Annotated in this window: 159 protein-coding genes and 1 pseudogene (1 of these 160 running past the window's edge); 96 read left to right on the top strand and 64 right to left on the bottom strand. The window is 69.2% G+C overall.

Annotated elements, in window-relative coordinates:
• The coding region (locus OC372_RS17180; protein WP_262003136.1) for an HNH endonuclease signature motif containing protein at positions 1 to 461 on the top strand (461 nt) is incomplete at its 5' end.
• 266 nt (positions 462 to 727) lie between these two features.
• A complete protein-coding gene (locus OC372_RS17175; RefSeq protein WP_262003134.1) occupies positions 728 to 2,941 on the top strand; it encodes a chitobiase/beta-hexosaminidase C-terminal domain-containing protein in 2,214 nt (737 codons plus the stop codon).
• A gap of 45 nt (positions 2,942 to 2,986) precedes the next feature.
• Here OC372_RS17175 and OC372_RS17170 read toward each other — a convergent pair whose 3' ends face one another.
• The 4 genes from OC372_RS17170 to OC372_RS17155 form a co-directional block, all read right to left on the bottom strand.
• On the bottom strand, positions 2,987 to 3,199 hold the full coding sequence (locus tag OC372_RS17170) for a helix-turn-helix domain-containing protein (RefSeq protein ID WP_262003132.1): 213 nt from the start codon (positions 3,197 to 3,199) through the stop codon (positions 2,987 to 2,989).
• Positions 3,199 to 3,687: a DUF2975 domain-containing protein gene (locus tag OC372_RS17165; RefSeq protein ID WP_262003130.1), complete on the bottom strand. Its 489-nt coding sequence runs from the start codon at positions 3,685 to 3,687 to the stop codon at positions 3,199 to 3,201. Before OC372_RS17165 ends, OC372_RS17170 begins: the two co-directional genes overlap by 1 nt.
• A 124-nt stretch (positions 3,688 to 3,811) precedes the next feature.
• Positions 3,812 to 5,500: a glycosyltransferase family A protein gene (locus OC372_RS17160; protein ID WP_262003128.1), complete on the bottom strand. Its 1,689-nt coding sequence runs from the start codon at positions 5,498 to 5,500 to the stop codon at positions 3,812 to 3,814.
• A gap of 135 nt (positions 5,501 to 5,635) precedes the next feature.
• A complete protein-coding gene (locus tag OC372_RS17155) occupies positions 5,636 to 5,914 on the bottom strand; it encodes a helix-turn-helix domain-containing protein (RefSeq protein ID WP_091033310.1) in 279 nt (92 codons plus the stop codon).
• A gap of 68 nt (positions 5,915 to 5,982) precedes the next feature.
• Here OC372_RS17155 and map point away from each other — a divergent pair, with 68 nt between their 5' ends.
• The gene (map, locus tag OC372_RS17150; RefSeq protein ID WP_262003126.1) at positions 5,983 to 6,756 is read left to right on the top strand and encodes a type I methionyl aminopeptidase; all 774 of its coding nucleotides are present in this window, start codon (positions 5,983 to 5,985) and stop codon (positions 6,754 to 6,756) included.
• Between the two features lie 69 nt (positions 6,757 to 6,825).
• Here the strand turns inward: map and OC372_RS17145 are convergent, their stop codons facing one another.
• Both OC372_RS17145 and OC372_RS17140 read right to left on the bottom strand, forming a co-directional pair.
• Positions 6,826 to 8,328 (bottom strand): DUF4127 family protein, encoded by a 1,503-nt coding sequence (locus OC372_RS17145; protein ID WP_262003124.1) that lies wholly within the window; start codon positions 8,326 to 8,328, stop codon positions 6,826 to 6,828.
• A 60-nt stretch (positions 8,329 to 8,388) separates the two neighbouring features.
• The gene (locus tag OC372_RS17140) at positions 8,389 to 9,105 is read right to left on the bottom strand and encodes a GntR family transcriptional regulator (RefSeq protein ID WP_140403328.1); all 717 of its coding nucleotides are present in this window, start codon (positions 9,103 to 9,105) and stop codon (positions 8,389 to 8,391) included.
• Positions 9,106 to 9,243: 138 nt separating this feature from the next.
• Here OC372_RS17140 and OC372_RS17135 point away from each other — a divergent pair, with 138 nt between their 5' ends.
• The 7 genes from OC372_RS17135 to OC372_RS17105 all read left to right on the top strand — a co-directional run bounded on the left by OC372_RS17135 (position 9,244) and on the right by OC372_RS17105 (position 16,448).
• Positions 9,244 to 10,533, top strand: coding sequence for an ABC transporter substrate-binding protein (locus tag OC372_RS17135; RefSeq protein ID WP_215068510.1), 1,290 nt, complete (start codon positions 9,244 to 9,246; stop codon positions 10,531 to 10,533).
• A gap of 10 nt (positions 10,534 to 10,543) precedes the next feature.
• Positions 10,544 to 11,515, top strand: a complete 972-nt coding sequence (locus OC372_RS17130; protein ID WP_231481774.1) for a carbohydrate ABC transporter permease — start codon at positions 10,544 to 10,546, stop codon at positions 11,513 to 11,515.
• Positions 11,502 to 12,368, top strand: coding sequence for a carbohydrate ABC transporter permease (locus tag OC372_RS17125; protein WP_051662473.1), 867 nt, complete (start codon positions 11,502 to 11,504; stop codon positions 12,366 to 12,368). The genes OC372_RS17130 and OC372_RS17125 overlap by 14 nt, the downstream gene beginning before the upstream one ends.
• Positions 12,365 to 13,048 (top strand): N-acetylmannosamine-6-phosphate 2-epimerase, encoded by a 684-nt coding sequence (locus OC372_RS17120; RefSeq protein WP_262003120.1) that lies wholly within the window; start codon positions 12,365 to 12,367, stop codon positions 13,046 to 13,048. Before OC372_RS17125 ends, OC372_RS17120 begins: the two co-directional genes overlap by 4 nt.
• Entirely contained in the window at positions 13,045 to 13,971 is a 927-nt protein-coding gene (locus OC372_RS17115) for an ROK family protein (protein ID WP_262003119.1), read from the top strand. The genes OC372_RS17120 and OC372_RS17115 overlap by 4 nt, the downstream gene beginning before the upstream one ends.
• Positions 13,972 to 14,066: 95 nt before the next feature.
• Entirely contained in the window at positions 14,067 to 14,699 is a 633-nt protein-coding gene (locus OC372_RS17110) for a PadR family transcriptional regulator (RefSeq protein ID WP_262003117.1), read from the top strand.
• Positions 14,700 to 14,744: 45 nt separating this feature from the next.
• Positions 14,745 to 16,448 carry an ABC1 kinase family protein gene (locus OC372_RS17105; RefSeq protein WP_262003115.1) on the top strand — a complete coding sequence of 568 codons (1,704 nt, stop codon included), beginning with the start codon at positions 14,745 to 14,747 and terminating at the stop codon, positions 16,446 to 16,448.
• Here OC372_RS17105 and OC372_RS17100 read toward each other — a convergent pair.
• A complete protein-coding gene (locus OC372_RS17100; RefSeq protein ID WP_262003113.1) occupies positions 16,372 to 17,463 on the bottom strand; it encodes a hypothetical protein in 1,092 nt (363 codons plus the stop codon). The genes OC372_RS17105 and OC372_RS17100 overlap by 77 nt on opposite strands.
• A 271-nt stretch (positions 17,464 to 17,734) precedes the next feature.
• On the opposite strand from OC372_RS17100, the gene OC372_RS17095 reads away from it, so the two are divergent.
• The gene (locus tag OC372_RS17095) at positions 17,735 to 19,741 is read left to right on the top strand and encodes a BCCT family transporter (protein WP_262003111.1); all 2,007 of its coding nucleotides are present in this window, start codon (positions 17,735 to 17,737) and stop codon (positions 19,739 to 19,741) included.
• A 19-nt stretch (positions 19,742 to 19,760) separates the two neighbouring features.
• On the opposite strand, the gene OC372_RS17090 is transcribed toward OC372_RS17095, so the two are convergent.
• Complete coding sequence (locus tag OC372_RS17090) at positions 19,761 to 21,320, bottom strand: SDR family oxidoreductase (protein WP_262003109.1); 1,560 nt, start codon at positions 21,318 to 21,320, stop codon at positions 19,761 to 19,763.
• A 98-nt stretch (positions 21,321 to 21,418) separates the two neighbouring features.
• Between OC372_RS17090 and OC372_RS17085 the strand changes: the two genes are divergently transcribed.
• The 3 genes from OC372_RS17085 to OC372_RS17075 all read left to right on the top strand — a co-directional run bounded on the left by OC372_RS17085 (position 21,419) and on the right by OC372_RS17075 (position 23,705).
• Positions 21,419 to 22,642, top strand: a complete 1,224-nt coding sequence (locus OC372_RS17085; RefSeq protein ID WP_105710613.1) for an MFS transporter — start codon at positions 21,419 to 21,421, stop codon at positions 22,640 to 22,642.
• A 266-nt stretch (positions 22,643 to 22,908) separates the two neighbouring features.
• Positions 22,909 to 23,391 carry an SRPBCC domain-containing protein gene (locus tag OC372_RS17080; protein ID WP_262003107.1) on the top strand — a complete coding sequence of 161 codons (483 nt, stop codon included), beginning with the start codon at positions 22,909 to 22,911 and terminating at the stop codon, positions 23,389 to 23,391.
• On the top strand, positions 23,388 to 23,705 hold the full coding sequence (locus OC372_RS17075; RefSeq protein WP_308737263.1) for a metalloregulator ArsR/SmtB family transcription factor: 318 nt from the start codon (positions 23,388 to 23,390) through the stop codon (positions 23,703 to 23,705). Before OC372_RS17080 ends, OC372_RS17075 begins: the two co-directional genes overlap by 4 nt.
• A gap of 3 nt (positions 23,706 to 23,708) precedes the next feature.
• Here the strand turns inward: OC372_RS17075 and OC372_RS17070 are convergent, their stop codons facing one another.
• The gene (locus OC372_RS17070; RefSeq protein WP_029264025.1) at positions 23,709 to 24,260 is read right to left on the bottom strand and encodes a MarR family winged helix-turn-helix transcriptional regulator; all 552 of its coding nucleotides are present in this window, start codon (positions 24,258 to 24,260) and stop codon (positions 23,709 to 23,711) included.
• Positions 24,260 to 24,502: a hypothetical protein gene (locus OC372_RS17065; protein ID WP_091033026.1), complete on the bottom strand. Its 243-nt coding sequence runs from the start codon at positions 24,500 to 24,502 to the stop codon at positions 24,260 to 24,262. The genes OC372_RS17070 and OC372_RS17065 overlap by 1 nt, the downstream gene beginning before the upstream one ends.
• A gap of 129 nt (positions 24,503 to 24,631) precedes the next feature.
• Here OC372_RS17065 and OC372_RS17060 point away from each other — a divergent pair, with 129 nt between their 5' ends.
• Both OC372_RS17060 and OC372_RS17055 read left to right on the top strand, forming a co-directional pair.
• Complete coding sequence (locus OC372_RS17060; RefSeq protein ID WP_029264027.1) at positions 24,632 to 25,090, top strand: MarR family winged helix-turn-helix transcriptional regulator; 459 nt, start codon at positions 24,632 to 24,634, stop codon at positions 25,088 to 25,090.
• Positions 25,091 to 25,234: 144 nt separating this feature from the next.
• Positions 25,235 to 25,561 carry a hypothetical protein gene (locus OC372_RS17055; RefSeq protein WP_029264028.1) on the top strand — a complete coding sequence of 109 codons (327 nt, stop codon included), beginning with the start codon at positions 25,235 to 25,237 and terminating at the stop codon, positions 25,559 to 25,561.
• Positions 25,562 to 25,708: 147 nt separating this feature from the next.
• Here OC372_RS17055 and OC372_RS17050 read toward each other — a convergent pair whose 3' ends face one another.
• Positions 25,709 to 26,461, bottom strand: a complete 753-nt coding sequence (locus OC372_RS17050; protein WP_215068498.1) for an SDR family NAD(P)-dependent oxidoreductase — start codon at positions 26,459 to 26,461, stop codon at positions 25,709 to 25,711.
• A gap of 411 nt (positions 26,462 to 26,872) precedes the next feature.
• On the opposite strand from OC372_RS17050, the gene OC372_RS17045 reads away from it, so the two are divergent.
• The 9 genes from OC372_RS17045 (at position 26,873) to OC372_RS17005 (ending at position 39,869) form a co-directional block, all read left to right on the top strand.
• Entirely contained in the window at positions 26,873 to 29,239 is a 2,367-nt protein-coding gene (locus OC372_RS17045; RefSeq protein ID WP_262003102.1) for a glycoside hydrolase family 3 N-terminal domain-containing protein, read from the top strand.
• Positions 29,240 to 29,339: 100 nt separating this feature from the next.
• Positions 29,340 to 29,780: a hypothetical protein gene (locus tag OC372_RS17040; protein WP_091033020.1), complete on the top strand. Its 441-nt coding sequence runs from the start codon at positions 29,340 to 29,342 to the stop codon at positions 29,778 to 29,780.
• A 94-nt stretch (positions 29,781 to 29,874) separates the two neighbouring features.
• The gene (locus tag OC372_RS17035) at positions 29,875 to 32,835 is read left to right on the top strand and encodes a glycoside hydrolase family 3 protein (RefSeq protein ID WP_262003099.1); all 2,961 of its coding nucleotides are present in this window, start codon (positions 29,875 to 29,877) and stop codon (positions 32,833 to 32,835) included.
• A gap of 71 nt (positions 32,836 to 32,906) precedes the next feature.
• Positions 32,907 to 35,333 (top strand): glycoside hydrolase family 3 C-terminal domain-containing protein, encoded by a 2,427-nt coding sequence (locus OC372_RS17030; RefSeq protein WP_262003097.1) that lies wholly within the window; start codon positions 32,907 to 32,909, stop codon positions 35,331 to 35,333.
• Positions 35,333 to 35,980: a hypothetical protein gene (locus OC372_RS17025; RefSeq protein ID WP_029273808.1), complete on the top strand. Its 648-nt coding sequence runs from the start codon at positions 35,333 to 35,335 to the stop codon at positions 35,978 to 35,980. Before OC372_RS17030 ends, OC372_RS17025 begins: the two co-directional genes overlap by 1 nt.
• A 26-nt stretch (positions 35,981 to 36,006) precedes the next feature.
• Complete coding sequence (locus OC372_RS17020; RefSeq protein WP_029264035.1) at positions 36,007 to 37,032, top strand: glycosyltransferase family 2 protein; 1,026 nt, start codon at positions 36,007 to 36,009, stop codon at positions 37,030 to 37,032.
• Between the two features lie 18 nt (positions 37,033 to 37,050).
• Entirely contained in the window at positions 37,051 to 37,773 is a 723-nt protein-coding gene (locus OC372_RS17015; protein WP_029264036.1) for a LytR/AlgR family response regulator transcription factor, read from the top strand.
• Positions 37,770 to 39,119, top strand: coding sequence for a GHKL domain-containing protein (locus tag OC372_RS17010; protein WP_262003094.1), 1,350 nt, complete (start codon positions 37,770 to 37,772; stop codon positions 39,117 to 39,119). The genes OC372_RS17015 and OC372_RS17010 overlap by 4 nt, the downstream gene beginning before the upstream one ends.
• A gap of 99 nt (positions 39,120 to 39,218) precedes the next feature.
• Positions 39,219 to 39,869 carry a hypothetical protein gene (locus OC372_RS17005; protein ID WP_262003092.1) on the top strand — a complete coding sequence of 217 codons (651 nt, stop codon included), beginning with the start codon at positions 39,219 to 39,221 and terminating at the stop codon, positions 39,867 to 39,869.
• A 33-nt stretch (positions 39,870 to 39,902) separates the two neighbouring features.
• Here OC372_RS17005 and OC372_RS17000 read toward each other — a convergent pair whose 3' ends face one another.
• The 5 genes from OC372_RS17000 to OC372_RS16980 all read right to left on the bottom strand — a co-directional run bounded on the left by OC372_RS17000 (position 39,903) and on the right by OC372_RS16980 (position 46,371).
• Positions 39,903 to 40,766 (bottom strand): nucleotidyl transferase AbiEii/AbiGii toxin family protein, encoded by an 864-nt coding sequence (locus OC372_RS17000; RefSeq protein WP_262003090.1) that lies wholly within the window; start codon positions 40,764 to 40,766, stop codon positions 39,903 to 39,905.
• Positions 40,763 to 41,302: a hypothetical protein gene (locus OC372_RS16995; protein WP_262003088.1), complete on the bottom strand. Its 540-nt coding sequence runs from the start codon at positions 41,300 to 41,302 to the stop codon at positions 40,763 to 40,765. The genes OC372_RS17000 and OC372_RS16995 overlap by 4 nt, the downstream gene beginning before the upstream one ends.
• A gap of 109 nt (positions 41,303 to 41,411) precedes the next feature.
• Positions 41,412 to 43,859 (bottom strand): glycoside hydrolase family 2 TIM barrel-domain containing protein, encoded by a 2,448-nt coding sequence (locus OC372_RS16990; protein ID WP_262003085.1) that lies wholly within the window; start codon positions 43,857 to 43,859, stop codon positions 41,412 to 41,414.
• Entirely contained in the window at positions 43,856 to 44,872 is a 1,017-nt protein-coding gene (locus OC372_RS16985) for a Gfo/Idh/MocA family protein (RefSeq protein ID WP_262003083.1), read from the bottom strand. Before OC372_RS16985 ends, OC372_RS16990 begins: the two co-directional genes overlap by 4 nt.
• An 8-nt stretch (positions 44,873 to 44,880) precedes the next feature.
• Complete coding sequence (locus OC372_RS16980) at positions 44,881 to 46,371, bottom strand: MFS transporter (protein ID WP_262003081.1); 1,491 nt, start codon at positions 46,369 to 46,371, stop codon at positions 44,881 to 44,883.
• Positions 46,372 to 46,497: 126 nt separating this feature from the next.
• Between OC372_RS16980 and OC372_RS16975 the strand changes: the two genes are divergently transcribed.
• Together OC372_RS16975 and OC372_RS16970 are read left to right on the top strand one after the other, a co-directional pair.
• The gene (locus tag OC372_RS16975) at positions 46,498 to 47,517 is read left to right on the top strand and encodes a LacI family DNA-binding transcriptional regulator (RefSeq protein ID WP_262003079.1); all 1,020 of its coding nucleotides are present in this window, start codon (positions 46,498 to 46,500) and stop codon (positions 47,515 to 47,517) included.
• Between the two features lie 47 nt (positions 47,518 to 47,564).
• Positions 47,565 to 48,476 carry an arsenic resistance protein gene (locus tag OC372_RS16970; protein ID WP_262003077.1) on the top strand — a complete coding sequence of 304 codons (912 nt, stop codon included), beginning with the start codon at positions 47,565 to 47,567 and terminating at the stop codon, positions 48,474 to 48,476.
• A 24-nt stretch (positions 48,477 to 48,500) separates the two neighbouring features.
• Here OC372_RS16970 and OC372_RS16965 read toward each other — a convergent pair whose 3' ends face one another.
• The 3 genes from OC372_RS16965 to arsB are packed head-to-tail and all read right to left on the bottom strand — an operon-like array spanning position 48,501 to position 51,021.
• Positions 48,501 to 48,908: an arsenate reductase ArsC gene (locus OC372_RS16965; protein WP_029264043.1), complete on the bottom strand. Its 408-nt coding sequence runs from the start codon at positions 48,906 to 48,908 to the stop codon at positions 48,501 to 48,503.
• The gene (locus tag OC372_RS16960) at positions 48,905 to 49,924 is read right to left on the bottom strand and encodes a metalloregulator ArsR/SmtB family transcription factor (protein WP_262003075.1); all 1,020 of its coding nucleotides are present in this window, start codon (positions 49,922 to 49,924) and stop codon (positions 48,905 to 48,907) included. Before OC372_RS16960 ends, OC372_RS16965 begins: the two co-directional genes overlap by 4 nt.
• Complete coding sequence (gene arsB / locus OC372_RS16955) at positions 49,921 to 51,021, bottom strand: ACR3 family arsenite efflux transporter (protein WP_105710626.1); 1,101 nt, start codon at positions 51,019 to 51,021, stop codon at positions 49,921 to 49,923. Before arsB ends, OC372_RS16960 begins: the two co-directional genes overlap by 4 nt.
• A gap of 211 nt (positions 51,022 to 51,232) precedes the next feature.
• Here arsB and nhaA point away from each other — a divergent pair, with 211 nt between their 5' ends.
• On the top strand, positions 51,233 to 52,540 hold the full coding sequence (gene nhaA, locus OC372_RS16950; protein ID WP_262003073.1) for a Na+/H+ antiporter NhaA: 1,308 nt from the start codon (positions 51,233 to 51,235) through the stop codon (positions 52,538 to 52,540).
• Between the two features lie 45 nt (positions 52,541 to 52,585).
• Here the strand turns inward: nhaA and OC372_RS16945 are convergent, their stop codons facing one another.
• Positions 52,586 to 53,887 carry an NAD(P)-binding domain-containing protein gene (locus OC372_RS16945; RefSeq protein WP_262003071.1) on the bottom strand — a complete coding sequence of 434 codons (1,302 nt, stop codon included), beginning with the start codon at positions 53,885 to 53,887 and terminating at the stop codon, positions 52,586 to 52,588.
• 83 nt (positions 53,888 to 53,970) lie between these two features.
• On the opposite strand from OC372_RS16945, the gene OC372_RS16940 reads away from it, so the two are divergent.
• Positions 53,971 to 54,324, top strand: a complete 354-nt coding sequence (locus OC372_RS16940) for an ArsR/SmtB family transcription factor (protein WP_167633803.1) — start codon at positions 53,971 to 53,973, stop codon at positions 54,322 to 54,324.
• Positions 54,325 to 54,361: 37 nt separating this feature from the next.
• On the opposite strand, the gene OC372_RS16935 is transcribed toward OC372_RS16940, so the two are convergent.
• A complete protein-coding gene (locus OC372_RS16935; RefSeq protein WP_262003068.1) occupies positions 54,362 to 54,805 on the bottom strand; it encodes a hypothetical protein in 444 nt (147 codons plus the stop codon).
• Positions 54,806 to 54,863: 58 nt separating this feature from the next.
• A complete protein-coding gene (locus OC372_RS16930; protein ID WP_262003066.1) occupies positions 54,864 to 55,670 on the bottom strand; it encodes an NAD(P)H-dependent oxidoreductase in 807 nt (268 codons plus the stop codon).
• Positions 55,671 to 55,769: 99 nt separating this feature from the next.
• Between OC372_RS16930 and OC372_RS16925 the strand changes: the two genes are divergently transcribed.
• Positions 55,770 to 56,360, top strand: coding sequence for a TetR/AcrR family transcriptional regulator (locus tag OC372_RS16925; RefSeq protein WP_262003064.1), 591 nt, complete (start codon positions 55,770 to 55,772; stop codon positions 56,358 to 56,360).
• Positions 56,361 to 56,507: 147 nt separating this feature from the next.
• Here the strand turns inward: OC372_RS16925 and OC372_RS16920 are convergent, their stop codons facing one another.
• Entirely contained in the window at positions 56,508 to 59,408 is a 2,901-nt protein-coding gene (locus tag OC372_RS16920; RefSeq protein WP_262003062.1) for a TIM-barrel domain-containing protein, read from the bottom strand.
• Positions 59,409 to 59,431: 23 nt separating this feature from the next.
• Complete coding sequence (locus OC372_RS16915) at positions 59,432 to 62,791, bottom strand: TIM-barrel domain-containing protein (protein ID WP_262003060.1); 3,360 nt, start codon at positions 62,789 to 62,791, stop codon at positions 59,432 to 59,434.
• Positions 62,792 to 63,007: 216 nt separating this feature from the next.
• On the opposite strand from OC372_RS16915, the gene OC372_RS16910 reads away from it, so the two are divergent.
• The 6 genes from OC372_RS16910 (at position 63,008) to OC372_RS16885 (ending at position 70,682) form a co-directional block, all read left to right on the top strand.
• On the top strand, positions 63,008 to 64,207 hold the full coding sequence (locus tag OC372_RS16910) for an ROK family protein (protein WP_262003059.1): 1,200 nt from the start codon (positions 63,008 to 63,010) through the stop codon (positions 64,205 to 64,207).
• On the top strand, positions 64,204 to 65,151 hold the full coding sequence (locus OC372_RS16905; RefSeq protein ID WP_262003057.1) for a carbohydrate ABC transporter permease: 948 nt from the start codon (positions 64,204 to 64,206) through the stop codon (positions 65,149 to 65,151). The genes OC372_RS16910 and OC372_RS16905 overlap by 4 nt, the downstream gene beginning before the upstream one ends.
• A complete protein-coding gene (locus OC372_RS16900; protein WP_262003055.1) occupies positions 65,144 to 65,959 on the top strand; it encodes a carbohydrate ABC transporter permease in 816 nt (271 codons plus the stop codon). Before OC372_RS16905 ends, OC372_RS16900 begins: the two co-directional genes overlap by 8 nt.
• A gap of 40 nt (positions 65,960 to 65,999) precedes the next feature.
• Positions 66,000 to 67,253, top strand: coding sequence for an ABC transporter substrate-binding protein (locus OC372_RS16895; RefSeq protein ID WP_262003053.1), 1,254 nt, complete (start codon positions 66,000 to 66,002; stop codon positions 67,251 to 67,253).
• Between the two features lie 64 nt (positions 67,254 to 67,317).
• Positions 67,318 to 68,442 carry a glycoside hydrolase family 15 protein gene (locus tag OC372_RS16890; RefSeq protein ID WP_262003050.1) on the top strand — a complete coding sequence of 375 codons (1,125 nt, stop codon included), beginning with the start codon at positions 67,318 to 67,320 and terminating at the stop codon, positions 68,440 to 68,442.
• Positions 68,439 to 70,682 (top strand): TIM-barrel domain-containing protein, encoded by a 2,244-nt coding sequence (locus OC372_RS16885; RefSeq protein WP_262003047.1) that lies wholly within the window; start codon positions 68,439 to 68,441, stop codon positions 70,680 to 70,682. The genes OC372_RS16890 and OC372_RS16885 overlap by 4 nt, the downstream gene beginning before the upstream one ends.
• Before the next feature lie 269 nt (positions 70,683 to 70,951).
• Here OC372_RS16885 and OC372_RS16880 read toward each other — a convergent pair whose 3' ends face one another.
• The 3 genes from OC372_RS16880 to OC372_RS16870 are packed head-to-tail and all read right to left on the bottom strand — an operon-like array spanning position 70,952 to position 73,260.
• Positions 70,952 to 72,190, bottom strand: coding sequence for an RNA polymerase sigma factor (locus tag OC372_RS16880; RefSeq protein WP_262003043.1), 1,239 nt, complete (start codon positions 72,188 to 72,190; stop codon positions 70,952 to 70,954).
• Complete coding sequence (locus OC372_RS16875) at positions 72,187 to 72,555, bottom strand: YciI family protein (protein ID WP_262003040.1); 369 nt, start codon at positions 72,553 to 72,555, stop codon at positions 72,187 to 72,189. Before OC372_RS16875 ends, OC372_RS16880 begins: the two co-directional genes overlap by 4 nt.
• Before the next feature lie 33 nt (positions 72,556 to 72,588).
• On the bottom strand, positions 72,589 to 73,260 hold the full coding sequence (locus OC372_RS16870; protein ID WP_262003038.1) for a DUF998 domain-containing protein: 672 nt from the start codon (positions 73,258 to 73,260) through the stop codon (positions 72,589 to 72,591).
• Between the two features lie 201 nt (positions 73,261 to 73,461).
• On the opposite strand from OC372_RS16870, the gene OC372_RS16865 reads away from it, so the two are divergent.
• Genes OC372_RS16865 through OC372_RS16855 form a run of 3 tightly spaced genes read left to right on the top strand, consistent with a single transcriptional unit; the run spans position 73,462 to position 75,136 of the window.
• Positions 73,462 to 73,941 carry a hypothetical protein gene (locus OC372_RS16865; protein ID WP_029264055.1) on the top strand — a complete coding sequence of 160 codons (480 nt, stop codon included), beginning with the start codon at positions 73,462 to 73,464 and terminating at the stop codon, positions 73,939 to 73,941.
• 33 nt (positions 73,942 to 73,974) lie between these two features.
• Positions 73,975 to 74,820: an alpha/beta fold hydrolase gene (locus OC372_RS16860; protein WP_262003035.1), complete on the top strand. Its 846-nt coding sequence runs from the start codon at positions 73,975 to 73,977 to the stop codon at positions 74,818 to 74,820.
• A gap of 28 nt (positions 74,821 to 74,848) precedes the next feature.
• A complete protein-coding gene (locus tag OC372_RS16855) occupies positions 74,849 to 75,136 on the top strand; it encodes an ArsR/SmtB family transcription factor (RefSeq protein ID WP_262003031.1) in 288 nt (95 codons plus the stop codon).
• Between the two features lie 154 nt (positions 75,137 to 75,290).
• Here the strand turns inward: OC372_RS16855 and OC372_RS16850 are convergent, their stop codons facing one another.
• Positions 75,291 to 75,869, bottom strand: coding sequence for a PadR family transcriptional regulator (locus OC372_RS16850; protein WP_262003028.1), 579 nt, complete (start codon positions 75,867 to 75,869; stop codon positions 75,291 to 75,293).
• 113 nt (positions 75,870 to 75,982) lie between these two features.
• Here OC372_RS16850 and OC372_RS16845 point away from each other — a divergent pair, with 113 nt between their 5' ends.
• From OC372_RS16845 to OC372_RS16825, 5 genes are all read left to right on the top strand, one after another.
• On the top strand, positions 75,983 to 76,651 hold the full coding sequence (locus OC372_RS16845; RefSeq protein ID WP_262003024.1) for an NAD(P)-dependent oxidoreductase: 669 nt from the start codon (positions 75,983 to 75,985) through the stop codon (positions 76,649 to 76,651).
• Complete coding sequence (locus OC372_RS16840) at positions 76,648 to 77,049, top strand: hypothetical protein (RefSeq protein WP_262003021.1); 402 nt, start codon at positions 76,648 to 76,650, stop codon at positions 77,047 to 77,049. The genes OC372_RS16845 and OC372_RS16840 overlap by 4 nt, the downstream gene beginning before the upstream one ends.
• Before the next feature lie 116 nt (positions 77,050 to 77,165).
• Positions 77,166 to 77,555, top strand: a complete 390-nt coding sequence (locus OC372_RS16835) for an ArsR/SmtB family transcription factor (RefSeq protein WP_262003018.1) — start codon at positions 77,166 to 77,168, stop codon at positions 77,553 to 77,555.
• A gap of 1 nt (position 77,556) precedes the next feature.
• On the top strand, positions 77,557 to 78,534 hold the full coding sequence (locus OC372_RS16830; RefSeq protein WP_262003016.1) for an SRPBCC family protein: 978 nt from the start codon (positions 77,557 to 77,559) through the stop codon (positions 78,532 to 78,534).
• Positions 78,535 to 78,700: 166 nt separating this feature from the next.
• Positions 78,701 to 80,053 carry a flavin monoamine oxidase family protein gene (locus OC372_RS16825; RefSeq protein ID WP_262003013.1) on the top strand — a complete coding sequence of 451 codons (1,353 nt, stop codon included), beginning with the start codon at positions 78,701 to 78,703 and terminating at the stop codon, positions 80,051 to 80,053.
• 67 nt (positions 80,054 to 80,120) lie between these two features.
• Here the strand turns inward: OC372_RS16825 and OC372_RS16820 are convergent, their stop codons facing one another.
• The 7 genes from OC372_RS16820 to OC372_RS16790 all read right to left on the bottom strand — a co-directional run bounded on the left by OC372_RS16820 (position 80,121) and on the right by OC372_RS16790 (position 84,383).
• Positions 80,121 to 80,858: a Pr6Pr family membrane protein gene (locus OC372_RS16820; RefSeq protein WP_258134139.1), complete on the bottom strand. Its 738-nt coding sequence runs from the start codon at positions 80,856 to 80,858 to the stop codon at positions 80,121 to 80,123.
• A gap of 126 nt (positions 80,859 to 80,984) precedes the next feature.
• Complete coding sequence (locus OC372_RS16815) at positions 80,985 to 81,374, bottom strand: DoxX family membrane protein (protein ID WP_046746984.1); 390 nt, start codon at positions 81,372 to 81,374, stop codon at positions 80,985 to 80,987.
• A 29-nt stretch (positions 81,375 to 81,403) separates the two neighbouring features.
• Positions 81,404 to 82,225 carry a ribonuclease H gene (locus OC372_RS16810; protein WP_262003008.1) on the bottom strand — a complete coding sequence of 274 codons (822 nt, stop codon included), beginning with the start codon at positions 82,223 to 82,225 and terminating at the stop codon, positions 81,404 to 81,406.
• A 102-nt stretch (positions 82,226 to 82,327) separates the two neighbouring features.
• On the bottom strand, positions 82,328 to 82,564 hold the full coding sequence (locus OC372_RS16805) for a hypothetical protein (RefSeq protein WP_029264106.1): 237 nt from the start codon (positions 82,562 to 82,564) through the stop codon (positions 82,328 to 82,330).
• A gap of 83 nt (positions 82,565 to 82,647) precedes the next feature.
• Positions 82,648 to 82,980, bottom strand: a complete 333-nt coding sequence (locus OC372_RS16800) for a hypothetical protein (RefSeq protein WP_091032854.1) — start codon at positions 82,978 to 82,980, stop codon at positions 82,648 to 82,650.
• Between the two features lie 49 nt (positions 82,981 to 83,029).
• A complete protein-coding gene (locus OC372_RS16795) occupies positions 83,030 to 83,338 on the bottom strand; it encodes a protealysin inhibitor emfourin (protein WP_262003004.1) in 309 nt (102 codons plus the stop codon).
• Positions 83,313 to 84,383 carry a M4 family metallopeptidase gene (locus OC372_RS16790; protein ID WP_262003002.1) on the bottom strand — a complete coding sequence of 357 codons (1,071 nt, stop codon included), beginning with the start codon at positions 84,381 to 84,383 and terminating at the stop codon, positions 83,313 to 83,315. Before OC372_RS16790 ends, OC372_RS16795 begins: the two co-directional genes overlap by 26 nt.
• A gap of 215 nt (positions 84,384 to 84,598) precedes the next feature.
• Between OC372_RS16790 and OC372_RS16785 the strand changes: the two genes are divergently transcribed.
• On the top strand, positions 84,599 to 85,819 hold the full coding sequence (locus OC372_RS16785; protein WP_262002999.1) for a hypothetical protein: 1,221 nt from the start codon (positions 84,599 to 84,601) through the stop codon (positions 85,817 to 85,819).
• A 66-nt stretch (positions 85,820 to 85,885) separates the two neighbouring features.
• Positions 85,886 to 87,094: a hypothetical protein gene (locus tag OC372_RS16780; protein ID WP_262002996.1), complete on the top strand. Its 1,209-nt coding sequence runs from the start codon at positions 85,886 to 85,888 to the stop codon at positions 87,092 to 87,094.
• A 115-nt stretch (positions 87,095 to 87,209) separates the two neighbouring features.
• Here OC372_RS16780 and OC372_RS16775 read toward each other — a convergent pair whose 3' ends face one another.
• Positions 87,210 to 87,653 carry a hypothetical protein gene (locus tag OC372_RS16775; RefSeq protein ID WP_262002994.1) on the bottom strand — a complete coding sequence of 148 codons (444 nt, stop codon included), beginning with the start codon at positions 87,651 to 87,653 and terminating at the stop codon, positions 87,210 to 87,212.
• 255 nt (positions 87,654 to 87,908) lie between these two features.
• Between OC372_RS16775 and OC372_RS16770 the strand changes: the two genes are divergently transcribed.
• The 8 genes from OC372_RS16770 (at position 87,909) to OC372_RS16735 (ending at position 98,849) form a co-directional block, all read left to right on the top strand.
• Entirely contained in the window at positions 87,909 to 89,084 is a 1,176-nt protein-coding gene (locus tag OC372_RS16770) for an ROK family transcriptional regulator (protein WP_029261395.1), read from the top strand.
• Between the two features lie 82 nt (positions 89,085 to 89,166).
• Positions 89,167 to 90,654 (top strand): M81 family metallopeptidase, encoded by a 1,488-nt coding sequence (locus OC372_RS16765; RefSeq protein WP_262002991.1) that lies wholly within the window; start codon positions 89,167 to 89,169, stop codon positions 90,652 to 90,654.
• Between the two features lie 155 nt (positions 90,655 to 90,809).
• The gene (locus tag OC372_RS16760; protein ID WP_105710657.1) at positions 90,810 to 92,618 is read left to right on the top strand and encodes a peptide ABC transporter substrate-binding protein; all 1,809 of its coding nucleotides are present in this window, start codon (positions 90,810 to 90,812) and stop codon (positions 92,616 to 92,618) included.
• Between the two features lie 12 nt (positions 92,619 to 92,630).
• Entirely contained in the window at positions 92,631 to 93,650 is a 1,020-nt protein-coding gene (locus OC372_RS16755) for an ABC transporter permease (RefSeq protein ID WP_081859906.1), read from the top strand.
• Positions 93,647 to 94,525 (top strand): ABC transporter permease, encoded by an 879-nt coding sequence (locus tag OC372_RS16750; RefSeq protein WP_231481714.1) that lies wholly within the window; start codon positions 93,647 to 93,649, stop codon positions 94,523 to 94,525. Before OC372_RS16755 ends, OC372_RS16750 begins: the two co-directional genes overlap by 4 nt.
• Positions 94,522 to 96,189, top strand: a complete 1,668-nt coding sequence (locus OC372_RS16745; RefSeq protein WP_262002984.1) for an ABC transporter ATP-binding protein — start codon at positions 94,522 to 94,524, stop codon at positions 96,187 to 96,189. Before OC372_RS16750 ends, OC372_RS16745 begins: the two co-directional genes overlap by 4 nt.
• Complete coding sequence (locus OC372_RS16740) at positions 96,186 to 97,139, top strand: ROK family protein (RefSeq protein WP_262002982.1); 954 nt, start codon at positions 96,186 to 96,188, stop codon at positions 97,137 to 97,139. Before OC372_RS16745 ends, OC372_RS16740 begins: the two co-directional genes overlap by 4 nt.
• A 189-nt stretch (positions 97,140 to 97,328) precedes the next feature.
• Entirely contained in the window at positions 97,329 to 98,849 is a 1,521-nt protein-coding gene (locus tag OC372_RS16735; protein WP_029261402.1) for an SDR family NAD(P)-dependent oxidoreductase, read from the top strand.
• 157 nt (positions 98,850 to 99,006) lie between these two features.
• Here the strand turns inward: OC372_RS16735 and OC372_RS16730 are convergent, their stop codons facing one another.
• The gene (locus tag OC372_RS16730) at positions 99,007 to 99,345 is read right to left on the bottom strand and encodes a winged helix-turn-helix transcriptional regulator (RefSeq protein WP_105710660.1); all 339 of its coding nucleotides are present in this window, start codon (positions 99,343 to 99,345) and stop codon (positions 99,007 to 99,009) included.
• 77 nt (positions 99,346 to 99,422) lie between these two features.
• On the opposite strand from OC372_RS16730, the gene OC372_RS16725 reads away from it, so the two are divergent.
• Entirely contained in the window at positions 99,423 to 100,079 is a 657-nt protein-coding gene (locus OC372_RS16725; protein WP_105710661.1) for an FMN-dependent NADH-azoreductase, read from the top strand.
• A gap of 178 nt (positions 100,080 to 100,257) precedes the next feature.
• Here the strand turns inward: OC372_RS16725 and OC372_RS16720 are convergent, their stop codons facing one another.
• Together OC372_RS16720 and OC372_RS16715 are read right to left on the bottom strand one after the other, a co-directional pair.
• Positions 100,258 to 101,325 (bottom strand): sensor histidine kinase, encoded by a 1,068-nt coding sequence (locus OC372_RS16720; RefSeq protein ID WP_105710662.1) that lies wholly within the window; start codon positions 101,323 to 101,325, stop codon positions 100,258 to 100,260.
• A 10-nt stretch (positions 101,326 to 101,335) separates the two neighbouring features.
• Positions 101,336 to 102,007, bottom strand: a complete 672-nt coding sequence (locus OC372_RS16715; protein WP_105710663.1) for a response regulator transcription factor — start codon at positions 102,005 to 102,007, stop codon at positions 101,336 to 101,338.
• 87 nt (positions 102,008 to 102,094) lie between these two features.
• Here OC372_RS16715 and OC372_RS16710 point away from each other — a divergent pair, with 87 nt between their 5' ends.
• From OC372_RS16710 to OC372_RS16690, 5 genes are read left to right on the top strand one after another with little or no spacing between them, the layout of a single operon-like run.
• Positions 102,095 to 102,775 carry a M15 family metallopeptidase gene (locus OC372_RS16710; protein ID WP_105710664.1) on the top strand — a complete coding sequence of 227 codons (681 nt, stop codon included), beginning with the start codon at positions 102,095 to 102,097 and terminating at the stop codon, positions 102,773 to 102,775.
• Positions 102,772 to 103,893, top strand: a complete 1,122-nt coding sequence (alr, locus tag OC372_RS16705; protein ID WP_105710665.1) for an alanine racemase — start codon at positions 102,772 to 102,774, stop codon at positions 103,891 to 103,893. The genes OC372_RS16710 and alr overlap by 4 nt, the downstream gene beginning before the upstream one ends.
• Positions 103,890 to 104,840 carry a D-alanine--D-alanine ligase gene (locus OC372_RS16700; protein ID WP_262002973.1) on the top strand — a complete coding sequence of 317 codons (951 nt, stop codon included), beginning with the start codon at positions 103,890 to 103,892 and terminating at the stop codon, positions 104,838 to 104,840. Before alr ends, OC372_RS16700 begins: the two co-directional genes overlap by 4 nt.
• Complete coding sequence (locus OC372_RS16695) at positions 104,837 to 105,883, top strand: acyltransferase family protein (RefSeq protein WP_262002970.1); 1,047 nt, start codon at positions 104,837 to 104,839, stop codon at positions 105,881 to 105,883. Before OC372_RS16700 ends, OC372_RS16695 begins: the two co-directional genes overlap by 4 nt.
• A 40-nt stretch (positions 105,884 to 105,923) precedes the next feature.
• Entirely contained in the window at positions 105,924 to 106,313 is a 390-nt protein-coding gene (locus tag OC372_RS16690; RefSeq protein ID WP_029261411.1) for a VOC family protein, read from the top strand.
• On the opposite strand, the gene OC372_RS16685 is transcribed toward OC372_RS16690, so the two are convergent.
• Both OC372_RS16685 and OC372_RS19360 read right to left on the bottom strand, forming a co-directional pair.
• Positions 106,300 to 107,967 carry an ATP-binding cassette domain-containing protein gene (locus OC372_RS16685; RefSeq protein WP_258134141.1) on the bottom strand — a complete coding sequence of 556 codons (1,668 nt, stop codon included), beginning with the start codon at positions 107,965 to 107,967 and terminating at the stop codon, positions 106,300 to 106,302. The two genes, OC372_RS16690 and OC372_RS16685, sit on opposite strands and share 14 nt — an antisense overlap.
• Complete coding sequence (locus tag OC372_RS19360) at positions 107,964 to 109,619, bottom strand: ATP-binding cassette domain-containing protein (protein WP_315985403.1); 1,656 nt, start codon at positions 109,617 to 109,619, stop codon at positions 107,964 to 107,966. Before OC372_RS19360 ends, OC372_RS16685 begins: the two co-directional genes overlap by 4 nt.
• An 86-nt stretch (positions 109,620 to 109,705) precedes the next feature.
• Here OC372_RS19360 and OC372_RS16670 point away from each other — a divergent pair, with 86 nt between their 5' ends.
• The 3 genes from OC372_RS16670 to OC372_RS16660 are packed head-to-tail and all read left to right on the top strand — an operon-like array spanning position 109,706 to position 112,670.
• Positions 109,706 to 110,848: a FecCD family ABC transporter permease gene (locus OC372_RS16670; protein ID WP_105710816.1), complete on the top strand. Its 1,143-nt coding sequence runs from the start codon at positions 109,706 to 109,708 to the stop codon at positions 110,846 to 110,848.
• Positions 110,845 to 111,657, top strand: coding sequence for an ABC transporter ATP-binding protein (locus tag OC372_RS16665; protein WP_029261415.1), 813 nt, complete (start codon positions 110,845 to 110,847; stop codon positions 111,655 to 111,657). The genes OC372_RS16670 and OC372_RS16665 overlap by 4 nt, the downstream gene beginning before the upstream one ends.
• Complete coding sequence (locus OC372_RS16660; RefSeq protein WP_262002964.1) at positions 111,654 to 112,670, top strand: ABC transporter substrate-binding protein; 1,017 nt, start codon at positions 111,654 to 111,656, stop codon at positions 112,668 to 112,670. Before OC372_RS16665 ends, OC372_RS16660 begins: the two co-directional genes overlap by 4 nt.
• A gap of 170 nt (positions 112,671 to 112,840) precedes the next feature.
• Here the strand turns inward: OC372_RS16660 and OC372_RS16655 are convergent, their stop codons facing one another.
• The 7 genes from OC372_RS16655 to OC372_RS16625 form a co-directional block, all read right to left on the bottom strand.
• Positions 112,841 to 115,375 (bottom strand): DEAD/DEAH box helicase, encoded by a 2,535-nt coding sequence (locus OC372_RS16655; RefSeq protein WP_262002961.1) that lies wholly within the window; start codon positions 115,373 to 115,375, stop codon positions 112,841 to 112,843.
• Between the two features lie 42 nt (positions 115,376 to 115,417).
• Positions 115,418 to 116,131, bottom strand: a complete 714-nt coding sequence (deoD, locus tag OC372_RS16650) for a purine-nucleoside phosphorylase (protein ID WP_262002959.1) — start codon at positions 116,129 to 116,131, stop codon at positions 115,418 to 115,420.
• 29 nt (positions 116,132 to 116,160) lie between these two features.
• The gene (locus OC372_RS16645; RefSeq protein ID WP_051662392.1) at positions 116,161 to 116,697 is read right to left on the bottom strand and encodes a roadblock/LC7 domain-containing protein; all 537 of its coding nucleotides are present in this window, start codon (positions 116,695 to 116,697) and stop codon (positions 116,161 to 116,163) included.
• Complete coding sequence (locus OC372_RS16640; RefSeq protein ID WP_262002955.1) at positions 116,694 to 117,344, bottom strand: GTP-binding protein; 651 nt, start codon at positions 117,342 to 117,344, stop codon at positions 116,694 to 116,696. The genes OC372_RS16645 and OC372_RS16640 overlap by 4 nt, the downstream gene beginning before the upstream one ends.
• Positions 117,341 to 117,712: a hypothetical protein gene (locus OC372_RS16635; protein WP_029261430.1), complete on the bottom strand. Its 372-nt coding sequence runs from the start codon at positions 117,710 to 117,712 to the stop codon at positions 117,341 to 117,343. Before OC372_RS16635 ends, OC372_RS16640 begins: the two co-directional genes overlap by 4 nt.
• 267 nt (positions 117,713 to 117,979) lie before the next feature.
• Positions 117,980 to 118,648: a DNA alkylation repair protein gene (locus OC372_RS16630; RefSeq protein WP_262002951.1), complete on the bottom strand. Its 669-nt coding sequence runs from the start codon at positions 118,646 to 118,648 to the stop codon at positions 117,980 to 117,982.
• A 23-nt stretch (positions 118,649 to 118,671) separates the two neighbouring features.
• Positions 118,672 to 119,709: an FUSC family protein gene (locus OC372_RS16625; protein WP_029261432.1), complete on the bottom strand. Its 1,038-nt coding sequence runs from the start codon at positions 119,707 to 119,709 to the stop codon at positions 118,672 to 118,674.
• 130 nt (positions 119,710 to 119,839) lie between these two features.
• Here OC372_RS16625 and OC372_RS16620 point away from each other — a divergent pair, with 130 nt between their 5' ends.
• The 14 genes from OC372_RS16620 to OC372_RS16550 all read left to right on the top strand — a co-directional run bounded on the left by OC372_RS16620 (position 119,840) and on the right by OC372_RS16550 (position 134,433).
• On the top strand, positions 119,840 to 120,295 hold the full coding sequence (locus tag OC372_RS16620) for an SRPBCC family protein (RefSeq protein WP_029261433.1): 456 nt from the start codon (positions 119,840 to 119,842) through the stop codon (positions 120,293 to 120,295).
• A gap of 71 nt (positions 120,296 to 120,366) precedes the next feature.
• Positions 120,367 to 120,531 (top strand): hypothetical protein, encoded by a 165-nt coding sequence (locus OC372_RS16615; protein ID WP_168380842.1) that lies wholly within the window; start codon positions 120,367 to 120,369, stop codon positions 120,529 to 120,531.
• A 79-nt stretch (positions 120,532 to 120,610) separates the two neighbouring features.
• The gene (locus OC372_RS16610; RefSeq protein ID WP_262002945.1) at positions 120,611 to 121,672 is read left to right on the top strand and encodes a DUF998 domain-containing protein; all 1,062 of its coding nucleotides are present in this window, start codon (positions 120,611 to 120,613) and stop codon (positions 121,670 to 121,672) included.
• 126 nt (positions 121,673 to 121,798) lie between these two features.
• Entirely contained in the window at positions 121,799 to 122,089 is a 291-nt protein-coding gene (locus OC372_RS16605; RefSeq protein ID WP_262002942.1) for a hypothetical protein, read from the top strand.
• 56 nt (positions 122,090 to 122,145) lie between these two features.
• Positions 122,146 to 125,034: a helix-turn-helix transcriptional regulator gene (locus tag OC372_RS19355; protein ID WP_315985402.1), complete on the top strand. Its 2,889-nt coding sequence runs from the start codon at positions 122,146 to 122,148 to the stop codon at positions 125,032 to 125,034.
• 74 nt (positions 125,035 to 125,108) lie between these two features.
• Positions 125,109 to 125,312 carry a cold-shock protein gene (locus OC372_RS16590; protein ID WP_017831237.1) on the top strand — a complete coding sequence of 68 codons (204 nt, stop codon included), beginning with the start codon at positions 125,109 to 125,111 and terminating at the stop codon, positions 125,310 to 125,312.
• 192 nt (positions 125,313 to 125,504) lie between these two features.
• The gene (locus tag OC372_RS16585; protein ID WP_105710679.1) at positions 125,505 to 126,533 is read left to right on the top strand and encodes an iron-siderophore ABC transporter substrate-binding protein; all 1,029 of its coding nucleotides are present in this window, start codon (positions 125,505 to 125,507) and stop codon (positions 126,531 to 126,533) included.
• 33 nt (positions 126,534 to 126,566) lie between these two features.
• Positions 126,567 to 127,616: a FecCD family ABC transporter permease gene (locus OC372_RS16580; RefSeq protein ID WP_105710680.1), complete on the top strand. Its 1,050-nt coding sequence runs from the start codon at positions 126,567 to 126,569 to the stop codon at positions 127,614 to 127,616.
• The gene (locus OC372_RS16575) at positions 127,613 to 128,695 is read left to right on the top strand and encodes a FecCD family ABC transporter permease (RefSeq protein ID WP_105710681.1); all 1,083 of its coding nucleotides are present in this window, start codon (positions 127,613 to 127,615) and stop codon (positions 128,693 to 128,695) included. The genes OC372_RS16580 and OC372_RS16575 overlap by 4 nt, the downstream gene beginning before the upstream one ends.
• Entirely contained in the window at positions 128,692 to 129,492 is an 801-nt protein-coding gene (locus OC372_RS16570) for an ABC transporter ATP-binding protein (protein ID WP_029261439.1), read from the top strand. Before OC372_RS16575 ends, OC372_RS16570 begins: the two co-directional genes overlap by 4 nt.
• Positions 129,482 to 130,444 (top strand): siderophore-interacting protein, encoded by a 963-nt coding sequence (locus OC372_RS16565; protein ID WP_262002932.1) that lies wholly within the window; start codon positions 129,482 to 129,484, stop codon positions 130,442 to 130,444. The genes OC372_RS16570 and OC372_RS16565 overlap by 11 nt, the downstream gene beginning before the upstream one ends.
• Before the next feature lies 1 nt (position 130,445).
• A complete protein-coding gene (locus tag OC372_RS16560; RefSeq protein WP_262002929.1) occupies positions 130,446 to 131,282 on the top strand; it encodes an ABC transporter ATP-binding protein in 837 nt (278 codons plus the stop codon).
• Between the two features lie 32 nt (positions 131,283 to 131,314).
• On the top strand, positions 131,315 to 132,346 hold the full coding sequence (locus OC372_RS16555) for an iron-siderophore ABC transporter substrate-binding protein (protein ID WP_029261442.1): 1,032 nt from the start codon (positions 131,315 to 131,317) through the stop codon (positions 132,344 to 132,346).
• Positions 132,343 to 134,433 carry an iron ABC transporter permease gene (locus OC372_RS16550; RefSeq protein WP_262002925.1) on the top strand — a complete coding sequence of 697 codons (2,091 nt, stop codon included), beginning with the start codon at positions 132,343 to 132,345 and terminating at the stop codon, positions 134,431 to 134,433. The genes OC372_RS16555 and OC372_RS16550 overlap by 4 nt, the downstream gene beginning before the upstream one ends.
• Positions 134,434 to 134,517: 84 nt before the next feature.
• Here OC372_RS16550 and OC372_RS16545 read toward each other — a convergent pair whose 3' ends face one another.
• On the bottom strand, positions 134,518 to 135,360 hold the full coding sequence (locus tag OC372_RS16545) for an alpha/beta fold hydrolase (protein WP_262002922.1): 843 nt from the start codon (positions 135,358 to 135,360) through the stop codon (positions 134,518 to 134,520).
• A gap of 96 nt (positions 135,361 to 135,456) precedes the next feature.
• Here OC372_RS16545 and OC372_RS16540 point away from each other — a divergent pair, with 96 nt between their 5' ends.
• A complete protein-coding gene (locus OC372_RS16540; RefSeq protein ID WP_262002920.1) occupies positions 135,457 to 136,023 on the top strand; it encodes a TetR/AcrR family transcriptional regulator in 567 nt (188 codons plus the stop codon).
• Between the two features lie 239 nt (positions 136,024 to 136,262).
• A complete protein-coding gene (locus OC372_RS16535) occupies positions 136,263 to 137,066 on the top strand; it encodes a tryptophan-rich sensory protein (protein WP_262002918.1) in 804 nt (267 codons plus the stop codon).
• Here the strand turns inward: OC372_RS16535 and OC372_RS16530 are convergent.
• The 6 genes and pseudogenes from OC372_RS16530 to OC372_RS16500 form a co-directional block, all read right to left on the bottom strand.
• Entirely contained in the window at positions 137,048 to 137,719 is a 672-nt protein-coding gene (locus tag OC372_RS16530) for a response regulator (RefSeq protein ID WP_262002916.1), read from the bottom strand. The two genes, OC372_RS16535 and OC372_RS16530, sit on opposite strands and share 19 nt — an antisense overlap.
• Positions 137,716 to 140,277: an ATP-binding protein gene (locus OC372_RS16525; protein ID WP_262002913.1), complete on the bottom strand. Its 2,562-nt coding sequence runs from the start codon at positions 140,275 to 140,277 to the stop codon at positions 137,716 to 137,718. The genes OC372_RS16530 and OC372_RS16525 overlap by 4 nt, the downstream gene beginning before the upstream one ends.
• Positions 140,274 to 140,876 (bottom strand): potassium-transporting ATPase subunit KdpC, encoded by a 603-nt coding sequence (gene kdpC / locus OC372_RS16520; RefSeq protein WP_262002911.1) that lies wholly within the window; start codon positions 140,874 to 140,876, stop codon positions 140,274 to 140,276. Before kdpC ends, OC372_RS16525 begins: the two co-directional genes overlap by 4 nt.
• A 25-nt stretch (positions 140,877 to 140,901) precedes the next feature.
• Positions 140,902 to 143,201, bottom strand: a pseudogene (gene kdpB / locus OC372_RS16510) (potassium-transporting ATPase subunit KdpB).
• A gap of 2 nt (positions 143,202 to 143,203) precedes the next feature.
• A complete protein-coding gene (kdpA, locus tag OC372_RS16505) occupies positions 143,204 to 144,883 on the bottom strand; it encodes a potassium-transporting ATPase subunit KdpA (RefSeq protein ID WP_262002907.1) in 1,680 nt (559 codons plus the stop codon).
• Positions 144,883 to 144,972 (bottom strand): potassium-transporting ATPase subunit F, encoded by a 90-nt coding sequence (locus OC372_RS16500; RefSeq protein ID WP_036303189.1) that lies wholly within the window; start codon positions 144,970 to 144,972, stop codon positions 144,883 to 144,885. The genes kdpA and OC372_RS16500 overlap by 1 nt, the downstream gene beginning before the upstream one ends.
• Before the next feature lie 281 nt (positions 144,973 to 145,253).
• On the opposite strand from OC372_RS16500, the gene OC372_RS16495 reads away from it, so the two are divergent.
• Positions 145,254 to 145,703: a hypothetical protein gene (locus OC372_RS16495; protein ID WP_262002904.1), complete on the top strand. Its 450-nt coding sequence runs from the start codon at positions 145,254 to 145,256 to the stop codon at positions 145,701 to 145,703.
• Positions 145,704 to 145,710: 7 nt separating this feature from the next.
• Here the strand turns inward: OC372_RS16495 and OC372_RS16490 are convergent, their stop codons facing one another.
• Together OC372_RS16490 and OC372_RS16485 are read right to left on the bottom strand one after the other, a co-directional pair.
• Complete coding sequence (locus OC372_RS16490) at positions 145,711 to 146,319, bottom strand: FMN-binding negative transcriptional regulator (protein WP_262002902.1); 609 nt, start codon at positions 146,317 to 146,319, stop codon at positions 145,711 to 145,713.
• Positions 146,319 to 147,272, bottom strand: a complete 954-nt coding sequence (locus tag OC372_RS16485) for a DMT family transporter (RefSeq protein WP_262002900.1) — start codon at positions 147,270 to 147,272, stop codon at positions 146,319 to 146,321. Before OC372_RS16485 ends, OC372_RS16490 begins: the two co-directional genes overlap by 1 nt.
• On the opposite strand from OC372_RS16485, the gene OC372_RS16480 reads away from it, so the two are divergent.
• The gene (locus tag OC372_RS16480; protein WP_262002898.1) at positions 147,271 to 148,677 is read left to right on the top strand and encodes a PLP-dependent aminotransferase family protein; all 1,407 of its coding nucleotides are present in this window, start codon (positions 147,271 to 147,273) and stop codon (positions 148,675 to 148,677) included. The two genes, OC372_RS16485 and OC372_RS16480, sit on opposite strands and share 2 nt — an antisense overlap.
• 15 nt (positions 148,678 to 148,692) lie before the next feature.
• Here OC372_RS16480 and OC372_RS16475 read toward each other — a convergent pair whose 3' ends face one another.
• Entirely contained in the window at positions 148,693 to 150,798 is a 2,106-nt protein-coding gene (locus OC372_RS16475; protein WP_262002895.1) for an APC family permease, read from the bottom strand.
• 83 nt (positions 150,799 to 150,881) lie between these two features.
• Between OC372_RS16475 and OC372_RS16470 the strand changes: the two genes are divergently transcribed.
• Both OC372_RS16470 and OC372_RS16465 read left to right on the top strand, forming a co-directional pair.
• A complete protein-coding gene (locus OC372_RS16470; RefSeq protein WP_262002893.1) occupies positions 150,882 to 151,967 on the top strand; it encodes a VanZ family protein in 1,086 nt (361 codons plus the stop codon).
• A 60-nt stretch (positions 151,968 to 152,027) separates the two neighbouring features.
• Entirely contained in the window at positions 152,028 to 152,762 is a 735-nt protein-coding gene (locus OC372_RS16465) for a GTP pyrophosphokinase family protein (RefSeq protein ID WP_262002891.1), read from the top strand.
• 131 nt (positions 152,763 to 152,893) lie between these two features.
• Here OC372_RS16465 and OC372_RS16460 read toward each other — a convergent pair whose 3' ends face one another.
• Positions 152,894 to 153,685, bottom strand: a complete 792-nt coding sequence (locus OC372_RS16460; protein WP_262002889.1) for an SDR family NAD(P)-dependent oxidoreductase — start codon at positions 153,683 to 153,685, stop codon at positions 152,894 to 152,896.
• Between the two features lie 87 nt (positions 153,686 to 153,772).
• On the opposite strand from OC372_RS16460, the gene OC372_RS16455 reads away from it, so the two are divergent.
• Entirely contained in the window at positions 153,773 to 154,273 is a 501-nt protein-coding gene (locus OC372_RS16455; protein ID WP_262002887.1) for a MarR family winged helix-turn-helix transcriptional regulator, read from the top strand.
• A gap of 117 nt (positions 154,274 to 154,390) precedes the next feature.
• Here OC372_RS16455 and OC372_RS16450 read toward each other — a convergent pair whose 3' ends face one another.
• From OC372_RS16450 to OC372_RS16440, 3 genes are all read right to left on the bottom strand, one after another.
• A complete protein-coding gene (locus OC372_RS16450; protein ID WP_262002884.1) occupies positions 154,391 to 155,689 on the bottom strand; it encodes a D-alanyl-D-alanine carboxypeptidase family protein in 1,299 nt (432 codons plus the stop codon).
• A 327-nt stretch (positions 155,690 to 156,016) separates the two neighbouring features.
• The gene (locus tag OC372_RS16445; RefSeq protein WP_262002882.1) at positions 156,017 to 157,231 is read right to left on the bottom strand and encodes an amidohydrolase; all 1,215 of its coding nucleotides are present in this window, start codon (positions 157,229 to 157,231) and stop codon (positions 156,017 to 156,019) included.
• Positions 157,232 to 157,262: 31 nt separating this feature from the next.
• Positions 157,263 to 157,907 carry a TetR/AcrR family transcriptional regulator gene (locus tag OC372_RS16440; RefSeq protein ID WP_105710705.1) on the bottom strand — a complete coding sequence of 215 codons (645 nt, stop codon included), beginning with the start codon at positions 157,905 to 157,907 and terminating at the stop codon, positions 157,263 to 157,265.
• A 156-nt stretch (positions 157,908 to 158,063) separates the two neighbouring features.
• On the opposite strand from OC372_RS16440, the gene OC372_RS16435 reads away from it, so the two are divergent.
• From OC372_RS16435 to OC372_RS16405, 7 genes are all read left to right on the top strand, one after another.
• Positions 158,064 to 159,728, top strand: coding sequence for an ABC transporter substrate-binding protein (locus tag OC372_RS16435; RefSeq protein ID WP_262002880.1), 1,665 nt, complete (start codon positions 158,064 to 158,066; stop codon positions 159,726 to 159,728).
• A 130-nt stretch (positions 159,729 to 159,858) separates the two neighbouring features.
• Positions 159,859 to 160,683: an ABC transporter ATP-binding protein gene (locus OC372_RS16430; RefSeq protein ID WP_262002878.1), complete on the top strand. Its 825-nt coding sequence runs from the start codon at positions 159,859 to 159,861 to the stop codon at positions 160,681 to 160,683.
• Complete coding sequence (locus OC372_RS16425) at positions 160,680 to 161,486, top strand: ABC transporter ATP-binding protein (protein WP_105710707.1); 807 nt, start codon at positions 160,680 to 160,682, stop codon at positions 161,484 to 161,486. Before OC372_RS16430 ends, OC372_RS16425 begins: the two co-directional genes overlap by 4 nt.
• A complete protein-coding gene (locus OC372_RS16420; protein ID WP_029261473.1) occupies positions 161,483 to 162,571 on the top strand; it encodes an ABC transporter permease in 1,089 nt (362 codons plus the stop codon). The genes OC372_RS16425 and OC372_RS16420 overlap by 4 nt, the downstream gene beginning before the upstream one ends.
• Before the next feature lies 1 nt (position 162,572).
• Positions 162,573 to 163,700, top strand: a complete 1,128-nt coding sequence (locus OC372_RS16415) for an ABC transporter permease (protein WP_262002875.1) — start codon at positions 162,573 to 162,575, stop codon at positions 163,698 to 163,700.
• Entirely contained in the window at positions 163,700 to 165,946 is a 2,247-nt protein-coding gene (locus tag OC372_RS16410) for a glycoside hydrolase family 3 N-terminal domain-containing protein (protein ID WP_262002873.1), read from the top strand. Before OC372_RS16415 ends, OC372_RS16410 begins: the two co-directional genes overlap by 1 nt.
• A 95-nt stretch (positions 165,947 to 166,041) precedes the next feature.
• Entirely contained in the window at positions 166,042 to 166,620 is a 579-nt protein-coding gene (locus OC372_RS16405; RefSeq protein WP_262002871.1) for a hypothetical protein, read from the top strand.
• Positions 166,621 to 166,754: 134 nt separating this feature from the next.
• On the opposite strand, the gene soxR is transcribed toward OC372_RS16405, so the two are convergent.
• Positions 166,755 to 167,204 (bottom strand): redox-sensitive transcriptional activator SoxR, encoded by a 450-nt coding sequence (gene soxR, locus OC372_RS16400; protein ID WP_262002869.1) that lies wholly within the window; start codon positions 167,202 to 167,204, stop codon positions 166,755 to 166,757.
• Between the two features lie 120 nt (positions 167,205 to 167,324).
• Between soxR and fdxA the strand changes: the two genes are divergently transcribed.
• From fdxA to OC372_RS16380, 4 genes are read left to right on the top strand one after another with little or no spacing between them, the layout of a single operon-like run.
• The gene (gene fdxA, locus OC372_RS16395; protein ID WP_091032694.1) at positions 167,325 to 167,651 is read left to right on the top strand and encodes a ferredoxin; all 327 of its coding nucleotides are present in this window, start codon (positions 167,325 to 167,327) and stop codon (positions 167,649 to 167,651) included.
• The gene (locus OC372_RS16390; RefSeq protein WP_262002867.1) at positions 167,648 to 169,006 is read left to right on the top strand and encodes an FAD-dependent oxidoreductase; all 1,359 of its coding nucleotides are present in this window, start codon (positions 167,648 to 167,650) and stop codon (positions 169,004 to 169,006) included. The genes fdxA and OC372_RS16390 overlap by 4 nt, the downstream gene beginning before the upstream one ends.
• Complete coding sequence (locus OC372_RS16385; protein ID WP_262002864.1) at positions 169,003 to 169,512, top strand: flavin reductase family protein; 510 nt, start codon at positions 169,003 to 169,005, stop codon at positions 169,510 to 169,512. The genes OC372_RS16390 and OC372_RS16385 overlap by 4 nt, the downstream gene beginning before the upstream one ends.
• 22 nt (positions 169,513 to 169,534) lie before the next feature.
• A complete protein-coding gene (locus OC372_RS16380; protein ID WP_105710713.1) occupies positions 169,535 to 170,164 on the top strand; it encodes a superoxide dismutase in 630 nt (209 codons plus the stop codon).
• A 16-nt stretch (positions 170,165 to 170,180) separates the two neighbouring features.
• On the opposite strand, the gene OC372_RS16375 is transcribed toward OC372_RS16380, so the two are convergent.
• Positions 170,181 to 170,468, bottom strand: coding sequence for a metal-sensitive transcriptional regulator (locus OC372_RS16375; protein ID WP_029263059.1), 288 nt, complete (start codon positions 170,466 to 170,468; stop codon positions 170,181 to 170,183).
• A gap of 260 nt (positions 170,469 to 170,728) precedes the next feature.
• Here OC372_RS16375 and OC372_RS16370 point away from each other — a divergent pair, with 260 nt between their 5' ends.
• Positions 170,729 to 171,301, top strand: partial view of an FAD-dependent oxidoreductase gene (locus tag OC372_RS16370; protein WP_262002861.1) — the beginning only. Its footprint extends 1,074 nt past the window's final position; 573 of the gene's 1,647 nt are visible here — the first part of the coding sequence; the start codon lies at positions 170,729 to 170,731; its stop codon lies off the right edge, out of view.

Below are 171,301 nucleotides of genomic sequence, written 5' to 3'. Positions count from 1 at the left end.
CGGCCGTGGACGGTCTCGACCAGCCGGTCAGTGTCGGGGCGGCGAGGCGGATGGCCGCCGGGGGTGGGATCATCCCCTGCGTCCTCGGGGCGGACAGTGAAGTGCTCGACTGGGGGCGGGAGAAACGTCTGTTCACCCGGGCGCAACGGTTGGCCTTGGTTGAGCGTGACGGCGGGTGCGCGATGTGCGGGCTCCCACCGGAGATGACGAAAGCGCACCATATCCGCTGGTGGAAACGAGATCACGGACCCACGGATCTGGCCAATGGGGTGTTGCTGTGTGAGACCTGCCACCACCGCATCCACGACAACGGGTGGGACATCCGCATCGACAGACCCCGACACGGGACCGCGAACAGGACCGGGACCGGGGGACGAGTGTGGTTCCTCCCACCCGCCTACGTCGACCCCACCCGCACCCCACGACTCGGCGGCCGCGCCCGCTTCGACATCGCCGCCTGACCTGACTCCGGCGAGTGGCCGCCGAGTGGCGGTCCGCGTGACCTGGCTCCGGCGAGCGCTCCCGGCGTGGCGCGTCCGTCGGTGGGGAGAACGGCGGAGCAGCACCGTGATCTTGTATTCACTTCTTTTCCGAGCATCCGGGCCGCTGGCCGCAAAGTTGTTTACCTAACGTTCCTGCTTTCGCCGTTCCCCGTCTGGAACGGCTCCCTAGCGTCGTCTCAGCGCCGGTCCGGTGCGTCGTAGATACACACGTGGAAGAGGATGAAGTGAAGAGACAGATCGCAGGAGTGTGCACGCTCGCGGCAGTGGCCGCCGCCGTCGCATTCCCCCTCACGGTGGCGAACGCCGCCGAGGAGCTCGCGGCACCGACATTCAGCCAGGACGGCGGCCGATTCACGGAGTCGACCACCGTCACGCTCACCGCGCCGCAGGGCGCCCAGATCAGGTACACGCTCGACGGATCGACGCCGACCGCGAAGAGCCCGCTCTACAAGAAGCCGCTGGTCATCGACGAGACGACCAACCTCGCCGCGGTCTCGATCAAGGGCGGAGCGACCTCGCCCGCCGAGATCGAGGGTTACATCATCAAGACCGACGAAGAACCGCTCACGTCGTTCTTCGTGATGAGCGACGTGCACACGTCCGCCCTCACCGAGAAGAACCGGGGCATCTGGAAGAGCCACTTCGACACCCTCGCGTCGATCAACCCCGACCCCGACCTGATCATCTCCAACGGCGACCAGATCAACGACAACAACAACAACACCGCGCCCGACCACCAGGTCGTGAAGACGATCTTCGACGAGAACATCGACCGCCTCGGCCTCGACGACACCCCGATCCTGATGTCGCACGGCAACCACGACGTGGGCAACGCCGACATGGCGAAGTACTACGGCGACTGGTTCCCGAACGCGACCGGCGGCTACTACGAGAAGACGATCGACGACCAGACGTTCCTCGTGATCGACACCGAGCGCTACTCGGGCGCGCAGCGCACCTGGCTGCAGGGACGCCTCGCCGCGCTCTCCGCCGAGCCGGATGCCCTCAACACCCCGATCTTCGTCGTCGGCCACCGCCCGACCGCCAACACGGTCTACGACGGAGCCCAGGCCTCCAACGCCACCCTCACCGCCGACCTCTCCGGCTACCCGCAGGCCGTCTACTTCTCGGGTCACTCGCACCTGCACCTGAACGACGAGCGTTCGATCTGGCAGGGCGGCTTCACGGCCGTGAACGACGGATCCATGTCGTACACCGAGACCCCGCACGACGCGTACCAGATCTACGGCAACGCGCTCTGGGACGAGTTCACGATCCCGACCGCGCAGGCCCTGTACGTCGAGGTCTACGCCGACCGCACCGAGATCGACCGCATCAACTTCGCCGCCGAAGACGAGCGCACCTACGACAACGGCGCCTGGGGCTACCAGTCCGGCTACCCCTTCGCCAGCGCCGGCACGCTCGCAGGCCCCACCTGGACGGTCCGCCTCGACGGCACGACGCCCGAAGAGGTGCGCGCCAACTTCGACTACACGTCGGCGGCGCGCGACAACGTCGCACCGGTGCAGCAGGGTGCGCCCGAGCACACCGTGACCGCAGACGGCGCCGACATCCTCCGGGTTCCCGCGGCGACCGACGACGAGTCCGTCTACGGCTACGACGTGCGGGTCCGCGACGCGGCCACCGGCGTCGAGGCGCTGCCGATCCGTGCCGGTGCGAAGGTGCTCGCCGACTTCCAGATCGCACCGCGTCCGAGCATCCTCGAGATCCCGCTCGCGATCCGCAACGGACGCCAGGCCGACGCCCCGCTGATCACCCTCACCAAGGGGACGAGCTACATCGCCGAGGTCACCGCCGTCGACATGTACGGCAACCGCTCCGAGAAGACCACGGTCTCGTTCGTCGCGGGTCGCGTCCCGGACAAGACCCGCCCGCAGGTGACGCTCGTCAGCCCGACCACGGCAGGCCCGTCGAAGGCCATCGACATCCGCGTCGACGCGACCGACGAGGTGGGTCTCGCCCGCATCGTCGCGAACGTCTACCGGGGTGGCACGCTCGTGAAGAGCACGCAGTCCACGGCCACGGGCACGAGCGGCTCGCACGTCGCGACCGTGACGCTCCCCGACGGGGCGTACACGATCAAGTACAACGCGCAGGATGCCGCGGGCAACATCTCGAAGACCTCGACGTTCGATCTCACCGTCGACGCCACCGCCCCCACTGTGACCGTCAAGACCGGTGACTCGTTCACCGTCGGTGATGCGGCGGGCTACGACAAGGTCAGCTTCAAGCTCCACGACGCCGGCAAGATCGACCGGATCGAGCTCAACGGCGTCGGGAAAGACCTCTCGAACAACGTCTGGTCCGACCTCAACTTCGTGAAGCCGGGAACGTTCGGCGGAGTCGCGGGCGAGAACACGCTCCTCGTCCACGACGTCTCCGGCAACGTCACGACGGTCGAGTTCGTGCTGCGCTGATCCGCCGATGCGAAGCCCCGCGGGCGTACCGCGGGGCTTCGTGCGTCAGCCGACGTCGGGCTCCCAGCGCAGCAGATCGCCGGGTTGGCACTCCAGCACCGCGCAGAGGGCATCGAGTGTCGTGAAGCGCACGGCCTTCGCGCGCCCGTTCTTCAGAACCGCGAGGTTGGTCGGAGTGATGCCGATGCGCTCGGCCAGCTCGCCGACGCTCATCTTCCTCCGCGCCATCATCACGTCGATGTCGACCACCACGGGCATCAGATCACCTCGTCGTCGAGTTCGGAGCGCAGCGCTCGCGCCTCGGCCTCACTATTGATCGCCTGCCGCAGCAGCGCCTTCATGACGACCACGAGCAGCGCCATCCCGGCGAGCACGACCCCGGCGCCGCCGATCAGCGCCACGACGCCCGGCGCCGTCGACCCCGGCGCGAGCAGCGCGGCCAAGATCCACGTGAGGGCGGCGGCCACCAGGATCGCCCCGATGATGACGTTCACGTACCGGAACGACGACTCCGCGAAGATCGATCCGCGCCGCACCCGCGTGAGCAGCATCCACACGCACACCCCGAACACCTGCAGTGTTCCCACGCCCAGCACCACGATCGACACCAGCACGATCCGGCCCCACAGCTCATCCTCGGCGAGGTCGAGCCACAGCAGCGGCACGATGAGCGCCTGCACCGCCAGTGAACCCAGCAGCGCCACCGCGATCACGATGCGCAGAACGACGATCGTCGTCTTCCCCATGCCCACTCCTTCATCGAAGAACAACAGGAATCTATCGTTATTCGTTCGATGGAGCAAGTGAGGGGCGGTCAGAGTGCGACGGCGGTCGGTGCTGTCGTGCGGAGAGGTCGGTGTCGCGGCGCGGTCAATGCCGCCGGAGGGTGCGACGGATGCTGCGCACCGTGCGGCCCGCGGCGTCCTTGAGTCCGCCGCCCGGCCACTCGCGATGCAGCTCCACCGTGCCGCCCTCGCCTGCCGTGAGCGTGCAGGCGCGCCCCGCGAGGATCGGCGAACGGCCGATGCGAGCGAGCACCGCGGCATCGGCCTCCAGGGGAACGTCGAATGTCCACCCCGCCCGGCGGACCTTGACGCTGAGCGGGCCGCCTCGGGAATCGTCCGTCCGCTCGAACGAACGAACCGGATCGATCGAGACGGCGACGGCGGAGAGGTCACGTGGTCGGCGGCCGGAGAGGATGCGCTCGGTCCCGGTGTCCGCGCCGGTGCCGGTGCGGGTGCCGTCACCGTCGCGGAGGATCAGCTCGACGCGATCGTTGCGGAGCTCGCGATCCACCGCCAGGAGATTCGCCGGCAACCCGTCGAGAGACGACAGCGGCAGTGACGTCAGCCGAATCGACTTCTTGGCGCCGGAAGACTTCGCGCCGGTCGCAGGCCCGGCGGCATCCTGTGCGGCGGGGGCCGACGGATCCGCGGCGAACGTCTCGAACACCAGCGCATCCTTCCCGGCCTGCGTGATGTCGACGCGCACGGTGAGATGCAGACCCCCGCCTCGCGACCAGTGCGCGGTGGTCACGGTTGCGCGGCACTTCAGTCCGGACTCGAACGCGGCCAGGCGCACCAGGTCGTCACGCCGATCGGCGCGCAGCAGCGCCGCACGGATGCGGTGCGCGAAGCTGAGGCCGGCATCCACACCCGGGCCGAACCGCCTCTGCGTCAGGGGGACGACCACGTCCAGCAGGCGGTCGCGATAATCGTCGGGGTACTTGACCATGCGGCGCCCCGCGATGCGCTTGAGGATCTTCCCGCGGAACCAATGCCGCAGGAGCCGGTCGCGCAGTCGTCCCGGCTCGGTGTGCGCCTCGACGATGTCGAGCACGGCTTCGAGGTGCGGGAAGTACGTCTCCGGCTCGATCCGCGCAGAGCTGGCGCTGCCCGGCTGCTTCACCCACGCGTAGCAGGGCACGCTCGCGAGGATCGAGATCGTCGACGCGGCGAAGTAGGCCTGCATCACGAACAGGTGATCCTCGAGCCGCACGCGCCCCTCCGGGAAGCGGATGCCGTTCGCCCGCAGGAACGCCGTGCGGAACATCTTGTGCGGCGTGAGCATCTCGAGCAGCGGGTCGGTGCCCAGCGTCGCCCGGGGGATGTCGTGGCGGAAGATCTTGCTCGGAAGCGGGCGACCGATCCCGACCTCCTTGCCGACGATGACGTCGGATGCGTTCGCATCCGCGTAGTCGCACAGCTTCTCGAGCGCGCCGTCGAACAGGTAGTCGTCCTGGTCGACGAACTGCACGTACGTGCCGCGGGCGGCATCGACGCCGTGGTTGCGCGGCATCCCCGGCCATCCGGAGTGCTCCAGCGACAGTACCCGCACGTTCGGACGCGTGCGCGCGATGGCGGCCAGGCGCTCACCGGTCGGCTCGCCCGAGCCGTCGTCGCACAGCAGCACCTCGAACGCGGCGGGGTCGAGGGTCTGACGGTCGAGCGATGCGATGAGGTCATCGAACGATGCGCCCGGCCGGAACACCGGAACCACCACGCTCACGCGGATGCTGTTCCCGCTGCTGCTGCTCTCCGGCTGAATGCTCTGCGACAAAACGTCTCCCCCACGTCGACTGTTCCTCGAGCTAAACACGCCTTCCTGTGGGGGTCACCAGGCTTGCGTTTCGGCCGGGCGTGTGCAGAAGTTCGCACGGCGCGCAGGCAGAGCGGGGCGAGACGCTCCTCGAATTCAGGAGGCGATGCGTCGTGCCGTGGTCTCGGCCGTTCGCGGGTCGACCTCGGCCCACACCGCATCCAGCGAGAGCTCGAGCACGCCGGCGATCGCCGCGATCGTCGAGAACGCGGGGGTGGCGACGCGTCCCGACTCGATCTTGCGCAGGGTCTCGGGGGAGATGCCGGCGTCCAGCGCGACGCTCAGCATCGACCGTTCCCCGCGCGCGCGACGCAGCAGGGCGCCGAGGCGCTCGCCGCGTTCTACCTCGGCGGGGGTGAGCGGCATCCGGACCATCATGATGCCCATACTAATACCGGGATAGTATTACCGGGATAGTTATTGGTCACGACGGAAGAGGACCCATGATCGAGATCCTGAACGCCGACGAGCTCACGCGGGCGCGGGCGACCGGCGCGCTCGTCGGCGACATCCTGCAGGCGTTGAAAGCCCGCGCCGCGGTCGGTGTGAATCTGCTCGACCTCGACCGGTGGGCGAAGCAGCTGATCGAGGATGCCGGTGCCGAATCCTGCTACGTCGACTACGCCCCCTCGTTCGGCAGCGGCCCGTTCGGCCACTACGTCTGCACAGCCGTGAACGATGCCGTGCTGCACGGCATGCCCCACGACTACGCCCTCCGGCCGGGAGACCTGCTCACGCTCGACCTGGCCGTGACCCTGCGCGGCATCTCGGCCGATGCGGCCATCAGTTTCGTGGTCGGCGGCGCTCCGGCAGCGGAAGACCTCGCGATGATCGAGGCGACCGAGCGGGCGCTCGCCGCGGGCATCGCCGCCGCTCGACCCGGTGCCCGCATCGGCGACCTGTCGCACGCGATCGGCACGGTGCTGCACGACGCAGGCTACCCCATCAACCTCGAATTCGGCGGCCACGGCATCGGCTCGACCATGCACCAGGACCCGCACATCGCGAACGACGGGCGACCGGGCCGCGGCTACACGCTGCGCCCCGGACTCCTGCTCGCGCTCGAGCCCTGGGTCATGGCCGACACCGACGTGCTGCGCACCGACGACGACGGCTGGACCCTGCGGAGCGCGACCGGATGCCGCACCGCGCACACCGAGCACACGATCGCGATCACCGCCGACGGAGCCGAGATTCTGACACTGTCGAGATCCTGACACTGTCGAGATCGTGACGCGGCCGAGATCCTGACGCTGCCGACGGATCGCGCCGCATGACGCGCCGGGCTAGCTCAGCACGAGCCCGATCTCGAACGATCGTCGCCACGGCAGGGTCAGTTCCTGGATGCGCACGTCCTCCGCGGGGAGTGTCGACTCCAGCAGCGACGTCAACTCCTCGCGGATGACCCGCTCGGCCGTCGCGACCCGGCCGTCGTCGGTCATCGGGTAGACGTCGGGGAACAGCGCAGGCCCGGAGTCGGTGCGCACGACCGCCTGGTACGCGAAGTCGTCGAGGAGTCGCGTGAGCAGGGCGATGCGGGCGGCGCGGTCATCGAACGTGCCCGTCGCCCGGCCCACCACTCCGGCCGCCGCGACGGCGACCACGCTGCCGAGTGTGTTGCCGGCCGTGTTCCATCCGCCGAAAGCCTCGAGTCGCCCGAGCAGCCCCGCCTCGGCGAGCGCCCGCACGAGTGCCTCGTCGGCGCCGTTGGGGTAGCGGACGTCGGCGAGGGCCACGTGCTCGCCCGCGTCCAGCCGCTCCCCGATCAACGCGACCGTGCCGGCCACGGCATCCTCGTCCACCTGATCCGGCCGGCCGCGGAACATGTCGTGCCGGTCAGGATCGGGCGCGTGCAGCACCAGGGTCACGTCGCCGCCTTCGGAGACCTCCACGGCCCCGGCTGCGCGGATCTGCCGGCTCGCGGATGCCGCGAGCGACATGTTCTCGTACGGCGGGATGCGGGTCATGCCCTCGGCGTCCGCGCACGCGACCGAGAACGAGGCGGTCACGCCGGCGTTCGCGGCCAGCGCCCTGGCGACCAGCGCCGCGCCCACCTCGTCGGCACCCGGGTACATCAGCACGTCGCGGCCCGACGGCAGCATCCGCATCCAGTGCCGCAGCCACACCTGTTCGGCGCTGCCCGCGGCGAACGGCGCGGTGTCGTCGGCGGTGATCGCCAGGAAGTCGAGCGTCGCATCCTCGACGAGTGCGAGTGTCGACAGGTTCACGATGTGATTGCGCAGCCGCCGTGCCGAGTAGTCGGACACGATCTCGGCCGGCACCGGGGTCAGCTCCGACAGGGGAAGCACGTCGGCCTCGTCGAGCAGCCGGTGCGCGTCGCCGCCGAGCGCATGGATCTCCTTGCCGTGCTCCCGCCAGTACTCCGGCTCCTCGGCCGCCGAGTACGAGTTGCTCGCCCGTGTCACGAGCGAGACGGCCGAGATGGGCAGCTCCGGCCGACGGCGGCGCACCTCGCGCAGCACGTCGAGCCGCTCCAGCACCTCGCGGGTCGTGTCGGCGCTCGTGCGGCTGGCGATCAGCCCGCCGTAGAGCAGCATGTCGACCGACACCACCACATGCACCGTGGCCGGGTCGGCGACGCGGTCGAGCAGCCAGGCGCCGAGCGCGGTCGCGTCTCCGGCGACGCGGTACGAGGGCAGGATCTCGGCCGGCGGCACGTCGAGGATCACTCCGGCGACCGCGGCGACGTCGCCGGGAAGCCGCACGTTCACCGGTCGGTCGTCGAGCGGGAGCAGAGCGATGCGCGGACGCAGAGTCGTGTCGGACACGGGGGAGTGCCTTTCGTCGGGGGACTTCGGGGAGTTCGGGTGGCGATTCGGAAACGGGGGTCAGGGGCGCGAGATCGAGACCAGGTACGAGTAGCGGTCGCCCCGGTACACCGATTCGGCGTACTCGATCGGGCGGCTGCGCGCGTCGTAGGTGGTGCGCTTGACCAGGAAGGCGGGCGAGAACGGCGGCGTCTGCAGCGCGTCGGCCTGCTCCTCGTCGAGCACGACCGCATGGATCTCCTGGTCGGCGCGGACAGCGGAGATACCGAAGCGCGAACGCAGATCCTCGTACAGCGAGTCTCCGACGATGCCGTCTTCGAGGCCCGGCACCGCGTCGGCGGCGATCGAGCAGACCTCGAGGCAGATCGGGATGTCGTCGGCGGTGCGCACCCGGCGGATGCGGACGACGGGTGACTGCGGGCTGAGGTTCAGCGCGTACCCGGCGGTCTGCCCTGCGGATGCCGTGCCGACGTCGACCGACAGCGAACCGGGCCGCATGTTGCGCGTGTGCATGTCTTCCGAGAACGAGGTGAGCTCGAAGGTCTTGCTGATGCGCGAGGCGCTCACGAACGTGCCGGCCCCCTGCAGGCGGTAGACCAGCCCGTCGCGTTCCAGTTCGTCGAGCGCGCGCCGCACGGTCTGCCGGTTCACCTCGAGCGACTCGGCGAGGTCGCGCTCGGTCGGCAGCTTCTCGTGCGGGGCGAGCCCCTGCTGGATGACGTCTTCCAGATGCCGTCGCACCCTCTCGTGCTTCGTCACGCCTTCGATCGACGACATGCCCACCCCTCCGGTCTGCCCATTTGGACTAACCCAATCTTGACGATCACCCGCGGATGTGTCAATGTCTGTTCTCAGCGGTTCCGAATTGGTCTATTCCAATCCTTTTGCAAGGTCAATGATGAGCGGAGAACTCCCATGCACACGAAGCAGCACATGCGCCGGCGCGCCCTGATCGCCGGTGCCCTGACCACAGCCACGGTCGTCGCCCTCACCGGATGCGGTGCGGGAGGCGGCGACGCCGACGGCCCGACCGAGATCACGTTCTCGTACCTCTGGGGCGGTGAAGAGGCGAAGGCGCTCGAAGAGATCATCGCCGACTTCAACGGCAGCCAGGACGAGATCGTGGTCAAGGGCGTCTCCAGCCCCGACACCCAGAAGCAGCTGACCTCGATGTCGTCGTCCAACGGCTCGTTCGACATCTCCGACAACTTCGGCAACACCGTCGGCGCCTGGGCCTCGAAGGGCATCCTCGCCCCTCTCGACGACGCGATCGCGGCCGAGGGCATCGAGGTCGACGACTTCATCCCCAGTGCCATGGAGCAGATGACCTACGACGGCAAGATCTACTCGCTGCCGATCGCCACCCACAGCTTCCAGCTGCTCTACAACACGCAGCTGCTGGAGGAAGCCGGCGTCACGCCGCCGACCACCATGGACGAGCTCGCGGCCGCGATCGAGAAGCTCACCGTCGTCGACGGCTCCGGCAAGATCACGCAGCTCGGTCTCGGCTCGGCCAACGACAGCACGACCCTGACCACCCTCGGCTACGCGTTCGGCGGCAGCTGGGACGGCGAAGACGGTCCGACCCCGGCCGAAGACGGCAACCTCGAGGCCCTGCAGTGGTACCAGGACAACGTGATCGAGCCGGTCGGCGCCCAGGCTATGGCGACCTTCGTCTCCGGTCAGGGAGAGTACCTCTCGGCGCAGGACCCGTTCTTCAGCGGCAAGGTCGCGATGATCATCGACGGTGAATGGCGTTCGGCCTCCGCGGCCAAGATCGCCCCGGACTTCGAGTGGGGCGTCACCGCGATCCCGGCCGCCTCGCCGGAGCTGGAGAACAGCACGCAGGTGACGGCCAGCACGCTCTTCATCCCCGCGAACTCGAAGCACAAGGAGGAGGCGGCCACGTTCCTCGCCTACCTCGTCAGCGAGGAGCCGATGGAGAAGTTCGCCGTCGCACTCGGCAACCTGCCCGGACGCACGTCGCTCGCCGGCAGCGCCGCCTTCGACAGCCTCCAGGACTTCGGCGTGTGGGCCGACGCGGCATCCTCCCCGAACGCGAAGGCACTCGCGAGCCTTCCGTACAGCGCCGAGTACGCCACCGACCTCGCCACCGCCTTCGATGAGGTCGTCCGTCTCACGGCGACCCCCGAAGAGGCGATCGCGACGGTCGAGGAGCGCATGGCCAACTACTCCACGAAGTGATCGAGGCTCCGTGACCACTGCAACAGCGCGCCGGGTCCGGCAGGAGAATGCTCCTGCCGGGCCCGGCGGGCGCGCCCCGCGGCGGCGTCGCACCCGCCGGTCGACCCTGATCGGCCTCGCGTTCGCGTCGCCGTTCATCGTCGGGTTCCTGTTCCTCTTCGCCTACCCGATCGCGGCGTCCGCGTACTACAGCTTCACCGACTTCAACCTGTTCCAGTCCCCGGAGTGGGTGGGGCTGGCGAACTACGTGCAGATGTTCAACGACGGCGTCTTCTGGAAGTCGCTCGCGAACACCGCGGTCCTCACGGTCTTCGGGGTTCCGCTCGCGATCGGCATCGCCCTCGCGGGTGCGCACCTGCTGAACACCCCGGTGCGGGGTCAGCCGCTCTACCGTGCACTCGTCTACCTGCCCTCGATCGTGCCCGTCGTCGTCGGCGGCTACCTGTGGCGCTGGCTGCTCAACGCCCAGTACGGCTTCGTGAACTACTTCCTGTCCTGGTTCGGCATCGAGGGACCGGCCTGGTTGCAGGAGCCCGAATGGACCAAGCCCGCCATCATCCTGATGTCGCTGTGGACCGTCGGCGGAACGATGATCATCTACCTCGCCGCCCTCCAGGAGGTCCCGAAGGAGCTGTACGAGGCGGCCGAACTGGATGGCGCGGGCATGTGGCGCCGCTTCACCAGTGTGACCTGGCCCACCGTCTCGCCGGTGACCCTGTTCCAGGTGATCGTGAGCATCATCGGATTCCTGCAGATCTTCACGCAGCCGTACATCCTCTCCCAGGAACGGCTGAACCAGGCCGGCTCCGGGCCGGGACAGTCGATGCTGTCGTACGCGATGTACCTGTATCAGAACGCGTTCGTGTTCCTGAAGATGGGCTACGCGTCGGCCATGGCCTGGACCCTGTTCATCATCACGCTGGTCGTGAGCCTGATCGTGCTCGCGACCTCGAGGAAGTGGGTGCACGATGGCACACGCTGACGTCGCCGTCATCCGCAAGCGTCCCCGGCGGGTACGCCGGACGATGCGCCGTGTCCGGCAGCAGGTCTCGGTCGCGCTGCTCGCGCTGCTGTTCCTTTTTCCGCTGCTCGTGATGCTGTCGACCGCGTTCAAGACGCCGGGCGACGTGTTCTCCTCGCCGCCGTCGCTGCTGCCGACCGACTGGACGATGGACAACTTCGCCGAGGCGTTCGAGCAGATCCCGGTGTGGCGCTATCTCGGGAACACCCTGTTCGTGTCGGGGATGAGCATCCTCGGCACGGTCATCTCATGCCCGCTCGTGGCTTACGCGCTGGCCAAGGTGCGCTGGCGCGGCTCCCGCCCACTGCTCATCCTGGTGCTGGCCACCATGATGCTCCCGCCGCAGGTGACCCTCATCCCCCTGTTCCTGGTGTGGAACGGGCTCGAGGCGACCAACACGTATCTGCCGCTGATCGTCCCCGCGTTCCTCGGCACGCCGTTCTTCATCTTCATGATCCGGCAGTTCCTGCTCGCGGTGCCGGACGAGCTGATCGAGGCCGCCCGCCTGGACGGCGCCTCCGAGTTCCGCACCTACGCGACGATCGTGCTGCCGTTGGCGCGGCCCGCCATCGTGACGGCGGCGATCTTCCAGTTCGTGTGGGCGTGGACCGACTTCCTCAACCCGCTTATCTATCTGAACGACGAGTCCACCTATACGCTTTCGATCGGTCTGTACGCCTTCTTCGGTGAGAACGACGTGGCGTGGGGGCCGCTGATGGCCGCCTGCGTCATGTTCACCCTTCCGGCCGTGGTGATCTTCCTCATCGGTCAGAAGTTCTTCATCGGTGGCGCCAGCGCAGGAGCTCTCAAATGACCAACGACCCCCTCGAACTCCTCACCGGACGCCTGATCGCCTCGGTGCAGGCGCAGGCGGGAAGCCCGGTGCGCGACACGGAGGTGATCGCCGCGCTCGCCGAATCCGCGCTGCTCGGAGGCGCGAGCGGCCTGCGCCTGAACGGCCCCGACGACATCCGCCGGATGCGGGCGGCGACGGATGCTCCGATCATCGGCCTGCACAAGGTGCACAACGGGGTCCGGAACGTGATCACCCCCGACGTCGCGCTGGCGCTCGGCCTCGCGGAGGCGGGAGCCGACATCATCGCGGTGGATGCCACCGTGGAGCAGCTGGGCGACAGGTTCGACCTGCTGCGCGAGATCACGGAGGCGACCGGGCGTCCGGTGATGGCCGACGTCTCCACCCTCGACGAGGGGATGCGCGCCCGGGAAGCCGGAGCGGCCGTGGTCGGTACGACCCTCTCGGGATACACGCCGCACTCGGCGCGGGGCGAGGGGCCGGATCTGCAGCTGGTCGCGGATCTCGTCGCCGCCGGCATCCCCACCATCGCCGAGGGGCGGTACCAGACGACCGAGCAGGTGCGCCAGGCGTTCGATGCCGGCGCACTCGCCGTGGTGGTCGGCGGGGCGATCACCGACCCGATCGCGATCACTCGGCGCTTCGTCGCGGTGACGCCGGCGGTGCGGAGCCCGGCATGATCATCGGCGTCGACATCGGCGGCACGAAGATCGCGGTCGCCGGGTTCGCGCGCGACGGCGATCGGCTCGAGAGGGCCACCGAGGTGCGCACCCTCGCGACACCGTCTCGCGCGGGTGGTCCGGCCATCGTGCAGGCGGTGGCGGATGCCGTGCGCGCGGTGCGCGGTGGCGATCCGGTGGAGGCGGTCGGAGTCGGCACCGCGGGTGTGGTCGGGCCGGACGGCACGATCACCTCGGCCACGGATGCGATCGGCGGCTGGGTCGGATTCCCCCTGCGGAGGGCCCTCGCGGAGGCGCTCGGCGCCCCGGTCGCGGTGGTCAACGACGTGCATGCCGCCGCGGTGGCCGAGGCCGAGCGGGGCGCCGGAGCGGGCGCGCAGGCGATGCTCATGGTCGCCGTCGGCACCGGGATCGGGGGAGCCGTCGTTCTCGCGGACGGACTGCGTCGCGGCGTCACCGGCACCGCGGGCTCGATCGGGCACATGGAGATCTCGCTGCCCCCGAACCTCGCCGAGCGCCGCTGCCCCTGCGGTGGCTTCGGCCACGTGGAGGCCGTGGCCTCCGGCCCCGCTCTGGAGCAGACGTTCTTCGAGGAGACCGGGGTGCGCCTTCCCCTGCGCGAGGTGCACGCGTCGGCTCTGCGCGGAGACGCCCGGGCGGAACGGGTGATCCGCGACGGTGCGCACCATCTCGGGCGCGCCCTCGCGAGCGCCAACGCGGCCCTCGACGTCGAGGTGATCGTCGTCGGCGGCGGGGTCGCCGAGATCGGCGAGACCTATCTGGCCGAGGTGCGGCGGGCCTATCGCGCGGCCGCGATGCCCGGGCCCTCGGCGGCGCGCGTGGTCCCGGCGCAGCTCGGGATCGATGCGGCTCTCACCGGTGCCGCGCTCCTCGGCGCGCGCCTGGTCGAGGGCTCGGACTGAGATCGGGAGCGCCGCCCTCCCTCCTGAAACTCCCACCCCATCCTCAGGGTGAACGACATATCGTTGAGTATCGTTCACCCCATCAGGAGGTCATCATGAACAACGCATTCCCCTCCAACCCGTTCGGCGGCACCAGCGGCTCCGGGAACAACGGCGGCCCCGGCGGCCTCTTCGGCGGCGCCGGCTTCGGCACGGGCCCCGGCGGTCCGGCATCCGCGATCTTCGAGGCGATGGACCAGCTCCGCAAGTCGTTCGAGCCCCGCCCGTCCGGCGGCTCGCGCATGGCCCGCGGTGATGTCCGCACGGCTGTGCTCTCCCTGCTCGCCGAGACGCCGATGCACGGCTACCAGATCATCAACGAGATCGCCGAGCGCAGCGGCGGCACGTGGAAGCCGAGTGCCGGCTCCGTGTACCCCACGCTGCAGCTGCTCGCCGATGAAGGACTCATCGAGGCTGAGGAGCAGAACGGCCGCAAGACCTACTCGCTCACCGAGGCCGGCCGCGCCGTCGCCGACGAGAGCTCCGAGACTCCGGCCCCGTGGGAGTCGTCCGGCAAGGACGGCCACCGTGACAGCGCCCGCTTCAGCGCGCTGCCCAAGGCGGGCGTCGACCTCGCCGCCGCCGCAGCCCAGGTCGGTCGCAGCGGTTCGCCCGAGCAGGTGCAGCAGACCATCGAGATCCTCGACGAAGCCCGCCGTAGGCTGTACTCGATCCTCGCGCAGGACTGACCGCGCAGTGCGGCATCGGGTGAGGGCCTGCGAGAGGACCACGCGATGACGGATGCCGCGGCACAGGGCGCCCACCGCGCCAGGTACCGCCGCATCGTGTCGTTCGCGGGCCGGGAGTTCCTGAAGATCTGGTGGTTCGAGCTGGTGCTTCCGCGCCTCGGCATGAGCCGGGTCGCCGAGCGCACACGAGGGCAGCGGATGCAGACGTTCGCGCGTCGCTTCCATGTGCTCGCGGTCGAACTCGGCGGTCTCATGATCAAGGTCGGACAGTTCATGTCGTCGCGCCTCGACGTGCTGCCGCCCGAGATCACGAAAGAGCTCGAGGGGCTGCAGGACGAGGTTCCGGCGGTGCCCACCGCGGCCATCCGCGCGCTCGCCGAGGCCGAACTCGGCATCCCGCTCGAGCGCGCCTACGCGTGGTTCGACGACACTCCGGTCGCGGCGGCCTCCCTCGGTCAGGTGCACCGGGCCCGGCTCTCGGCACTCGACGCGGCCGACACCGGACTCGGCCACGTCGTCGTCAAGGTGCAGCGGCCGGGCATCGACGGCATCGTCGCGGTCGACCTCGCCGCGCTCCGCCGGGTCGCCCGCTGGCTGACCCGCGTGCGCCTCGTCGCCGACCGGGTCGATGCGCCCGCACTCGTCGAGGAGTTCGCCGCGACCAGCCTCGAGGAGATCGACTACCTGCACGAAGCCGCGAGCGCCGAGCGGTTCCGCGAGAACTTCGCCGACGACCCGCGCGTGGCCGCGCCCGAGATCGTGTGGGAGCGGTCGACCCGTCGGGTGCTCACCCTCTCCGATGTCACCGCGATCAAGATCAATGACACGGATGCGCTGCGCGCCGCCGGCATCGACCCCTCCGAGGTCGCCGCGGTGTTCGCCGAGGTCATGTTCGACCAGGTGTTCACGCACAGCTTCGTGCACGCCGACCCGCACCCCGGCAACATCTTCGTGACGCCGGTCCCCGCGGGCGCAGGCGAGTCGGGGCGGAACTTCCAGCTCACGTTCATCGACTTCGGGATGATGGCCGAGGTTCCCGACAGTCTCCGCGACGGGCTGCGCACGCTCCTGATCGCGGTCGCCGGGCGTGACAGCCGCGGCCTCGTCGCCGCCGCCCAGGAGATCGGCGTCCTGCTGCCGTCGGCCGACACCAACGAGCTCGAACGTGCTCTGAGCGCGCTGTTCGCCCGCTTCGGCGGCATGGGTTTCGCCGAACTCAGCAAGGTCGATCCCCGGGAGTTCCGCGACTTCGCGGAGGAGTTCGGCGACATGGTGCGCTCGCTCCCGCTGCAGCTGCCCGAGAACATGCTGCTGCTCATCCGCGCGGTCTCGCTGACCTCGGGCATGTGCAGCGGACTCGACCCGGCGTTCAACGTGTGGGATGCCGCCGAGCCCTACGCCGCACGCCTGCTGCGCGACGAGAGCGGCAACATCGTGCAGGCTTTCGCGGGCCAGGCGATGGACACGATGGCGACGACCTGGCAGCTGCCCGGCCGCATCGACCGGATCATCACCCGCATCGACGACGGCAACGTGTCGTTCGACACCTCACGGCTCGAGCGTCGCCTCGATCGGCTCGAGGGCATCGCGCGCCGCATCGCCTCGGGAGTGCTGTTCGCGGCGCTGCTCGTGGGCGGTGCCCTGCTCGTCCCCTCGCTGCCTCCGCTGGGCATCACCCTGATCTGCGTCTCGGCCCTCCCGCTGCTGCATTCGGTGTTCGCCGGCGTCGGCCGCCGCGGCCCGCGGTAGGCGCGGCCGCGTTCGACGCGGACGACTTACCGCCCATGGGCCGGACGGACGGATGCTCTTGCGCCGTGGGAGAAGTCCCCCTCCCACGGCCGAGGATCCGGTTGGCCCAGTCGTGCAGAAGCCGTGCTCGACGGCTTTGCATGTGAGAGCTGTGATCCTCCAGCTCCGACGCTCGTGCCGCGAAGTCATCGGCCAGGGCACGATAGCTCCGAGCCCGCCGTTGCAGCCAGAATCCCAGTGCGGTGAACCCGAGGACGACATAGACGGCGATCATCGGGCCGGGGCCCGGGTGCTCCCAGATCGCCGAGAACGACGTGCCGATGAAAGCGGTGAAGATGACGATGATCCCCGCTCCTATCCAGACGTGCAGCTCGGCTGCGTCCTTCGCCCGACGAAGATATCGGCGGGCATCCTCCGCCGAGGCGACCTGCGAAGGCTCGGGGAAGCTCGGTCGGCGGCTGGTCGGCCATGGGCGATCCGCGATGCGCTTCTCGTCCTCTTCCATGCCGTCATAGAACGCCTCTGCTCGGCTGGTGCGAGAGATGCGCGTGAGACCGCGAAAAGCCAGCACGTCGAAGACGATGAGCGCGCATGTCAGGAAGATGATGACGAAGGCACGAGGATCGCCGAACGGATACTTCATGATGGGAAGCAGTGCAAGGCTCACGGCGGTCGCCAGTATCGCGTATCTGCCGGTTCGAGATCGCGCCAGAGCCGCCGCGTGGTTCCGAACGTTGTTCCTCGGCCCGATGAAGGCGACGAGATAGCAGCACGCGGCACCCGCCCGGAGCAGGAGCTGGATGCCGATGACGGCGATGGCAAGAGCGAGAGCTGCGGGGAGCGTGTCCTCTGCGAATGCGCGCGCGTCCGGCCAGACCAGCCATGCGCCGAAACCCAGTGAGACGGCAGCGGGCGCCACCAGGCCGACGAAGGAGAACATCATCAACACGATGCTCGTACTCATCGAACCAGTGCCGATGGAGACCGTGCGTCCCGCACGAGTTTTGAATGCCATGCGCCGAGGATAGGCAACAGGTGGGACATGCGAACGTGCACGAGATCGCTCGGGAGATCAGGTGTTCGCGCGGGGTCAGGCACTTTGCGACAGAAACGGCCTGATCCGGCCTGACGGCCTGCCGCGGCACGAGGTAGCCGCGGCACGCCCGGGAAAACCGGACCATCCGGCATCCGCGCGGCGCGTCGAGCCCCGACGCGCCGCGGATCGCACGGCTGGCCTGGGTTTTCGCATCCACGCATCGGCATATCGCGTGACAGGATGGTGTGCCATGGAGACCCCTGACGAGAAGCCGCCCGCACGCTCCGCAGGAAGCACCCCGCAGCGCCCCCGCACGGATGCCGTCGGCACGGGCGTGAACCGCCTCCCGGCCAAGGCCACCGAGGCCGCGAAGAAGATCGTCCGCGACATCGCGGCCGTCCCGCCGCGCAGCGTGCATCCGGCCCTCGTGCCCGGCGTCTCGGTCGAGGAGACCGGCCGCACCTACCGCACCGACGCACTCGTGTTCGGCGTCGCGGTGGCGCTCACCGTCGCCTTCATCGCGTGGGGCGTCTTCGCCGGTGACAACCTCTCGGGCACGACATCGGCCGTGCTCGCCTGGGTGGTGGAGTACTTCGGGTTCTTCTTCACGACCATCGCCACGATCATCCTGGTGTTCATGCTGTTCGTCGGCTTCAGCCGCTACGGACGCATCCCGCTCGGCCGCGACGATGAAGAGCCCGAGTACTCGATGTTCTCGTGGATCTCGATGCTGTTCGCCGCCGGCATGGGCATCGGCCTGGTGTTCTGGGGCGCGGCCGAGCCGCTCACCTTCTTCGAGAGCCCGCCGCCCGGCACGGTCGAGGCGAGCACCCTCGACGCCATGCACACGGCACAGACGCAGGTGCTGTACCACTGGGGCCCGCAGGCGTGGGCGTTCTACGCGCTCGTCGGTGGTGCGATCGCCTACGGCGCCTACCGCCGCGGCCGCACCCCGCTGATCTCGTCGATCTTCGCCCCGCTGCTGGGCGAGGGCCGCACGGCCGGACCCCTCGGCCGCACGATCGACATCTTCTCGATCATCGTCACGCTCTTCGGAACCGCAGCATCCCTCGGCCTCGGCGCCCTGCAGATCGGGCACGGCGTCGAGATCGTCAGCGGCGCCGGCCCGCTCGGCAACGGCATCCTCATCGCGGTCATCGCCGTGCTCACCGCGTGCTTCATCGCCTCGGCAGTCTCGGGCGTCTCCAAGGGCATCCGGGCGCTGTCGAACATCAACGCCGTCGTCGCGCTGCTGCTGGCGTTCTTCGTGTTCTTCGTCGGACCGACGCTGCTCATCCTCAACGTGATCCCCTCGGTCGCCGTGCAGTTCATCGGCGACCTGCCGCAGATGATCGGCCGGTCGGCATCGCAGGGCGAGGCCGCGCAGACGTTCCTGTCGAGCTGGACCATCTTCTACTGGGCATGGTGGATCTCGTGGTCGCCGTTCGTCGGCATGTTCATCGCGAAGATCTCGCGCGGCCGGAGCCTGCGCCAGTTCGTGTCGGTCGTCATCGTGGTGCCCTCGGTCATCTCGCTCATCTGCTTCGCGATCTTCGGCACCACGGCCATCCAGCAGCAGATGGACGGCGCGAACCTCGCCGTCGATCCGCCGGAGGAAGTGCTGTTCGGCGTGCTCGAGAACCTGCCGTTCCCGCTGATCACGAGCATCGTGCTCATCCTGCTGATCGCGATCTTCTTCGTCACCGGCGCGGATTCCGCGTCGCTCGTCATGGGCACCCTCTCGCAGCAAGGCCGCCCCGAGCCGGCGCGCTGGGTCGCGGTCGTCTGGGGTGTCCTGGTCGGCGTGATCGCTGCCGTCCTGCTCGTCACCGGCGAGGAGGGGAGCGGGCTGAAGTCGCTGCAGAACGTGACGATCATCGCCGCCCTGCCGTTCGCGATCATCATGGCGTTCATGATGATCGCGTTCATGAAGGATCTGCGGCGCGATCCGCTGATCCTGCGCGAGCGCTACGCCCGTGCTGCCGTGCGGCACAGCGTCATGGCCGGGCTGGAGGAGTACGGCGACGACTTCGCGCTCGTCCCCGTCGAGTACGACCACTCGGAGGACGACCTCGCCTGGATCGACGAGTCGACCGTCGACGAGACGCTGGCCGAGGTCTACGAGGCAGCGACCGAGGCCATCGACATCATCCCGCCCGCCGAGGTGGATGCCGTGGTCGACGCCGCGCTCGACGATGCAGCGCCGGATGCGGCGGCGGATGCAGCGCCGGACGGGGAGCGACCGCGGGAGTCGTGATTCCCCGGCATCCCCGGCGTCAGGCGCTCTCGGCCGCAGCGGTGATCCGCGAGGCCATGCTGGCGAAGATCAGCCCGTGGAAGGGCAGCACCGCGAGCCAGTACAGGCGCCCACTGAGCCCGCGCGGGAAGAAGATCGCCCGCTGCTCGTAGCGGGCGCCGGCGGCGTCGGGGAGCGCACGCAGCTCGAGCCAGGCCTCGCCGGGCACCTTCATCTCGGCACGGAGCCGCAGCAGCCCACCGCTCGCCGCCGATGATTCGGTCGCCGCGCCTGGTTCCTCGACGGCTTCGACGCGCCAGAAGTCGATCGCGTCGCCCACGCGGGCGACCGTCTGACTACGGCGACCGCGGCGCAGGCCCACCCCGCCGACCACGCGGTCCATCAGCCCGCGCACCGCCCAGAGGAACCGCGAGGAGTACCAGCCGTTCGTTCCACCGATGCCCAGCACCACGGACCACAGCCGGTCGACGGATGCCGAGGTGACGAGCGTGCGCGCGTCGGTGAAGACCGTGCGGCCCGCCCAGTCCGGGTCGCTCGGCAGCGGGTCGCTGGGGGCGCCCGAGACCTCGGAATCCTGCCAGCTCGTCTCGATCGCGTCGGCGTCGACCCGCCCGAGCGCCAGGTCGACGGCTCGTCGATACGGTGTCAGGCCGCCCTCCGGCTGCGGGATCAGCTCGTCGACCGCGTGGTCCTTCATGATGCACTCGTTCTGCAGCGACGCGACGAGCGGGCGGGCGATCGAGCGCGGCACCGGCGTCACGAGATTGACCCAGTGCGAAGCGAGACCGGGAGTCAGCACCGGCAGCGCGGCGATGGCACGCTGCGGCAGGCCGGCCTCGACCGCGTAGCCGTTCATCATCTGCCCGTAGCGCAGCACGTCGGGTCCCCCGATGTCGACCGCGCGGTTCACGTCGGCGTCGACCCGGGCGGCGCCGAGCAGATAGTGCAGCACGTCGCGTACGGCGATCGGCTGGATGCGGTTGCGCACCCACTTCGGCGCCGGCATGTACGGCAGCACGTCGGTGAGGTGACGGATCATCTCGAACGACGCCGACCCCGACCCGATCACGACGCCCGCCTGCAGCACGAGCGTCGGCACGCCCGACTGCAGGAAGATCTCGCCCACCCGCACGCGCGAGCGCAGATGGGGTGACAGCTTCACGTCGTCCGGATGCAGCCCGCCGAGGTAGACGATGCGCCGCACACCCGCGCGGGCCGCGGCCTCGGCCACCGTCGTCGCCGCGCGCTCGTCGCTCTCCTCGAACCCTTTGCCGGCGGTCATCGAGTGGATCAGGTAGTACACGACGTCGACGTCATCCATGGCTGCGGCGACAGCATCCGCGTCGTCGGCCGATCCTTCGACGATCTCGCAGTCGGGACCCCAGGGGAAGGATGCCGCGCGCGCGGCATCGCGTGCCAGCACCCGCACGCGATATCCGGCGTTGAGCAGCCGCGGGGTGAGTCGCCCGCCGACGTATCCGGTCGCGCCCAGCACGAGCGCGCGCGGCGCCGACCCGTCGTCTCGGGGGAGGGCGCGCAGCGCCTCTTCGTCGCCGGTGGGCTGGGTGAGTGGGGCCATGGGTCGAGCGTACGACGGGCAGGGGGTGGCGGGTACGGGGTTGTGGCGACGAGTCTGTGCGGATAGGGAGTACGCGCCGGGCCGTTACGATCGTAGACATGGCTTCAATCGAATCGATTCGACGAACGGCTCCGGACCGGGCGTCCCGGCGCGCCCGCATCGCCGTCTCCGCCCTGTTCCTGACCAACGGGGCGCTGTTCGCGAACATCCTGCCGCGCTACCCGGAGATCAAGGCCGGACTCGGACTCGACAACCTCGGCTACGGCTTCGCGATCGCCGCGTTCCCTGCGGGTGCCATCGCCGCGGGGCTCCTGGCCGCGGTGCTGATCCGCCGGTTCGGCTCGGCGCGCATCGCCGTGATCGGCACCGTGCTCACGAGTATCGGCCTGCTCTCTGCCGCCCTCGCCCCTTCGGGGGTGCTGTTCGCCGTCGCGCTGTTCCTCGGCGGAGCATCCGACGCCATCACGGATGTCGCGCAGAACGCCCACGGCCTCCGCGTGCAGCGGCGCTACGGACGCTCGATCATCAACGGATTCCACGCGATCTGGTCGATCGGCGCCGTGATCGGTGGGGCGATGGCCGCGGTCGCGATCGCCCTGCAGCTGCCGCTGGGCGTGCACCTCGGCATCTCGACCGCCGTGTTCGCGACCGTCGCCCTCGTCGCCCTGCGGTTCTGCCTCCCCGGCCGCGACGACGAGACCGAGCCGGATGCCGTCGCCGCCCCGGCCGAGGTGACGGGGGCACTGCGTCGCCACGTGACCCCGCGCACCGTGATCGCGATCATCGCGCTCACCCTCATCGCGATGGCCGGAGCCGTCGCCGAGGATGCCGGAAACTCGTGGGCGACCCTGTACCTCGCCGACTCGCTCGGGGCCGCGGCGGCGATCGCCCCGCTCGGCTTCATCGCCCTGGTCGGCGCGCAGTTCATCGGCCGGATGCTCGGCGACCCGCTCACCGACCGGTTCGGGCAGCGCTGGGTCGCGCGAGTGGGCGGCATCATCGCGGCGGTGGGCATGACGCTCGCGCTCGCCTTCCCGACCGTGCCGGGCACGATCCTCGGGTTCGCGGCCGTCGGCTTCGGCATCGCGACCCTCATCCCCGCCGCGATGCATGCCGCCGACGAGCTGCCGGGGCTGCGGGCGGGCGTCGGGCTCACGGTCGTGTCGTGGCTGCTGCGCCTCGGGTTCCTGCTGTCGCCGCCATTCGTGGGGTACATCGCCGAGACCGAGAGCCTGCGCGCCGGGCTGCTCGTCGCCCCGGTCGCCGCCCTCGTCGCCGTGCTGCTCGCTGGGTTCCTGGAGAAGCGCCGCCCGCGGGGGTAGTCCCGGCATCCGTTTTCCGGCACCCGTCCGGCCCCGACTCCGGTGCAGATGTCGGACGAATGCACGGATGCAGGACGGATCCGCGGCGTTTCGTCCTGCATCCGTGAATCGGTCCTGCAAGTGGCGCGGGACGGAGGGGTCGGAGCCCGGGAGCGGATGCCGTGGCCGGAAAACTGCAACTCGGGGGTTGCGCAACCGGCACCAGTGTGCAACTCTGAAGTTGCAGTTGGTCGACCGGCCAGCGCGAGACCCCGAAAGGATCCATCATGGTGAACATGACCCACAACGAGGCATCCGTCGTCGACGAGGAGACCTTCTCCGTCCGGCGCAGCATCCAGATCGCGGCCCCCGTCGAGAAGGTGTGGCGAGCCGTCGCCGAACCCGAGCACATCTCCCGCTGGTTCGGGCGGGCCGTGCTCGACGGCACCGGCGTCGGCGCGACCGGCACGATGACGTTCCCCGACTACGACGTGATCCCGCTGCGGGTCGACGAGTACGACGAGCCGCGGCGCATCACGTACCGCTGGAACAACGACGACGCCCTCGGGAAGCTCCCCGATGCGATCGACGAGGCGACCTCGACCGTCTTCACCTTCACGCTCGAAGAGGCCGACGGCGGCACGCGCCTGACGGTCGTCGAGAGCGGCTTCGAGCGCACGTCCGACCCGCGCGGCAACCTCGAATCGCACCGCACGGGCTGGGACCTGGAGCTCGACAAGATGGTCGCCCTGGTGGAAGGCGAAGCGTGACCACAGAGACGCTGCTTCCCATGTTCGCGGCACTCGCGGACGAGACGCGCTGGAGCATCCTGACGGCTCTCGGCGAGGGGGATGCCTCGGCATCCGCCCTCGCCGGGCGCCTTCCGGTGTCTCGACAGGCGATCGCGAAGCACCTCGCCGTCCTGCAGGAGGTCGGCCTGGTCGAGCCCGTGCGCGTCGGTCGCGAGGTGCGCTTCCGCGTCGTCGGCGCCGAGCTCTCCGCCACCGCCGCGAAGCTCGACGTGATCGGACGCGAGTGGGACCGCCGCCTCGCCGCGATCAAGGAGATCGCGGAAGGCCTGTAGCCGTCACTCCGCTTCGGGCCCCGCCTGGTCGCGGATCACGTCGCGCAGCTCCTCGTCGAGGTCGGATGCCTCTTCGATCGCAGCCGTCATCCCGGCGAGGAACCGGGTGACGACGGCCCGCTCCTGGTCGGAGAGCTCGTCGACGAGCGTGAGCATGCGGTGGTGCATCGCCCCCAGCGTGGCGCGCACCTCTTCATCGCTGCTGACGGTCGGGACGACGACCCCTGCCCGGCGGTCGGTGGGGTGCGCCTCACGGCGGACATGACCGCCCTTCTCGAGGCGGTCGATGAGCGTCGTGGTCGATGCGGTCGAGATGTTGAGCATCCGGGCGATGTCGATCGCGCGCACGATCCTGCCGGCCCGCTGCTCCCGCAGGAGGAATCGCAGGGCCATGAGGTCGGTCTCGTTCATGCCCATGGAGATGCGGGTGCGCTCACGCATCGCGGTCTCCGCTGCGCGGTAGCGGCGCAGCATGTTCAGCACGTCGATGGTGCTCGTGCTCTCGCCGTCGGGGTACCAGTATCCGGAGCGGGCGTGGTCCTGAGGTTCGGCCATCACGCCACCCCCTCTCCGTCGTCGAGGGTGCGTGCCGTGCTGAGTTCGAGCATCTCGATCGCGCCGGTCGCCACCTCGGCGGGGACGACGAGGAGGAAGCCGCCGGTGATGGCGTCGTTCTCGGCCTCGATGATGCGCGCGATGCGATCCCGGGCGACGGTGGGGAACTGCGCGTGGAGGTGATCGAGCAGGTCGGCGAAGCCGATGTACCGCTCGTCCGTGAGGTCTATGGGCTCGACCATGACGTCCCTTCTCGTCGTGATTCCATCCTCTCATCGTCGGAAGCCCCTGATGATCGACCGATTTCGCTAGACGAACCGGTAATCAGGCGATCGAGGTAACATGGGCCGCCAGGGGAAGGCGAGGGTGTGATGGGGGCGAAGCTGGAGATCGCGACGCGGGAACTCGCGCGCGAAGTCGAGGCTCTGCGCCGCGTCGACGCCAGGCTCGGACGCCGTCTCGCGGCCGAGCGTCAGCCCAATGAGACCGACCGTGCTGCCATGGGCTTCATCGCGGATGCGCCCCTTGACCGGCCGGTCACGCCCGGCGATCTCGCCCAGCATCTGGGGGTGAGCACCGCAGCGGTCACCGCCTTGATCCGCCGGCTCACCGCACGCGGGCACATCGTCGTCTCCGTGCACCCGGATGACGCACGGTCGAAGATCCTCCGCCCGTCGTTGCGCGACCTGCACTCGCCCGCAGACGAGATCTCCCGGCGGGTCGCCGACATCGAGAGCGAATTCACGCCGGAGCAGCTCTCCGTGATCTCCCGGTTCCTCCGTCGCCTCACGGAGGAGATCTCCGAGCTCGCAGAGTCGTCCCGGAGCTAGCTTCGGCTCCTCGCCCCGCGCCGCCTCCGTCGGTGACGGTCTGTGGCGATCGATGACGGTCGGAGAGGCCCCCGATACGTCGGTTACCATTTAGCTAGTTAAACTAGTAATCTAATTGATGAAGATATTTCTCGAGGGGGTGCCATGGGTCAGCTCAGCTACGCCGGTGATTCGCAGATCGTGGAGGTGGACGATCGGGTGCTCGCGCACCTGAGGCTCGTCACCGTCACCAAGCTGCGCCGCGGCGAGTCGTTTCCGCTCACGCTGCGCACGGCGGGTGCGGCCACCGAGACGCTGTGGATGCACGCGTCGATCCCGGTGCGCTTCACGCTCGATGAGGACGTCGAGCTCGAGCGGCCGATGCTGGTCAAGATGATGGCCGCGGCGAGCACGGCCGGGGGGCTGGACCTCACAGACATCGACTTCGCGCCGCTGTGGTCCGCGCTCCCGACCATGCACGCGGTCGCCTGACTGCAGACTCGCCTCCCTCGCGGGCGCATCCTGGGCAAAGCGGTGCGGCCCGCGGGCGGGAGGTGCACAGCGACGTTTCGGGGGGTACGTCGCTGTGGATGGCATCCGGTCACCGGGAATCGGGTCCCGGGACCGGATGCCATTCGATCAGAGCGCGGTGTATCCGCCGTCGACCAGGTGGTAGCTGCCCGTGACGAAGCTGGCGGCATCGCTGGCGAGGAACACGATGAGGTTCGCGACCTCGTCGGCCTGGCCCAGGCGTCCGATCGGGTGCTTCGACACGAGGAAGTCCTTCGCCTCGTCGCCCATGTTCGCCAGCAGCGGGGTATCGATGAAGCCGGGGCCCACCGAGTTCACGCGCACGCCCTGCGCCGAGTACTCGAGCGCGGCCGACTTGGTCATGCCGACGACGGCGTGCTTCGCGGCGACGTACGCGGGGGATCCGGCGAAGCCGACGCTGCCGAGGATCGACGCGATGTTCACGACCGATCCGCCGCCGTTCGCGAGGATCGACGGGATCTGCGCCTTCATGTTGCGGAACACCGCGTTGAGGTTGATGGCGATGACCTTGTCCCAGGCCTCGTCCTCGTACTCCGCGGTGGGAGCGGATGCGCCGCCGATGCCGGCGTTGTTGACGCCGATGCGCAGCGGGGCGAGGGTGTTCGCGAGTTCGACCGAAGAGGCGATCCACGCCGCATCCGTCGCGTCACCGATCGAGGCCTCGGCGATGCCGCCGGCCGCGCGGATCTCTTCGACGACCGCGTTCGCGTGCTCGGCGTTCAGGTCGTTGACCACGACCGATGCGCCGTTCTTCGCCAGCAGGAGAGCGGTCGAGCGGCCGATTCCGCTGCCTGCTCCCGTCACGATCGCCGAGCGGTTCGAGACGTCGTACTGAGCCACGGGGGACTCCACTTCCGGGCGGGCACGGGGCCGGGAGATCTTCTCGGACGGTCCGTCCTTCTCTCCAGCCTACGCCTGAATATCGGTGATGGATTCACGTGAATGAATCCGGGAGCGGGGCGAGAGGTCACGGAGCAGGTCACGGAACAGGTCACGGAACCGTCACGAAATCCGCGGATTTCCGGGCTCGGATGACAGAACATGTGACGGAAACGACCGATCGTGCGTTCCGCTCTCGCCCGATGCGCCGCCCGTAGAACGATCGATTCAGCACGACCGACCCGACTGTGCGATCACCGGCATGCCCGGCGGCCGCACAACGCGACGGTCACGGCTACGGCCCCAGAGGCGGGGCCAGCATCCTCGCGCACGGCGCGTGCGGGTGTCTGTCGATGACGAAAGGAACGGCCAATGAAGGCCATGCCAAAGAAGGGGATCGCGCTGGTCACGGGCTTCGGCCTCGCGCTGACCCTCGCCGGATGCACGTCCGGATCCGAAGAACCAGCAGCGTACACGTCGCGCGATGCGACGGACGGCACCACGGACTTCGTGGTCATCGAGAACCCCCACGGCGGCGCCACGCTGTCGTACTCCGCAGACAGCTCGATCGAGATCCTCGAGGTGGAGGAGAACGGCTCGACCTACGCGTTCAAGGACCTGAACGGCAATGACAAGCTGGACACGTTCGAGGACTGGCGCGTCACGCCGGCCGAGCGCGCCGCCGCCTACGCCGAGACGCTCACCGCCGAGCAGATCTCGGGCCTCATGCTCTTCAGCTCGCACGAGCGGTCGCCGGGCGACGGTCTGACCGACGCGCAGAAGGCCTACCTCTCCGAGGACAACCTGCGCAACGTGCTCAACGCCGGTGGTTCGGACGTCGAGGAGAACGTGACCTGGGTCAACGCGATCCAGGCCCACGTCGAGAGCCTCGCCACCCCCGAGCTGCCCTACATCCCGGCGAACTTCTCGTCGGACCCCCGCTCGGAGGCGCAGTCCAACTCGACCTACACCGAGACCGGATCCGGCGTCTCGCTCTGGCCGTCGGTCCTGGGCCTCGCGTCGACCTTCTCGGCCGAGACCATGGAGGAGTTCGGCCGCGTGGTCTCTTCGGAGTACCGCGCGCTGGGCATCTCGAACGCCCTCAGTCCGCAGATCGACCTCGCCACCGAGCCGCGCTGGCTGCGCGTCTCCGGAACCCTCGGCGAGGACTCCGAGCTTGCGAAGGAGCTGGCCGCCGCCTACGTCACCGGCTTCCAGAGCACCTACGACGAAGACGGCGAGAACATCGGATGGGGCACCGACTCCGTTCCGACCACCATCAAGCACGCACCGGGTGACGGTGCGGGCGAGGGCGGCCGCGAGTCGCACACGGCGGTCGGCAAGTACGAGGTCTTCCCCGGCGACAACCTCGAAGAGCACGCCTCCGTGTTCGCCGCGGCGTCGGACTCGCTCGGCATGATGACGAACTACTCGATCATGCTCGACGGCGAGGGCAACCCGCTGCTCGGCGACGAGGCCGTCGGTACGGCGTACAACGCCGAGGCGCTGAAGATGATCCGCGACGAGGTCGGCTTCACCGGTGCGATCGTCACCGACTGGGGCGTCATGACCGGCGCGAACGACCCCGACGCGTTCATCGCCACCGCGTGGGGTGCCGAGGACATGGACCCGGTCGAGCGCTACTTCACGGTGCTCCAGAACGGCGTCGACATGTTCGGCGGCGTCAACGACGCCACCTTCCTCCTCCAGGCCTACGACCTCTGGAACGAGCGGTTCGAGGCCGGCGAGGTCGACCAGGACGCCGACGCCCGCTGGGCGGAGTCCGGTGCCCGCATCCTCACCGCCTACTTCGCACCCGGACTGTTCGACAGCCCGTTCGTCGACCTCGAGAATTCCGAGAAGACGGTCGGCAGCAAGGCCAACGTCGAGGCCGGCTTCGACGCCCAGCTCGACTCGGTCGTGATGCTGAAGAACGACGGCACCGTCGCGGAAGACGCCGACTGGTCGGACAAGACCGTGTACATCCCGCACACGTTCGACGTGGGCAGCCCCGGTCTCTTCGGCCCGCCGGAGTACACCGAGGGCGCGACGCTGAGCATCGAAGCGGCCGAGGGCATCTTCGGCAAGGTCGTCACCGACACCGTCGAGCTCGACGCCGACGGCAAGGTCGTCTCGATGACCGCGCCCGACCTCAGCGATGTGGATGCCGTGTTCGTGGGTCTGCGCTCGCCGAACAACGGCAACAACTTCTCGGCCGCCGGCCACGACGCCGAATCGGGTGAGTGGTACCCGTTCTCCCTGCAGTGGGCGCCGTACACAGCCGACGGCGACAACGTGCGCAAGACCTCGATCAGCGGCGACGTGCTCGCCGACGGATCGAAGGAGAACCGCTCGTACTTCGGCAACACCTCGCGCATCTCGAACGCCGCCGACATCGACGCGTTCAACCGTGCGGTCGCCGCGATCGAGGCGAGTGGTGCCGACATCCCCGTCGTCACCGTCGTCAAGGCCAACAACCCCGTCGTCCCGGCGGAGTTCGAGGAGAAGTCGAACGTCGTCCTCGTCGGATTCGGCGTGAGCGACGAGGCGACCCTGACGGTCGCGGCCGGTGAGCACGAGCCCCAGGGCCGTCTGCCGATCGGCTTCCCGCTCGACATGGATGCGGTCGAAGGACAGCTCGAAGACGTGCCGGAAGACATGGACACCTATGTCGACGCCGAGGGCAACGACTGGAAGTTCGGCTTCGGCTTGAACTACTCCGGAGTGATCAAGAAGTAGGCGGAGATCGCCACAGGCATGGCCGGCGCCTGATCACGCCGGCCATGCCGTCGATGCAGAACCCGACGGGGCGCCCCGTCGGACAGGAAAGGGAGCAGAAATGAACAGCACCAAGCTGCGCGCGGGAGTTCTCGCGGCGGTCATCCTCGCCACCGGCACCTTCGGCCTGGCCGGGTGCGCGGGCGACGCGGGCACCACGACGGGTGGCTCGAACAGCTCGAACAGCGAGAGCAGCGAGAGCGGCTCGAAGTCCGAGACCGCCGATGTCGCGACCGACCTCGAGACCGCCCGTCAGGCGATCGTCGACGCGCTCGCCGAGAACCCGGACTGGAAGCAGGTCATGCTCGCCGGTGACGTCAAGCAGCCGACGCAGAAGTACGGCCTCCTGGTGATGCCGTTCGTCAAGAGCGAGGCGGCGAAGCGCGTGACCGGCACGGTCGACATCGCCGACGGCAAGTACGTCATCGAGGCGGAGTCCGCCGAGACGGGTGAGACTTGGCAGATCGACCAGGACGGCAACATCACTCAGGCCTCGGAGTGACGGAGCGGCCGCCGACCCGCACGCCTGCGGGCGTCACCGGCGTCGGCGGCCCTCCCTCCGCAACCCGTAATCGCAGTACCGAAGGAGAACCGAAGTGAACGCCCGAACGGCCAAGGACAAGGCGAGCGCGATGCCGATGTCCAACAAGAAGTACCTGTGGATCTGGGTACCCCTGCTCGCGCTCGTGACCGTCGTGGTCGTGGTCGCCAACGTCGCCATGAACGTGGCGACCGGATGGATCGCCTCGCAGCTCGGTTCGGGCACCTACACGTTCACGAACTCCGAAGAGTCCGAAGACTGGGACACCGAGTACTACGAGGCCGACTACCCCGACCTCGAGGCGGTGGATGCCGCAGCACTCGGGCTCGTCGAAGAGATCGGTGCCGGCGGCATCGTCCTCGCGAAGAACGACGGCGCAGCCCTCCCGCTCGCTTCCGGCGCGCAGCTCACCATGCTGGGCCGTGCCGCCGCCGACCCCGTGTACGGCGGTTCCGGTTCCGGCTCTGTCGACACCAACTCCGCCGTCACGGCGCGCATGGGTCTCGAGAACGCCGGCTTCGCCGTGAACGACCCCGCCTACGCGGCCATCGAGGCCTACGCGGCCGAGAACCCGCGCGGCTACATCGAGATGGACCGCCCCGACATCTCGACCTACAACATCGGCGAGATGCCGATCGCGGGATACCAGGAGCAGGCCTCGACGTTCGCCCAGTACGGCGACGCGGCCGTCGTCTTCATCGGACGCCCCGGCGGCGAGGGCGGCGACCTCACGCAGGACATGACCGACTGGGACGACAACGCCCAGCCCGGCCAGCACCAGCTCGAGCTCAACAAGGACGAGCGCGACCTGCTCGACCTCGCCAAGCAGAGCTTCGACAAGGTCGTCGTCGTCATCAACGCCTCGACCACGCTCGAGCTCGGCGACCTGCAGAACGACCGGGGTGTCGACGCGATCCTCCTCGCCGGCTCGCCCGGATCGACCGCGTTCAACGCGCTCGGGCGCATCCTGAACGGCGAGGTCAACCCCTCCGGTCGCACGGTCGACCTGTGGGCTGCCGACTTCACCGCCGACCCGACCTTCGTCAACTTCGGCAACTTCCTCTACGACAACGTCGCCCCGAACTACCCGGTGCCGGTCACCGAGAGCGCGACGTCGAACGCGACCGTCACCGACGAGGCGCCGTTCGTGAACTACGCCGAGGGCATCTACGTCGGCTACCGCTACTACGAGACCGCGGCGGTCGAGGGCTTCATCGACTACGACGCCGCCGTCGTCTACCCCTTCGGACACGGCCTCAGCTACACGGACTTCTCCTGGGCGGTGTCGAACACCGAGCTCGGCGAGGTCGACGGCACCATCGCGGTCACGGTCGACGTGACCAACACGGGTGCGGTCGCCGGACGCGATGTGGTGCAGCTGTACTACTCGGCCCCGTACACGCCCGGTGGCGTCGAGAAGTCGGCCGTCGTGCTCGGCGGCTTCGCCAAGACCGGTGACATCGCGCCCGGCGCGACCGAGTCGGTGACGATCGAGCTCGTCGTCGAGGACATGGCGTCGTACGACTACCTCGACGAGAAGGCCTACGTCCTGGATGCGGGCGACTACGTCCTCAGCCTCCGCGAGGACTCGCACACGGTCGCCGCGGGCACCCAGCCGATCGCGTACACCGTGAGCGAAGACGTCGTCTACACCGGCGACGACCACCGTGCCTCCGACCTCGAGGCCGTGACGAACCAGTTCGATGACGTGTCGGCGCAGTTCACCACCACCGGTGAGGCGGGCAAGATCCCGGTGATGTCCCGCGCCGACTTCGCCGGCACCTTCCCGACGGCTCCGACCGGCGACATGCTGGTCGCCGACGACGCGGTCGCCGACGGCTTCGCGGTGTGGGACCACGAGGGTGCGGCCGAGGCCTTCGAGGGCGACATGCCCACGACCGGCGCGGGCAGCGACCTCTCGTTGATCGACATGCGCGGCCTCGCCAAGGACGACCCGAAGTGGGACGAGCTGCTCGACTCGCTGAGCGTGAACGACATGACGGCGATGCTCCTCAACGGCGCGTACCAGACCGCCGCGATCGGCTCGATCGGCAAGCCGCAGACGCTGGAGCCGGACGGACCCGCCGGGTTCTCGTCGTTCATCAACTCGGCCATCAACGGCACCGCCTACCCGTCGGAGGTGCTCATCGCACAGACGTGGGATGTCGACCTCGGCACGGCCATGGGCGTCATGCTCGGCAACGAGGCGCTGTTCAAGGACATCAACGGCTGGTACGCACCGGCGGTCAACCTGCACCGCTCGCCGTTCGCCGGCCGCAACTTCGAGTACTACTCGGAGGACCCGCTGCTGTCCGGTCAGATGCTCACCGCCGTCGCGAACGGCGTCGGCACCAAGGGCGTCTACACGACGATCAAGCACTACGCGATGAACGAGCAGGAGACGAACCGCGTCAACAACGGCATCGCGACCTGGGCCACCGAGCAGGCGATCCGCGAGGTCTACCTCAAGCCGTTCGAGATCGGGATCAAGAACATCTCGATGGACGTGAAGTACCTCTCGGATCACGAGGGCACCGTGTCGGAGACCACGATCGGCGCCGCCGGCATCATGAGCTCGTTCAACCGCATCGGCGCCACGTGGGCCGGCGGCTCGGTCGCGCTCATGGACACGGTGCTGCGTGGCGAGTGGGGGTTCGAGGGCTTCGCCATCACGGACTTCAACCTGTACCCGTACATGAACCCCAACGAGGGCATCCATGCCGGATCCGACCTGATGCTGACCTTCCAGCCGTCGAAGTCGTTCAACGACGCCAGCTCCGCCAAGGCGGTCGCCGACATCCGTGACTCGACGCACAACATCCTGTTCACCGTCGCGAACTCCAACGCGATGGACGGACTGGCGCCGGGCGCGACGGTCGCCTACACCCCGCCCGCCTGGGTGGTGTGGCAGATCGTCATCTCGTCGGTGCTCGGACTGCTGATCCTCGCCGGTGTGGTGATGGTGATCCTCCGCGTGCGGCGGCACAACGCGCGCACCACGGTCACCGTTCGCTAGACCGTGATCGCCGGGGCGGACGTGTGCTCGTCCGCCCCGGCGATGCCCTGATCGACACAGAAAGACCCATCGTGAAAGAAACCACCGCACTCGTCGCGAGCCTGAGCCTTCTCGAGAAGGCCGCGCTGCTCAGCGGGGCGAACACCTGGCAGACGCGTGCCATCGAACGCGCCGGCATCCCCGCCGTCTGGATGGCCGACGGCCCCCACGGCGTGCGCCGGCAGGTCGGTTCGGCCGACCACCTCGGCATCAACGGCTCCGAGCCCGCGACCTGCTTCCCCACCGCCGCGACCGTGGCCGGCAGCTGGGACGACGAGCTGGCCGAGGAGATCGGCACGGCTCTGGGCCGCGAGGCCTCGTCACAGGGCGTCGGCGTGCTGCTCGGCCCCGGGCTCAACATCAAGCGCAGCCCCCTCGGCGGGCGCAGCTTCGAGTACTTCTCCGAGGATCCCGAGCTGTCGGGTCGCCTCGCGGCGGCCTACGTGCGCGGCATCCAGTCCGAGGGTGTGGCGGCCACGCCCAAGCACTTCGCGGTGAACAGCCAGGAGCTGCGCCGCATGGTCAGCGACTCCGTCATCGACGAGCGCACGCTGCGCGAGATCTACCTGACCGCGTTCGAGATCGTCGTGCGCGAGGCCTCCCCGTGGGGCATCATGTCGTCGTACAACCTGGTCAACGGGGCGTACGCGCACGAGAACGCGCACCTGCTGATCGACATCCTCCGGCAGGAGTGGGGCTTCTCCGGCGCGGTCGTCTCCGACTGGGGCGGCAGCAACGATGCGGTGGCGGCTGCCGCGGCCGGCGGCACGATCGAGATGCCGTCGCCCGGGTTCGACTCGGTGCGCCAGATCGTCGCGGCCGTCGAGTCGGGCGAGCTGTCGGAGGCCGATGTGGATGCCCGCGCAGCCGAGGTCATCGACCTCGTGCGCCGGGTCACCGCGCACCCGCGCGCCTCGGTCGACCTCGACGCCCACCACGCGCTCGCCCGCCGGGCCGCCGCCGAGTCGGCCGTGCTCCTTCGCAACGACGACGCACTGCTTCCCCTCGCGGGTGGCACGTCGGTCGGGTTGATCGGCGCCTTCGCGACGGTGCCCCGCTACCAGGGCGCCGGCTCCTCTCTCGTCAACGCGACCCGGGTCCCGACACTCGTCGACGCGGTCGGCGCATCGACGCTGAAGCTGGAGGGCGTCGCCGAGGGCTTCCGCCGCGACGGCATCCGCGACGACGAGCTCCACCGCGAGGCCGTCGCGCTCGCCTGCCGCGCAGAGGTCGTGGTCCTCGCGCTCGGCCTGCCCGAGATCGCCGAGTCCGAGGGGCTCGACCGCTCCACCCTGCAGCTGCCGACCGAGCAGGTGCGCCTCCTCCGCGAGGTGCGGGCGGCGAACCCGCGCACGGTCGTCGTGCTCAGCGCCGGTGGTGTCGTGGAGACGCCGTGGGCCGAGGATGCGGCCGCGCTGCTGCACGCCTACCTCGGCGGACAGGCGGGCGCCGAGGCCATCGCCGACGTGCTCACCGGCGCCGTGGAACCGGGCGGACGCCTCGCCGAGACGATGCCGCTCCGCCTCGCCGACACCCCGACCGCCGGGGCGTTCCCGAGTGCGGGGCGCACGGCCGAGTACCGCGAGGGGCCGTTCGTCGGCTACCGCTACTACGAGACCGCCGAGGTCTCCGTGGCCTTCCCGTTCGGCTTCGGCCTGGGGTACACGACCTTCTCGTACTCCGAGCTGGTGGCGGATGCCGAGGGCGTCGAGGTCACGGTCACCAACACCGGCGACCGCGACGGCAGCGACGTCGCCCAGCTCTATGTGTCGCGACTCGGCGCCTCCGGGGTGACCCGGCCCGTGCGCGAGCTCAAGGGCTACGCGAAGGTGCGTCTCGCGGCCGGGGAGTCGCGGAGCATCCGCATCCCCTTCGGCCCCCGCACCTTCCGCTACTTCGATGCCGCCGCGAACGCGTGGCAGGTCGAGGCGGGCGAATACGAGGTGGCCGTGGGCTCCCACGTGCGCGACCTCCCGGTGCGCGCGACGATCACGCGCGAAGGCGCGACCGTCTCCGCGTCGGTCGACCCGCCCGCTGCGCTGCCGACGGCGCGCGTCGATGACAGCACGTTCGCCGCGATGCTCGGCCGCGCGCTCCCGGATGCCGCCTGGGGCACGGGTCCGCTCGCCGAGAACGATCCGATGGACCGACTCGCGACGGCGAAGAGCCCGCTGGCCCGCGCCGGCTTCCGCCTCCTCGACAGCCGTCGTCGCAAGGCGGAGGCCGCGGGAAAACCCGACCTGAACATCCTGTTCCTGCTGAACGGGCCGTTCCGGGTCATCTCGAAGATGAGCGGGGGGCTGGCGACGCGCCGTCTCACCGCCGCCGTCCTCACGCTGGTGAACGGGCAGACGATCCGAGGGTTGGGGCGAGTGATCGCGGCCTACTTCGGCGGACGCCGCGACGAGAAGGCCACGAAGAAGGCGTTCGACGCCGCAGCCACGAAGAGGAGTATCTGATGTTCACCGCGATCAAGAACTGGTGGACCGGTTTTCAGGACGGCCGCCCCGAGCTGTCGAAGTTCCTGATGTTCCTCGTGCTCTCCAACGGCGTCACCGTCCTGCAGCTCGCGCTGATGCCGATCTTCCGCTGGGGCTTCGCGACCTTCACCGGGCTCACGGACGTCGGGTTCCAGGCCCTGCCCGTCGGTTCCAACGTCGACGGCAGCCAGTACTACATGTTCGACTACGCGGCGGGTGCCCTGCCCGGCGGAGGCGGCGGGCTCGCCTACTTCCTCGCCGTGCAGATCACCCTGCTCATCGCCCAGGTGATCAACTTCTTCCTGCAGCGCAACATCACGTTCAAGTCGAACACCTCGGTGTGGGTGGCGGCCGGCTGGTACACGCTCGCGTACATCGTCATCACCTTCGTCGCGGCCGCCGCACAGGGGTTCTACAAGGCGCCGATCTACGACTTCTTCATGGTCACGCTCGGCTGGGGCTCCACCGGATCGGTCGTCGCCGACGTGCTCACGATGATCATCAACTCGGCGATCAGCTTCTGGGTCTTCTACCCGATCTTCCGGGTGATCTTCCGTCAGGTGCCGGTCGAGGACCAGGCCGAGGTCGCGGCCGCCGAGGCGACGGCGGACGGTGCCGTGAAGTGATGGTTCCATCCGCGAGAATAGACCGTGTGCCGCTGCTGTCCGTGATCGTCCCTGCCTACAACGCGGCGGCCTATCTCGGGCGCGCGCTCGACGGACTGGGGGCGGTGCGCGGCATCGAGGTCATCGTCGTGGACGACGGCTCCACCGACGGCACGCGCGAGGTCGCCGAGGCCTGGGCGGCACGCAGCCCAGAGAGCATCCGCGTGGTGAGCCAGGAGAACCGTGGCCACGGCGGGGCGATCAACACCGGGTTGGCCTCCGCCCGCGGCGACTACTTCAAGGTGCTCGACGCCGATGACTGGCTCGACATCCGGTCGCTGCGACTGCTCGTCGCCCACCTCGACGTGCTGCGCGAGACGGGGACCGAGGTCGACGCCGTCTTCACGGACTTCGTCCACGAGCGCCTGGGCAAGTCGCCGAAGGCCGCGCGCTTCGACTCGGTCTTCCCTGAGGGTCGCGTGTTCGAGTGGTCCGACACCGAGCGTTTCGGTCGACGCCAGGTGCTGATGATGCACGCCATCGTGTACCGCACGCAGCTGCTGCGCGATGTCGGGCTGTCGCTGCCCGAGCACACCTTCTACGTCGACAACCTCTTCGTGCTGCAGCCGTTCGCCCGGCTCCGGCGCATGAGCTACCTGCCGGTGCCGCTGTACCGCTACTTCATCGGGCGCGAGGGGCAGTCGGTGGCGCCCGAGGTGATGGTGCGCCGCGTCGACCAGCAACTGCGCGTGAACCGGCTCGCTCTCGCCACCCTCCCGTCCCACGCCGACCTCGCCGCTGGCGGGGTGCCGCGGCAGCTGCATCGGGCGATGCTCCATCACCTCGAGGGCGTCTGCGCGGTGACCAGCGCGACCCTCGCCCGCGGTGGCACGGCCGCGCACTTGCAGCAGCGGGATCTGTTCTGGCATGAGGTCCGGGCGGAGAACCCGTGGCTGTACACGCGCATGCGCCGGAGCCTGCTGGGGGCGACCAGCAATCTGCCGGGGCAGGCGGGACGACGGGCGACGAACCTCGCCTATCATGTGGCACGGCGAGTCGTCGGCTTCAGCTGATCGGAGAACGGAGGCGGAATGATCCGCATCGGAATCGTCGAGGACGACGGTGCCGCCATCGAGCGACTGCTCTCGCACCTGGACCGCTTCCAGCGCGACCAGGGCGAGCGGTTCCATATCGCCGCCTTCCACGACGGGGCTGACGTCCTCGCCGACTACCGTCCCGACTGGGACGTGCTGTTCCTCGACGTGCAGATGCCCCGGGTCGACGGCATGGCGGCCGCCCGCCGCATCCGCGAGGTCGACTCCGAGGTCATCATCGTCTTCATCACGAGCTCGCCGCACTACGCGGTGGGCGGGTACGAGGTCGACGCCCTCAGCTACCTCCTGAAGCCGGTGGCCTATGCGTCGTTCGAGCAGGAGATGTCGCGGATCCTCACGCGACTGCAGCGGCGTTCGCGGCGGGAGCTGCTCTTCACCGCGACCGACGGCGTGCACCACCGCGTCGCCGTGGACGACATCCGCTACATCGAATCCATCCGCCACCGCGTCGAGCTGTACACGCTCGACGGCACGTTCAGCATCGCGACGACGTTGAAGGCGATGGAGGCGCAGCTGGCCGACAAGGGGTTCCTGCGCTGCCACAGCGGCCTGCTCGTGAACCTGCGACACGTGACCGGCATCGACGGCAACGACTGCCGCATCCGCGGGGGCGGCAGTCTCCCCATCAGCCGACCTCGGAAACGGGAGTTCTACGCCGCCCTCGCCGAGTACGTCGGTTCGCGCGGAATCTCGGCGTGAACGGCGTCGAGGGGCCGGTCCTCGCCGAGATCCCGCGGTACCTCACGGCGATCGCGGAATGGGGCGCCTGCCTCGTGTACATCTTCGTCGCCCGACGACGGTTCGGGTGGCTGGCGACGATCGGCCTCTGCATCCTCGCGCTGGGGATGCTGTTGGCGGTGCAGCTGTGGGCGGGCACGCTGCCGATCGCGTGGTGGATCCCGGGGATGCTGCTCGCCGCGGTGACCATGTTCGGCTTCGTGTACCTCGGGCTGGACACCTCGGCGCGGGGAGCGGGCTTCGTGCTCGCGCGCACCTTCGTGCTCGCGGAGCTCGTGGCTTCCGGCTTCTGGCAGCTCAACCGGTTCTACGACGGGCTCGGCGATCCGTATTCGCAGCTGGCCGCGGCGGCGGTCGTCTACACCGCAGGTCTCGGGGTCGTCGGGTATGCGGAGCGCCGCCAGTTCAGTCGGGCGGAGCGCTTCGACGTCGGTGGCACGCAGCTGGTCGGCGCGATGGCGATCGCGGTCGCGACTTTCGCGATCTCCAACCTCAGCTTCGTGACCACGGACACGCCTTTCAGCGGCCGCTTCGGCACCGAGATCCTCTATATCCGCACCCTCGTCGACCTCAGTGGCTTCATCGCGCTGCACGTCCAGCTGCGCATCCATCGCGAATCCGCGGCGCGGCGGGATGCCGAGGCGATGGCGCAGCTGCTGCGCAGTCAGCACGACCAGTACGAGATCACCCGACGGTCGATCGACGAGGTGAACCGCAAGCATCACGACATGAAGCACCACCTCGATGCGATCCGGTCGGAGCAGGATGCCACCACGCGCGCCCGGATGCTCGACGGTCTCGAGGAGTCGATCCGCCGCTACGGCGCCGTGGTGCGCACCGGGAACCACGTGCTCGACGCGATCGTGACGGCGAAGCTCGCGCGCGCCGGTGAGCGGGGCATCGAGGTGTCGGTCGTGGCCGACGGCGCCCTCCTCTCGTTCATGCGTCCGCTCGAGCTCACCTCTCTCGTCGGCAACGCGCTGGACAACGCCATCGAGGGTGCCGCGCGGGTGCCGGCGGAGGATCTGCGGGTGATCCGGTTCGCGGTCTTCGCCCAGGACGACTTCGCGATGGTGCGCATCGAGAACACCTTCGACGGGGTGGTCCTGCGCGACGGGGATCGCATCGTGACCCGCCAGCGCGGCAGGGGCCACGGCTACGGGCTGCGCAACATCGAGACCGCCGCGGCGGCATACGGCGGCGCGGTCGCCATCACGGCCGACGACCGGTGGTTCTCGCTGCGGGTCCTGTTCCCGGCGCACGGCGGCACCGACGGCGCGGATGACGGCGAGGGCGACGCCGTCTGACGGGCTGCCCCGCCCGCACGGCTACCGTTCATGCGCCGGAACCGACCGATCGTGTCCGCGGCGGCCGGCGCGCGGCATCCGATTGGTGTACTGAATGGCGTGAGCGACGCCGTCAGAACCCGCAACCCGCTGTCCGCCGCCTGGGCGGCCTTCGCCGAGGCGAAGCCGACGCTCGCCGAGCTCATCGTGTTCAGTGCGCTCAACGTGGCACTCACGGTGCTGCAGCTCGTGATCATGCCGGTGTTCAAGCTGATGTTCAGCGGCACCTCGCTCGTCGACGTCGACTTCCAGGCCGTGCCGGTGGGCGGCGGCTTCGTCTTCGACTACACGGCCGGCGCGCTGCCGGCGGGCGGAGGCGGGCTCGCGTACTTCCTCGCCGTGCAGATCACGCTGCTGATCGCGACCGTGATCAACTTCTTCCTGCAGCGCAACGTCACCTTCAAGTCCAACACCAACGTGTGGCGGGCGGCCGCCTGGTACACCGTGGCCTACGTCGTGCTCACCTTCGGCGCCGCGGCTCTGCAGACGCTCTACAAGACGCCGATCTACGAGCTGCTGATGGTCACGTGGGGGATGGGAGCGGCCGGGGAGACGGTCGCCGACGTCGTCACGATGCTCATCAACGCGCTCATCTCGTGCGCCGTGTTCTTCCCGATCTTCAAGATCATCTTCCGCCGCGAGGCCGAGGTCGTCGTGGTGGAGGCGGGGCCGGCGGATGCGGTGCCGGCCGTCGTCCGAGAGCGCGTCTGACGCGACCGGCACCGTCATCGGGCCGGGGCAGCTCTACTCAGACGCGTCTTGACTTGGGAGATGAGTAGGGGTTGTCCCCGCGTCGATGCGCCGGATGAAGTCGTTGGCCCACTCTGCGGCAGCTACAACATCTGGGAGGACTTCCAGTCCGGCAGCGGACGCGTCGTACAGGGTGTCCCAATCGTCGTTCACGACCACCAAGGGTGGCCACTCGTGCCCGGCGCGGTAGGTGAACAGGCGTGTGCAGGTCTCGCGCACGAGGTCCAAGTCGAGGTCCTCTTCGCGCTCGAGCAGCTGCAGGTCGATGAGGTCATGTGCCCGCTCGCTGTCGGCACCGGTAGCCGCGTGGAGCTTCTGCGCGATCTGATGGTCGCTACGCATCACGCTGACCGGCTCCGGGCGGGGAAGCCCGACAGACTCGAACAGGTCCGCAAGGTCATCCGCAAGCGCAGCCTCCGGCTCGTCTGCGTCGCCGATCTCGTTGTGCCCCAGCTCGAACCTGACCGTGCACCACGGCTTGCCGAGGTAGTCGAGCTTCACGTCGAAAGGCTGCATGATGTACGCCGGCGGGACGCCGACCGGCTTGGGTGCGGTGCGTTCGATAAGCCGACCGGTGAACCTCGCCCACCCGTCGCGCAATCGCTCCTCGAGTTCGCCGGTGAAATCCGCCATCGTGCCCGCACGTGCGGCATCGAGGTCTTTCGTGAATCGGGTGGCAGTGCCATAGCGGAGCGCCATGGCACTGCCACCCTTGATGGCGCCTGCGGGGAGCATCTGCCCCACCACCACCAGCGCCATCCCGACGGTGCGCCGGTTCACGGACTCTTCATCGCCTTCGATGTTCGTGAGCCGCTGGCGGAGCGAGCTGAGGTTCTTGGGAGGCGTGTCGTATGTCATGCGGTCAGCGCCTCGCGTACTCGAACCATCTCTGCAGTCGTAAGGTAGCCCTCTGCGCGTGCCCGGGTAGCAGCGTCGAGGAGTCGTCCGGCCTGTACGCGCCCCTGACATTCGAGAAGGGCCTCCGCCGCGGGCTGCGCCGCAATGCCCTCGTACATCGTCGGCTTCGCGCCCTCAGGAGCGGAAGTGAGTGCGATGTGCGCGGGCATCCTGCGTCGGGTGCGCTTGGGGGTGGCGACTGTGATGGTGCGGGGGTTCACGTCGGCAAGGCCGAGAAGGGCCAGCACTGACTCGCCTCGCAGAAAGGCACCCTCTCCCGCCCGCAACGTCGCCTCCGCGTACTCATCGAGAGGGGTGCGCGGGATTGTCTCGTCGCGGTACAACCCGTAAGCGATGTGCGTGAACCTGTTGCGCGTGGCGAGCTTCACCAACTCGATCTTGGGGACACCAGCGTCCTCCGCATCGCGGGTGGTCACATACCCGTAGTTGTCGGCGGCGATCTCATGCACGACATCGCGGTAGGTCGTCTGCGGCATGTCAAAACTATACCATTTTCGGTATAGTTTTGACATGCCCGGGATGGGGCGGGGCCGCGCGCGTACGCCCGCGACCCCGAGACCGCTACCGCCGAGATCTGACCCGGTCTCACGAAACGGTGGGTGCGGCTCCGCGGGGATCCGCTTCGAGCACGACGGTCGCCGGGGCGATTCCGTCGCCGGCAGAGACCGTGACCGTCACCGCGCCGGGGCCCGTGCGGCGGACGACCGCCAGGGCCAGCCCGTCGAACGTCTGGTGCGCGGGCCCGTCGTAGGTGTCTGTCGGAGCGGGATCCCCGCTGCCCACGGCCGCGAGCATGCCGTCGCCGTCCACGCGCACGTCGATGAGCCGGTCCGCGCCGGTGTCGACCCGACCGTCCGCGTCGGTGACCGCGATCTCGATGAAGATCAGTTCTCCCGACGGGCCGCTCTCCACTCTCGTGACGAGCCGGCTGGCGTCGCCGGCGCTGGACAGGGAGAACGATTCGGCGCGCACGCCCTGTCGAATCGCCGTGGCGGTCAGCTCGCCCGGGCGGTAGACGACGGTGAACTCGGCTCTGTAGCGGTGCTCGGCGCCCGCGGCGGCCGTGCCGATCACCTCGCCGTCGAGGGTGAGCTCGACCTCCTCCGCGTCGCTGTAGACCTCGACCGCGAGCGGTGCGCCCTCGTGGCCTGCCCAGGTCCAGCTGCCGATGCTGTCGCTCCAGGTCCAGGGGCCCGCATAGAAGGTCTTGTCCTCGTTGCCGGGGCGCGACACGGCGATGTAGGGCGTCGTGCGGAGCCCGAAGACGATCTCCCGATAGAACGAGGCGGGGCGCCGGGATCCGATCAGATCCAGGTCGCCGCACCAGGCGGCGATCCAGGGATACGGGCCGCTGAGACTGGGTGTCTCTCCTTCGGCGAGGTGATGGGCGCGTCCGATTCCCGCCTCTCCCAGGTAGTCGAAGCCGGTCCAGGTGAAGTCGCCGATGACGTGCGCGTTCTCGGTGACGAGGGCCCAGTTGTGGTCGATGCGCGTGGGGAACGTCTCGGTGCCGACGATCACGCGGTTCGGGAACAGCTCCTTGTCCATCTCGTAGCGGCCGTCGAGGTAGTTCATGCCGGCGATGTCGAGCACGCCGAAGGACTCGGCGGTCTTCTCCGTGACCATCGGGGAGGTACCGATCTGGTTCATGAACTCTCCCGGCCCGGCCATGAGGGTGTTGATCCCCGCGGCGTCGCCGTCGCCCTGTCCGCGCTGCGCGGCGAGCTTCTTGATGTCGTCCATGACGGCGAGCATCCCGTTGACCGCGTTCGTGACGTACCGCGTCGGGTCGAGTTCGCGCACCTTCTCGGCGAGTGCGCGACCCGTGAGGCCTCCGGCCGGCGAGCCGGTCTCGGGGATCTCGTTGCCGATGGAGTACATGATCACGGAGGGGTGATTGAAGTCCTTGGTCACCATCGCCTCGACGTCGCGCTCCCACCACTCGGTGAAGTGGAGCGAGTAGTCGTGGGGCATCTTGTTCGAGGTCCACATGTCGAAGGTCTCGTCCATGACGTACACCCCGAGCCGGTCGCACGCCTCGAGCATGGCGACGCTCATCGGGTTGTGCGAGGAGCGGATCGCATTGAAGCCGGCCTCCTTGAGCAGTCGCACCCGGCGCTCCTCGGCGTCCGCGAACGTCGCCGCCCCGAGGATTCCGTTGTCGTGGTGGACGCATGCGCCTCGGAGCTTCACGACCTCGCTGTTGATGCGCAGTCCGTGCACGGGGTCGACCTGGAGTGTGCGGATGCCGAAGGCCGCCGAGGCGTCGTCGATGACCGCGCCTTCGACGACCAGTTCCACCGCGGCGGAGTAGAGGGTGGGGCTCTCGGCGCTCCACAGCTGCGGGGTGCGGACGTAGAGCCGCTGCCGGCTGCGTGAACGTCCGTTCGCCTCGACCGTCACCGGGACGACACCGCGCGCGACGGCTGTTCCTGCCGGATCGGTGAGGGTCACGGCGACATCGACCGTCTCGCGACGGTTGCTCGTGCTCGCCACGACCACGTCGACTTCCACGACGGCGCCATCCGGTTCGATGTCGGATGCGCTGACCCGCACCCCGTCCACGGGGAGGTGGACGGGCGGTCCGATGTGGAGCCAGACGTCGCGGTAGATGCCCGCTCCGGTGTACCACCGGGAGTCTCCGCCGTGCCGAGACTCGACTTCGATGAGGTTCTCTTCGCCGGAGCGCAGGAACCGGTCGGCGTCGATCGTGAACCCGGAGTAGCCGTACGGACGCTGCCCCGCGAAGGCGCCGTTGATGTGCACGGTCGCGTCGCGGTAGACGCCCTCGAACTCGAGGACGATCCGCTGGCCGGCGAGGTCGGCCGCGGGGGTGAACGTCGTGCGGTACTGGTACGCGCCGGCGGGGAAGTAGGCGACGGCGCCCTCCCCGTCGGGATCGCGCTGCTCGTGGATCAGCGCGTCGTGCGGGAGGGTGACGTCGGTGTACGGCGTGCTGACTCCGCCGAGTTCGGCGAACGGGTTCTGCTTCGGTCGGAACTGCCAGCCATCGTTGAATGCCGTGCGCTTCATCGTGTCTCCTTCGGTCGTGCGGTGGGGCTGCTCAGGGAATCGCGGACGGCATCGAGCACCTCGAGGGTGGCGATGCTGTCCGCGAGGGGGTGGGTGGGGTGCTCGGTCCGGTGCTCGGCGATCGCGAGCGTGACCGCCTCGAGCATCGGGACGTACCCGTTGCCTCGGCGTTCGTGCTGCGTGCGATGCGGCTCGCTCAGGGCGCGGGAGATCGGACCCGCGTGGGTCGTGAACTCATCCGCGGCCCAGAACGGTGCGGGGGCCGTCATCCACCCGTCGGTGCCGCTGACGGATGCCGTCGGCTCGATGTACTCGACCATCGACGCGCTCAGCTGCGCGAATCGTCCGTCGTCGTACTCGAAGGTGGTGTGGGCGGTGAGGTCGACACCGTCGTCCCGGAGGCGACCGGTCGCGTGGATCCGCGAGGGCCGTCCGAGCACATCGAGGGCGAGGGTGATCGGATAGATCCCCTGGTCGAGCAGCGTGCTGCTGGCGCGCTCGGCGGTCCAGCGGGGGGAATCGGCCGGGCCGAACGGCAGTCCGAATGAGGCACGCACGCTCCGGACCTCGCCGATCGCCCCGGCCCGCGCCGCCGCGACCAGGTCGCGGTACGCGGGGTTGAACCGCATCCACATCGCCTCCATCGCGAAGCATCCGCTCGCCGCTGCGGCGCTCGCGATCTGCCGGCCCTGGTCGGCGTTCACGGCCATCGGCTTCTCGATGAGGACGTGCTTGCCGGACTCGAGAACGGCGATCGCGATCGCCGCATGGGTGGCATGCGGGGTGGCGATGTAGACCGCATCGACCGTCGGGTCGTCGAGCAGGGCGGGCACGCTCCCGTGGGCGACGGCGAACCCCTGGTCCGCCGCGAACCTGCGGGCCCGTTCCGGATCCCGGGAGCACACCGCGTGGCGGCGTGCTCCCGGGGTGAGCCGGAGGTCGTCCGACATGGACTGGGAGATGAAGCCGGTGCCGATGACCGCCCAGTTCACCTCGGCGCCGTGCGTGCTCATGCCAGCGCTTAGGAGTTCGAGGCGGAATCCACCGCGGCCCGTCGGGCGGCGAGGTCGCGCTGGATCTGGGAGAGGTGCCTGTCGATGTTCAGGAACCAGATGATGATGCCCATGAGCACGGCGACGATGAGCGGAAGCCACAGGTAGAGGAAGATCTCCATGCTGACCGCGCTCGCCGGCTGCGAGGCCGCCTGGCCGTCGTAGTTGCCCGCGGCCAGCAGCCAGCCGACGAGGGCGACGCCGAGGCCGGCACCGAAGTTCTGGCCCGCGGTCGCGGCGGCATACGTCATGCCGTCGAGTCGGTAGCCGCTCTTCCACTCGCCGTAGTCGACCACGTCGGCGACGAGCGCGAAGAGTCCGGCCGCGGCGGGGATGCCGCCGATGGAGCGGACGAGTCCGCCGGCGATCACGAGGGTGATGTTGCTCGGGTCGATGAGCGAGATGAGGATGCCGATGACCGTGACGATGACGCCGACCAGGATGAGCTTGCGCTTGCCGAAGCGGGCGATGAGCGCGGGCATGAACCAGAGACCGATGATCAGGGGGAGGAGCTGAACGAGGCCGAGGAAGCTGTAGATGTTCGGGTCTCCGAGCACGTCCTTGGCGAAGTAGATGCCCACGCCGGCCGTGCCCGTGAGCAGGTAGTTGAGCAGGAAGAACCCGAACGCGAGGAAGAAGTACGGGTTGCCGACGAGGACGCGGAGGGACTTGCCGAGCGGGAGCTTGACCCCGTCGTCCTGCTTGATCGTCGACTTCACGCGCTCCTTCGTGCCGAAGAACACGATGAGGAACGTGACGGCGGCGATGATGCCGTAGACCACCGAGATCATCGTCCAGCCGGCCTGGCCTCCGCCGTTCGCGGTGACGACCGGGATCGTGACGAAGTTCACGACCAGCGTGGTGACCAGGGCGAAGAACGTGCGGATGACGGTGAGGGAGACGCGCATCTTCGAGTTGCTCGTGATCACCGAGAGCAGCGTGTGGTACGCCAGGTTCGACCCGACGAAGCCGACGCCGAGGCACAGGAAGTACATGGCGAAGGCGTAGAACTCCTTGGCCCCGGCGCCGAGCCCCGCGGGCACGTTGAAGAGCAGGATGAACGAGATGACCACGACCGGGGTCGAGAACAGGATCCAGGGGCGCGCCTTCCCCCAGCGGGTGGAGGTGCGGTCGATGAACGTGCCGAGGATGAGGTCCATGGTGCCGTCGAGCACGCGGCCGAAGAGCAGGAGGGTTCCGGCGATCGCAGCGCCGATGCCGACGGTGTCGGTGAAGTAGAAGAGCAGGAACGCGGAGATCGGCGCGAAGATCAGGTTGCCGCCGATGTCTCCGACGCCGTACGCGAGCCGTTCGCGAACCTTCAGTTTCTGACCGCTCGGGTCGCCGATCGTCTCGCCGACCGCGACGGCGGCCAGTGACGCCGTCACCGATTCCTCTGCGCTCACGGCTACGGCGGCGCGTTGCTGTTCCGCCGAGGTCCGGGTCGAATCCTTCGCCATGGCTGACTCCTTCGTCATGAATGGGACCGGTCACAGTGACCGTTGGTGTCACGTGTTAGTGACACGCGACACCACGGTAGATGGACGAGGTGTCACGTGTCAATAGCGATGTGCGAGACTGGGGCCATGACGGTGGATGTGCAGCCTTCTCGACGAGCCACGAGCAAAGACGTGGCCGCGAGCGCGGGAGTGTCCCGCTCGACCGTGAGCCAGATCCTCAACGGTGACGAGCGGTTCCCCGAAGAGACCCGCGCGCGCGTGCGGGCTGCCGCCGACGCTCTGAACTACCGCCCGTCGCGGGCAGGGCGAGCGCTGGTCACCGGTCTCAGCGACATCGTCGTGGTCGTCGTCCCCCACGCGACCTTCGGCCCTCACCTGCAGGACTCGGTCGACCGGATCACGGGAGCCAGCGCGACCGCCGGAATGAGTGTCGTCGTGCGGTTCGCGAGGATGCAGGACGAGACGACTCTCACCTCCGTGCTCGATCTGCGGCCGGCTGCCGTCGTCGACTTCGGAGTCTTCACCGCGCCGCAGCGCGAGCGGATTCAGGCATCGGGGACGTTCGTCGTTCCCCGGCGGGCGTACGTCGCCGACGGCGCCGACCCCGATCCGATCGACATCGAGATCGGGCGGATCCAGGTGCGCGAACTGCTGCGGAGCGGCCCCCGGCGGCTCGTCTACGCGGCGCTCGAGGACAAGCGCCTCGATCCGTTCGGGCCACCGCGCCTCGAGGGGATCCGGCGAGAGGCGCGCGACCGCGGCCTCGACGCGCCGCTCACCCCGCGCATCCCGCTCGACGTCGAGGGCGCCACGAGGGCGCTGAAGGGGGCACGCGACGAGGCGGCTCCTGCTCCTCTCGGCATCTGCGCCTACAACGACGACGTCGCGATCGCGGTGGTCGCGGCCAGTCGCGCGCTCGGCCTGCGGATCCCCGAGGATGTCGCCGTCATCGGTGTCGACAAGACGGCCGTCGGCCAACTCGTCAGCCCGCGGCTCAGCACGGTGGCCATCGACCAACCTCTCCTCATGGACGCCTTCGTACAGGACCTGGCCACCTTGGCTGCGCGCCGCACGGACGCGGATCCGGAGCGATACGAGTTCGACCTCGACCGTGTGCTCGAGCTGGTGCGCGGGGAGACGACCTGATCGTCGCCTGGGGGGAGCGACACCAGATCGCCCTCTATCTCGCGGCGATGGTGATCGGTGCCGCGGTGGGCCTCTGGGCGCCCGCCGTCGCTCATCCGCTGGAGCTCGCCATCACTCCCGTCCTCGGGTTGCTGCTGTACGCGACGTTCCTCGGCGTCCCGTTCTCGGCGATCGGACGCGCGTTCCGCGACATCCGTTTCCTTGCCGTGCTGCTGGTCGTGAACTTCGCGGTCGTGCCCGTGATCGTGTTCGGCCTGTCCCGCTTCGTCGCTCACGATCAGGCGCTGCTGGTCGGCGTGCTGCTCGTCTTGCTCACGCCGTGCGTCGACTACGTCATCGTGTTCACCGGGCTCGCCGGAGGGGCGAAGGAGCGACTGCTCGCGGCCGCGCCGATCCTGATGCTGGGTCAGATGCTGCTGCCCCTGTACCTGTGGCTCTTCGTCGGCCCCGAGTTCATCGACGCCGTCGACCTCGCCCCGTTCCTCGACGCGTTCCTCCTGCTGATCGTGCTGCCCCTCGCGGCTGCCGGACTTACCCAGTACGCAGCCGCGCGCACACGCGCAGGCCGCGCTCTGAGCGATACGGTCCAGAGCGCGATGGTGCCGCTGATGATGCTCACGCTCGCGGTCGTCGTCGCCTCGCAGATCGCCGGCGTCGGCCGGCAGCTCCCCGCATTGCTCGCGACGATTCCGCTCTATGCCGCCTTCGCCGTGATCATGATCCCCGTCGGTCTCGTGGCCGGCAGAGCGGCGCGCCTCGATGTCGCCCGCACGCGTGCTGTCGTATTCTCGGGCGCCACCCGCAACTCGCTGGTCGTGCTTCCGCTCGCCCTCGCGCTGCCGGCGACCTTCGCGCTCGCACCGCTCGCCGTCGTGACGCAGACGCTCGTCGAGCTGATCGCCATGGTGGTCTTCGTGCGGCTCGTCCCGCGATTCGTGCCGGTGCGGCAACGGCCGTGAGGCGGGGGCGCCGCGGTCGGGCTCTCAGACCAGTTCGCTCACCAGCTGCTCGATGCGTGCACGGATCTCGTCGCGGATCGGCCGGACCGCGTCGATGCCCTGGCCGGCCGGGTCGTCGAGCTTCCAGTCCTCGTAGCGCTTGCCGGGGAAGAACGGGCACGCGTCGCCGCAGCCCATGGTGATGACGACGTCGGAGGCCTGTACGGCCTCGGTGGTCAGCACCTTGGGCTGTTCGGCGGTGATGTCGATGCCGAGCTCGCCCATCGCCGCGACGGCGGTCGGGTTGATCTGATCGGCGGGCATCGAGCCGGCGGAGCGGACTTCGATGCGGTCGCCGGCGATGTCGCGGAGGAAACCCGCGGCCATCTGCGAGCGTCCGGCGTTGTGCACGCAGACGAAGAGGACGGAGGGCTTGGTGTTCGTGTCGGTCATGACTGCTCCTTCGGAGAGGTGTGGTCGGGGAGAAGGTCGTCGACGAGCGCGCGTACGCGTCCGGCGATGTCGTCGCGGATGGCCTCGACGCCTTCGCGCGAGGCGAGGGCCGGGTCGCCGACCGCCCAGTCGTCGTAGCGGACGCCGGGGATGACGGGACAGACGTCGCCGCAGCCCATCGTGATGACGACGTCGGCGGCGCGGACGGCGTCGTCGGTGAGCGGCTTCGGGAAGCGCTCGGCGGCCGCGTCGCCCTCGATCTCGGCGAGCAGCGAGCGGACGTGCGGGTGGATGACGTCGCCGGGTGCGGACCCCGCCGAGCGTGCGACGACCCTGCCTGCGGCGAGCTTGTTGACGAGTGCGGCGGCGAGCTGCGAACGCCCGGCGTTGGCGACGCAGACGAACAGCACCTGCGGCACGGACGCATCGCGGTCGCGGGTCAGGTCGGCGAGGCGCTGGCGGGCGAAGCGCTCGGTGAGCGGCACGAGCGATGACGTCACCCGGGCACTCCGCGCGAGTGCGGTGTACGACTCGCGGACGGTCGTGAGCACGACATCGGGATCCAACTCGGGAACCTCTGCCGCGAGCTCCTCGGCGAGACGGGTCACCCGGGCGTCGAAGTCGGGCCGGCGCTGATCGTCGTCGGCGGAGGCGCTCCACGGTGCGACCGAGGCGGGTGCGAACGAATCGAGCAGCGCGGTGACGGCGCTGCGCCGCGTCGGGTTGATCCGATACCAGACCCAGGTTCCCCGGCGCTCCGAGGTGAGGACGTCGACGTCCTTCAGCACCTTGAGGTGGTGGGAGACCGTGGGCTGGGAGACGTCGGCGAGCTCGGCCAGGTCGCAGACGCACGACTCGCCGCGCGGGTCGGAGGCGATGGCGGACAGCATCCGCAGTCGCAGCGGATCCGACAGCGCCTTCAGTGTCGCTGCCACCGTCGAGGCTGCCTCCAACCCGATGGCGTGGGTGGCGACGGGGCTGCAGGTGTCGGCTGCGGTCGTCTGCGTGACGTTCATGACGGCATCCTCTCGGCGGTGAATGGATCGGTGTGGAACCAGCGGCGGGCTGCCCAGAGCGAGACGTAGACGAGTCCGACGAGAACAGGTACTTCGATGAGAGGGCCGACGACCCCGGCGAGAGCCTGGCCGGATGTCGCGCCGAACGTGCCGATGGCGACGGCGATGGCGAGTTCGAAGTTGTTGCCGGCGGCGGTGAAGGCCAACGTCGTCGAGCGGGCGTAACCGAGCCCCAGCGCCTTGCCGGTGAAGAGTCCGATGAACCACATGATCGCGAAGTACGCCAGCAGTGGCAGTGCGATCCGCGCGACGTCCCAGGGTCGGCTCGTGACCTGTTCGCCCTGGAGCGCGAACAGCAGCACGATGGTGAAGAGGAGGCCGTAGAGGGCCCAGGGGCCGATCTTCGGGAGGAAGCGGTCTTCGTACCAGTCGCGCCCCTTCGCGCGCTCGCCGAGGAATCGGGAGGCGAAGCCGGCGACGAGGGGGATGCCGAGGAAGATCAGCACGTTCAGCGCGATCTGGCCGATCGAGATGTCCAAGCCCTGCGAGTCCAGTCCGAGCCAGCCGGGGAGGACGGTCAGGTAGAACCAGCCGAGCAGCGAGAAGGCGATGACCTGGAACACCGAGTTGATGGCGACGAGCACGGCCGCCGCCTCACGATCGCCGCAGGCGAGGTCGTTCCAGATGACGACCATGGCGATGCAGCGGGCGAGTCCGACGATGATGAGACCGGTGCGGTACTCGGGCAGGTCGGGGAGGAGTGCCCAGGCGAGAACGAACATGAGCGCCGGGCCGACGAGCCAGTTGAGCACCAGAGAGGAGACGAGCAGCTTCTTGTCGCCGGTGACGGCGGCGACCCTGTCGTAGCGGACCTTCGCGAGCACCGGATACATCATCACCAGCAGGCCGAGGGCGATGGGGATCGAGATTCCGCCGACCTCGAGGCGGGCGAGCAGGTCGGAGACGCCGGGGATGAAGCGGCCGATGACGATGCCACCGACCATCGCCAGGCCGATCCACAGCGGCAGCCACCGGTCGAGGGTGGACAGGCGGCGCGTGGCCGGCGTGGTGGTGACGGGTGCGGTCGCGGTGCTCACGAGGGACCTTGAATCGACATGTCTCTATATTGACACCCGTCTATATCAGAATCAATTCTACGCAGCAGTGTTCACCCGTTCGTCATCTTCGGAGTGAATGGTGTCGGCGACCACTCCCAGGGGAGGCGGAGAGCGGTCCGGCTAAACTGGGAAGCGGAGTGTCGGGAAGCCTGGTCGACGATTGCCCGCTCGTCGACCCGAAAGCTCCCTCATGGTCAAGCCCTCCTCGCGTCTCGCCAGAGTCCGCTCCGTCTTCCCCTCCGCCTCGCGCGCTGAGTCGCGCCGCATCGGTGCGATCCTCCACAAGGAGGCCGTCGGGGGAATCCTCCTCGTCTCGCTCGCGGCGATCGCCCTGTTGTGGGCGAACTCGCCCTGGGCGGAGTCGTACTTCGCGCTGAGGGACTTCGAGATCGGATACGAGCCCTGGCACCTGCGCCTGAGTCTCGGCGCCTGGGCCGCAGACGGGCTGCTCGCCATCTTCTTCTTCCTCGTCGGCCTCGAGCTCAAGCGGGAGTTCGTCGCCGGGGACCTGCGCAAGTTCAGCACGGCCGTCGTCCCGATCGTGGCGGCCGTCGGTGGCGTGATCGTCCCCGCCGTGATCTACCTGGCTGTGGTGGCCGGGTCCGCCGAGGAATCCCACGGGTGGGCGATCCCGACCGCGACTGACATCGCATTCGCCGTGGCCGTGCTCGCCCTCATCGGATCGCACCTCCCGAGCGCACTGCGGATCTTCCTGCTCACCCTGGCCGTCGTCGACGACCTCATCGCCATCGGCATCATCGCGTTGTTCTACACGGAGACGATCGAGATCCTGCCGCTGGTGCTCGCGTTCATCGCGATCGCGGTGTACGGCGTGATCGCGCAGCGGTACCGCGACTTCTTCCATCTGCGCCCGACCGCCGCGTGGCTGATCCTGCTGCCCATCGGCGTGGTCGCCTGGGCTCTCGTCCATGCCTCGGGCATCCACGCCACGATCGCCGGTGTGCTGCTCGGCTTCATGATCCCCGTGCTCCACAAGAAGGCCGACCGCGGACCGGATGCCGGTCCCGGACTCGCCGAGGTCTTCGAGCATCGGTTCCGCCCGCTGTCGGCCGGTTTCGCAGTGCCTGTCTTCGCGTTCTTCTCGGCGGGTGTGGCGATCGGCGGCGGGGAAGGATTCGCCTCGGCTTTCGCAGACCCCGTGGTCGTCGGTATCGTCCTCGCCCTGGTGGTCGGGAAGCCGCTGGGGATCACCGCGGCGACCTGGATCATCACCAGGATCCGCCGCATCAACCTCGACCCGACCCTGAGATGGATCGACATCATCGGCGTCGGCCTCCTCGCCGGCATCGGATTCACGGTGTCGCTTCTGGTCGCCGAGCTGAGCTTCGCCGTCACGAGCGAACACCACGACCATGCCAAGGTCGCCATCCTGACCGCTTCCGTCATCGCGGCCGTCGGAGCGTCCGCGCTCCTCGGGGCCCGCAACCGCCGCTACCGGCGGCTTGCGGGTTCTGACGACGAGGTGAAGGGCAGCTGAGGTGTACGAGAAGGAGCGGGCGAGCGGCTCCTCAGGAAGCGCCGATCAGCCCACGGCGACCGGGCGCGCGCCGATCTGCAGCGTCGTCGGAGCAGCGCAGCAGCTGCCGGCCGAGTCGTCGAATCCGCCGGCTCCACCGCACACGCCGGTGTCCGGAAGGCTCAGCTCGTTGCGGCCCGCGGCCTCGTGATCGCCCACGAGGTGCGCGGCGACGCTGCGGACCTGCTCGTATCCGGTCAGGGCGAGGAAGGTCGGGGCGCGCCCGTACGACTTCGCGCCGACGATGAAGAACCCGAGCTCGGGCTGGGCGAGCTCCCTCGCCCCTGTCGCGCCCACGGAGCCGCAGGAGTGGATGTTCGGGTCGATCTCGGAGGCGATGCCCGCGACCGCTTCGAGTGCGGTGTCGAGGTCGATCCGCAGCTCTCGCAGCATGCCGGTGTCCGGGCGGAAGCCGGTGAGGGCGAACACGTGTCCGACGTCGGTGACCTCCCGGCCGTCTTCCGCGACGATCGTCAGCCCGTCGCCGCCCTGCCGGAACTCGGCGACGCGGAACCCTGTCACCAACTCCACGACCCCCTCGTCGATGACCTTCCGGGCGCGGGAGCCGAGTGCGGCGCGCTCGGGAAGCTCGTCCCCGATCCCGCCGCCGAAGACGTTGGCGGCGCTTCCTCGGCGCAGCAGCCAGGTCACGCGCGTTCCCGGAGCGCGTCGTGCGAGCTCGCTCAGGCGCAGCACGGCGTGCGTGGCGGAGTGCCCGGCTCCGACGACGACCACATGTCGGCCCGAGAGCTCTGACACGTCGGCCGGGATGCGGTACGAGATCCGGTCCGACGCTGCGGCCTCGCCGACTGCCGGGAATCCGTCCGCCCCCGCAGGGTTCGGAAGATCCCAGGTGCCGCTCGCGTCGACGACGGCGCGGGCGAGGAGGCGGGCTTCGCGCCCCTCTCCATCGACGGTGTGCACCACGAAGGGCTGGCTCTTGCGTCCCCCGTCGACGACCTTGTCCCGCCCCTGCCGGGCCACGCCGGTGACGGTCGTCGCGTAGCGGACTCGCTCGCCCAGAGCATCCGCGAGCGGTGCCAGGTAGTCGCGAACCCACTCCGCGCCGGTCGGATAGCCCTTCGCCGGTGCCGTCCACCCCGCGGGCTCGAGCAGGCGGCGAGCAGCAGCGTCGGTGAGCTCCGGCCAGGCTGAGAACAGGCGCACGTGCCCCCACTCGGAGACGGCGGACGCGGGGCCGTTCCCGCGCTCGACGACGATCACGTTCTCGTCGCGTTCGACGAGGTGCGCGGCTGCGGCGAGACCCTGCGGGCCTGCTCCGATGACGACGACGGGAAGCTCGGACATCACATCTCCTCAGATCGAGAATCTTCAATATGACGACTGTCGTCGATCTATCGAAGTTTGTCAATACGTGTCAGGATGGACTCATGAGCCTGCCGACGACCATCGAAGCGACCGCCTGCTGTGTGCCGCGTGTCACGGCCGCGCCGACGGTCGAGGATGCGGAGCGCGTCGCGCGGGTCTTCAAGGCGCTCGGCGATCCGACGCGAGTCCGGCTGCTGTCTCTCATCGCCGCCGGTGCCGGCGGCGAGGCGTGCATCTGCGACCTGACGGAGCCCGTCGGCCTCTCGCAGGGCACGGTCTCCCACCACATGAAGCTCCTCGCGGACGCCGGCCTCGTCACCCGCGAGCAGCGCGGCAAGTGGGCGTACTTCTCGCTCAACGCCGACACGATGGATGCCGCCGCCGACGCGCTTCGGGTGGCGGCGCCCCGGTCGTAGAACCTGAGCTCTCCGGGGTCTCCGCCTGCCGGCCGGGCTATCGAGCTCGTGCCGTGATCAGCGAGCTGGGGATGTGCCCGGCGGCAAGCACCGCCGCGGCAATCGCGATCCAGGGGTTCTCCAGCCATGCGGCGCCGGCGAGGAACGCGGCGACGGGGAGCAGCGCCATCGGCACCGGCACGCCCCAGACGGGGCCGAAGAGCGCCTCAAGGCGACGCCCTGTGACGAGGAATCGCACCCACAACGCCCAGTAGGCGAGCACGAGCACGGCGACGAGCGGGAACCACCACCACCCCACGGATGCACCCACCGTGATGGCGGGAACCGTCACGCAGAGCGCCTGCCCCGCACGTTCCAGCACCGTCAGCGGACGAGGCACCGCGCCGGTCGGCAACGCAGGACGGGGCGGAAACCAGATGAGTGACAGGCTCGGAGCGAAGATGGCGAGGCTGAGCGCGAGACCCAGCACCGAGAAGCCCATACCCGCGAGCGTATCGCTCGAGGAATCCGACCCCGCCCGCGCCGAACGTCGTGCTCTCCTAGCGGGTGCCGTTCGCGACGCCCGCGCGGTCGATGCGGTGGATGTCGAGATCGGTCCGTCCGGGGAGGATGTCGGCGCGCAACGCTCGCGTGCCCCGATACTCACCGTCGCGCAGGGCGCGGTATGGCCGAGACGGCACTTCGTCGTGGATGCCCGCGAGCCGGGTGGTCAGCCGGTCGCGTTCCGAAGCGACAGCCGCGGCATCGAGGGTGTCGGCGTCGTGGACGACGTGGAGATCGAGTGATTCGATCCCCGTGTACCAGAGCGTGCCGTGCGTGATCGGGAACAGCAGGGCATCGATGTCACCGCTGACGCCCCGGGATCCGATGCTCCGCGCATCCTCGCCCGCCGTCACGATGATGAGCGCCCGCTTGCCCTTCAGGCCGCCCTCGCCGTAGCGGAGCGGCAGCCCCGTTTCCGTGTCGACGCCGCCGTAGGCGAAGCCGTTGGTGAACACCCGATCGAACCAGCCTTTGAGGATCGCCGGTGCGCCGTACCACCAGAGCGGGAACTGGAACACGAGCAGTTCGGCGGCCTCCAGCTTCTGCTGTTCGACGCGCACGTCGTCGGGCACGAGCCCGCTCTCGTGGACCTCGCCCATCAGGTCGACGATGTTCCCCTCGCGCCCGCCGATGTCGCGCTGCGCCAGCAACGGGTCGAACCCCTGGGTGTACAGATCCGAGGTCTGCACGTCGTAGCGCGGCGTGAGTGCCTCGACTCCTGCCTCGAACAGTTGCCGGTTCAGGGAGCCCGACTGCGGGTGCGCGTAGACCCAGTGGGTGGTGGGCCGGAGGTCGGCGGTCATGTCTCTCCTCGGATCGTGGATGGTGCCGATGGCACGGGGTACGATTGGTACCTACCAACCGTAACTTACTCATCGTAAGTATGGGTCGCGAGGGGCGAGATGACGAAGGCGAAAGAGGGTGCGCGACCGCGACTGTCGAAGGCCGACCGTCGCGCGCAGCTGCTGAGTGTCGCACGGGAGATGATCCGTGCCGAGGGCGCAGACGCGCTGACCCTCGGCGCGCTCGCGGACCGGGCGGGCATCACGAAGCCCGTCGTCTACGAGCACTTCGGTGACCGATCGGGGCTCTTCGCCGCGTTGTACCGACAGTTCGACGAGCGCCAGGATGCGTCGCTCGAGACCGCGCTGGCGAACGCTCGACCCGACATCGAAGGAGTCGTGGACGTCATCGCCACGAGCTATGTCGCCTGCGCCCGTGCCGAAGGCGTGGAGATGGCGGGAGTGGTCGCCGCCCTCCACGGCACGCCCGTGCTCGCGCGGATACGGCAGGAGTCGGTGGGGGCGTACGTCGAGCGCTGCCGCGCCGCCCTCGCCCGCGTGGTCGGCGCCGAGAGCATCGATCCGATCGCCCTGGAGGCCGCGTTCGCCTCGGCGGATGTGCTCGCGAGCGCGGTGCTCGCCTCGCGCATCGACGAGGGCGACGCGCACGAGACGCTCGTGCGGATCCTCCTCGCCTCGATCCTGAGGTGAGCGGGGCCGCGCGAGCGCGCGTGTCTCGACAGATCTGTCGGAAACGGACAACGGCTTTTTCGACGGCGCCGAAAAAGCCGCGCCGAGCAGGAGAAGAAGGAACGCCGCGCCCGTGGAGGGCGCGGCGTTCCTTCTTCTCGGTATTGCTCAGAATGCTCCTGTGGTGATTCCGGCCGACCCGTCCGGGGGTGTGTTCAGGACGTTGTTGCCGCCGGGCTCCCAGGCGTCCGCGGTGTTCGGACTACCGGCTTCCTGCCGTTTGATGCACTTCCACTCGATGGCGCTCGACGGTGGCAGCCCCTGTACGACGCCCGTCCATGTCGGGTAGCCGCTGGGCTCGAGCTTCACAGCGCTGGCCGGCGACCAGTTGCCGAGCTGTGGGATGTTGCCCACGACGTACACGGATTGGCCGAGGGTGGTGGTGGCATTCTCACACGCGAAGGTCGCCCAGACCGCTTCCTCGCCGAGCGTGAAGGAGAACGTCTTGGCAGATGTGACGGCACTGCTCGCCGCTTTCGCCATCACCAGGCTGCCGCCGGCGTTGTACCAACCACTGCTGGCTGCATCGAACGCTGCCTTGCTCGTGTACTCGGTGAGCGCGCTGCCCCCGAGCGTGACGGCCGATGCTTGCGTGCCATCGGTCACCAGCTTCACCACGGTCGGGCGCGACGACGGTGCCCCGCTGTACGTGCCGGAAGCCCCACCGACTGTGACTGTCGCCACACCGCCGCTGAGCGACTGACTGATGGCTGTCGTTCGCACCGCGCCGTCTTCGTATGCAGTGCTCGCACCGTCGTCCTCGTAGAGCGTGAACGAGCTCGAGGACCCGTCTGCGTACACGGTGGTGATCTGCTCATCGTGCACGGACGTGTCGGAACGCTTGCCGGTGATGTCCTTCGTCTCCGCGTCCACGAACGCCTGAGGGACGATCGCCCCGGATCGGGCGTAGGCCGGAAGGGTGAACACGCCGTTGCGCCAGAGTGGAACATCCTCGATCCACTCGCCGTTGCTGGAGATGCGTTCGTTGGAGTGCACGTCGACCCAGTCGCCGGCGGGCAGGTAGACATCGCGTTCCCGCTCGCCTTCGCTCGCGGCGATCGCGACCATCAGGTCACGTCCGAGCATCTTCTGATGCCCCATCTCGCGCACGTTGTCGTCGTTCTGGTAGTAGTACACGAGCGGTGGGGCGAGTGGTTCGCCGTAGAGGTTCGCCCGGTGCGCGAGCGAGTACGTGTACGGGGCGAGCTCGTAGCGGCGCACGAGATTCGCGCGGTTGCTGGCCTCGTCTCCGATCGCGTCGGGACTCGTCTCCAGGCAGTTGCACAGGTTCTCGGTGTGGGGGCGCAGCGGGGTGTCGAACCACGCGCTGTCGGCGAACCACTGCGTGTACAGTTCGTCGGCATCGACGTCGAGCATCTCGCGGCGGAACCCGCCGACATCCGATCCGTAGTAGTCGATACCCGACATCGACATGTGCATCTGCGTGTTCTGCTGCGACGCGAGTGCCTTGATCGTCGAGCCGATGTCCGCCGACCACATGGCCGTGCCGAATCGCTGGATTCCTCCAGCCGCTGCGCGCGAGAGGAGGAAGGTGCGCGCCTCCTCCTCATTGCGCTCGTACCCGTCGGCGATGCTCTGCGCCCACAGCAGGTTGTACGCGTTGTGATAGTCGGCGTGAGCGTGCTTGCCGGGAAGTACTCCGGCGGTCCAGTCGTCGGCGTCATACATTTCCGGCTCACCGAGGTCCAGCCAGTGCCCGGTGACACCTTCATCGATCAGGTGCTGGCGCTGCTCATCGTGCCACGTGGCCCCTGCGGCGGGCTGCGTCCAATCGATCATTCCGCCTTTGCCCCACCACGGGTTGCCGGTGAGGTACACCGGAGCGCAGGTCGCGCAACCACTGCGCACGAGATAGCCGTCGTCCGCCATCGCCGCATGCTCGGGGAGATTCTTGCCGACGTAGGATTCCTCGATCGGGATGACGCCGATGCCGTCGGCGGAGAGCGCCGCGATCTTCGTCGCAGGGGTCGGGAAGTTGGTCGTGTCCCAGTCGAGCGTGCCCATCCGAGTGGAGTCGGAGTTCGCTGTCACGCCGCCGAACCATTGCACGTCGAGCATCACGCCATCCACGGGGAAGTCGGCCGATCGCAGCCCGGCGATCGTGTTGTCGACCTCGCCCCAGCTGTCGTAACCGAATTCCGAAACCCACAGTCCGAGCGCTTTCTTCGGCGGCACGGGAGGCTTGCCGGTGAGTTCCATGTAGTCCTCGCGCAGGTCGGGGAGGTCGTCACCGGCCATCAGGTACCAGCGCAGTTGGTCGCCCCAGGTGCGCATGGTCCAGGGGTCGCCGGTGAGGTTCCACTCCTGCTTGTACAACTGGTCGACGAACAGGCCGTAGTTCGCGCTGTCGTCGCCGACGGCGAAGAGAACGGGGATCTGCGTGTTGCCGACGGGGCCGTTCTCCGCGTCGAAGGCCATCGCGTTGCCGTACGTTCCGCCGGGGGTGCGTGTGCGCCCGACCCAGTCGCCGTCGGCGCTGGCTCCGGTGAAGAACTGCTGACCGAGACCGTAGGCGTTCTCCATCGCCGACTTGGTGATGTTCAACCCCTTCCATGCTTGGTCGAGGTCTGCCGGGCATGCTTCATGCAGCACCAACTCGGGTGTACGAGTCGTGTCGGTCGCGGTCAGGCACAGATCGGCCGGGTCGACCTCGATGCGCAGGTCGGCGGTCTGTATGACCGATCCGGTCTGTGAGTACACTTCGGGTCCGGCGTAGTCGGTCTTGTCGACCTGCGGGGTTGTGAACAGAGGGCTCGACGTGCCGGGCGAGGTGCCTCCCCCCGCAAGCTCGAAATGGACGAGATCATCATCGAGCACCTCGACGATGAGGTAGCTGGAGCCCAGAGTGAACTGGGCTCGCTGTACGCCGAGGGGTGCCGCGGCGACCGGCTCGGCGCCCGGTACAGCACCAATCGCGGTGAGGGCCGTCAGAGCGACAGCGGCGGCAGTTGATGCGGCGATACGGCGCCGCACGGTGAAGGTGTGCATTCGGTTCTCCGTGGGATTGAACTTCAGCGCGCGAGCACGAGGTTGTCGAGGTTGATGCCACCGGAGCTTCCGCTCGCATACTCGATGCGCACGGTGTGCCGGCCCGGGGACAGAGACCTGCTGAGCGACGCCGTCGCCCACTGGTCCCAGGCTCCGGTTGGCGGAAGTGAGAGCGTGCCGGCCGATACGCCGTCGACGTAGACGGTGCGCGCGCCGGCGGTCGCCGCGCCGTTGCTGTACCGGAACGACAGCTGATGCGTACCGCTGGACTCGGCCCAGACGTCGAACTCCACCGCATCCCCCGCAGTTGCGAACCCGTCGACGAAGCCGACCCCGGTGTAGCCGGCGTGGTTGGTGTTCGTCGTGACGGAGGTGTGCGCTCCGAACTCGGCCTCGTAGGATGCCTTGTCGACTCCGTTCAAGACGACCGACCGCGCCGCGTCGTTCGAGGCGATCTTCACGTACGTGAGCTGTTGCGTCGAGTCCCAGTACCAGCCTGTTGTCGCCGCCGCCAACGCTCCGACGGACCCGAACTCGGTCAGCGTCGATCCGGCCACGGCCACCGACGTCGGCTTCGTGCTCGAGACCTGGTATGTCGCAGTGGTGGTGAGCGGCGGAGCGGACACCGTGACAGTTCGGGCGCTGCGGTCGGAGTCGACCGTCAACGTTCGGTGCGCCTTCTCCGAGTCCTCGAAGTACTCGTAGGTGCTTGTGGCTGCCGGGTACACCCGGAACACGAGGTTGTCGTAGGTGTCGACGTCGTTGCCGATCGTGCCGCCGAGCTCATACGCGTCGTTCAGGTTCAGCGGGATCACAGCGCCCGCCCTGGCATACACCGGGATGGCGTCGGTGCCCGCGTGGTACTGCTTCACACCGCCGCCGACAGCGCGCCCGCCGTTCCAGAAGTCGTACCACTCGCCCTCCGGCAAGTAGACGTCTTTCACGGTCTCTCCCTGGGTCGTGATCGGTGCGACGAGCAGCTGCGAACCGAACAGGTACTGCTGGTCGTAACCGGCGGCCGTGGAATCCTCAGGGAACGCGAGGCTCATCGCCCGCATCATCGGTACGCCGGTGCTGGCGCTGTCCTCTGCCTCTGTGTAGAGATACGGGACGAGATTCATCCGTACGTTGGCGAACTTGGTGAACGCGGGGACGACGCTGGTGTCGCCCGTGCGGTCCTGCACGTTCCACGGAGTGCGAGCCTCGGAAGGGCTGGGCGAGGACTTCTCGGAGTGGTACTGCATGATCGGTGAGAAGGTCGCCTGGGAGGTGGATCGAAGGTACAGTTCGGCGGTCGGGAATGACCCGGTGAACCCGGCGAGATCCCAGGCCCAGAACGGCACGCCCGACTGTCCCGCACTCTGCCCGGCTCGTACCGCTTCTTGGAATGCGCCGAACGTGGATGCCTGGTCGCCGGCCCAGAAGATCGACTGACTCTGCCCGCCCGAGGTGCCGGCACGGCTGAAGATGGTGCCATCGCCGTTCGTCGCCTCTTGCACGAAGTTGTTGTATGCGGCCGTGTAGTCGTTCGGATAAGCGTTGTGCATCTCGTCCCCGCGACGGCCGTCGGCGACGAGGAGGTCCCGGCCGAACAGCGCCTCGCTGCCGTCGGTTTTGAAACCGTCGACTCCCAAGTCGTCGACGAGGTACTGCCGCTTGGACATCCACCAGTCCGTTGCCGCCGCACTCGTGAAGTCCGGCACCGTGCTGTCGCCGAACCACTGCCCGGAAGGGACCCGGTAGGGCTGACCGGAACCGTCATCGACGAGGTGGTTCTGCGCCTCGGCGTACGCCTGGTCGTTCAGGTGCTGCTGCGGTGCGGTTGCGGGATTGGAGGTGAAGTTCTCCTTCAGGACAGGGATCTGCCAGAGGATCACCTTCACGTTCTGCGCATGCGCGTCAGCGACCATCTGCTGAGGATCGCTCCAAGCGCCACCGGAGGGGAACGTCAGGTCGGCGTAGTCGAGAGCGCCACCCCCGGAGGTGGGGGTGTACTGCGCGTCCTTCCAGAGGTAGAAGGTGGCCTCATCGCTCCACTGCTCGAGGACGAGCACGCTGTGCGGGATGCCGGAGCTGTCGACCTGGTCGAGCCAGTCGTCGACCTCAGCCTGCGTGTTCCACTCGTTGGCGGAGCCCCAGAGCCCGAACGCCCATTTCGGCGGCAACAGCGGTCGACCGGTCTCGGCGGTGTAGTCGTCGAGGATCTCGGTCTGGTCGCCCGTGAAGAACTGGTAGGTGAGGGTGGAGTCCAGCGCACCGCCGGTGTCGACCGTGAATCCGGCCATGTCGGGACGATGAGTGGCGAGGTTGAAGGCTGCATAGCGCGTACTCGGCACGTGCACGCCATATCCTGCGGAGTTCGCGAAGTACGGCACGGAATAGTAGGTGCGGCGCGACGCGCCTTGATCCTGGTACTGGTTGTACACGTAGTTGTGCACATCGGTACCGCGATGATCGAGTCGGTCGTATCGTTCCCCGAACCCTTCGAATCGCTCCCCGACGGGGGAGAGGAAGTGGTCCTCGATCTTTGTCACCGTCGTGTCGCCGTCGCTGGCCCAGCCGATGTTGCGGAAAGTCGCCGGGTCGTATTGACGGGTGATGAGTGTCGTGCCGTCGCCCTCATAGACCGAGAGACGATAGGGACTCTTGTCGATCCGCAGCACGATCTCGTCGGTCACGATCTCCACTTGCGTCGAGCCGTCCGTGACCGTGTAGTCGGATAGCCCGGTGAGATCGAGACCGGCACCGTTCGGTGCGATCTGCGTGTCGAAACCGTCGAGACGGGGGAACGCGAAGCGGATCTTCGGTGTGAAGTCGCCGGCACTGTCGCCGGTCACGAGGTCGACCGAAGTTCCGTTGTCGATGACGGATGCGACGTCGGTCACTGTGCTCCAGGAGGTGGTCGCGAATGCGAACGGGCCGATGTCGCGCTGGGCACCGCCGTTCACGTCGGCGTGCACGGTGTACTCCACGTCATCGCCGCGGGCGAAAGACCCCAGATCGATCTTCCAATGCGTGTTGTTGCCGGAGTTGTAGTCCCATGACGCACCGACCGGCGTCTGGGCGACGCCGTTCAGGGTCCACGTGACCCACACCGACTGGTTCGCTGCGATCGGCCACGTGGTCGCGTGGACGACGACGTCGTCCCCGGCCATCGGGTCACGAGGAGCTCGCTCGGTCGGCTGCGTCGAGTACAGCTCGTCATCGCCGTATGGGTCGTGCCAGACGCCGTCAAGGGTGTTGGCATGCGCCGGCGTGGCCGTGAGCGGCGACAACATCAGCGCCGCCGCCAGTGCGGCAGCGAGGATGAGCAATCGGCGCGGCTTCGTGAGCAGGCGGGCGCCGGTGGATGATGCATGCGACGCCCGGAGATCGTCAGACATGGGAACCCCTTTGTTCAGGTCTGTATCAAGTCGACCTTGACGCAAGGCGGCCGAGCCGTCAAGAGGAATGTGCTCGACGCGCCTCGAGATCGCTCCTGGCGGTGCTCGTCCTCCCGCTCTTCGATTGACAACCCGACGTCGATGAATCTAGAGTTTGTTTGTTCCTGAACAAAGGTGTTCCCCTTGACTTCGTCTTCTTCGAGTTCCCGTGCCGATGTGACTCGGTCTGCTGTACTTGCCTTCATCGGCGGCAGCGGTCCCACCTCCCGGGCGGGCCTCGCGCGTGAGCTCAGCGTGTCGCCGGCTCTGATCACGCTGCACACACGCCAGCTCATCGCTGATGGTCTCCTCGTGGAACTCGACCACAGCCCGTCCAGCGGTGGCCGACCGGCCCGCCTTCTCGGGCTCGTTGCCGACGCGGGGCATGCCATCGGGGTCAAGGTGCTGACCGATCACGTCACTGCGGTCGAGGTCGGCATCGACGGCAGCGTGATCCGTTCAGCAACGGAGCCGTTCGACGCTTCCACCGGCACCGCCATCACCCGGTTGGCAGACATCCTTCGCGGCTTCATCCGCGGCGGTAGCGGCGCGCCTCTGCTCGGGCTCGGGGTCGGGGTCCCCGGCAACGTCGACGACCAGGCCGTCGGCACGGTCGATTCCACGCAGCTCGGCTGGCAGCGCGTACCCGTCGGGGAGATGCTGCGCAACGAGCTGGATCTGCCGGTCCTGGTGGAGAACAACGTCAACGCGCTCGCGATCGCCGAGGCTCTGCATGGCCAGGCCCGCGGCCACGACAACGTGCTCGTCCTCACCATCGGTACGGGCATCGGGGCGGGGTTGTTGGCGGAAGGACACGTCTTGCGCGGCCGGAGCGGCGGCACGGGCGAGATCGGCCATGTGCCTGTCGAGGAGGACGGACCGGAGTGCGAGTGCGGAGGACGCGGATGTCTTGAAGCGCTGATCGGTCAAAGCGCACTGGTTCGGCGTGCGCGAGAGGAAGGGGTCATCGGAGCGAATGCAGGCATCGCCGTGCTCCGGAGCCTCGCCGATGCCGACGAGCCCCGCGCTCAGCAGATCTTCTCGCGCGCGGGCCACCTGCTCGGCCGGGTGGTCGCCGGCATCGTCAACGTGATCGACCCCGAGATCCTCATCGTGCTCGGCGAGGGCGTCGACTCGTGGCGGCACTGGTCGTTCGGGTTCGAGCCTGCTTTCCGCGCGGGACTCATACCTCGCAATCGCGCGATCCCGGTGGCCGTCGAGTCATGGCAGGACGACCGCTGGGCTCAGGGCGCCGCCGCGCTCGTCCTCTCGACGCCGTTCGACGCGCAGGGGCGCTCGGGCGAGCAGGGTCGGCTGGTTCGCGAGCGTCTCGCGGTCTCTCCCCTCGGAGCTCCCGCAACCAAGGCCGAGAGATGACTCTCACGGTTGATCCGGCATCCGCCACCGAGCAGAAGGCGACGGTTCAGGCGCGACCTCGGCATCGTCGTCGCGGGCGTGCTCGCTACGCTCTTCTCGTCCTCGCCTTCCTGCTGCCGAGCGCGGTCCCGTTGGCGCTCTTCACGATCTACCCGATGTTCGGCGCGCTGTGGACCAGCTTCCACGAATGGAACTTGCTCGCACCGATGAAATGGGTCGGTTTCGAGAACTATGTGAAGCTCGCTCAGGACCCGCAGACGCAGCGCGCATTCTTCAACACGTTCTACTACCTCGCGGGCTACCTGCCCCTCGTCTACATCGGTGGACTCGCCCTCGCCCTCGGGCTCAACACGCGCTTCCGCGGACGGAACCTCCTGCGTGGGGTGTACTTCCTGCCGGTCGTCACGAGCTGGATCGTGGTCGCGCTGGTGTGGCGTTGGCTCCTCAACCCCTCGGTCGGCGTCGTGAACGCGGGCCTCGCCCTCTTCGGCATCGACGGTCCCGGTTGGTGGACGGATCCGCTCTGGTCGATGCCATCGATCATCCTCGCCTCGGCATGGAAGGATCTCGGGTTCGTCATGATCATCCTTCTCGCCGGGCTCCAGGCGATCCCGCAGGATCTTTACGAGGCCGCGAAGGTCGACGGAGCAGGTCCGTGGCGTCGACTGTTCGGGGTCACGCTGCCTTTGCTGTCGCCGTCGACGTTCTTCGTCGTCGTGATCTCCCTCATCAACGGGTTCCAGGTCTTCGACCAGGTGTATGCCATGACCGGCGGTGGACCTGCGGGATCCAGCACCGTCGTGGTTCAGAGGATCTACGACCTGACCTTCCGCTATGGGGCGGCGGGGGAGGCGTCCGCACTCTCGTGGATGCTCTTCGTCCTCGTTCTGGGAGTCACCGTCGTGCAGGTCGCGGGACAGAAGAAGTGGGTGACGTATGCGTGAGCAGATGAAGCGCGGTGCGCTCGTGGGTGTGCTCATCCTGGGCGCTCTCGTGATGATCTTCCCGTTCCTGTGGACCTTATCGACCTCCGTGTCGCCAGGGGCCGGACTCGATGCCACGCCGAAGCTCATCCCCGACGAGCCGTCGTTCTCCGCCTATCAGACGCTGTTCGAGGATCTGCCGTTCGCTCGGATCATCGCGAACTCCCTGGGGTTGGCGCTCGCGACGGCGATCCTGCAGATCGTCACGAGCGCGCTGGCGGCGTACGCCTTCAGTCGTCTCCCGTTCCGCGGGCGGGGAATCGTCTTCGCGCTGTACCTCGCGACGATGATGATTCCGATCCAGGTGCTGATCGTTCCCCTCTTCGTGCAGATGCGCGATCTCGGACTCGTGGACACCTACCTCGGCGTCCTGCTTCCCGGCGTGGCGAGCGCCTTCGGCGTCTTTCTGCTGCGTCAGGCGATGAATGCCGTACCCCGGGAACTCGACGAGGCCGCAACTCTCGACGGCGCGGGGCATTTCCGGATCTTCGGAACGATCGTGCTTCCCCTCGTGGGGCCGTCGATCGCGACTCTCGCGGTGTTCGCATTCATGAACAGCTGGAACAGCTTTCTCTGGCCGCTCATCATTCTGCGCTCTGCCGAACAGCAGACGCTGCCTCTCGCCCTTGCCGGCCTTCAGGGGCAGTACACGACCCAGTGGGACGTCATGATGGCTGGTTCGGTCGTCAGCATCCTTCCCATGCTCGCCATCTATCTGTTCGCTCAGCGGTACGTCATCCAGGGCGTATCCAGCAGCGGAATCAAATGACCCACACCCGATCAGACACACGTATCAAAGGAGATATCGCATGAATCGCACAGCAACGCCAGCCGGCATCGGCGTCCTCGCCATCACCGGTCTCGTCCTGACCGGCTGCTCCGGTGGCGGTGCCCCCAGCGCGGAGGGCGGTGAAGACGTCACCATCACGTACACGAACTTCATCTCGTCCGGCGGCAACGAGGAGAACCTCACCGCCATCGTCGATGCGTTCGAGGCAGAGAACGAGAATGTGACGGTCGAGGTGAAGACGCTCCCGTACGCCGACTACTTCACCGCGCTGCAAACCGACCTCGCCGGCGGCACGGCCTCCGACGTGTTCGACATCGAGTTCGCCAACTACGCGGCGTACCAGCAGAGCGGTGTGCTGGCGCCCCTCGCCGACGTCGACACCAGCGTCTATCAGAAGTCCCTCGCCGAGGCCTATGCCACGGACGGCACACAGTACGCGCTGCCCAGCTCGTTCTCGAACGTCGTTCTGTTCTACAACGCGGACCTGTTCGACGCTGCGGGTCTGGACTACCCCACGTCCGAGTGGACGTGGGCTGATGAGCAGGCCGCGGCTGAGAAGCTCACTGATGCGGCCGCGGGCGTCTGGGGCGACTACCAGCCGATTTCGTATCATGAGTTCTACAAGGCCGTCGCGCAGGCGGGCGGCCAGTTCCTGAGTGACGACGGCACGTCCGTCGCGTTCAATTCGCCGGAAGGAATCGCGGCGGCGGAGTGGCTCGTCGGAAAGAGCGGCACGACGATGCCGACGGCGGAGCAGGGCGCGGGAACCCCCGACTTCGACAGCGGACTGTTCGCCGACGGCAAGCTCGCGATGTGGCACAGCGGGATCTGGATGTTCGGTTCGCTCGCCGAGACGGACCTGAACTGGGACATCGCAGTGGAGCCGGGCGACACGCAGCACGCGAGTGCGATGTTCTCGAATGCGGTCGGAGTCTCCGCGGGAAGCAAGCACCTGGCGGAGGCGGAGGCGTTCGCCGAGTTCCTCACGAGCTCGAAGGTGACAGTCGACACGCGGCTCGAGGCCGGCTGGGAGCTCCCGCCGATCGCCGATGAGGCCCAGCTCGACGCATACCTCGAGGTCACGCCGCCCGCGAACCGTCAGGCAGTGTTCGATTCGCTCGAAGCGGTCGCCCTCGCGCCCTCGATCGGTGACGGTCAGGCCGAGATGCAGGACATCGTGTCGGAAGAACTCACCGAGGCCGCGGCCGGCCGAAAGACGGTCGAGCAGGCGCTCACCGACGCCGAATCACGCATCGCACCGCTCCTCGGCTGACCCCTCCCATCTGTGCCGGGGCGGGCCGCCGGCCCGCCCCTCCTCAACCTTCCGGAACAGGACCATGACCACCACTCCCCGCATCGCGCTCGGCGCCCTCCTCGACCGTTCACGTGAGGTCATCACCTCGCTGCAGGAGCCCAATGGGGCCTATCCCGCATCGCCGTCGTTCTCGGCGTACCGCGGCTACTGCTGGTTCCGCGATGGCGCATTCATCGCGGATGGAGTCTCGTCGGCCGGCGAAGCGGACTCAGCCACCGCCTTCTTCGACTGGTGCGCAATGGTCATCGCGAAGCACTCCACCCGGATCGATGACATCGTGAGTGCCGCCGCGGCCGGCACTCCGCTCCCGGATGAGCAGATGCTGCCGGCCCGGTTCACTTTCGATGGCGGGTTGGGTGCGGATGACTGGTGGGACTTCCAACTCGACGGGTACGGCACGTGGCTTTGGGCAGCTGCCGAGCATGCGGAGCGGCACGGCATCGATGTCGCACCGTGGCGTGATGCTGCGGCGCTGACAGTCGACTACCTGCTGAGCTCCTGGGATCGACCGTGCTTCGACTGGTGGGAAGAGCACAGTGAAGGCGTCCATGGTTCGACCCTGGGCTGCGTCGCCGCCGGTCTGGCAGCGGCAGCACGAGCGGGGCTCGTCGACGGGGAGCGGGCCGAGCGGGCTCGCCACGGCGCAGAGCAGGTCGTCGCGCGTCTCCTGAACGACGCGACGAGCGACGGGCATCTCGTGAAGTGGGTCGGCTCCGTCGAGGTGGATGGAAGCCTCAGCGCTCTGATCGCGCCCCTCGGCGTCATCGGGGCGACCTCGGCGATCGCCGAGGCCACGCGGCGTCGGGTCTCGGAGCACCTCGAGTCCGGTGGAGGCGTTCATCGGTTCCGCGCCGACACCTTCTACGGCGGTGGCCGCTGGCCGCTTCTGTCGTGCTTCCTCGGGCTCGCGTATGCCGCAGCCGGAGACGTCACCGAGGCGCGCCGCCTTCTCGATTGGGCGGCGAGCACCGCCGACGACGAAGGCATGCTCCCCGAGCAGGTCGACGGGGATCTCTCCGCGCCGGAGTACCAGCAGGAGTGGCTTGATCGGTGGGGCCCGGTGGCCACGCCGCTGCTGTGGAGCCACGCGATGCTGTTGCGCCTCGCCGCCGAACTCGGTGTCGAGCAGGCGGAGGTCTCGGCATGATCCGGCATCGTCCATCCGGATCGGGGCATCCGTACTCCGACGACACCGAGCAGCGCAGCCCCACCCAGCCGATCGCCGGTACGCCGCTGCGGCTGGGCGTACGCACCTCGGGAGGTATCGATAAGGTCGCTGCGGAGCTGATCGTCGATGGCGGCGAGGCTCGCACCGTTCCGCTCGCCCGCGTGGCTCGTTCCTCGCGGGGGCAGGCGGTCGACGGCGGTCATCTCGCTTCAGCGCAGGCTCGCACGGCGCGCGCCGCAGGAGGGTGGCAGGTCGAGATCGATCCGCCCGCCGCTGGGCGTGTTCTTCGCTATCGCTTCACCGCGCACGACTCCACGGACGCGGTCCAGCACACGCGGTGGTTCACAACCCGCATCGCAGGGTGGCGGAGCGTCGGGTCGAACCTGATCGACGTCGATGGCGACGCCGTGCAGGTTGTCGACGGCAGCGTGCAGGTACTCGACGACGGAGAGCGGGTGCACCGGGTGCGCTTCGCATTGCCGCTCGCTCCGGGCGAGCACGTCACCGGATTCGGGGAGCGATTCGATGCGCTCGATCACCGTGGACAGACCCTGGATTCCGTCGTGTTCGAGCAGTACAAGAGCCAGGGTGCGCACCGCCGGACCTACCTCCCGATGCCGTTCGCGCATGTCGTGGGCGGTGCCGGCTGGGGGTTCCACGTGCGAACGTCCCGCAGGGTCTGGTTCGACCTCGGTGCGGCCCATTCCGATCGCCTGTGGATCGAGGCGGAGGTCGACGCTGCGACGCACGATTCCGACATCCTGGGGCTTGCGCTGTATCAGGGGGCACCGGCGGACGTGCTTGAGGCGTTCGTCGCGGAGACCGGGCGCGCTGTCGCGCTGCCGGATTGGGTCTTCGGCCTGTGGGCGAGCGGCAACGAGTGGAACACCCAGGCCGAGGTCGAACAGCAGATGGCACTGCATCGCGAACACGGAGTGCCGGTGCGCAACGTCGTGATTGAAGCATGGAGTGACGAGAAGTCGTTCACGATCTTCCGTGACGCGGAGTACACGGTGCGCGAAGACGGCGGACCGATGCGCCTTTCGGACTTCACCTTCCCCGCGTCGGGTGCGTGGCCTGACCCGAAGGGCATGGTGGATGCACTGCACGCGCACGATGTCCGGGTGCACCTGTGGCAGATACCGCTGCTCAAGCTGCGTCCGCACCCGACCGGACAGGCGGCGGCGGATGCGCGCGCCGCTGTGGCGGAGGGTGTCGTGATCCGCGAGGTCGCTCCGGATGGCACGCTGCGTCCATATCGGAACCGAGGCTGGTGGTTCCCGCTCTCGCTCATGCCCGACCTCACCGACGACCGGGCGGCAGCATGGTGGACGGAGAAGCGTCGCTACCTCGTCGAAGAGATCGGTATCGATGGGTTCAAGACCGACGGTGGCGAGCATGCCTGGGGCTCCGATCTCGTCTACCTCGACGGATCCGGAGGAGCGGAGTCGAACAATCGGTTCCCCGTCGCGTACGCCGCCGCCTACGGTCGTCTCCTGGAGTCGGCAGGCAAAGCACCCGTGACGTTCAGCCGAGCCGGATTCACCGGCTCGGCCGCGCACGGCGCGTTCTGGGCGGGAGATGAGAACTCCACGTGGGAGGCGTTCCGATGGTCGATGCTGGCCGGCCTGTCGGCAGCATCCTGCGGCATCGTCTACTGGGGGTGGGACATCGCCGGATTCTCCGGACCGATCCCGGATGCAGAACTGTACGTGCGGGCGATGGCGGCGAGCGTCTTCGTGCCGATCATGCAGTATCACTCGGAGTTCAACCACCACAAGCTGCCGTCGAACGATCGCACGCCGTGGAACATCGCGGAGCGCACCGGCGACGCCGACATCGTGCCCGAAGTGCGCACGCTCGTCCAACTGCGAGAGCGCCTCGTGCCGTACCTTGCCGAAGCGGCGCGCACTGCGATCGACGAGTCGGTGCCACTCATGCGACCGCTCTACTTCGATCACCCCGCGGACGAACGAGTCTGGGAGTATCCGTTGCAGTGGATGCTCGGCGCCGACCTGCTCGTCGCTCCCGTACTCGAAGCCGGTGCTCGCGAATGGCCGGTGTATCTGCCGGCGGGTGAGTGGGTGCAAGCGCGAACCGGCGACCCGTTCGACGGTGGTCAGGTGGTGACGGTCGATGTCACCGACCGGGCGTCAGTACCTCTGTTCGTCGTCGCCGATCAATGGGATGCCCTGAAGCGCGTGCTCGGAGGGCACTGATCGGACTCCGACGCCGGCTCAGGGTGGCCTCTGTGCGAGCACGCGTGGTCTGCAGGGGCTGTCAAGGCATCGGATGAGGCCGCATCCCGATTCAGCAGCGCCGCGATCTCGACAAGAAGCGTCGACAACAGAACACTTGTCGGAAACGGATTGAGATGACACCGAATGTCATTCGGTTGGGCGAGTCTGGCCTTCTCCGATCGCGGTTTGTCGTGACACTTTTCTGATCCCGATGCTTAGAGTGCGCGGAATGCTGCACCGGGGACGTGTCACTCGCCGAATGCCTTTCGGGAGAGGTAGCGGGATTCGGGTTCGTTCGTCGTCATGTCGGCCGCAGCGAGGAAGTCCTCTCTCGCCGCAGTCGGGTCCCCCTCCGCTTCGCGGAGATGTGCGCGGATCGCGTGGGCACGGTGTCGGGTCAAGGGATGTTGGAGCAGTCCGTGCTCGCGATCCAGTTCCTCGAGCAGGGCGGTGGCGCGCGCGGGCCCGAAAGCGTGCGCCACGGCGACGACTCGTGCGAGCCGGACGGGTCCGCTGGGTTCGACCTGCTCGAGCGCCAGGTACAGGGCCGCGATCTGTGCCCAGTCGGTCTGCTCGGCGACGGGAGCGGAGGCATGGACGGCGGCGATCGCGGCCTGCAGCCGGTAGGTTCCCACGTTCCCCTGGGACCACGCGGCACGGATGAGGTCGGATCCCTCTCGGATGGAATCCAGATCCCATCGAGTGCGGTCCTGGTCACGCAAGGGGATGAGGTCGCCATTCGAGGTGGAGCGCGTCGCGCGCCGCGAATCGATCAGCAGCATGAGCGCGAGAAGTCCGGTCGATTCCGGGTCATCAGGAACGAGGGCGTGGAGGAGTCGCGCGAGTCGGATCGCCTCGCCGGTCAGGTCGGTCCGGGTGAGCTCGGTTCCGGTGGTCACCGTGTATCCCTCGTTGAATATCAGGTACAGAACCCGCATCACCGCGGACAGGCGGCCGGAGAGATCGTCATCGGCCGCGAACTCGAAGCGGGCGCCGCTCTTGCGGATCTGCTGCTTCGCGCGGCTGATCCGCACGGCCATCGTCTGCTCGGTCACTCCATAGGCATGCGCGATCTCCGCGGTGGTCAACCCGCCCACAGCCCGCAGCGTCAAGGCGATGCGGGAGGCGGACGACAGGGCGGGGTGACAGCACAGCAACAGCAGGTTCAGGCTGTCGTCGTGGTCGGCCGGGGCGGCGTGCGAGAAGGACGCGTGCGGTTCGGAGGCCACGTACTGCTCTTCGCGGCGGCGGTCGGCCGATTCGGCGCGCAGCGCGTCGACCATGCGGCGGTAGGCGACGCGGATCAGCCAGGACCGGGGCTGATCGGGGATGGCGTCTCGGCGCCACTGCTGGCTTGCGGCGAGCAGTGCGTCCTGCGTGGCTTCCTCGGCGATGTCGAAGTGACCGAAGCGGCGAACCAGCGCCCCGAGGACCTGCGGCGCTTCCATGCGCAGCAGGTCCTCGATCGCGTCAGGTCGAGCCGTCACGCGAAGTCGTCACCCATGATGGGACGGATCTCCATCGGTTCGCCGAGCATCTCGACCATCCGTGCGACGATGTCCTTCGCGCGCTCCACGCTGGACACCTCGATGACAGCGAACGACGCAAGGACCTCCTTCAGCTCGACGAACGGACCGTCGGTCATCACGATCGTTCCGTCGACCTTGCGCACGGTCGTCGACACGGCTGGGTGTCCGAGCCCTTCGGTGCTGACGAACTCCCCGGTCGCGCGCAGTTCCGCTTCGAAATCCTGATATGCAGCGAATGCAGCGAGCGCATCCTCGGTGGGGGCATCCGCGGTGGCGGCGTCCCAACTGCTGCTCGGCGTGTAGCCGAGAATGAGGAACTTCACGGTCTCATCTCCTTGGGTCGGCGAGTGTCCAGGCTAGCGAGACACACGCGGTGACTTCAGCAGGGAGATGGCCGTCGCGGTGCACCATCCGAAGGCGAAGAGCCCCGTGATCGCCACCTGGATGCTGGCGATGTCGGGAGCGACGGGAGCGAGGAGCGCGATCGCGACGATGCCGCTCCCGGTCGCTGCGACCACACGCCGCTCGCGGACGGCGCGGATGAGCGCGATGACGGCCGCCACGGCCAGGACGGTGAACGCGACGATCGCCGCCGCCATGTGGATGACAGCGTGCCAGGTGGGTTCGGCCGCGGGGCCGTCGGCCGCGCCGAGCGGAAAACCGTTCGCGGGGTCCTGCGGGAAGAGGCCGGCGGCGATGAAGCCTGCCCCGCTGATGGTGATGAGGACCGGGATGGCGGCGCGGCCGAGCCCGTCGGTCACGACCCGCCGGTGACCGACCGCCAGGCAGATCAGTCCCAGTCCGACCAGGACGAAGGTGAGGATCTGGATCCAGCCGAGGTCTCCCGTGGAGAGTTGGCTGAGGGGGTGGATGCGGATGTCGAATCCGGGGCGCGTGAGCATCTGCACGAGTGCGGACAGATAGAACAGCGGTCCCGCGAATGCGCCCGCGAGCAGCAAAGGGCGGGTCGAACGAGGGAGTGCGCTGATCTCCCTGTGCGCGAGGCGTGGTGCTGAGTTCGTGGTCACTGTGAGCTCCTCTTCTGGGTCGAGTGTTTCTGCACTGATACCTCGGAGCCGCGCGACGGATCTTGACATCGCGCGGTCGCGACGTGTGAGGGGCCCGGCGGATCACTTCCGACGGATTCGCGCGCAGATGTCAATCCGCAGCGTGCGGCTCCGAGGTATCTGCAAGAGCGGCCCGCCGGGCTGCACGTGAAAGGACACCTCATGAACGAGAACACGCTGGAGAACGTCACCGCCGAGCAGATCGACGGTTACGGCCTCGGTGAGCAGCCCACGCCCAGCAGCGCCGTTACGGCGCTCGACAGGCTCGTCGGGGAATGGACGGTGACGGGTGGCGCCGAGGGAGTCGTGCGGTACGAGTGGATGGGCGGACGGTTCTTCCTGCTCCAGCACGTCGAGCTGGAGCAGTTCGGTCAGGCCATCACCGGCATCGAGGTCATCGGTCAGCTCCGCCCGTTCGGCGAGCCCGCCGGCACGGATGTCGCTTCTCGGTTCTACGACTCGATGGGCAACACTCTCGACTACGTCTACGAGCTGGAGGGAGACACGCTCACCATCTGGGCCGGAGCCAAGGGAAGCCCGGCCTCCTTCACCGGCACCTTCAGTGACGACGATCGTGTACTCGACGGCGCCTGGGTCTACCCCGGTGACGGCGGATACGCGTCCACGATGACCCGCCGCTGACGCCACCCACTTCTCGAAGAGAGCGGAATCATCATGCCGAAGAAGAACTCTTCTCCCGATCCCTCCCTGCACCAGGTCGTGTCCGCGGATGGCACGGAGATCTCGTATGAACGCCACGGAGACGGGCCGGTCGTCATCCTCGTCGCGCAGGCGCTGTCCGACCTCCGCGACAACCGTCGCCTCGCGGCCCTGCTCGCCGCGAGCCACACGGTCGTGAACTATGACCGTCGAGGGCGCGGCGACAGCGGGGACGTCGGCTCCTGGCGCATCGCTCGCGAGATCGCGGATATCGAGGCGCTCATCGATGCGCACGGAGGCAGGGCTGCTCTCTTCGGAGCGTCATCCGGCGCGATCCTCGCGGTGGACGCCGCGGCGGCTCTTCCCGAGAAGGTCGCGGGCGTCATCGCCTTCGAGCCCCCGGTGATCGTGGACGATCGACGCGCACCCGTCCCCCGCGACCTCGCCGACCACCTTCAGCAGCTGGTCGACGAGGGGCGGGGGTCGGACGCGGTTCGCGAGTTCCACCGTGTCGCCCTCGGTGCACCCTCCTTCATGATCCACGCCATGCGACTCATGATCGGCCCGTGGCGGACCATGGTCGCGATGGCCCAGACGGCCGTCTATGACACGCGCCTCTGCGCAGGGTTGCAGGACGGGACGCCTCTCACCGGCGACCGGTGGAGCGGGCTCCGGGCGCCCTCCCTCGTGCTCCTCGGAAGCAAGAGTGCGCCGTTCATGGACAGCGGGACGCGAGAGCTGTCGACGCTGATCGAAGCCCGACACGCGACGATCGAGGGCGCACACCACGCGACGCCGATGATGAAGCCGGCCGCGCTGATGCCTTCGATCGTGCCCTTTCTCGGCGAAGTCCTCCCGTGATCCCGACGGCCGCGGAATCCCGCCATCCGTGATTCCCGAGGAACTCGGTCGCAGCGAGGCGGACCGGGTCTTCCGAGCCCTGGGCGACGCCACTCGGCGCGACATCCTCGCCCGCACGCTCGTCGAGAGGCAGTCCGTGACCGAGCTCGCGCGTCACTATGACATGGGTTTCGCGGCCGTGCAGAAGCACGTCGCGGTGCTCGAGCGTGCGGGACTCATCGTCAAGTGCGCGCGCGGGCGGGAGCGGCTCGTGCGCGCAGATCCGGAGATGATCCGGCGGGCGTCTCGGCTGCTTCGCGCTTTCGACGGCAAGTAAGAGTGCGCCAAGCCGCACCTCTGATGCGCCGCAGAGTCATTCCCGGGCTGACGGCGAACGCGGCGATGTTCGCAACCATGATCAGGCGGACGTTCGTCCGGATCTGTGCAATAGATCGCGTCGAAACGGGAGGCTGAGAGGGGCGCGCGGGCGGCTAAGTGACCGGGTCGCTCGGTGCTTCGTCGTTCGCCATCACGTAGGCACCGGACTCGAGTCGGGCGATGAGGCCCTCCGTCCAGGCGATGGCGCTGTCCGCCGAGTGCGCCCAGAACTGGATCGCCTCGACGTGGTGGCCCCAGTCTTCGTCCGGGTGGTTCTCGTATTCGCGGGCCACCCGCGCGCGCCGCGCCCGGAATGTCTCGATGCGGAGCCGGAGCAGTTCGACGGCTCGGTCGCGAGTGAGGGTGGTGATGAATCCGATTCCTGCCATCGTCTCGGCGATGTCGCGGCCGTCCGAGGAGAGTGCGCGTTCGAGCAGGGTGACGAACTCCGCGCGCCCCGCGCTCGTCACCGTGTACTCCACGCGCGCGGGGCCAACGGTGCCGTGGCCGGAGTCGGTTCTGTCGATCAGCCCATCGTCCGCCAGGCGACGTAGCGCGTGATACACGGATCCCTGGCCGATGTTGCCCCAGAGGTCGACCTGCCAGGATTCCAGGTCTTTGCGTACCTGGTAGCCGTGCGCGCTTCCGCGTTCGATGATCGCGCCAAGGATCAGCAGTCGCGTCGCTGACACGGCATCCTTCCTTCCGTCGTTCCTGTCGTTGACGTCACTCTACCGTGCTAGTACAGTTGTACTAGCTGAGGTCATGCTCAGTGTTCAAGTCGTTCGAGGCGAGGGATGTGTACATGCACGTCGTGGTTGCAGGCGCGTCCGGCAGAACCGGACGATTCGTCGTCGAGCAGGCCCTTGCCGCCGGTCATCGAGTGACCGCGATCGTGCGCGACTCCGGGCCCTACGACCGGCCGCCGGGCGTCGTCGTGCAGCGGGCTGAAGTGGTGACCGATGCGGAGCTGACGTTGCCGGCCGACGCCGACGCCGTGATCTCGACGCTGGGCAAGCGTTCGAATCAGGATCCCGCGCCCGTGTGCGCGGCAGGCACGGCGAACCTGGTCGACGCCATGCGGCGCCACGGCGTGCGACGCCTGGTCGTCACCTCGGCGGTGCCGGTGCTCACTTCGGGTGCGGGCGAGCCATGGTGGTTCCGCCACGTGGTGCGCCCGCTCGTCCGCCGCAGTGCACCTCGCATCTACGACGACCTCGAGGCGATGGAGCAGATCGTCCGCGGCGGCGGACCTTCCGTCGACTGGACGATCGTGCGGCCCGGCTATCTGATCGACACGGAGGCGACCGACTATCAGCTCGTCCCCGAGGCGAACGGGTCCACGAGTGTGTGCCGCGCCGATCTGGCCAACGCCCTGGTCGCTGCCGCCACCGATCCATCAGCGATCGGCCGGTCGTACGGACTCAGGCGAGGTCGGAGCCTGCAGCGCATGACAGCGCGGTTAGCGACGTGAGCCGCGACGCCCGGCCGCGCCGCGTCAGCTGGCTCCGGGTCGGGTTTCTCGCCGACGGCGTCTTCAAGCTGCTCGTCGCGTCGATATACGTCGTGTTGCTCCAGGTGATGACCGATTTCCTGGATGCGCCGCCCTGGCTGCTCGTCGCTACGGCGGCGCTCGTGGCCACCAGCGGTATCGCCGAGATCACCTTCGCGCTCCGGAGTGGCGCCGGTTCGCACACCCGCTACCTCGTCGCCTACGACAGCGGATGGGTCATCGTCACCTTCATCGCGGCGCTTCTGGCGTTCAACGATGTCCTCGGTGCGGGCACGTTCTGGCTCGCCTACCAGTTGCTCGCCTCGCCGCTCGTCGCTGCGGTGTTCGCTCTCGGTGCCCGGCGCGCCCAGACTGACTGACCTTCGCCTGCGCCACTCGCGGCGGACATGTGTCCTCGCACACCATCTCGACAAGAAGAGGACAAGAAGAACCGACCCCTTGACATCCCCTCCGCTCAGGCATAACGTACAACCAAATGGTTGCACAAAGAGAACTGAGCGAAGCGGAGGTCGACCGTGTCTTCCACGCACTGGCGACGTCGACCAGGCGCGACATCCTGCGCCGGACGATCGAGCGTGAGCAGTCGGTCTCGACCCTCGCCTCCGAATATGAGATGTCGTTCGCTGCGGTGCAGAAGCACGTCGCCGTGCTCGAGGCCGCGAACCTCATCGTCAAGCGCGCCGAGGGACGCGAGCGGCTCGTCCGCGCGAACCCCGAGATGATCGCCCGCGCCAGGGCGCTCCTCGCCCGATACGAAGAGCTGTGGCGGTCGCGCATCGCCCGGCTCGACGACTTGCTGGCCGAGACGCCTCGGTCTGGACCATCCGACAACAGCGACACCCAGAAGAACGAGCAAGGAGACTGAAATGCCTGTCACCGACGTCACCACCGATGCCGACAACCTCACGATGACCGTGGTCGCCGACTTCGCCGCCCCCATCGAGCGGGTCTGGAGCGCCTACAGCGATCCGCGCCAGCTCGAACGCTTCTGGGGCCCTCCCGGATGGCCGGCCACCTTCACCGCCTGGGACCACACCGTCGGCGGACGCGCGGTCTACTCGATGAACGGCCCGCGTGGTGAGAAGTCATCCGGGGCGTGGGAGTTCCTCTCCATCGACGCGCCGAACGGCTTCGAGGTACTCGACTCCTTCGTCGACGAGTCCGGCACGCCGCTCGAGGGCTTCCCCGCGCAGCGGATGTCGTTCTCGTTCGAGCCCACCGCCGAGGGCACCCGCATGGTCACGACCAGCCACTTCGACTCGGTCGATGCACTCGAGCAGGTCGTCGAGATGGGCCAGGTCGAGGGCATCAAGATGGCGATGGCACAGCTGGACGCCGTGCTGCAGGACCTCCGCGAATACGCGCAGGGCAAGGGAACGCGGGTCGAGCTGCTCGACGACACCCACGTGCGCATCACCCGTCTGGTCGAAGGGCCGCGTGAGCTGGTCTGGCGCGCCCACTTCGAGCCGGAGCTCATCCGCAAGTGGATGCTCGGTCCCGACGGCTGGGAGATGACGGAGTGCGTCGCCGCCACCGAGGTCGGCCAGTCGTACCGGAACTCCTGGGCGCCGGTCGGCGACACCGAGGGGGAGCCGTTCGGCTTCGAAGGGGAGGCGCTCCTGATCGACGCCCCGCGCCGCGCGGTCACCACCGAGCGGATGCAGGGCCTGCCGACCGAGACCCTCAACGACCTGAACCTGTATGAGGAGGACGGCGCGACCCTCGTCACGGTGCTCATCGAATACCCCGACAAGGAGACGCGCGACATGATCCTCGCCACCGGCATGGCCGACGGCATGGAGTCGTCGTTCGCTCGCCTGGAGCGGGAGCTGCTCGCCGTCTGACCGCGGCGTCACGTTCACAACTCCTCAAGAACCGGCCGGATCCCCGCGGATCCGGCCGGTTCTCGGCATTCGGCGCCTGTTTCTGAGGAGTTATGCCCGGGCTAACGGCCGCACCACCCCTCGCGCCGAGGCAGAACCGCCCGGCTCGGGATAAAGTGGCGACACGATGAGGATCACGCGCCGCACTCTGCTCCTCGGCGCCGGAGCCGGCGTCGCTTCGGTGCTTCTCGCCTCCTGCACCCCCGAACCCGCGCCCACGCCGACGCCCACGCGCACCCGCGAACCCGAGCCTCCGCCCGGAGTTCCCGCGCCGGCCGGCAGCGTCCGCAGCACCTGGACCACCGACCCGTTCGCCCTCGGCGCCGCCAGCTTCACCCCCGTCGGAGTCGTCGCCGGCACCCGCACCGCGCTGGGTCTGCCCATCGACGACCGCGTGTTCTTCGCCGGTGAAGCGACCGATGAGGATGCTCCCGGCACGGTGCGCGGGGCCATCGCCTCGGGTGTCCGCGCCGCGGAAGAGCTCATGATCCCGGGCAGCTCCGGCGAGCGGGTGGCCGTGGTCGGCGCCGGCCTCGCGGGCGCCACGGCTGCGGCACTGCTCGCCGAACGCGGCGTGCAGGTGACCGTGTTCGAGGCGCGCGACCGCGTGGGCGGACGCGTCCACTCGCAGGTCGACGACTCGTGGCCGGTGCCGGTGCAGCTCGGCGCCTGGCTCTTCGGCGAAGACGATTCCGAGGTCCTCGATCAGTTGACCAGCGGCGATGTCGGCATCGACGAGCTGACCGGCGAACTCTGGCGCACACCGGATGCCGACATCGACCCGGTCGACCCGCAGCCGTTCACCGCCGCGATGACGACGGCGCAGGCGGCGCCCGAGGATTCCTCGGTGGCCGACGCCCTCACCGCGGCGGGTGTCGATCCCGCCGACCCCGCGACCGCCGCCCTCCTCGCGATCCTCGCCACCCGCACGGGGGCCGATGCCGACGCACTCTCCAGCTGGCTGGCCCCGCCGCTGCCGACCGGTGAGCCGAAGGCAGCCCGCGACGATCTCACTCCGTTCGTGGAACACGCGCTCGACGGTGTGCAGGTCGGACTGAGCTCCCCGGTCGCGCGCATCGCGTACGACGACTCCGGCGTCAGCGTGCGCCTCGGCACCGGTGAGGCCCTGTCGTTCGACCGGGTCGTCGTGACGGTGCCGCTGGGCGTGCTCCAGAAGCGCAGCATCGAGTTCGAGCCGGCGCTCCCGTTCTCGCAGCGCGGCGCGATCGCCGCTCTCGGCATGGGCGCGATCGAGACGGTCTGGCTGCGATGGGACGAGCCGTTCTGGCAGAACGAGGAGTCGATCTGGCACGCCGTGGGGGCCGATGTGCTGATCCCGACCTGGATCAACCTGCAGCCGACGACCGGAGAGAACGTGCTCGTTGGCCTCGTCGGCGGCACCGCTGCCGCGGACTTCGCCGCGCTCGACGAGAAGGCGGCCCTCGAAGCCGCCCTCGCCTCGCTCACGCTCTGGATCTGACCGCCGTCGTCGTCTGGCGCCGGTTCCACGGTCGCCGCGCCGTCCGGCGCCGCGACGTCTGACGCGTCTAGCTCCGCGCGGTCGCCGTCTCCCGCGCGGATTCCTCCGGCACGTGCTCCCCGTCGACCGCAGGCGAGTCGTCCGGCGCGTCGGGGTCGTCGTCGGCATCCGTCCGCAGCCGTCTCGGCAGCGGCATCCGGCTGATGAGCACGAGCACGGTCGAGACCACGGCGAAGCTGCCGAGCGCGATCGCCGCCGAGGCGAGGAACTCCAGCGGCCCGCTCACCTGTCGCGGGTCGAGGAAGTAATAGGGGTACCAGCCGATCATCGGCCCGCGGATCATCGTCGCGACCCCCCAGAGCACCGGGTAGGCGAGGGACACCGGGACCACCCGCCACGGCACCGATCGGTGGCCGGGCGCCAGGGCCCATGCCGCCACCGTCAGCGCCGGCAGCCAGAAGTGCAACACCTGATCCGACCACGGCACATCGATGCGGATGCCGCGGATGCCGGCCTGCCAGACGAGGATCGCGAACACCAGTCCGGCGGTGATCGTCCAGGTCAGCACGAGTGCCAGTGCCACCGTGAGCCACCGCGGATCCCGCGCCGCGCGCAGAGCGATGACCCCCGCGATCGTCAGCAGCACGACGAACGCGATGTTGGACTGGTTGGTCAGGTAGGCGAAGAAGTTCTGGCTCGCGATCGTGTGCGACGCGAGCCCCCAGCTCAGTCGATGGATGAGCGCCACGAGGCAGACGGCGGCAGCGCCGAGGCGGAGCAGGCCGAAGGCGGTACGCGCCTTCACCGCTGCGTCACCCGCCTTTTCCTCATCCGCCGAGTCTACGGATCGGACCTCCGAGGTTCCGTCGCGCCGCAGAGGGCGCCCGTCCCGACGGGCGTGGGTCCGCGCCGATGACCCTGTGTCGGCGTGTCAGCGTCGGGGTTCGCGGGTCGACCACAGCGCCAGTGCGACGAGCACAGGCTGGAAGAACAGCCGGACGAAACGCTTCATGTCCGTGTCGAGGCCGAAACCGTCACGGTGGTGCATCCACTGCGCCACGTTGCCGGGGAACACGGCGACGAAGAACAGCGCGGCGATCGTGCCGACCGTGCGCCGACGGCGTCGTGCCAGCAGCAGAGCAGAGCCGAGCGCGACCTCGGCCACGCCGGAGGCGAGCACGGTCGTGTCGGGGTCGAGCGGGAGCGACTCAGGCACCTGGGCCTGGAACTCCTCACGAGCCACCGTGAGGTGGGAGACGCCCGCGAAGACGAGGGAGGCGCCGAGGAAGATGCGGCCGATGGTGCGGGCAGGAGTCGACATGGGGCGAGTTTACGCCTCGGCGGCCACGCTCAGATCAGGCGGCGGAGGGCTTCTTCGAGCGAGACGCCCTGTGCTTCGGCGCGGTCGCGCAGGCGGGCGTGCTCGTCGGAGGAGAGGGGGATCCGCAGCTCGATCGGGTCGTCGTCGGGGGAGTCCAGGCCATCGAGCAGATCGGATGCTTCGGCCCAGAGCGGCTCCGCGAGCGCGGCGGCCGCGGCGGGAGAGGGGGCGGATGCTGCCGCTGCCGCGGTCGAGCGGGCGCGGTCCTCGGTCGTGACCGCACTCGCGCCCGCGGAACTCGTCCCGGCAGCCGCGGAACCGGCCGATGCGGACGACGCGGATGCGGCGACGGACGCGGACCCGGATACGGCAGCGCCGGCATCCGTTCCCCTCGTGAAGCCCGGTCCTCGTCGCGGTTCCTGCTTCGCCTGGTATGCCTTGGCGGCGGCATTCGCGCGTTCGTCGGCCGCTTCGTTGAGCGGGTGTCCGGCGTGCCCCTTGACCCACGAGAACTCGACGTCACGGCCACGGATCGCCTCGTCGATGCCCTCGAGCAGGTCGCGGTTGAGCACGGGTCCGCCGTCGGACTTGCGCCAGCCCTTGCGCTTCCAGCCCGGCATCCACTTGGTCACGGAGTCGATCACGTAGCGGCTGTCGCACTCGATCAGCAGCTTCTCGTCGGTGCCGGCGGTCGCGAGCAGCAGTTCGAGGACCGCGCGCAGCTCGCCCTGGTTGTTGGTGCCGTGTGGGGAACCGCCGGCAGCCCAGTTCGCGTCGTCGATGTACCAGGCCCAGCCGTTGGGGCCGGGGTTGCCCAGGGCGGAGCCGTCTGCGGCGGCGGTGATCGTCATCCCTCAACCGTAGCCGCGCGGCCCCTCGTCGATTCGCACCGGGGTCGCAGTCAATCGATGGTTGCCCTGCCTCGCGGTGGCGAAACTGCGACGTGGTGCAGGTCAGTCCTCTTCAGCCTCGGGCTCGCCGTTCTCGGCCGCGACGGCCTCGGGGGCGGGAGGTGCGACCGGGAACAGGACCGAGCTCAGGTCGCCGCTGGTCTCCGCGCCGAGTCCGATCGAGAGCGGGTCGACGACGGGCGCCGTGTCGAGCACGTCCGCCTCCGTGCGCTCGAGCGGCTCAGAGGGCAGCACCCACTGGTTCTCTTGTTCTTCCGGCTTCTGCTGGAACAGTCCCATGGTCTCCATTGTGAACCTGCCCGGCGGCGACGGGGCCGGATTCACACCGGATTGATCGGGAGTGGCGGGATCGAGGCTTCGCCTCAGGATGACGCGCGACGGAAGGTGAAGTACCCCGAGACGCCGCCGTGGTTCACGACACCGGTCCCCGTGCTCAGCACACGTTCGGATGTCGTCGCGCCGGACCCGACGAACGCGTACCCCGTGTGTTCGAGTCGCCAGCCGACGCGCTCGACCTCTCCGAGGAAGTAGCCGACGCTCTCGTTCTGCAGGTACTCGTTCGCCGCGGAACCCCACGATGACGGGACTCCGGTGAGGCGGCTGACCTCGACGTGCAGGTGCAGCAGCAGATCGCCGCGGGCGTGGGCCTCACGCGCCGCGCCGAGCAGTCTTTCGGCTTCCTCCGCCGTGAGCATGGTTCTCCTGTCGAGTGGTGTCGTGTCGTGCCGACCCGGTTTCGCGGGTTCAGCGCCTGGCGGCCGTGCGCACCGCTTCGACGAGCGTGCGCCAGGGGCCGTCGAGAGCGGAGTCGGGCACGTCGCGTTCCCGGCGCTCGGAGGGTGTGCGGGCCCGGATGCTCCAGACGTACCGGTCGGCGCCGGTGCCGGGATCCGTCTCCTCGTCCCACGGGCAGCCGTCGATGAGGTCGATCCACTCCCCGGCTTCGTCGGGCTCGGCTTCCACCCGCCACTGACGACGGATGCCCGCGATGCCGCCGGTGCGCACCACCGCGATCACGACGTGCGTGTCAGTCGGTGGAGGGGACTCGCTCATCCTCATAGACTCCCACGGCACTCCAGGCGCGTCGAGCCGCTTCGGCCGTGGCATCGTCGAGCGCGGTCGCGGCGGCGACCGTGGCGTCGGCGAATTCCGTGAAGGTCGCGGTGCTCGACAGGCCTCCAGTGAGAGCTCGGTACCAGACCGTGCCCGCCCGCTCCCAGGATTTGCCGCCGAGGTCGGTCGCGAACAGGGCGAAGGCGCGGTTGGGGATGCCGGAGTTGATGTGCACCCCGCCGTTGTCTTCGGTCGTGCGCACGAAACCGCTCATGTGGTCGGGCTGCGGGTCTTTGCCGAGCTCGTCGTCGTCGTAGGCGGTGCCGGGTGCGATCATCGAGCGCAGCGCCGCACCCTCGACGGCATCGGTGAAGATCTCGGCGCCGATGAGCCAGGTCGCCTGGTCGGCGGTCTGGCCGAGGGCGTACTGCTCGGTCAGGGCTCCGAACACATCGGCGATGGATTCGTTCAGCGCCCCGGGCTGCCCCTGGTACTCGAGGTTCGCGGTGTGCTGCACGACGCCGTGCGCGAGCTCGTGTCCGATGACGGTGAGCGAACCGGTGAACCCCTGGAACACCTCACCGTCGCCGTCGCCGAACACCATGCGCTCGCCGTCCCAGAACGCGTTGTCGTAGTCGACGCCGTAGTGCACGGTCGCGTTCAGCGGGGCGCCGGCGTCGTCGAGGGAGTTGCGCTGGAATGCGGCCAGCAGCATCTCGAATGTGGCGCCGAGCCCGTCGAAGGCCTCGTTCACCGCGGTGTCTTCCGCCGGGCCGTCGTCTTCGCCACGCACCACCGCTCCGGGTAGCTGCTGCGTGTTGCCGGCGTCGCTGATCGTGCGGTTCGGAGCATCCGAAAGCTGGGCGACGAGGTCGCCGTTCTCGTCGATCGACAGGTCGATGCGCGCGCGGAACGGCGGGCGGCCCGCCGTGAGCGTCTGCCGCGCGGCGGCTGCGGCCTTGGGGAAACGCCCCGACTCGGCCAGGCGCGCGAGCAGGTAGGAGGGGACCACTCCACGACTTTCTCCGGATGCTGTGCTGCTCATGTTGCGACCCTACGCCGGGGTGCCGACGTTCGGGCTGACCGGCCGTGGGCATGACGCGAAATGAAGGAGATCGCGCGCTTCGAAGGCGCCATCCGCCTCACAGCTCCTTCGTTTCACGTTTTCTCCTTCATTCCGTGCGCCTCGGCCTCGCGGCGGCGGGCTGAGATGCCACCCGACTTGATAACGAGAATCGTTCTCAATAGTGTGAGAGCGTCATGAACCCACCTCCCCGCCGAACCGCATCCGTCGCCGCCACGCTCACGCTGTCGCTCGCGTTCACCGCCTGTGCCCCGGCCGCAGCGCCCACGCCCGCCGCACCCGCCGCGACCGCTTCCGACGCGCACGGCATCGACGCGGGTGGCGCGGCCGAGGTCGCCTCCCCGGCCCGCGCGCTCGTGATCGCCGACGGGCGGGGCAAGCTCACGCTCCTCGACCTCGCCACCGAAGAGCGCTCGACCCTCGCGCCAGGCCGCAGCGGCATCGCCGGTCTCTTCGGGGACGGCCGTCTCGTCTACCGCGCGCACGACGCGGAGGGTGGTACCGCGGTCGAGGTGTTCGACTCCGCGCGCTGGACCGTGCCGCACGGCGATCACACGCACTCCTTCCGTGGCGCCCCGCAGACACTCGGAACCCTCGAGGGCGAAGGAGACGTCACGGTCGTCGCCGGTGAACAGCGGGCGACCGTCGCCTTCGCGGGCGGGGAACTGGTCCTGCTCGCCCACGACGCACTCGGCAAGGGGCTCGAAGTCGCCCCGCACGTGACTGCCGACACCTCCGGCCCCGTGGCATTCCTCGCCGAGCACCTGCTCGTACCGACCGCCGGTGCCACGATCGAGCTGCTCGACCCCGCCGGCGACCGCGTCCCGGGTGTGGCAGTCCCGTGCACCGACCCCTCTGACGCCGACCTCACCCGCGTCGGCGCCGTCTTCTCCTGCGCCGAGGGGGCCGTGCTCTTCACCCGCGAGGTCGGCGGCACCATCGCCGCCCAGACCATCCCGTACCCCGTGAACGCCACCCCGACGAGCAGCCTCTCCGGCCGCGCCGACCGCCCCGACCTCGCCGGAGTCGCGGGCGAGCAGGGGGCGTGGCTGCTGGACGTGCGACAGCGGCAGTGGATGCTGCTCCCCTCCGACGTGCCGCTGTTGCGGGCCGTCGCGCTCGGTGACGACGACAGTCGCACGGTCGTGATCGATGCCGACGGTCGCGTGCGGGTGCTCGCCGCGGACGGCGCGGTGCTGGCCCGCACGGAACCGCTGCTGGCGGCATCCGTCGCCGACCCCGCCCTGCGCGACCGCGTGCAGCTGCTCGTCGACGCCCGGCACGCCTACGTGATCGATCCGGCGACCGGCGTCGTGCACGAGATCGACCACGGCGACGGCACCGTCACTCGGACCTTCGCCGACCTCGACCCCTGGTTCGTGCAGCAGGTCGGCTGAGCCCTCGACGACTCCGGTCGTCGCCGCGCATCCCGCGCACCCACCCAGAAGAAAGAGAGACGATCCATGTCCCGACCCCGCAGCCGCCTCGCGATCGGCGCCCTCGGCGTGATCGCCGCCGTGGCGCTCGCCGGATGTGCGACCCCCGGGCCCGCCGCCGAGAACACCGCAGGCGCCGCACCGGAAGACCACCACGAAGGCGACACCCGCGTCGCCGTGACCTACGACGGCGGTGTGCTCGTGCTCGACGGCGAGACCCTCGACACCATCGGGCAGGTCGAGCTCGGCGGCTTCCTGCGCGTCAACGGTGCCGGCGACCATGACGGGCACGTCTTCGTCACCGCGGAAGACGGGTTCCACGTGCTCGACTCCGGACTGGCGTCCGGCACCGTCGAGTTCACCGGCGAGGTGTTCGACGCCGAAGCCGCCGGCCACGCGGTTCCGCATGCCGGACGCACGGCTCTGTTCGACGACGGCACCGGCGAGGTGCGGATCTTCGACACGGATGCCGTCGGCACCGGCACCCTTCCCGAGGTTGACACGATCACCTCGGAGGCCGCCCACCACGGTGTGGCGCTCGAGCTCGCCGACGGCAGCATCCTCTTGACCATCGGCACGGCCGACGCGCGCAGCGGAGTCCGTCACCTCGCGGCCGACGGCACCGAGCTCACCCGCAACGAGCAGTGCCCGAGCGTGCACGGCGAGGGGGCTCTCAAGGGCGAGGTCGTGATGTTCGGCTGCGAAGACGGCGTGCTGCTCTTCGACGCCGGCGCGTTCACCAAGATCGACGCCCCCGACGAGTTCGGTCGCACCGGCAACGCGTACGTGAGCGACACCAGCGCGATCGCCTTCGGCGACTACAAGACCGACCCCGACCAGGAGGGCTACCTGCTGTCGCAGCTCGCGCGCATCGACACCGCGACGCAGACGATGTCGATCGTCGACCTCCCGGAAGGTGTGGAGTACACCTGGCGCGGGGTGGGACGCGACGGACACGACAACGTCGTGGTGCTCGGGGCCGACGGCAGCCTGTCGCTGCTCGACGAGTCAGGCGAGCTCGTCGACGCCTGGGATGTGATCGATCCGTGGGAGAGCCCGACCGAGTGGCAGCAGCCGCACCCGGGCCTGCACGTGGTCGGCGACATCGCCTACGTGACCGAGCCGGCGAAGGACCGCATCCTCGCGGTCGACCTGCACACCGGTCAGGTGTCGGCCGAGGCGACCCTCGACGTCGTGCCGAACGAGTTCGTGGTGGTCGGCGCCGCCGGACACTGATCTCGGCGCCGGTTCGGCATGACGATTCGCCGAGGCGCCGACGATGAGCGGAACAATCCCCACGGGAAGCTCCGCGATTCGTCCGCACCTCGGCGAATCGTGCGTGCGGCCGGACTCAGTCCGACTCGATACTCAGCACCGTCGTCCGCATGCCGTCGGACTCGTACTGCACCGGCATCCCGGGGTGATCGATCGAGAACCAGAAGACGCCGTCGTCGGTGTCGTACCGGCGGCAGGTGAGCTGCCCGAGGGGTGTCGACAGTGTGACGGTCGACACGCTCGTCGTCCCCGCGTCGAAGGCGGCATGTCCCTGCAGCTCCGCCCAGGTCACCCGGTTCGAGACGACGGCCTTCGGGTCTGCGGCGGCCCAGCGGTCGAGGGTCGCGCCCTCGTCGTCCGTGTCGCGGAAGCGGTTGATGTGTTCGCCCAGCGGGCCGTCGGGCCCCTCCAGGAGCAGCCGGATCAGCTTCCCCGATCCGATGGCATCGCGGATCTCGGCGGCGGTGAAGGGCGTCGGCAGGAGTCCGGGGCCGAGCAGGTACGGGTCGGGTTCGGTCATGCGTCCAGTCTGCGCCCTGGGCGGTCCGCACCGCCCCCACCCCTTCGCCGAGTCGAGTGCACGGCTTCGTGCCGAGTGCACGGCGCGTTCGCGTCAAGAGCCCGTGCACGGAGCAGCATCCCGTGCACTCGGCGGGGGCGGGAGGCGAACCGGGAGTCGAACCGGGCGTCGGCGCATGACGCACAGGGGGTGACACTCCTCCAGTCCTGGGGCTATCTTTGTTTGACTACCGAAACAAGATGATTCGAGGACACCGTGGCGCCGGCTACCCAGACCGTACATTCCGAGGGTGAGATCTTCCGGCTGGTGCGCACCGGGGCGGCCCAGTCCCGCGCCGACCTCGCCCGCCTGACCGGACTCTCCCCCTCGACCGTCGCGCTGCGCGTCGAAGAGTTGATCGCCCACGGCTACATCGAGGAGAACGGCGAGGGCGAGTCGCGCGGCGGCCGTCGCCCCCGCGTGCTCACGGTGAAAGCAGGCGGGAGTGTGGTCGCCGGAGTCGAGCTCGGCGAGCAGCACGCCACGGTGGCGCTGTTCGACCGGCGTGCCGAGGTCGTCGCCTCGACCGTCGCGCAGGTGTCGCTCCTCGACGGCGTCGAGAGCGTCGTGAACCAGGTGTGGGAGTGCGCGCGCACGCTCGCGAAGGACAACGGCGGCCTCACGGTCGAGGGCATCGCCATGAGCTTGCCCGGCCCCGTCGACTCGCGCACCTCGCGCCTGCTGGCGCCCATGCGCATGCCCGGTTGGAACGGCGTCGACGTGGGCGAGGTGCTCGGCTCGGTCACCGGACTCCCGTTCCTCATCGACAACGACGCGAACGCCATGGCCGTCGGCGAGTTCATCGAGCGCGGCGGCGAGCAGGAGCAGCTGGTCTTCGTGAAGGCGGGCAGCGGCATCGGCTGCGGCATCATCCTCGACGGTGCCGTCTACCGCGGGTACCGCGGGGTCGCCGGCGACATCAGCCACGTCGCGCTGCACAACGCCCCGCCCATCATCTGCTCGTGCGGTCGGGTCGGCTGCCTCGACGTGGTCGCCAGCGGTGCGGCGATCGTGGATGCGCTGCGCGAGTCCGGCGTCGCGGTGGAGACCCTCGACGACGTGCTCGCGCTCGCGCAGGACGCCCACCCCAAGGCCACCTCCGCATTGCGCGAGGCCGGGGCGCGCACGGGCGAGGTGCTCGCCACGATCATCAACTTCTTCAACCCGCAGGCTCTCGCGCTCGGCGGGCGCCTGGCCACGGCCGACGCGTTCGTCGCCGGCGTGCGACAGGCGCTCTTCACCCTCTGCCTGCCCATGTCGACGGATGCTCTCGAGATCGGCGTGAGCCGAGCCGGCGCGCTCGCCGGTGCGCGCGGTGTGGCCTGGGAGCTGCTGGAGCGGATGCTCGACCCGGCCCGGATCGACGAGGAACTGCGCACGACCGCCGCGTAGTAGGTTCGATTATCGGCTCAAGTTCGCGACCATGCGGAACAAGATGCAAGTTTTGGTTCGAGGTCCGATCTAGACTCGGAGTATGACCGAGACGTCCCCGCTCCCGCGCATCGCCATCGCCGGCATGGCCATCGAGTCCAGCACCTTCTCGCCGCATCGCGCCGGCGAACGCGACTTCCTGCGCGTGGAGGGCGAAGAGCTCATCACCCGCTACGACTCCCTGCGCGACGGCGACATGCGCGGCCGTGCCGAGTGGCTGCCGGTCTACTACGCCCGATCGATCCCCGGCGGTGCCGTGCTGCGCGAGGTCTACGACAGCATCAAGGCGCGCATCTGCGACGGGCTGCGGGCCCTCGTGGCCGACGGCGAGAAGCTCGACGGCCTCTTCTTCGACATCCACGGCGCGATGAGCGTCGAGGGCATGGACGACGCCGAGGGCGACCTGATCACCGCCATCCGCGAGGTGATCGGCGCCGACGTCGTGGTGTCGGCATCGATGGACCTGCACGGCAACGTCTCGCGCACCCTGATCGAGAACGTCGACATCATCACCTGCTACCGCCTCGCTCCGCACGAAGACACGTGGGAGACCCGCGACCGCGCGATCCGCAACCTCGTCGAGGCGCTCGAGAGCGGTGTCACCCCGCGTCGCGCCTGGGTGCGCGTGCCCATCCTGCTCCCCGGTGAGAAGACCAGCACCCGCGTGGAGCCGGCGAAGAGCCTGTACGCCCGCATCCCCGAGATCGAGGCGCGCCCCGGCATCACCGACGCCGCGATCTGGATCGGCTATGCCTGGGCCGACGAGCCCCGCTGCCACGCGACCGTGGTCGTGACCGGCACCGACGATGCGGCGACCGCGCGTGCGGCGGAGGAGCTCGGTCGTGCGTTCTGGGATGTGCGCGACGACTTCGAGTTCGTGGGCCCTCCCGGAACCCTCGACGAGGGTGTCGCGGCCGGCCTCGCCGCCACCGACACCCCGTACTTCATCAGCGACTCGGGCGACAACCCCGGCGCCGGCGGCACGGGCGACGTCACCTGGACCCTCGCGCAGCTGCTGCAGAAGCCCGAGCTCACCTCCGACGACGCCCCGGTCACGCTGTGCGGCTCGGTTTTCGACAAGGGGGCGCTCGACGTCCTCCGCGGTCACGCCGTGGGTGAGCGGGTGTCGGTCGAGGTCGGCGCGCGCGTCGACAGCGGCCCGCACGGACCGGTCCTCGTCGAGGGAGTGCTGCACAGCCTGCACGAGGGCGATGTGGATGCCGGCGGTATCGCGGTCATCCGCGTCGGCGGCCTGCACGTGATCGTCACGGAGTTCCGCAAGGCGTACCACGACGTCTCCGACTTCACCTCGATCGGACTCGACCCGGTCGCCGCGCAGATCGTCGTCACCAAGATCGGCTACCTCGAGCCCGAGCTCTACGCCATCATGCGCGGCTGGACGCTCGCTCTCACTCCGGGCGGGGTGGATCAGGACCTCGAGCGGCTCGGTCACCACCGCATCCAGCGCCCGATGCATCCGTTCGACGCGTTCGATGAGGCGCCGGATCTCGCGGCCGAGATGGTCGGCTGACGAGCTTCCGCAGCTTTACGCCGCGATCGAACAAAGTTAGTTACTTAAACGTAACAAGACCGTCTTCTGCCCTGAACTTAGTTCGGGCATGATTCAAAGTACGTCATAAATCGGACGAACGCCTTGGTTGTGAGGCGTTGAACAAGGAGGTTTACATGCGATCTCAGTCGCTGCGCCGCCGGCTGCTCGCCCCCCTGGGTGCGCTCGCCGTCGCGACGCTCGCCCTCACCGCCTGTCAGGGTGGCGCCTCGGGCGACACCGGCTCGGGCGAGAAGGACACCGTCAGCTTCGCCCTGCAGGTCGGCACCGGACCCAACTGGATCCTGCCGATCTCGTCGCCCGACAAGATGGCCACGCACAACAGCGCCATCAAGGCGACCATGTGGCCGCGCCTGTTCGAGTACAACGGCGTCGACGGCGAGATGGGCTGGGACGAGCTGGCCTCCGCCGCCAAGTCCTACGAATTCTCCGAGGACCGCAAGACCATCACCATCACGCTGAACGACCTCGACTGGTCGGACGGCGAGCCCGTCACCTCGCGCGACGTGGAGTTCTGGTACAACCTGGTGCGCTTCAACGGCGAGAAGACCGGTGGTTACTCCGCCGGCCTGATGCCCGACAACATCACCGAGTTCACCACCATCGACGACAAGACGTTCTCGCTGACGATGGACAAGGTCTACAACGAGGAGTTCCTCCTCGGCAACCAGCTCAGCCTCATCTACCCGATGCCGCAGCACGTCTGGGACAAGACCAGCGCTGACGGCGAGATCGGCGACCACGACCGCGACCAGGCCGGTGCGACCGCGGTGCTCGACTACCTCTTCTCCGAGGCCGAGGACATGAAGACCTACGCCACCAACGACCTGTGGAAGACCGTCGCCGGTCCCTACACGGTCAAGAGCTGGTCGGACTCGGGCCTGGTGGAACTCACCGCCAACAAGGAGTACACCGGCGAGGACAAGCCGAGCATCGAGAACGTCGAGTTCCTGCCGTTCACGTCGGCCGACGCCGAGATGAACGTCGTGCGCTCCGGTGACGTCGACTACGGCTACGTCACGAGCTCGCAGCTCACGAACGAGAAGCAGTTCACGGACCTCGGCTACAGCATCGAGCCGTGGGCCGGCTGGTCGATCACGTACATGCCGTACAACTTCGCCAACCCCGAGAAGGGCTCCTTCTACAAGCAGCTCTACGTGCGTCAGGCACTGCAGCACGCCATCGACCAGGAGACCATCTCCGAGGTCGTCTGGCACGGTGCGGCGACTCCCGACTACGGTCCCATCCCGCAGACCGCGGACTCCAGCGGACTGTCCGACGTGCAGAAGGACAACCCGTACCCGTTCGACCTGAAGAAGGCCGAGAAGCTGTTCACCGACAACGGCTGGGTCAAGGGATCCGACGGCACGCTCGAGTGCGCCGAAGCCGGCGCAGCCGAGGGTCAGTGCGGCGAGGGCATCGCCGCGGGTGACAAGGCGGAGATCGTCGTCACCACGCAGAACGGCTCGCAGGAGACCGACAACATGATGGCGGAGATCCAGTCGTCGCTCGGCAAGATCGGCGTCAAGATGACGATCGACTCCAAGCCGCTCGACACCGTCCTCACGCAGGCGCAGGAGTGCAAGACCGGCAGCTCGTGCACGTGGGAGCTCGTCTTCTTCGGCACCGCGGGCAGCTGGTACTTCCCGCCGTACGCCACCGGTGAGCGCGTCTTCGCGAAGGACACCAAGTGGAACGCCGGACAGTACGACAACCCCGAGGCCGAGGAGCTCGTCCAGGCGATGGCCTTCTCGACCGACCCCGAGATCGCGAAGAAGTACTCCGAGTACCTCGCCACCGACCTCCCGGTCATGTGGATGCCGAACCCGGTGTACCAGGTCTCCGTCGTCCGTGACGGACTCGACATCGCCCACCAGGACCCGGGCGCGTCGTTCCTTCCCCAGCGTTGGTCCTGGACCAAGTAACGAGCAGGTGACATGAGCGTGGTGGAAGCAGCGCAGAACGCGCAGCAGAAGAAGGAGAGGGCCGGCGGCCCGCGGTTCTGGTGGTACCTGTTGCGACGGGTCGGCCAGGGCGGGATCGTCATCCTCATCGTGACGCTGATCGTGTTCGCGCTGCTCCACCTCGCGATGCCGCAGGGGCCGGCCGCCGGCATCCTCGGCATGCAGGCATCGCAGGAGCAGATCGACGCCTTCAACAAGGAGAACGGCTTCGATCTGCCCCTGTGGCAGCAGTACTTCAACTTCCTGCTGCAGCTCGTGCAGGGAGACCTGGGTGACTCGTTCAAACTGAACCGACCGGTGGCGGATGCCATCGGCCAGCGTCTTCCGAAGACGCTGATCCTGGCCCTCATCTCGATGCTCTTCGCACTGATCATCGCGATCCCGATGGGCATCTTCCAGGCCGTGCGCCGCGGCAAGGCCGCGGACTACGCGCTGACCACCTGGAACTTCATCGTCTACTCGACGCCGTCGTTCTTCCTCGGCCTGATCCTCGTGATCGTGTTCGCCCAGTGGCTGCGGCTCGTGCCCGCCCAGGCGCCGCAGGGTGAGACCGTCGGCGACGTGCTGGCGAACCCGGCCGGCCTCGTGCTGCCGGTGCTCACCGCGGCGCTCGGCATCATCGCGACGTTCTCGCGGTACATGCGCTCCGCCACGATCGACAACCTCTCCGAGGACTACGTCCGCACCGCCAGGGCGAAGGGCACCTCGGTGCCCGTGGTGATCACCCGCCACGTGGTGCGCAACTCCCTGACCCCCGTGATCGCCATGCTCGGCTACTACCTGCCGGTCATGTTCGGCGGCATGATCGTCGTCGAATCGCTCTTCAACTACCCCGGCATGGGCCTGCTGTTCTGGACCTCGGCGCAGACCTCCGACTACCCCGTGCTGATCGGCTGCATCCTGGTGATCGCGCTCGCGACGGTCATCGGATCGCTCCTCGCCGACATCATCCAGGCGCTGCTCGATCCGCGCACCCGAGAGGAGCTCTCGTGAGCACCACGACCATCGTGATGCGCACGCTGACCCCGCGTCAGCGGGGCACGCGCCGCTTCCTGCAGAACAAGCTCGCCGTCTTCGGCATCGTGACCATCGTGCTGTTCCTGCTCTTCTGCTTCCTGGGTCCGCTGATCCACCCGACGGACCAGATCCACACCGACCTGCGCAGCACCATGCTGCCGCCGGGGAGCCCCGGCCACCCGCTCGGCACCGATGACGTCGGCTACGACGTGCTCGGACGGCTCATGGTCGGCGGGCAGATCTCGATCCTGATCGGCCTCGCCGCCGGCATCCTCGCCACCGTCATCGGCACCCTCTGGGGAGCGATCGCCGGCTACGTCGGCGGCGCCGTCGACACCGTGATGATGCGCGTCGTCGACGCCGGCATCGCGATCCCCGCGACCTTCCTGCTGCTGATCCTCTCGGCGATCCTGCGCCCGAGCGTCCCGCTGATGATCTGCGTGATCGGCCTGGTCTCCTGGCTGGTCCCGGCTCGTCTCGTGCGCGCCGAATCGATCTCGCTGAAGTCGCGCGAATATGTGCTGGCCCTGCGGGCGATGGGCGGTACGCACTCCCGGGCCGTGCTCAAGCACATCGTCCCGAACACCGTCGGCACGATCGTCGTGAACGCCACGTTCCAGGTCGCCGACGCGATCCTGCTCGTCGCCTACATCTCGTTCCTCGGCATGGGGCTGCAGAAGCCGGCGACCGACTGGGGCGCCATGCTCACCAGCGGCATCACCTACACGTACGCGGGCGCCTGGTGGCTGATCTTCCCCGCCGGATTCTGCATCGTGCTGACCGTCTGCGCCTTCAACAGCATCGGTGACGGCCTGCGCGACTTCTTCGACGTGAAGGGGCGTGCCGCATGAGCGACGCACTGCTGGAGATCTCCGACCTCACGGTCACGTTCCGCACGGAAGACGGGTCGGTCGAGGCCGTGAAGGGCATCGACCTCGAGGTGCGCCCCGGCGAAGTGCTGGCGCTGGTGGGCGAATCCGGTTCGGGCAAGTCCGTCACCGCCATGGCCATCCTGAAGCTGCTGCCGCGCTCGGCCACGGTCACCGGGTCGATCAGGCTCGCCGGGCGCGAGCTCCTGCCGCTCGCGGAAGCCGAGATGAACGCCGTGCGCGGTGCCGAGATCTCGATGGTGTTCCAGGAGCCGATGACCGCGCTCAACCCGAGCATGCGGATCGGCGACCAGATCACCGAGGCGATCCTCAACCACCGCACCATCTCCAAGGCTGAGGCCTGGGAGCGTGCGGTCGAGATGCTCCGGCGCGTGGGCATCCCCGAGCCCGCCCGTCGGGCGAAGAGCTACCCGCACGAGCTGTCCGGTGGTCAGCGTCAGCGTGTGGTCATCGCGATCGCCCTCGCGTGCGAGCCGCAGCTGATCATCGCCGACGAGCCGACGACCGCGCTCGACGTGACCGTGCAGGCCGAGATCCTCGACCTGATCCGCGGTCTCGCGGCCGAGTCGGGGACCGCGTTCCTGCTCGTCACGCACAACATGGGCGTCGTCGCCGACATCGCCGACCGGGTCGCGGTGATGTTCCGCGGCACCATGGTCGAGGTGGGCGACACCCGCACGGTGCTCACCGCGCCGCGCGAGGACTACACGAAGAAGCTGCTCAGCGCCGTGCCGTCGCTGCCCGACCTCGCGAGCGTGATCGAACGGGAGCCCGAGACCGAGGTCCCCGCCGCGGTGCTCGAGCTCGATGCCGCCAGCGTCACCTATCGCCGCGGCGGACGACCGTTCCTCGCGCTCGACGGCGTGAGCCTGCGCATCGCTCCGGGGGAGATCCTGGGCCTCGTCGGCGAATCCGGATCGGGCAAGTCGACCCTCGGACGCGCGGCACTGGGACTCCTGCCGCTGTCGAGCGGTGGGATCACCCTGTTCGGCGAGAAGGTCGGACGCGGTGGCGTCTCCGGGCGTCGGGAGCGCGCGCTGCGCGGTCGCGTCGGCGCGATCTTCCAGGACCCGGGCTCCAGCCTCGACCCGCGCATGACCGTCGGCGAGGCCATCGCCGAACCCCTGCTCGTGCAGCGGCGGCGCTTCCCGACCTCGGCGAGCACGCGTCGCACCCGTGTGGCCGAGCTGCTCGACGCCGTCGAGCTGCCCACGAACTACGCCTCGCGCTACCCGCACGAGCTCTCCGGAGGGCAGCGTCAGCGCATCGGCCTCGCCCGCGCCATCGCTCTGGAACCGGAGCTGATCATCGCCGACGAGCCCACCTCGGCGCTCGACGTCTCGGTGCAGGCGGCCGTGCTCGAGGTGCTGCGCACCCTGCAGGAGAAGATGCACTTCGCGTGCCTCTTCATCAGCCACGACCTCGCCGTGGTTCACGAGATCTCCGACCGGGTGGCCGTGATGCTCAAGGGCGAGATCGTCGAGACGGGCTCCGCCGACGACGTGCTCCTCGCGCCACAGCATCCGTACAGCCGACGGCTGCTGGCTTCCGTGCCGGTTCCCGACCCGGACAAGCAGGCGCTGCGGCGGGAGGCCCGTGCGGCCGCCCGGGTGATGGCCCCGTGACTCGGGAGGAACCCGCCAGAGCGACCCTCGTGCACGGCGCGGGCCCTGTCGTGCTCGGGCTCGATGTCGGCGGATCGAGCGTGAAGCACCTGCTCGCGCCCGCGCGCACCTCGCTCGACGCGCCGCCCACCCCCCTCGCCCGTGGCCGGCACGCGACGCCCAAGGACGCGCCCGTGGACGGGCTCGCCGCGATCGCGACCTCGCTCCGCGGTGATGCCGACCTCGAACGCGTGGTGCTGTCGATCCCCGGACTCGTCGACGAGGCGGCAGGGGTGGTCGTGCGCTCGACCAACATCCCCACGCTCGACGGCCGCCCGCTCGGCGCGCAGCTCAGCGACGAACTCGGCATCCCGGTCGACGTCATCAACGACGGTCACGCCGCCGCGGTCGCCGAGGCCTCGTGGGGCGCGGGCGCCGGTGTCGACGACGTCTTCGTGCTCGCGCTGGGCACCGGGATCGCGGGCGCACACGTGGCGCACGGACAGGTCGTCCCCGGAGCGCACGGCTCGGCCGGCGAACTCGGACACATCACGATCGAACCCGACGGCAGCATCTGCTCGTGCGGACGCCGCGGCTGCCTGGAGACCATCATCGGCGCGCCCGCCCTGCGGCGGGCGTGGGCCGCGGTCGGCGGAAAGGGCGGTCCGGAGGGGCTGCTGGCGGCGAGCAGCAGCGGCGATGCCGTGGCCACCGCGATCGTGGAACGGGCGTCGTCGGCGCTCGCGGAGGCGATCCTCACCCTGTGCGCCCTCGTCGATCCGGGGTGCATCGTGATCGGCGGCGGCCTCGCGCAGGCGCCGCACCAGCTCGTGACGCTCGCTGCGCGCTACGTCGGCGAGCGCGCCTCGTTCCACCGTGTTCCGCCCATCGTGCCGGCCACGCTCGGCGAGTGGGCCGGGGCGAACGGCGCCGTGCTCACCGCGCTCCGTCGCCAGCGCGCCCTCGTCTGACGCGGCGCACTCCGCGTGCGCGTCGCATCCCGCCGAGTGCGCGGGTTCTTGCCGAGCGCACGGCTTGCCTGCGTCGACAGCCGGTGCACTCGGCGACAAGCCGTGCACTCGACAACGGGGGCGGGCAGATGCCGGCGGGACGGATGCCGGCGGGGCGGATGCCCAGGACGCTCGCGTAAAATCAGCACAATGACCGACGCCCCCTCCGACGCTGCACCCGACCTCGGACCGGGCGTCGACCCCGACGATCTCGCCACGACCCTTCGCGTACTGGCCGAACTGCATCAGATCGACAACGAGCACCCCGACTTCGTGGCCGTGCGCCACGCGACCGCGGCGATGTTCAAGGCCGTCAAGCGCGTGCGTCGCAAGGAGATCCGCGATGCGATCGCCGAGGCCGACAAGGCCGTCGTCGCCCGCACCGCCACCGGAGCGCCCGACCGCATCGACGACGAGACCCGCGGCCACGACCTCGCCACCAGCGTGGTGGACGCCCCCATCGCCGGCGAGCTGCTGAAGCCCCGCAACTGCTACATCTGCAAGCAGCCGTACACGCAGGTCGACGCCTTCTATCACCAGCTCTGCCCGGACTGCGCCCGCTTCAGCCACGGCAAGCGCAACGCCCGCACCGACCTCACGGGCAAGCGCGCCCTGCTCACGGGCGGCCGTGCCAAGATCGGTATGCACATCGCGCTGCGGCTGCTGCGCGACGGCGCGCACACCACGATCACGACCCGGTTCCCGCGCGACGCCGTTCGCCGCTTCTCGGCCCTGCCCGACTCGGGCGACTGGCTGCACCGCCTGCGCGTCGTCGGCATCGACCTGCGCGACCCCGCCCAGGTGATCGGCCTCGCCGACTCGGTCGCGGCTCAGGGTCCGCTCGACATCCTCATCAACAACGCCGCGCAGACCGTGCGCCGCTCGCCGGGTGCGTACTCGCTGCTGGCGGATGCCGAGCTGCAGCCGCTTCCCGACGGACCGCTTCCCGAGATGGAGACCTTCGGGCACACCGCCGACCCGCACCCGCAGGCGCTGCAGGCCTCGGTCGACGCGCATCCGCTCCTCTCGGTCGCGGCCCTCGGCGGCACGGTCGCCGAGCAGGGCGGCCAGGCGCTCACGGCCGAAGACCTGGCCCGGCTCGCGATGGCACCCGGGTCGTCGTCGCTCGAGAAGCACGCCGACGGTACCGCGATCGACGCCGGCGGACTCGTGCCCGACGTGAACCGCGTCAACAGCTGGGTGCAGTCGATCGAGCAGGTCGATCCGCTCGAGATGCTCGAGGTGCAGCTGGCCAACACGACGGCGCCGTTCCTGCTCATCAGTCGTCTGCGCGCGTCGATGGCGGCATCCGATTCGCACCGCAAGTATGTGGTGAACGTGTCGGCCATGGAGGGGCAGTTCTCCCGCCGCTACAAGGGGCCCGGGCACCCGCACACGAACATGGCCAAGGCCGCGCTCAACATGCTCACCCGCACCAGCGCCGGCGAGATGCTCGAGAAGGACGGCATCCTCATGACCGCCGTCGACACCGGCTGGATCACCGATGAGCGCCCGCACTACACGAAGGTGCGCCTGGCCGAGGAGGGGTTCCACGCCCCGCTCGACCTCGTCGACGGCGCGGCCCGCGTGTACGACCCGATCGTGCGCGGCGAGGCCGGCGAAGATGTGCACGGCGTGTTCCTGAAGGACTACGAGCCCAGCCCCTGGTGACGGCGGTGGGGCGTCCACACGCATGAGGAAAACCCGGATGAATGAGGATTCCTCGGTGTCTTCGCATGCATCCGTCGTTCGGTCATGCAGGTGAGGGGCGGATGCCGTATCAGTGCGCGCGAGCCGGAGGTGGGGATAGTGCTGCGGACGTGCCGCGTCAGTGTGCGCGCTCGGCGAGGTTGGCGGATGCCCAGCGGCCGAGCTGGTCGAGGATCGGCAGCAGTCCCTCGCCGCTGGAGGTGAGGGCATACGACACCGTGATCGGCGGGCCCGCGTCGACCGTGCGCGCCACGAGTCCGGCATCGGCGAGTTCGGCCAGCCGGTCGGAGAGCACGGTGTCGCTGATACCGGCGACCGCGCGGCGCAGTGCCACGAACGTCGAGGGGCCGCCGCCGAGGGTCGACACGATCATGCCGTTCCACCGCTTGCCGAGCACGCTGAACGCCAGTGTGACGGCGGCGTCGCACACCTGACGTTCTTCCTCGACCTCGGCCATGACCACATCCTACCCGTGCTACGTTAACCGATGTCGCTAATAAAAACCTAGCGACTACGAAAACGAGAGGTAGGCCCATGTCCCTGTTCCGCCTGGATGCCAGCATCCTTCCCGCGTCGTCCGCCAGCCGCGCGCTCGCCGACCTCGTCGAGGCCGAGTGGACCGCGTCCCACCCCGACTCGACCGTCACCCGCCGCGACCTGGCGAGCGACCCCGTGCCCGCGACCGCCTGGGCGGATGCCGTCACCGGCGGCTTCGTCGACGAGGCCCAGCGCACCTCCGCGCAGAACGACGCCCGCGCGCTCGCGACCTCGTTCGCCGACGAGCTGATCGGCGCCGACGCCCTGCTGTTCGCCGTTCCGCTGTACAACTACGGCGTCTCGCAGCACTTCAAGACCTGGTTCGACCTGGCCTACACCGACCCGCGCATCGACCCGACCGGCACCGCGCTGAACGGCAAGCCCGCGACGCTCGTCACGGTGCTCGGCGGCAACTACGCCCCGGGCTCACCCAAGGAGGGCTGGGACCACTCGACCGGCTGGCTGCGCCGCGTGCTCGAAGACGTCTGGGGCCTCGACCTGCGCGTCGTGCAGCGTCCCTTCACCCTCGTCGGCGTGAACCCGGCGCTCGACGCGTTCACCGACACGGCGCGCGAGCTCAAGGAGAACGCCGAGGCCGACGCCCGCACCTTCGGCCGCGAGCTCGCCGCGACGCGCGACCCCCGCGTGGCCTGACCCGGCCAGGGTCCGGCATCCGCCGGTCGCAGCATCCGTCCGGTCCGGCCCCCGTCCACTTGTCGGGAGAATGTCCGGATGTCGGACCGGAAACCGCGTTCCGGTCCGACATCCGTGAAAAGTCCCGACAGATGAACGGCGGGACGGCGGGGCGGACGGATGCCGGAACCGCCGTCGGTCAGGCGGGAGGCGCCGCCGGGTACGGATGCGGCAGCCACACCGTCACGATCAGACCGCCGTCCGGGCGCGGGGTGAGCACCAGGGTGCCTCCGTGCGCCTGGGTGATGCGGTCGACGATCGCGAGGCCCAGTCCCGCCCCGGCATGGTCGTCGCCGCGGGTGCGCTCGGCGCCGCGCTGGAACGGCTCGACGAGGGTCGCCACGAGAGGCGCCGGCAGCACCTCGCCGGTGTTCTCGACCACCAGCGCTACCGCCTGCGGCATCGAGTGCGTGCGCACGGCCACAGCCCCTCCGGCGGGCAGGTTGTGCACGATCGCGTTGAGCACGAGGTTCGTGACCAACTGCGGCAGCAGCGCCGCCGACCCGAGTACCGGCGCGGGTGCACCGCCCACCTCGACGGCCACTCCTCGGCGGTCGGCGAGCGGCAGCAGCGCCTCCACCGCCCCTTCGGCGAGCAGGGAGAGGTCGACGATCTCGCGCGGGAACGTCCTGCGGTCGGCGCGGCTCAGGAGCAACAGGGCCTCGGTGAGCTCGATCGCCCGGGTGTTCACCTCACGCAGCCGCGCGATCAGGGCATCGACATCGCGGTCCGGATCGGCTTCGGCGACCTCGAGCAGTGTCTGCGAGATCGCGAGCGGGGTCCGCAGCTCGTGCGAGGCGTTCGCGGCGAACCGCTGCTGCTCGGCGACGTGCGCTTCGAGCTGTTCGAGCATCGAGTCGAAGACGTCGGCCAGGTCGCGGAACTCGTCGCGGGGGCCGGCGAGCGACACGCGGTGTGACAGGGATCCCTGCGCGGCGAGCCGGGCGGCGTCGCCGATGCGGTCGAGCGGCGCCAGCATCCGTCCGGCCAGCAGCCACCCGGCGCCGAGGCCGAACGCGAGCAGCACCAGCATGACCATCGAGGCCACCGGCACGAAGGCCCGGCTGAGGTCGCCGCGGTTGGGGAAGAAGTCGACGGTGTCCGGCACGTAGCGCAGCAGGAACAACCCGACCGCGGCGAGGAGCAGACCTCCCGACACCACCACGATCACCGCGTAGCTCAGCGTGAGCTTGAGGCGGGCGCTCATCCCGCGGCGCCTAGGCATCGGCATCCGTCCCGATCCGGTACCCGACACCCGGCACCGTGAGGATCAGCCACGGCTCGCCCAGTCGCTTGCGCAGCGACGACACCGTGATGCGCACGGCATTCGTGAACGGGTCGGCGTTCTCGTCCCAGGCCCGCTCCAGCAGCTCTTCGGCGCTGACCACCCCGCCCTCCGCGTCGACCAGCACCTCCAGCAAGGCGAACTGCTTTCGGGTAAGCGCGACGTAGCGGTCGTCGCGGTACACCTCGCGGCGGAACGGGTCCAACCGCAGCCCGGCGACCTCGAGCACCGGCGGGCGGCTGCGCTGACGGCGGCGGTCGAGGGCGCGCAGGCGCAGCACCAGTTCCCGCAGCTCGAACGGCTTGGTGAGGTAGTCGTCGGCGCCGATCTCGAAGCCGCTCGCCTTGTCGTCGAGCCGGTCGGCGGCGGTGAGCATCAGGATCGGGATGCCGCTGCCGGAGGCCACGATCCACCGGGCGATGTCGTCGCCCGACGGGCCGGGCACGTCGCGGTCGAGCACGGCGATGTCGTAGGAGTTGATGCTCAGCAGCTCGAGCGCGGCGTCGCCGTCGCCGGCGATGTCGGCCGCGATCGCCTCCAGGCGCAGCCCATCACGGACCGCCTCGGCGAGGTAGGGCTCGTCCTCGACGATCAGCACACGCATGGCTGAGATCCTACGCAGTGCGGCATATCGGGAGCATATGGAAAAGCGCATACGCCCTCGCAACCGGCGTGCTTCTTCACTGGAAGCATGAACACCCGCACCACCTCCCGCTCCCCACGAATGCGCCGTCGTCGGCTCGCCGTCACCGCTGCCGCCCTCGCTCTCGCCGTGATCGTCGCGTTCGCTGTGCAGCAGTCGCTGTCCGTGGCCTTCGCCGATGCCGCCCGCCCCGGCACCCTCCCCGTGCCGACCGACCGGCCCGCCGAGGGCGGAACCACCGGCACCGGCACCGGCACGGTCATCGCCCCGGGCGAGGCCGACGGCGTGATCCGCGACGGCGACCAGCCCACCGTATTCGACGTCGACCGGGTCGCGGTCGGCAACCTCGACCCCGCCCTGCTCGCGGCTCTGCAGCGTGCCGCATCGGATGCCGAAGGCGACGGCGTCACGTTCCGCGTGAACAGCGGATGGCGCACACCGGCGCTGCAGGAGCGGATGCTGCAGGACGCGATCGTGCAGTACGGATCGGAGTCCGAAGCGCGGCGCTGGGTGGCCACGCCCGAGACTTCGGAGCATGTGACCGGTGACGCCGTCGACCTCGGCCCGCTGCCCGCGCTCGACTGGCTCGCGCAGCGGGGATGGCGTTACGGCCTCTGCCAGATCTACGCCAACGAGACCTGGCACTACGAACTGCGTCCGGATGCCGCCGACGACGGCTGTCCCGAGATGCTCGCCGACCCGACCGCCGACCCGAGGATGCAGCGATGACCACTCTTTCCCCCGAGCGCGTGACCCTCTCGCGCCTGCACGCACCCACCCTGCAGACGGTCCCGGATGCCGTCGCCGAGAATCTGCGGCGGGTGCGCGCCGCGACGACCGCCCGCATCATGGCCGTGGTCAAGGCCGACGGCTACGGGCACGGTGCCGTCACCGTCGCGCGGGCCGCGGTGGATGCCGGCGCCGACTGGCTGGGCGTCACAGATGTCGCCGAGGCCGTCGCACTCCGCGACGCCGGGCTCACGGTGCCGATCCTCTCCTGGTTGAACCCCTCCGGCGTCGACGCTGCCGCCGCAGCCGAGCACCGCGTCGACATCGCGGTCGGCTCGGTCGAAGAGCTGCGGCAGTTGATCGCGGATGCCGCGGATCCGGTGCGCGTGCACCTGCAGCTCGACACCGGCATGGCTCGTGGGGGAGCGCCGCTGGAGGAATGGCCGGAGCTGCTCCGACTCGCGCGCACCGGTCGGGGACGGGCGGAGCTCGTCGGGGTGATGGGGCATCTGCCCCGGGCGGACGAGGCCGATCCGGCAGCGAACGCGGCGGCGGTGCTGCGTCTGCGGCAGGGGAGGGACGCCGTGCTGCGCGCGGGCTTCGGCCCGGTGCTCGTGCATCTCGCCGCGACCTCCGGCGCGCTGACCGATCCGGCGACGCACTTCGACCTGGTGCGGGTCGGCGCGGGGCTGGTCGGGATCGACCCCTCGGAGGCCACCGTGCTCGCCGGGGCGTCGCGGTGGACGGCGCCCGTCGTGCACAGCGCGCTCGTGCCGGCGGGGACCGCGGTCGGCTACGGCGGTGCGCACACGACCGACCGGGAGACGCACCTCAGCGTGGTCGGCGTCGGATACGCCGACGGCATTCCGCGCGAGCTCGCGCCCGGCGCCGGGGTGGAGATCGGCGGGGCGCGGCATCCGATCGTGGGGAGGGTCTCGATGGACCAGATCGTCGTCGACACGGGATCGGTGCTGTTCCCGCGCGGGGTGGTCGCGACCGTGTTCGGGCCGGAGGGTGGGGCCGTGCCATCGGTGCAGGAGTGGGCGCGGTGGGCGGGCAGCATCCCGCACACCATCGTGACCGGCATCGGCGCACGAGTGCAGAGGAGCGTGGCATGACGACGAAGGTGCTGGTCATCGGGGGCGGACAGAACCCCGAGCACGAGGTCTCCCTGGCTTCCGCGGCGGCGGTGGCCGCGGCGCTGCGGATGGGCGATCACGACGTGACGACCGTGACGATCGACCGCGACGGGATCTGGCGCGTGGAGGGACGGCCGAACGGGGGATCGGCGGCCGAGTCGCTCGCGCTCGCGCTGCCGCTGCTCACCCGCACGGATGTGGTGTTCCCGGCCGTGCACGGCGCTCTCGGGGAGGACGGCGCGCTCGCGGCGCTGTGTGCGCTCGCCGGAGTGCGGGTGGTCGGATCGGGGCTGCGGGCGGGAGCCATCGGCATGGACAAGTGGACGACCAAGCTCGTCGCGGATGCCGTGGGTCTCGGCACCGCCCGCGGCCGACTCGTCGCCGCCGACGACATCGGTGACGTGGAGTTCGAGGGGGAGGTCGTCGTCAAGCCGGTGTCGGCCGGTTCGAGTCACGGTGTCGGCCTCGTCACGGAGGAGGGGCAGCTGCTCGCGGCGCTGCGGGAGGCCGCGCGCTTCGATCGGCGCATCCTCGTCGAGGAGGTCGTGCGGGGGCGCGAGATCGACGTGGCGGTGCTGCGCGAGAAGGGAGGCATCCGGTGGGCGGCGCCGCCGCTGGAGATCCACGCGACCGGGCTGTTCGACACGGCCACGAAGTACGACGGCAGCGCGCGGTTCACGGTGCCGGCGCAGCTGGATGCCGCCGAGACGGCTGCGCTCAAGCGGGCGGCGATCGCCGTGTTCGATGCCCTCGGGTGCGACGGCGTCGCGCGCATGGACTTCTTCCTCACCGAGCGGGGGCCGGTGCTGAACGAGGTCAACACGATGCCGGGGCTCACCGCCGCCTCGCAGGTGCCGCGGATGTTCGCCGCGGCGGGTGTGACCTACGTCGACCTGGTCTCGCGACTCGTGCGCGCGGCCTCGTGACCGCGCCCGCGCCCGCGCCCCGGGTCGGATGGCCGGATGTCGCGAAGGGCATCTGCATCCTGCTCGTCGTGCTCTGGCACGTGGTCACGAAGGTCGTGGTCGGCTTCCCCGGCGCGGGAGCGGTGACGGATGCCTGGGTGATGCTCAACGCCCAGCTCCTGCCGCTGCGCATCCCGCTGTTCTTCCTGGTCTCCGGGATGTTCGCGGCGCGGGCGGTGTTCGCCGCGAGCGGTGGCTCCTGGCGGCGTCGGGCCGGCCGGCTCGCGCTGCTCTACCTCGTCTGGGTGCTCATCCAGACGGCCGTGCTCGCGCTCGCACCGGAGTTCGACACGGCGCGGGCGACCAGCGGGTGGGAGCTGCTCGCGCAGCTCACCATCAGTCCGACGAACCTCTGGTACCTGCTCGCGCTCGCGGTGTATCTCGCGGTCGGGCGGCTGACGCGCGGGCTCCCGACCGTCGCCGTGCTGTCGATGGCGTTCGTGATCGCCGCCGTCGCCGGTGCGGGGCTCCTTCCCGATCTCGGCAACCTGTGGCAGCTGGTGCAGAACCTGTTCTTCTTCCTCATCGGGTTGCGCCTGCGGGCCATCGTCGAACGCTTCGCGGCGAGGAGCGGGGTCGGTGTGCTGCTCGCGCTCGCCGCCGGGTACGCGGGGGCACTCGCCGTCGTCTCCGTGCTCGGCATCCGGCTCGTGCCCGGAACCTGGCCGCTGCTCTGCCTGGTCGCGGTGGCATTCGGGGTGTCGCTCAGCGTGCTCATCGACAGGCATGCCGAGGTCGTCGCGCGGCCGCTGCGGTGGATCGGCCGACGGACCCTACCGATCTACGTGCTGCACATGATGCCGCTCGCGCTGATCGATGCCGGGCTGCGGGCGGCCGGGTGGCGGACGACACCGGTGCTCGAGACCGTCGGACCTCTTGTGCTGACGGCGGTGGTGATCGCCGTGTGCCTGGCGGTTCACGCGCTGCTGGTGCGCATCGGACTCGGGGCACTGTTCGATCCGCTGCGGGTGACCGATCGGCTCACGACCCGCGTCCGGCGATGACCCCCTCGACAACCGCCGGGCGACGGCGGACCATGGAGTCATGGCGGCCTTCACAGCGGACAACGCATTCAGCGGTTTCAGCGTCGACGACATCGACGCGGCGAAAGAGTTCTACGGCACGACCCTCGGCCTCGACGTCGAGGTCAACGCGATGGGGTTCCTCGACCTGCGGCTGCCGAGCGGCGGGTCGATCCTCGTGTACGCGAAGCCGAACCACACGCCGGCGAGCTTCACGATCCTGAACTTCCCGGTGGCGGATGTCGACGCCGCGGTGGACGAGCTCATCGCGCGCGGCGTGCAGACCAAGATCTACAGCGACGAGGAGTTCCCCTCCGATGCGCGCGGCATCGTGCGCGGCAACGGGCAGGGCCCGGACATCGCGTGGTTCCGCGACCCGGCCGGGAACGTGCTCGCGGTCATGCAGGCCTGACGCGGAGTCGGACGACGCGGGGCAGCCGCTCCAGCGTCTCCCTCCGATGCGAGGCGACGAGCAGTGTGCCGTCGAACTCCGCGAGCACGTCCGAGATCCGCGCCTCGGTGTCGGGGTCGAGGCTCGCGGTGACCTCATCGACGACGAGGATCCGCGGGTCCCGTACCAGCGCTCTGGCGAGGGCCAGCCGTGCACGCTGCCCCCCGGAGAGGCGGACTCCGTGCTCGCCGATCCGGTCGTCGAGCCTGATGTCGTCGTCGACGCCCACCCGCGCGAGGGCTTCCTGAAGAGCGGTGTCTTCGCGGTACTCTGCGCCGCGGAGCAGGTTGTCCCTGACCGTCCCGTAGAACAGTCGCGCATCCTGCTCCACGAAAGCGACGGCGCGGCGGAGATCCTCGTCGGCGATCTCGGGAAGCGGATGCCGACCGCCGTCGGCGTCGATCAGGGAGATGCTGCCGGACGAGGGATCCCAGAGGCGCGCGGCCAGGGCGATCACCGTGCTCTTACCGGCACCTGATGCTCCGGCGAGACCGACGTGCTCTCCCGGAGCGAGCTCCATCGACCAGGCACGCAGCGCGTCCGTCGCGTCGTCATACGAGAAGGAGACCGCGTCGAAGCGGATGCCGAGCGGACCGTGCGGGAGCGGGTGCGGCTCGAGGGCCATCGTCACGACGGCCGGACGGGTGAGCGCCGCTGTCACGCGCCGGGCACTCGCGGTGAGCGGGTGCAGTTCGGTGAGGGTGTGGCTCGCCTCGCCGATGGCGGCCACTCCTGCGATGCCGAGGGCGATGACGGCGGGAAGCATCCCGGCGATCTGCGGGCTCGGCGTGCGCGCATCGGCTCCTCCGCTCGCGACGACGGCCGCCAGCAGGATTCCGATGACGACCGCGGTGAGCACGAGTTCGCGGGCTCCGTCGACGGCCTCGCCGAGCAGCGCCCTGCGGAGCGAGGTGCGGGCGGCGCGACGCGTGCGGGCCACCGTGTCGCGCACGATCCTCGCCCGCAGTCCGTAGGCGAGGATCTCGCGCATCGCACCGAGTGCGTCGACCAGACGCTCCGCCTGCTCTTCGCGCTCCGCCTGTTCCGCGGCCCCGAGCCGGCGTACCGGACGGGCGCCCCACAGCGCGGTGGACGCGACCAGCGCGCCGCCGAGCAGGACGACCGCCGACGCGGTGGGCATGACCCACGCGGTTCCGATCAGGGCGACGAGGAACAGCGTGAGCGAGGCGCCGATCTGGGCGATGGTGTGGGCGTAGAAGAACTCCAGCTTCTCGATGTCGGTCATCGCCACGGAGGCCGCGCGACCGGAGTGCTCTCGCCGACGACCGGGGACACTCCGGGCGTACGCGTCGAAGAGCGCCCCGCGAAGCCGCGCGAGAACCCGGTACGCGAGCGCATGCGACACGTCCATCTCCCGCCACGTGAGCACGGCGCGCAGCAGCACTAGCACCACGAGCCCCGCCCACCATGCCGCGGTCGGCCAGACGCCGAGCGCGACGGCCTGGCCGACACCGAGTGCCGACAGCACCGCGATGGCGGCCAGTGCCAGCGTGCTCGTCGTGCTGAGCACGTAGATTCCGGCGATCCGCCGCCACTCGGGCCGCAGTGGGGGGAGGAGGGCGGTGAACACAGCCGTGGTCCCTGCAGCCGTCACGTCCGTACCTCCTGCAGCATCCCGGCATCGAGTCGGCGCACCGACGTCACGCGCTCGAGAGCTTCGGTCCGGTGGCTGATCATGAGGACGATCCGCTCCGCGGCGACCCGCTCCAGCGTCTCCGCGACCGTCTGCGCTCCGCGGTCGTCGAGTGCGCTCGTCGGTTCGTCGACCAGGAGCACGGGTCGCTGCGCCAGGAGCGCCCTGGCCAGTGCCAGCCGCTGCCGCTGCCCGCCGGAGAGGCTCGTCCCGGCCTCGGAGACCGGCGCGTCGAAGCCACCGGGTATCGCGCGGATCTCGGCCAGGATGCCGGCGGCGGCGCACGCGGCCTCCACCTCGCGGTCGTCGGCTCCGACGAGGTTCACGTTCTGCCGGATGGTCCCGGAGAAGAGCACGGGCCGCTGCGAGACCACGGCGATGTCGCTCGCTCGCAGCGGGAGCCCGTCCAGGTCGATCGTGCCCGTGGTGGGCGTGAGGAATCCGAGCAGGAGATCGAACAGGGTCGACTTGCCCGACCCCGACGCACCGACGATCGCATGCACCGCGCCCACCTCCACCTGGAGGTCGATGCCGAGCAGCACGTCGTGGTCGGCACCCGGGTAGCGATATGTGAGGTTCGACACCCGCAGCACCCGGGGGGTGGTTGCGACGCCGGAGACCTCGCTCATCGCGCCGGCATCCGCATCCGCATCTGCACGCGATCCGCGGGGGCCGAACGCGCCCAGTGCGACGAGACCCGGCACGGCGGTCAGGCCGAGGAACCCCGCGTGCCAGTGCCGCGAGAGGTCACGCACGGGGCGGAACGCCTCGGACGACAGCAGCAGGATCGCGTAGACCTCGCCCCGGGGCGCGGCGCCGGTCATCACATCCCAGACCGCCACGAAGACGGCCGCGACGTACCCGGCCTGCACGGCGAAGTCGGTCACGGCGGTCGTCACCAGAGACGATCGCATCACCCGCTCGGTCGCGCTCCGCAGGGCCTCCGAGCGCTCGCGCAGCCGCTCGCGCGTCCCGGTGACATCGCCCAGGGTGCGTAGCGTGGCCATGCCGCGCAACGACTCGAGCAGGTCATCGCCGAGTGCCTCATAGGTGTCCCAGTGGTCTACGCCACGACCTGCGAGCATCCGCTGCCACGCCATCGGGCCGAGCACGGCCACGAGAATCCCGACCGTCACGCAGGCGGCCGCCGGCAGCGAGACAGCAGCCAGCAGTCCGACCGCCGCCACACTGCCGACCGCCAGCAGCACGACCGCGGGGACGTACTTCGACACGTACGCGTCGGTGCCGTCGATCCCCTCTCCCAGAGTCGCCTGCACCGACCCGTCGCGCACTGCGGGGTCGTGCAGCCGGGCGGGCGTGAGCGCCGCGGTGATCGCCCGACCGCGAAGATGCTCGCGCACTCGGCCGCCCAGCGCGGCGGCAGAGCCCGCCTTCGCCAGTGACAGGAGGATGCGGATGACGCTCACGGCGAGGATCACCGCCCCGCCGAGGAGCGCTGTGCGCACATCGCCGCCGACGAACGCCGCCAGCGACACCGCCAGCGCTCCGGCCTGCACGAGATAGGTGGCGAAGACGAGAAGGAGCAGGACGGTGCTTGTGGCCAACTCGCGGGGGAAGGCTCGGGCCTCTCGCCACAGCTCGGGCACGATCATCACGGCGGGCCTCCGGCGGGTGGATGTTCAGGGACGACTTCGACCCTAGATGATAACGATTCTCAATATCTACTAGCATGCTGCTCATGCCTCCTTCGTCCTCCGCCGCGCTCGCCGGCGACCTCGACCGTGCATCACCGCCCGCGCCGGCCGCGCGGAGCAGCCGTCCTTCGCGGCAGTCGTGGTCGACCGTCGCGCCGACGACCCCGGTTCTCGCGCTGATCGCCGCGATCCTTCTCGTGCTCGTCGTCTCCGCCGCGACCGGACCGGTCGCCGTGAGTGTGGACGAGGCGGCGCGCATCGTGATCGGACACCTCGTTCCCGGGATGCCGTGGATGTCGGACGGCAGTCTGTCGACGCTGCAGGACCAGGCGGTGTGGCAGTTCCGCCTGCCCCGTGCCCTCCTCGCCGGGCTCGCCGGTGCCGGACTCGCGCTGGCCGGGGCGATCATGCAGGTCGTCGTCCGCAACCCGCTCGCCGAGCCCTACATCCTCGGTGTCTCCTCGGGGGCGAGCGTCGGTGCCGTGCTCGTCATCGTCTCCGGAGGGGTCGCCCTCGCCGGACTCACGATGAGCGGTGCCGCCTTCCTCGGAGCCGTGGTCGCGTGCGTCCTCGTGGCCCTCCTCGCCCGGCGCCGAGGGGAACTCTCCCCGACCAGGATGATCCTCGCCGGGGTGGCGCTCGGTTCACTCCTGAGCGCGGTGACGAGCTACCTCACCATCACCACCGACGCGCAGAACGTCGTGAGCGTGATGTTCTTCCTGCTCGGAAGCGTGTCGGCGGCGACCATGTCGTCACTGCTGATCCCGGCGATCGCGCTCATCATCGCCGGCCTCGCGGTGTTCGGCCTCGCTCGGCAGATGAACGCGCTCCTCGCCGGCGACGAGTCGGCACTCGCGGTCGGCGTGCGCACGACGCGGCTGCGTGCGCTGCTCCTCGTCATCGCGTCGCTGCTCACCGGGGCGATCGTCGCTGTGAGCGGAGGGATCGGCTTCGTCGGGCTCGTCGTGCCGCACGTCGCTCGGATCCTCGTCGGCTCGGACCACCGTCGGATGCTCCCGATCACCGTTCTCGCGGGGATGCTCTTCCTGATGGTCGCCGACCTGCTGGCGCGCACGGTGGCGGCTCCGTCGGAGATCCCCCTCGGCATCCTGACCGCATTCGTCGGCGCACCGTTCTTCCTGTGGCTGATGCGCCGCGGCGGCGAGAAGGCGGGGATCGACCGATGACCATCGCCTTCCACGGCGTCGACGTCGCGCGCGGGAACCGAACCGTGCTCCACGGGGTCGACCTGACGATCGGCATCGGCAGGATCGTCGGTCTCGTCGGCCCCAACGGCAGCGGCAAGTCGACTCTGCTGCGCACGCTCTTCTCCGGACGACGGCCCCTGCGCGGACACGTCACCGTCGATGGCGCCGACGTGGCGGGGTTCGCTCCGAGGGCGCTGGCCCGGACCGTCTCGGTGATGCTGCAGGACGCGCCGTCCGAGTTCGACCTCACGGTGCGCGAGACCGTGCTCGTCGGCCGCGCCCCGCATCGTCCACCGTTCACGCGTGATTCTCCCGACGACCATCGCATCGTCGATGAGTCCCTCCGTGCGGCGGATGTCGCCGACCTCGGCGACCGGCTGATGCGTCAGCTCTCCGGCGGGCAGCGGCAGCGGGTGATGTTGGCGCGGGCTCTCGCGCAGGACGGCGAGATCCTCATCCTCGACGAGCCGACCAACCACCTCGACATCGCCCACCAGCTCGACCTGATGCGCGTCGTCTCCGGCCTGGGAAAAACGGTGGTCGCCGCGCTGCATGACCTGAACATCGCGGCGTCGTTCTGCGATGACATCGCCGTGCTCGACGAGGGGCGGCTGGTCGCCTTCGGGGCGGCGGACACCGTGCTGACCCCGGAGCTGGTGAGCGACGTGTTCCGCGTGACCGCCCGCGTTGCCCGCGAAGAGGGCACCGGCGCCCGTGCAATGACATTCCACCCCCGAACCCCCTTCGACGGGACCCGCCCGTCGGCATCACCGAGGAGAACCGAATGACATCCCGAAATCGATCCGCCCGCATTCTCGTGACGGCGCTCGGAGGGGCGACCCTCCTCGGCCTGACCGGCTGCGGCACAGGCGTCACCGCGGCCGCGCCCACGCAATTGGCGGATACGGCCGTCACGATCGAGAACTGCGGACGGAGCGTCGTCGTGCCGGAGCCTCCGTCCGCCGTGGTCGGCCTGCACCCGTCGCAGACCGAGTTGCTGCTGCGCCTCGGCCTGGCGGATCGTCTCGTCGGGCAGGCGCAGGCGACCGTGCAGGCCTTGCCGGACGACGTCGCCGCCCTCGCGGAAGGGATCCCGGTGCTCGGCGCCGACACCCCGCCGAACCGCGAGACCCTGCTCGCCGCCGAGCCCGACTTCGTGTACTCGCCGACGACCTACGAGTTCACCGCGGAGCAGGGGTTCGCGAGCCTCGAGCAGCTCGAAGAGGCGGGGGTCGCCGCCTACGTCGCCACCGGCGGCTGCTTCGATCGGCGCATGGAGGGAACCGTCGACGACCTCTTCGGCGACCTCGAGAACCTCGGCGCGATCTTCGGCGTCGAGCAGGAGGCTGCGGCGCTCATCGAGGACGCGGAGGCCGACCTCGCCGAGGTCGATGCGGCTGTCGAGGAGGTCGACGAGCGGCTGCGCGTGGCGCAGGTGTACGTCGACGGCACGACTCTGACCGCGATCGGCGCGGGCATCGAGTACGACATCCTGCGGCGTGCGGGCGCCGAGGCCGTGTTCACCCCGGAGGACCCGGCCTTCGCCGACTTCTTCGCCGCCGAGATCACCCCGGAGGCGCTCGCGGCCGCGGCCCCGGACGCACTCGTCTTCGCCGCGACCGACCCCGCGCACGAGGCCGCCGCGCGCGCGTACCTCACTGCGACGTTCCCGGATATGCCGGCGGTGCAGGAGGAGCGGCTGATCGCCATCTCCACCTCGGACACCTTCCCCGGCACGCTCGGGAACATCTCGGTCGTCCACAGGGTCGCGCAGGCGCTGTACCCCGACGCCTTCGCCTGAGCGCCGTGCCGGGGGCCCGGACCTTGCGCGCGATGCGTGCGGTCCGGGCCATCGTGCGTCGGGGGCTCTTCGCCCTCGGGCGGTGAGCTCCGGATCGGGAGGAGATTCTCGCGCGAAGCATCCGCCCGCACAGGAGGTCTCCGCCCCAGGCGTTCGCGGGCCGCGGAGCGCTACAGCCGGTCGACGCCTGTCACGGTGACGACGGCCTGACCCGCTTCGTCGGATGCGGCGAGGTCGATCGTCGCGGTGATACCCCAGTCGTGGTCGCCGGCGGGGTCGTCGAAGATCTGTCGCGCGGTCCACGAGGTGGTGCTCTCGGTGAGGATCAGCAGCTTCGAGCTGCGTGCGTCTGCGCCGGTGAGGATCTCGTCGTGGTCGTCGTAGTAGCCGTCGAGCGCGTCCGACCAGGCATCGGCGCCGAAGCCGGGATCGAGTTCGGCGAGGGCGGTCACGTCTTCTCGCGCCGCGAGCTGCACGCGGCGGAACAGCTCGTTGCGCACCAGGATGCGGAAGGCGCGGATGTTGCTCGTGAGGCGCTTCGGCGCGGGCGGGACGATCGGCTCGTCGGGGGCGTGCGGATCGAAGCGGCCGTTGTCGACCCCGGCGATCAGCTCCTCCCACTCGTCGAGCAGGCTGGAGTCGACCTGGCGGACGAGCTCGCCGAGCCACTCGATGAGGTCGCGCAGGTCCTCGTCCTTGAGCTCTTCCGGGATGGTCTGGGATGCCGCACGGTAGGCGTCGGAGAGATAGCGCAGGACCACGCCCTCGGAGCGGGCGATCTTGTAGTAGGCGACATATTCCCCGAACGACATGGCCCGCTCGTACATGTCGCGTACGACCGACTTGGGGTGCAGTTCGAAGTCGCGGATCCACGGCTGAGCGGCGCTGAACGTCTCGAACGCGGCCGTCAGCAGCTCGTCGAGCGGCTTCGGATACGTGATCTGCTCGAGCAGCTCCATCCGCTCGTCGTACTCGATGCCCTCCGACTTCATCGCGGCGACCGCCTCACCGCGGGCGAGGAACTCCTGCTGACTGAGCACGGCACGCGGATCGTCGAGCGTGGCCTCGACGATCGAGATCATGTCGAGCGCGTAGGAGCGGGTGCCCGTGCCGGCGGCCGGATCGGGATCGAGCAGCTCGAACGCCGCGAGAGCGAACGGCGACAGCGGCTGGTTGAGCGCGAAGTTCGGCTGCAGGTCGACCGTCAGGCGGATGTCGCCCTCCGGAGTCTTCTCGACGATGCCGGATTCGCGGAGCGTGCGGTAGATGCCGATGGCTCGGAGCGCGAGCTCGCGCTGGCGTTTCCGCGGCTCGTGATTGTCGTATACGAGCGCGCGCATATTCGCGAAGACGTCGCCACCACGGGCGATCACGTTCAGCATCATGGCGCTCGTGATCTGCATGTGCGAGGTCAGGGTCTCCGGCACCGCGTCGATGAGCTTGCGGAACGAGGGTTCGCCCCACGAGACGAAGCCGTCTGGCGCCTTCTTGCGGACGATCTTGCGCTTCTTCTTCGGGTCGTCGCCGGCCTTCTTCACCGCAGCGACGTTCTCGCTCTCGTGCTCGGGCGCCTGGGCCACGACCGTGCCGGCGGTGTCGTATCCCGCTCGTCCCGCACGTCCGGCGATCTGATGGAACTCGCGGGCGTTCAGCTGCCGCATCCGCGTGCCGTCGAACTTGGTGAGCGCAGTGAGCAGCACCGTGCGGATCGGCACGTTGATGCCGACGCCGAGGGTGTCGGTGCCGCAGATCACGCGCAGCAGTCCGCGTTGGGCGAGCTGCTCGACGAGGCGCCGATACTTCGGCAGCATCCCGGCGTGGTGCACGCCGATCCCGGCGCGGAGGAAGCGTGAGAGCGTCTTGCCGAATGCGGTCGTGAAGCGGAACTCGGCGATCAGCGCCGCGATCTCGTCTCGCTGCTCGCGCGTGGCGACCTTCGTGCTCGACAGCGCCTGCGCACGCTCCATCGCCGCCGCCTGCGAGAAGTGCACGACGTAGATCGGCGCCTGCCCGGTGTTCAGCAGGTCGTCGATGGTCTCGTGGATCGGGGTCGTCTCGTAGAAGAAGTGCAGAGGGACGGGACGCTCGACGCCCGTGACCGTCGCCGTCTCGCGACCGGTGCGGCGGGTGAGGTCGGCAGCCAGCTCGGTGACGTCGCCGAGGGTCGCCGACATCAGGATGAACTGCGCCTGGGGCAGCTCGAGCAGCGGAACCTGCCACGCCCACCCGCGGTCGGGGTCGGCGTAGAAGTGGAACTCGTCCATCACGACCTGCCCGACGTCGGCATCCGTGCCCTGGCGCAACGAGAGGTTGGCGAGGATCTCGGCCGTGCAGCAGATGATCGGGGCGTCGGCGTTGACCGAGGAATCACCCGTGACCATGCCGACGTTCTCGGCGCCGAACACATCGACCAGTGCGAAGAACTTCTCGCTCACCAGGGCTTTGATGGGAGCGGTGTAGTAGCTGCGGCGTCCGGCGACGAGGGCGGCGAAGTGCGCGCCGATCGCCACGAGCGACTTGCCGGTGCCCGTGGGCGTCGAGAGGATCAGGTTGTTGCCGGAGACGATCTCGATGACCGCCTCGTCCTGCGCGGGATAGAGGCTGATGCCGGTCGACTCCGCCCACTCGACGAAGGCGAGGTAGACGGCATCCGGATCCGCGGCGTCCGGAACGATGGCGGGATCGAGCCGCGGAGAGGAAGTCATGGTCCCTCGATCATCCCATCCGCGAGGACGGGTCAGACCGGTTCAGACTGCGGTGGCGGCGCGCAGGGCGATGCGGATCATGTCGCCGAAGGTCTGCTCGCGCTCCTGCGCCGTGGTCTCCTCGCCCGTGACGATGTGGTCGCTGACCGTGCAGATGGCGAGTGCGCGCCGACCGTAGTAGGCCGCGAGGGTGTAGAGCCCGGCCGCCTCCATCTCGACGCCCAGGATGCCGTGCTGCACGAACGGCTCCGTGAGCTCGGGGCGGGTGCTGTAGAACTGGTCGCTCGAGAACAGCTGCCCGACGTGCACGGTCGACTCGAGGTCTTCCGCCTCGCTCGCCTCCACGGCCGCGCGCAGGTGCCCGAAGTCCGCGACCGCCGCGTAGTCGAGTCCGTGGAAGCGCACGCGGTTGATGCCGGAATCCGTGGAAGCCCCGTTGGCGATGATGATGTCGCGCACCTTGACGCGCTCGGTCAGCGCCCCGCACGACCCGACCCGCACGATCGTCTGCACGTCGTAGGAGTCGAACAGCTCGTTGGCGTAGATCGCCATCGACGGCTGGCCCATGCCGGAACCCTGCACCGAGATGCGGTGCCCCTCCCACGTGCCGGTGAAGCCCAGCATGCCGCGCGTCTCGGTGTACAGCTCGGCGTTCTCGAGAAACGTCTCGGCGATCCACTTCGCTCGCAGCGGGTCGCCGGGAAACAGGACGATGGGGGCGATCTGGCCGGGCTCAGCGGCGATGTGCGTGCTCATCGCCCCAGCGTAGCCAGCGACCCCATGCCTCAGCCGGGGGTTCCGGCGAGCCCGAGCGCGGTGATCAGCTCGTACGCCGCCGAGCGCGCCTGCACGATCACGGTGCCGACCTGGACTCCGGCCGCCGACACCGACAGGAGCAGCTGGCCGTAGGGCGCCAGGACGAAGCTGAGCAACGAGAGCTGGCTCTGACCGATCGACACCGACACGACGGCCGACAGGCTCGGTTCGGTTCCCCCGGAGATGATCTCGGCTTCGGCCCTGGCGACGCCGAACAGCGAACCGTTGATCGCCGCCAGCCGCTCTCCCGTCTCGTCCCGTGCGCCGACGGAGGCGATGTGCAGGCCGTCGGCGGTCGAGAGGACAGCCGTCGTCAGCTCCGGGAAGCGCTCTTGGAGATGACGCAGTCGGGTGAGAGCGGCCTGGCTCACCACGCTCGACCAGAGCTCCCAGTGCGCCGCGATCTCCGGATGCATGAGCACGGGGTCGCCCCCGTAGGTCGCGTCGTGCCGATGTGCAGCGTCGTGGGAGAGAGGGGGGTGGTCTGTTCGGTTGTGTGTGTTCACGACTCTTCTTCCGGAAGATCAAGGGCCACGCAGGCGACTCGCATCACGCTGTCGCGATCGCGCGCGTCGGCGACATGAACGCGGTTCGGGGGGATGCCGTATCGCGCCAGGACCTCGGTGAGCTCCTGGCGCACCGTGGGCAGCGCCTCTTCCTCACAGTGGCTCACCGCGATGACCATTCGTTGGCCGTCGCCGGCGAACCGCGGAATCCATGTGGCGGCATCGGCGGCGAGGTGTGGCCGGTCGGCACGAAGCCAGAGCAGGATGCGCGTGTCTGCCGTCGAGGATCTGCGGCGGGCGGGAGCGAAGCGGTCTTGCCCGGGAACCCCGATGAGCGTGACGGCGATCTCGGGCGTGGGTTTCCACGCGCCGTAGTCGAGGCCCACCGTGGTGGTGGTCTTCTCGCCGTCGCCGTACTCCGCCGATCCGGCCGAGATGGGAACGTCGGTGTCGACCGGCGGGACGTCACTCAGTGCCCGGACAGCCGTCGTCTTCCCCGCCCCGACCGGCCCGGCGAAGATGAGCCGGTAACGGTTCGGCAGATTCACGTGCCGCCAGCGTGCCCGCCGCATCGGCGTCTCCGCCGACGCGGCACGCACCCACGAGATCTCCTCGAGGCCGTCGCTGCGCGCGGCCTCCCTGGTCAAGCGTTCAGAGCCGCCACATGGCGGTTCACGGCAGAACGGAGAAGGGCGAGGTTCGTCGCCTGGCGGTCGGCGGCGAGATAGATGAACATCTCGGGCGTGATCATCTTGAGCAGGTGGAGCTGCGTGTCGAGCGTGAGCAGCATGTCCTCGAAGGTCGCGTCGAGGCCGAGCGCCTCGATCGTGCGCATCTTGTTCTTGACGATCTCGCTGTTGTAGGCGCTCGCCACGTCGAGGTCGAAGTCCGGTCGGACCGAGCTCGAGGCGAGCGGCATCCCGGACTCCAGATCGACGACGGAGGCGCCGATGAAGCCGTTGATGTCGCGCGCGATGTCGGCGATGAGTGTGTTCAGTTCGTCTTGCGTGGTCATGATGCTCCCCAGGTCGTGTCGCGCGCGGCAGAGACCGCCCCATGCGATCACCCCAGAGCCCCCGCGACTCATAAAGTGTATAACGTTACTTGCTCAAATGCGGAATCGGGGCAAGACACGCCTGCCGGTCACCGAGGCGGATGCCGCGCTCGCCCGTTCCGAAGGAGAACTCACGCAATGAAGGAGCGTATGCCGGATGCTCTCCTTCAGGGCGCGAGATCTCCTTCGCGCCAGGTGGGTGGCAGCGTGCTGCAAACCTGAACGCGCTCAGCCCTCGCGGCGCCGCACGAGCTCGCCGATCCACAGCGGCGCGAACGGCGAGGTGCAGCCGGGAGCGGTGGGGTAGTCCGCGAGGACCTGCAGGCGCTCCCCGATCTCCAGCGCCCTCGCGCGGTACTCCGGGTGGAAGATGCCGATGTTGGCGAGGGTCTCGTTCATCGCCCACTGCAGACGCGACGGCGCATCCTTCATATCCCGCTCGATGAGGTCGAGCAGGTGTGGCAGGTCCAGGCCGTCCGCGTCCTTCATCACGCGCACGGTCGTGAGCGACCAGGCGGCCGCGGCCACCGTGGGGTCGGCGTCGTCGAACCAACGCAGCCGCAGCTCTTCCGCGAGCGGCGTCTTCTTGGCGACGTAGTTCACGAACCAGTCGTTGACCTTCGGCGGGCGGGTCTCGCGCAGCATGGCGTCGAGTTCGTCGGCGCTGAAGTCGCGGGCGCGGCAGATCAGCAGGGCCAGCAGTCGCGCCGGGGTCTCGCCGGTCGCCCAGAGCTCTTCCGCGAGCGGCTGGTCGGTCTTGATCCGCTTCGCGAGCGCGCGCATCCGGCTGAGGTTGATGCCGTGGTCGTCGCCGCGCTTCTCGTTGGCGGCGCGCATCTTCGGATCTTCCAGTGCGGCGAGCTCGCCCAGGGCCTCCGCGACGGTCATGTCGGACATGCCACCAGCGTATGCGGAGTCGGTCAGTCCTCGTCGAGTAGTTCGCCCCGGATCCGGCGGAGGTCTTCCATGAGCGAGCCGATCAGGATCCAGTGCTGCGATGACGGCGGTCGGATCACGAGTGGGGCGGTGAGCGCGGGGATCGCGGACGTCATCGTGTCGGGTTCGGGCGACGCCTCGGCGATCTGCACGGCCAGGCGCACGTCGTGCCCGGCGCGCCGCAGCTGCTCGGCGATCGCGGTGACGGCGGGCTCTTCGCCGATCGTGTCGTCGTAGTGGTCGAAGTATGCACGGGTCATGCCGATCGTCTGTGTCACGATGGGCGACAGACGCTCGAGCAGCTCCCGCATCTCCTTCAGCTCGCTGCGGTGGGTCGAGCGCCGCGGGTTCAGGGTGAGCGACTCCTCGCCCGCGGCGATGGAGGCGTCGGCGGCATCCTTCATCGGACGTAGCAGCCGCACCTCCAGCATCAGCTCCTGGAGCTGTGCGGCCGTCTGCGGCTCCGGCAGCGCGACGGCCAGGCGGTCGAGGCTGGCGGCGAGCTCCCGCCCGAGCAGTCCGACATCGCGCCGAGCGGGGGCGACCAGCACCGGAGGCACGATCAGCGCGTTCACGACGATGCCGATCACCACCCCGATCAAGGTCTCCACGATGCGCGCGAACGCGTACTCCGGGCTCGACGATCCGAGCGCCAGCACGAGCATCGCCGAGATCGCGACCTGGTTGCCGGTGCCGGGGGAGGCCCGGAAGATCCACGCGACCAGCATCGCGACGACGATCGCGAGCAGCACGATCCAGCTCGGCGACCCCAGCAGCAGGCCGAGCGCGACGGCGATCACCACACCGGCGATCACACCGATGCTGCGCTCGAGCGCCTTCGACAGCGACTGGTTCACGCTGGGCTGCACGACCAGGAGCGCGGCGATCGCGGCGAACACCGGCAGCTGCGCGGGGAACACCCATCCGGCGATGAGCCACGCGGCGATCGTCGCCGCGGCCGACTTCACGACCTGCAGCAGCGGGGAGCGCTGGGAGGCGCGGATCGCGGCGGGGATGCGCATGCCCTCAACGGTAGTGCCGTGGTGTCGCGGATGATCGTCGTCCGGCGATGCGGATGTCAACCCCGTCGCCGATCCTCGCCGTTCCGGGCTGAATGGAGGAACACGAACGACGAGAAGTGAGGAGCATCACATGGTGCAGATCATCGAGACCATCGACGTCGACGTCCCCGTACGCACGGCGTACAACCAGTGGACGCAGTTCGAGAGCTTCCCGAAGTTCCTCGACGAGGTCGAGTCGATCACTCAGATCGACGACACGCACACGCATTGGAAGGTGAAGGTCGGCGGCGCGACCCGCGAGTTCGACGCCGAGATCACCGAGCAGCACCCGGATGAGCGCGTCGCGTGGAACAGCACCGGCGGCGAGACCGAGCACGCCGGTGTGGTGACGTTCCACAAGCTCGACGACACGTCGACCCGCGTGACGGTGCAGTTGGACTGGGCGCCGGAGGGGCTGCTCGAGAAGCTCGGCTCCCTCGTCGGCGCCGGCGGTCACGCCGTCAAGAAGGACCTGCAGAACTTCAAGGAGTTCATCGAGGGCCGCGGCGTCGAGACCGGATCCTGGCGCGGCGACGTCGACGCCTGACGCGAATCCGACGCGAGGCCCGGATGCCGTTTCGGCATCCGGGCCTCGCGGCATCGTTGTACGCTCGCGCCATGACGAAGACCACATTCAAGCCGGGGGACGAAGTCATCACCCCGCGTTCACGGGGGAAGGTCATCGACATCTGCGCGACGCCCTCCGGGCAGTTCATCTTCGGCATCGAGGACGAGACCGGAGAGGTCGCCTACTTCACCCCCAAGGCTCTGCAGCACGCCTGACGGACCAGCTCAGGCTTGAGCTGCCGGGCGGAGTGCGCGGGATCTTCCGCGCGTCCGAGGTGCGTGCTTGCATGGGCTCATGGAGCAGGAAGAGAAGCTGCGCGGCGAGACGAGGGCCGTCTGGGCGACCGTGATATGCTTCGTCGTCGGCACCGTCGCCGGCATCCTGCTCCTGCATGGCGATGCGCGCCCGCTCACCGGTCCGGGGTCGTTGGCGGCGCCCGTCGCAACGATCGCCGGGATCGTCGCGGCCGCCGCATTCCTCGTGAGCACGCTGATGCACCGTCGCGCGGAGACCGGGCCGATGCCGCGCTGGCAGGCCGTGGTCTCCGGCCTCTCGACCGTCGCGCTCACCGTGGCCTTCGGCGCAGTCACGCTGATGGGTGTGCTGCTCACGGCCGAGATCCTCGCCGTCGGCCTTCAGGGGCTGCAGCTCGCGGCGGTCGGCGGTGGTCTGCTCGCAGGCGTCGCTTCGGCCGTCGGCGGTCGCTTCGCCTTCGGGGCCGGCATCGGGCTGCGCACCGCCGACCTGTCCGCGCTCCTGTTCGGATTCCTCGTGATCGGTACGCTCTTCGCCATGGTCACCTCCGCCGACCCGCGCTGGTGGGAGGAGAACTTCTCGCAGCTCGGGTCGGGATGGGCGTTCAACGGCACCCTCGTCGTGGCCGGCCTGCTGATCGCGACCGTCGGCTCGTACATCGGCCGCGACCTGCACCGGATGCTCGGCGATTCCGCTCTGCGCCGCATCGCCGTGGTGGTCGCGCTGTGGGCGGCGGCCGGTGTCGCGCTCGCGGCCGTCGGGCTGCTGCCCCTGCATCGGGTGCCCCTTCCGCACGACATCGCCGCCGTCGCGACGCTCGTCCTTTTCCTCGGGTCTGCGGCCGCGACCGTGGCCGCGATCCCGGCTCCTCCCCGCGCGCTGCTGATCACGTCTGTCGGCGTCGGCCTACTCATCGTGGTGGCCGTCGTGCTGTGGGTCCCGTTCGGGCTGTACTCGGCCACTGCGCTCGAAGCCGTCGTCGTCGGGCTCGGACTGCTGTGGATGGCCACGCTCGTGCGGGTGCTGGCGATCCTCGTGCCGTCGCAGTCCCGCCCCTCGGCCCGTCGGTCGCCGCTGCGCGCCGAGTCGCCGCGGGCGTAGGCGTCGCGACCCCTCGCCGGCGGCATCCCTAGACGTCGGCGGCAGAAAGATAGGGAATCCGTCCGATGTCGGCGGGGCACCTCAGAGCGGAGTGTAGGGATACCGCACACCGCCGAGGAGATCCCCATGTTCGAGCACACGTTTTTCACCGAGCAGTACACCGGTTACCAGCAGGAGGAGATGGAACGCGCAGCCGCGCGGCGGCGCATGCTCATCGAGCACGCCGACCAGATCGTGCCCCGTCCCCCGGGAGCGGTGCGCCGGATGCTGACGCGCATCTTCCGTGGATCGACGGCCAGCACTGTGGGTGCACGCGACGCGGGCCGCAGTGCCACGAACGCGCGTCCCGGCGCGGGGCACGCGGCCTCGGAGCGGGCGAGCTCCGGATGCGAGCCGACGGCGGCACCCGCACGGTGAGCATCGTCGTCGCGGAACGCGCCCCCGGTGTCGGTGGAGGGTGGCACGATGAATCCATGCCTTCCTCCGCACCGAGCGCCGCGATGGTCGGTCGTGCGGCCGAGTTCTCCGAGGTGCGCCGCCTTTTCGAGGGCGTGCGCGAGGGCGTGCCGGCGGCCCTGCTCGTCGAGGGCGAGGCGGGGATCGGCAAGTCCCGGCTGCTGCGCGAGTTCGCCATCGAGATCGAGAACACCGCCGACGTCCATGTGGGCTGGTGCCTCGACCTCGGGGCCTCCCGCACGCCCTACGGCCCGCTCACCGGCATCCTCCGCTCGATCGTCACGCGCATGGGCATCGAACGGGTGCGCGAGTCGGTCGGTGTGGGCGTCGAGGCGCTGGGGATGCTGCTGCCCGAGCTCGTCGATGCTCCGACCGATCGCGAGCGCACCAGCCCTGAGCGGCTCCGCGACGCCATCGCCTCCCTCATCGAGGCGGCCGCCGAACAGGCTCCGCAGGTGCTCGTGGTGGAAGACCTGCACTGGGCCGACGAGTCGACGCTCGCCATCCTGTCGTTCCTCCTGCGCGCCCTCGGCCGCGGTCGCATCCTGCTGCTCCTCACCTGCCGGAGCGACGACGTGCGGCGTGGCGACGCCGTGAGCCGCTTCATCGGCGAGGCCACCCGTGCGCGTCTGCTCGAGCGCCTCACGCTCGCCCGGCTCGACGAAGCCGCGGTGCGCGAGCTGGCCGAGCAGATCACCGGTCGCCCGCTGTCCGAAGCCGCCTTCGAGCGCATGCAGGAACGTGCCGAGGGCGTGCCGTTCTTCGTCGAGGAGATCGCGGGATGCGCGAACGGCTCTCTTCCCGATGGCCTCCGCGACCTGCTGCTGGCCCGGTTCGATCGTCTCGGCGACGATGCGCAGCACGTCGTCAAGGTCGCCTCCGGTGCCGAGCGCCCGCTGTCGCATCCGCTGATCACGCGCCTCGCCGATCGCCCCGAGCAGCAGCTCGACGAGGCGATCCGCGAGGCGACGCGCAGCGGCATCCTGGTCGTGGTCGACGACGACTATCGGTTCCGGCACGCCCTCCTTCGTGAAGCAGTGCACGACGATCTGCTCCCCGGTGAGCGCGCCCGGCTGCATCGCGCCTACGCCGAGTCGCTCGAGGCCCAAGGCGCGGGCAGTGACTCGGGGGATGCCGCCGCGCTCGCGTACCACTGGCAGCTCGCGCAAGACGACCGGAAGGCGCTCGTCGCCGCCGCCGATGCGATGCGCCACGCGAAGTCGCAGTACGCGTTCGCGACCGCCGCCCGCTTCGGCGAGCTCATGCTGGAGCTGTGGCCGCTCGTCCCCGATGCCGCCGGGGCCGCGCGGATCGAGCGCCTCGATCTGCTTCTCGTCCTGGGCTCGATCCTCCGCAACGCGGGCGATGGTGAGCGGGCGCTCGCCGTCGCGAACCTCGCTCTCGCCGAGGTCGACCCCGAAACGGTGGATCCGCGTCTGCATGCGCGGCTGCTGCGCAACAAGGCGCTGTACCTGGTCAACCTCGGGCGCCTCGGGGCGATCCCGCTGCTGCAACAGGCCCTGGCCATCGCCGAGGAGCACATCGACGATGAGGCCTTCCGCGCCGAGCTGCTCAACCGTCTCGCCAGCCGCCGCATGATCGCGGGCGACCGTGAAGAGGCGATCCGTCTCGCGGACGAGGCCGAGCGCAGGGCGGCGGGCGCAGGCTCCTCCGATCAGCTGTCCGTCGCCGCGAATGTGCGCGGCGGCTCGCTCGCGCATCTGGGCGAGGTCGAGGCGGGCGTGCGCGAATACGAACGTGCACGGCAGCTCGCGACGGGCTCGGACGCCGAGATGCGCTACCGCGTCAACTACTCCGATCTGCTCACTCTGCTCGGCCGCTACCGCGAGGCCGTCGAGGTCGCCGAGGAGGGGCTGCGCCGGGCGCGCGAACTCCGCGTCGAACGCACATCGGGCTCGATCATGGCGCAGAACATGGTGGTGCCGCTGCTCGAGCTGGGGGAGATCGACCGGGTCGAAGACATGCTGTCGCGCGACTTCGTGCAGGGCACTCTGCGGGTGTTCCGCATGTACATGAGCATGACGCACGTGCGGGTGCTGGCCTGGCGCGGCCGGTCAGCCGAGGCGGCGGAGTTGCTGCAGACGTGGTTGCCCGCGTTCGAGGAGACCGGCATCTCGGAGCGGCAGATCTGGTACGACCGGGTGATGATGACGGTCGCGGTGGCCGAGAGCGCGGGCGACCTCCGCGGTGCTCTCGACACGATCCTCGAGATGCTCCGCGATGATCGGCCGGCCCTGCTGCACCAGCGGCGACTCATGCTGCAGGGCGGGGCGCTCCTCTCCGAGCTGCGGGCAGAGGGGTCCGCGGTCGCCGACGCAGCCGACGCGATTCGCACCGCCTGGCTCGCGCAGCCCGCGCAGCTCCAAGACGACGCCTGGTCGACGATCCTCGTGGCCCTGCTCGACCCGCATCCCGACTCGCTCGATGCGGCGCTGCGGTGTGCCGACGGCGATGACGTTCCGGTCACCTTCCGCGTCGTGATCCGGCTCGAGCAGGCGCGGATGCGGGTGCAGGCGGGCGACCGCGCAGCGGCGTCGACCGTGCTGGCCGAGGCGGCCGAGATCGCCGCGGCCCTGGGGCACGCGCAGCTGCAGGCCGCCGTCGCTCGTTTCGCGACCGATGCGGGGCTCGGGCTCCGCATCGATGCGGAGCCTTCCATCGGCACCGACCCGCTGACCGCGCGGGAGAAGCAGGTGCTCGAGCTCATCGCCGAGGGGCTGAGCAACCGCCAGATCGGTGAGCGACTGTTCATCAGCGTCAAGACCGTGAGCGTCCACGTGTCGGCGGTGCTGCGGAAACTCGGGGTGAGCACACGCACCGAGGCGGCACTTCTGCAGAAGAATCCGTCGAACAGTGCTGTTGGTCAGCCTGCCGTGGTAGCGTGACAATGCGCGCGTCTCGGATGTTCCGATTCGGCGTAGGCCGTGTAAACGGCTAAGTCAACAGAAAGTAGAAACACATGGCCACTGGCACTGTGAAATGGTTCAACGCGGAAAAGGGCTTCGGCTTCATCGCTCCCGATGACGGCTCGGACGACCTTTTCGCCCACTACTCGGCTATCGCCGGCTCCGGTTTCAAGGAGCTCCGCGAGAACCAGAAGGTCGAATTCGACGCTGAGCGTGGCCCCAAGGGCATGCAGGCGGCGAACATCCGCGCTCTCTGAGCGCGCGCTGACTTCCTGAAGCCGGCCGGATCCTCACGGATCCGGCCGGCTTTTTCTGTGCCCGCAACTGCGCGGGGTTCCAGGACTCGAAGTGAGGTCGCCCTAACCTCCGTGTTAGATTAGGCCAGGCTTACCAAAGGCTGGGCGCACCTCTCGCGCCGCCCCCTCACCCCGAACCCGAAGGGAACGCCTGTGCGCATCTCTCGAATCCTCGCCATCGGCGCGGCCGCTGCACTCGCCGTCGGCCTCTCCGCCTGCGCGTCCCCCGCGCCGGAATCGACCGGAACAGCCGGCGGTAACCCCGCCTCCGCGGATGCCTTCCCCGTCACGGTGGAGCACGCCTACGGCGAGACCACCATCTCGGAGAAGCCCGAGCGCATCGCGACGGTCGCCTGGGCGAATCACGAGGTGCCGCTGGCGCTCGGCATCGTCCCGGTCGGCATGAGCAAGGCCAGCTGGGGCGACGACGACGACAACGGCGTGCTGCCCTGGGTCGAGGAGAAGCTCGACGAGCTGGACGCCGAGACCCCGGTCCTGTTCGATGAGACCGACGGCATCGATTACGAGGCCGTGGCCGACACCGAGCCCGACGTGATCCTCGCGGCATACTCCGGCCTCACGCAGGAGGAGTACGACACCCTCTCCAAGATCGCTCCGGTCATCGCGTTCCCCGAGGTCGCCTGGGGCACCTCGGTCGACGACATGATCGAGATGAACTCGAAGGCACTCGGCCTCCAGGATGAGGGCGAAGCACTGATCGACGAGCTGCACGCCGACGCCGAGACCGCTCTCGAGGCGAACAGCATCCTGAAGGACAAGAAGGTCCTGTTCGCGTACCTCGACCCGGCCGACCTGAGCCAGATCGGCTATTACACGGCGATCGACACGCGTCCCGGATACCTCCACGACAACCTCGGCCTGCCGTTCCCGTCGATCGTGGAAGACACCGCAGACACCGAGAAGTTCGATCTGACGGTCAGCGCGGAAGAGGTCGCGAAGTTCGCCGACGTGGACTTGTTCGTCACCTACGGCGACGACGCGCTCATCGCTCAGCTCCAGGCCGACCCGCTGCTGTCGAAGATCCCGGCCATCGCCGAGGGGCGTATCGCGATCCTCCCCAACGCGACGCCGGTCGCCGCATCCGCGAACCCGTCGCCGCTGTCCATCCCGTGGGGCCTCAGCGACTACCTCGCACTGCTGGCTGCACCGCTCGCGAAGTAACCGTTCGATCCGCATCAGCGGAGTGAATCCTCAGTGACCTCAGCAACCGTCATCGCCCCCGCGCCGGGTGCCGCAGACCTGCGGCACCCGGCGCTGGTGCGCACCTTCTGGCTGCTCATCGGGGTCGTGGTGCTCGTCGTCCTCAGCATCCTGTCGATCTCGTTCGGCGTGCGCGCGGTCTCCTTCGACGACATCGTCGCGGCCCTCGGCGGCCACACCGACACGATCTCCCAGGCCGCGATCGTCAAGCGCATCCCGCGCACCGTGCTCGCCCTCCTCGTCGGTGCCGCGCTCGCCCTCTCCGGTGCGACCATGCAGGCTGTGACGCGCAACCCCATCGCCGACCCCGGCATCCTCGGCGTCTCGAACGGCGCCTCGCTCGCGGTCGTCTGCGGCATCGCCTTCTTCGGCCTCAGCAACCCCTACGGGCAGATGGGGTTCGCGATCGCCGGAGCCGGGATCGCCGCCGTGTTCGTCTACACGGTCGGCTCCCTCGGGCGCGGGGGCGCGACGCCGCTCAAGCTCGCGCTCGCGGGTGCCGCCACCTCGGCGGCCTTCGCCTCGCTGATCAGCGCGGTGATGCTGCCCCGCGTCGACCTGCTCCAGACGTTCCAGTCCTGGCAGATCGGCGGTGTCGGCGGGGCGGAGTGGCCGCGCATCGCGCTCACCGCGCCCGTCCTCGCGGTCGGCGCCCTCATCTGCTTCCTGTGCTCGCGCGGCATGAACTCGCTCGCGCTCGGCGACGACATGGCCAAGGGTCTCGGCGAGCACGTGTTCCGCACACGCCTGATATCGGCGCTCGGTGCGGTGATCCTCGCGGGAGCGGCGACGGCCATCGCCGGGCCCATCGGCTTCGTCGGACTCATCGTCCCGCACATGTGCCGGATGCTGGTGGGCACCGATCACCGCTGGCTGCTGCCGTTCTCGGCCATCGCCGGTGCCGCGCTGCTGACCGCGAGCGACATCATCGGCCGCGTGATCTCGCCCTCGGCGGAGGAGATCCAGGTCGGCATCATCACCGCCATCATCGGCGCCCCGTTCTTCATCTGGATCGTCCGTCGGCAGAAGGTGCGTGAGCTGTGAGCACGACCGAGCACACCGAACACACCCTCGACCGCGTCGACGAGCCGGCATCCGCCCGGATCGCGCGCATCGTCGCGGGCCGTCGCGCGCGCCACCGCCGCCACGCGATCGCCACGATCGTGCTCGGCATCCTGCTGCTCGTGCTGTTCACGGTCGCCCTCATGGTCGGCAACACGTTCTACCCGCTCGACGAGGTCATCCGCGTGATCCTCGGCGAGACCGTCCCCGGGGCCTCATTCACCGTCGGCGACCTGCGGCTGCCGCGGGCGATCCTGGCCGTGCTCACCGGGATCGGCTTCGGCATGGCGGGAGTCTGCTTCCAGACGATGCTGCGCAATCCGCTCGCCTCGCCCGACATCATCGGCATCTCGAACGGCGCCGGGGCGGCCGCGGTCTTCGGCATCGTCGTGCTCTCGGTGAACGGGCCGGTCGTGTCGCTGCTCGCCCTCGGCGGCGCCGTCGTCACGGCCTTCGCGATCTACCTGCTCTCGATCAAGGGCGGCTTCGCCGGCACCCGCCTGATCCTGATCGGCATCGGTGTCGCGGCGATGCTGCAGAGCGTCATCTCGTACATGCTGTCGCGCGCCGCGAACTGGGACATCCAGACCGCGATGCAGTGGTTGACCGGAAGCCTCAACAATGCGTCGTGGGAGCGGGTGCTGCCGATGGCCATCGCCGCGCTCATCATCGTGCCGCTGATGCTGTCGCAGGGGCGTGCGCTCGGCGCCCTCCAGCTCGGCGACGACTCCGCGGCCGGCCTCGGGATCCGGGTCGACGCCACGCGCCTGCTGCTCATCCTCGGGGCGGTCGCGCTGCTCGCGTTCGCGACCGCGGCGACCGGTCCCATCGCGTTCGTCGCGTTCATGGCCGGACCCATCGCCGCCCGCATCACCGGGCCGGGCGCCAACCTGCTCCTGCCGTCGGCGTTCGTCGGGGCCGTGCTCGTGCTCGGCGGCGATCTGATCGGCCAGTTCGCCTTCGGTACCCGCTATCCGGTCGGCGTCATCACCGGCGTGGTCGGTGCGCCGTACCTGATCTACCTGCTCATCCGCACCAACCGTTCCGGGGGTTCGCTTTGACCGTCTCGCACAGCCTGTCCGCCGAAGGCGTGAGTCTGGCCTACGGTGACCGCACCGTCGTCGACGGCCTCGACCTGCAGATCGCCCCCGGCCGCATCACGACGATCGTCGGGGCCAACGGATGCGGCAAGTCGACGCTGCTGCGCTCGCTCGCCCGCCTGCTCTCGCCCACCGAGGGACAGGTCGTGCTCGACGGCAAGTCCGTGCACGCCCGGCCCACCAAAGAGGTCGCCCGCATCCTCGGCCTGCTGCCGCAGTCGCCGGTCGCGCCCGAGGGCATCGCGGTCGCGGATCTGGTCGGTCGGGGACGGCACCCGCACCAGAAGATGCTCGCGCGGTGGAGCACCCACGACTACGAGGTGGTGGCCGATGCCCTCGACGCGACCGGCATCACCGACCTGGCCGACCGCAGCGTCGATGAGCTCTCCGGCGGACAGCGGCAGCGCGTCTGGATCGCGATGGCCCTCGCGCAGGAGACCGACATCCTGTTGCTCGACGAGCCGACCACGTTCCTCGACGTCGCGCACCAGGTCGAGGTCCTCGACCTGCTCACCGACCTGAGCGTCTCGCGCGGCACCACCATCGTCATGGTGCTGCACGACCTCAACCTCGCGGCACGCTACGCCGACGAGCTGGTCGCCATGAAAGACGGGCGGGTGCACGCGACGGGCGCCCCGCAGGACATCGTCACCGCACAGCTCGTCGAAGAGGTCTTCGGCCTCGCCAATCAGATCACCATCGACCCGGTCTCCGGCAAGCCGATGGTCACACCCATCGGGAGGCACCATGTCCGCTGAGACGACCACCACCGAGCGTCCGACCTACATCCTCACCCGCGCCGAGGTGCGCGCCGTCGCCCGCGTCTCGCCCTCGTTCGTGCGCGTGACGTTCGGCGGCGACGACCTGAGTGAGTTCGGCACGCCCGGCGAGGTGTTCGACAGCCGCATCAAGCTGGTCTTCCCGCCGGCATCCGGCATCCTCCCCGAACTCGATCGGGCCTCGGACAACTGGTGGCAGTCTTTCCTCGCGGTGCCGGAGGAGGAGCGCGGCTCGATGCGCACCTACTCCGTGCGCGAGCTGCGGGTGGATCCCGCCGCGGGCACCGAGGTGGACGTCGACTTCGTGCTGCACCTCGAGCCGGGGCTCACCGGACCCGCATCGCTGTGGGCGAGCCAGGCGGCGGTCGGCCAGGAGCTCTACCTCGTCGGGCCCCGTCGCGGCGTCGACGTGGATGCGCACGGTGGGGCCGAGTTCGCGCCGGGCACCGCGGCGTCGGTCGTGCTCGCCGGCGACGAGACGGCGGCCCCCGCCATCGCCCGCATCCTGGAGGACGCGCCCCGCGACCTGCGCGGAGTGGCCTTCATCGAGGTGCCCTCTCCCGCCGACATCCTGCGCATCGACGTGCCGTCCGGTGTCGAGGTGCACTGGCTGCCGCGCGACGCCGGTGACCCGCACGGCCTGCGCCTGATCCCCGCCGTGCTCGGCTACCTCGGAGACGCCGACGCGGCGGAGGAGATCCGGGTGAAGGACATCGACGGCGAGGACCTGCTCTGGGAGACGCCGGACTACTCCGGCCTCGGGGAAGAGATCGACCGGGCGGATGCCCCGGCGGAGCGCTACTTCTGGATCGCGGGGGAGAGCGGCGTGGTCACCACCCTGCGCCGCCACCTCGTCAAGGACCTCGGCGTCGACCGCGGGCAGGTCGCGTTCATGGGCTACTGGCGACGCGGCGTCGCGATGCGGGGCTGACATGACGACGACAGCGCCCCACGCCCTGCAGGGCGAATCCCTCGTGCTCGGGTACGGCCGAGCCCGGGTGGTGCACGACGTCTCGCTGCGCCTGGCACCCGGACGGGTCACCGCCCTCATCGGGCCGAACGGCAGCGGCAAGTCGACCGTCCTGCGCGCGCTCGCCCGCCTGCACCGCATCGAGGCGGGGAGCGTGCGCATCGGCGGCGACGAGACTCGCGATGCCGCGGCCCTCTCGGCGAAGGAGTTCGCCAAGGCCGTCGCGATGCTCTCGCAGTCGCGGCCGCATCCGTCCGGGATCGAGGTCTCCGACGTCGTGGCGTACGGCCGCCACCCGCATCGGGGCCGTTTCTCCGGTGTCAGTGACGCCGACCGCGCCGCCGTCGCGCGGGCGCTCGAACTGACCGGACTCCGCGCCATGGCCGCCCGCCCCGTCGACCAGCTCTCGGGCGGCGAACTGCAGCGCGTGTGGCTGGCGACCGCGCTGGCGCAGGAGACGGGCGTGCTGCTCCTCGACGAGCCGACCAACCACCTCGACCTGCGCTACCAGGTGGAAACGCTCGACCTGGTGCGCGAGCTCGCCGACGACCACGGCACCGCCCTCGGCGTCGTGCTGCACGACCTCGACCACGCGGCATCCGTCGCCGACGACGTGGTGCTGCTGCACGCCGGTCGAGTGCACGCGGCGGGCACCCCCGCCGAGGTGCTCACGGGCGAGAACCTCTCGCACGTGTACGGCCTGCGGATCGACACCGAGATCGACGAGGAGACCGGCCTCGTGCGGGTGCTCCCGCGCGGTCGTCACCACGGCCGGCACCGCGCCCGCGCAGCATCCTGAAACCCCCTCACCCCTCCCGGAGGAAGAACCGAATGAAGAAGAAGCCCCTCGCCCTGATCGCCCTGGGTGGCGCGCTCGTGATGGCCCTCGCCGGCTGCGGCACCACCCAGGCCCCCGCGGCCTCCGACTCCGACGCCTCGGCCTCGACGAGCGCGGGCTGCGGCGACGACACCACCGCGACCTCGACGGGCGCCGTCTCCGTCACGGACGACCTCGGCCGCACGGTCGAACTCGACAAGCCCGCCGAGCGGATCGCGGTGCTGGAGTGGCAGCAGATCGAGGATGCGCTGTCGCTGTGCGTCACCCCGGTCGCGGTCGCCGACGCCGAGGGGTACAGCACGTGGGTCACCGCGGAGGAGCTCCCGGAGGGTGTGACCGACGTCGGCACCCGCCAGGAGCCGAACCTCGAGACGCTGTTCGGCACCGAGCCCGACCTCGTGATCGTCGAGGTCAGCGCCGCGGACGACCCCATCGTCGCCCAGCTCGAGGCCTACGACGTGCCGGTGCTGGCGACCATCGGTGCGGATGCCGCCGACCCCATCGCGAAGATGCTCGGCACGCTCGACCTCATCGCCCAGGTGACCGGCCGCGAGGAGCGCGCCGAGGTCGTCGCCGACGAGTTCCAGGCCCACTTGGACTCGGCATCGGCCGAACTCGCGGATCTCGACCTGCCCACGACGGAGTTCGTGTTCTTCGACGGCTGGGTCGACGGCGGCAACGTCGCGCTGCGTCCGTTCGGCCAGGGCTCGCTGGTCGGGGAGATCGGCGAGAAGCTCGGTCTGAAGAACGCCTGGACCGGCGAGGTCGACCCCACGTACGGCCTCGGCCAGACCGATGTCGAGGGCATGACCACGGTCGGCGACGCCAGCCTGTTCTACACCGGCACCGAAGACCCCGAGTCCGAGAGCTTCATCGACGCCCTGCAGGACAACCCGGCCTGGACCTCGCTGCCCGCCGTGGCCGATGACCGCCTCACCGCGTTCCCCGCCGGGATCTGGACGTTCGGCGGACCGCGCTCGACCCAGCAGATCATCGACGGCTACGTCGAGGTGCTCTCGAAGTGACGGGTGCCCTTCGCCTCGACGACGCGGCGGCCACGACGGAGCCGGCGCGCCCGGCTCCCGCCGTCGCGCCCGACGAGGCGGAGGGACGCCGGCCGGGTGCCCTGCTGACGGGCATCGGCGTGCTCGTCGCCCTTGCGATCGTGCTCGTCGCCGTGGCCTGCTGGCATCTCACGCAGGGCACGAGCGGTGCCGTGTTCGCTGACACCGAGGTGCTGTGGGGGTCGCGGGTGCCACGCCTCGCCGCGGGCATCGCCGTGGGGGTGGCGCTCGGCGTCGCCGGCATCCTGCTCCAGTCGCTCGCCCGCAACGCTCTGGCCTCGCCGGACACGCTGGGCGTGACCGCCGGTGCCTATCTCGCGGTGACGGCGCTCGCGGCGTTCGGCATCGCGGTGCCGGTGTGGGCGTCGGGCGCTGTCGCGTTCGCCGGGGGCCTCATCGCCGCGGGGATCGTGCTCGGCCTCGCCGGTGGTGCGGGGTCGTCGACCACGCGGCTGATCCTCGCGGGCACGGCCCTCGCGCTCGCATTCCAGGCCGGCACTTCGACCCTGCTCATCCTCTTCGACGAGGAGACCAAGGGGCTGCTGGCGTGGGGAAGCGGCAGCCTGTCGCAGCTCGGGCTGACCGCGTTCCTGCAGGCGGCACCCGTCGTGGTCGTGGTGACGGCGGCGGCCCTGCTGCTCGCGCGGCGGTTCGACATCCTGGCGCTCGGCGACGACACGGCATCCTCCCTGGGTGTGCCGATCCGCTCGACGAGGGCCATCGGCATCCTGCTCGCCGTCACGCTCACCGCGGTGTCGGTGACGCTCGCGGGGCCGATGGGCTTCGTCGGGCTGTGTGCGCCCGTGCTCGCCCGTCTGCTGACGCGGGTGGTGCCGAGTCTGAACCGCCATCTGCTCCTGATCCCGGCGGCCGGCCTCCTCGGCGCGATCGTCGTGATCCTCTCGGATGCTCTGCTGCGGGCGATCATCGGGGCCGAGGCGGCGATCCTCATCCCGACCGGCGTCGCGACCACGCTCCTCGGAGCCATCGTGCTCGTGCTCATGGCGCGGCGCCTGCGCGATGCCGGTCCGACGCGAGAGCCTCCGCGGGTGCGGTTCGGCGTGCGCAGCCGACTCCGGTTCCGCATCACCATGGTGGTCGTCGTGCTGGGCGTGATCGGGGTGCTGTTGCTCGGCCTGCTCGCCGGGCACACCTGGCTGCTGACCGGCGACATCGCGCTGTGGCTTCAGGGCGAAGCTCCCCCCGCGATCGCCTTCGCGCTGGACGAGCGGGCGCCGCGCATCGCGGCCGCGGTCGTGGCGGGTGGGGCGCTCGCGCTGTCCGGCGCCATCATCCAGGGGGTCAGCCGGAACCCGCTCGCCGACCCGAGCATCCTCGGCGTCACGGGCGGCGGCGGCCTCGGCGCGGTGCTGGTGATCACGAGTGCCGTCTCGTCCACCGCGGGCATGATCGCGGGTGCCATCGCCGGGGCGCTGCTGGCCTTCGCCCTCGTGTACCTGCTGTCGTGGCGCGGCGGCTTGAACGCCGACAGGTTCCTGTTGATCGGCATCGGCGTCTCGTACTTCACCGTGTCGCTCACGACCTTCTTCCTGCTGAGGTCGAACCCCTGGGACACCCCGAAGATCTACACCTGGCTGTCGGGCACCACGTACGGCCGCGTGTGGGAGCAGGTGCTGCCGCTGGCGATCGTCCTGGCCATCGCGCTGCCGTTCGTGGTGATGAGCCGACGCGAGCTCGACGTGCTGTCGCTCGACGAGGACACTCCGCGACTCGTCGGCATCCGCCTCGAGCCCGTGCGGCTGACGCTGCTGGTCGTGGCGGCGGTGCTCGCGGCGCTCAGTGTGACGGCGATCGGCGTGATCGGCTTCGTCGGGCTCGTCGCTCCGCATGCCGCACGCGCGCTCGTCGGTGCCAGGCACGCCAGGGTGATCCCGGTCGCGGTGCTGCTGGGCGGGCTGCTCGTCGGTGTCGCGGACACCATCGGCCGCACGGTCATCGCCCCCGCGCAGCTGCCAGCCGGACTCGTGGTGGCGCTGATCGGAGCCCCGTACTTCGTCTGGCTGCTCTGGCGCTCGCGCGACGCGTAGCTGTCGCTCCCTCCTTCGCCTTCGAGTAACACAAATGGTCCCGTTCCAGCAGGAACGGGACCATTTGCGCGATACGAACGGGGTTTACTTCGCCAGGAAGTCCTTCAGCGCGGCGTTGACCTCGTCGGCGTGCGTCCAGAGCAGGCCGTGCGGGGCGCCCTCGACCTCGACGTAGTCGGCATCCGGCACCGCCTGGTGGAAGCGGCGGGCGGTCGCGTCGATCGGGAGGATGTTGTCCTTCGTGCCGTGCAGGATCAGGGTGGGCTTGGCCGCGGCACGCACAGCCTCGACGTCGCCACGGAAGTCCTCGATCCAGGCCGAGACGACCGCGTAGGCGGCCACGGGTGCGCTGCCGATGGCGACGTTCCAGCTGCCGGTCACGGCCTGCTCGCTGATGCGCGAGCCGAGGTTCTCGTCGAGGTTGTAGAAGTTCTGGTAGAAGTCGGTGAACCACGCGAAGCGGTCGCCCTTCGCCGCGGCCTCGATGCCGTCGAAGACCTCCTGCGGCACGCCCTCGGGGTTGTCGTCGCGCTGCACCAGGAAGGGCTCGAGCGAGGCGAGGAAGGCGAGCTTCGCGACGCGGTCGTGTCCGTACTTCGCGACGTAGCGGGCGAGCTCTCCGGTGCCCATCGAGAAGCCGACGAGCACGACGTCGCGCAGGTCGAGGGTCTCGAGCACGGTGTTCAGGTCGGCGGCGAACGTGTCGTAGTCGTAGCCGGCGTTGACCTTGGAAGATCCGCCGAAGCCGCGGCGGTCGTAAGTGATGACGCGGTAGCCCTGGGCGAGGAGCTCGCGGGTCTGACGCTCCCAGCTGTGGCCGTCGAGCGGGTAGCCGTGGATCAGGACGACGGGCTGACCCGAACCCTGGTCTTCGTAGTAGAGCTCGATCGGAGTGCTGTTCTCGTTTCCGACGGTGATGTAGCCCATGATCCTGGTCCTTTCGGTTGCGGTGAGAACGATCGTTCTCGCTCGATGTGTTCAATCTAGAGAACGTTCGTTCTCGTGTCAAGTAGACTTCTGGACATGACCGAAGACGAGGCCCGAGAGCGCATCCTGTCCGCCGCGGAGGAGCTCTACTACCGCAAGGGGTACGCGGCCGTCGGCATGGACGAGCTGCGGTCGGCCGCCGGCGTGTCGCTGCGTCGCCTCTACGCGCTGTTCCCCGCGAAGACCGACATCGTCACCGCTGTCCTCGCCCGCAAGCACGCCCAGTGGGAGTCCGGGCTCTCCGTGGCCGTGACGGACGCCGGCGATGATCCGCGCACCCGCCTGCTCGCGGTCTACGGATACCTCGAGAACTGGTTCTGCGCCGACGACTTCCGCGGCTGCGCCTTCATCAACGCGTTCGGCGAGCTCGGCGGGACGAACCCCGAGGTCGCGGAGATCGTGCGCACACACAAGGCGTCGTTCCAGGAGTACATGGCGGGCCTGGTCGCCGACACGGGTGCCCCCGCAGCGCTCGCCGCACAGCTGTCGATCCTCGCCGAGGGGGCGCAGAGCACGGCCGCGATCTCGAAGGACCCCTCCGTGGCCGTGCAGGCGCGCGGCGCCGCGGAGGTCCTGATCGACGCGGCCTTCGCCCGGGCCTGAGTCCCGGCACCGTCATCCGCCCACCCGTTCCGCGGCATCCATCCTGGCCTGCACGCATGTCGGGAGGATTCGCGGGTGTCGGGGCATTCGACGGCGTGTCTCCCGACGGATGGACTTTCTCCCGACGGATGCGCAGAGGAGGCGGGCGGCCCGGCCGTTTGGCTAACCTGGTTAGCGAAACCGCGGCCGGGTGTCAACCCCGATGCGCACCGGGCGCTCCACGCCGTATGGTCACGACCATGGACTCACGTACGAAGGGCATCGGCCGGCAGAGCCTGATCATCGCGGCGGCATCGTTCATGCTGATCGCGGCCGCCGTGGGCGCAGGAGCCTTCGGCGGAGCATCCGTCGACGACCTGCAGGACGGCGCGCTCTCGGCACAGGGCTCGTATCTCGCGCCCGCCGGCCCCGCCTTCTCGATCTGGTCCCTCATCTACATCGGGCTCATCGCGTACACCGTCTGGCAGGCGCTTCCCGCACAGCGGCAGGATGCTCGCCAGCAGGCCGTGGGCGGATGGATCGCCGCGTCGATGGTGCTGAACGGGCTGTGGCTGGTCACCGCGCGCTTTCTGACGCTGTGGCTCACAGTCGTGGTGATCGCCCTGCTGCTGGCGGTGCTCGCCCGGGTGATCGTGGTGCTGGGGCGCTTCCCGGCGCGCAACCTCGCCGACCGCATCCTGACCGACGGCGCGAACGGCCTGCACTTCGGCTGGGTGACGATCGCGACGGTCGCGAACACGGCCGCGTGGCTGACGCAGATCGCACCCGAGAGTTGGGCGGAGGCCGCGGATGCCTGGGCGATCGCCGTGCTGGTCGTCGTCCTGGTGATCGGTGCCGCTGCCGCGTGGGCGACAGGTCGCATCGCCCCCGCCCTCGCGACGGCCTGGGGTCTGGCCTGGCTCGCGGTCGGCCGTCTCACCGGAGAGCCCGAGAGCACTCCGACGGCGATCATCGCGATCATCGTGGCCGTGCTGCTCGTCGTCGCCGGGGTCGTCGCGGTGCTGCGACGCCGTGCGCGCTCGGCTCAGAGCACGAGCCGGTAGCCCATCCCCGCCTCGGTGAGCAGATGCACCGGCGCGGCCGGCTCCTGCTCGAGCTTCTTGCGCAGCTGCGACATGTACAGGCGCAGGTAGCCCGAGTCGGACACCTGCTCACTGCCCCAGATCTCCTTCAGCAGATCCTGTCGGGTGACCAGGGCACCCGGATGCCGTGCGAGGTGCTCCAGCATCCGCCACTCCGTCGGCGTCAGGTGCACGCGAGTTCCTGCCCGGGTGACGGTCTTGGTCGCGAGGTCGACCACGACGTCGCCGAACGCCACCGTCGACTCCCCGTTCGCCGGCATCGACCGGCGGGACAGCGCCCGCAGCCGCGCGAGCAGCTCGTCCACCTGGAAGGGCTTCGTCACGAAGTCGTCGGCACCGGCATCCAGCGCCTCGACCTTGTCGGCCGACCCGGTGCGGCCGGAGACCACGATGATCGGCACGTTCGTCCACCCGCGCAGCGCCTGGATCACCTCGATGCCGTCGAGCCGTGGCATCCCCAGGTCGAGCATGATGAGGTCGGGATGCGTCTGCGCGGCAGCAGCGACCGCGGCGGCACCGTCGGCCGCCACGACGACCTCGTATCCGTGGGCGGCGAGAGTGATCCGCAGCGCCCGCACCATCTGCGGGTCGTCGTCGGCGATGAGGAGCTTCACTCCGTCTCCTCCGTGTCGTGATGCCCTGCGCCGAGTGGCAGGGAGATGACCATGGTGAGGCCCCCGCCGGGGGTGTCCTCGGGTGTCAGGGTACCGCCCATGCCCTCGGCGAACCCGCGCGACAGGGCGAGCCCGAGCCCGAGCCCCGTGGTGTTGTCGGTGTCGCCGAAGCGCTGGAACGGCTGGAAGATGCGGTCCCGTCGCTCGGGTGAGACCCCGTCGCCGCGATCGATCACGCGGATCTCGGCGCGATCGCCGAGGGCACTGGTCGAGACGATCACCCGGCTGCCCTCGGGCGCGTGGCGGTGCGCGTTGGCGAGCACGTTCACCAGCACGCGCTGCAGCAGGACGGGGTCGGCGAACACCGGCGGCAGCTCGGGGTCGAGGGCGAGCTCGACGTCGGCAGGGCCGAGCCCGAGCTCATCGATGGCGGCGAGCACGGTGCCGGCGGCATCCATCCGAGAGGAGGAGACCGCGAGCACCCCGGCCTGCACGCGGCTCACGTCGAGCAGGTCGGTGACCAGGGTCGACAGGGTGGCGAGGCTCTCGTCGGCGGTCGCGAGCAGCTCCGCGCGATCGGATGCCGAGAGCTCGTGCGCGCCGCGGAGTCCGCCGATCGCCGCGACGGCCGAGGCCAGCGGGCGCCGCAGATCATGGCTCACGGCCGACAACAGCGCGCTGCGCACCTGGTCGGTCTCGGCCAGGGCCTCGGCCTCGCTCGCGGTCGCCCGCAGGTCGGTGTGCTCGATCGCGGCCGACAGCTGCGCCACGATCGCGTCGAGCAGTCGACGCTCCGGCCCCGCCAGCGGTTCGCCGTTCAGCTCCAGCATCGCGCGCGGGCCGCCACCGGGGCGGACGCCGACCGGGATGCTCGTGGCTCGTCCGTCGGCGACCGGCTCCCCGTCGCTGGCGAGCACCTCGCCGTCGGGGGAGAGCACCCGCACGCCGCTGAGCCCGAACGCCTCCCGGGTACGGCTGGCGAGGGCCAGCACCGCGTTGTCGCCCCGCAGCACGTTGCCGGCGACCGCGGCGAGCAGCTCGGCCTCGGCGGTGGCGCGCTGCGCGGTGCGGGCACGGCGGGCGGCCTGGTCGACGATGATGCTCACCAGGATCGCGATGAGCACGTACAGCGCGAGGGCGAGCACGTGCAACGGATGCGCGATCGTGATGGTGAACAGCGGTGCGACGAAGAGGAAGTCGAGTGTGACGCCGGAAAGCACGGCCGCGAACACGGCAGGACGGACGCCGCCGATGAGGGCGACCACGACCACGAGCAGCTGGTAGGCGAGCACCTCGGCGGTGATCGACTCGGGGCTGCGGAAGGTGAACATCAGCCACGACAGCAGCGGTCCGAACACGAGGGCCACCGCGAAGCCCAGCAGCTGCCGCCGCCAGCCGAGTGCCCCGCCGGTCATCCGTGGCAGGGCGAGACGTCCGCCCGCGGCGGCGTGGGTGACGATGTGCACGTCGATGTCGCCCGAGCGACGGATCACCTCCGATCCGATGCCGGGACCGGTGAGCGCGGCGGCGAGTCGACTGCGACGGCTGACCCCGATGACGAGCTGCGTGGCATCCACCCCCTGCGCGAACTCGACCAGGGTGGCCGGGATGTCGTCGCCGACGACCTGGTGGTAGCTGCCGCCGAGCGATTCGACGAGGGTGCGCTGCGTGGCGAGCGCCCCCGGGGTCTCGTTGCGCAGGCCGTCCTGGGCCGAGATGTGCACCGCGAGCAGTTCTCCGCCGGCCGAGCGGGCGGCGATCCGTGCACCGCGACGCAGCAGGGTCTCGCCTTCGGGGCCGCCGGTGAGGGCGACGACGACCCGTTCCCTGGCCTGCCAGTTCCCTTCGATCCCCTGCTCCGCACGGTAGGTGCGCAGGGCGCTGTCGACCTCGTCGGCGAGCCAGAGCAGGGCGAGCTCGCGCAGCGCGGTGAGGTTGCCGAGGCGGAAGTAGTTCGACAGGGCGGCATCGATGCGCTCGGCCGGGTACACGAGCCCGGCGGAGAGCCGGTCCCGCAGCGACTGCGGCGCGAGGTCGACGACCTCGATCTCGTCCGCGGCGCGCACCACGGCATCCGGGATCGTCTCCTGCTGCGCGATGCCGGTGATCTTCTCGACCACGGCATTGAGCGACTCGATGTGCTGCACGTTGACGGTGGTGACGACGTCGATGCCGGCGTCCAGCAGCTCGTCCACGTCCTGCCAGCGCTTCGGATGCCGCGAACCGGGGGTGTTCGTGTGTGCGAGCTCGTCGACGAGCGCGATCTCGGGAGCCCGGGCGAGCACGGCGTCGAGGTCGAGTTCGGTCAGGGCGATGCCGCGATGGTCTTCGACGCGACGGGGCACCTCGGGCAGTCCGACCGTCTGCGCGAGCGTGGCCGCGCGGTCATGGGTCTCGACGATGGCGATGACGACGTCGTGTCCCTCCTCGCGGAGGCGGCGTCCTTCGGCGAGCATCTCGAACGTCTTGCCGACACCGGGAGCGGCGCCCAGCAGCACCCGGAGGCGGCCGCGACGGGGGTGTTCCGGTGCCGGGCGATGCGTCCGATCTGCGCTCATTCGCCCTCCTGGTCGTCCAGCGCGAGGTTGAGCTCGGCGACGTTGATGCGCTCCTCGCCGAGGAATCCCAGATCCCGCCCTTGAATCCTAGACTCCACGAGGTCTTGCACCTGCTGTTCGGGAACGCCACGCGCCTCGGCCACGCGCGGCACCTGCAGCAGGGCGTAGGCGACGCTGATGTGGGGGTCGAGGCCCGAACCCGAGGCGGTGACCGCGTCGGCCGGCACCTCGGACGCCTTCACGCCCTCGCGCTCCGCGATCGCGGCCTGGCGGTCGGCAATGGCCGCGACCAGGTCGGGGTTCTCCGGGCCGAGGTTGCTGCCGCTGGAGCCCGCCCCGTCATAGCCGTCGCCGGCCGCCGAGGGGCGGGACTGGAAGTACTCCGGCAGGGCCTCGCCGTCGGCATCCGTGAACGGCTGGCCGATCAGTGAGCTGCCTTTGTCGTCCGGGAGGGGTGAGCCGTTCGCCTGCCAGGGGAGAGCGAGCTGCCCGATGCCCGTGACGAGGAGCGTGTAGCCGACGCCGAGGACGAGGGTGAGGACGAGCATCGCGCGGATGGCGACCCCGGTGGTGCGGGCCGCGGTGCGAGTGAAGGACATGTCTGGGTTCCTTTTCCGAGCCGGGTCAGAAGCCCGGGATGAGGCTGACGACGAGGTCGATGAGCTTGATGCCGATGAACGGGGCGATCACGCCGCCGAGTCCGTAGATGAGCAGGTTGCGCTGCAGGATCTGCGAGGCGCTCGCCGGGCGGTACTTCACTCCGCGCAGGGCGAGCGGGATCAGGAACACGATCACGATCGCGTTGAAGATGATCGCGCTGGTCACGGCGGAGGCCGGCGAGTGCAGCTGCATGATGTTGAGCGCGGCGAGTCCGGGGAAGACCCCCATGAACATCGCCGGGATGATGGCGAAGTACTTCGCCACGTCGTTCGCGAGCGAGAACGTGGTGAGAGCGCCGCGGGTGATGAGCAGCTGCTTGCCGATGCGCACGATGTCGATCAGCTTTGTCGGGTCGGAGTCGAGGTCGACCATGTTGCCGGCCTCCTTCGCGGCCGAGGTGCCGGTGTTCATCGCGACGCCGACGTCGGCCTGCGCGAGGGCGGGGGCATCGTTCGTGCCGTCGCCGGTCATCGCGACCAGGCGCCCGCCCTCCTGCTCGCGCCGGATGAGGGCCAGCTTGTCCTCGGGCGTCGCCTCGGCGAGGAAGTCGTCGACCCCGGCCTCCGCGGCGATCGCCTTCGCGGTCAGCGGGTTGTCGCCCGTGATCATCACCGTGCGGATGCCCATGCTGCGCAGCTCGTCGAACCGCTCGCGCAGACCGTCCTTGACGATGTCCTTGAGGTGCACGACCCCGAGGATGCGGCCCTCCGTCACCTGTTCGTCGGACACCTGTCGGGAGTTCGCACGGATGTCGGACCGTTCCGCGGCGATTCCTCCGACATCCGTCCGTTCTTCCGACAAGTGGGCAGGTGCGGATGCCGGGGCAGGTGCGGATGCCGGGGCCGGGGCGGATGCCGGGGCAGACGCCGGGGTCCGCACGGCGACGACGAGGGGGTCCCTCCGCTTTCGGCGACGGTGTCGGTGCGGGTGGTGAGCTCCACGTCCTCGGCGTCGAGCCCGAGCCACGCCCGCACCGCGGAACCTGCGCCCTTGCGGATCTGCGTGCCGTCGGCGAGGTCGAGTCCCGACATGCGGGTCTGCGCGGTGAACGGCACGACGACGGCATCCTCCGGAGCGGTGACGCGGATGCCGCGGGCGGCGGCGAGCTCGACGATCGAGGCGCCCTCCGGGGTGGGGTCTGCGAGCGACGACAGGGCCGCGACGCGCAGCAGCTCGTCGGCGTCGACGCCCGGGAGGGGCAGGACCTCGTGCGCGCGGCGGTTGCCGTAGGTGATGGTGCCGGTCTTGTCGAGCAGCAGGGTCGTGACGTCACCCGCGGCCTCGACCGCGCGCCCCGACATCGCGAGCACGTTGCGCTGCACGAGCCGGTCCATCCCGGCGATGCCGATGGCCGAGAGCAGTGCCCCGATGGTGGTCGGGATCAGGCAGACGAGCAGGGCGATGAGCACCGGGATACTGACGGGCGATGCCGCGTACGAGGCGATCGGGTTGAGGGCGAGCACCACGACCACGAAGATGATCGACAGGCTGGCGAGCAGGATGTTCAGCGCGATCTCGTTCGGGGTGCGCTGGCGGCTGGCGCCCTCGACGAGGGCGATCATCCGGTCGACGAACGTCTCGCCGGGCTTCGAGGTGATGCGCACCACGATCCGGTCGGACAGCACGCGGGTGCCGCCGGTGACGGCGCTGCGGTCGCCGCCCGACTCGCGGATCACCGGGGCGCTCTCGCCCGTGATGGCCGACTCATCGACGGTCGCGATGCCCGCGATGATGTCGCCGTCGCCGGGGATCAGTTCGCCGGCGGTGACGATCACGACGTCGTCGCGCTGCAGTTCGGCTGAGGAGACCTCCAGGGTCTCGGCACGTTCTGCGGCGGCATCCGAAGCCGCGTCGTATCCGACCACCCTGCGGGCCATCGTGCTGGTGCGGGTCTTGCGCAGGCTCGCGGCCTGGGCCTTGCCACGGCCTTCGGCGACGGACTCGGCGACGTTCGCGAACAGCACCGTCAGCCAGAGCCACACCGCGATGCCCCAGGTGAACGGCGCGGGGACCGGGGTGCCGCCCGAGTCGGCGGGTCCGCCGAGGAACGGTTCGGCGATCGCCAGCACGGTCGCGAACGCGGCGCCCACCCAGACCAGCAGCATCACGGGGTTGCGGACGAGGGCTGCGGGGTTCAGCTTGCGCAGGGCGCCGGGCAGGGCCGCGACGAGCTGCGACCAGCCGAAGGAACGCGTCGGCTGCGCGGGGGCCTCGGTCGTTGAGCGACCGGAGGGAGACGAAACGTCGGTGGTGATGAGAGTCATGGTCAGACGAGTCCTTCGGCGAGGGGTCCCAGTGCGAGCACGGGGAAGTAGGTGAGGGCGGTCACGACGACCGTCACGGTGAGGAGGAGGCCGACGAACTGCGGCCGGTGGGTGGGCAGCGTTCCCGAGGTGGCGGGCACTCGCTCCTGCGCGGCGAACGAGCCGGCGAGGGCGAGCACGAGCACGATGGGGAGGAAGCGTCCGAGCAGCATCGCGATCCCGAGTGCGGTGTTGAACCACGGGGTGTTCGCGGTGAGTCCGGCGAAGGCGGAGCCGTTGTTGTTCGACGCCGAGGTGAACGCGTAGAGCACCTCGCTCATGCCGTGCACGCCCGGGTTCAGGATGCTGGTCGACTCCACGTCTTCCCGGATGCCGGGGATCGCGAAGCTCAGCGCGGTGCCGCCGAGGACCAGTGCAGGGACGACGAGGATGTACAGGCTCGCGAGCTTGATCTCCCGCGGACCGATGCGCTTGCCGAGGTATTCGGGGGTGCGCCCGACGAGCAGCCCGCCGACGAACACGGCGATGATCGCGAGCACGAGCATGCCGTAGAGGCCCGAGCCGACGCCGCCGGGGGCGACCTCGCCGAGCATCATGTTCAGCATCGGCATCATGCCGCCGAGCGCCGTGTACGAGTCGTGCATCGAGTTGACCGCACCGGTCGAGGTGAGCGTGCTCGCGCTGCCGAACAGCGTGGATCCGAGGATGCCGAAGCGCACCTCCTTGCCTTCCATCGCGGCGCCGGCGAGCTCGGGTGCGCTGCCGCGGCCGGCCAGTTCGAGCGCCGAGAGCGCGAAGGTCGAGATCAGGAAGATCGTGCCCATGACCGCGGCGATGGCGTAGCCCTGGCGGTGGTCGCCGACTATGCGGCCGAACGTGCGGGGGAGGGAGAACGGGATCACGAGGATCAGCAGCACCTCCAGCAGGTTCGTGAACCCGGTCGGGTTCTCGAACGGGTGCGCGGAGTTGGCGTTGAAGAAGCCGCCGCCGTTGGTGCCGAGGAGCTTGATCGCCTCCTGTGAGGCGACCGGTCCGCCCGGAATGGTCTGGGTTCCGCCCGACACGGTGGTCACGTCGGTGAAGCCGGCGAAGTTCTGGATCACGCCACCGGCGAGGAGCGCCACCGCACCGATCAGGGCGATCGGGAGGAGGATGCGGCCGAGACCGCGGATCAGGTCGACCCAGAAGTTGCCGATGGTCGCCGAGCCCCGGCGTGCGAGGCCGCGGATCAGCGCGATCGCGATGGCGAGTCCGACCGCCGCCGAGACGAAGTTCTGCACCGTGAGGCCGGCGAGCTGCACGGTGTAGCCCATGGTCTGCTCGGGCGAGTACGACTGCCAGTTGGTGTTCGCGACGAAGGATGCCGCGGTGTTGAAAGCGAGCCCTTCGGGCACGGCCGGGAGACCGAGCGACTGCGGCAGGAACGCCTGCAGGCGCTGCAGCCCGTAGACGAGCAGCAGCCCGACGACCGAGAACGCGAGAACGCTGCGGGCATAGGCGCGCCAGGTCTGCTCGGACGACGAGTCGACGCCGATCAGCCGGTAGACGCCGCGCTCGACGCGCAGGTCCTTCGCCGAGGAGTACACCCGGGCGATGTAGTCGCCGAGGGGGCGGTAGACCAGAACGAGCACGACCACGACGGCCGTGAGCTGCAGGATGCCGAACCAGATCGCCGCACCCATCAGAACCGCTCCGGGGCGACGAGCGCGACGACGAGGTAGACGACGGCGGCGACGGCGAGGACGGCCGCGATGATCTCGAAGACGATCATGCGCGGTCCACCGCCTTGGCGACCAGGGACACGAGGGCGAACAGCGCGAGAGTCAGCGCGATGTAGATGATGTCGAGCACGGATCCGATCCAACTCCCGCGCGCGGGCGTATCCGTCGATCCTCACGGTTCCCCTACGCCCCCACCGAGGATGCATGCGGGTTGCTCACAGCCGCCGCTTTCGAACCGCGCAAATGGTTGTGAAGCGGGCCTGGATGGAACCAGTTGCGCGATTCGAAAACCGGAGCGTCGGCGTCGGCGCGGACTGGCAGGATGTCGAGCATGAGTGTGATCTACGACTACTTCTCCGCCGCATCCGACGAAGAGGCCGTGAAGGTCCTCGACGTGGAGGCCGGGCCGACCGCGACGGACTCCGGTTTCGACGCCGGCACGCTCGGCGGCATCGATCCCGTCGTGCAGCTCGGCACGCTCGAGGCGCTGCTCACGGGCGCCCCGTACGACGACGTGACCGAAGACCCGCGTGCCGGACACAACCTCGCGATGAGCGAAGACTACGACCGGATCATCATCACGGTAACGGATGCTCTGGCATCTGCGCTCGCCGCAGCCGACGACGCGCGCCTGGCCGAGGTGGCCGAGCCGTGGTCGCAGACCGAAGAGCTCGCGGGTGCGGATCCGGCGCAGTTGGCTGCGTTCGCGCGCGACCTCGCCGCTCTCGCGCGCCGTGCCGCCGCATCCGGCCACCGCGTGTACTGCTGGGCCTGCATCTAGAGGCCGATCACGGTCGCACCCCGTCGACCCGCCGCATCTCCGACGCGAGCGCGCTGTTCGTCTCGGCGAACCGCGCGGTGATGTTCTCGCGCACCTCGGGCGGCTTGTTCTGGCTGAGCTTGGCGCGCGCATCGAAGCGGGCGACGCGCATCCGCAGGCCGACCGTGCCCTTCGCCGCTCGGCGAGTGCCCGGCTCGTCCTCCGACAGATGCCGGCCGTGCTCCCGTCCGTTCTCGAAGTGGTCGGTCAACTGCGTGAGCATGGCGTAGTTCTCCTCCTCGCTGAGGAGCTCGGGGGTGCCGTAGAGGTGCGCGGTCACGTGGTTCCACGTGGGTACCAGGTCTCCCGGCGCATACAGACTCGGTGAGACGTAGTCGTGCGGCCCCTGGATGATCACGAGCACCTCGTGCCGACCGAGTTCGTGGAGCTGGTCGTCGGGCCGTCCGAAGTGGCTGGCGATCACGATGTCGTCCTCGTCCTCGATGAGCAGCGCAGGGTAGTGCGAGGCGACGAGTCCGGTGCTCGCCGGGGAGACGAACGTCGCCCACGGGTTACCGCGGATGAGGCGCTTGACCTCGTCGGGGTCGGTCATCAGGTAGCGGGGTGTGTGGCGCATCAGGACTCCTCTTCTCGGGGCGGCCGGTCGGTTCGGGGGCGGTCTTTCAGGCGGGTGCGCACCGCGAGCGCGGCGCAGGCGATGACGGCGAGACCTCCGACGGCGGTGGCCCAGCCGATCGGCTCGTGCAGCAGGAGGGCGGCCCACGCGATGCTCATCACGGGCTGGACGAGTTGGATCTGGCTCACCTGCGCCATCGGTCCGATCGCGAGTCCGCGGTACCAGGCGAAGAATCCGAGGAACATGCTCACCGCGGCAAGGTAGGCGAAGGCGAGCCATTGCACGGGGCTCGCTGCGGGTGGCTGCTGGATCGCCGACATCACGGTGAGGACGACCATGAGGGGAGCGGCGACGATGAGTGCCCACGACACCGTCTGCCAGGAGCCGAGCTCGCGGGCGAGCAGACCGCCTTCCGCGTAGCCGATCGCCGCGGCCAACACGGCACCGAACAGCAGCAGGTCGGCAGCGGTGAGGGAGCCGAGTCCGCCGTTCTGCAGGGCGGCGAACACGACGGCGGCGACCGCGCCGACGATCGCGAAGACCCAGAAGGAGCGGTTCGGGCGCTCGCCGGTGCGGACCACCACGGCGACGGCGGTCGCGGCGGGCAGCAGGCCGACCACGACGGCGCCGTGACTGGCGGGGGTCGTGGTCATCGCGAACGAGGTGAGCAGCGGGAATCCGGCCACGACTCCGCCGGCGACGATGGCCAATCGCCACCACTGCACCCGCGTCGGGATGTGCTGTCGTGTCGCGGCCAGGGCGATTCCGGCGAGGAGGGCGGCGACGACCGCGCGCCCTGCACCGATGAACAGCGGGGAGAGGCCGTCGACGGCGATCCGTGTGAACGGGAGGGTGAACGAGAAGGCGGTGACGCCGAGAAGCCCCCACCAGAGGCCGGCGTGCGTTGATAGCACTGTCGATCGCTGAGCGATAACGCTACTCTCTACTTTCATGAGCCAGGATAGCAGTGACCGGATCGTCGCCGGTGTCCGTGCATGGATCTCCTCCGCCTCGCCGGGCGCGCGAGTGCCGTCGAACCGAGCACTGATGGCCGAGTACGGGGCGAGCCCGGTCACCGTGCAGAAGGCGATGCAGCAGCTCGTCCGGCTCGGGCTGGTGGAGTCGCGTCCGGGCGCCGGCACGTTCGTCCGCGCGATCCGCCCCGCCCGCTCAGCCGACTACGGCTGGCAGACCGCAGCGCTCGGCACCGCGCCCGCCGGACTCGCGGGCCTGTCGTCCACGCAGCGCACAGTGTCCCCGGAGGCGATCGGGCTCCACTCCGGCTACCCCGCGGTCGAGCTGCTGCCGGAGCGGCTCGTACGGCAGGCGCTCGTGCGTGCCGCACGCACCGATGCGGCGCTGACCCGCTCGCCCGCCGCGGGGCTGCCGGAGCTGCAGGCCTGGTTCGCCGGAGAGCTCGCCGCCACCGCACCCGCCGGCGTCACACCCGCATCGGCGCGCGATGCTCTCGTCATCTCAGGCAGTCAGAGCGGGCTGAGCTCGATCTTCCGTGCGGTCGTGGGCCCTGGGCAGCCGCTGCTCGTCGAGTCGCCCACCTACTGGGGCGCGCTGCTCGCCGCCGCGCAGGCGGGTGTCGTGCTGGTGCCGATCCCCTCCGGCCCCCAGGGCCCCGATCCGGATGACGTGGAACGGGCGTTCGCGCAGACGGGGGCCCGAGCGTTCTACGCGCAGCCGACGTTCGCGAACCCGACCGGTGCCCAGTGGCCGGTCGCGAACGGGGAGGCCGTGCTCGAGACCGTGCGCCGGCACGGGGCTTTCCTGATCGAGGACGACTGGGCGCACGACCTGGGGATCGATGCCGAGCCGCGGCCGGTCGCCGCCTCCGACGATGACGGTCATGTCGTGTACCTGCGCTCCCTCACCAAGAGCGCCTCGCCCGCCCTGCGCGTCGCGGCCGTGATCGCCCGGGGACCTGCGCGAGAGCGGATCCTGGCCGACCGCGCGGCGGAGTCCATGTACGTGAGCGGGCTGCTGCAGGCCGCCGCGCTCGACGTGGTCACGCAGCCCGCCTGGCGCACGCACCTGCGCGGGTTCCGCGAGCACCTGCGCGCGCGCCGCGACCTGCTGGTCTCGAGCCTGGCCGAGCACGCCCCGTCGGCGCAGGTCGAGGGCATCCCGGCAGGCGGCCTGAACCTGTGGGTGCGGCTCCCAGAGGGGACGGATGTCGTGCAGGTCGTCCGCGACTGCGAGGTGCGCGGTGTGATCATCGCCCCCGGGTCCGAGTGGTTCCCGGCGGAGCCCTCGGGCTCGTACGTGCGGCTCAACTACGCGAACGCCGACCCCGCGCGCTTCGCCGAGGCCGCCGGCATCCTCGGTTCGGTGCTCGAAGGGGTGTGAGGAGAGCCGCGGCGCCTACTCCTGCGGCGGACCAGCGGGCCGGTGTGCGCGGCGGCCGTTCACGACCACGGGCCGCCCGGCGCGCTCCTGGCCCGGCAGCGGACGGGAACGGCGGCCGTAGATGAGCTCCGACGAGTCGAGCAGCCAGGGCACGAGGGTGATCGACACCCCGTGCACGAGCATCAGCTGGTTCGCGAGCCGGCGGGCGCGACGGTTGTGCAGGAACGACTCCCACCAGTGCCCCACGATGTACTGCGGCAGGTAGACGGTCACGACGGACGAGCCGTGCTTCTCGCGGTACTGCTTGATGAACTGGGTGACCGGCTGCGCGAACGAGCGGTACGGCGACTCGACGATCACGAGCGGGATGGGCACGAGGTGGTCGGCCCACTCCTGCTGCAGCGTGGCGGCGTCGTCGGAGGCGACGGCCACGTGCACCGCGAGTGTCTTGCCGTGCTTGGCCGCGATCGCATAGTCGATGGCCTTCACGACGGGCTTCTGCAGTCGGTTCACGAGCACGATCGCGAGGTCGCCGGTCGCGCCGAACTTGGTGGTGTCGTCGATCGCGATCTCGTGTTCGACGTCGCGGTAGTACCGCTTCACGCCCAGCATGAGGAAGGCGAGGATCGGAATCGCGAAGAACACCAGGTAGGCGCCGTGCGTGAACTTGGTGATCGTCACGATGAGGAGCACGAGCACGGTCATCACTGCGCCGGCCGAGTTGATGATGAGCCCGATCTTCGCCGAACGACGATCGGAGGCGGATGCTCCGTCGATGCCGGATCCTGCCTTGCTTTCGACCGGTCCGCGCAGCAATCGTCGCCAGTGCCGGACCATGCCGATCTGCCCGAGCGAGAACGACACGAATACGCCGATGATGTACAGCTGGATCAGGGTGGTCAGCTTCGCCTGGAACACCACGAGCACCGCGATCGCCGCGATGCCGAGCAGGATCATGCCGTTCGAGAACACCAGGCGGTCGCCGCGGGTGTTGAGCGACTTCGGGGCGTAGCCGTCGCGGGCGAGCACGGCGCCCAGCAGCGGGAACCCGTTGAAGGCGGTGTTCGCGGCGAGCAGCAGCACACATGCGGTCGCGGCCTGCACGATGAAGAAGGCGATGCTGCCACCGCCGAACGTGGCCGAGGCGATCTGCGCCATCAGGCTCGGCTGCGGGTTCGTGCAGTCGAAGCCGATCAGGTCGCACGGGTTCTCGGCGTAGTGCACGCCGGTGATGAGGGCGAGCGCGGTGAGCCCGGCGAACAGGCAGGCCGCGATCGACCCCATCAACACGAGCGTCGACTGGGCGTTGCGCACCTTGGGCGCCCGGAACGCGGGAACCCCGTTCGACACGGCCTCGACGCCGGTGAGGGCGGAGCAACCGCTCGAGAACGCGCGCAGGATCAGCAGGATCACCGCGGCCTGGCTGAGACTCTCGGCCTGCACGGAGAAGTCCGCACTCGAGGCCACGGGGGCGTCGCCCAGGAACGTGCGGATCAGGCCGGTGACGATCATGATGCCGACCGACGCGATGAAGACGTACGTCGGGATCGCGAAGACGAGAGACGCTTCGCGGACCCCGCGCAGGTTCACGAGGATGATCAGGATCACGAAGCCGACCGCGAGTTCCACCCGGAACGGGTCGAGGCCGGGCACCGCCGAGATGATGTTGTCGACACCGGACGCGACCGACACGGCCACGGTCAGCACGTAGTCGACCAGGAGCGCCGCGGCGACGATCACGCCGGGGATCTCGCCCAGATTCTTCGACGCGACCTCGTAGTCGCCACCGCCCGAGGGGTAGGCCTTGATGAGCTGCCGGTAGCTGAGCACGACCACGATCAGCAGCACCACGACCGAGATCGCGACGAGCGGCGTGAAGGAGAGGAAGGTGAGCCCGCCGATCAGCAGGATCATCACGAGTTCCTGTGGCGCGTAGGCCACGGAGCTCAGCGCGTCCGACGCGAAGATCGGCAGTGCCATGCGCTTGGGGAGCAGCTGGTCGTCGACCTGCTGGCTCGTCAGCGGTTCCCCGATGATGATGCGCTTCGCGCGCGGCGGCGCGTCCGCGCTCTCCCTGTTTTCGTTTGACACGTCCGGCGACACTACGCCTGCTGACGGCATCCTCACGCGATCCTCACGGAATCCCTACGGTCGGATACGGGTCCCTCACGGAATCCTTACGGCCGCGGCTACACTGGCACGCTGTGGAAGATCAGGTGCTGCTCGGGTTCATCGCCATCGCGATCGGAGTGGCTTTCGGCATCCTCCTGTTCGTGCCGTTCGTGGCGATCAGCTACCGTCGGCGCGGGCGGCTCGGCCTCGGGCGCACGCTGCTCTGGCTGTCGGCCCTCATCTACTTCTGGGCGATCTGGACGTACACCCTGCTTCCGCTGCCCGACCCGGACACGATCCGCTGCGTCGGGGCGATCACCGATCCGATGTCGGTCGTGCGCGACGTGCAGAAGGCGTTCGCGGCGCCGGGCAACCCGCTGCGGCAACCCGCACTGCTGCAGTTGGTGTTCAACGTGCTGCTGTTCCTCCCGCTCGGCTTCTTCGTGCGGGTCCTCACCGGTCGCGGCATCCTGGTGGCGCTCGCCGCCGGATTCGGACTGTCGCTGCTGATCGAGACGACGCAGCTGACCGGCGTGTGGGGCGTCTATCCCTGCGCGTATCGCTTCTTCGACGTGGGTGATCTGATGACGAACACCCTCGGCGCCGTCGTCGGCTGCACCCTTGCGCTCGTCGTCCCGCGGTCGCTGCGCGGCGCGGAGGCGCGCCCCGACGCCGACCTTCCGCGACCTGTGACCCGCGGTCGCCGCGCCCTCGTCATGCTGTGCGACTTCCTCGGCTACGGCTTCCTGAGCATGGGCGCCGGCGTGACCGTGCAGGTGTGGCTGGAGTTCGTCGTGAAGGACCGCGCCGCGGTGCTCGACGGCACTCTCTCGTCCGCGGCGGCCACGATCATCCCGTCCGCACTGTTCCTGGTGCTGATCCTGATCGGCGGGCGTTCGATCGGTGACATCGCCGTGCAGCTCCGCTACACGGGATCGCGTCTGCCGGCACCGTTCGCGCGCCTCCTGCGCTGGGCGGGCGGCATCGGAGGGATCAGCGCTCTTCAGCTGCCCGGCGGGATCTTCGGGTTCGCGGCGGCCGTGCTGTTCCTCGTCGCGGTCGTCCTGTTGTTCACGACCCGCTCCGGGCGCGGCCTGCCCGGTGTCCTCTCCGGCCAGCACCTCGTCGACGCGCGGGCGGACGTCGCAGGCCCGCGCCCCGGAGCCCGCCGCATGTGAGTCGTGAGGACATCGCGCATCCACAGCGGTTTCCGATCACGAACGCGTAACGTCGATGCCATGTCGACCGTTCACGTCACCGAGGACACGATCAACCAGGCCCGCGTGCTGCGTGACGAGCTGCAGCGGTTCCTGCGCGAGTACGAGTTCGGGATGCGCGAGGTCGAGACGAAGATCTCGATCCTCCGCGACGAGTTCACGCACGACCACGCGTACAACCCGATCGAGCATGTGAAGAGCCGGCTGAAGTCGCCGGACAGCATCGTCGAGAAGATCGCCCGCAAGGGAATCGACGAGCCCGACTTCGACCGCATCCGCGCCGAGATCACCGACATCGCCGGCGTGCGCGTGACGTGCAGCTTCGTCGCCGACGTCTACCGCCTGTTCGACCTGCTCACCGCGCAGGACGACGTCACGGTGCGCACCGTCAAGGACTACATCGCGCACCCGAAGGCCAACGGCTACAAGAGCCTGCACGCGATCATCGAGGTGCCCGTGTTCCTGTCGACCGGCGCGCTGTCGGTTCCGGTCGAGGTGCAGTTCCGCACGATCGCGATGGACTTCTGGGCGAGCCTCGAGCACAAGATCTACTACAAGTTCTCGAACCAGGTGCCCTCGCACCTCGTCGACAGCCTGTCGGATGCCGCGGATGCCGCCTCCGAGCTCGACAGTCGCATGGAGCGCCTGCACCGCGAGGCACATGGCGTGCCCCAGCGTCAGCTCGCCCCGCCGCCGCCCCCGGCGCCGCGCTCTGCTCCGCCCGCGCCTGTCGACCCGCGGGTCGTCGGGGTCTAGCCGACGGCGCCGGCTCGCGTCGTCGCTGCTCGCGCCTGCCGCGGCCAATCGCACTTCCCTCGTACGTTTCGTGGCACGACGGCCGACGGGAGTGCGATTCACCGACGGGAGTGGGACCCGCGCCGGGCGACTCAGAGGATCGTCGTGAGCGTCCCGCCGTCGGCGCGCAGCGCGGCCCCGTTCGTCGCCGACGAACGCGGACTCGCCAGATACAGCGCCAGGTTGGCGATCTCTTCCGGCTCGATGAACCGCTCCAGCAGTGAGGTGGTGTTGCGTGCGGCGATGGCCCGCTTGAGGTCGGCCGGGTCCGCGCCCTGTGCGCGGGCGATCTGCTCCACGGCGCGCGCGACACCCTGCGAGTAGGTGGGACCGCCCACGATGCTGTTGACGGTCACGCTCGTGCCGCGCGTCGACTTGGCCAGGCCGTTCGCGAGGGCGAGCATGGCCGCCTTGGTCGCGCCGTAGTGAGTCATGTCGGCGGGGACGTCGATCCCCGACTCGCTCGACACGAAGAGGATTCGCCCCCAGCCGCGGGCGAGCATCCCGTCGAGCACGTGACGGGAGAGGCGGACCCCGCTCATGACGTTCACGTCGAAGTACCGCTGCCATTCGTCGTCCGAGATGTCGGTGAACGGCCGCACGTCGAAGATGCCGACGTTGTTGACGAGGATGTCGATCTCGCCGAGCCGACCGATGAGGTGCCGCACCTGCTCGGCGTCGGCGAAGTCTGCGGCGATCCCTGTGACGTCCGCGCCGGGGAGGAGGGCGCGCAGGGCATCGACTGCGGTGCGCAGGCGCTGCTCATCCCGCCCGTTGATGACCACGGCGGCGCCGGCGCGGACGAGCCCGGCCGCGATCGCGTATCCGATTCCCTCGGTCGATCCGCTGACGAACGCGCGCTTGCCGGTGAGTTCGAGTTCCATGTGTCTCCTCCGTGTAGTGACTTTCCTGAGCAAGTCAAAATTACTTTCCCGGTCAAGTCAAATCGCGTGAAGCGATACGCTGTGAGAATGACGACGAACGGCGCGATCCCGCCGCTGACGGGCGAAGAACTCGAGACCTGGTCGGCGGTGGCGACGGTGCTCGAGTGGCTACCGGCGGTGCTCGACGCCCAGCTCCAGCGCGATGCGCAGGTCACGCATTTCGAGTACGGCGTGCTCTTTGCACTCGCCCATGCCGAGGAGGGCCGGCTGCGGATGAGCGTGCTGTCCTCGTACGCGAACAGCACGCTGTCACGGCTGTCCCGTGCGGCCACGCGTCTGGAGGGTAAGGGATGGATGCGGCGCACCCCCGACCCGAGCGACGGCCGATTCACACTCGCGCACATCACCGACAGTGGGCGCGCCAAGGTCGACGAGGCGGCGCCCGGTCACGCGGAGCTCGTGCGCGATCTGGTCCTCGACCGGCTCACAGCAGCTCAGCGTCGGCAACTACGGGAGATCTCCCGCCGCATCGCCGGCGGCCTCCGAGACGAGGGTGGATGGCGCCCGCCCTCTCCCGACGCGGCCTGAGGCCTGCGGTCCCGGCGCGCTGGCCGCGGCCAGGCGCACTTCCCGCGGCCGTTTCCCCCCAGAAAGGCCGACGGAAGCGCGATTCACCGACCGAAGCGCGACGCCTGGGTGCGCCGCTCAGCCGAGCTCGGACGGGTGGGTGAGCCGCCACCACTCGGACGGTGCGTCGACACTCCCCTTGATCGCGACCGGGGCGGTGACGGTGTGCGGTCCGGCGGTCCAGGTGACGCTGCCGACGACCGAGCCGTCGCGGTAGGTCGGCGGGGTCTCGATGTCCATCGTCGCGATGATCGGGGTGTCCGACCAGGTGAAGATCGCCGCATCCTCGCCGATGACCAGCTGCGCGGTGGAGCCCCAAGGCGTCGAGATCGTGCCGACCTCGTGTCCGGTTGTCGCGACCGGCACCTCATGGAAGCCGGTACGGATGCTGTCCAGGGTCGCGAGCACGCTGCCGTTCACGGACTCGCGCGTCGGTCCTCCGAGGATGACGCCGGTCACCGCGAGCGGTTCGGCGGTGCCCACGACGAGAGTCGCGGTGTACAGCAGGCTGTACGTGCCGTGGCCCAGGGTGCCCGTCTTCAGCCCCGTGATCCCGCTCGTTCCGAGCAGGCCGTTGGTGTTGTGCAGCTGGCCGGCGCCGGGGAGGGAGATCGATGAGGTCGCGACGATCTGAGCGATGGTCGGATTCGCCGCGGCCAGCTTCCCGATGGCCAGGAGGTCGGCAGTCGTGCTCGTATTGCGCGGGCTGATGCCGGTGGGCTCGGTGATCGTGGTGCCCGTCAAGCCGTGGGCGGAGAGCCAATCGCGAGTCGCGCCGAGGAACGCGTTCTGTGATCCGAAGATCCGGGAGGACAGTGCCTCGGCGTAGTTGCTCGCCGACGGGATCAGCATGGTCGCGAGGGCATCATGCAGCGACATCGACGTGCCCGTGGGCATGGGGGCGATGGTCGCGCCCTGCACGTAGTACCTGTCGTAGAGGTCGTGGTCGGCCTTGCTGAAGGTGATCGTGGGCCCGGGGTCGTCGGCGGAGGCGAGTGGGACGGCGTCGAGGATGACCAGTGCGGTGATGAGCTTGGTGATGCTCGCGATGGGGAGCGGATCGCCGGTCCCGCTCGACGACCAGATTCCGCTCGCCCCCTCACCCAGGTACTCGTCCGCGCCGGAGATGCTGATCGCCGAGGCGGACGCGGGAACCGCGGCGAGGGCCGCAGCGCCGCCGACCGGCACCGGGGGTATCTGCGTCGTCACCGCCGGCGGTTTCACCGGCGCGGTGAGAGCCCACGCGATGTACCCTCCGGTCGCAGCCAGCAGCAGCACCACGCAGGCGGCGGTGATGAGAAGTCCCCGGCGTCGGCGTCGCCTGTGGGCCTCCGGATCGAGATCACGAGGGGAGGCGAACTCCTGCTCGCGGGTCATCAGATCCGCGAAGTCGGAGAGATCGTCCGTGGGTTGATTCGGCGCGATCAACGACAGGTCCCGTCACCGAGGGCGTACGGCATGAGCACGAGGTACCTCCAGGAAAGTCCGCTCCGACCTCGAGGCAGAGCCCTTCCGAGGAACCATAAGGTCATCATGGCCGACATCCGACACCCCCGCCATCGGCCATTCGGGGGACATGCGCTCCGTGCCTCGCGCCGCCGCGGAGATCCGCACTTCCGTCGGCCGTGTTGCGGCAGAACGGCCGACGGAAGCGCGTTTCTCCGACGGGAGCGCGACCCCGGCAGCCGAGCCGAGCCCGCGGGTCTAGCCGAGGAACTCCCGCGCTGCGGCCGACAGCGCCGTCACGCCGACCTCGATCGTCGGGTGGATCTCCGGGGCGAAGAAGGGGGAGTGGTTGGTCGGGATGTCCTTCTCCAGGCGCCCGGCCGCGCTCGCCTCCGCGAAACGGACCGGGTCGATGCCGCCCCAGAACCAGAACACCAGCGGCGCCCCGGCATCCCGCGCGAACCACGAGACGTCCTCGCTGCCGGTGAACATGCCGGGGTCGATGACCGATGCCTCGCCGAGGGCACGCTGCAGAGCTGCGGTCACCCGCGCCGTGGCATCCTCGTCGTTGATCGTGGCCGGCAGGGTGTGGTCGGTGCGGATCTCGGGCTCCCGCTCGGCGCCGGATGCCGCGGCCTCGGCCCGCACGATGCGCTCGACGCTCGAGAGCACCTTCTCGCGCGCCTCTTCGTTCGGGTAGCGCAGGCTGAGCTCGAGCTTCGCCTCCGCGGGGATGATGTTGTTCTTGAGTCCGGCGTGGATCGAGCCGACCGTCACGACGGCCACGCCCTGCGGGTCGATCTCGCGTGAGGTGATGGTCTGTAGACGCATCACGGTCGCCGCGGCCATGACCACCGGGTCGATGGTGGCGTGCGGGCGGGAACCGTGGCCGCCGCGCCCGTGCAGCGTCACGGTCAGGCCGTCGGATGCCGCCATCTGGGTGCCGCTGCGCACGCCGATGATGCCGGCGGGCAGCGGGGTCACGTGCTGTCCGAGCACGATGTCGGGCTTCGGGTAGCGGTCGAGGATGCCGGCGTCGAGCATCGCCCGCGCACCCGCGCCGTACTCCTCGGCCGGCTGGATCACCACGACGAGAGTGCCCGACCACTGGTCGCGTTCGGCGACGAGCTTCTCGACGGCGCCGATCATGGCGGTGACGTGCATGTCGTGGCCACAGGCGTGCATGACCGGAACCGTCGTCCCCGCAGGGTCGACGCCGTGTGCGGTGCTGGCGTAGGCGAGCCCGGTCTGCTCCTCGACCGGCAGCGCGTCCATGTCGGCGCGCGCCCACACGACCGGCCCGTCGCCGTTGCGCAGCACGCCGATGACGCCGGTGACGCCCACACCTTCTTCGACCTCGAGACCGAGATCGCGCAGGTGCTGGGCGGCGATGCCGGCGGTGCGCGTCTCCTGGAACGAGAGCTCCGGATGCTGATGCAGGTCGATGTACAGCGCTTCGAGGTCGATCGTCATGGCCCGAGCCTAGCGGTGGCGCCCGGTGGGATCAGGGGTGGCTGTACGTCGACAGCTCGGGCCCGGGATGCAGCACCGCGTTCACGATCGCCCGGATCGCGAACTCGCTCGCCCCGCCCAGCTCGACGGTCCCCGGGTGGAGGAGCCACTGCAGCTGCAGCCCGTCCATCACCGCGAGGATCGCGGCCGCCGCGTCGGCGATCGTGTCGGGATCGCGCACGCCCTCCTGGGCGCACAGCTCGTGGAAGGCGGCGGTGACCTCGCGCCGAAGCGTCGTGTACCGGTCCTCGAAGTACTCGCGTCCGGGGTGGTCGTCGGTCACGGATTCCGACGAGAGCACGGTGTACGCCTGCACGATGCCGGGGCGCCGCTCGTTCGCGTACGCCGTGCGCACCAGGTGCAGGAAGAGCTCGGGGCCGCCGGGGATGTGCTTCTCGGCGAGTTCGGCGACGTCTGTCTGGTCGCGGTACGAGAGCACCTCGAGCAGCAGCTTCTGCTTCGACCCGAAGTGATGGAGCACCCCGGCATGGGTGATCCCGACCTGGTCGGCGACGTCGGCGAGGGTGCCGTTGGTCGAGCCCTTGTTGCCGAAGATCTCGACCGCCGCCTTGAGGATCTGCTCGCGTTTCGCGAGGGTCGCCGGGCGCACGCGGACGGTCTGGTCACTGTCTGCCATCGCGGCCTCCTCTCTCTCGCAAGCCGTGCTTGCGATCCAACTTACTCCTCGGTAACCTCACGGAAGCTTACTTTCTCGACAGTAAGCAAATCACGACGGCCGGCGGACCCCCATCCACCGGCGACACAGCACAACGACCGTGCCCAAGGAGAAGCAATGAAGCTCAGAAAGTCTCTGATCGCGGCGACCGCGATCACCGCCCTCGGTATCTCGGCCCTCGCCGGATGCTCCGCCGGAGGGAACGACGACTCCGGCAGTGCTGCCGGCGGCGCCGCCCTCACGATCGCGAAGCCCGACGGCGCGATCACCACCGAATCCAACAACCCGTTCGTCGGCGACTCGTCCGCCTCGAAGTACGGCTACGGCAAGGTGATCTTCGAGACCCTCGCCCTCGTGAACCAGACCGGCGACCGCGGAGTCACCCCCTGGCTCGCCGAGAGCATCGAGTGGAACGACGACTACACCGTCCTCACGGTCGTGCCGCGCAAGGACGTCACCTGGAGCGACGGCGAGCCGTTCACCGCCGACGACATCGTCTACTCGTACGAGCTCGCCTCCACGCCCGCGCTGGACACGGCCGGCCTCCAGCTCGACAGCGCCGTGGTCGAGGGCGACAACGTCGTGCTGACCTTCGCCGCGTCGAAGTACGTCAACCAGGCCCGCGCCCTGCACGTGCCGATCGTTCCGAAGCACATCTGGGAGAACCTCGACGACCCGGCCACGAACCCCGTCAAGGGCGACGACCTGGTCGGCACCGGTCCCTACGTGCTGTCGAACTGGTCGACCGAGTCGGTCACCCTCGACGCCCGCGACGACTACTGGGGCGGCGACCTCTCGGTGCCCCAGCTGCACTACGTCTCGTACGGCGACAACACCGCGCTGACCACCGCTCTCGCCAACGGCGACGCCGACTGGGCACAGGCGTTCATCCCGCAGATCGAGGAGCAGTTCCTGTCGGTCGACCCCGAGCACAACAAGTTCTGGGCAGCTCCCACCACTGGCTCGGCGACGCTGTTCATGAACCTGCAGCAGAAGCCGTTCGACGACCCGGCCTTCCGCCAGGCGCTCGCCTGGGTGATCGACCGCGACGCCTACGTCGACATCGCCCGCGAGGGTGCCAGCGAGGCCGTCTGGTCGGTGACCGGACTGTCATCGATCCTCGACGACGAGATCCAGCCCGAGTTCAAGGACGTGGACTACTCGGTCGACGCCGAGAAGGCGCGCGATCTGCTCGAGACCGCGGGGTACACCTGGAAGGACGACGCGCTGATCGACCCCGATGGTGCGCCCGTCTCGTTCACGCTCTCCGTCCCCTCCGGGTGGAGCGACTGGAACACCGCGCAGGAGCTCATCGCCGAAGACGTGACCGATGCCATCGGCGCCGAGGTCAAGATCGACATGCCCGACTGGGGCGGCTGGGCGGACCCGCGCGACAACGGCACCTTCTCGGCGATCATCCACTGGCTCGAGGACAGCGGCACGGCCTACGGCCTCTACACCTCGACCATGGACCCGCGCTGGATCTCGGACGGCAAGGCCGGCTTCAACTTCGGCCGCTTCGACGACCCCGAGGCGACGGCCGCGCTGAACTCGTACGCCAACGCCTCGTCCGACGAGGAGCGCACCGCGGCACTCGACACGCTGCAGACGATCTTCGCCGAGCAGGTGCCGGCCATCCCGCTGGGCGCGCACCCGCTGCTGGGCGAGTTCAACACCCGCAACTACGTGGGCTGGCCGTCGGAGGAGGACCCGTACGCGTCCGCCGACCCGACGCAGCAGAACATCGTGCAGATCCTCACGAAGCTCAAGCCCGCCGAGTAAGCACCATCCTGCGGCGCGTTTCGTCTCGCTTCGCTCGCTCAACGACCGGACACCCCATCGGTCGTTGAGCGAGGAGCGGAGCGACGAGACGAAACGCGCCGCGGGGACGCCCCACCCGAAGGACACCCCCATGCCAGACCCCCTGCTCAGCGTGCGCGACTTCTCGGTCGTGTACGACGTCGATCCGCCCGTCGAGGCGGTGAAGAACGTGACCCTCGAACTGCAGCGCGGCGAGATCCTCGGACTCGCCGGCGAGAGCGGATGCGGCAAGACCACGCTCGCCTACGGGGTGCAGCGCCTGCTGCGCGCCCCGGCCGTCATCACCAGCGGCAGCGTGACCTTCCACGATGCGACCGGTGTCGACATCGACATCAACGCCCTCGACGTGGACGCCATGCAGCGGTTCCGCTGGGACAAGGTGTCGATGGTGTTCCAGGGCGCGATGAACGCCCTGAACCCGGTCGCGACGATCGGCTCGCAGTTGGAGGACGTGTTCGAGATCCACCGCCCCCACACGAACCGCAAGCAGCGCCGCGCCGAGGCCGAGGAGCTGCTCGAGATCGTGAAGGTCGGACGCCAGCGCATCCGGTCCTTCCCCCACGAGTTGTCCGGCGGCATGCGCCAGCGCGTGATGATCGCGATGGCCCTCGCCCTGCGGCCCCAGCTCATGGTGATGGACGAGCCGACGACCGCGCTCGACGTGCTGGTGCAGCGGGAGATCCTGAAGCAGATCTCGCAGCTGCGGCACGAGTTCGGCTTCTCGGTGATCTTCATCACCCACGACCTCCCGCTCCTCCTGGAGATCAGCGACCGGATCGCGATCATGCGCGAGGGCGAGATCATCGAGCTCGCGACCGCCGAGCGCATCTGGACCCAGCCCGAGCACGAGTACACGAAGACGCTGCTGTCGTCGTTCCCCCGGTTGACCGGGGAGAGAGGGGTGCTGGTGCGATGACCACCCTCGAATTCCGACAGGTGACCAAGGCGTACAACGTCCGCGGCGCCGGCCAGATCAAGGCGCTCGATGACGTGAGCTTCACCCTCACCTCGGGCCAGACGATCGGCCTGGTCGGCCAGTCCGGCAGCGGCAAGTCCACGATCGCGAAGATCCTCACCCAGCTCGAGACCCCGACCAGCGGCGAGGTGCTGCTCGACGGCACGCCGATTCCCCGTCGCGGCAAAGGGCTGCGGAAGTACCGGCAGCAGCTGCGCATGGTGTTCCAGGACCCGTTCGCATCGCTCAACCCGTACCACTCGATCCGCTACCACCTGGAGCGCCCGATCCGGCTTGACGACGTGGTGCCGAAGAAGGAGACCGAGAACGAGGTGCGCCGGCTCCTCGACCGTGTGCGGCTGGATGCGGATGCCGTGATCGACCGCCGCCCGCACGAGCTCTCCGGCGGGCAGCGGCAGCGCGTGGCGATCGCCCGCGCACTCGCTTCGCGCCCCTCGCTCCTGGTCGCCGACGAGCCCGTCTCGATGCTCGACGTCTCCATCCGGCTCGGTGTGCTGAACCTGCTCGCCGACCTGCAGCGCGAGGAGGGACTCGGCGTGCTCTACATCACGCACGACCTGGCGACCGCCCGCCACTTCAGCGACGAGATCATGGTGCTCAACCAGGGCCGCGTCGTGGAGTACGGCGCCGCCGACGACGTGATCCTCAACCCGCAGGACCCGTACACGCGCGAACTGCGATCGGCTTCCCCCGACCCGGACAAGTTCTTCGCACAGGCAGCATCGACCGGAGGCGCACTGTGAGCACCGCGTTCCCCCAGCTCGACGACGACGACCTCGTCGCGCGCGACGCCCTCGAGGTCGGCACCACCGCGACCACGGCCGAGCGCGGAAGCCGCAAGGTCCCGTGGCGCTTCTTCGCCGGACGCGCGGGCTTCTACCTGTTCACCCTGTGGGCGGCCATCACGATCAACTTCTTCCTGCCGCGCCTCATGAAGGGCGACGCGGTCAGCTCCTACCTCGCGCGCAACCGCAGCGTGAGCCCCGAGGCCGAGGAAGCGCTGCGCATCCTGCTCGGCATCGACACCGACAAGTCGATCTGGCAGCAGTACATCGAGTACTGGGGGATGCTGCTGCGTGGCGACCTCGGCATCTCGACGCTGCACGGCCTGCGCCCGGTCGCCGAGGTGCTCGCCGCGGCCCTGCCGTGGACGCTGGGACTCGTCGGCATCGCGACGATCATCTCGTTCACGATCGGCACGGTCGCGGGTGCGATCGTGGGGTGGAAGCGCGGCAGCAGGCTCGACGCGATCATCCCCGTCACGACGTTCTTCAACACCATCCCGTACTTCTGGCTCGGGCTCATCGCGATCGCGATCTTCTCGTCGACCCTGAAGTGGTTCCCCTCCTCGCACGCCTACGACAAGGGGCAGTCCCCGGAGTGGAGCTTCGACTTCATCGGCCAGGTGATCATGCACGGCACTCTGCCGGCGCTGACCATCGTGGTCGCGTCGCTCGGCGGCTGGGTGCTCGGCATGCGCAACATGATGCTGACCGTGCTCGACGACGACTACATCACGGTCGCGCAGGCGAAGGGCATGCCCAACAAGCGGGTGCTCTGGGGTTATGCCGCCCGCAACGCGGTGCTGCCGCAGATCCAGAGCTTCGCGCTGTCGATCGGCTTCATCGTCGGCGGCACGATCGTGATGGAGATGGTGTTCAGCTATCCGGGTGTCGGCAAGCTGCTGCTCGATGCGACCAACGCCAAGGACTTCGCCCTCATGCAGGGCGTGTTCCTCGTGATCACGCTGTCGGTGCTCGTGGCCAACATCCTCGCGGATGTCGTCTACGCCTACCTCGACCCGCGCACGCGCCAGATGGAGTCCTGACATGACCGTTCCCACCACCGCAGCGAGCACCGCGCCCGACGGATCGGCCGTCGTCTCCGGCATGCCCGAGACCGCGACCCTGCGCACCCCGCCGGCCGGCGCACCGCCGCGCAAGACGTTCTGGTCGCAGCTCGCCCAGGCGTTCGCGATGTTCCGCAATCCCAAGTCGATCGCCGGGCTCATCATCCTCGGGGTGTTCGTTCTCGTCGCGATCCTCGCCCCCTGGATCGCGCCCTACGGGCCGACCCAGAAGGACCGCACCGCGCTCCGCCAGCCGCCCTCGTGGGAGCACTGGCTGGGCACGACCCACATGGGGGAGGACGTGCTGAGCCAGATCATCTACGGCACCCGCGGCGTGATCGTCGTCGGCTTCCTCGCCGCGTTCATCGCCACGATCATCGCCATCACGATCGGTGTGATCGCCGGCTACGTGCGCGGTTGGAAGAGCGAGTCGCTCTCGGCGCTGACCAACGTGTTCCTGGTGATCCCCGGCATCCCGCTGATCATCATCATCGCGTCGCAGTTCGAGAACCCGCCGCTGATCGTGATCGCCGCGGTGCTCGGGCTCACCGGGTGGGCGTGGGGTGCGCGTGTGCTGCGCGCCCAGACGATGTCGCTGCGCAACCGCGACTTCATCCAAGCTGCCCGGGCCAACGGAGAGCCGCTGCGCCGGATCATCACCGTCGAGATGCTGCCGAACCTCATGGCGCTCATCGCCTCGAGCTTCGTCGGCACCGTGACGGCGGCCATCCTCGGTCTCACGACCCTGGCCTTCATCGGGGTGATCCCGGTGAGCAACCTCAACTGGGGCACCATCCTGTTCTGGGCGCAGCAGAACGGCGCGTTCCCGCGGTTGTGGTGGTGGTACGTGCCCGCCGGGCTGTGCATCGCCATCATCGGCGTCGCCCTCTCGCTGATCAACTTCGGCATCGACGAGTACGTCAACCCGCGCCTGCGCTCCGCGGGCGAGCGGGCCAGGGCGATGAAGAAGAAGGGGCTGAACGTGAACGACGCCGTCACGGCCGTCCGCAGCGTGCCCCTGCCGCCGAAGAGCCCCGATCCCGTAACGTCGGCGGCCTCGCCCGACACCTCCGACTCCTCGAAGAGCTCGACCCAGAACACGAAGTGATGACCTCTCAGACCCTGACCACCGTTCTTCCCTACCAGGACCCCGCGCTCTCGATCCCCGAGCGCGTGGCCGACCTCCTCAGCCGGATGACGCTCGAGGAGAAGGTCGGGCAGATGCTGCAGCTCGACGCGCGCGACGACCTCGACGACCACATCGCCCGGCGGCACGCCGGCTCGATCCTGCACACCTCTCCCGAACGCATCCTGCAGGCCAACGAGCTGACGGCGCAGACCCGGCTCCGCATCCCGCTGCTCGTGGCGGAGGACTGCATCCACGGGCACTCGTTCTGGCCGGGAGCCACGATCTACCCGACCCAGCTGGGCATGGCCGCGTCATGGGACGCCGACCTGCTCGAGCGCGTCGCCCGCGCGACGGCCGAGGAGGTGGCGATCACCGGCATCCACTGGACCTTCTCGCCCGTGCTGTGCATCGCCCGCGACCTGCGCTGGGGTCGCATCAGCGAGACCTTCGGCGAAGACCCGTTCCTGATCGGCGAGCTGGCATCGGCGATGGTGCGCGGTTACCAGGGCGACGGCCTCGATGATCCCACCGCGATCCTCGCGACCGCCAAGCACTTCGCCGGATACTCCGAGACCCAGGGCGGGCGCGATGCGAGCGAGGCCGACATCTCGCGGCGCAAGCTGCGCTCCTGGTTCCTGCCGCCGTTCGAGCGCGTCGCCCGCGAGGGATGCCGCACGTTCATGCTCGGCTACCAGACCACCGACGGCGTGCCGATCACGACGAACGACTGGCTGCTCAGCGACGTGCTGCGTGGCGAGTGGGGGTACACGGGCACGCTCATCACCGACTGGGACAACGTCGGACGCATGGTGTGGGAGCAGCGGGTCCAACCCGACATCACGCATGCGGCCGCTGCGGCGGTGCGGGCCGGCAACGACATGATCATGACGACGCCCGCCTTCTTTGAGGGGGCGTTGGATGCCGTGGCCCGCGGGATGCTCGCCGAAGACGCCTTCGACGCCGCCGCCGCCCGCATCCTCACGCTCAAGTTCGAGCTCGGACTCTTCGAGAACCCGCGGTTGCCGGGCACCGAGCTGGATGCCGTGGTGGGCAGCGCCGCGCATGCCGAGCTGAACCTCGAGACGGCTCGCCGCTCGCTCGTGCTGCTCGAGAACGACGGGGTGCTGCCGCTCGACCCCGTGGCGCCGCTGAAGGTCGCGGTCACCGGGCCGCTCGCCGACGACGCGCAGACGCAGCTCGGCGACTGGGCCGGCGGCTCGGGTCAGGCCGGGTGGCTCGACGGACAGCCGCGCGAGATGATCACGACCGTGCTCGACGGTCTGCAGGCGATCGACGGCTGGACCGTCACCCACGCTCGCGGTGCCGACATCCTCACGCTCGAGGAAGACCCCAAGGGCCCGTTCTTCCCCGACAAGCAGCCGCGGCCGCCGGTGGTCAAGGCCTGCGATCCGGATGCGGAGCTGATCGCGGAAGCCGTGGCGGCGGCATCCGACTCCGACGTGGTCGTGGCGGTCGTGGGTGATCGGATCGAGCTCGTCGGCGAAGGCCGCTCGACCGCGACGCTCGAGCTGATCGGCGGGCAGAACGCGCTGATCGACGCCCTCATCGCGACCGGGAAGCCCGTCGTCATCGTGCTGCTCGCCTCGAAGCCGCTCGTGCTGCCCGCATCCGCGTCCCGGGCTGCCGCCGTGATCTGGGCGGCCAACCCGGGCATGCAGGGTGGCCGTGCGCTCGCCGAGGTCATCTCGGGAGCCGTCGAGCCGTCGGGCCGCCTGCCGATCTCGTTCGCCCGCCACGTGGGCCAGCAGCCGACGTACTACAACCAGATCCGCGGACAGCACGGCGACCGCTATGCCGACCTCACGCAGTCGCCCGCCTGGGCGTTCGGTGAGGGGCTGTCGTACACCACGGTGGAGTACTCCGACCTGGAGCTGGAAGCGACCTCCCTGGGGGAGTCCGACACGATCGTCGGCCATGTCACGGTGGCGAACACCGGCACGCGGCCGGTGCGCGAGACCGTGCAGGTGTACGTGCGCGACTCCGTCACGAGTGTCAGCTGGACCGACAAGGAGCTGAAGACCTACCGCCAGGTCGACATCGCTCCGGGGGAGTCCGACCGCGTGCGCGTGGAGCTTCCCGTGGCCGACTGCTCGATCGTGGACGCTGCCGGCAACCGCATCGTCGAGGAGGGCGCGTTCGAGCTGCTGGTGGGTCCGAGCTCGCGCGACGAGGTGCTCCTCTCCGCCGACTTCGAGGTGCGCTGACCCTCGCCGTGCTCGTCTCCTGGGGCCGCCCCGAAGGTGCAGCCCCGTTCCGGTATGCAGGCCGAGCGCGCGGCATCGACACCTAACCTTGGACGATGGACTCGCTCGTGCTGCAGGCGTGGGGAGATGAGTCCTTTCGGACAGCGGGTGTGGAGCGTCCTTCCTACCTTCTCGGCGCTGCGGTTGCAGATGTCTCGCGCAGCGAAGACATGCGCGCCGAGCTGCAGCGTCTTCCGCGCCGCGGGCCGAAGCTCCACTGGCGAAACCAGGACAGACGCGCCAGGGATGCATCGATCGCGACGATCGCGGATTTCGACGCGTACCACGTCATCGTCATAGCAGCGCCGGTTGATTCCCGTCGGCAAGAACGCGCTCGCGCGCTATGTCTTGAGAGGCTCGCATGGCAGCTCGACGGGCAGGGCGTGCAACTACTCACGCTCGAAGCGCGTCCGCTCCAGCTGATGCAAAGAGATCTCCGAACCGTCGACGCGTTGCGGGGCAAGCGGGCTCTCCCTGAGGGGCTTCGGATCGATCACGCGCAGCCCAGCGAAGAGCCGATGGTCTGGATTGCCGATCAGGTACTCGGTGCGCTGGGGGAGAAGATATCCGGCGGCAGGAGCGACTGGTTCGATGCCGTGAGCTCATCGACGACCATCGGCCAGATCGAGCTCTAGACGCGCGAAAGCCGGGTCCCGTCCAGAGGGGCGGGGGTCCCGGCTTCTACTTCCCTACCCTCAGCGGGGGCGGGCTGCGACCATTCTACGTCTTTCACAGGTGTAGTGCTCCGTCGATCTACGAAGCCTGCTCCTCAGTCCTGCAGTCGCTGCGGGCCCACGCCCTGGGTCGCGAGGGCGTCGTCGGGGTTGAGCAGTCCGCACGCCTTCATCGACAGGCAGCCGCAGCCGATGCATCCGGTGAGTTCGCGTTCGAGGCGCTCGATGCCCTCGCGGCGCTTCTCGAGTTCGCGCTTCCAGCGTCGTGAGGCCCGTTGCCAGTCGGCGTGGCTCGGGGTCTCGGTGAGCGGCACGTCGGCGAAGGCCGTCTGCACGTCGGACAGCGGGATGCCGAGGCGCTTGGCGACCGTGATGAGCGAGACCCGCCGCAGCATGTGCCGGGCGTAGCGGCGCTGATTGCCGGGCGTGCGGGTCGAGGCGATGAGGCCGAGGGTCTCGTAGAAGTGCAGGGCGGAGGCGGCGACCCCGGTGCGTCGGGTCATCTCGCCGATCGTCAGCGGCTCGTCGGGTGCGTGCGGGCTCATCCGGATGCCTCTCCCTCGATTTGACCTCAAGTGTACTTGAGGTTTTACGGTTGTCCTGTGGCCCCGAAATGGGCCGATCTACCCGAACGAGGACAGCGTGACCCGAACGAAGACCCCGCGATGACCTATGTGATCGCTCTGCCGTGCGTCGATGTGAAGGACAAGGCCTGCATCGACGAGTGCCCCGTCGACTGCATCTACGAGGGTGAACGGTCGTTGTACATCCACCCCGACGAGTGCGTGGACTGCGGCGCCTGCGAACCGGTGTGCCCGGTCGAGGCCATCTACTACGAAGACGACCTGCCCGACGAATGGCAGGACTACTACAAGGCCAACGTCGAGTTCTTCGACGAGATCGGCTCGCCCGGAGGTGCCGCCAAGACGGGGATGCTCGCCTTCGACCACCCGATCATCGCCGCGCTCGCACCCCAGGGGGAACACGCATGACCGTCGCCGAACCGCGCATCGCCATCGTCGGAGCAGGGCCGGCCGGCATCTACGCCGCCGACATCCTCCTCGGACTCGCACCGACCGCGTCGATCGACCTGTTCGAGAAGCTTCCCGCGCCCTACGGTCTGGTCCGTTACGGCGTCGCCCCGGATCATCCGCGCATCCGCAAGATCACCGACGCCCTGCACGACGTGCTCGTGAACCCGCGCATCCGGCTGCTGTGCAACGTCGAGATCGGCGTCGACGTCGAGATCGAAGACCTCCGCGCGGCCTACGACGGGGTGATCGTGGCGACGGGAGCCGACCTGGATGTGCAGCTCGACATTCCCGGCATCCACCTGCCCGGCTCCTTCGGCGCGGCCGATTTCGTGTTCTGGTACGACGGGCATCCGGATGCTCCGCGCACCTGGCCCCTGGAGGCGGAGTCGGTCGCCGTCCTCGGAGCGGGCAACGTCGCCCTCGACGTGACGCGCATCCTCGCGAAGCACGCCTCCGCGCTGACCCACACCGACACTCCGGACACCGTGCTCGACCAGCTCGCCGCCAGCCCGCTGCGCGACGTGCACCTGTTCGCCCGGCGCGGTCCTGCCGACGTGCGGTTCTCGGCGATGGAGCTGCGCGAGCTGGCTGAGCAGGACGACGTCGACGTGATCGTCGACCCGGATGAGCTCGTCCTGGACGAGCACGCCGAGCGGATGGTCGCGCAGTTCTCCCAGCGCCGCATCATCGTGCGCACCATGACCGAGTGGGCCGCGCTCGACCCGGCGGGCCGCACGGCTTCACGCCGCATCCACCTGCACCTGCGACAGCGTCCCGTGCGCCTCCTCGGCACGGATCGCGTGACCGGCATCGAGATGGAGCGCACCGCATCCGACGAGCTGGGCCGGATGGTCGGTACCGGTGAGCTGCTGCGCTACGACGTCGGAGCCGTGTACCGGGCCGTGGGCTACCGTTCGACGCCCGTTCCCGGGATGCCGTTCGACGCCGATCTCGGAGTGGTTCCGCACGCCGAGGGACGCGTCGTGGATGCGGCGGGCGCACCGATCCCGCGGCTGTACGCGACCGGCTGGATCAAGCGCGGGCCGGTCGGGCTCATCGGCTCGACCAAGTCGGATGCCGCGCAGACCGTGCGTCACCTCGTCGACGACCTCGCCGACGCGGAGCCGATCGCGCCCGAGGGGGACCCGCTCGCCCACGTCGACCACGCCGTCGACCTGGACGGCTGGCTTCGCATCGATGCTGCCGAGCGCGGTGCCGGTGCGGAACGCGGACGGGAGCGGACGAAGGTCGTCGACCGCGCGGAGATGCTCGCGCACGCGAAACTGGAGCAGATGACGGAGGCCGTCCGATGACCATGACACCCGTATCCACCCCGGTCGGCGAAGGCCTCAAGGCCGCGTTCCGCACGCACCCGGCCGGCGTCGCGATCATCACGGCATCCACTCCGGAGGGTCCGGTCGGGCTCACGGCGTCGAGCGTGGCGTCCGTGGCGGTCGACCCCGCCGCGATCGTGTTCTCGGTCACGAGGGCCACAGGCTCGGCCGGTGCGATCCTGGGCGCTGACACGTTCGTCGTCCACCTCATCGACGATGAGCACTCCGACCTGGCGCAGAGCTTCGCCGTCAGCGGCTCCGAGCGCTTCACGCCTGAGCAGGGCTGGTCGGCGCTCGAGACCGGTGAGCCGCACCTCGCCGCGGCACGGGCCGCGCTGCGCTGCCGCACCCTGCAGACCGTGGCCGTCGGTTCGTCGACGGTCGTGATCGCCGAGGTCCTCGAAGTGCTCACCGGGCCGCAGGGCCGTCCGCTCGTCTACCTCGACCGCCGCTTCCACGCCCTCCCGCACGACCCCCACCACTGACCATCATCGAAAGGAAGACGCCATGTCCACTCTCTACACACTCCCCGAGCTGCCCTACGACTACTCGGCCCTCGAGCCGCACATCTCCGGCAAGATCATGGAGCTGCACCACTCCAAGCACCACCAGGCCTATGTGACCGGTGCGAACACCGCACTCGAGCAGCTCGCCACGGCGCGCAGCGCGGGCGACCTCGCGAACGTCAACAAGCTCGAGAAGGACCTCGCGTTCAACCTCGGCGGCCACATCAACCACTCGGTGTTCTGGCAGAACCTCTCGCCCGAGGGTGGCGGCGCTCCCGAGGGTGAGCTCGAGGCCGCGCTCGTCGACGCGTTCGGATCGATCGACGCCTTCCGCGCGCACTTCACCGCGACGGCGCTGGGTGTGCAGGGATCGGGCTGGGCCGTGCTCGCCTGGGACAGCGTCGGCGCTCGCCCCGTCATCTTCCAGCTGTTCGACCAGCAGGGCAACGCACCCCTCGGTGTCACGCCGCTGCTGCAGCTCGACGTCTGGGAGCACGCCTACTACCTCGACTACCTCAACGTGCGCGCCGACTACGTCAAGGCGTTCTGGAACCTCGTGAACTGGCCCGACGTGCAGCGCCGCTTCGAGGCAGCGCGCACCGCGACGAAGGGGCTCATCGTCGCCGGCTGACCGGCGACGGCGCGGTTCACGCGAGAGTGAGGAAGAGTTTCTCGAGTTCGGCCATCGACACACCGTCCGTGTCGGTGGCCGTCTCCGTCTCCGACCCGGGGTCCGTCAGGCAGTCCTTCATGGCCGAGGCGATGATCTGGAATCCGGCTTTGTCGAGCGCCGAGGTGACGGCGGCGAGCTGCGTGACGACGGCTCGACAGTCACCTCCGTTCTCCACCGCCGCGATCACAGCCCCGAGCTGACCTTGCGCGCGCTTGAGGCGGTTGGCGATCTTGCGCTGGGTCTCGGCGTCTGCGGATGACATGTTCGCTCCCTGAGTGTCGACTGAACTGATCACTATACCCCCTGGGGTATAGTGATCCCTCGTATACCCATGGGGGTATCGGTGAGGAGTCGAGAAACGATGTGTCGAGCAGTCCGTTGCAAGACCTGTGGCAAGACGACCTGGGCGGGGTGCGGTCAGCACGTCGACGCCGTGCGCCGCACGGTGCCCGCGGCGCAGTGGTGTTCCGGGCACCCGAAGGAGCCGGCGCAGGGCGGATTCTTCTCGAGGATGTTCCAGCGATGACGTCGACCGAACCGCGTACCGTCGTCATCGTCGGCGGGGTCGCCGGGGGGATGTCCGCCGCCGCACGCCTGCGCCGGCTCGACGAGCACGCGCAGATCGTGATCTTCGAACGTGGGCCCGAGGTCTCGTACGCGAACTGCGGCCTGCCCTACTACGTCGGAGGTGTGATCGCCGATCGCGAATCGCTGCTGCTGCAGACACCCGCATCCCTGCGCAGCCGTTTCGGACTCGATGTGCGCGTGCGGCATGATGTCGTGCGGATCGACACCGCGCAGAAGCTCGTCGAGGTGGTCGATCTCGAGACGGGGCACCACCTCGTGCAGCGCTACGACGCATTGGTCCTCGCCACCGGGGCGAGGCCCCGGCGGGACGAGCCCGCCTCGGACATCCCCACACGCAGCCTGCGGACGGTCGAAGACGCGGATGCGATCGACGCCGCGCTCTCCCGCGCGGGCGTTCCCGTCGTGGTCGTCGGCGGCGGATACACGGGCCTCGAGGCGGTCGAGAACCTCGTCGCGCGAGGCGCATCCGTGACGCTCGTCCAGCGCGGCCCTCAGCTGCTCGCCCCT

The sequence above is a fragment of the Microbacterium sp. Mcb102 genome (genome assembly GCF_024519805.1).
Lineage (GTDB): Bacteria > Actinomycetota > Actinomycetes > Actinomycetales > Microbacteriaceae > Microbacterium.
This window is presented reverse-complemented; position numbering and strand designations above follow the sequence as displayed.

Coding starts and splice junctions, on each gene's coding strand:
- OC372_RS16625 (WP_029261432.1), bottom strand. CDS start 119,709: ATGCGCATCCCCGCCGCGATCCGCGCCTCCCAGCGCTCCCCGCTGCTG.
- OC372_RS16900 (WP_262003055.1), top strand. CDS start 65,144: ATGCGTGAGCAGATGAAGCGCGGTGCGCTCGTGGGTGTGCTCATCCTG.
- OC372_RS17060 (WP_029264027.1), top strand. CDS start 24,632: ATGGGGGCGAAGCTGGAGATCGCGACGCGGGAACTCGCGCGCGAAGTC.
- OC372_RS17045 (WP_262003102.1), top strand. CDS start 26,873: ATGAAGGCCATGCCAAAGAAGGGGATCGCGCTGGTCACGGGCTTCGGC.
- OC372_RS16450 (WP_262002884.1), bottom strand. CDS start 155,689: ATGACCCGCGAGCAGGAGTTCGCCTCCCCTCGTGATCTCGATCCGGAG.
- OC372_RS17105 (WP_262003115.1), top strand. CDS start 14,745: ATGACGGATGCCGCGGCACAGGGCGCCCACCGCGCCAGGTACCGCCGC.
- fdxA (WP_091032694.1), top strand. CDS start 167,325: ATGACCTATGTGATCGCTCTGCCGTGCGTCGATGTGAAGGACAAGGCC.
- OC372_RS17085 (WP_105710613.1), top strand. CDS start 21,419: ATGGCTTCAATCGAATCGATTCGACGAACGGCTCCGGACCGGGCGTCC.
- OC372_RS16730 (WP_105710660.1), bottom strand. CDS start 99,345: ATGGCCGAGGTCGAGGAAGAACGTCAGGTGTGCGACGCCGCCGTCACA.
- OC372_RS16460 (WP_262002889.1), bottom strand. CDS start 153,685: ATGGAACTCGAACTCACCGGCAAGCGCGCGTTCGTCAGCGGATCGACC.
- OC372_RS16670 (WP_105710816.1), top strand. CDS start 109,706: ATGCCTCCTTCGTCCTCCGCCGCGCTCGCCGGCGACCTCGACCGTGCA.
- OC372_RS16525 (WP_262002913.1), bottom strand. CDS start 140,277: ATGAGCGCAGATCGGACGCATCGCCCGGCACCGGAACACCCCCGTCGC.
- OC372_RS16545 (WP_262002922.1), bottom strand. CDS start 135,360: ATGGGCTACATCACCGTCGGAAACGAGAACAGCACTCCGATCGAGCTC.
- OC372_RS16665 (WP_029261415.1), top strand. CDS start 110,845: ATGACCATCGCCTTCCACGGCGTCGACGTCGCGCGCGGGAACCGAACC.
- OC372_RS16985 (WP_262003083.1), bottom strand. CDS start 44,872: ATGAGCACGCACGGCGCCGAGGTGAACTGGGCGGTCATCGGCACCGGC.
- alr (WP_105710665.1), top strand. CDS start 102,772: ATGACCACTCTTTCCCCCGAGCGCGTGACCCTCTCGCGCCTGCACGCA.
- OC372_RS16535 (WP_262002918.1), top strand. CDS start 136,263: ATGGACTCACGTACGAAGGGCATCGGCCGGCAGAGCCTGATCATCGCG.
- OC372_RS16660 (WP_262002964.1), top strand. CDS start 111,654: ATGACATCCCGAAATCGATCCGCCCGCATTCTCGTGACGGCGCTCGGA.
- OC372_RS16430 (WP_262002878.1), top strand. CDS start 159,859: ATGCCAGACCCCCTGCTCAGCGTGCGCGACTTCTCGGTCGTGTACGAC.
- OC372_RS16830 (WP_262003016.1), top strand. CDS start 77,557: ATGCCTGTCACCGACGTCACCACCGATGCCGACAACCTCACGATGACC.
- OC372_RS16925 (WP_262003064.1), top strand. CDS start 55,770: ATGACGAAGGCGAAAGAGGGTGCGCGACCGCGACTGTCGAAGGCCGAC.
- OC372_RS16720 (WP_105710662.1), bottom strand. CDS start 101,325: ATGAGCGCCCGCCTCAAGCTCACGCTGAGCTACGCGGTGATCGTGGTG.
- OC372_RS16445 (WP_262002882.1), bottom strand. CDS start 157,231: ATGACGATCGACCTCGAAGCGCTGTACATCGACCTGCATCAGCATCCG.
- OC372_RS16630 (WP_262002951.1), bottom strand. CDS start 118,648: ATGTCCGACATGACCGTCGCGGAGGCCCTGGGCGAGCTCGCCGCACTG.
- OC372_RS16885 (WP_262003047.1), top strand. CDS start 68,439: ATGATCCGGCATCGTCCATCCGGATCGGGGCATCCGTACTCCGACGAC.
- OC372_RS16755 (WP_081859906.1), top strand. CDS start 92,631: ATGAGCGTGGTGGAAGCAGCGCAGAACGCGCAGCAGAAGAAGGAGAGG.
- OC372_RS16690 (WP_029261411.1), top strand. CDS start 105,924: ATGGCGGCCTTCACAGCGGACAACGCATTCAGCGGTTTCAGCGTCGAC.
- OC372_RS16465 (WP_262002891.1), top strand. CDS start 152,028: ATGTCGACCGTTCACGTCACCGAGGACACGATCAACCAGGCCCGCGTG.
- OC372_RS16795 (WP_262003004.1), bottom strand. CDS start 83,338: ATGAGCGAGTCCCCTCCACCGACTGACACGCACGTCGTGATCGCGGTG.
- OC372_RS16960 (WP_262003075.1), bottom strand. CDS start 49,924: ATGAACGTCACGCAGACGACCGCAGCCGACACCTGCAGCCCCGTCGCC.
- OC372_RS16825 (WP_262003013.1), top strand. CDS start 78,701: ATGAGGATCACGCGCCGCACTCTGCTCCTCGGCGCCGGAGCCGGCGTC.
- OC372_RS16635 (WP_029261430.1), bottom strand. CDS start 117,712: ATGACCACGCAAGACGAACTGAACACACTCATCGCCGACATCGCGCGC.
- OC372_RS16800 (WP_091032854.1), bottom strand. CDS start 82,980: ATGCTCACGGCGGAGGAAGCCGAAAGACTGCTCGGCGCGGCGCGTGAG.
- OC372_RS16710 (WP_105710664.1), top strand. CDS start 102,095: ATGAACACCCGCACCACCTCCCGCTCCCCACGAATGCGCCGTCGTCGG.
- OC372_RS16380 (WP_105710713.1), top strand. CDS start 169,535: ATGTCCACTCTCTACACACTCCCCGAGCTGCCCTACGACTACTCGGCC.
- OC372_RS17025 (WP_029273808.1), top strand. CDS start 35,333: ATGTTCACCGCGATCAAGAACTGGTGGACCGGTTTTCAGGACGGCCGC.
- OC372_RS19355 (WP_315985402.1), top strand. CDS start 122,146: ATGCCTTCCTCCGCACCGAGCGCCGCGATGGTCGGTCGTGCGGCCGAG.
- OC372_RS16815 (WP_046746984.1), bottom strand. CDS start 81,374: ATGTCGACTCCTGCCCGCACCATCGGCCGCATCTTCCTCGGCGCCTCC.
- OC372_RS17165 (WP_262003130.1), bottom strand. CDS start 3,687: ATGGGGAAGACGACGATCGTCGTTCTGCGCATCGTGATCGCGGTGGCG.
- OC372_RS17155 (WP_091033310.1), bottom strand. CDS start 5,914: ATGGTCCGGATGCCGCTCACCCCCGCCGAGGTAGAACGCGGCGAGCGC.
- OC372_RS17120 (WP_262003120.1), top strand. CDS start 12,365: ATGACCAACGACCCCCTCGAACTCCTCACCGGACGCCTGATCGCCTCG.
- OC372_RS16425 (WP_105710707.1), top strand. CDS start 160,680: ATGACCACCCTCGAATTCCGACAGGTGACCAAGGCGTACAACGTCCGC.
- OC372_RS17135 (WP_215068510.1), top strand. CDS start 9,244: ATGCACACGAAGCAGCACATGCGCCGGCGCGCCCTGATCGCCGGTGCC.
- OC372_RS16405 (WP_262002871.1), top strand. CDS start 166,042: ATGGACTCGCTCGTGCTGCAGGCGTGGGGAGATGAGTCCTTTCGGACA.
- OC372_RS16790 (WP_262003002.1), bottom strand. CDS start 84,383: ATGAGCAGCACAGCATCCGGAGAAAGTCGTGGAGTGGTCCCCTCCTAC.
- OC372_RS17140 (WP_140403328.1), bottom strand. CDS start 9,105: ATGTCGTCGATCGAAGGCGTGACGAAGCACGAGAGGGTGCGACGGCAT.
- OC372_RS16540 (WP_262002920.1), top strand. CDS start 135,457: ATGACCGAAGACGAGGCCCGAGAGCGCATCCTGTCCGCCGCGGAGGAG.
- OC372_RS16805 (WP_029264106.1), bottom strand. CDS start 82,564: ATGGGACTGTTCCAGCAGAAGCCGGAAGAACAAGAGAACCAGTGGGTG.
- kdpC (WP_262002911.1), bottom strand. CDS start 140,876: ATGTCCTTCACTCGCACCGCGGCCCGCACCACCGGGGTCGCCATCCGC.
- OC372_RS17125 (WP_051662473.1), top strand. CDS start 11,502: ATGGCACACGCTGACGTCGCCGTCATCCGCAAGCGTCCCCGGCGGGTA.
- OC372_RS16375 (WP_029263059.1), bottom strand. CDS start 170,468: ATGTCATCCGCAGACGCCGAGACCCAGCGCAAGATCGCCAACCGCCTC.
- OC372_RS16890 (WP_262003050.1), top strand. CDS start 67,318: ATGACCACCACTCCCCGCATCGCGCTCGGCGCCCTCCTCGACCGTTCA.
- OC372_RS17090 (WP_262003109.1), bottom strand. CDS start 21,320: ATGGCCCCACTCACCCAGCCCACCGGCGACGAAGAGGCGCTGCGCGCC.
- OC372_RS17115 (WP_262003119.1), top strand. CDS start 13,045: ATGATCATCGGCGTCGACATCGGCGGCACGAAGATCGCGGTCGCCGGG.
- OC372_RS16485 (WP_262002900.1), bottom strand. CDS start 147,272: ATGAAAGTAGAGAGTAGCGTTATCGCTCAGCGATCGACAGTGCTATCA.
- OC372_RS16700 (WP_262002973.1), top strand. CDS start 103,890: ATGACGACGAAGGTGCTGGTCATCGGGGGCGGACAGAACCCCGAGCAC.
- OC372_RS16415 (WP_262002875.1), top strand. CDS start 162,573: ATGACCGTTCCCACCACCGCAGCGAGCACCGCGCCCGACGGATCGGCC.
- deoD (WP_262002959.1), bottom strand. CDS start 116,131: ATGAGCACGCACATCGCCGCTGAGCCCGGCCAGATCGCCCCCATCGTC.
- OC372_RS16780 (WP_262002996.1), top strand. CDS start 85,886: ATGTCCCGACCCCGCAGCCGCCTCGCGATCGGCGCCCTCGGCGTGATC.
- OC372_RS16745 (WP_262002984.1), top strand. CDS start 94,522: ATGAGCGACGCACTGCTGGAGATCTCCGACCTCACGGTCACGTTCCGC.
- OC372_RS16475 (WP_262002895.1), bottom strand. CDS start 150,798: ATGCCGTCAGCAGGCGTAGTGTCGCCGGACGTGTCAAACGAAAACAGG.
- OC372_RS17080 (WP_262003107.1), top strand. CDS start 22,909: ATGGTGAACATGACCCACAACGAGGCATCCGTCGTCGACGAGGAGACC.
- OC372_RS17070 (WP_029264025.1), bottom strand. CDS start 24,260: ATGGCCGAACCTCAGGACCACGCCCGCTCCGGATACTGGTACCCCGAC.
- OC372_RS16655 (WP_262002961.1), bottom strand. CDS start 115,375: ATGACTTCCTCTCCGCGGCTCGATCCCGCCATCGTTCCGGACGCCGCG.
- OC372_RS16915 (WP_262003060.1), bottom strand. CDS start 62,791: ATGTCTGACGATCTCCGGGCGTCGCATGCATCATCCACCGGCGCCCGC.
- OC372_RS16555 (WP_029261442.1), top strand. CDS start 131,315: ATGAAGAAGAAGCCCCTCGCCCTGATCGCCCTGGGTGGCGCGCTCGTG.
- OC372_RS16940 (WP_167633803.1), top strand. CDS start 53,971: ATGAGCCTGCCGACGACCATCGAAGCGACCGCCTGCTGTGTGCCGCGT.
- OC372_RS16930 (WP_262003066.1), bottom strand. CDS start 55,670: ATGACCGCCGACCTCCGGCCCACCACCCACTGGGTCTACGCGCACCCG.
- map (WP_262003126.1), top strand. CDS start 5,983: ATGATCGAGATCCTGAACGCCGACGAGCTCACGCGGGCGCGGGCGACC.
- kdpA (WP_262002907.1), bottom strand. CDS start 144,883: ATGGGTGCGGCGATCTGGTTCGGCATCCTGCAGCTCACGGCCGTCGTG.
- OC372_RS16975 (WP_262003079.1), top strand. CDS start 46,498: ATGACGGTGGATGTGCAGCCTTCTCGACGAGCCACGAGCAAAGACGTG.
- OC372_RS16785 (WP_262002999.1), top strand. CDS start 84,599: ATGAACCCACCTCCCCGCCGAACCGCATCCGTCGCCGCCACGCTCACG.
- OC372_RS16945 (WP_262003071.1), bottom strand. CDS start 53,887: ATGTCCGAGCTTCCCGTCGTCGTCATCGGAGCAGGCCCGCAGGGTCTC.
- OC372_RS16590 (WP_017831237.1), top strand. CDS start 125,109: ATGGCCACTGGCACTGTGAAATGGTTCAACGCGGAAAAGGGCTTCGGC.
- OC372_RS16610 (WP_262002945.1), top strand. CDS start 120,611: ATGGAGCAGGAAGAGAAGCTGCGCGGCGAGACGAGGGCCGTCTGGGCG.
- OC372_RS16970 (WP_262003077.1), top strand. CDS start 47,565: ATGGTGATCGGTGCCGCGGTGGGCCTCTGGGCGCCCGCCGTCGCTCAT.
- OC372_RS16390 (WP_262002867.1), top strand. CDS start 167,648: ATGACCGTCGCCGAACCGCGCATCGCCATCGTCGGAGCAGGGCCGGCC.
- OC372_RS16895 (WP_262003053.1), top strand. CDS start 66,000: ATGAATCGCACAGCAACGCCAGCCGGCATCGGCGTCCTCGCCATCACC.
- OC372_RS16810 (WP_262003008.1), bottom strand. CDS start 82,225: ATGACGATCACCGCCGCCGCAGACGGCTCCGCCCTGGGCAACCCCGGC.
- OC372_RS16715 (WP_105710663.1), bottom strand. CDS start 102,007: ATGCGTGTGCTGATCGTCGAGGACGAGCCCTACCTCGCCGAGGCGGTC.
- OC372_RS16605 (WP_262002942.1), top strand. CDS start 121,799: ATGTTCGAGCACACGTTTTTCACCGAGCAGTACACCGGTTACCAGCAG.
- OC372_RS16865 (WP_029264055.1), top strand. CDS start 73,462: ATGAACGAGAACACGCTGGAGAACGTCACCGCCGAGCAGATCGACGGT.
- OC372_RS16835 (WP_262003018.1), top strand. CDS start 77,166: ATGGTTGCACAAAGAGAACTGAGCGAAGCGGAGGTCGACCGTGTCTTC.
- OC372_RS16980 (WP_262003081.1), bottom strand. CDS start 46,371: ATGGCGAAGGATTCGACCCGGACCTCGGCGGAACAGCAACGCGCCGCC.
- OC372_RS17110 (WP_262003117.1), top strand. CDS start 14,067: ATGAACAACGCATTCCCCTCCAACCCGTTCGGCGGCACCAGCGGCTCC.
- OC372_RS16500 (WP_036303189.1), bottom strand. CDS start 144,972: ATGATCGTCTTCGAGATCATCGCGGCCGTCCTCGCCGTCGCCGCCGTC.
- OC372_RS16455 (WP_262002887.1), top strand. CDS start 153,773: ATGACGACGAACGGCGCGATCCCGCCGCTGACGGGCGAAGAACTCGAG.
- OC372_RS16480 (WP_262002898.1), top strand. CDS start 147,271: ATGAGCCAGGATAGCAGTGACCGGATCGTCGCCGGTGTCCGTGCATGG.
- soxR (WP_262002869.1), bottom strand. CDS start 167,204: ATGAGCCCGCACGCACCCGACGAGCCGCTGACGATCGGCGAGATGACC.
- OC372_RS17015 (WP_029264036.1), top strand. CDS start 37,051: ATGATCCGCATCGGAATCGTCGAGGACGACGGTGCCGCCATCGAGCGA.
- OC372_RS16860 (WP_262003035.1), top strand. CDS start 73,975: ATGCCGAAGAAGAACTCTTCTCCCGATCCCTCCCTGCACCAGGTCGTG.
- OC372_RS16495 (WP_262002904.1), top strand. CDS start 145,254: ATGAGTGTGATCTACGACTACTTCTCCGCCGCATCCGACGAAGAGGCC.
- OC372_RS16935 (WP_262003068.1), bottom strand. CDS start 54,805: ATGGGCTTCTCGGTGCTGGGTCTCGCGCTCAGCCTCGCCATCTTCGCT.
- OC372_RS17000 (WP_262003090.1), bottom strand. CDS start 40,766: ATGACATACGACACGCCTCCCAAGAACCTCAGCTCGCTCCGCCAGCGG.
- OC372_RS17055 (WP_029264028.1), top strand. CDS start 25,235: ATGGGTCAGCTCAGCTACGCCGGTGATTCGCAGATCGTGGAGGTGGAC.
- OC372_RS16775 (WP_262002994.1), bottom strand. CDS start 87,653: ATGACCGAACCCGACCCGTACCTGCTCGGCCCCGGACTCCTGCCGACG.
- OC372_RS16385 (WP_262002864.1), top strand. CDS start 169,003: ATGACCATGACACCCGTATCCACCCCGGTCGGCGAAGGCCTCAAGGCC.
- OC372_RS16410 (WP_262002873.1), top strand. CDS start 163,700: ATGACCTCTCAGACCCTGACCACCGTTCTTCCCTACCAGGACCCCGCG.
- OC372_RS16560 (WP_262002929.1), top strand. CDS start 130,446: ATGACGACGACAGCGCCCCACGCCCTGCAGGGCGAATCCCTCGTGCTC.
- OC372_RS16905 (WP_262003057.1), top strand. CDS start 64,204: ATGACTCTCACGGTTGATCCGGCATCCGCCACCGAGCAGAAGGCGACG.
- OC372_RS16735 (WP_029261402.1), top strand. CDS start 97,329: ATGACCGACGCCCCCTCCGACGCTGCACCCGACCTCGGACCGGGCGTC.
- OC372_RS17100 (WP_262003113.1), bottom strand. CDS start 17,463: ATGGCATTCAAAACTCGTGCGGGACGCACGGTCTCCATCGGCACTGGT.
- OC372_RS16760 (WP_105710657.1), top strand. CDS start 90,810: ATGCGATCTCAGTCGCTGCGCCGCCGGCTGCTCGCCCCCCTGGGTGCG.
- OC372_RS16920 (WP_262003062.1), bottom strand. CDS start 59,408: ATGCACACCTTCACCGTGCGGCGCCGTATCGCCGCATCAACTGCCGCC.
- OC372_RS16620 (WP_029261433.1), top strand. CDS start 119,840: ATGGTGCAGATCATCGAGACCATCGACGTCGACGTCCCCGTACGCACG.
- OC372_RS16995 (WP_262003088.1), bottom strand. CDS start 41,302: ATGCCGCAGACGACCTACCGCGATGTCGTGCATGAGATCGCCGCCGAC.
- OC372_RS16615 (WP_168380842.1), top strand. CDS start 120,367: ATGACGAAGACCACATTCAAGCCGGGGGACGAAGTCATCACCCCGCGT.
- OC372_RS16565 (WP_262002932.1), top strand. CDS start 129,482: ATGTCCGCTGAGACGACCACCACCGAGCGTCCGACCTACATCCTCACC.
- OC372_RS16845 (WP_262003024.1), top strand. CDS start 75,983: ATGCACGTCGTGGTTGCAGGCGCGTCCGGCAGAACCGGACGATTCGTC.
- OC372_RS16765 (WP_262002991.1), top strand. CDS start 89,167: ATGACCGAGACGTCCCCGCTCCCGCGCATCGCCATCGCCGGCATGGCC.
- OC372_RS16725 (WP_105710661.1), top strand. CDS start 99,423: ATGTCCCTGTTCCGCCTGGATGCCAGCATCCTTCCCGCGTCGTCCGCC.
- OC372_RS16435 (WP_262002880.1), top strand. CDS start 158,064: ATGAAGCTCAGAAAGTCTCTGATCGCGGCGACCGCGATCACCGCCCTC.
- OC372_RS17065 (WP_091033026.1), bottom strand. CDS start 24,502: ATGGTCGAGCCCATAGACCTCACGGACGAGCGGTACATCGGCTTCGCC.
- OC372_RS16490 (WP_262002902.1), bottom strand. CDS start 146,319: ATGCGCCACACACCCCGCTACCTGATGACCGACCCCGACGAGGTCAAG.
- OC372_RS17170 (WP_262003132.1), bottom strand. CDS start 3,199: ATGCCCGTGGTGGTCGACATCGACGTGATGATGGCGCGGAGGAAGATG.
- OC372_RS16440 (WP_105710705.1), bottom strand. CDS start 157,907: ATGGCAGACAGTGACCAGACCGTCCGCGTGCGCCCGGCGACCCTCGCG.
- nhaA (WP_262003073.1), top strand. CDS start 51,233: ATGGTCAAGCCCTCCTCGCGTCTCGCCAGAGTCCGCTCCGTCTTCCCC.
- OC372_RS16990 (WP_262003085.1), bottom strand. CDS start 43,859: ATGAAGCGCACGGCATTCAACGATGGCTGGCAGTTCCGACCGAAGCAG.
- OC372_RS17040 (WP_091033020.1), top strand. CDS start 29,340: ATGAACAGCACCAAGCTGCGCGCGGGAGTTCTCGCGGCGGTCATCCTC.
- OC372_RS16965 (WP_029264043.1), bottom strand. CDS start 48,908: ATGACCGACACGAACACCAAGCCCTCCGTCCTCTTCGTCTGCGTGCAC.
- OC372_RS17095 (WP_262003111.1), top strand. CDS start 17,735: ATGGAGACCCCTGACGAGAAGCCGCCCGCACGCTCCGCAGGAAGCACC.
- OC372_RS19360 (WP_315985403.1), bottom strand. CDS start 109,619: ATGATCGTGCCCGAGCTGTGGCGAGAGGCCCGAGCCTTCCCCCGCGAG.